Genomic DNA, 227,843 nt, shown 5'->3' with positions numbered 1-227,843 from the left:
GGTGGCGCGCATGATCTCGGAAATGGCGATGAGCCCTGCATTGGCTTCGTGCAGGCGCACACCACCGGTGTCCAGCAGCAGAAGCACGCCTTCGGGATGTGTTTCGGCTGCGCGGCGCAGCAGCCCGGTCAGTTTGGCACCGTGCACTTCGCCCACGCCGCCGCCCATGAATTCACCCTGCTGCGCGGCCAGCAGCACGCGTCGGCCACGCAGCGCGGCTTCGCCGACAACGATGCCGTCGTCGAACGCCGCGGGCTGGTCGAGCTGTGCCAGGTGCGGGCTTATCATCCGCCGCGCCGGGCCGAGGAATTCCCTGAAGGAACCGGCATCGACCAGGCTGGCGATACGCTCGCGCGCATCGGCTTCGTAGTAGCTGTAGCGCTGCGTCCGGTTCATCGTGGATCTCCAGCACGCAGGGTTTCCACGGCCTGGTCCAGGCGCAGGCTGACTACCGCCGGGGTCGCACCGGCATCGTTGATCGAGATGCTTACATCGCGCAGCGGATGACGCTGTGCGAAGTCGCTGATCACCGCTTGCCACACGCTGCCGAAGCCCTTCGCGGCGGTGATGATGCGCACCGTCATCGCGCCGTCCAGTGCGGCCGGCTCCAGCAGGATTTCCAGGTTGCCCGAGGCCAGCACGCCGACCAGCACCGCACCGCGCGGAAACTGCACCGCAGTGTGCCCTTCGAATCGATAGTCGAGGGTTTCCATGCTCAGCCCCTTACCAGTTGCGGAAGCGCTTGGGCGGGTCGTACAGACCGCCGGACCAGCGCACCAGGTCCTTCACCGAACGCGCCGCCAGCAGGTCACGGCTGGCATCGCGCACGGAGATGCCGAGGTCATCGGGACGGCGGATCACGCCGCGGTCGCGCAGGTTCTCCACCATCGCGCGGTCGCGCCCCATGCCCACGGCGGTATAGCCGGCCACGCCACGGATCGCCTGTTCGCGCTCCTCAGGGGTGCGGCACAGCAGCAGGTTGGCAATGCCTTCCTCGGTCAGCACATGGCTGACGTCGTCGCCGTAGATCATCACCGGCGGCAGCGGCATGTTCGCGCGTTCGGCCAGGTCCCAGGCGTCGAGGCGCTCGACGAAGGCCGGCGCCATGTGCTCGCGGAAGGTTTCCACCATCTGCACCACCAGCTTGCGCCCACGCGGCATCTCACCCGGGCGCGCGGCCTGCTGGCCGGCCTTGATCCAGGCCTCGCTGGCATGGCGCCGGCCACGTGCATCGGAACCCATGTTCGGTGCGCCACCGAAGCCGGCGATGCGGTCGCGGGTGGCGGTGGAGCTGTTGCCCTGCAGGTCGATCTGCAATGTGGAACCGATGAACATGTCGCAGGCATACAGGCCGGCGGTCTGCGAGAAGGCGCGGTTGGAACGCATCGAGCCATCGGCGCCGGTGAAGAACACATCGCCTCGCGCGGCGATGTACTTCTCCATGCCCAGTTCCGAACCGAACGAATGCACCGATCTGACGAAGCCCGATTCGATTGCCGGAATCAGTGCCGGGTGGGGGTTCAACGCCCAGTGCTGGCAGATCTTTTCCTTCAGGCCGAGCGATTCGGCGTAGGTGGGGAGCAGCAGTTCGATGGCCGCCGTGTCGAAGCCGATGCCATGGTTGAGGCGGTTCACGCCGTACTCGGCGTAGATGCCCTTGATCGCCATCATCGCCATCAACACCTGGATCTCGGAGATCTGCGCCGGGTCGCGGGTGAACAGCGGTTCGATATGGTTCGGCTTCGGCGCCTGCACCACGAAGTTGACCCAGTCAGCGGGAATGTCGACGCGGGGGAGGGTGTCGACGATCTCGTTGACCTGGGCGATGACGATGCCGCCACCGAAGGCGGTGGCTTCGACGATCACCGGCGTGTCTTCGGTGTTCGGCCCGGTGTACAGGTTGCCGTGCCGATCTGCGGCCTGCGCGGCGACCAGGGCCACGCGCGGGGTCAGGTCGATGAAGTAGCGGCCGAACAGTTCCAGGTAGGTGTGGATGGCACCGATCTGGATGCGCCCTTCAGCCACCAGGTTGGCCAACCGCACCGACTGCGGGCCGGAGAACGAGAAGTCCAGTTTCGAAGCGATGCCACGCTCGAATACATCCAGGTGCGACGGCAGCGACAGCACCGACTGCACCATGTGCAGGTCGTGCACGCGGGCCGGGTCAAGATCGGCCAGGGCCTGGGCGAGGAAATCGGCCTGCTTCTGGTTGTTGCCCTCCAGGCAGACCTTGTCGCCTGGCTCCAGCAGTGCGTGCAGCAGCTCGCCTACGTCGCCGGCGGCGACCTCGCGTCCCCGGGCCCACGGCGCGGCACGTTCCAGGCGGGCCTGGCGGCTGCGTTCCAACGTATCCCAGCTCGGGTTCATCGACCGGCTTCCGATTGGTGTCGATGTAATTACGAAATAATTACGAAGGGCGCCGCAACCTGCAGTGCAGCAAAAGGAAGGGCCCGCGCGGAGGCGGGCCCATTCAGGTAGGCCACGACCGTGGGTCGCGGCGGAGGGCGTGCCGACCAACGGTCGGCACCCACCAGGCACCCACCGGTTCGCGGGTTGCTCAGAACTTCCAGCGCAGGCTGGCCGACACGAAGCGCGGTTCGCCGTAGTTGTTGTAGTCCAGATTCGCCCAGTAGGTCTTGTCCAGTGCGTTGCGCACGCTCAGCGTTGCGGTCCAGCTGTCGCTGATGCGGTAGTTGGCATTGAACTGCACCAGCATGTAGGCCGGCTGGTTCACCGTCACCGTGCCGCCCAGCGGATAGGCGATGTTGTAGCCCTGCACCTTGCTCTGCCACTGCACGCCACCGCCAACGCTCAGGCGTTCCAGCGCACCGCGCAGCTGCAGCTGCGTGTTGAGCTGCAACAGATCCTTCGGCGGGTTGGCGTACAGCAGGTCGGTAGCCGCGCGGGTGACCTTGACGTGGGTGTAGCCGGCATTGACCGTCCAGCCCGGCAGGATCTCGCCGTTGACGTCCACTTCCCAGCCGCGTGCCTTGGTGCCGTTGACGCCGATGTAGGCGGAGGTGCCATCGCTCAGCGAACCTTCCGGCACGCCCATGTCGCGCACGGCGTAGTTGTCCTGCTTGGCCTCGAACACGGCGGCGTTGGCGGTCAGGCGGCCGTCCAGCCACTGGGTCTTGATGCCCGCTTCCAGGTTCGAACCCTGCACCGGTGCCAGCAGGTTCTCGTTGCGGTCCTTGAAGTTCTGCGGGTTGAAGATCTCGGTGTAACTGGCATAGGCCGACACGTTCGGAGTGATGTCGTAGACCAGGCCCACGTAGGGAGTGACTTCATCGCTCACCTTGTACGCGCCGCTGGTGCCGGTGTAGGTGCCAGCGGCGTTGTAGGAGCGGGTGAGGGTTTCCCAGCGGCTCAGGCGTGCGCCGGCAATCAGCGACAGCGGATCGGCCAGGCGCAGGCGGGTGGCCAGGTAGACGCCACTCTGCGTGGTCTTGGCCACGCGGCGCGCGCCGGTGCGGCGGTAGGTCACCTCGGAGATGTCGCCGTTCCAGTTGTACACGTTGGGAATGTAGTAGCAGCGCTCGCGTGCACCCGTGGCGCTGACACACGTTGCCCAGTCGCTCGGGAAGTTCAGTGCCAGGGTATTCGTCGTGCCTTCCAGGTCCGACCACTGTGCGCCGAGCGTCACGTCGTGGTCGCGGCCGAACAGATCGAAACTGCCGGTCAGGTAGGCGTCGACGTTGCGGCGGGTGTCCTTCGAATCACCGGCGGCTGCACGCAGGAAGATGCCCGAGCCGGTCACCGGGTCCGGCTCCCCGGTGCCGTACAGGCGCACGTTCTGCACGTTGCCACGGGTATAGGCGGTGTTGATCTTCAACAGCCAGTTGTCGCCGAAACGCTGTTCCAGGTTGGCGAAGGCGGTGTTGCTCTCGCGCTTCCAGTAGCTCCATTTCGGCGACAGGTTGGTCGAGCGCGGCAGGTGCGCGAAATGGCCCTGGTTGTCGAAGAACGGCACGGTGCCCCAGGTCGAGCCGGTGGGGTTGTTGTCCTGGCTCTGGTAACCGAGGGTGATCGTGGTGCTGTCGGTGACGTCGCCTTCCAGCACCGCCATGCCGGCCATCTTGTTCTCGTCGTAGCGGTCGTAATACAGGCCACGTTCGGTGTAGGCGGCGACCACGCGGCTGCGGAAGCGGCCGTCGGCGGTCAGCGGCGCGGTCACGTCGGCCTCCATGCGACGGTAGTCCCAGCTGCCGGCGCTGACCGCGAACGACGCATCGAATTCCTTGCCCGGGCGCTTGCGCAGCAGGTTGACCGTGGCCGACGGCACGCCGGCGCCGCTGAGCAGGCCGTTGGCGCCGCGGATCACTTCGATACGGTCGTAGAAGGCGGTGTCGTACTCCTGGTTGGTGGAGCCGCTGTAGGTGGGAATGCCATCGACCTGGAAGTCGGTGATGGCGAAGCCGCGCGCGTAGTACAGCGGGCGCTGCGTGTCATAGAAGGACACGCTCACGCCGGTTACGTTGCGCATCACATCGTTGATGCTGAACAGTGATTCGTCCTGCAGGCGCTGCAGGCTGATGGCGGTGGCGGACTGCGGGGTCTCCTGCAGGGTGATCGGCAGGCGCGTGGTGCTCGACGGTGGTGCGGACTGTTCGGCGCGGACGCTGACCCGGTCCAGGGTCTTGGCATCGGCAGTGCCATCGGCGGCGGCGAACGCGCTGGGCGCGGCCAGCAGGGTCAGCGACGAAAGCAGGGCAGCCGGCAGCAACGCGCGGCGGGGCAGGCGGTTACGGAGGATCAGGGACATGGTGGGCTCGAGGCTCGGAAGCGGGGAAGGGCGGCAACAGTCGTCCAGCACCCGGGCGGCGGCTTCGGGCACGGTCAGGTCCATCTGGGGAGGTGCGATCACTGCACAGGACGCAAATGTAAATAATTCTTAACAACATTACAATTCGCGTCATTTGCAGGGGCTCTCCGGCGCAGAGCAGTGGCGGGCCGGGGTCGGATCCTGTTGCCGCAGGCAATGGGCTCTGACCCCATCATCGGATCCCAAGCGCAGGTCAGAGCCCTTCCGTGCGGGAGGGATCCGACCCACCTCGCACAAAAACAGACGGCCACCCGAAGGTGGCCGTCCGTCTGCATCGAAAGCAAACTGCGGGCTTACAGCGCCTGCAGTTCCTCGTTGGCGTTGCGCTTTTCCTTGGCCGCTGCCGGCACTGCAGCCGCAGCAGGCGATGCCGCGTTCGCATCCACCGGCACCTCCAGATACGGCAGATGCAGGGTCTGGCTGGTCAGCGTACGGATCTCGTTGACCAGCGCGGCGCTGTCGTTGAGCTTGCGCCCGTACGACGGCACGATCTCGCGCAGGCGGGCTTCCCAGCCGGCCTTCATCTGGTCCGGGAAGGCCTTGGCCATCAGGTCCAGCATGATCGGCGGCGAGGTCGACGCACCCGGCGAAGCGCCGAGCAGGGCGGCGATGGTGTGGTCCTTGTCGGTCACGATCTCGGTACCGAACTGCAGCACCGGGCCCTTCAGCGGATCACGCTTGATGATCTGCACGCGCTGGCCGGCGGTGACCAGCTTCCAGTCACCCGGCTTGGCAGTGGGGAAGTACTTGACCAGCTCGGCCTGGCGGTCGGCATCGTTCAGGCGCGCCTGGCCCATCAGGTACTGCACCAGGTCCAGGTTGTCCTTGCCCACTTCCAGCATCGGGCCGACGTTGTTGTGGTTCACCGACGAGTACAGGTCCCACCACGAACCGTGCTTGAGGAACTTGGTGCTGTACAGCGCGAACGGCCCGAACAGGACCACCGGCTTGCCGTCCAGCTTGCGCGCATCCAGGTGCGGCACCGACATCGGCGGCGAGCCGGTCTCGGCCATGCCGTAGGCCTTCACGCCGTGGCGCGAGGTCACGTCCTGGCCCTGGAAGGCGAGGAACTGGCCACCGACCGGGAAGCCGGCGTAGTCCTTCGATTCCGGAATGCCGGACATCTGCAGCAGCTTCAGTGCAGCGCCACCGGCACCGATGAACACGAAGCGGGCGTGGGTGGTGGACTCGGTGCCGGCCTTGAGGTCCTTCACCGTCACGTTCCAGCTCTTGTCGGCGTTCTGCCGCAGCGCGCTCACTTCGTGGTTGAGGTGCAGGCTGAAGTTCGGGCTGCGCTGCAGGCCGGCGGTCAGCTGGCGGGTGATCACGCCGAAGTTGACGTCGGTGCCCAGCGGCATCCAGGTCGCGGCAACCTTCTGCTTCGGGTCACGGCCTTCCATCAGCAGCGGGGCCCACTGCTTGATCTGAGCCGGATCCTCCGAGTACTGCATGCCGTAGAACAGCGGATTCTTCACCAGGGCCTGCTGGCGCTTGTGCAGGTAGGCGATGTTGTCATCGCCCCAGACGAAGCTCATGTGCGGGGTCGGGTTGATGAAGTCGCTGGGCTGGCTCAGCCGGCCTTCCTTCACCTGGTGCGACCAGAACTGGCGCGAGACCTCGAACGATTCGGCGATGCCGACTGCGCGCTTGGTTTCGATGCTGCCGTCGGGCAGTTCCGGGGTGTAGTTCAGTTCGGCGAAGGCCGAGTGGCCGGTGCCGGCGTTGTTCCAGCCGTCGGAGCTTTCACCGGCGACGCCGTCGAGGCGTTCGTAGACCTGGATGTTCCAGTCCGGCTGCAGTTCCTGCAGGTAGGTGGCCAGGGTGATGCTCATGATGCCGGCGCCGACCAGCACAACGTCGACGGGCTTGTCGTTGCTGGCGGCGGGCACCGAGCGCTGGGTCAGCGGCCAGTACAGGAACAGCGCGGCGGCCAGCAACAGCAGCACGAGCAGGGCGAGAAGAGCCTTGCCAAATTTCTTCATGGGGGCGGGATCGTTGGCGGAGGGGAAGGGGTCAGGATGCGCGTGGGGCAGGGAAAGGGCGTGAAGAAACAACGCCTTGCAGCATCCATATGCGATTCTAACCGGATCCGGTCTGTTTTTGATGCAACGCAGCATCCGGCGTTTCGCGCCATCCTCACCCGCTAGCGCCGGGTGATGCCCGGCGAACGAAGCCTTGCCAGCGTCAGGCCATCCCTGGCGACAGCTTCACTCAGACCAGCTCAAGAATCTCGTCGCCGGCCTCATCAATCTCGCCGGTCGGGCGCCAGCCCAGGCGCCGGTAGAAGCCATGCGAGCGCGAGCGTGGGTCGGCCGAACAGGCCAGGAACAGGCGTTGGTGGCCGGCATCGCGGGTCAGGCTGACCACGTCCTGCAGTAGCTGGCGACCGAGGCCGCGGCCTTCATACTCGGGCAGCAGGGCCAGCACCAGCACCTCGCCGCTGTCGCGGTCGGCGAAGCAGTAGCCGGCCATGCGCTCGCCCTCCCAGGCGACGCGGCCGATCGAATCGCCCTGGGCGATGCCGGCCGCCCAGCTGTCCTCGGTGCCCAGCTCTGCCAACTGCGCGGCGCTGAAGGCGTTTTCGCGGGTGCGCCCGCGCAGGTCGATGCAGGCGGCGGCATCTTCGGGGCGCGCATCGCGGACGAATACAGGCATGCAGGGCATCCTTGCGGTGATCGGCCGACCAGTATCCGCATCACGCATGGACCCGGTGTGGAGGTTGCGTGGAGATTGGATGGAGTAAAAAAGGGACGGAGGGGATTAAGTCGCTTTCGACCCGACTTCTCCATGGCCCGGGCTCGACAACTCCTGACTACCAAGCGATGCATTCCGAACGCTTGGCTGCCCTGGTGGTATCAGGTCGCAGTGAGGCCCTCCTGTCGCAGCAAGGCAAGGTACCTTCCACCTTCATCGTCAGCGTCGAATATGTCCTCGCCATCCAATGCATACGCCCTGAGCAGGTACTCAAGGGCCCGATCCCGCTGCCCCAGAAGTTCGTTGCATTGGCCAACGCGATACAGGATGAAGGGATTGGTATGCCCGTCCGGACCATTCAATGCATCCATGAAGTACTTCAGGGCGGTCACTACGTCACCAGAAAGAAAGCTCGCGTCTCCAAGTGAAGCACAGAGCCACGTGTAGGCCTCCCAATCCTTGGCAGGAGCTGGCAACGCTTCTAAAGCCTGCAGCCAACACCGAGTCGCGCCAGCATGGTCATCGGCATCCATGAGGACGTTTCCCTGCTCTGAGAGGTCAGTGACCCGCTCATAGATTTCGTCAGGAAGTTCCATTCGGTTTGACTCACAATTGGCAAGCTTTCCAGCCTACGTAAAACAAGTACATCTGTCGGCTGGCAATTGAGCTATTCGGTGTCGCAATTGCCTCGAATTTTGGCCGCGTGAGCCGAAAGCGGGTGCCGACCAAGATCTACATCCCCTGGGAGGCCAGCTCAGCGCTTGCGCCGGATCAGTGCCGAGGAGGCCTCCAGCACCGCGCGGGTCAGCAAGGCCATGGTCTGCACGTCGCCCTTCCAATGCTGCCAGTACAGCGGCACGTCTTCCCACGCGCGCTGGCGCACGTAGACCAGGCGGCCCGCGTCCAGGTGCCGCTTGACCAGCGGCAACGGATTCATCGTCCAGCCCATGCCGCCAAGGTTGGCCTGCACGAAGGCGCGCGTGGACGGAATCCACCAGGTCGGCGCGGTGCTGGGCAGGTCGTCGCCGGCCATGCGCCGGGCGAAGCGCGACTGCATGTCGTCCTTGCGGTTGAACACCAGCACCGGGGCCTGCGCCAGCGCCTGCGCGGTCACGCCCTTGGCGAAATGACGCTCGCGGAACTCGGGGGTACAGGTGGCGGCGTAGCGGATGCTGCCCAGCGCATGGATCTGGCAGCCCTGCACCGGCTCGTCCAGGGTGGTCACCGCGCCCAGCACCGTGCCCTGGCGCAGCAGCTCCACGGTGTGGTCCTGGTCCTCCACGCGCAGGTCCAGCGTAGTGCCGGTGGTCTGCGCGAACTGGTAGGCCGCCTGCGGGAACCAGGTTTCCAGGCTGTCGTGGTTCACCGCCACCGGGATGCTGGCCTGTGGCAGGTCCTCATCGGCCAGGCCCATCCGGTGCAGCGCATCGTGCTCGAGCAGGGCGGTCTGCTCGGCCAGCTGCACCAGCAACTGCCCCTCGGCGGTGGCGGTGGCCGGGGTGCCGCGCTTGACCAGCAGCCGGCCGATCCGGTCCTCCAGCGCCTTGACCCGCTGCGAGATGGCGGACGGGGTGACATTCAGCGACTGCGCGGCGCGGTCGAAGCTGCCTTCGCGGATCACTGCGGCCAGGGCACGCAGCTGGGCATGGTCGATACGCATCGAATTAAGTTCCGCTAATGTTGGTTTAGGAAGTTTAGCTCGTCTTTTTCATGTTGCGGCGCGACAATGGCGCTCGTTCCGGTGCTGTCCGCCTTCGCGAGGCACCGTCCCCCCAAGCAAGTAAAGGCAGTGAATCCCATGTTCTCGGTCATCTCCGCCAGCACCGGCCTCGGTGCCTGGTTCTCTGGTGCAGCTACCGGCATCGGCCTGTTCGCCGTGGTCGGCGCCCAGAGCGCCTTCATCCTGCGCCAGGGCATCCTGCGCAAGCACATCGTGCCGGTGGTCGCCACCTGTGCGGCCATCGATGCGATCTTCATCTTTGCCAGCGTGGCCGGCCTGCGCACGCTCACTTCGGCGCTGCCGTGGCTGACCACCGCCGTGCTGTGGACCGGCGTGGCGTTCCTGGCCTGGTACGCGATGAAGTCGGCGCGCCGCGCGATCGCCGGTGGCGGCGGCATGGGCGAGGCTGACAGCGACGACGGCAGCCGCCGCGCGGTGCTGATGGCCGCAGTCGGTTTCTCGCTGATCAACCCGCACTTCTGGCTGGACATGATGGTGATCGGTTCGATCGCCGAGAACTTCGGCAACGCCCGCATGGCCTTCGCTGCCGGTGTGGTCACCGCCAGTTGCCTGTGGCTGACCGCGCAGGGCCTGGGCGCGCGCCTGCTGGCGCCGCTGTTCACCAAGCCCAGCACCTGGCGCGTGCTCGACGGCACCATCGCGGTGATCCTCAGCATCCTGGCCCTCACATTGGCGGTGCGCGGGGTCCACTGACCCGGCGCACGCCCCCCGAACCCACGTCCTGACTCTCTCTCCAAGGTAGTGGTAACGACGGCACCGGCAACGGTGCCGTCGTTTTTTGTACGCCACTGGCGGGCCGGGCACTGGCCTGCCTAGAATCGGCCAGCCGGGACAAGGGGTCCAGGCAGGGGGAGAGAAGGATGCACAAGCGCTGGCTGGCCGCCATCATCGTGGCGGGATTGTGGTGTGGAACCGCTGCTGCGATCGATCTGGGCGCCTATGTGCGAGCGGACAAGTTCGGCGATGTCATGCTGTCTCCCGGGGGCGATTATCTGGCCGCGACCGTGCCTGCGGACGGCTTCACCGCTGTGATCATCCTTCGTACGGACGACAACACGCCGGTGGGCAACCTGCGCCCACCACTCAATTCGCATGTCTTCGGCCTGCACTGGGTCAACAACGATCAGGTGATGTTCGGTCTGGCGCAGAAGTTCGGTACCCGCGACGCGCCGTGGGCCACCGGCGAGCTGCTGACACTGGATGCACGCACCGGACGACCGGAACTACTGGTGGGCTACCGCGACCTTGGCCTGCGCGTGCGGCCCAAGTACCGGACGTCGGCCGCGGCGTTCCTCAGTGACGCCCTGCCTGGCGATGATGCCCATGTGGTCATCGCAGTAGGCGGATCGCGGCTGGATGCCAACGGTTATGCGGCCCAGCTGGAACTGGCAAGCGGCAAGCAGCGGCTGCTGGCCCGCGCGCCGATGCCGGGTGCCTCCTATGTGGTGGATGCCCGCGGCGACGTACGTTTCGTACAGGGCGCCGGTACTGACAACGTCCATCGGCTCTACCACCGCAACGGTGGCGACTGGGCGCTGGTCAACGATGAGAAGCGGAGTGGTCGCAGCGAGGCGGCGCTGGGCTTTTCCGCCGACGGCCAGCTGGCCTACCTGCTCAGCGAGCAGCCCAGCGGCCCCGATGCCATCGTCAGCTGGAACCCGGCCACGCAGGAGCGCAAGGTCGTGCTGCGCGATGAGGTTGTCGATCCGGCACGACTGATCCGCAGCCCGGGCAGCACCGTGCCGGTCGGTGCGCTGTTCCTGGGAAACACGCCGCATACCCGGTTCTTCGACGAAAGCTCGGACGAGGCACGGTTGTACCGCAGCCTGGAGGCGGCCTTCCCCGGGCGTGCAGTATTCATCACCTCCAGTACCCGCGACGGTCGCCGGCTGCTGGTGGAAACCGGGTCCGGTTCCAATCCGGGCGAGTTCTACCTCTACGACCGCGACCGCAACCAGGCACGCTTCCTGATGGCGCGCAGCGAATGGATTGACCCGGAGAGCACTGCGTCGGTGCGGCCGGTCCTGCTGAAGGCGCGTGACGGGCTGGAGCTCCATGGATTCCTGACAGTCCCGCATGGCAGCACTGGCCGTGACCTGCCGATGGTGGTGGTGCCGCATGGTGGGCCGATCGGGATATTCGACAACGGCAGTTTCGATCACGAGAACCAGTTGCTGGCCGCTGCCGGCTACGCCGTGCTGCAGATCAATTTCCGCGGCTCGGGCAACTACGGCCGTGCCCACAGCCGGGCAGCACTGAAACAGTGGGGGCGCGCGATGCAGGACGACGTGACCGACGCCACGCGCTGGGCGATCAGCGAAGGCATCGCCGATGCCCGGCGCATCTGCATCTACGGTGCCAGCTACGGTGCCTACTCGGCGATGATGGGCGCCGCGCGCGAACCGGGGCTGTACCAGTGCGCGGCCGGCTATGTGGGCGTCTACGACCTGCCGCTGATGTTTACTGGCGGCGATATCCAGGACCGCGATTCCGGAATGAGCTACCTGCGCGAGTGGCTGGGTGATCCGGCCACGCTGGGCGCGGTCTCGCCGGTCAACCTGGCCGAGCGGATCAAGGTGCCGGTGTTCCTGGCGGCCGGTGGCCAGGACAAGCGCGCCCCGGTCCAGCACACCGAGCGCATGGAAGCGGCGCTCAAGCGTGCCGGTACGCCGGTGGAAAGCCTGTACTACAAGACCGAAGGGCACGGCTTCTATACCCAGGCCCATCGCAGCGAGTACTACGGCAAGCTGCTGGCCTTCCTGTCGCGCAGCCTGGGTGGCAAGACCGCCACGACTGCGGCTGCGGACGGCAAGGGCAGGGCGCCGTAACGCAAAGGGCGGCGGATGATCCAACCGCCGCCCCGGTTCCTGCCTGTGCGTGGGCTTACTTCACCCCGTGCATCATCTTCTTCAACAGTGGCGCGGCAATGAAAGCGGCCAGCGCACAGCCCAGGCCGATCCACATCAGCAGCCAGAACAGGTGCGCATAGGCACCGGCGGCGGCCACCATGTCCAGCGATTCGCCTTCCGGCACCTCGATCGCGGCCAGCTTGCCGAACAGCGCGGCCAGCGTCTCCGAGAAGGCGGTGGCCAGGAACCAGGTGCCCATCATCAGGCTCATCACCCGCGGCACGGCCAACTGGGTCACCGCCGACAGGCCGACCGGCGACAGGCACATCTCGCCACTGGCCAGCAGGAAGTAGGCCAGCACCAGCCACCACACGCTGGCCATCTCGCCGGTGGCGCCAACCTGCTGCGCGGCCAGTGCCAGCGGCACGAACGACAGTGCGCCGATCACCAGGCCCCAGGCTGATTTGACCGGCTTGCCCGGTTCCCAGCCGCGGCGGTCCATCCACGTCCACAGCGCGGCGAAGGCCGGTGCCAGCAGCACCAGGAACAGGCCGCCGAGATAGGTGAGCGAGCCGGCGGTTTGCGGAATCACCAGGCAGTCGCGCACCAGCAGCACCAGCATCAGCACGACGATGGCGGCGAAGAACGTGCGCGGCGCAGCCGAACCCGGACGACGCTCGGACAACCGCGCGCTGACCACGAAGCCCAGCGGTGCCAGCAGCAGTGAGAGGATCGACCACGGCAGCGGCGTACCGCCGGTGATCACCAGCGAGGGCACGATGTCCTTGGTCAGCAGCCGGTCGGTGAAGGTCACCCACGAGCCGTAGGACTGCTCGTACATGGTGAAGAACACCAGCGCCATGAAGATCAGCACCATCAGCGCGATCATCTGCTGGCGCTGTACCGGCGTGCACTTGCTGCCGGTGAACCAGGCGAACCAGACCAGCACGCCGCCCAGCACCACCACCATCAACATCAGTGCCAGGCTGATTTCACCGCCCAGCGCGAACGCGCCGTTGCCGGCCGCCCACATCAGCCACGCCACCGGCAACACACCGAGCACCGCGCACAGATAGATGAGCCATTCGCGCGGCAGGCCCAGCACCTTGTGCTTCAACGCCGCCGGTTGCGGCGGCTCGGCGTGGCCCTGCAGGTACTTCTGGCCCCACAGGAACATGGCCAGGCCGGCCAGCATGCCGATGCCGGCCGCACCGAAACCGTACTTCCAGCCGTAGGCCTCGCCGAGGAAGCCGCACACCAGCGATGAGAACAGCGCGCCCAGGTTGATGCCGGCGTAGAACAGCGAGAAACCCGAATCGCGGCGCGGATCGTCCTTGGCGTACAGCTTGCCGACAATGGTGGAGATGTTCGGCTTGAGGAAGCCGACGCCCATGATGATCAGCGCCAGCGACAGGTAGGTCACCGCCAGTGCCGAGGTGTCGCGCACCACTTCGCCGTTCACCCGGTACGCAGCGTGGCCTTCGAAGGCCATACCGAGGTGGCCGAGTACCAGCAGGATGCCGCCGAACAGCACGGCCCGGCGCATGCCCAGCCAGCGGTCGGCCAGCATGCCGCCGAATACAGGGATGCAGTACACCAGGCCACCGTAGGCGCCGAGCAGGTCCAGGCCGGCCTTGTCGCCGAACAGGTGGTACTTGGTCAGGTACAGCAGCAACAGCGCCTTCATGCCGTAGAAGGAGAAGCGCTCCCACATTTCGGTGAAGAAGCAGACGTAGACGCCCTTGGGGTGGCCCAGGAAGTCGTCGGAAGCGATAGCGGTGGAATTCATCGCGGAATTATAGGCCTGTGGCCCGATCCGCTTTCAGTAGATCCACGCCATGCGTGGATTGCCGGACTGGCCTGGGCGATCACAGGTACCGCAACCACGCCAGGTCACGCCTTCGCGCCTTGAACCGTGCGAATGCCCAGGTCGGCGAGTACAGCACCACCGCCAGCGCACAGGCCACCAGCAGCAGGCCGCTGACCGAATCCAGGGCATACAACTCGCCATGGGTCGGCCCCCAGGCCGCCAGCGCGCCCAGGTACAGCGCCTTCAGCACATACAGGTGCAGCAGGTAGAAGAACATCGGCGCGGCGCCGATATCGGCCAGCGGGCGCAGCGCACGCGCCAGTGGCGGCCATTCGTACAGGCGCAGCAGCAACAGCCCCACGCCCAGGGTCAACAGCAGGAACTGCAGAGACGGCGGGTACTTGGTGATGTTGAGGATGCTCAGCCAGGTGCGCAGTGCTGTGGTCTGGTATTGCCAAGGGGCATCCCCGTACTCGTTGGCGAACCGCAGTAAGGCGAACAGGGCCAGCGCGCCGACGCCTGCCCACAGCAGCCAGTGCTGACGCTGCGCCGGCGCGCGCTCGCGGGCGAACCAGGGCCCCATCAGATAACCCAGGGCGATCACCCCGATCCACGGCAGCACCGGATAGGAGGTGCGCAGGCGCAGCGCGCCGGCCTCGATCCAGTCGCGCTGGTGCAGCACTTTCCACAGCACCGCCAGCAGGCCATTGCCTTGCACCCGTAATCCGTCGAACAGGTTGTGCCCGGCGACCACCGCGATTGCCAGCACCAGCAGGGCCGGGCGTGGCAGCCAAAGCAGCCCGGCCAGCGCGATCATGCTCAGCCCGATGGCCCAGATCACCTGCAGGTACAGGGTTTCCGGCGGCAGCTGGAAGGTCCAGGCGAAATTCACCAGGGTCAGTTCCAGCACGACCAGGAACAGCCCGCGCTTGAGCAGGAACGCGGCCGTGGCCCGGCGCGGATCCGCCTGGCGCTGGCCGTACAGCCAGGCCGACAGGCCGGTCAACAGGACGAACACGGGTGCGCACAGGTGGGCCAGCAGACGGCAGGCGAACAGCGCGGGGGAGACCGTCGCCGCGTCCATCGGGTCGCTCACCTGGTGCTGCAGGAAGAAGGTCTCGCGCACGTGGTCGAGCAACATCAACAGCATCACGGTGCCGCGCAGCTGGTCGATGGAGGCCAGGCGGGTAGTGGGGGAAGGAGCCACGTACGAGGTTCGGTCGGCGTGACAGGATATAACATTACAAATACGTCTTTCCAGCGTGTGCTGGGCGGTTCCGACGAGCGCGCGCGTCGGCTCAGGGCAGGCAAACCGAGGGGCTCCAGCCCAGCGCCTCGTCGTAGTGGACCTGGATCGCTCGCAGGCTCCCGTCGGGGTTGGCCTTCAAGCAGAATCGGGCGCTGTGGTGTTGCGTGGCGCCGGTCCTGGTGGCCGACAGCGAAACGTCGTACAGGCGTCCGGGCTGCAGCGGCATCGCCGTCTGCCTTGAAATGGCGTTGGCTGGCACTTCTCCGTAGACCACGCAGGCTCCGGGTGGAAGTGGGATCGATGCGGGATGGGCAAAGTAGAACGACCATTGCCGCCGCAGCGGTGGAGTAATTGCGTCATGCACCTCCACACCAAACACCTCCGGAGTTTTACCGATACGCTTGCGCTCTTTCCTGGGTAGTCCGAAACAAGGTTTACCGGCGTGGTCGGTGATCTCGACTGCGCCAATGCGGCTCCAGGCAGATGCGTAATCGCAAAGCGGCATCAGGCAGATCAGGGCCACGACAGCCACGACCGGTGATTTGATCGGGCGGATCCGCAGTGGGTTGTTCATCGGGCGGCTCAGCGTCATCGGTTCAGATCATGAACACGATGCACGGGGCGTTGAGGCACTTCAAACGATGATGGCTGGGATGCTGCAGTACTGGTTGGCCGGGCCCCTGCAGGACAAAGAGACCGCGAGGCCCGGCAGCCGTCCGGGATGTGCCCCCTGCGCTTGATGCGTTGGCCGAGTTTGGCCAGAAGCGACTATCTCACTGCCGACCTGGCCGCAACCCTCCCGAACCGCACTGGACTTGCTGCCTCCTGAACGCTAGCGTGCAAGGGATTTTTTGCCAGCAGGGGCTTCCATGAACCACGACGCTGCGCCCAAGCAGCTCACCTTCCGCGCAGTGGCCCTGGCCATCGTGCTGGCGGTGGTGCTGTCGGCCGCAAACGCCTACCTCGGTCTGTTCGCAGGCCTGACCATCGCCACCGCCATTCCCGCCGCGGTGATTTCCATGGGCGTGCTGCGCCTGCTGGGCGGTGGCTCCATCCTTGAAAACAACATCGTGCAGACCGGCGCTTCGGCCGGTTCGTCGATCGCCGCCGGTGTGATCTTCACCATCCCGGCGCTGGTGATCATGGGCTACTGGCCGGACTTCAAGTACTGGTGGGTGCTCGGCATCGCCGGCCTCGGCGGCCTGCTGGGCGTGTTGTTCTCGGTGCCGCTGCGTCGTTCGATGATCGTCGAAGACCCGCTTCCGTTCCCGGAAGGCAAGGCTGCGGCCGAAGTGCTCAAGGCCGGTGAGAATCCGGGCCCGGGCCTGAAGATCCTCGGCCTGTCGGCGGTGATCGGTGCCTTCGTCAAGCTGGCCGCGGAAAGCGGCATGCGCCTGATCCCGGATGCCTGGGCCACCTCGGCCTACGTCGGCAGCTCCAAGGTCACCGCCTTCATCGGTACCAACCTGTCGCCGGCACTGCTGGGCGTGGGCTACATCGTCGGCCTCAACGTCGGCATCGTGGTGGTGTCCGGTTCGATCCTGACCTGGCACATCGCCATTCCGATCTACCAGGCGTTCTTCATGAACACCGATCCGGCACTGGCCGCGTCGGTTGCCGCGGCTTCGTCCACCGAGGCGGCGTTCGCCATCTGGGGCGCGAAGATGCGCTACCTGGGTGTCGGCGCGATGCTGATCGGTGGCATCTGGACGCTGATCTCGCTGCGCAAGTCGCTGCTCAACGGCGTCAAGAGCGGCTTTGCCGCCGCCCGCAAGAGCGGTGGCCCGGTGCTGGCGCACACCGAGCGCGACCTGCCGATGAAGTGGATGCTGGTGGCCCTGGTGGTCTTCGTGCTGCCGCTGCTGGCCCTGTACCAGGCCATCGTCGGCCAGTGGCACGTGTCGATCCCGATGACCCTCATCATGATCGTCGCCGGCTTCCTGTTCGTGTCGGTCTCGGCCTACCTGGCCGGCCTGATCGGTTCGTCCAACAACCCGGTCTCGGGCATCACCATCTCCACCATCCTGTTCGCCTCGGCCGTGCTGGTCGTGCTGCTGGGCGCCGACGGCCTGAAGCCGGTCGGTGCCGGCGGCGCGCCGCTGGGCGCCGTGGCCGCCATCATGATCGGTGCGGTGGTGTGCTGCGCCGCTGCGGTCGGTGGTGACAACCTGCAGGACCTCAAGGCCGGCTACATCGTCGGCGCCACCCCGTGGAAGCAGCAGCTGATGCTGGGCATCGGTGCCTTCTCGTGTGCGCTGATCATGGCGCCGGTGCTGAACCTGCTGGCCACCGCCTACGGCATCGGCGTGAAGTCCGAGCTGCACCCGAACGCGCTGGCCGCACCGCAGGCCAACCTGATGGCCTCGGTGGCCAAGGGCCTGTTCGGTGGTGAACTGCCGTGGACCTTCATCGGCATCGGTGCCGTGGTCGGTGCCGCCATCATCGCCTTCGACAGCTGGCTGAAGGCGCGCAACGCCCGCTTCCGCGTGCCGGTGCTGGCCGCCGCCATCGGCATCTACCTGCCGCTGGAGCTGATGGTGCCGATCTTCCTCGGCGGCCTGATCGCCCACCTGGTCGAGCGCTTCCACAAGGTGCGCGCCGATGACGAAGAAGGCCGCGACCGCGTGCACAAGCCGGGCGTGCTGTTCGCCGCGGGCCTGATCACCGGCGAAGCGCTGATGGGCATCGCCATCGCGATTCCGATCGTGGTCAGCAGCCGCGCCGACGTGCTGGCCGTGCCGTTCCACCTGCCGGGCGCGCAGTGGATCGGCCTGGCCGTGCTGTTCCTGGTCGGCTGGCTGATCTACCGCACCGGCAAGTACGCCAAGGCGTAAGGGGGCTCTGCCCCTGGGTTCAACGGGTAGTGCCGGCCGCTGGCCGGCAATCCCGGAATCCCGTGATACCCCTGGTTGCCGGCCAGCGGCCGGCACTACCGCAGACCGCGCTACGGCGCGGTTTGCTGTTTCTGGCGACGGGGCCAACCCCGCAGGCAGCCATGACCGATGGCCTTGGCAGCCCCGGCCGCACGGGCCTACCATCGGTTTTTTGCCGTCCTGCGGAGACCCCGATGAAACTGCGTCATGCCCTGCTGCCACTGAGCCTGCTGGCCGCCCTGCCCAGCGTCGCCGCTGCCCGTGGCCTGGAAGTCCGCGACATGGTGGCCATGGACCGCGTCTCCGCGCCGGTGCTGACCGCTGACGGTGGCACCGTGGTGTTCGCCAAGCGCAGCGTCGATGCCAACCTGAAGGCCTCCACCGCGCTGTTCGCGCGCAACCTGCGTACCCGCGATGCGGCGCCGCCGAAGCAGATCACCCCGGCCGGCTGGAACGTCAATTCCGCTTCGCTGTCGGCCGATGGCCAGACCGTGTATTTCCTCAGTGCCAGGAACGGCAGCCAGCAGCTGTACGCGCAGCCGATCAGCGGCGGTGCTCCGCGCCAGCTGACCGATTTCCCGGTCGACGTGGACAGCTACCACGTGTCGCCGCAGGACGACCGCGTGCTGTTCAGCGCCGGCGTGTTCCAGGACTGTGCCTCGGACCTGGCCTGCACCGAGAAGAAGCTGAAGGAAAAGAAGGACGCCAAGGCCAGCGGCCAGGTGTGGGATTCGCTGTTCGTGCGCCACTGGGACACCTGGAACGACGGTCGCCGCAACACCCTGTTCGTCGCTCCGCTGCCGACGGCCAAGGCCGGTGCGGTCAAGGGCGCGTCGGCGCTGAGCGCGACCATCGATGGTGATGCGCCGTCCAAGCCGTTCGGCGGCAATGATGACTTCGCGTGGTCGCCGGACGGCGCCAGCGTGGTGGCCAGCATCCGCGTGGCCGGCAAGCAGGAGCCGTGGTCGACCAACTTCGACCTGTACCGCTTCGACGCCGCCGGCAAGCAGGCGCCAGTCAACCTGACCGCCTCCAACCCGGCCTGGGATGCCGGCCCGGTGTTCAGCGCCGACGGCAAGACCCTGTTCTACCGTGCGATGAAGCGCCCGGGCTTCGAGGCCGACCGCTTCGGCCTGATGGCGATGGACCTGGCCAGCGGCAAGACCCGCGAAATCGCGCCGCAGTGGGATCGCTCGGCGGGCGGCATCACCCTGTCCGCCGATGGTGCCAGCATCTACACCACGGCCGATGACCTTGGCGAACACCCGCTGTTCCAGATCGACGTGGCCAGCGGCAAGGCCACCAAGCTGATCGGCGACGGCAGCGTGACCTCGGTGGATGTGGCCGGCAACAGCGTGGCGATCACCCGCAACAGCCTGAAGAGCAACGACCAGGTGCTGGTCGGCCTGCTGCCGGCTGCGGGCGAGGCCATCGGCGAACTGCGCGCGCTGACCCCGGCCGCTGGTGAGGTGCTGAAGGACGTCAGCTTCGGCGACTACGAGCAGTTCGAGTTCAAGGGCTGGAACAACGACACCGTGCATGGCTATGTGGTCAAGCCGCACAACTACCAGGAAGGCAAGTCCTACCCGGTCGCGTTCCTGATCCACGGTGGCCCGCAGGGCAGCTTCGGCAATGGCTGGAGCTACCGTTGGAATCCGCAGACCTACGCGGGCCAGGGCTACGCCGTGGTGATGATCGACTTCCACGGTTCCACCGGCTACGGCCAGGCCTTCACCGATGCGATCAGCCAGCACTGGGGCGACCGCCCGCTGGAAGACCTGCAGAAGGGCTGGGACGCGGCGCTGAAGAAGTACTCCTTCCTCAACGGTGACAAGGCCTGTGCGCTGGGCGCCAGCTACGGCGGCTTCATGGTCAACTGGATCGCCGGCAACTGGAACAGCCCGTTCAAGTGCCTGGTCAACCACGACGGCGTGTTCGACCAGCGCATGATGGGCTACGCCACCGAAGAGCTGTGGTTCACCGAGTGGGAGCAGGGCGGCACGCCGTACCAGAAGGCCGCGAACTACGAAAAGTTCAACCCGGTCAACCACGTGGCGGACTGGAAGAAGCCGATCCTGGTCATCCACGGCCAGCAGGACTTCCGCATTCCGGTCGAGCAGGGCCTGGCCGCGTTCACCGCTGCCCAGCGCCAAGGCATCGAATCGAAGTTCCTGTACTTCCCGGATGAAAACCACTGGGTGCTGAAGCCGAACAACAGCATCCTGTGGCATGACACCGTCAATGCCTGGCTGAAGCAGCACATCGGCAACTGATGACTGCAGCGCCGCCCTTCGGGGCGGCGCTTTTGTTTCGCCATCTGCTTTACCGGTGGGGGCCGACCGTTGGTCGGCACACCTTCATGATCCGCCGCCAACAGCAGCCGGCCAGCGGCCGGCTCTACCCAGAGCACCTGCATGATCCAGAACGACATCGTCGTCTTCGGTTTGATCGCCGCCACCCTTGGCGCCGTGTTCTGGACCGCCTCGCGCGAGCAGGGCCTGTGGAAGCGCTTCTACACGTTCGTGCCGGCGCTGCTGCTGTGCTACCTGATTCCCGGCATCTACAACACCGTCGGCCTGATCGATGGGCAGAACACCAAGCTCTACAACCCGATCGCACGCGACATCCTGCTGCCGGCAGCGCTGATCCTGCTGACCCTGGCGGTGGACATCAAGGGCATCCTGCGGCTGGGCCCGAAGCTGGTGCTGATGTACCTGGGCGCCTCGGCCAGCATCATGCTCGGTGCGGTAGTGGCGTTCCTGGCGATGCGCGCGCTGCATCCGGAAACCGTGGCCGGTGACACCTGGGCCGGCATGGCCGCATTGGCAGGCAGCTGGATCGGTGGCGGTGCCAACATGCTGGCAATGCGCGAAGTATTCGACGTCAATGCGACCACGTTCGGCCAGTTCGCGGTGGTCGATGTCGGTGTCGGCTACGTGTGGATGGCGGCACTGATCTTCCTGGCGGGGCGGGCAGCGAAGATCGACGCGCGCAGTGGCGCCGATACTTCGGCCATCGATGAACTGAAGGAGCGCATCGCGCGCTTCCAGGCCGAACACGAGCGCATTCCCAGCCTCACCGACCTGATGCTGATCGTGGCGGTGGCCTTCGGCGGCGTGGGCCTCTCGCACGCCATCGGCGCGCCGCTCGCAGCCTGGTTCAAGGCCAACGTCAGCTGGGCCTCGCAGTTCAGCCTGGACGCGCCGTTCGTGTGGGTGGTGGTGCTGTCGACCACGCTGGGCCTGAGCCTGAGCTTCACCCGTGCGCGCACGCTGGAAGGCGCGGGCGCATCGCGCCTGGGCTCGCTGCTGCTGTACTTCCTGATCGCCTGCATCGGCATGCAGATGGATCTGCTGGCGCTGCTGGACCGCCCGTGGCTGTTCCTGCTCGGCCTGATCTGGATTGCCGTGCACATCGTGCTGCTGTGGTGCCTGGGCAAGCTGCTGAAGGTGCCGTTCTTCTATTTCGCCATCGGTTCGCAGTCGAACATCGGTGGACCGGCCTCGGCGCCGGTGGTGGCCGCGGCGTTCCATCCGGCACTGGCGCCGGTGGGCGTGCTGCTGGGCACGATGGGCTACGCCACCGGCACGTACCTGGCTTACATCGTCGGCATCACCCTGCGCGCGCTGGCAGGGCAGGGCTGATGGGGTAGTGCCGGCCGCTGGCCGGCAACCAGGTAATGCTTCACGGGTTCATGAGGTTGCCGGCCAGCGGCCGGCACTACCGATGCGTTACGCCACCGGCAACCCGCGCTCGATCAACCACGCCTTCGCGTCTTCGGCGTCCTGCTCGAACCGCGCCGAGTGAAAAGAGGGGCGCCGCAAGGTCCGGCGCGTTGCCACGCGCCCGTGGCCAACCGCGCCCGCGGCCTTACGCCACCGGCAACCCGCGTTCGACCAGCCACGCCTTCGCGTCTTCGGCGTCCTGCTCAAACCACGCCTGTGTCGACCCCAGCCGATACGTGTACCCCCAGGCATCCATATCGGCCATCAACCGCGCACTGCCGACACCAGGCAAACGCCCGGCCAGCACGATCTGCAGGTAGCAGGTGGCATCTTCCTCCGCCACCGAATCGGTGGCGTCGGTGTGCACCTGCGCGCGCCGCTCCGGCGGCAATACGATCAGGTGGCAGGCTTCATGCAGCATCGAATGCACCGGGGTGTCATCGCGCACATAGACATTGCTGGCGATGATGCCCGCCTCGGGCTCGCCCCAGTAGCTGCCGGGAATCGGTTCGCCTGCGGCCACGTGGTGCAGGCGAAGGCCATGCGCGGCGAGCAGGCATTGCGCGTCGGCGAAGGCGATGTCGCCCACGCAGGTGATGTCCACGGCGGTTGTCGTATCGGTCATGCAGGTCACGCGGCCCCGCCCATGCAGGCACGGGCGGGGCGGGGCATCAGGGTTTGTCCGGGCCTTCAGGCAGCGCCACGGAGATGTCCAGCACATCGTGCTGGCCATCCTTCACCAGGTCGACCTTCACCGCATCGACGTCGATGTTCACGTACTTCTTGATCACTTCCAGCAGCTCGCGCTGCAGCAGCGGCAGGTAGTCCGGGCCACCGCGGTGGCTGCGTTCCTGCGCGATGATGATCTGCAGGCGGTTCTTTGCGGTTTCGGCGGTGGTCTTCTTCGCTTTGAGGAAATCGAACAGGCCCATGCTTACCCTCCGAACAGCTTGCTGAAGAAGCCCTTCTTCTCGACGCTGGTGAAGCGCATCGGGCGATCTTCGCCGAGGATGCGCGCGACGGCGTCGTCATACGCCTGGCCGGCAGCGGATTCGACATCCAGGATCACCGGTTCGCCCTTGTTGGACGCATTGAGCACGTCGCCCGATTCGGGGATCACGCCGATGGCCTTCAGCCCCAGCACTTCCTCGACGTCGGCGATGCTGAGCATCTCGCCGGTTTCCACGCGCAGCGGGGTGTAGCGGGTCAGCAGCAGGAAGGCAGGCACGTTCTGGCCGGATTCGGCCTTGTGGGTCTTCGAGTCCAGCAGGCCGATGATGCGGTCGGAGTCGCGCACCGAGGACACTTCCGGGTTCACCACCACCACGGCGCGGTCGGCGAAGTACATCGCCAGGAACGCTCCCTTCTCGATGCCGGCCGGCGAGTCGCAGATGATGTAATCGAAGCCATCGGCGGCCAGGTCCTTCAGGACCTTGCCCACGCCTTCCTGGGTCAGTGCGTCCTTGTCGCGGGTCTGCGAGGCGGCCAACACATACAGGTTGTCGAAGCGCTTGTCCTTGATCAGGGCCTGCTTGAGGGTGGCTTCGCCATGCACGACGTTGACGAAGTCGTACACCACGCGGCGTTCGCACCCCATGATCAGGTCGAGGTTGCGCAGGCCGACGTCGAAGTCGATCACCGCCACCTTCTTGCCGCGCCGCGCCAGGCCACAGGCCAGGCTCGCGCTGGAAGTGGTCTTGCCCACGCCGCCCTTGCCGGAGGTGACTACGATGATTTCAGCCAAAGGACTTCTCCTGGTTCTGCATTAGTTTGGGGCTGCGTCAGTCCAGCGCAGCGATCTTGATCTGGTCCTGTTCCAGCCACACCTGCACGGCCTTGCCGCGCAGGTTGTCCGGAACATCGTCCAGTACCTTGTAGTGGCCTGCAATGGCCACCAGTTCCGCATGGAAATCACGGCAGAAGATGCGTGCCGCGGTGTTGCCCTGGGCCCCTGCCAGCGCGCGGCCGCGCAGGGTGCCGTAGATATGGATGCTGCCATCGGCGATGACCTCGGCGCCGGCGCCGACGGTGGCCATCACGGTCAGGTCGCAGTTCTCCGCGTACAGCTGCTGGCCCGAACGCACGTTGCCCAGCTGCATGCGGCCTGGCTGCGGCGCGGCTGCATCGGCGATCTTGGCCACCGGTGCGGCCGGGGCTGGCTTCGGTTCGGCGCGCGCGGCGCGGCGCGGTTCCGGTGCGGGCGGCGGCGGAGCCGCTTCGGCCTCGGCACGTTCGTACTGGGCGCGGAACTTGGCCAGCAGCGGCAGGCCAAGCTGCTGCGAGAGCAGGTCGACCGCGCTGGTGCCATAGGCCAGCGCCACCGGCAGCACGCCAGCGCTGCGCAGGCCATCGACCAGCGCCTGCGCGGTGGCCACGTCCGGAACCTGGCTCAGGCCGCCGAAATCGAGGATCACCGCCGCGCGGCCGAACAGCTTCGGCGCACGGGTCACGCGCTCGCGCATTTCCTGCACGAGGCGTTCGACATCAAGGGTACGGATGCGAAGGTTGGCGATGCCCACCTGGCCGATCTTCAGTTCACCGGCCTGTTCGTAATCGAAATTCACCGCCACGCTCAGGTCCCCGTCGGCCGCTGTGCCTGCGCCGGCAGCTGCCGGGCGCGTGTCCATGCCACATCCGGCAGCTTGCCGCCGTAGGTCTCCTGGACCCACGGGTAGCTGCACAGTTCCTTGGCCAGCATGCTGGCACGCACATCGACCTGGGCCATGGTGTTCTGGCCCAGCTCGCGGAAGCCGAAGCTGCCGTGGAAGAGCAGGGCGGCATCGGCGCCGTGGTCGAGGAAGACTTCGCAGGTCATCTGCGGGTAGCGCAGCTCGGCAAAGCTCTGCGCGTCGGCATAGAACGCACGGCCGACGCCACCGCCGCGGCGGCGGCTGGCGACCACGATGCGGTCGATGTAGAAGAAGGGGGTGTCCAGCTGCTGCTTGAACCAGGCGAAGTTGCTGCTGTCGTGCTGGCTGTCGCTGCCGAAGCCGATCAGGAAGCCGGCCAGGTTGCCGTCGCGCTCGGCGACGCGGAAATACTCAGCGGTTTCATAGAACAGGCGCAGGCGGGCCGCATCCAGGGGAAGGATGGCCAGGCCAGCGTTGTTGTTCAAAGCCAGGACGGAATCGAGCTCGTGCTCGCGCACGTCGCGGATGACAATCGACATTGTGACTCCGTGGGGTAACGCGGTTGGTCCATCAAGGGACCCTGCGCACGATTATTGCATGCCCGGGGTGGGCTGCGGCATGAACAGGCGACCGGGCAGGCATGACTTCCGTGGGGTGCGATGTGCAGGCCGGGCCCGTAGAGTGCTGGCATGTTGGGAGTCCTCAGCCATACCCGCGTCCTTCGCCTGGCCGGCCTGTTCACCTGGGTCATGGTCGGTCTGCCCCTGGCGTACTCGCAGTTCGAGAACCTGCACAGCCGCGGTGACATGGGCGGCTGGGCGGTCCTGCTGTTCGTCGCTTACCTGTCCTTCGGCACCTCCTATTACTGGCTGACCCGCATCCTGCGCAGCGACAGCCCCACCAGCTGGCTGGACCGCGGCCTGCTGCTGCTGCTGACGATTTCGGCGCTGGGCGTCAGCTTCCTCAGCGGCTCGGGCTTGGGCAGCATCCTGATGATGGTGGCCGCCGGGGTCATCCCGTGGATGCTGTCGGTGCGGCTGGGCGTGCTGTGGCTGCTGGTCAGCCAACTGGCGGTGGCCCCGGTCTACTACTTGCTGCTGCGCTTCCCGTTGTTCGAAGCGGTGATGCAGTCGCTGCTGTACGGCGGCTTTTCCATGTTCATCTTCGTGACCAGCCTGGTTGCCCGGCAGCAGACCGAGGCGCGCGACGAACAGCGCCGGCTCAATTCAGAGCTGCGTGCCACCCGCGCCTTGCTTGCCGAGAGTGCCCGCGTCAATGAGCGCACCCGCATCTCGCGCGAGCTGCATGACCTGCTGGGCCACCAGCTGACCGCGCTGACCCTGAACCTGGAAGTGGCCGGGCACCTGGCCGAAGGGCAGGCGCTGGAGCACGTGAAGCGCTCCCACACCTTGGCCAAACTGCTGCTGGGCAACGTGCGCGAGGTGGTCAGCCAGCTGCGCGAGACCGGCGCGATCGACCTGGCCGCGGCGCTGCGCCCGCTGACCGAGAACGTGCCCTCGCTGGACATCCAGCTGGAGATCGAGGATCCGCTGAACGTGGAGGACCCCCAGCGGGCCCACGTCCTGCTGCGCTGCACGCAGGAGATCATCACCAACGCCGTGCGCCACGCCGGTGCGCGCCACCTGTGGATCAAGGTGTACCGTGAAGCCCCGGACCGGGTGGTGGTGGAGGCCCGCGACGACGGTGTCGGCGCGGACATGGTCAATGTGGGCAATGGCTTGCGCGGCATGCGCGAGCGCCTGCAACAATGTGGTGGCCAGCTGCAGATCGAGACCCGTCCCGGTGAAGGCTTCCGCCTGCGGGCAACGGTGCCGGCAACGGTGCTGGTGGCCGCCCTTACCAAGGTTCCTGAAGGAGTACGTTGATGATTCGCGTCTGCCTGGTCGATGACCAAACCCTGGTGCGGCAGGGAATCCGCTCCCTGCTGGCGCTCGACGATGGCATCGAGGTGGTGGCCGAGGCCGGCGATGGCCGGCAGGCGGTCGAGCTGATCCCGCAGGTGCGCCCCGACGTGGTCCTGATGGACATGCGCATGCCGGTGATGTCCGGACTGGAAGCGCTGCAGGTGCTGTCGCGGCAGGAACAGCTGCCGCCGACCATCATCCTCACCACCTTCGATGACGATCAGCTGGTGCTGGCTGGCCTCAAGGCCGGTGCCAAGGGTTACCTGCTCAAGGATGTGACCCTGGCACAGCTGGTCGGTGCCATCCGTACCGTGGCCGAGGGTGGTTCGCTGGTACAGCCGGCGGTGACCCAGCGCCTGTTGTCGGGCCTGGAGCACATGCGCAACGAGTTCGTCAGCCTGGACCGCCCGGACCCGCTGACCGACCGCGAGACCGAGATCCTGCGGCTGATGGCCAGCGGCTTCTCCAACAAGGAGATCGCCAACTCGCTGGGCGTGGCCGAGGGCACCATCAAGAACCACGTGTCCAACATCCTCTCCAAGCTGGGTGTGCGCGACCGTACGCGCGCGGTACTGAAGGCGTTCGAACTCCAGCTGGTCTGAGGAAAATCGTTTCGGTACAAAGACTTGGGTGGTGGCAGGGGGTTCCGGCCAAGGTGCCCCCCTACTTGCCGGGCAGCGGTATGCGTTACCCTTCGAATTCTTTGTCCATACAAATACGCAGCCGGCAGGGAAACCGGTGCGCCAATCCCGATAAACAATGCCCGCGAAGCCTGCTAGGATTGGCGCTTCGCTTCAATCAACCCGGCCGTGGGATCGGCCCCGGAGACTCTCTGAATGACCCGTATTATCGAGTTCCTGATCGCCTTGGGGATCGTGGCTGGCCTGTTCGTCATCATTGGCGTATGTCTGCCGGGCGAGCGTCACATCACCGAAAGCATCGAGACCAACCGCAAGATGACGATCGTGTACGACACGGTCAGCAGCCTGCGCCGCTTCAAGGACTGGAACCCGCTGGTACTGCGCGATCCCGCCGTTGAACTGAAGCTGTCCGGCCCGGCCTCCGGCAAGGGTGCCACCCTGGACTTCACCTCCAAGGACCTGGGCACCGGCTCCTGGAAGATCACCGACGCCGAAGAGAACAAGCGCGTTGCGATCGCCATCGAAGACGCCACCAAGGGTCACGACAAGGTCACCACCTTCACCCTGGAGCCGACCGGCAAGGGTGGCCGCAACGTGAAGATCACCCAGGACTACTCGGTGAAGTACGGCTTCGACCTGTTCGGCCGTTATGCAGGCCTGTATGTCAGCCGCCAGATCGGCGACGACATCAAGATGGGCCTGTCGCGCATGGCCAACATGCTGGCTACCGTCCCGAACGTCGACTACCGCACGCCGGAAGCCCCGCTGACCGATCTGGCCATCGTCGATGTGCCGGCTGAGGATCTGCTGGTCGTCAACGCCGGTAACGTGGACCGCGGTCAGGACACGATCACCAAGTCCATCAAGGACAACCAGGAGTGGATCAAGCGCGTGATGGAGGCCAATGGCCTTGAAGCCGCCGGTCCGTTCCGCATCATCACCACCGACTTCGGCCAGGAGAAGTACGCCTTCGACATCGCCCAGCCGGTGAAGAAGAAGGGTGCTGAAGGTGCCACCGCTGAAGCCCTGACCGTCAAGATCGACGGTGGCGCTCCGGTGAAGTACGTGCACGTGGCTCCGCACCGCTCGGCACATGCGGCCTACACCGGCCACATGGCGGGTCTGGACGTTGCCCGCAACGGCCTGCGCGCCTGGGCTGTGACCTCCGGCAACGAAGTGATCGACCGTCCGTACGAAACCTGGAAGGATGGCATCGACAAGTCGTTCACCCCGGAAGGTACCTACGACATTTACTGGGCCGTCAAGTAAGCCTCGGCTGACCCATGTAGTGTTGGACACGAAAACGCGCCGCTCATTGCGGCGCGTTTTTTTTCATCTGGCGCCCGGAAAGGGTGCTGTGCAAGGAGCCCCCATGTTCAACCTGGAACGTCGCGCACGTAAGCCTTCCCTGCTGGCCTGCCTTGGTGCGCTGCTGGCGGCGGCCTCGATCGGCCTGTCCGCCTACGCATCGCACGGTGTGGCTGACCCGCTGGCGCAGCAGCACCTGAACATGGCGGCACTGTATGCGTTCGCGCATGGCGCGGTGCTGGTGGCGCTTGGCCCGCGTGCGCAGGGGGCGACCGCGCACCTGGCGCTGTACGTGCTGCTGCTGGGCGTGTTGCTGTTTTCCGGCAGCCTGGTGGGCGGTGCCTTGTGGCAGTGGCCGACGCGGATGGCGCCGATCGGGGGCACCAGCATGATGGCCGGGTGGGTGTTGCTGGCGATCAATGCGTTGAGGCGGTGACTGAGTCGAGGTTGTTTCTTCGATCCATGCTGATGCGATCTGCGCCGTCCATGGGCGTTACTCTTCTTTTCGCGCGAAAAGAAAAGTAACCAAAAGAAACGCGCCGCCGGCCGCGAGCCGGTGCTGCGCACCGGTCCCCTGCGCTCCTCGGCCCGTCGAGGGGCGGTGCGGGAACTCGCTGCGCTCAGACACCCGCACCTCTTCGCCCTCGCCGGACCTGCGGTGCTCGGCTCGCTTGAAGGCGGACCCAACAGCCGCGCGCTGATCCGTTGTAGAGGCTTCGAGCGAAGCGACCGGCTTCTGTCTTTGCCTTCTTGTTCCATCTCGTGGTGGGCGCGCGCGGAATCCGCCCGGACAGCTCCATGAATTTCGCCCTGCGGCCGCCACGAGGGGCTCAGCCGTTGGCCGGCCTCCAGCACCAGTGCCACGGTTCGTAGACGATGCCGTGCGGGTTTTCGCGCGGGTAACTCAGATGGAAGCCGTGCCCGCCGGCATGCGCCTGCAGCCACGCGAACGCGTTGGTGGCTTCGAACGATTCTTCAGCCGGCGCGTCGCCCGGTGTGCCGATGTCCAGCGCGTGGCCGCTGTGGTGTTCGCTGAAACCCGGTGCGGCATTCACCTTCAGGATCTCGGCCACGCTCAAGCCGCGCGCCAGCTTCCGTTCGAAGATGCCCAACTGGTAGGCATGGCTGCGGAAGCCGGAGATGGCATCCAGCGCAATTCCATCCTGTGCCGCGTGCAGTCGCATCCGTCGCCAGCCCTGCGCGGCGCCACGGCGCAGCCACAATGGGCGTGCAAAGCGGTCGCGACCGGCGAAGTGCAGCAGGCACGGCTCGGATTCCAGCGGCAGGCCGCTGTCGTCGGCATAGCGCTGTGCATCCAGGCCAAGCTGCTGCAGGCGCTGCTGCAACCCGGCCAGCGGCAGCCACTGATCTTCCAGTCCGGCGCCGAAGGGCCGTGCAGCCGCGGCATCCAGCAGTGCCAGTGCTTCCTCGACCCCGGGTTCGCGCGGCAGGCGCGGCACCATGGCGTGCACACCCTGCGCCAGTACCACCGCCAGATAGCGGCCATCACGCTTGCGCCGCAGCACCCACTGCGCCTGCGACAGCAGGCGTGCATCCAGGTTGCTGCGTGCGCGCAACAGGTGGGCGGGCCACAGCTCGATGGCCTCGGTATTGATCAGCAGGGGCGCGCGTCGTTGCATCGCCGCAGCTTACTGCCGTGGCGCCGACGCGGCCACCTTGCGCAGCGCATCGAGCAGCGACTGCGGCCGGTCCACACTGAGCAGCAGCGTGCTGCCATCACTGACCGGCAGGGCGAGCACACGCGCACGGTCGGTGACCAGGGCGAAGCCCTTGCCGCCTCCCTGCAGGCGAAAGTGGCCCGAGTAGAAGCCCGGCATTGAATAGCCATTGGTTTTGACACGGATGCCGTAGCGGCGGTCACGCTGCAGGTCGACCACCTCGGCCTGGTCCAGCCGCAACTGCGCCACCGGCACCCGCCGCCGGTACATCGTTGAACGCACGTCCAGCACATCGCCGGCCAGTTCCACCCGGCGGCGGAAGAAGGCCGTGCCCAGTCCAATGCCCAGCAGGGCAATCACCAGCAGGCTCCATGCCGCACTGCCGCCCATCCGGAACCAGGGCGGCGACAGCGTTACTTCGATCCAGGGTGCGCTCGCCGGTGCCTTGTACAGCTGCGCATACAGGCAGGCCACGAAGGCAGCCAGCAGCGGCAGCACGATCCAGAGCACGCGCAGCGGCGAGCTCTCGGCCACGTCAAAGGGTTTCGGGTCGCTGCCGCCCATGGTTCAGGCCTCCTTCTTGAACACCAGCATCGCCGGGCGCATCGGCGCCGGGATGATGATGTTGACCAGTTCCCAGCCCAGTTGGCCCTGGCGGCTGAGTTCGGCCTGCACGTCCTCGGGCTTGAGTACACCCATCATGGACGTCTTGACCTCGATGGTCTGGTAGCTCCAGCGCTTGCTCACTCCTTGTCCTCCGGCGATGGCTTGGGTCTCGGCAGGCGTCCTGCCTTGCGCAAGGCGTCGCGCAGTACGTATTCGATCTGCGCGTTGAGGCTGCGCAGCTCGTCGTCAGCCCAGCGCTGTGCCGCTGCCAGGACCTCGGCATTGATGCGCAGCGGATAGGCTTTCTTCTCACTCATGAAAACTCCTGGCGGGGCGGTGGGGGCGCCCCGTTGCGAGGATGGCTCAGTAAAGCGAACCGGCGTTGACGATCGGTTGGGTGCCGCGGTCCGAGCACAGCACGGTCAGCAGGTTGCTGACCATGTGCGCCTTGCGTTCCTCGTCCAGTTCAACCACGCCATTCTTCTGCAGTTCGGCCAAGGCCATTTCGACCATGCCGACTGCACCGGCCACGATGCGCGTGCGCGCGGCGATCACCGCGTTGGCCTGCTGACGCTGCAGCATGGCCTGGGCAATTTCAGCGGCGTAGGCCAGGTGGCTGATGCGTGCGTCGATCACCTGCACGCCGGCGTCGGCCAGACGCTCGGCCAGCTCGTTCTTCAGGTGCTGGGAAATCTCGCTGGCGTGGCTGCGCAGGGCCAGCTGGCCATCCTCGTGCTGGTCGTAGGGATAGCTGGTGGCCATCGCGCGCAACGCCGATTCCGACTGGATGTGCACGAAGCTCTCGTAGTCGTCCACGTTGTAGACCGCCTCGGAGGCATCGACCACCTGCCAGACGATCACCGCAGCGATCTCGATCGGGCTGCCGTCCAGCTCGTTGACCTTCAGCTTGCCGCTCTCGAAGTTGCGCACGCGCTGGCTGACCCGGCGCTTGGCATAGAAGGGGTTGTTCCAGCGCAGGCCGTTGTCCTTGACCGTGCCCACGTACTTGCCGAACAGGCTCAGCACGGCGGCCTGGTTGGGCTGGATGGTGTACAGGCCGGCCAGGATGAACACGCCCAGCGCCACCAGCAGGGCGCCCAGCAGCATCAGCAGCAGGTTGGGCGAGCCGGCACTGGCCTTGGCTGCCACTCCCAGTACGAACAGGGCGGCGCCAGCGAGGGCGACGAGCAGGGCGCCGGCCAGCGTGCCGAGGCCGTTGAGGGAAGACAGCGACTTCTCTTTCATGGCGGTACGTCCTTGAGGGTTCGGAATGAAGATATCAAAGTGATATCACTTGTCGGCTACCGTTCGTCGGATGCCGTGGCCGGGGCGGTCGGCCAGCTAGAATGCCCACCCGCCTTCACATCGCTGCTGGAATCGCCATGGCCAAGCTTGGAACTCCGTTGTCCCCCTCCGCCACCCGTGTGCTGCTGCTGGGCTCGGGCGAACTCGGCAAGGAGGTGGCCATCGAGCTGCAGCGGCTGGGCGTGGAGGTGATCGCCGCCGATCGCTATGCCGATGCGCCGGCCATGCAGGTCGCGCACCGCTCGCACGTGATCGACATGCTCGACGCGATGGCCCTGCGTGCGCTGATCGCCCAGGAGCGGCCGCACCTGGTGGTGCCGGAGATCGAGGCCATCCACACCGAAACCCTGGTCCAGCTGGAACAGGAACAGGGCCTGCGGGTGATCCCGACCGCGCGCGCTGCGCGCCTGACCATGGACCGCGAAGGCATCCGCCGCCTCGCCGCCGAGACCCTGGGCCTGCCGACCTCGCCGTACCGCTTCGTCGATACCGAGGCCGAATACCGTGCTGCCGTGGCCGCCATCGGCCTGCCGTGCGTGGTCAAGCCGGTGATGTCGTCCTCGGGCAAGGGCCAGAGCACCCTGCGCAGCGAGGCGGACATCGCACCCGCCTGGGAGTACGCGCAGACCGGTGGCCGTGCCGGTGCCGGCCGCTGCATCGTCGAAGGCTTCATCGATTTCGATTACGAGATCACCCTGCTGACCGTGCGCCATGCCGGCGGCACCTCGTTCTGCGCGCCGATCGGCCATCTGCAGAAGGATGGTGATTATCGCGAAAGCTGGCAGCCGCAGCCGATGTCGAGCGCGGCACTGGCGCGTGCCGAAGAGATTTCGCGCGCGATCACCGATGACCTTGGCGGCTGGGGCCTGTTCGGCGTCGAGCTGTTCGTGAAGGGTGATGAGGTGTGGTTCAGCGAAGTGTCGCCGCGCCCGCACGACACCGGCCTGGTGACGCTGGTATCGCAGGAACTGAGCGAATTCGCGCTGCATGCGCGCGCCATCCTTGGCCTGCCGATTCCGGTGATCCGCCAGAGCGGCCCGTCGGCATCGTGCGCGCTGCTGGCCCACGGCGAGGGCGTGCCGTACTTCAACAACGTCGCCGCCGCGCTGCAGGTGCCGGACACCGCCGTGCGCCTGTTCGGCAAGCCGAGCGTGCATGGCCACCGCCGCGTGGGCGTGACCCTGGCGCGCGCGGAAACCATCGACGAAGCACGCGCCATCGCGCGTGATGCCGCCGACGCCATCGGCGTCGAACTGCGCCCCTGAAAAAGGAGCGACGACCAACGGTCGTCGCCTACCGAAACCCGGTGGGTACCGACCGTTGGTCGGTACGCTGCTCTACCGCACGTCCACCCACACCAGATGATGGTCGCTGCCGTCGGCGATCTTCGCTTCCGGGCTTTCATTGGCCGGCCAGAAGATACCGCTGCCGACGTATTCGAAACCGGTCGAGGGCAGCACGTAGTCCAGGCGCATGGTGCCGGACTTCGGGCCGAAATCGCCGGTGGCGTGGAACGGTGCGCCCTTGCGCTCGATGCCCTTGGCCGCATAGGCCAGGCTGGTCTGCTCGCCGCCGACGCTGCGCGGGGTGGGGTAGCGCAGCACGCGGGCGTTCTCGATCAGCTCGACGATCGCCTCATGGCGACCGTCGCCGTCGACCGGGTCGTTGTTGAGGTCGCCGAGGATCACGAAGCGCGCGTCCTGCGCCAGGCCGCCGCACTGGCCCTTGTCGTCGCACAGCCACGGCTTGTCACCCTTGGACAGGTATTCCTGCCACAGGCGCAGTTCGTCGTGGTTGCGCGCCGCGTTGCGCTTCTCCGGACCGTCGAACACCGGCGGGGTCGGATGCGAGACCAGCGCATGCACCACGCCGGCCGGGGTCTTCACCGGCACGTCCCAATGCGACTTCGACGACAGGCGCAGCTGCGACCACACGTGGTCGTTGTAGAAGCTCTTGCCGGTACGCGGATCGACCGGGCGGATCGCACCGGGCATCGCGCTCCACTTCAGCAGCTGGAAGCTGCGCACCTTGGCTTCATCGATCGGGTAGCGCGACAGCACCAGCATGCCGTACTGGCCCGGGTGCAGGCCGTAGCCCCATGCATCGTTGCCGCGGCTGCGGCCTTCGCCACCGACCACGCCGTTGTTGTCCAGGTCCAGCCCGCTGGGCACGCCGGTGTTGACCGGTGCCAGGTAGCGGTAGGCGAAGTGCAGCGGCTTGTCGCCGCCGGGCTGGGCCACTTCCAGGTAGCGCTTCTGGAACAGGTCGGCGGCGCGATGGGCGTCGTCGAAATCGAATTCGTTCAGCAGCACCAGGTCCGGGCGCACCTGCTGCAGCACCGCGGCGATCTTGCGCGCGTGCTCGCTGTCGCCTTCCAGTTCCTTGATCAGGCCACCGGCGTCGTCGGAGTACAGCGAGGTGTTGTAGGTGGCCAGGCGCAGCGCTGCGGACGGCTTTTCGGTCATCGCGGGGGACGTGGCGAAGGCAGGGGCGGTGGCGCCGCAGAGCAGGGCCAGGGCGAGGATCAGGGGATGGCGGCGGGTCATGTTCATGGGCCGTATTGTGCACCCGGCCCGGTGTCAGCGGTTTGTCAGCGCCCGTCCAGATCATTGTCGAAATCGTGCCAGCGGCGGCCATCGTAGGCTTCCAGCGGATGGAAGCGACGTTTGTAGTCCATCTTCTGGTGGCCGCGGATCCAGTAGCCCAGATACACGTGCGGCAGCCCCTCGCGGCGCGCCCATTCGATCTGCTGCAGGATTGCGAAGGTGCCCAGCCCGCGCGCGGCGTGGTCCGGGTCGAAGAAGGTGTAGACCGCCGACAGGCCGTGCTCGGTGACGTCGGTCACCGCCACCCCCAGCAGCTGGCTGGGCTGGCCGTCGTCGCCGGGCAGGCGCATTTCCATGAAGCGTGTGTGCGACCAGCTGCCGATCAGGAACTGCTCGAACTCGTGCGGGCCGTGATCGTCCATGCCGCCATTGGCGTGACGGTGGGTGAGGTAGCGGTGGTACAGCGCGAACAGGTCGTCGCGGGCGGTGGCGGCGGTGATCCGCACCTCCAGGTCGGCATTGCGGGCGGCGCAGCGGCGTTGGCTGCGGTCCGGAGCGAAGCGTGCCACCGGGATCCGCACTGCGACGCAGGCCTGGCAGTGCGCGCAGTGCGGCCGGTAGACCAGGTCGCCACTGCGGCGGAAGCCCCAGCTCAGTGCCAGTGGATAGAGCGCGCCGAGGCGGCGGTCGTTCGGGTCCAGCACCAGGTCGCGTGCTACCCGGTCCGACCAGTACCCGCAGGGGTGCTCGCCGGTCTGGAAAAGTCGCAGTTCGTCGTCTCTGTCGCCATGTATCGCCATGGGCACAGCATAGCCCCAGGTTGTCGCAGTGGCGGCGACTGTCCGGCGGATGAATGGAATCGGCAGTAGCGTCAACCGACGTCGCGCCCGGGCGTTGTTGTCTCCCGAGGGTGAAGTGATCACCCCGACGCTGTTCCCATCCCCAGGAGTGACCTCATGATCCGTACCCCCCTGCTGCTGGCCCTGCTGCTGGGCACCTCCGCTTCCGGTATCGCGCTGGCGGCCGACACCCCGACCACGCCCGCGCCGCGCCCGGCCAGGCTGGACACCAACGGCGACGGCGTCATCGACCGCAGCGAGGCCGCCGCCAACCCGCGCCTGGCCGCGAAGTTCGACGAGCTGGACAAGAACAAGGACGGCAAGCTCTCGCGCGATGAGCTGCCGCGCTGGCAGCATGGGCGACGTGGCCACGGCGGTGAGCGCTGGGCCAAGCTGGACGTCAACAAGGACGGCCGCATCAGCCGCGAGGAAGCCAAGGCCGATCCGCGCCTGGCCGCGCGCTTCGACCAGCTTGATCTGAACAAGGACGGCTACCTGGACAAGGCCGACCGCGAGCTGCGCATGAAGCAGCATCGTGATGCCTGGTTCGCTGCCGCCGACACCAACAAGGATGGCCAGCTGAGCAAGGCCGAGTTCGACGCTGCCAAGGGCCCGATGCACGGTGGCCCGCGCCATGGCGGTCCGCGTGATGGCGCTGCGCCGAAGCCGCAGCGCTGAGGTTCAATGCAGTGATTGATGACAACGCCGGCGTACTGCCGGCGTTGTCCGTTACACGTTTCCGTTGCGCATCAGCGCATATACCACCAGGCCGATCACGAATACGTTCGCCCCGATGATGCCGGTGCGCCCGTACACGGATTCATATTTCCAGTTGGTTCCGCTGCGGCCGCGCCGCGCTGAATCGCGCGCGATCATGGGTGCCATCACGCGCTGCAGCGGCACCAGGCACTGGTAGTTCACCGTACCCAGGCCGATGACGAGAATCGCAAGTTGCAGCCAGATTGGCACCTGCAGCATCTGCGAGATCAGCAGGCTGGTGCAGACGACCATCGCGGTGAACGTATTGAGGTGCACGAAGCGCCGCACTGCTGTTCGTTCCTGCTGGGTGTCTGCGAAGCGCAGCAGGAAGCGGCCACCCAGATAGCTGCCGATGATGCCGCCGACGACGCCACCGGCAACGGTGGCCCAGTCGCTGGCGGGAATCAGGTGCAGCTGGCTGGCGGCGGCCGTCAGTGAACCCATGGCAGCCCCGCCTGCGGCACTGACGCCGCCCAGGCCCAGCTTGCTGCCGCCCACGCCGACACCGGTGCCGAGCAGGATCGCTGCGCTGGCCGTGCCGGGCGCGGCCACCAGTACCATCGAAGCCACCGCCGTGGCGAATGCGGCGCTCGGCGCGCTGCTGCGCGCGAACTCACCGAAGCGCTGCAGCAGGCCGTCGCGCACCAGGGCACGTGCACGTGACAGGCGCTTGCGCACGGCCGCATCGCTGAGCCCGAGCAGATCGGCGACCTGTTGCGAGCGCTGCCCTTCGCGGTAGTACAGCAGCAGGACTTCGCGGCTGTCGGCCGGCAACGCTGAAATGATGTCCTCGGCGGCGATCTCTTCTTCCACCCGCTGCAGGCGGTCGGCCGCGCCCGGGGCCGGGTCGGCGGCCATGCCCATCGCTACCTCGGCCGCCTCGCCGGTCAGCGGCCGGCCACGTTGTGCACGCAGCCAGTCGCGGGCCAGGTTGCGGGTGATCTGCCGCAGCCAGGGCAGGAAGCTGGTCGCGCTGCGCAGCTGGTGCAGCTGCTGCCAGCCCTTGACGAAGGCTTCCTGGGCGATGTCCTCGCTGGCCTGGCGGTCGCGGGTGATGGCCAGCGCGATGGCGGTGACCGTGTTCTGGCAGGCCAGCACGATACGGCCATAGGCGTGCTGGCAACCGCTGGCGGCGGCCGGCAGTTCGCGTTCCAGGGTCTGGTCGATCGATGCGGCGAACGTCGTCATGGCGGCGGCTCTCCTGCTGGGATTGTGTCCCATGACGGAGCCGCGCGCCCAATGTGACCGACTTTCTTTGCGGTAGTGCCGGCCGCTGGCCGGCATCCTCATGACAAAAAAGGGGACGGAGGGGATTAAGTCGTTTGAGGCACATACGACTTAATCCCCTCCGTCCCCTTTTTTGCGGCTGCCGGCCAGCGGCCGGCACTACCCGTGCGTCATTTTGAGGGCTGGATGCGGACCCGGACTTCTTCTTCCTCTTCCGGCGCGGCCTGCGGTGCCGGCTGTGCCTGCTGCGGCTGGGCCTGCGGGGCAGGGGCCGGTGCGACCGGTGCCGGGGCACCACGATGGCGCAGGCCGATCACCAACGCCACGCCGGCGATCACCACCAGCAGGGCGATGCGGATGCGCCAGGCCCAGCTGCGGCCGCCGCTGCCCGGTTCCGGCGCGTCGCGGAAGGCGAACTCGGCGGTCGGGTGGTCGCGACGGGTGGTGTCGAGCAGGCGCGCCTCGCGCAGGATTTCACGCGCGCGCGGCTGGTCGTCGGCGCGTACGATCCACACCGCCGGATAGGCGTTGGCGTTGCCCAGGTCGGTATAGCTGAACTGACCGCGGCGGCGGGTCTTGTACGAGCGCCCGTTGGTCACCTTGACGTCGATGCCATGCTCGCGCAGGAGCTCGGCCACGCCTTCGACGGTTTCCACGCGCTGGCTGCTGAAGATCTGGCGCATGGGGTTACTCCTTGGCTGGCACGGCAGCGGCCGCGGCCTGGTCGGGAACGACGCGGATCAGGCCTTCCTGCGCGGTGCTGGCCACCAGCACGCCATTGCGGGTGAAGAACTGGCCGCGGGCCAGGCCGCGCGAATCCTGCGCGCTGGGGCTGTCCAGCGAATACAGCAGCCAGTCGTCGGCGCGGAACGGGCGGTGGAACCAGATCGCGTGGTCGAGCGAGGCCATCTGCACGTGCGGGTGGTAGTAGCTGATACCGTGCGGGAAGGTCGCCGTGCCCAGCAGGTGGAAGTCGGAGGCGTAAGCCAGCAGCGCCTGGTGCAGCTCCGGCGCATCGCCCACCGGTTCGCTCAGGCGCAGCCACACCTGGTGGTAGGGCGGGCGCTTGGGTGGGTTCAGTTCGTCGCGCGGGTACACGTGGCGGAACTCGAACGGGCCACCGCGCGACAGCCAGCGCTGCACCTTGATCGGCAGGCGTTCGAGCACTTCCGCCGGCAGCGGACGATTCGGCTCGATGTCTTCCGGCTGTGGCACTTCGGGCATCTTGTGCTGGTGCTCGGCGCCGGTCTCGGCCTGCTGGAACGAGGCCGCGCAGAAGAAGATCACCTTGCCGTGCTGGATCGCGGTGACCCGGCGCACCGAGAAGCTGCCGCCGTCGCGGGTACGGTCCACGTCGTAGACGATCGGGTGGTCGATGTTGCCGGCGCGCAGGAAATAGGCGTGCAGTGAGTGCACGTGGCGGCCATTGTCGACCGTGGCCTGCGCTGCGGCCAGCGCCTGGCCCAGCACTTGCCCGCCGAACACGTACTTGGTGCCGATGTCGCGGCTCTGCCCGCGGAACAGGTTGTCCTCCAGACGCTCCAGCGTGAGCAGGTCGATCAGCTCGGAGACGACGGGTTCGGGCGTGTCGTTCAAGGGGGGGCGGCCACAGCAGTGAAGAGGCCCCGATTATACCGGTGCAGGCCAGCCCATCATCGGTAGTGCCGGCCGCTGGCCGGCAGCCACAGGCGTCCCGGAAGGATTGCCTGGTTGCCGGCCAGCGCCCGGCACTACCGTTTACTTGCCCAGCCGGGCTACCAGTGCCTGCAGGGCGTTCTGTGCGTCCGGGGCGAACCAGGCCTCGACGAAGCGGTCCAGCTGGATCAGGTCCGGGTGCAGCGCCTCATGCAGGTCGGCACGGGCAATCGCGCGGGTCAGCAGCATCGGCTGGCGCGGCTGCTTGAGCAGGTTCTGCAGCCAAGCGATGGCGCGTGCCACCACCAGGTCTCCCTCGGCCAGCTCATCCACCAGGCCGATCTGCAGCGCCTGTTCGGCCGGCACCAGCGAACCGGTGGTCAGCAGCACACCGGCGCGGTGCACGCCCACCGCACGGCGCAGCAGGCGCTGGATGCCCTCCGGCGCAATCAGGCCGACCTGCACCTCGTTCAGGCCGATGGCATACGGCCGCGACGGATCGGCGCTGCGCGCCATCACCCGGTAGTCGCAGCACAGGGCCAGCACGCAGCCACCCGCCGGGGCGTGGCCGGTGATCGCCGCGACCACCGGAATGCGGCTCTCGGCCAACGTGCGCACGGCGCCAAAGAAGGCGTTCCAGGTGTCCAACAACTTGTGCTTGTCATCGCCATGCGAGAGCAGGTGCGGCACGTCCATGCCGCCGGTGAAGACGCGCTCGCTGCCCGACAGCACGATGCCATGCGCGTCTTCGGCCATGGCCAGCTCGATGGCATGGATCAACTGCCGGCACAGTTCGGTGTCCAGTGCGTTGACCGGCGGCCGTGCCAGGCGCAGTTCGCGGATGGGGCCATGGTTGATCACCTCGATGAGCGTCGTCATGCTGCGGTCTCGTTGCGAAGAAGGAACCTGGGCGATGATAACCAAACCATTCGTTGGCGTACTGTGGGTCCTGTGTGCGACCGCAGCATCGGCCTCGGCCGCCGAACCGGCGTGCGTCACGGTGGAGCAGGGCTGGGCGCGGTTGCCTCCGAATCCGGCAATGCCGATGACCGCCGGCTACGGCGTCATCCACAATCGCTGCAGTATGGCGGTGGCGATCACCGGCGCGACCAGCAGCAGCTTCGGTGATGTGTCGCTGCACGAGACCACGATTGTCGACGGGGTCAGCCGGATGCGCGCGATCGAGCGCCTGCCGCTGGCAGCCGGCGCGCGTGCCGAGCTCAAGCCCGGCGGCCTGCACCTGATGCTGATGCAGGGCAAGGGCGCGCTGAAGGAAGGGCAGGTGCTGCCGCTGCGGCTGCAGCTGGAAGGGGGGGGTGAAGCGAGCGCGACGCTGACCGTGCGCAAGGCTGCGAAATGACGGTCGGGTAGTGCCGGCCGCTGGCCGGCAGCACGGGCAATGCCGGCCAGCGGCCGGCACTACCAAACAGGCTTACGACCAGTCGTAAGAGAACAGCACCGTGCGGCTGACCGGCTCGTACAGCATCACGATCGCGTCGGCACCGGTGGCGCACCAGTTGTAGCCGGCTACGTCGGCCACGGCGAAGAATTTGTTGCCATCGCGGGTGATGATCACCGTTTCGGCATCGTCCGCAGCATTGGGGTCATCGGCCGCCTCGGTGAAGCCCAGTTCGAAGGCTGCGGGAATCTCCGCGGTCTCGGTCCAGTTGCCGAAACCAATGGGGCCACCCAGCGTATCCAGATAATCGCGCTCGCTGGCCTCACCCTTGCCGTAGCGCGAGTAGCAGGCGAGACGGCCGTGCGTGGCATGGTAGTCGCGGGCCTTGGCGTAGCTCTCGCGCATCTGCGCGATGTGTTCCTGTGCGTCCTTGTCCTGTACCGCATCGCCGATGAAATAGCCCTCGTTGCCGAGGAAGCGCATCTGGTTGCCGGCGGTCAGTTCGAAGGCGATCCAGTTGGTGCCGGTGAAATCGTTGTGGTGTTCTTCGGTGGTCTCGCCGATGCAGCCGTCGTACGGCTCGATCGGGCACAGCATCGTTGCCACCTGGCCAGCCAGTTCCGGGCGCAGCACGCCCAGGTCGATCTTCAGCAGCGGCAGCAGGTGCTGGCCGAGCCAGGCCTGGTCGGCGGGAAAGACGTCGGTGGGGAAGGGGACCATGCCGGGCAGCAGGTCGCGCAGTTCGGTCTGGTGGATCATGTCAGTCCTTTGATCAGTGTCGGTCGTGCCGGCCGCTGGCCGGCAACCTCATTGCAGCCAATGCGTGCCGACCAAGGTCGGCACCCACCAGGGCGCGTCAGGTAGAGGCGCTGCGGATCGCCTCCGGCAGCGGTGCGCTCTTGCCGGTCTGGGTATCCATCCAGACCACCACCACGTTGCCATCGGAATACAGCTTCGAATCGTCCTGCTGATCGACGATGCGGTGGCCGATGGTCACGCTGCTGTTGCCCAGGCGCTCGACGAACAGTTCGACCACGATGTCGTTGGGCCACACGATCGGCAGCCGGTAATTGACGTTGGTCGCGGCCACCACCGGTGCGATGCGGTCGGTCATCGATACGCCGTCCACGCCCAGCATCCAGCGCACGCGCGCTTCCTCCAGGTAGGAAATGTACTTGGCGTTGTTGACGTGGCCCATGCTGTCCATGTCACGCCAGCGTACGCTGATCGGGATGCGGGCCAGGATCTTGTGTTCGCTGCTCATCAGGCGTCCTTCTTCTTGGTCGTGCTCTTGCTGGCCTTGCCGGTGCTCTTGGCAGCCACCGCCTTCTTCGCCACCTTGGCCGGCTTCTCAGGCTTCACCTTGCGCGGCGGGCGGGCATCGGGCTTGTTGGCCACGGCGGCTGGCTGTTCCGGGCGCGCGCTGGTGGACGGCAGCATGCGGGCCAGGAACTGGCCGGTGTACGACTGCGGGCAGGCCGCCACGTCTTCTGGCGTGCCGGTGACCAGGATGGTGCCACCGCGATGCCCGCCTTCCGGGCCCAGATCGACGATCCAGTCGGCGGTCTTGATCACGTCCAGGTTGTGCTCGATCACCACCACCGTGTTGCCCTCGTCGCGCAGCTTGTGCAGCACGCCCAGCAGCGCTTCGATGTCGTGGAAGTGCAGGCCGGTGGTCGGTTCGTCGAGGATGTACAGGGTGCGGCCGGTATCGCGGCGCGACAGTTCCTTGGACAGCTTCACGCGCTGCGCTTCACCACCAGACAGCGTGGTCGCGCTCTGGCCCAGCTTGATGTAGCTCAGGCCGACGTCGACCAGCGTTTCCAGCTTGCGCGCGATTGACGGCACCGGCTCGAACAGCTTCAGCGCATCCTCGACGGTCATTTCCAGCACGTCGTTGATGTTGAAACCCTTGTACAGGATCTCCAGCGTTTCGCGGTTGTAGCGCTTGCCATGGCAGACGTCGCAGGGCACGTACACGTCCGGCAGGAAGTGCATCTCGACCTTGATCAGGCCGTCGCCCTGGCAGGCTTCGCAGCGGCCGCCGCGCACGTTGAAGCTGAAGCGGCCCGGCGAATAGCCGCGCGCACGCGCCTCAGGCACCTGTGCGAACAGTTCGCGCAGTGGAGTGAACAGGCCGGTGTAAGTGGCCGGGTTGGAACGCGGGGTGCGGCCGATCGGCGACTGGTCGATGTCCACCACCTTGTCGAACAGGTCCAGGCCATCGATCTCCTTGTACGGGGCGATCGGGTGCGAGGAACCGTTGATCTCGTTGGCGGCCAGCGAGAACAGGGTGTCGTTGATCAGGGTCGACTTGCCCGAGCCGGACACGCCGGTCACGCAGGTCAGCAGGCCCGATGGAATCGCCAGGTCCACGCCCTTCAGGTTGTTGCCGCTGGCCCCGCGCAGGTGCAGGGTCATCTTCGGGTTCGGTTTGTGCCGGCGCGCCGGAATCTCGATCGCGCGCTTGCCGGACAGGTACTGGCCGGTCAGCGAGCGCGGGGCTTCCAGGATGTCCTGCAGGGTGCCCTGGCCGACGATCTCGCCGCCATGAACGCCCGCGCCCGGGCCGATGTCCAGCACATAGTCGGCCAGACGGATCGCATCCTCGTCATGCTCCACCACGATCACCGTGTTGCCCAGGTCGCGCAGGCGGGTGAGGGTGCCGAGCAGGCGTTCGTTGTCGCGCTGGTGCAGGCCGATGGACGGCTCGTCGAGCACGTACATCACGCCGACCAGGCCGGCGCCGATCTGGCTGGCCAGGCGGATGCGCTGTGCCTCACCACCGGACAGGGTGTCGGCCTTGCGCTCCAGGGTCAGGTAATCCAGGCCCACATCGACCAGGAAGCCGAGGCGTTCGCCGATTTCCTTGACGATCTTCGCGGCGATTTCGCCACGCCAGCCCGGCAGGCTCAGTTCGCTGAAGAACTTCAGCGCCTCGTCGATCGGCAGCACCACCAGGTCCGGCAGCGGGCGGTCGGCCACGAACACGTTGCGAGCCGCCTTGTTCAGGCGCGCGCCGTGGCATTCCGGGCACGGCTGCTCGCTGATGTACTTGGACAGTTCTTCGCGCACCGCCGGCGACTCGGTTTCCTTGTAGCGGCGTTCGAGGTTGGGAATGATGCCCTCGAAGCGGTGCTTGCGCTGGGTGCGGCCACCGGCTTCGGTGAAGTAGGTGAAGGTGATCGCTTCGTCGCCGCTGCCGTACAGCACGGCCTGCTGCACCTTGGCCGGCAGCGAGTTCCACGCCGCGTCGACGTCGAACCGGTAGTGCTTGGCCAGCGAAGCGATCAGCTGGAAGTAGTAGGCGTTGCGGCGGTCCCAGCCGCGCACCGCACCGGCGGCCAGCGACAGTTCGGGATGCACCACCACGCGCGAGGGGTCGAAGAACTCGGCCATGCCCAGGCCATCGCAGCCGGGGCAGGCGCCCATCGGTGCGTTGAACGAGAACAGGCGCGGTTCCAGCTCCGGCAGCGAGTAATCGCAGACCGGGCAGGAATACTTGGAGGAGAACAGCGTCGGCGCGGTTTCGGTGTTGTCCAGGCTCTGCACCGAGGCCATGCCGTCGCCCAGCTTCAGCGCGGTCTCGAAGCTCTCGGCCAGGCGCTGCTTGATGTCCTCGCGCGGGCGGAAGCGGTCGATCACCGCCTCGATGGTGTGCTTCTGGCGCAGTGCCAGCGGCGGCACCGCGTCGATTTCATGCAGCTCGCCGTCCACGCGCACACGGACGAAGCCCTGCGCACGCAGCTGGTCGAACACCTGCGCATGCTCGCCCTTGCGGTCGCGGATGACCGGCGCCAGCAGCATGTAGCGCTGTTCCGGGTCCAGCGTCAGCACCTGGTCGACCATCTGGCTGACCGTCTGCGCTTCCAGCGGATAGCCGTGGTCCGGGCAGCGCGGGGTGCCGACGCGGGCGTACAGCAGGCGCAGGTAGTCGTAGATCTCGGTGATCGTGCCGACGGTCGAACGCGGGTTGTGCGAGGTCGACTTCTGCTCGATCGAGATGGCCGGGGACAGGCCTTCGATGTGGTCCAGGTCCGGCTTTTCCATCACGCTCAGGAACTGGCGCGCATAGGCCGACAACGACTCGACATAGCGGCGCTGGCCTTCTGCATAGATGGTGTCGAACGCCAGCGAGGACTTGCCCGAGCCGGACAGGCCGGTGATCACGATCAGCTTGTCGCGGGGCAGGTCGAGGTCGAGGTTCTTCAGGTTGTGCGTCCGCGCGCCGCGGATGCGGATGAAATCCATCGCCATGGGGGATCCGGTTGTGGGGGCGTTGGCTGGGTGCCGGGCCAGCAGGGAACGGCAATCGGTCAGCCTACCGAGGTGACCAGATGGGGGCAATGGGCGACAATGCCAGCCCGGTGTCTCACCTTGTGAGACAGGCCGTCAGCCAGGGGTCAGATCCCTTTTCACGCCGTGAAAAGGGATCTGACCCCCGTGCCGCTGCCGTCTCCTTCGACGTTCAGGGGTTGACTTGACCCGCCCCCGCTGATCTGCGTACAATTCCGCTCCTGTCCGCCCTCGATGGCGGCAGCTCAGACCACAATAACTACAGAGGAAGGCCTGGTCATGTACGCAGTACTGGTCACCGGCGGTAAGCAATACCGCGTGGCGCAGGGCGAAAAGCTCCGCATTGAAAAGCTCGAAGTCGAAGTCGGCAGCGAGATCAAGTTTGACAACATCCTGATGCTGGGTGACAGCGACGGCGTGAAGCTGGGCGATGCGCTGAAGGGCGCTGCCGTCACCGCCAAGGTCCTGTCCCAGGGTCGTGCTGACAAGGTCCGGATCATCAAGTTCCGTCGCCGCAAGCACCACATGAAGCGTCAGGGTCACCGTCAGTACTACACCGAAATCGAGATCACCGGCATCGCCGGCTAAGCATCAGGAGAAGCAGTCATGGCACATAAAAAGGGCGTAGGCTCCTCGCGCAACGGTCGCGACTCCAACCCGAAGTACCTGGGCGTCAAGATCTTCGGCGGCCAGGCCATCGAAGCCGGCAACATCATCGTGCGTCAGCGCGGCACCCAGTTCCACCCGGGCACCGGCGTTGGCCTGGGCCGTGACCACACCCTGTTCGCCCTCGTGGACGGCAAGGTGGAGTTCTCGGTCAAGGGCGCCAAGAAGCGTCGCACCGTCAGCATCGTCTCGGCCGACGCCTGATCCAGGCATCGCCGGCGCCCGTGCCTCGGCATGGGGGTGCTGCATGAAGAGCCCCGCTTCGGCGGGGCTTTTCGTTAGAGTTGAAGCAAGACCGGCCAGGCCGGGCTGCCGGCCATCGGCAGGCATAACATTCAAGGTGACGGCCGGCAGGCCGCGCCCATCGCAGGCATCGAAACAATGAAACTGGTAGACGAAGCAGAAATCGAAGTGTTCGCCGGCAACGGCGGCAACGGCTGCATTGGCTTCCGTCGCGAGAAGTTCATTCCGCTCGGCGGCCCGGACGGCGGCGACGGCGGTGCGGGCGGCAGCGTGTACATCCGCGCCGACGAAAACCTGAACACCCTGGTCGACTTCCGCCATGACCGCATCTTCAAGGCGCAGCGGGGCGAGAACGGCATGGGCCGCCAGGCCTACGGCAAGGGCGGCGAAGACCTGACCATCACCGTGCCGGTCGGCACCGTGGTGATCAACGTTGCCACCGATGAAGTCATCGGCGACCTGACCCAGCACGGCGACCGCCTGCTGGTGGCCAAGGGCGGCCGCGGTGGCCTGGGCAACATGCACTTCAAGAGCTCGACCAACCGCTCGCCGCGCCAGGCGCTGCCGGGCGAGCCGGGTGAGGAGCGCACGCTGAAGCTGGAGCTGAAGCTGCTGGCCGACGTCGGCCTGCTGGGCTTCCCCAACGCCGGCAAGAGCACCCTGATCCGTGCCGTTTCGGCGGCGACGCCGAAGGTGGCCGATTACCCGTTCACCACGCTGTACCCGAACCTGGGTGTGGTGAAGGTGGAAAACTACCGCAGCTTCGTGATTGCCGACATCCCGGGCCTGATCGAAGGCGCGGCCGACGGTGCCGGCCTGGGTGCGCAGTTCCTGCGCCACCTGCAGCGCACCCGCCTGCTGCTGCACCTGGTGGACATCTCGCCGATGGAGGGTGGGGTGGAAGGCATTTCTCCGGTCGAGCAGGTGCGCGCCATCGAGCGCGAGCTGGAAAAGCACGATCCGGAACTGCTGCAGAAGCCGCGCTGGCTGGTGCTGAACAAGGCTGACCTGATGTTCGAGGACGAAGCGAAGGCTGCGGCCGAGCAGATCGTCGCCGAGCTGGGCTGGAAGGAGCCGTGGTTCCTGGTCTCCGCGCTGGGCCGCGAAGGCACCTTCCCGATCATGAGCCGGATCATGGCCTTCTTCGATCGCCAGAAGGAAGAAGAGCAGGAAGCCCGTAACGCGCAGTAGAGTCGACTGTCAGTCGACTGACGTTGGCAAAAACCCGGCTTCGGCCGGGTTTTTCATTTTCCGGTAGTGCCGGCCGCTGGCCGGCATTCCTCGGGGTTGCCGGCCAGCGGCCGGCACTACCGGATCGCTGGCAACAAAAAACCCGGCCGGGGCCGGGTTCTTGTCTGCTGCCCGGCCCCGGAGGGCAGGGCGGCAACGCCGGATCAGGCGGCCTTGAGGGCCTTGATGCGGTCGTTCAGGCGGCTCTTGTGGCGAGCAGCCTTGTTCTTGTGGATCAGGCCACGCGCGCTGAAGCGATCCAGGATCGGCTGGGCAACGGCGAAGGCGGCTTCGGCGCCGGCGGCATCGTTGGCGTCCAGCGCCTTGATCACTTTCTTGACAGCGGTGCGCAGCATCGAGCGCTGAGCCACGTTGCGCGCGTTGCGCACGACGGTCTGCTTGGCGCGCTTCTTGGCGGACTTGATATTGGCCACGGTGGTGGTTTCCTGAAAAAATCGGTGTTATGGGAACAGCAAGCTAGCTAGTATGATGGCGTAAGAAATGCACGTCAAGTCGATTGTCAAGAGGGACGCTGAGTGAGTTCACCCAAGTTGTTGCGGGGCCTGCTGTCGTTCAGCAGCATGACCATGGTCTCGCGCGTTCTCGGACTTGTCCGGGACTTCGTGGTGACCACCACGTTCGGCACCAACGCCATCACTGATGCTTTCTGGGTCGCCTTCAGGGTACCCAATTTCCTGCGGCGTTTGTTCGCCGAAGGCTCTTTCGCCACCGCTTTCGTGCCCGTGTTCACGGAAGTGAAGGAGACCCGCAGCCACGCCGAGCTGCGTGAACTGATGGCCCGCACCGCCGGCACCCTGGGCGGGGTGCTGATGCTGGTCACTGCGCTGGCGCTGATCTTCGCGCCGCAGCTGGCCTCGGTCTTCTCCAGTGGCGTTGATACCGATCCGGTCAAGCAGGGCCTGCTGGTTGACCTGTTCCGCCTGACCTTCCCGTTCCTGTTGTTCGTGTCGCTGACCGCCCTGGCCGGCGGCGCGCTGAACAGCTTCCAGCGCTTCGCCATGCCGGCGCTGACCCCGGTCATCCTCAACCTGTGCATGATCGCCGGTGCACTGTGGCTGGCCCCGCGGCTGGGCGGCACCCCGGAGAAACAGATCCTGGCGCTGGGCTGGGCGGTACTGGCTGCCGGCATCCTGCAGCTGCTGTTCCAGCTGCCCTCGCTGAAGGGCATCAACCTGCTGACCCTGCCGCGCTGGGGCTGGAGCCATCCGGGCGTGCGCAAGGTGATGACGCTGATGGTGCCGACCCTGTTCGGCTCCTCGGTGGCGCAGATCAACCTGCTGCTGGACACCGTCATCGCGGCCAAGCTGACCGATGGCTCGCAGTCCTGGCTGTCGCTGGCCGACCGCTTCCTGGAGCTGCCGCTGGGCGTGTTCGGCGTGGCGCTGGGCACGGTGATCCTGCCGGCGCTGGCCCGTCACCACGTCAGCACCGACCGCGAGGGCTTCTCGCGTTCGCTGGACTGGGGCCTGCGGATGACCCTGCTGATCTCGGTGCCGGCCATGCTGGGCCTGCTGCTGCTGGCCGAACCGCTGATCGCGACCATCTTCCAGCACGGCCAGTTCAGTGCCTTCGATACCCGCATGACCGCGCTGTCGGTGTACGGCCTGAGTTTCGGCCTGCCGGCGTTCGCCCTGCTGAAGGTGGTGTTGCCGGCGTTCTACGCACGTCAGGACACCAAGACCCCGGTGCGCGCGGGTGTGGCCGCGCTGGTGGCCAACATGGTGTTCAACTTCGCCCTGCTGGCGGTGCTGTACCAGGTCATGGTGCCGGACGAGCTGAAGGCGCAGGGCGTGATGGCGGCCATCGGCAAGCAGCCGGGCCTGCATCTGGCACTGGGCATTGCCAGCGCGCTGTCCAGTTACCTGAACCTGGGCCTGCTGTGGTACTGGCTGGGCAAGACCGACGTCTACCAGCGCCGGCCGGGCTGGGGCGGCTATCTGCTGCGACTGCTGCTGGCCTGTGCGGCCATGGTTGGTGTGCTGCTGGCCCTGCTGCACTGGCTGCCGGGCTTCTCGGCGATGAGCGTGTGGGAGCGGATCGGCAGCCTGTCGCTGCTGGTCGGCGGTGGCGGTGCCACCTACGCGGTAGCCATGCTGGCGATGGGCTTCCGCCCGCGCGATCTGCGTGGGCATTGATCGCGGCTTGTGGCGGCTATACTTCAGGGTTACACCATTGAAGCGGCGGCCCCGGTCGGGCCGGAACGAGAGTTGATGAGCAGGCTGTTCAGAAGCGTCGAGGGCGGGGACCTGTTCCCCAACGGAAGCGTGGTCTGTATCGGTGCATTCGACGGCCTCCACCTGGGCCATCGTGCGCTGGTCCGCCACGCGGTTGCCCGCGCGCGCGCCTTGGGCGTGGCCGCCGTGGCCGTGGCGTTCGAGCCGCTGCCGCGTGAGTTCTTCGCCCAGGGCACACCGCCGCCGCGGCTGACCCTGGCGCGCAGCAAGGTCGAGATCCTGCGCGAGCTCGGTGTCGATGCGGTCGGCCTGCTGCGATTCGACGCGGCGATGGCGGCGATGCCGGCCGAGACCTTCGTGCGCCAGTTGCTGGTCAAGCGCCTGAGTGCGCGTGAGGTCTGGATCGGCCCGGAGTTCTGCTTCGGCAACCGCCGCCGTGGCGACCTGGCTCTGCTGCAGAAAATGGGTGCCGAACTGGGTTTCACTGCGGGCGAAATTGAAGCGGTCGACCTGCATGGCGAACGCATTTCCAGCACCCGCATCCGCCAGCTGCTGCAGCAGGGCGACTTCGCCCGTGCCAACGATCTGCTGGGTCGTCCGTACGCGATCAGCGGCCGGGTGGTGCGCGGGCGCCAGCTCGGCCGTACGCTGGGCTTCCCCACCGCCAACCTGCGGTTCCCGAAGACCCCGGCACTGTCGGGCATCTACGCGACCTGGGTGCATGGCGTGTTCGACCAGCCGTGGCCGTCGGTGTCCAGCTTCGGCACCCGCCCGACGGTGGAGGGCGTGGAGCCGCTGCTGGAAGCCCACCTGTTCGATTTCCAGGGCGACCTGTACGGGCGCCACATCGATGTGGAGTTCGTCGCCAAGCTGCGCGACGAAGAGAAATTCAATGATCTGGCGGCGCTGACCGACCAGATGCACCGCGACGCCGAACAGGCGCGCGCCATCCTTTCCGAACATAGATTGCGAGCCACTGCGTGAGCCAGGACTACAAGACCACCCTGAACCTGCCAGCCACCGAATTCCCGATGCGCGGCGACCTGCCCAAGCGCGAGCCGGGCATTCTGGCGCGGTGGGAAGCGCAGGGGCTCTACCAGCAGCTGCGCGACAACGCCGCCGGCCGCCCGCTGTTCGTGCTGCACGATGGCCCGCCGTACGCCAACGGCCGCATCCACCTGGGCCACGCGGTCAACAAGATCCTGAAGGACATCATCGTCAAGTCGCGCTACCTGGCCGGCTTCGATGCGCCCTACGTGCCGGGCTGGGACTGCCATGGCCTGCCGATCGAGATCGCGGTGGAAAAGAAGTGGGGCAAGGTCGGCACCAAGCTCGACGCCGTTGAATTCCGCCAGAAGTGCCGCGAGTTCGCCGAAGAGCAGATCAACATCCAGCGCGTGGACTTCAAGCGCCTGGGCGTGACCGGTGACTGGGACAACCCGTACAAGACCCTGAGCTTCGACTTCGAAGCCAACGAGATCCGTGCGCTGTCCAAGGTCGTGGCCAACGGCCACCTGGTGCGTGGCGCCAAGCCGGTGTACTGGTGCTTCGACTGTGGCTCGGCGCTGGCCGAGGCCGAGATCGAGTACCAGGAAAAGGAATCGCCGGCGATCGACGTGGCCTACGCCGCACGCGATGCGCAGGCCATCGGCCAGGCGTTCGGCGTGAGCGTGCCGGCCGACGTGGAAGTGGCCGTACCGATCTGGACCACCACCCCGTGGACGCTGCCGGCCTCGCTGGCGGTGTCGCTGGGCGCGGAGATCACCTACGTGCTGGCCGAAGGCCCGGCGCACAACGGCAAGCGCCGTTGGCTGGTGCTGGCTGCGGCGCTGGCCGAGCGCGCGCTGCAGCGCTATGGCGTCGAAAACGTGGTGCTGCACGGTGAAACCACCGGTGCGGCGCTGGAAAACCAGCTGCTGGCGCATCCGTTCTACCCGAAACGCGAGATCCTGGTGCTCAACGGCGACCATGTGTCCGACGAGGACGGTACCGGTGCGGTGCACACCGCCCCCGGCCACGGCCAGGAAGACTTCGTGGTCAGCCAGAAGTACGGCCTGCTGGACAAGTACAACGCCGGCCAGATCACCCCGATCGACGGCCGTGGCGTATACCTGGAATCGACCCCGCCGGCCGGTGACGTGGTGCTGGCTGGCCAACATCTATGGCAGGCGCAGGAGGCCATCGTCGGCGTGCTGCGTGACAACGGTGCGCTGCTGGCCTTCCATCCGATCCGCCACAGCTACCCGCACTGCTGGCGTCACAAGAAGCCGGTGGTGTTCCGCGCCACCCCGCAGTGGTTCATCTCGATGGACAAGGCCAACCTGCGCAACGATGCGCTGGCCGCCATCGACACCGTCGGCTGGTTCCCGAGCTGGGGCAAGGCGCGCATCCAGAGCATGGTCGACGGTCGCCCGGACTGGACGATCTCGCGCCAGCGCACCTGGGGCGTGCCGATCGCACTGTTCACCCATCGCCAGACCGGCGCGATCCACCCGCGCTCGGTGGAGCTGATGCAGCAGGTCGCCGACCGTGTCGAAGCCGAGGGCATCGACGTGTGGTACTCGCTGGATGCCGCCGAACTGCTGGGCGCCGAAGCGGCCGACTACGAGAAGGTCACCGACATCCTCGACGTCTGGTTCGATTCGGGCGTGACCCATGAGGGCGTGCTTGCCGCGCGTGGCTTCGGCAAGCCGGCCGACCTGTACCTGGAAGGTTCCGACCAGCATCGCGGCTGGTTCCAGTCCTCGCTGCTGACCGGCGTGGCGATCGACAAGCGCGCGCCGTACAAGCAGTGCCTGACCCACGGCTTCACCGTGGACGAGCAGGGCCGCAAGATGTCCAAGTCGCTGGGCAACGGCATTGAGCCGCAGGACATCATGAACAAGCTGGGCGCGGACATCCTGCGCCTGTGGATCGCCTCGGCCGACTACAGCAACGAGATGTCGCTGTCGCAGGAGATCCTGAAGCGCAACGCCGACGCCTACCGCCGCCTGCGCAACACCGCACGCTTCCTGCTCGGCAACCTGGACGGTTTCGATCCGGCCCAGCACCTGCAGCCGCTCGACCAGATGGTCGCGCTGGACCGCTGGATCGTGCACCGTGCGTGGGAGCTGCAGGAGAAGATCAAGGCGGCCTACGACGGCTACAACATGGCCGAGATCGTGCAGCTGCTGCTGAACTTCTGCAGCGTGGACCTGGGCTCGCTGTACCTGGACGTGACCAAGGACCGCCTGTACACGATGCCGACCGATTCGCACGGTCGCCGTTCGGCACAGAGCGCGATGTACCACATCGCCGAAGCGTTCACCCGCTGGGTTGCGCCGATCCTGACCTTCACCGCCGACGAGCTGTGGGGCTACCTGCCGGGCGAGCATGCCGGCCATGTGCTGTTCACCACCTGGTACGACGGCCTGGCGCCGCTGCCGGCCGATGCCCAGCTCAACGCCACCGACTTCGATCAGTTGCTGGCTGTGCGCGAGCAGGTGGCCAAGGTGCTCGAGCCGATGCGTGCCAACGGCGCCATCGGTGCCGCGCTGGAAGCGGAGATCACCATTGCCGCCAACGAGGAGCAGGCCGCGAAGTGGCAGCCGCTGGCCGATGAACTGCGCTTCCTGTTCATCAGTGGCGACGTGCAGGTGCGCCCGGCGACCACCGACGAGGTGTTCGTCAGCGCCCAGCCGACCACCAAGGCCAAGTGCGTGCGCTGCTGGCACCACCGCGCCGACGTCGGCAGCAACGCCGACCATCCGGAACTGTGCGGCCGTTGCGTGAGCAACGTGACCGGCGCCGGCGAAGTGCGGAGCTGGTTCTGATGGCCGCGCCCCGTCCGCATCCGAACGCCCTGGTCTGGCTGCTGCTGTCGGCCGCCATCATCGGCCTGGACCAGTGGTCCAAGGCCTGGGTGCTGTCGAGCCTGCCGGAGTTCCAGCCGGTGGTGGTCATCGACGGCTTCTGGAACTGGTACCGCACCTACAACACCGGCGCCGCGTTCAGTTTCCTGAGCGACGCCGGTGGCTGGCAGAAGTACTTCTTCACCGCGCTGGCGATCGCCATCAGCGGCCTGATGGCGTGGTGGCTGCGCGGCACCGCGCGCGGCAACTGGAAGGCCGCGGTGCCGTATGCGCTCATCATCGGCGGCGCCATCGGCAACGTGATCGACCGCCAGGTGCACGGCCACGTGGTCGACTTCATCCAGTGGTACGTGGGCAGCTACACCTGGCCCTCGTTCAACATCGCCGACTCGGCCATCGTGGTGGGTGCCATCGGCATCGCCCTGTTTGGCCTGTTCGACGGCAAGTCCGCCAAAAAGGCGGATAATGCCAATCCGAAACCGTAAGCCGGCCGCTGCCGGGAGATTGAACTGATGGATGTGCTGCTCGCCAACCCGCGTGGTTTCTGTGCCGGTGTCGATCGTGCGATCGAGATCGTCAAGCGCGCGATCGAAACGCTGGGCGCGCCCATCTATGTTCGCCATGAAGTGGTGCACAACCGCTTCGTGGTCGACGACCTGAAGCAGCGCGGGGCGATCTTCGTCGAGGAACTCGACGAAGTGCCGGACAACAACACGGTGATCTTCAGCGCCCATGGCGTGTCCCAGGCCGTGCGCCAGGAAGCCGAGCGCCGTGGCCTGAAGGTGTTCGACGCCACCTGCCCGCTGGTGACCAAGGTCCACTTCGAGGTCGCCCGCCACTGCCGTGCCGGCCGTGACGTGGTGCTGATCGGCCATGCCGGTCACCCGGAGGTGGAAGGCACCATGGGCCAGTGGAACCGCGAAGCCGGTACCGGGCAGATCTACCTGGTCGAGGACGTGGAGCAGGTCGCCACGCTGCAGATCAACCAGCCGGAAAACTTCGCCTACACCACCCAGACCACGCTGTCGGTGGATGACACGCGCGGGATCATCGATGCGCTGCGCGAGCGTTTCCCGGCGATGCAGGGCCCGAAGAACGACGACATCTGCTACGCCACGCAGAACCGCCAGGATGCCGTGCGCGATCTGGCCAAGCGCTGCGACCTGGTGCTGGTGGTCGGCTCGCCGAACAGCTCCAACTCCAACCGCTTGAGCGAGCTGGCCCGCCGTGAGGGCGTGGAGTCGTACCTGATCGACGGCGCGCACGAGATCGACCCGGCATGGGTGGCAGGCAAGCAGCACATCGGCGTGACCGCCGGCGCCTCTGCACCGCAGGTGCTGGTCGATGGCGTGCTGGCGCGCCTGGCCGAACTGGGCGCCACCGGCGTGGGCGAGCTGGACGGCGAACCGGAATCGATGGTGTTCGCGCTGCCGAAGGAACTGCGCCTGCGCCTGGTCGACTGACCGGGAAGCGCCTCATCCACGCATGGCGTGGATCTACTGGAACTGCTCTGGTGGGTGCGAACTGGCACACGGTGGGTGCAAACCAGCACAAGGTGGGTGCGAACCTTGGTTCGCACGCTTTTTCGCACGCAAGGATGGGCGGCCCGCCCATGACCTTTGGCCATGGGGCAGGGCACGTTACAGGCCTAGCATCGGAAGATTCTCCGCTGTTGGAACCTGCCCGATGAAGACCCGAGCCTTGGCGATGTCGTTGCTGTTCGCGCTGGCGGCCACGCCTGCACTGGCGCAGACCTCGCCACCGGCGAACGCGGTGGCCCCCGGCCTGCTGCGCATCGATGTCGACGCGCGCGATCTGGCCCGGCGCATCTTCAAGGTGACCGCTACGATGCCGGCCAAGCCCGGCCCGATGACCCTGCTGTACCCGCAGTGGATTCCCGGCAACCATTCGCCCACCGGCCCGATCGACAAGTTGGCCGGGCTGCGCGTGACCGCCAACGGCAAGCCGCTGGCCTGGCAGCGTGACCAGTTCAACGTCTATGCGTTCAAGGTGAACGTGCCCGAGGGCGTGAGCGAGATCGTCGCCCACTTCGACTTCCTGTCCTCGCAGGGCGGCAGCCAGGGCCGGGTGGTGATGACCCCGGAAATGCTCAACCTGCAGTGGAACGCCAATTCGCTGTATCCGGCCGGCGTCGATGCACGCAACCTGCAGGCGCAGGCCAGCGTGACCCTGCCCAAGGGCTGGTCGTTCGCAACCGCGCTGGAAACCGCGCGGCGCGACGGTGACACCGTGGTGTTCAAGCCGATCTCGTATGACCATCTGGTCGATTCGCCCTTGTTCGCCGGCGAGCACTACCAGCGCATCGATCTCGACCCGGGCGCGAAGGTGCCGGTGCACCTCAATGTGTTTGCCGACGACGCCAAATCACTGAAGCCGAGCGAGGCGCAGATCACCATGCATCGCGCGCTGGTGCAGCAGGCCGACAAGCTTTACGGTGCGCGCCACTACAACCACTATGAGTTCCTGCTGGCATTGACCGACCGCCTCGGTGGCATCGGCCTGGAGCATCACCGTTCCAGCGAGAACAGCGCTGACCCGGGCTACTTCATCGAGTGGGACAGCAACGCGTGGATGCGCGATCTGTTGCCGCACGAGTACACGCATTCCTGGAACGGCAAGTACCGTCGCGGCGCCGACCTGGCCACCGCCAACTTCAACGTGCCGATGGGCGACAGCCTGCTGTGGGTGTACGAGGGCCAGACCCAGTTCTGGGGCCAGGTGCTGGCGGCGCGTTCGGGGCTGTGGTCGACCGCGCAGGCGCGCGACATGCTGGCCAATGTGGCCGCGACCTACGACCGTGGCCGACCGGGCCTGGCCTGGCGGCCGCTGCAGGACACTACCAACGATCCGACCATCGCCCAGCGCCGCACGCTGCCCTACCGCAACTACCAGATGAGCGAGGACTACTACTCCGGCGGCCAGATGCTGTGGCTGGAAGTGGAGGGCAAGCTGCGCGAACTGAGCGGCAACCGCCGCAGCCTGGACGACTTCGCGCGTGCGTTCTTCGGCGTCGGCAATGGCGACTGGGACGTCAACCCGTACACCTTCGATGATGTGGTCGCGACCTTGAACGGCATCGCGCCGTACGACTGGGCGACGTTCCTGCGCGGGCGCCTGGACGGCCACGGTTCGTTGACCGGCGGCCTGGAGCTGGCGGGCTGGAAGCTGGTCTACCGCGATACGCCGAACGACGCCTACAAGGCACAGGAAAAACGCGCCAAGGCGGCATTGCTGGCCTATTCGCTGGGCGCGACCGTACTCGACAGCGGTACGGTCGGCGATGTGATCTGGGACAGCCCGGCGTTCAACGCCGGTCTTGCACCGGGCATGAAGGTGATCGCGGTTGGCGGCCGTGAGTACAGCAGCCAGCGCTTGAAGGACGCGGTGGCTGCGGCAGCGAAGGACAAGGCGCCGATCGTGCTGCTGGTGAAGCAGTTCGACCGCATCGAAACGATGAGCATCGCCTACCACGGTGGCCTGCAGTACCCGGTGCTGGAGCGTATCGCCGGCAAGCCTGACCGCCTCGCAGAATTGTGGAAGGCGCGATGAAGCCGCGCGCCCGCGATGGCGTGATCCTGCTGATGGCGATCTTGGCCATCATCGGTGCCTTCCTGCACGGTGACGGGCGCTGGCTGCATTGGCTGGCCAAGCCGACCACCACGCTGCTGATCGCTGCCATCGTCTGGCGCGTGCATGATCCCGCGCAGCCGTTCTATCGACGCGCGGTGTTGGCCGGCATGCTGCTGTCGTGCGTGGGTGACATCGCGTTGATGCTGCCGATGGATGCGTTCGTGCCGGGCCTGGTTGCGTTCCTGCTGGCCCACCTCTGCTACATCGTGGCCTTCCGCGACGGCCTGCGTGCGGGACGTGGGCTGTTGGCGGCCAGCGTCCTGCTGGCGACGTTTGCCGTGCTCAACGTACTTGGCCTGTGGCCGCACCTGCCTGCACCGATGCGTGCGCCGGTGCTGGCGTATGTGGTGGTGCTGGCCTCGATGGCGGTGCTGGCACTGGCACGCCAGTGGCGCCGGCCACAGCCCGCTGCCGTGGAAGCCAGCAGCGCGCGCTGGGCGGCCGCCGGTGCGCTGCTGTTCGTCGCCAGCGATTCACTGCTGGCCTGGGACCGCTTCGCCGGCGGTCTGCCGCTGGCCAGCCTGCTGGTGCTGTCCACGTACTACGGCGCGCAGTACGCAATCGCCCGCTCGGTGAAATAGAAAAAGGGGACGGAGGGGATTAAGTCGCAATCCGCACCAAGGCACATGCGACTTAATCCCCTCCGTCCCCTTTTTGTGTGGCCTATCGGCGGTTCACGCCGCGCAGGGTGCCCTGCGCATCGAACTGCAGGCGCACGGATTCGCGGTCACCGGCGACGTCATCCGGCAGCCACACCAGCTTGCCGCCTTTGCGCACGATCACGTAGACGTGGCCGACTTCGGATGCGGGGTTCTGCAGCGCGTTGCGTTGTTCCTGCAGCGCCTGCGCCACGCGCGGCACGGCCTCGAAATCGATGCTGGCCAGGGGTGTGCTGCTGCGCTGCAGGCTGATGGTCGGCGCGAACTGCTGCGGGTTCACCGGATTGCCCTTGCGCCACTGGCCACGTTCGAAGTGGTAGCTGTCGACGTGGCCCGGCTGTTGCGGGTCAACCAGATCGAGGTTGATGCGGCCATCGTCGTAGAAGTGGATGCTATGGAACACCGTCAGCCTCTGGCCGGCCAGTGCCGGCAGCTGCTCCAGTGCCTGGCGCGCAGCCTGCAGGTAGTCCGCATCGAACAGGCGATTGTTGCGTTCGGGCGCCGCAGCGGTACTCGCCGCGGGGAAGGCGGCCGGGGACGGCACAAGCGATGCGGGTTGCTCGCGCGGCGACTGAGACGAGACGGAGGGTGGCAACCGGTCCGGCTGTACCGAATGCCCCAGCGTTTCGCTGATGGTCTGCAGGGTGCCGCCGGCAATGGCCACGCCCGCCAGAACCAGCAGCAGTACCAGGAACACGGTGTGGGTGGAGGGCGGCTGTTTCATACGCCCTCCAGGCGCACGTTGCCACGGTCATCCGGGTCGTACAGCAGGGTCACGTTTTCGCGCGGGATGTTGGCTAGATCGATCAGCGGGATGAAGCGGCGCACGCTCACCTGCTGTACGCGGCCGTCGCGATCGGTGTACTCCAGCTGGAACTCCACCTGCGGCTGTTCGTTGAGGTAGGTGCCGGTCTGACGCACCTTCAGCACCCTGGCCTCAACGCCGATGCCGCGGTACTTCAACGCGTCGCCGCGCGCATCAGCCTGCAGCAGGCGGCCAAGCAGGCGCAGCCCCAAGATGTACCCACACAGCACCAGCGGGCACACCAGCAGCGGGTGGCCGAAGGACAGGAAGGTCCAGCCAAGGCCCTCGCTCTGCAGCCGGTAGGCCGCCACATAGGCAGCGGCTACCAGGACGATGCAGAGCGCTGCGCCGATGCTTCGCCGCCACAGGCTGGCGACATCCAGTTCGGGCTGGGCACCGTCCAGTACCACGTTCGGGAACGCGCCCGGCACCCGGCTCAGGCGTGCATCGACGTGCCTGCCGACGCCGAAGCGCTGCAGTTGCGGCTTGCTGTCGACCACCAGCAGCTGTTCGCGGATCGGCGTGCCGGACAGGTTCTTGAAGGACAGCTGCAGTTTCCATTGCGCGAAGCCACGCACCTGTACGCCGGTCTGTTCAGCATGTTCGATCAGCGCATCGCGCGGTTCGCCATCGGCGAGGATCGAGCGGACGCGATGCAGGGCGCGCGGTGGGCCGAGCAGCAGGAAATGCAGGAACGCGAACAGCAGAGAGAGCCATGCAGCCAGCGACAGCACAAGCAGCAGCAGGGACAGCCATGGCGCGCTGCGATCAGCCAGCGCCACCGGCCAGGAGGTTCCGAAATAGAGGATGCAGGGGAAGGGCAACGCGAAGAACAGCAGGAACGCGCCCCAGAACCAGAGATAGGCTTTCATGGGGAAGGTGGCAGACCGGTGGAACAGGCCGCGTAGCGTACTACGCTCAGCGGAACTGCAGGGTAAGCAGGTAGTAGCGACCCAGTGGATCGTCCAGCCCCGGCAACTGCCCACCATTGCCGACCAGGTAGTTCACCGGTTGCGCATCAAGCACGTTGTGCACGTCCAGCGCCGCGATGACGCGTGTGCCCAGGCGGCGCGCCAGGTGCAGGTTCCAGCGCAGCTGGCGCGGATTCATGCAGTGGTTCTGTTCGATCTGCCGCTGCGGGCACTCGGCGCCGGGCAGCCATGCGCGGGTGCGGCCCACCTGGTTGCCGCGCAGGGCGATGTCCCAGTTGCTGTTCTGCCATTGCACGTTGAGGACCGCCGCCATCTCGGGCGTGACATGCCCGCGCAGGTCGATCGCCGGCTCGTGGTCCCGACGGCGGCGCAGCTCCTGCTGCTTCAGCGCGTCCAGCGAGAACAACCACTGGCCGGTGCTGCCGGTGTCGACCCGGTATTCGCCACGCAGCACCCAGTTGCGGGAAGTGGTGCGGCCGATATTGTCGAACGACAGGCGGAGGCTGCTCAGGTTGCCATCCTCATCCAATTGCCAGGTGTCACGGTTCCACACGGCATCGGCCGGCTGCAGCGCGAGGATCTCGTTGCGCAGCTCGACGATGTTGTGGGTCAGCGAAAGCGAGAACGCATCGCTGGGTGACCAGGTCGCCGCCAGTGAATGGCTGCGTGAGCTCTCGGCCTTGAGCGCGTTGTTCTCCTCCACATCCGCAGTGACCACGCAGCGGCCGTCCGGCTCGCTCTGTGCACAAGGTGGCAGTGCGCTTGAGACGGGCAGGGTAAGGGTGCCGAACTGTCCTGGCGGGCGGCGCTGTTCGAACAGGCTGGGCGCGCGATAGCCGCGGCCGCTGGCCAGCAGGAACGACCAGTGCGGTGTTGGCGTCCAGCGCAGGCCGGCACGGGGCGAGAATGCCGTGTAGTCGCCGTCGTAGTCCCAGCGCGCGGCCAGGTCCATGCGCAGTTCCGACGTGAGTGGCAGGCCCAGTTCCGCATACGCGCCGCCACTCTGCCGCGACAGGCGCCGCTGCTGCTGCGGCAGCCCCAGTGCCAGATCGCCCTGGCTCAGCAGGGTGTCCGGGTGCGACGTCCAGCGTTCATGGCGCAGATCGATGCCGGTAGCCAGCTGCGCATTACCGCCCCGCATCGGCATCAATGCGCGCTGTATGCCCCACCAGCCCTGCCACTGCTCGGTAAGTCCACGGTTGCGGATCGATGGGAAGAGCGAAGTGGCTTCATCGGCGGGCAATGCATCGAAGCCTGGCAGGAACCTGAGCGACTGCGCAGCCTCGATGAACGGTTCGGCGCGCACGGTGCCCGGCGTGGCCAGGGTGACGTCGCTGCGCTGCGCGCTGATGCCGGCGTCCCAGCTGTGGCTGCCCTGGTCCCGGCCGATGCCCAGGGTGATATCGGCGTCGGTGGCACGGACCTGGGGACGCACATTGCCGGCTTCGCGCAGGACGCTGTTGAAGGTGTACCCGTACAGGCCGAGGGCGACGGCGGTCGGGCCCAGATCGAAACGCTGCCGGTTGTGGCTGGCGCGGGCTTCGGCATAGACGTAGCGTCCCTGGCCACGCTCATGCCGGTAGCGCAGATAGGCCGAGGCGGTATCGGAGGCCGGTTGAAGCGAACGAGGGCGCGAACTGTCGAACCAGCAGGCGCCATTGCGTCGTTTCAATGGTCCGTCGCAGCGCGTCGCGGGCCAGTAGTCGCCATCGCGGAAGGCGCCGATCAGGTACTGCGACGTCTCGGCGTGCCAGTCACGCTGGTCCCCCGCCAGGTGATCGACGCGATGCAGGTCGATGCCTGCGAACCAGCGGTCGCCGCTCCCGCGCAGGCCTCCGGTGGCGGCCTGCACGCGGTACTGGCCAGCGTCGCCACGACTGCTCAGACCGGTCTGCAGCGTTGCCTCCGGGCCGTCGGCCTGGTCGCGGAGGATGATGTTGACCACGCCGGACATGGCATCGGCACCGTAGATGGCCGATGCACCGCCGCGCACCAGTTCGATGCGTTCGACAAAGCTGAGTGGAATGCCGCCCAGGTCGGTGAGCCCGCCCTGTTCCAGGGACACCATTGGATAACGGGGCAGGCGCCGGCCATTGACCAGGAACAGGGTGGCGCGCGGTCCCATGCCATCCAGGCTGGTGGTGGCGGCTGCACCGACAGGCAGGTACTGCGAATCGCCACTGCGTGCGCTGCTCATCGCTGGCAGCCCGTTCATGCCGGGCAGGTGTCGCAGCAGGTCGAACAGGCTGCCGTAGCCACTGCGCAGGATGTCTGCGCGATCGATCGTGGTCACCGGCAGGGTGGTCTGCACGGAGGTGCGCGGCAACCGGCTGCCGGTGACATGGATCGGCGCCAGGTCCACCTGGGGGGGCGACTGCGGGGGCATGCGCGGGCGCGGCGCCACCGTTGCCGGAACCGGCGGCGCGACGGCGGGCGCGACGCGGATGCGGCGGACCACGAAGCCACCGGACGGTGTTCGAAGGATGGTCACCGGCATGCCGGCGACCAGCTGTTTCAGGGCCGATGCTGGATCGGCCTGGCCATGGGTGCCGTTGGCATGGAGCCCCGCCAGTTCCCGGGCATCGAACACCAGAGCGATGCCGCTTTGCCGTGCCCATTGCTGCAATGCCGAGGGCAACGGGCCAGCGTTGATGCGGTAGTCGTGGGTGGCAGCCGGATCGCCTGCGAGGGCGGCAGGCGGCGCGGCGACCAGCAGCGCCAGGCACAGCAGGGGGCGGAGCAGCCCCCACTGCAGCGCGCCTGGTCCTGCCATCACCGCAGGCCTCCTCAGTACGTGCGGCGCAGTTCCAGCGCGCCATCCGGGCGCGTCTGGCCAGCAATGGACCAGCCAAGTTCCAGCGCGGATAGCAACTCCTGTGCGTCGCCTGCGCGGAACGTGCCGCTGACTGCCAGATCGGTGATCTCCGGGTCGGCGATCACCAGCGGTGCATGGCCATAGCGGTTCATGCGTTCGACCACGATCGACAGCGGGGTGGCATCGAAGACCAGCTGCCCACGCAGCCAGCCCTCGGCGGCTGCCGTGGAGGACAACGCTGGGCCGGGCTGGATGCGCCCGGAGGGGAGTACCTGCAGTTGCTGGCCAGGGGCCAGGGTGTGCTGGGCGGCGCCGTTGCTGACTTCCACCGCACCCTCCAGCAGCGCGACCTCGACCAGGCCATCGTGCAGGCGCTCGACCTGGAAGGTGGTGCCGATATCGCGGATGGTGCTGGTGCCGGCGCGCAGCTGCAGTGCTTTGTTCGATGGCGCGACCTGCAACTGCAGGCGGCCGCGTTCGAGGTCCAGCTCGCGGTGGCGCCAGCCAAAGCGTGCGTGCAGCGTCGTGCCGGCATCGAGCATGGCTACGCTGCCATCGGGCAGGGTCAGCCGCTGCGCCTGATGCGTGTCATTGGCAAAGCGCTGCGGGGCTGGGTTGCCATCCACCGCTACCATCCAGCCCACGCCGATGGCCAGGCAGATGCCAGCGGCCGCGGCCGCAGCAGGCAGCCAGCGGCGTCGGGCAGGCCGTGCCGCACGCGCCGCAGCCGTCCGCAGCCATGGGTCCGCAGCCAGGCCCTGGCCTTGCTGGAAAAGATCTTCGGCCTGCGCCCAGGCTTTGACATGGGCAGGGTCTTCAGCCAGCCAGTCTTCGAACGACTCGCGTTCGGCAGGGGTGCAGTCCGGGGCCTCCAACCGCGCTACCCAGGCGCTGGCGCGTGCGAACAGCGAGGCGTCTTCCGTGTGCCGGTGGCTGCTCATTCGGTATCCCCGTCGTTGTGCAGCGGATCCGGTCCCAACTCCTGGCGCAGGCCCTGCAGGGCGCGGGCGATGTGTTTTTCCACGGTCTTGGCTGTAATTCCACAGTGCCGCGCGATCTGCGTATAGCTCATGCCGGTGATCCGGTTGAGCAGGTACACCTCGCGCGCACGCTCGGGCAATTTGAAAAGGGCCTGCCGCAGCAGGGACAACATCTGCCCGGACTCTGCCTGGCGCAAGGGGTCCGGCGACGGGCTGGTGGGCTCGTCGTGACCATCATGCTCGGCCAGTGACAGGTGCGGTCGCGACTGCGGCGATCGGCCGCGATCGGCCAGGCGATTGCGCGCGATACGATACAGCAGCAGGCGCAGTTCGTCGGTGCCGTGCGCGCGATAGCGGATCAGCCGCTCCATGCAGTCCTGCGCGATGTCCTCTGCATCCTCCGGCCCGACGCCCCGTGTGCGCAGGAACGCGCACAGTGGCGCGCGTTCCTCGCGTACGAACGCGATGAAGGCGTCCGCAGGCGCGGGTGGCTCCGGCGCGTGGTGGATCAGGGGGGACGGAACGGACAGGGCTGGCCTCGGCTGACGTTGACGGGTGCGCCTTCGAGTTTTACGCGACGATGACCGGATGGGGAAGAGTGTGTGGTGCCCCCTCTCTCATTGTGAATGCATTCATTTTTTCCGGCCGACCGGGCTGGGGGAGATTCCGGCGCTTTGCCGTTTGACTCCTTACCCGCGTGTTGCGGGTGGAGAGAGAGAACGTATGAAGCATTCGAAGTTGAGCCTGGCCCTGGCCGGGCTGATCGCCGTTGGCGCCATCGCGGCGGCTGATGACGTCATGGCAATGAGTTATCACGTGCAGGGGGATCGCATCTTCCTGAGCGGCGGGGTGACCTACGCCGATGTGGTGTCGTTGCCCGCGTTGCTGGCCAAGGCACAGGCCGAGGGCCGGCCGATCCGCGAAGTGGTGCTGCGCACCTCCAATGGTGGCGCGCTGATCGCCGGCGAGTGGCTGCAGGGCGTGATCCGCACGTCCGGCCTGAACACCATCGTGTCCGGCCACTGCATTTCGTCCTGCTCGATCATGCAGTCCGGTGGCGTCGAACGCTATCTGGCCGGTGATCTGCCGATCGTCGATTCGGTACAGATCCACGCGGCCAGCAACAGCGGCAAAGTGATCTACACGCCGTCGCCGCGGATGACCCAGATCTACACCGGCAACTACGGCGGTGGCATCGATGCCGGGCTGCTGCACAAGGCCATGTATGAAGTCGTGCAGCCCAACGGCCTGCTGGTGTTCCGCGATCCGGCGCGCACCACGGGTGCCTCGGTCACTTTCGATCCTGATGGCAGCGGCAGCAAGCTGGAGTCGTTCCCGGGGCAGGACATCTACAGCAACAGGGTCATCACCGCCAAGGGCTACCGCGATCCGGGCGATACGTTGAATGTCACCGCCAACGTGAGCGGCGACATCAACCCGGGCTACCTGCGCACCGGTCGCCAGCTGCAGACCTTCGTCGATGATGACTTCGCGCGCTGGAACACCAACTGGCAGTCCAGCTACATCAACCTGGCGCAGAGCATCTACAACGCCTCCAGCAATGGTCCGCAGGGCATCGGCGCGAACTCGGTACAGGACTACCAGAACGATCCCACATACAAGGCCCTGCTGCTGTCGAAGCTGCGCCTGGGCGACCTGGATGTGTCCACGCTGGACAACTCCATGGGCGTGATCCGCGTGACCAACGGCGCGACATGGCGGACCTCCGCGACCACCGGTGCCGACTTCATGCTGGTCGACAACGGCACCATCGCGCTGGAAGGCGGCGCCCTGCGCGCTTCGGAGGTGCGGGTAATGGGCGCAGGCATGCTGGTCGGCAATGGTGACGTGGCCGGCACCGCTATGGATCTCAGTGCGCTGGCCAGCGGTACCCGCCCGTCCTGGCGCGAGGACGGCTTCAACCGCCTGCGCGTGTACGGGACCCTGATGCCGCGCGGCGGCGATCTGGTCACCCATGGCTACGTCAACATCATGCCGGGCGGGAAGGTGCTGTTCGATGTGACCGAGAACGGCGGGGCGGGCAGTGGCCGCCTGCGCGTAGGCAGTTTCTTCGACAGCAAGCAGACCGACGGCGCGCTGGTGATCTCCAAAGGGGCCTTCCTCGAACTGAACGTGGCGCAGGGTTACTACGGCCAGGACTTCCGCCGTGACCTGGTGCAGGGCCCGATATACCAGGGCGGCTTCGAAGAGGTCGTGCGCCTGGGTGACACCGGCTACAGCGCCAGCATCACCGGCGGCGAAGTGTTCCGCCCGCGCCACAACTCGCTGCTGAGTTTCAACGTGAAGCAGGCCGCTGAAGGCCTGTGGCTGACCGCCAACCCGGGTTTCGACCAGCTGGGCCTGTTCACCAACGGCACTTCCGGCGATGGCTTGGGCCGCGCGCTGGCGACTGCTTCCGATCGCAGGGATGGTGGCCTGAAGTCGCTGCTCGGCGCCCTGCAGTTCGCCGACCGTGATGTGATCGCACAGCAGGCCGGTGCCCTGCGCGGTGACGCGCACGCGACCCTGCGCCTGGCCGACAACGCATTGGTGGGCAGCATCGGCAACGTGGTGCAGCAGCACCAGGCCGCGATGCGCAGTGGCGGTGATGCCGACGGCCTGGCCTCGCAGGCCGCGCAATCGGTGTCGGCGCAGCCGGGCATGCGCCACGGCAGCCTGTTCAACCAGCTGGCCATGCATCTGGTCGAGCCGGCGGCGGGTGGCGGTGAAGGCAGTGGCTTTGGTCGCAACCGTGGCCTGTGGGCGCGCGGTTTCGCCAGCCACGGCCGCATCGATGCCGACGGTGGCGTGGCAGGCTTGAGCCATAACATCGGCGGCATCGTCGTCGGCGCCGATACCCGCGTTGCCGATGACCGCGTCACCCTGGGCGTCAGCGTGGCAGCGGCGGATATGTCGACCAAGGGCCGCGACGGCTCCGACTTCAGTGGTGACGTGCGCGCGCTGGACGTGGGCGGCTACCTGGACGCGACCTATTCGCGCGGCTATCTGTCGGCGGCGGTGCGCTACACAGACCTGCGTCACGACACCCGCCGCAGCGTCAGCGGTATCGATGGCCTGCAGCAGCCGCTGCGTGCCAAGTACAGCAACGATGCGATCTCCGCGCGGGTGGAGCACGCGTTCTCATTCACCACGGGCAAGGGCCTGGTGATCCAGCCGCTGTTGCCGGTGGTGGACTACGCGCGTACCTCGGCCACGCGCTTCAATGAAGGGCAGGGTGCGGGTGCACTGGTCGGTCGCAGCGGCAGCCTGGAGAGCATCCGCGTGGGCGCCGGCCTGCAGCTGTTCAGGACCTTCGAAGGCAACAACGGCGAGCGCATTACCCCGCGTGCCCGCGTGGTCTGGCAGAAGGAACTGGGCGACTCGCAGGCGCGCTACAGCACCGGCTTCGCCGCAGCACCGGATCTGGTGTTCGGGGCAAGCAGCCAGGCCGTGGGCGAGCAGGTGCTGGCCTGGAACCTGGGCGTGACCAGCCGCGCCAGCGAACGCCTGTCGATCATGGCCGACTACGTGGGCGAGCGTCGTGACGGGCAGATCCAGAACGGCGTGATGCTGGGGCTGGGTTACAAGTTCTGAGTGGCACAGGGCACCGGCGATGTTCGCATCGCCGGTGCCATCCCCACGGACGCGTGGCTGCGGTATGGTCGGCATGGCATTCCATCCAGGTTCTTCCATGCAGATCGCCGTCTTCAGCGCCCGACCCTACGACCGTCGCTTCCTGGACGAAGCCAACCTGCGTGAGGCGGCGGGGCAGGGTTACACGTTCGTCTACTTCGATGCCGCGCTGGATGTGCATACCGCAGCGCTGGCACAGGACTGCGCCGCGGTCTGCGTGTTCGTCAACGATCGGCTGGATGCGCAGGTGCTGCGCGCGCTGCACGCGTTGGGTGTGCGGGCCGTGCTGCTGCGCTGTGCGGGCTTCAACAATGTGGACCTGGCCGCTGCGAAAGCGCTGGACCTGTTCGTCGCGCGGGTGCCGGCGTACTCGCCCGAAGCCGTGGCCGAGCATGCACTGGCGCTGGTGATGACCCTCAACCGCCAGACCCATCGTGCCTACAACCGCGTGCGCGAGGGCAACTTCATGCTAGATGGCCTGCTCGGGCGCACCCTGCATGGCCGCACGGTCGGCATCATCGGTACCGGCAAGATCGGCCTGGCCACCGCGCGCATCTTCAAGGGCATGGGCTGCATGGTGCTGGGGCACGATCCGTATCCGTCGGCGGCCTTCGCAGGTATCGGCGAGATGGTGGCGCTGGATGAACTGCTGGCGCGCGCTGACATCGTCTCGCTGCACTGCCCGCTGACGCCCGATACCCAGCACCTGATCAATGACGCCTCGCTGGCGCGGATGAAGCCGGGCGCGATGCTGGTCAATACCTCGCGCGGCGGATTGGTGGATACCCATGCAGTGATCCGCGGGCTGAAGTCGCGCCGGCTCGGCCATCTGGCGATCGACGTGTACGAGCAGGAAAGCGCGCTGTTCTTCCAGGACCTGTCCGGCGAGATCATCGACGACGAGGCCTTCCAGCGCCTGATGACCTTCCCCAACGTGCTGGTGACCGGCCACCAGGGCTTCTTCACCGTGGAGGCGCTGCAGGAGATCTCGGCGATCACGCTGGGGAACCTGCAGGATTTCGCGGCTGGGCGGGTGTGTGCCAACCGGGTAGAGGCGGACTGAGCCGGGTGGATTGACCGCCGGGGCGCCCAGCCCGTAAAATCGCGGGCTCCGCCGGAATAGCTCAGTTGGTAGAGCGGCGCATTCGTAATGCGTAGGTCGCAGGTTCGACTCCTGTTTCCGGCACCAGTTGTAGAAAAGCCCCGGCCTTGGTCGGGGCTTTTTTTATGCTCTGGTAGTGCCGGCCGCTGGCCGGCAACCCCAGAAGTGCCAGCCCATGGCTGGCAGGTCGCGATTTCTGAGCCTCGCGATCTACCCGCCCCTCCGCCTTCCCAGGCGCATGGCTCCTTGCACAGTTCCTGACCTGGCAACTGCAGCCGGTCATTCCTGTGCTATGAATACCCAGCCTTGCTTCAAGGCTCTTTCAGAGATTGGAAGGATGCGCAGGTTCGGGGGAACTGCAGGCGGCGTGTTTACCCGCTTCAGGAGATGTGGAGATCGAATTCGCAAGCTGGGGGCATCAGGCGCTTGGCTGTGTTGTGTGCTGCTGATCGGCCTTGGTCTGTCGCCATCCGCAATCGCCCAGACCACTGTGACGTACATCCACACTGACGCCCTGGGCTCGGTCGTGGCTGAGAGCGATGCCAACGGCAATGTGATCAAGCGCTATGACTACGAGCCCTACGGGGCCGTGGTCGGTGGTCAGGTCACGGACGGGCCGGGGTATACCGGGCACGTGAGCGACTCGGCAACGGGCCTGATCTACATGCAGCAGCGCTACATGGATCCGCAGTTGGGGGTGTTCCTGTCGGTTGATCCGGTCACGGCGTATGAGCAGCCGGTGGGGCAGTTCAACCGGTATAGGTATGCGAACGGGAATCCTTACAGGTTCACGGATCCAGATGGGCGAATCGTCAAGTACGCATTTGAAGGCGGAGCGACGCTGCGTGATGGTGCTGCCGTGCTCAACCATTGGATGAAGTCAGAAACCATCAGCTCTGAACTGAAGCAGATTCTCCTATCCGATGAGACCTACACCATACAGTTCAATCGCAATGGTGATTTTGGATATGACGAGAACAAGAGAATCATCAGCATTGATGTCACCTCTGGACTTCGCGTCAAATCCTCCGGGGAGATCCAGTCTCCTGCTCTGGGGGGCGGTCACGAGGTGAGCCATGCTGCCCAGCATGATCGGGTTGGATTGTCCGCTTTCCAAGCTTCGCTTGTTGCGCCACAGTCCAACTCGGAGAGCAACGGCGTGATGCAGATCCGAGTCGGCGTATCTTCGGAGGAGGCGCGGGCTACGGGGGTGGAGACCCGGGCCGCGCGTGAGCTGGGGGAGCCTGCCCGGAAGAGCTACAGCGACACGAACGGCACGGTTAATGTCTGCTCCCCCACCAGCAATCGGGAGTGTTGAATGAACCGCGTTCTGATGCTTGCGTTGGCCTTGTCCAGTGCCTCATGTCGCGCCGGTGAGGAGCTCCCTGGGCCTTGCCAGGCGGCAAGCAGTCCGGTGGAGTCCATTGCGCCGGTCGTTTCCGCCGCGACCGAGATGCAGGTGCGTGGCTCTGTCGTGGCGACCGTCGTCGTTGAAGAGGATGGGCGGGTGACAAATCCCGTCATCACGCGGTCACAGTTTGAAGCGCTGGACCGGGGGAGGGTCGACAATGCTGCTTATGAGCGCGCAGCCTTGGTTGCCGTGGCGAAGTGGCGTTTCCCTCCGGTCCCATCCCGCTGCACCAGGAAGGTCACATTCGATTTCCAACGTCTGGATTGAATGAGCCCGGTCAACCTGCTGAAACAGCAACGGCAGCGAGCAGGTGTTGAAGACCCTCATCGAGGACGACAAGAGGAAATGATCATGCGGATTGCTTCTTCAGTCGTCATTCTGGCCGCCTCGCTGCCGGCTGCAGCATCCGCTGCGCCACCTGTCTCTGTGCCGCAGGCCTGCGCGCCGACCTACTGCATTGAGGTCGGAGCCACGTTGCCCGACCGGCCGGTGACGATCCGGGTTGAATCGACGGTTCCCGCAGACGCCTCGACGACAACGGTGGACATGGGGCGTGGATTTTCAATTGGCTTCCATTCCCGGTATGTCGAATGGAAAGCCGGGCGAATGGGCCTTCCGCCCGCGCGATGGACACCAGGCAAAGCCAAGGCGAGCGCGGCAGCTTGCCTGAAGTGTGGCGCGCCGGGCTGGAATGAAGTCATGGGCATTGCCATGACCGGCATCCCCGAAGACTATGGCAATGACCTTTCCGGTATCAGTGTCTGCTTTTGGCCGCTTGATCGTTCATCGGCAGGGCACGGGGACGGCAAGTCCCTGCGCCTTGGGGAGAAGGTCTGCATCGCAGATCCGGCCCCGAGGCGCTGAGCAGCACGTCTGCGCGGAGTGCTGTCTCAATAGGCAAGGTCGAAATAGTAGATCTTCTTTGCTCCGAACACGCCGCAACCTTCGCTGGTGAGTGCGTGGAAGCCGATCGGTGTCCGCGATGACGCCGCCGACAGGATGGCCGCGTACTTTTCCCGTCCGGATTTGTCGCTGGCAAGATCGATTGTCCAGCGCCCGTCGGAAGCACACTCGTTGTTGGTGGGCTGGCCTTCCAGCCACACGGAAACGAACGTGGATTCGACAACCAGTTTGGTGATTTTTCCGGTCTGGTGTGTATCGGCCCATGCGCTGCCGGACAGCAGCAGTGCACCGAGTGTGATAGCGAGCTGTTTCATGTCTTCCCTGCAGGCCCGGGGCATCAAGCCCTATATATAGCGCAGCAGGTGCCGGATCTGATGAGCACGAGCATCACCAGTTGCCGCAGATAGCCGCCGATCACCCCGGCCAGCACCCCGGCCGCGATCCGCATGGCCAGCCGGAACCATCGCCCGGCGCGTTCCCGCAGCCAGGGCAGTACCACCGTTACCTGTGCAGCCAGCAGCAACATCACCACATCCATCCCCAGTGCATCGATCAGCGACAGCAGCGGCAGCAGGTCGGGATTGCAGGCCAGTACAAGCAACAACACGCTGCACAGCAGCGCGAAGGCGCGGCGCCCGGTGGGCAGGGTGGTCCAGCGCAGTAAACGATCAATCAGGGGCATGAATCTTCTGCTCCTTGTCAGAGCGGTGCTCGCAGGCGGTCATTCCGCGCGGACGGGCTGCCGCAGCACGGTCTTCAACCGCGCCGCGTCGGTCCTGCGCGGGTCGCTCAGGTAGATCTCATGATGGGGGCCGGCAAAGGTGTAACCCAGTGCGGGCATCAGTTCGTCGTGCAGATGGGCCAGGGCCGGACCCTCGTCATCGTAGGCGCCTACATGCAGCGTCTGCAGGCAGAGGCCTTCTTCGAGAATTTCGTGGCGAAGGCTGGCTGGAACGTCGCCCAGTTTCTTCGCCGCCTTGGCAATGGCAGCCTCCAACTGCGCTGGACTGATCCCATCCGGCGTGCGGATCATCGCCGTCCACCTCCACTCATCCTTGCGGCGTGCCACAAAGCTCGACGGATCCTCGGCGGTCCAAAGCGCTTCCAGCGGTGGCACCACGTAGTCCTGGCCCCCGGCCTTCAGGGCGAACTTCAATGCATAGCTCACCGAGTACAGCCATTGCACCGCCTGCAGGTAGGCCGGGGCGGTGTTCGGGTCGCCGCGGCCATCGACCATCAGGTAGGGCAGGGGCGGTACATCGACCGGTACGAACTGGGCGGTGGGCGGGTGATAGAGTGCCCGGTCGCGCTTCTTGAAGTCGATCTTGTCCATCGGGGTCTTCCTCCTGTGCCGAGCATCCCATGCTAGGCACCCGTCAGCACGCCTGAACCGATTCAGGTGACTTTGCCGAACGAGGGCGAACGGCCCGCGAACGTCCAGGGCCGGAATGCCGCCCTGGGTCATGCGCCCCGTCATGCCCGCGCGGTGCGACAACGTGTCGCAGCCAGAATCGGGCCTTTCCTGCGCTCGATCAATGTCAATGCCTTTCTTAAATGGTGGGTGACGGCCTAAAATTGAAAGGCTGACTCGACCCACCTCCCTACCTGTCTTCCGGACCGGTGGGACCGGCTTTGGCCGGAACAGGCAGGACGGGGAACGGCATTCCCTCGCAATTGGATCGACCGATGATTCCGTTGAAAACCCTTGGGCGCTGGTTGCGCCCGGGCCTGCTGCTGTCGTTGCTGGTGATGCTCACCGGCTGCGATGCCGTGGCCATCCTCAGTCCGAAGGGCCAGATCGGCCAGGATGAGAAGACCCTGCTGATCACGGCCACCGTGCTCATGCTGCTGGTCGTCATCCCGGTCATCATCATGACCCTGACCTTCGCGTGGAAGTATCGCGCCTCCAACACCAAGGCCCGTTACGAGCCGAAGTGGTCCCACTCGACGGCGATCGAGGTGGTGGTGTGGTCCATTCCCTGCATGATCGTGCTGGTGCTGGCGGTCCTGACCTGGCGTTCGTCGCACGCGCTGGACCCGTATCGTCCGCTGGAATCGGACGTCAAACCGGTCACCATCGAGGCGATCTCGCTGGACTGGAAGTGGCTGTTCATCTATCCGGAAGAGAAGGTGGCGGTCGTCAACGAAATCAAGTTCCCGGTCAACACGCCGCTGAACTTCAAGATCACGTCCGATTCGGTGATGAATGCCTTCTTCATCCCGCACCTGGGCAGCATGATCTACTCGATGGCTGCGATGGAGACCAAGCTCCACCTGATCGCCAACGAGACCGGTGAATTCCCGGGCATGTCCTCGCACTACAGCGGCGCAGGCTTTGCCAAGATGCACTTCACCGCCTACTCGGTCACCGATGCCGAATACCGTCAGTGGCTGGACCAGGTCCGTGCCGGTGAGCAGACCCTGGACAAGGCCTCGTTCAAGGCCCTGGGTGAAGCACGCAACGCCGAGTGGTATCCGGTCACCTACTTCGGCAAGACCGAAGAAGGCCTGTTCGACTGGGTCATCGCCAAGCACATGGGCGACAACAAGCATTACGGCATGAAGCACTCGCACGCCGGTGCCGCCGCTGCCGATGCCGCCAGCCATGAAGCGCACGAGGGGCATGCCCCCAGTGACGCGCATGATTCCAAGGAATCGGGTGAAAACCTGGATGCCACCGAACACGAACACGCTGGCCATGCTGGCCACGCGGGTTCGGGAGAATGAACATGTTGGGAAAACTCTCTCTTGAGTCGATCCCCCACGATCCGATCGTGCTGACCACCCTGGTCGGCGCGGTGCTGGGTGGCCTGGGCGTCATGGCCCTGATCACCAAGTTCAAGCTGTGGGGCTATCTGTGGAAGGAGTGGTTCACCTCGGTGGATCACAAGAAGATCGGCGTGATGTACCTCATCGTCGCCTTCGTCATGCTGCTGCGCGGCTTCTCCGACGCCATCATGATGCGTACCCAGCAGGCGCTCGCCGTCGGCGGGTCCGAGGGTTACCTGCCGCCGCACCACTACGACCAGATCTTCACCGCCCACGGCGTGATCATGATCTTCTTCGTGGCGATGCCGCTGATCACCGGCCTGATGAACCTGGCCGTGCCGCTGCAGATCGGTGCGCGCGACGTCGCGTTCCCGTTCGTCAACTCGCTCAGCTTCTGGCTGTTCGTGTCGGGCGCTGTGCTGATCATGCTGTCGCTGTGGATCGGTGAGTTCGCTGCCACCGGCTGGCTGGCGTTCCCACCGTTGTCGGGCATCGAATACAGTCCAAGCGTCGGCATGGACTACTACATCTGGGGTCTACAGGTCGCAGGCCTGGGTACCACGCTGAGCGGTATCAACTTCTTCATCACCATCCTGAAGATGCGTACCCCCAGCATGAAGCTGATGCAGATGCCGGTGTTCACCTGGACCGCCCTGGTGACCAACGTGCTGATCGTCGCTGCCTTCCCGGTGCTGACCATCACCCTGGTGCTGCTGACCCTGGACCGTTACCTGGGTACGCACTTCTTCACCAATGACGGTGGCGGCAACGCCATGCTGTACATCAACCTGATCTGGATCTGGGGCCACCCGGAGGTGTACATCCTGGTCCTGCCGGCGTTCGGTGTGTTCTCCGAAGTCATCGCGACCTTCTCGCGCAAGGCGCTGTTCGGCTACAAGGGCATGGTCTACGCCACCGCCTGCATCGGCGTGCTGTCGTTCATCGTGTGGCTGCACCACTTCTTCACCATGGGCTCGGGTGCCAACGTCAATGCCTTCTTCGGCATCACGACGATGATCATCTCGATCCCGACCGGCGTGAAGATCTTCAACTGGCTGTTCACCATGTTCCGCGGCCGCGTGCACTTCACCACCCCGGTGCTGTGGACCATCGGCTTCATGGTCACCTTCGTCATCGGCGGCATGACCGGCGTGATGCTGGCGATCCCGGCCATCGACTTCGTGCTGCACAACAGCCTGTTCCTGATCGCCCACTTCCACAACGTCATCATCGGCGGCGTGGTGTTCGGCATGTTCGCCGGCATCACCTACTGGTGGCCGAAGATGTTCGGCTTCCGCCTCAATGAGTTCTGGGGCAAGTGCGCGTTCTGGTGCTGGTTCATCGGCTTCTACGTGACCTTCATGCCGATGTACGTGCTGGGCTTCATGGGCATGACCCGTCGCCTGCAGAGCACCGTCAACCCGGCCTACGAGCCGCTGCTGCTGATCGCCGCCGCAGGTGCCTTCATCGTGGGTGCCGGCATCCTGTGCCAGATCATCCAGGTGGCCGTGTCGATCCGCGACCGCAAGAAGACCGTCGACCTGACCGGCGACCCGTGGGATGCCCGTACGCTGGAGTGGGAAACCTCTTCGCCGCCGGCCTTCTACAACTTCGGCACCCTGCCGGAAGTCACCGAACTGGACGATTTCTGGGAGCGCAAGCAGCGTGGTGAAGCCTGGCCGAAGCCGGCCAAGTACACCGACATCCACATGCCGCGCAACACCGGCACAGGCGTTGTCATCGGTGCCTTCAGCCTGGTGTTCGGCTTCGCGATGATCTGGCACATCTGGTGGCTGGCCATCGTCGGCTTCGTCGGCATGATCGCCACGTTCATCTACCGCACCTTCGACCAGGACGTGGACTACTGGGTCCCGGCCGCCGAGGTGGAACGCATCGAGAACGAACACCGCAAGCACCTGGAAGCCCAGGGCCTGGTGAAGTCGGAGCTGAAGGCATGAGCACCAATACCTCGACCCTGAGCCACGGGCACGCCGCGCATGCGGCGGCCCATGGCCATGACGACCACGAGCACCACGACACCGGCGGCAACACCGTCTTCGGTTTCTGGGTGTACCTGATGAGCGACTGCCTCATCTTCGCCTCGCTGTTCGCCACCTACGTGGTGCTGGCAGGCGGCACCGATGGTGGCCCCACCGCGAAGGACCTGTTCGAACTGCCGTTCGTGGCATGGGAAACCGCGCTGCTGCTGACCTCCTCGCTGACCTTCGGCCTGGGCATGATCGCCATGCACCGCAAGCAGATGGGCCAGATGTACCTGTGGCTGGGCATCACCTGGCTGCTGGGCTTCGGCTTCATGTGCATGGAAGTGTGGGAGTTCCAGCACCTGATCCACCAGGGCTACGGTCCGGACCGCAGTGCCTTCCTGTCGGCGTTCTTCGCCCTGGTCGGTACCCACGGCCTGCACGTCAGCGCCGGCCTGCTGTGGCTGCTGGTGATGTTCGTGCAGCTGAAGAAGTACGGCCTGACCCCGACCAACAAGACCCGCATGGCGTGCCTGAGCCTGTTCTGGCACTTCCTGGACCTGATCTGGATCGGCGTGTTCTCCGTCGTCTATCTCAATGGAGCCCTGTAATGGCACATGACAACCATGCACACGACCACGGCACCGGCGGCGAAAGCCATGGCACCGTGAAGTCGTACCTGATCGGCTTCGTGCTGGCGGTGGTGCTGACCGTCATCCCGTTCTGGATGGTGATGTCGGGTGATTTCTCGCGCACCGTCAACGGTGTGGTCATCGCCATCACCGCGGTGCTGCAGATGCTGGTCCACCTGGTGTTCTTCCTGCACCTGGACCGTTCTTCGGAAAGCCGCTGGAACGTCAACGCTGCGGCCTTCACCGTGGTGGTGATCGGCATCATCGTGGTCGGTACCCTGTGGGTCATGCACAACATGAACGTGCACATGATGCACTGACGTCCGCGCGACGTTGCCACGCAGAAAGGCCGCCCTCGGGCGGCCTTTTTTGTTTGTCGCGCCCGCCGGGAATGGCACGCGCGGTGGTAGTGCCGGCCGCTGGCCGGCAATTACGGGAAGCCGGCCAGCGGCCGGCTCTACCAGGATCCACGCCATGCGTGGATGGGGTCAGAGCCCTTGCCTGCGGCCAGGGATCCGACCCCAAAGCCATCGGCCTCATCCCACCCGGCATGGCCGGCACAGGGGGGTAGTGCCGGCCGCTGGCCGGCAGTTGCGGGAAGCCGGCCAGCGGCCGGCTCTACCAGGAGATCCACGCCATGCGTGGATGGGGTCTGAATCCTTGCCTGCAGCAAGGGATCCGACCCCAAAGCCATCGGCCTCATCCCGCCTGGCATGGCCGGCACAGGGTGGTAGTGCCGGCCGCTGGCCGGCAATTGCGGGAAGCCGGCCAGCGGCCGGCTCTACCAGGAGATCCACGCCATGCGTGGATGGGGTCTCACCCCACCCGGCGCAGGAACTCCTCGGCGTCCATTGGTCGGCCCAGGTGGTAACCCTGCAATTGATCACACCCCAGTTCGCTCAGGTACTCGCGCTGTGCCTGCGTCTCCACGCCCTCTGCCACCACCTGCAGCTGCAGGGTGCGCCCCAGCGCGATGATCGACGAGACGATGGCGGCATCCTCTTCATTGCATTCCAGATCGTGCACGAACGCGCGGTCGATCTTCAGTTCGGTGGCGGGCATGCGCTTCAGGTAGAGCAGGCTGGAATAGCCCGTGCCGAAGTCGTCGATGGCAATGTGCACGCCCATCGCGGTCAGGTCGTTGAGAATCGCCAGGCTGGCGTCCACGTCCTTCATCGCCGTGGTCTCGGTGATCTCCAGGGTCAGGCACGCCGGCTCGATGCGGTGCCGTTGCAGCACTTCGCGCACACTGTCCAGCAGCGCCGGCGAGGCGAACTGCAACGGTGACAGGTTCACCGCCATCGACCATTCGGAATGTCCGGCATCGTGCCACGCGCGCAGCTGTGCACAGGCACGGTCCAGTACCCAGTCACCGATCGGCAGGATCAGACCGCTGCGTTCGGCGATGGGAATGAACACATCCGGCGCCAGCAGGCCCAGCTCGGGATGCTGCCAGCGCAGCAGCGCTTCGGCGCCGGTGGCCGGTGCGCCGGCGGCAGGGAACTTGGGCTGGTAGTGCAGCACCAGCTCGTCGCGGGCGATGGCCTTGCGCAGGTCCTGCAGCAGGCGCAGCTGGCGGTTGGCACTGAGCTGCATCGAGGGGGTGAAGAACGTATAGCCGTTCCGGCCGGTCTCCTTGGTGTGGTACATCGCCGCATCGGCGTGTGCCATCAGCTCGCGCTCGTTGCCGGCATCAGCCGGATACAGGGCGATGCCCAGGCTGGCGCTGACCTGCAGCTCGGCTGCATCCAGCAGGAACGGTTCGCCCGCCGCCGCGATGATCCGCTCGGCGACCACCACTGCATCGTCGGGAACATCGATGGCCAGCACGATCACGAACTCGTCGCCGCCGAGGCGGGCGAAGGTGTCCTGTGGCCGCAGCAGGCCGCCGATACGCTGCGCCACCGCCACCAGCAGGCGATCTCCCAGCTGGTGTCCGTACGCATCATTGACCGCCTTGAAGCCGTCCAGGTCGCAGAACATCACCGCCACCGCCTGGTTGCGCCGCCGCGCCTTCTCGATGGCCTGCTCGATGCGGTCCTGCAGCAGCATGCGGTTGGGCAGCTGGGTCAGCGGGTCGTGCAGGGCGGCCTGGATCAGCCTGTCGTTGGCGTGTGCCAGTGAATCGGCCAGCAGCCCGGTGCGCACGCGCATCTGCCGGTCGAACAGCGAGGCCACCAGGGCGATGCCCAGGGTCGCCACCGTGGTGACGATCACCAGCACCGCCAGCCAACGCGTGTCGATGCCGCCGCTGCCGACCGCGCCGCAGATGCTGCCCTCCGGGAAGCGCGCCGCGGCCATGCCGGTGTAGTGCATGCCGACGATGGCCAGGCCCATCACCAGTGAGGCGAGCAGGCGCAGGCGCGTGGTGTTGCGCTGCTCGGCACGCAGGCGGAAGGCAATCCACAGCGCCGCACCGGCGGCGCCGATGGCAACCGCGATGGAGGCAGCGAACCAGCCCGGGTGATAGTCGATGCCCGGCTGCATGCGCATCGCGGCCATGCCCAGGTAGTGCATGGTGGCAATGCCCAAGCCCATCAGCACGGCGCCGGCCAGCAGACGTCGCCAGGGCAGGCTGGACCGCGACACCAGCCACAGCGCATAGGCCGAGGCGCCGATCGACACGGCCAGCGAGTACAGGGTGATGCCGAGGTCGTAGCCGACCGGAATCGGCAGGTCGAAGGCCAGCATGCCGATGAAATGCATCGACCAGATACCCAGGCCCATCGCCGCCGCGCCGCCGGCCAGCCACCAGCGGGCCACGCGGCCCTCGGCGGTGGCCAGGCGGCCGGCCATGTCCAGCGCCGTGTACGAAGCAAGAATGGCCACCAGCAGGGAGATGGCGACCAGGCTCTGACTGTAACTGCCAGTCATGTTGAATCCAGAGGGGGAGGGAGGGGGCGCCCGCAAGGCGCACGCCCGCGACAGCTATCGGCGCGGGCAGGCGGGACTTGAGCGGTCGCAGCACCTGCGACCCGGCTCGGCTATCCTGCCACGCCTGTTCCCGTTGCTGGAAATCATCCGATGGCCAAAGCCCGCACCGCCTACGTCTGCAATGAATGCGGCGCCGAATTCAGCAAGTGGCAGGGCCAGTGCACCGAGTGCAACGCCTGGAACTCGCTGTCGGAAATCGTGCTGGAGAGCGCGGCGGCGGCCAAGGCGCCGGCGTCGCGCCGGGCGGGTTGGGCGGGCAAGATCGATCCGCCGAAGATCACCGCGCTGAAGGACGTGGAGCAGACCGAGCACCGCCGGGTCAGCACCGGCATCGGCGAGTTCGACCGCGTGCTCGGCGGTGGCCTGGTCGAGGGCGCGGTGGTGCTGGTCGGCGGTGACCCGGGCATCGGCAAGTCGACCCTGCTGCTGCAGGCAGTGGCAAAGATGGCGGCCGAACTGCCGGTGCTGTACGTCACCGGCGAGGAGTCGCTGGCGCAGGTGGCCGGTCGTGCGCACCGGCTGGAACTGCCACTGGATGGGGTCAACGCGCTGGCCGAGACCGGCGTCGAGTCGATCCTGCAGCATGCCTCCAGGGCGGGCCCGCGGCTGATCGTGGCCGATTCGGTGCAGACCCTGTGGACCGAGAGCCTGACCGCCGCGCCGGGTTCGGTCAGCCAGGTGCGCGAGAGCGCGGCGCGGCTGGTGCGTTTCGCCAAGGAGACCGGCACCGCGGTGTTCCTGGTCGGCCACGTGACCAAGGAGGGCGGCATCGCCGGCCCGCGCGTGCTCGAACATATGGTCGATGCGGTGCTGTACTTCGAAGGCGAGAGCGGCAGCCGCTTCCGTTTGCTGCGCGCGTTCAAGAACCGCTTCGGTGCGGTCAACGAACTGGGCGTGTTCGCGATGGGGGACAAGGGCCTGAAGGAAGTCTCCAATCCATCGGCCATCTTCCTGTCCGGCGGCAGCACCCATCAGCCGGGCAGCTGCGTGATGGTCACCCGCGAGGGCACGAGGCCCCTGCTGGTGGAGGTGCAGGCACTGGTCGATGCATCGCCGTTGTCGAACCCGCGCCGTGTCGCGGTCGGCCTGGAGCAGAACCGCCTGGCCATGTTGCTGGCAGTGCTGCACCGTCACGGCGGCGTGCTGGTCGGCGACCAGGACGTGTTCGTCAATGTGGTCGGGGGTATCCGCGTACAGGAGACCGCGGCCGACCTGCCTGTGCTGCTGGCGGTGCTGTCCTCGCTGCAGGACCGGCCGCTGGCGGAAAAGACGATTGCCTTTGGCGAGGTTGGCCTGTCCGGCGAGATCCGCCCGGTGCCCAACGGCGAGGACCGCCTGCGCGAGGCGGCCACCCATGGTTTCAAGCGCGCCATCGTGCCCAAGGCCAACGCGCCCAAGGGCGGTTCGGTGAAGGGCATGGAAGTGATCGCGGTGGAGCGCCTGTCCGAGGCCATCGACGCGGCGTGATGCGCGGGGCTCTGCCTCTACAAGCGTCGTATACGGCAACGGTCAGCCTGCCTGTGCTAGTTTTTCCCGCTCGACGAAGGCGCCCTCTGGCGTCTTTCCGTGCCCAGGAGTAAACGATTACATGCAGGACACCACGCTCACCGCCCCCAACGCCGAAATCCGTCGCGCAGGGGTCGATCTCAATGGATTGATGACGGTGCTGGGCAAGCACCTGTATTCCACCCCGGTGGTGGCGCTGCGTGAGCTGGTGCAGAACGCGCATGACTCGATCATCCGTCGCCGCATCGAGCAGCCTGGCATCGAAGTGCCGTCGCGCATCTCGGTGCAGGTCGATGCCGCTGCCGGCGTGCTGCGCATCACCGATACCGGTGCCGGCCTGACCCGCCAGGAAATCCATGACTACCTGGCTACCGTGGGCGTCGGCTACACCCGGGGCCTGCGCCAGGGCGGGGAGGACGATGAAGGCCTGATCGGCATGTTCGGCCTCGGGTTCCTGTCGGCCTTCGTGCTGGCGCGCAGGGTCAGCGTGCGTACCACCTCGTACCAGACGCCGGAACTGGGTCATCTGTACGTGTCCAGCAATGCCGAGCAGTACACCGTCAGCGAAATGCCGGCGCGCGCGGTTGGCACCGAGGTGGAACTGGAGCTGCATCCGGATTTCCTGCCGCTGGCCAACGAGGCGCGCCTGCACGAGGTGCTGGGCCGCTATTGCGCGCTGCTGTCCGAGCCGATCTTCATTGGTGCTGCGGCCGAGGCGCTCAACCCCGAGCCGCCGCCGTGGCGCAGCCAGGGTGACGTCGTCGTGCATCCGGTGCAGGCGCGTCGCCAGGCGCTGCAGTTCGCTGCGCGCTTCGAGCACGATTTCGAGCCGATCGTCACCGTGCCACTGCGCGCGGATGGCGACAGCGATGCCACCGGCCTGTTGTGGGTCCAGGATGGCGCTACCTACGGCACCAGTGACAACCGCAATCTTTCGGTGTTCGTGCGCGGCATGCTGCTGGACGACGATGCGCGCGACCTGCTGCCGCCGTGGGCCGGTTTCATCGGCGGGGTGATCGAATCCTCGCGGCTGACGCCCACCGCCAGCCGCGAAGACCTGCAGCGCGATGACCAGTACCGGGCCGTGCAGCACGCGCTGCTGGAGGCGCTGATTGATGGCCTGGCCGACGTCGCACGGCAGCAGCCGGAAGCCTGGCGACGCGTTCTCACGCGCCATAATGAGGCCTTGCTGGGCGCGGCGCTGTGCGATGACCGCCTGTTCGACCTGCTGTTGGAGCACGTGCGCGTGCCGACTTCGCAGGGCGACCTGCCGGCCAGTGCGCTGCCGGCGCGTGGTGCCGTGCATGTGATTCTCGACAATGGCGGTGGCTTCGAGGAGATGCTGTTCCGCGCGATGGGGGTACCGGTCGCGCATGGCCACCGCTATGCAGTCGTGCCGTTCCTGCGTCGCTGGGCCCAGGCCAAGGGCCTGCGCCTGGTTGAACTGGGGACCGAGCAGGGTAACCGTGCACTGTTCCGAAGCGATGACAGCCTCGACGAGGCGCAGCTGGCATGGCTGCGCGAGCAGCTGGGCGACGGCGAACAGTTGCTGCCGGCACGCTTCAGCCCCGAGTCGCTGCCGGTGGTGGTGGTGCCCGACCGCGAAGCCGAGCTGAAGCAGCGCCTGGAAGACGACGAGAACGACAAGCGCGTGTCGATGGCCGCGCTGCGCCTGGCCCGGCAGTTCACCGCACGCATCGAGTCGCGCGCGCCGTCGCGGCTGTACCTCAATCTCGATAACCCGGCAGTGCAGGCGCTGCTGCGCGCCCAGCGCGAGGGGCATCCACAGGCCGAAGCCGCAGCCCGTCTGCTGCGCTCACTGAAGATCATCGTCGCCGCGCAGGGCCGCCCGCTGGCACGCGCGAACGCTACGCCCGGCCCGGATCTCAACGGCGCCTTTACTGATATCGCCGGTGCCCTGCAGCAGATGCTGCGCTGAGCACCGTATCTTCTCATCCAGCCTTCGCTAGACAGGAGCACTTACCCCATGGACATCTGGAACTGGGTCGAAAAACTGCAGGGTGACCTGCGCCAGGCCGGCCAGGCGCAGAACGCGCACCTGCTGAACCGTCTCGCCGACGAGGTGAGTGAACTGCAGATCGACCGCGTCGATGCATTGCTGCCCGAAGCGCGTGCGCTGGGCAAGGCGCTGGACAACCCGTGGGTCGACGTCTATGTCGGCCACTGGGCGCTGCGCAACCGCGTCGGCAACCGCGTCGAAGGCGAGAGCGCGCTGGGCGAAGCGGTGGCGCTGTTCGAACGTGCGCACCGTGAGGACACGCTGGAATGCCCGCAGTCGATCTGCGTGACCCAGGATCTGGCTGCCTGCTATGGCAACATCGATGGCCCGGGCTGGGTGCCCGAGCGCATCGAGGTCTGCGATGAAACACTGGGTCGCATCGACCCGAGCTGGGCGTGTTTCCAGTGCCTGAGCTGCGAGAAGGCCGATGCGCTGCTCGATGATGGTCGTGGCCAGGCGGCGCTGGATTACCTGCAGGCGCAGGCCGATGCCGTGGAGGCCTGTGGCAAGGAAGTGTTCGACAGCTTCCCGGAGATGCAGATCAAGATCCTGCTGGGAATGGGCCGTGCCGATGAGGCACTGGCGCTGATCGAAAAGCGGGAGGCCGAAGTTGCTGCGTCCGGAGAGTACGAGCCGGCCAACTGCACGGTGCCGCGCCGCCTGTCCAAGGCCTGGGCGCTGGCCCAGCTGGGCCGCGACGAAGAGGCGCTGCAGCAGCTGGTGCCGTGGAGCGAGCTGACTCCGAACTACTGGCGCCTGTGGGCCAACACCGCCGCCGCGCTCTGCCAGCGGGATCCTGCGCGCAACACCTGGGATCTGGGCACGCGCTTCAACACGATCATCGAGCACTTTGCCCGGGTCGGATCGCATCGCCTGCTGATCGAAGTGGCAGCGCTGAGCCTGGAGCTGGCGCTGCAGCGTGGCGCGCGCTGGGTGGCACTGCGGCAGCTGGAACTGGCCCGCACCCATCTGGCGCAGCTGCGCCAGGATCGTGGTGCTGCGGCGCTGGTGGCCGGCCTGGCCGCGCGCATCGACGCGTTGCCGGATGTCGCACCGCTGCCGGTGCCGGCGGGCGAGCTGCTGGCATGGCTGGACGCGCAGGGCGAACAGAACCAGTCGCGCGATCCCGAGCGCGAAGCGCAGTGGTTGCTGCAGGCGCATGCCGAGTTGCCCGATGACGAGGCGCTGGCCGAGATGGCGGCCAGCGCACTCAATGCCTGCGGCGCACAGCCCGAGGCGCGCGCGCTGCTGTGGCGGTTCGTACGCGGCCATGCGCAGCACGATGGTCCCGCGGCCTACACGCTGATGCGCTGGCTGGCTGAGCAGGGCGACGACGATGGCCTGCGCCAGCTGGCCGATCTCTACCGTGGCAGCGTGCCGGTGTTCGCGCACTGGTGCGAGGTGCAGCGTGCACGCCGCGTGTCCGACTGGCCGGCGCTGGAGCAGGCGGCCCGATCCCTTCTGGAGCTGTCTCCGGGCTCGCACGGCGCGCGCGGCACGCTGGCGCGCATGTACATGGAAACCGGCCGCTTCAGCGAAGCACAGGCCTGCTACGCGCAGCTGGTTGAATTGCTGGAAGAGCCGAATGCCGCGCATTGGGACCACATGAGTGCCGCCAGCGCGGCGCGGGATTGGGACGCCGTGCGTCGCTCGGCGAAGGCGATCGGCATGGAGCTGTCCAGCCAGGAAGGCGTGGTCGAAGAGCCGTGGGGCTGGGTGATCATCCGCAGCGAAGAGAACGGTGAGCCGATGGAGTACTACGCCCGTCGCAGCGGACCGGTGACCGCGCGCATCGTCGAGAACGCGCCGTCCAACCGCGCCCAGCAGGTGGGCGACTGGGTAGTGTTCGATGCCGCGCTGGTGCATCCGGCACCCGAGGAGGAGGAAGCACGCGAGCATTTCATCCCGACCTATGCGCAGGTGCATGTGCTGGAACGCGGCGGCTACGCCCGCAGCTGGATGATCGATGGCGCGCACCCGGGCGAAGAGGCCTGGAACGTCTTCGTCGAGGCGGCCGAAGCACAGGGTTGGAAGGTGTGGTCGCACAGCCGCCCGGACTACACCGTCACCGACCCCGATGTGGAAGACGGCACGCTGCCCGGCCTGCTGTTCACCGTGGCCCAGCCGCAGGACCATGCACCGCTGGCGCTGCACCGCTTCCTCCAGCAGCAGACCGCGACGTGGCCGCATCCGCATTGCTGGCTGCGCCTGGCCGAAGCCTGCAACCAGGATCGCCAGCCGCACCTGGACGTGATCGAGCGTTACGGGTTGTAAGCCGGGTATCGGGTAGTGCCGGCCGCTGGCCGGCAGCACCGGGATATCCTGTAGTGCCGGCCAGCGGCCGGCACTCCCTCAAGGAGAAATACATGCGAAAGACAGGGATGCTCGTGATCACCGGGCTGCTGCTGGCCCCCACCGTGCAGGCTGCTCCCGCCTGCCGGGAGCCTGCGGCTGTGGCCCGCGCCTTCTACGAGGCGACGACCGGCAACGGTGATCTGCTGGATCCGCCGGCCGCGCTGGTCAGCGCGGCCTTCGGCAAGGCGCTGCGTGATGAGCGTGCCTGCCAGCAGCGCGAGGAGGGCATCTGTACGATCGATTCCGATCCGTGGCTGGATGCGCAGGATGGCGACATCGACAGCCCCGTGCGTTACAGCTGGAAAGAGGCCTCGGCGACCACTGGCCAGGTGGAAATGCGCTATTTGGTCTGGAAAAAGGCCTACGTGACCCGGTTGCCGATGGTGCGCCAGGGCCAGGGCTGCTGGCAGGTCGATGACATCCTCACCAACAGCGGCCGTTCGGTGCGGAAGATCCTGGCCCAGCCGGTGCCCTGACCGGCGGCAGCATCCACACAGGGTGCGGTCCAGTTGTCGGCCAGCGGCCGGCACTACCAGGTGATGTGGTGGGTGCCGACCGTTGGTCGGCACGCTTCTATCGCGTATGCCCGAACACCAGTTCGATCACGAACTGGCTGCCGAAGAACGCCAGCAGCAGCAACAGCATTGCCGCCAGCGTCCAGTGCACCGCCTTCATGCCGCGCCAGCCGTAGCGGCGGCGGCCGACCAGCAGCACGCCGAACACGACCCACGACAGCACGCTCAGCACAGTCTTGTGCACCAGCTTCTGTGCCAGCAGGTCATCGACGAACAGCACACCGGTGACCAGGGTCAGGGTCAGCAGCGCGAAGCCGACGGTGATCACCCGGAACAGCAGTGATTCCAGGTCGGCCAGCGGCGGCAGCGCCCGCAGCCACGGCCGGAACTCGCGGCGACGCAGTGCGCGTTCCTGCAGCCACAGCATGATTGCCAGCAGCGCGGCGATGCTCAGCGTGGCGTAGGCCAGCAGCGCCAGCCAGGCGTGGCTGGCCAGGCGCCAGCCCAGCACTTTGCTCGGTTCGTGGCCGTAGCCGTGGTAGGCCAGCAGCAGCACGGCAGCCAGCGGGAACACCACCACGCCCAGCGCCGACATCCGCCCGCGTGCGCCGACCAGCGAGGTCAGCCAGGCCATGCCCAGGCCGACCAGCGACAGCGCGGCGAAAAAGTGCATGTCCGGCCCGCCGTTGGTGCGCATCGCCACCATCACGTGGTAGCTGCCATGCAGCAGCATCGCCGGCAGGGCCGGCCACAGCCAGGTGGGCGAGCCGGTGGTTTCATCGCGGCCGAGCGCGCGCACCAGCAGGGCACTGGCAGCCAGGTAGAGCAGGACGGCGATGAGAACGATTGTCATCGTTGCAGTTTCGCACACCCCTGCGGTGGTGGCGACGGCCCCGTGGCCGCAGTCCGGGGAGACAGCCGGACCCGTTATACTGTCTGCCTTATTGTCCCCCGCTTTCAGACAGGTTGCGCCGCATGTTCGAGTCCCTGACCCAGCGCCTTTCCGGCACCATCGAGCGCCTGCGTGGCCGTGGCCGCCTGACCGAGGAGAACATCCGCGAGGCGACCCGCGAAGTGCGCATCGCGCTGCTCGAAGCCGACGTTGCGCTGCCGGTGGTGCAGGCCCTGATCGAGCGCATCAAGGTACGAGCGGTCGGCCAGGAAGTGCTGAAGTCGCTGACCCCGGGCCAGGCGCTGATCAAGGTCGTGCGCGACGAGCTGACCGCGGTGATGGGCGCCGAAGCCAGCGACCTGAACCTCAATGTGCCCGCGCCGGCCATCATCCTGATGGCGGGCCTGCAGGGCGCCGGCAAGACCACCACGGTGGGCAAGCTGGCCAAGCACCTGAAGGAAAAGCGCAAGAAGAAGGTGATGGTGGTTTCGGCCGACGTCTACCGTCCGGCCGCGATCGAACAGCTGAAGACCCTGGCCGAGCAGGTCGGCGTGCTGTTCTTCCCGTCCAGTGCCGACCAGAAGCCGGAAGCCATCGTCCGTGCCGCCATCGACGACGCGCGCAAGTCGTTCGTCGACGTGCTGCTGGTCGATACCGCCGGCCGCCTGGCCATCGACGAAGCGATGATGGCCGAGATCAAGGCCCTGCACGCTGCGGTGAACCCGGCCGAAACCCTGTTCGTGGTCGACGCCATGACCGGCCAGGACGCGGCCAACACCGCCAAGGCCTTCGGCGATGCCCTGCCGCTGACCGGCGTGGTGCTGACCAAGACCGACGGTGACGCCCGTGGCGGTGCCGCACTGAGCGTGCGCTACATCACCGGCAAGCCGATCAAGTTCGTCGGCGTCAGCGAAAAGCCGGAAGGCCTGGACGTGTTCCACCCGGACCGTATCGCCAGCCGCATCCTCGACATGGGCGACGTGCTGTCGCTGGTCGAGCAGGTCGAGCAGCAGGTCGACAAGGACAAGGCGGCCAAGCTGGCCGAGAAGGTCGCCAAGGGCAAGAAGTTCGACCTGAACGACATGCGTGACCAGCTCGAGCAGATGCAGAACATGGGCGGCATCGGCGGCCTGATGGACAAGCTGCCGGGCCTGGGCAACATCCCCGACCATCTGAAGCAGCAGGTCAGCCAGGGCAAGGAAGTGCCGCGCATGATCGCCATCATCAGCTCGATGACCAAGAAGGAACGGCGCAACCCGAACCTGCTGAACGGCTCGCGCCGCGCGCGCATCGCCAAGGGCTCGGGCGTGACGCCGGCTGACGTCAACAAGCTGATGAAGCAGTACATGCAGATGGAAAAGATGATGAGCAAGATGGCCGGCGGCGGCATGAAGGGCATGCTGCGCAGCATGAAGGGCATGATGGGCGCCATGGGCGGCCGCGGCATGCCGTTCCGTTGATGCAGCGACGGGGCCGGCGCGCATTGCGACGCGGCCCCGGTCACAATGACTGGCGTATGCTGGATGGCGACTTCTCCAACAGGTATGTCGCGTGAATGCATCGCCGATTCTTGAACGCGCCGACACCTTCTGTCGGCGTTTTTCATTGCAGCTTCCGATCCTGCTGGCACCGATGGCCGGTGCCTGCCCGGTGCCGCTGTCGGCCGCGCTGGCCAATGCCGGCAGCATGGGCGCGATGGGTGCGGTGCTGTCGCCGGCCGCCGATATCGGCCGCTGGATGGATGACTTCCGCGCCGCTTCCAATGGCCCGGCGCAGGTGAACCTGTGGGTGCCGGATCCGGTGCCGACCCGTGACGTTGCCGCCGAGGCTGCCAGCCGCGCCTTCCTGACGCAGTGGGGCCCGGACGTGCCGGCCAGCGCCGCCGATGCCACGCCCGCCGACTTCGAAGAACAGTTCGCCGCACTGCTGGCCGCACGCCCGGCGGTGGCCTCGACCATCATGGGTGTGTTGCTGCCGCGCCACGTGCAGCAGTTGAAGGATGCCGGCATTGCCTGGATCGCCTGCGCGACCACCTTGTCCGAAGCGCGTGCAGCACAGGACGCCGGTGCCGATGCGGTGGTGGCGCAGGGCATGGAAGCGGGCGGCCATCGCGGTGCGTTCGATCCGGCGATGGCCGAGCGCCAGCTGGTCGGCCTGTTCGCGCTGCTGCCGCGCCTGGCCGATCACCTGCAGATCCCGGTGATTGCCGCCGGCGGTATCGCCGATGGCCGCGGTATCGCGGCCGCGCTCACGCTGGGGGCCAGCGCGGTGCAGATCGGCACCGCGTTCCTGCGCACGCCCGAAGCCGCGATCGCCTCGGCGTGGGCCGATGGGCTGGCCGCCAGCGAACCGGAAGACACCTGGCCGACCCGCGCTTTCAGCGGCCGCCTGGGCCGCGGCCTGGCGACCGCCTATGTGCGCGCCGCTGCCGCAGAAGGCGCCCCGCCGCCACGCCCGTACCCGGTGCAGCGCGGCCTGACCGCGCCGATGCGCAGGCAGGCCGCGCAGGAAAACCGCCTGGCGGCGATGCAGGCCTGGGCCGGGCAGTCGGCGTGGATGGCGCCGGCACAGCCGGCCGCCGACGTGCTGCGCGGCATGTGGAGCCAGGCGCAGGCGCTGCTGCGATGACGGTGACCTGCAACGGCCTGCCGGCACAGGTCGAGGATCTGCTGCCGGCGCTGGTCAACTACGGCCATTTCACCTCGCTGCAGGTGCGCGACCACGCGGTGCAGGGACTGGACCTGCATCTGGCGCGGCTGTCACAGGCGACGCGTGAACTGTTCGGCAGCGAGCTGGATACGGTGCAGGTACAGACCTGGATGGCACAGGCCCTGCAACAGGCCGGCCTGGCCGATGCCTCGCTGCGGGTGACGGTGTACTCGCGCCGGTTCGATTTCCGCAACCCGCTGGCGGCGGTGCCGGTGGACGTGCTGGTGGCAGTATCAGCGCCGGTGGCCCTGATCGCGCCCAAGCGCGTGCGCAGCGTGGTCTGGCAGCGCGAAATGCCGCAGATCAAGCACGTGGGCACGTTTGGCCTGTTCGCCGAGCGCCGCGCGGCGATGGCCGAAGGATTCGACGATGTGCTGTTCGTGACCGCTGATGGCGACGTGAGTGAAGGCAGCACCTGGAACCTGGCCGTGCACGATGGTGAACGGCTGCTCTGGCCGCAGGCGCCGGCCCTGCGCGGTACGGCCGAAGCGCTGCTGAAGCGGCATTGGCCCGATGCGCAGTTGACGCGGCCGTTGGCGCTGGCTGAACTGGGCAGTGTGAAGGCCGCTTTTGCCTGCAACGCCAGCGGCCTGTGGGCGCTGGAGGCCATCGACGGGCATCTCCTGCCAAGCTCGCAGGCGCTGGCTGAACAGGGCAGGGCGGTGCTGGCGGCAGTGCCTTGGGACAGATTGGGGCCAGATCCCCTTTGCGGCGCAAAAGCGATCTGACCCCAAGCGAACCCCCGGGGTTGGCTCGGCCGGACTCTGCCGCTATAATCGCCCGCTTACCTCGCCATCCTGGCGACTGGGCAATAGGAAAAACACCATGGTCAAGATTCGACTGACCCGCGGCGGCGCCAAGAAGCGTCCGTTCTACCACATCATCGTCACCGACGTGCGCAGTGCGCGCGACGGCCGCAACATCGAGCGCGTTGGTTTCTACAACCCGGTCGCCCAGGGCGGCGAGAAGCGCATCGAGCTGGACCTGGCCCGCGTTGACCATTGGGTCAAGAACGGCGCCCAGCCGACCGACAAGGTCCGCAACCTGATCAAGGAAGCGACCAAGTCCCAGGCCGCTGCGGCCTGATCCTGACGGGCCACGCTTCGGCGTGGCCCTCTTGGTTGAAGCAGATGAAAGATATCGAGCGCCGCATCCTGCTGGGCAGGGTTGTCGGCGCTTTTGGTGTGCGCGGCGAGATCAAGCTCGAGTCCTGGACCGAGCCACGTTCCGCCATTTTCCGTTACCAGCCGTGGATCGTGCGCAGCCCGTCCGGCGTGGAAACCACGATTGAAGGTGTGCGTGGCCGCGACAGTGGCAAGCACCTGGTCGCCCGGTTCCCCGGCGTCGAGGACCGCGATACCGTTGAAGCGATGCGCGGCACCGAGATCTACGTGGCCCGCAGTGCCCTGCCACCGCCGAAGCCCGATGAGTATTACTGGGTGGACCTGGAAGGCCTGGACGTGAAGACCACCGAGGGCGTTGCCCTGGGCCAGGTCTCGCACCTGTTCAGCACCGGCGCCAACGACGTGGTGGTGGTCCGGGGTGACCGCGAGCGGATGATCCCGTTCGTGCAGCCGGACTTCGTCAAGTCGGTCGATTTCGAGGCCAACCTGGTCGTGGTCGACTGGGATCCCGAGTTCTGAGTGTGAGCATGCGTTTCGACGTCATCACCCTGTTCCCCGAGTTCCTCGCCCAGTCCGCCGGACTGGGCGTGGTCGGGCGCGCGCAGGAGAAGGGGTTGTTCAGCCTGCATGGCTGGAATCCCCGTGATTACGCCGAAGGCAACTACCGCCGGGTGGACGACCGTCCATTCGGTGGCGGCCCGGGCATGGTGATGCTGATCGAGCCGTTGCAGGCCTGCCTGCAGGCGATCCGCGATGCTGATCCGACCCCGGCGCGGGTGATCCATCTCAGCCCGCAGGGGGCGCCGTTGACCCAGGCCAAGGTGCGGGAACTGGCGGCGTTGCCGCGCATGGTCCTGCTCTGTGGCCGCTACGAGGGCATCGACGAGCGTTTCCTGGAAGCCAATGTCGACGAGGAAATCTCCCTCGGCGACTATGTGCTGTCGGGTGGCGAGCTGGGTGCGGCGGTCATCATCGACGCCGTGGCCCGCCTGCAGGACGGGGCCCTGAATGACGCTGAATCAGCGGCCCAGGACAGCTTCGAAGGTGATCTGGGCCTGCTCGACTGTCCGCACTACAGCCAGCCGGCCCAGCACCCTCTGGGCGACGTGCCGGACGTGCTGCGCTCAGGCAACCATGCGGCCATCGCCGCGTGGCGCCGCCAGCAGTCGCTGGTCCGTACCGCCCAGCGGCGCCCGGACCTGCTGGATGAACAGGCGCTGGGCAAGGCCGACCGCACGCTGCTGGAACAGGGCCGTCAGGCCCAGAAACAGAAGGCCGACCCCTAGCGCAGGGCCGGCTTTATCGGCTATCATGGCCAATTACCGCCAGCCCAGGCCGGCGCGCGCAGTACCCACAACAAACGTGCAGCACAGTCCGGTGACTGCATGAGCCCACGTTGTCTACATGACACGCCCACCCGAACAAGAATCGGTGTAACCCATGAGCAAGCTGAACAAGTCCATCGTCGCGGAATTCGAATCCGCCCAGATCACCCGTGAACTGCCGAAGTTCAGCCAGGGCGACACCGTTGTCGTCAACGTGAAGGTGAAGGAAGGCAGCCGCGAGCGCGTGCAGGCCTACGAAGGCGTCGTCATCGCCACCAAGAACGCCGGCCTGAACTCCTCGTTCACCGTGCGCAAGATCTCGCACGGCTACGGCGTCGAGCGCGTGTTCCAGACCCACAGCGCCATCATCGACTCGGTCGAAGTGAAGCGTCGTGGCAAGGTCCGCGCCGGCAAGCTGTACTACCTGCGTGGCCTGGAAGGCAAGGCTGCCCGCATCAAGGAAGACCTGGCTGCCGCTGCTGCCGCCAAGGCTGCCCGTCTGGCCGAAAAGGCCTGATAAACAACTTCGGTTGTTGCCGCGACGGCCACCTTCGGGTGGCCGTTTGCGTTTCCGGCATCGCATCGGCCACGATCAGGTGATGAACGACATCAACCCGCGCTATCCCGCCGTGATCCAGTCGGCGTTGCGCTTCCTCGACGGCAAGGGGCTGGCGCGTGTGCAGTCGGCGCCGTTGCTGCATCGCCTGCTGTGGCGCATGGGCATCGCACTGCCACCGCCAATCCTGGCCGGCTTCGGTACCAATGCGCTGGTGCAGGGCCTGTTGTTCGGGCTGTTCTGGACCGCACTGATGTGGCTGATGCTGTGGCAGGGCAGTGAGCGTCCGCTGGCCTTGCTGCTGGCGGCCGGCCTGTTGGCTGGTGCGCTGTTCGGCGTGGTGATGGCCGGCTTGATGCGCTCGCTGCGCCGTCACCGCAAATTACCGGAGTGGCGCCAGTTCCGCGCGGGGCAGGCGGACTGAGCCGATGGCGCACTGCGCCGTGACCGCCCGGCACAGGCCGCGGTAGGCTGCCGGCATCATCCCGATGGACGTGCCGTGCGATGCCTGCCAAGCGAACCGCACCTTCCGCTGCGCCCAAGCTGTTGTCAGGCGGTAATCCGCAGATCGCCAAGGGCGAGGGCGATGCCACGGTACAGGCCTATATCGCGGCGATGCCGGACTGGAAGCGGCCGATCGGCGCACGGCTGGATGCGCTGGTCGAACAGGCCGTACCCGGGGTGCACAAGGCGGTGAAGTGGAACTCGCCGATGTATGCGGTGGCCGCGGGCGAAGGCTGGTTTCTCAGCTTCCATTGCTTCACCCGCTATATCAAGGTGGCGTTCTTCCGCGGCGCTGCGCTGAAACCGGTGCCGCCGGAGCCGTCCAGGAGTGCCGATACGCGCTACCTGCACATTGCCCAGGATGGCGTACTGGATGAAGCCCGGTTTCTTGACTGGGTGCGCCAGGCCGCGGCATTGCCCGGCGAACACATGTAAGCCCACCGTTCTGATCTCCTTGCCGACGAGAGCCGCTGATGGCCACGCATGCACCCAACCCGGCCGATGCCGGAACCCCGGCCGCCGAACTGATCGATGCGCGCATCGCCGAACTGGGCGACTGGCGTGGCGAAGCGCTGGCACGCGTGCGTGCGTTGATCCATGAGGCGCTGCCCGACGTGCAGGAAACCTGGAAATGGCGGGGTACACCGGTGTGGGAGCACAACGGCATCCTGTGCACCGGCGAGACCTACAAGCAGGCGGTGAAGCTGACGTTTGCCAATGGCGCGGCGCTGGCCGATCCGAAGGGCCTGTTCAACGCCAGCCTGGAGGGCAACACGCGGCGCGCGATCGATATCCATGAAGGCGCGATGCCGGATGCCGCCGCGTTCAAGGCGTTGATGCGCGCGGCGGCGACGTTCAACGCGGCGAAGAAGAAGAAGCGGTAGAGCCGGCCGCTGGCCGGCTGTGCCGCGATGCTGCTGGAGAGGTGTGAGGTTGCCGGCCAGCGGCCGGCACTACCGTGGCGTTCACTGGCCCATGAGGTTGCCGGCCAGCGGCCGGTATTACCGCATCGGTGCGGCATCCGGGTCGGCCACTGGCGACGGCGGGCAAGCCGGAATTTCCGACGGCGTGGCCAGTTCCTCGGCGTGCGAGGGCTTGCTGATCATCTTCGCCTTGCGCCAGCCGCCCCAGCGGTAGTACGCCAGCGACAGCAGCATCGACACCAGCGAGCTGACCGGGAAACTCCACCAGATCGCATCGGCGCCCCAATACGGCTGCAGCAGCTCGGCGAACGGCACGCGCACGCCCCACAGCGAACCGGCCAGGATCAGCAGCGGCGGGATCACCGCGCCGGTGGAGCGCACCACGCCGGAGATCACGAAGCTGACGCCGAAGAACAGGAACGAGCCGATCACCACGTGGTTGAGGTGACGGGCAATGTCCAGCGCCTGGCTGGCCGGCGGCAGGAACAGCGCCAGCAGCTGGCGATCGAACAGCACCAGCGGCAGGATCAGCGCGCCGGTCAGCAGGAAATTGAACAGCACGCCCTGGCGTGCGGTGCCGCGTACGCGGTCCCAGCGCTGCGCACCGACGTTCTGCGCCGCCATCGAAGAGCACGCCGCACCGATCGCCATCGCTGGCATCTGCAGGTAGTTCCACAGCTGCAGGGAAGCGCCGTAACCGGCGGCGGTGTCGGTGCCGTACTGGTTGACCATGGTCATCAGCAGGATCACCGACAGCGAGATCAGCACCATCTGCAGGCCCATCGGCACGCCCTTGAGCACCAGCGCTTTCAGGATGGTCAGGTCGAGCTTGAACAGGCGCATGTCGGCGCGGCCCAGCCACAACGTGTGGCGCTTGTGCCGCATGTACAGCAGCAGGCCGGCCAGCGACAGCGTCTGCGCGACGAGCGTGGCCCAGGCCGAGCCGGCGATGCCCAGCGCGGGGAACGGCCCCATGCCGAAGATCAGAACCGGGTTCAGCACGATGTCCAGTGCCACCGACACCATCAGGAAACGGAACGGTGTGCGCGAGTCACCGGCACCGCGCAGCGCGGCGGTGAGGAAGGCGAACGCATACAGCGTCGGCATCGCCAGGAAGATGATCTGCAGGTAGGCCTCGGCCAATGGCAGCGAGGTGGCCGGCGTGCCCATCGCCGCCAGCAGCGGATGTGCCATGAACCAGCCGGCGATGGCGATGATCACCGACAGGCCGATGAAGAAGGTGGCGCTGGTACCCACCACGCGCCGCGCCTGCGGGATGTCGCGCGCGCCGATCGCCTGGCCGATCAGGATGGTCGAGGCCATGCCGAAGCCGAACACCGAGCCGATCAGGAAGAACATGATGTTGTTGGCGTTCGCGGTGGCGGTCAGTGCCGCCTCGCCGAGGAAGCGCCCGACCCAGACCGCATTCACCGAACCGTTCAGCGACTGCGCGATGTTGCCGGCCAGGATCGGCAGGGAAAACAACAGGAGATTGCGGCCGATCGGGCCGGAGGTCAGGTCAAGCGGCGCTTTGGCCATGGAGTGGTGATCGAATCCCGGGAGGCGCACACTAGCACCAAGCCGGTTTGCGGGATGTGGCAATGCGTCAACGACTGCAGGTGAAGCGAAGGCTGGCGCTGGCCTTGATCGGCGCCGCGCTGGCCGCATGTTCGACAGGTGACCGGCTGGGCGATACCCAGGTGCGGCCAACCGACCGCCCCGAGTGCCTGGTCGGCAGCCAGCGCCAGGATCTTTCCGCCGGCGTTCCCACCCTGATCGGGGGCAGTGGCTGCCGCACCGACCCCGACAACCCGCGTCCCCTGAACAAGCGAACGGAGTAGTCCCTGCCGATGACCGAGCTTTCCCCGCTGTCGCCCAGTGTCCGCCTGGACATCTGGCTGTGGGCGGCCCGTTTCTTCAAGACCCGCAGCCTGGCCAAGCAGGCCATCGAGACCGGCAAGGTCAGCGTCGCCGGGCAGCGCCCGAAATCCTCACGCGCAGTGCGCGTCGGTGAGCAGCTGCAGGTCGACCGCGGCGAAGAGCATTTCGAGATCCAGGTGCTGGGCCTGAGCGACCAGCGCGGGCCGGCGCCGACGGCGCAGCAGTTGTATGCCGAGAGTGAGGCCTCGAAGGCGCGCCGTGCCGAACAGCGCGCGTTGCGCATCGCGGCGCGCGATGGTTTCCAGCCGCCGGAGCACAAGCCGGACAAGCGCGCACGGCGGTTGATCCGCGCGCTCGGCGATATCGACGCGTTGTAAGCAGCAGGGCGCCAGACCGGATCCGGCGCCCCCTTGGCTCAGCGCTTGCCGCCCAGCAGGCTGCCGCCGATCTTCAGCAGATCGCCCACGCCGAGCTGGCCGTCACCGTCCTGGTCCAGCAGGCTGCCGAGCAGGCCGCCGGCAAGACCGCCCTGCTGCTGCACCTGCTGCTTTTCCTGGCCGAGGGCCTGGCTGAGCGAGCCGGCGTCGGCCTGGCCGCCACCGAGGCGCTGGGCGAGGAAAGCCATCACGATCGGTGCGAGGATCTGCAGCAGCTGGCTGGTGCGGCCACTGTCGAGCTGGGTGGCCTGGGCCAGGCCGGTTTCCACCTTCTGCTGGTTGCCGCCGAAGATGTGGCCGAGGATGCCGGCGCCATCGCTGGCGGCACCACCGCCACCGCCGCCCAGTACCGAACCGAGCACGCTGCCCAGGTCCAGCCCACTGTGGTTGTTCTGCAGCGCGCCGAGCAGCGCCTGCGCGCCCTGCGGCTGCGAGGCGTTGTTGCCCAGCGCGCCCATCAGCACCGGCAGCGCGGCACTGATCGCACCGGAAGCCTGGGTGTCGCTGATGCCGAGCTGCTGCGACACCTGCTGCAGCGGGGCGCCCTGCAGTTTGGCGAGAAGTTCGTCGGTGAGGCTCATCTGCGGAATCCTTGATTGGGGTGGGGCGTGCAGAAGGTACGACGCGGACCGTTAAAACGGCGACGCCGCCTCACGGGGAGGCGGCGTGCTGTTCACGGGGCAGGGCGATCAGAGCTCGATGTCTTCGGCGCCCGGGGTCGCGGTGGGGAAGTCCGCTTCCGGCTGCGCCGGCTTGAACGGATCCGACGGCTGGCTGGCCAGCGCCTTCAGGGCCGCGGCAACGCCAGCGCCATAGGCCGGGTCGGCCTTGCTGCAGTTGTCGATGTGGCGCTGCTTGATGAAGTCCGGCGCATCGCCCAGGGCGCGGGCGGTGTTGGCGAACAGGCGGTCCTTCTGTGCCTGGTTGTAGCTGCGGAACAGCGCACCGGGCTGGCTGAAGTAGTCGGCGTCGTCCTCACGGAAATTCCAGAAGTCGGCGTCACCGCGGATCTTCATCGGCGGCTCGCGGTACTGCGGCTGTTCCTGCCACTGGCCGTAGCTGTTCGGCTCGTAGTGCGGCAGGCCGCCGTAGTTGCCGTCCACGCGCATCGCACCGTCGCGGTGGTTGCTGTGCACCGGGCAGCGTGCGGCGTTCACCGGAATCTGGTGGTGGTTCACGCCCAGGCGGTAGCGCTGCGCATCGGAATAGGCGAACAGGCGTGCCTGCAGCATCTTGTCCGGCGACGGGCCGATGCCGGGCACCAGATTGCTCGGTGCGAACGCGGACTGCTCGACGTCCTGGTACCAGTTGACCGGGTTGCGGTTGAGTTCGAACTGGCCCACTTCGATCAGCGGGTAGTCGCTCTTCGGCCACACCTTGGTCAGGTCGAACGGATGGATGCGGTAGGTTTCCGCCTCCAGCTCGGGCATGACCTGGATGAACAGCTTCCACTTCGGGAAGTCGCCCTTCTCGATTGCGGCGAACAGGTCGCGGCCGTGGCTTTCGCGGTCATGGCCGACCAGGATCTGCGCCTGCGCGTCGGTCAGCGATTCGATGCCCTGCTGGCTGACGAAGTGGAACTTCACCCAGAAGCGCTCGCTGTCGGCGTTGGTGAAGCTGTAGGTGTGCGAGCCGAAGCCGTGCATGTGGCGGAAGCTGCGCGGGATGCCGCGGTCGCTCATCACCACGGTCACCTGCAGCAGGGCTTCGGGCAGCAACGTCCAGAAGTCCCAGTTGTTGCGCGCGCTGCGCAGGTTGGTATGCGGGTCGCGTTTCACGGCCTTGTTGAGGTCGGCGAACTTGCGCGGGTCGCGCAGGAAGAACACCGGCGTGTTGTTGCCGACCAGGTCCCAGTTGCCTTCTTCGGTGTAGAACTTCAGTGCGAAGCCGCGGATGTCACGCTCGGCGTCGGCGGCGCCACGCTCGCCGGCCACCGTGGTGAAGCGCGCGAACATCTCGGTCTGCTTGCCGACCTTCTCGAACAGCTTGGCACGGGTGTACTTGCTGATGTCGTGGGTGACGGTGAAAGTACCGAACGCGCCCGAGCCCTTGGCGTGCATGCGGCGCTCGGGAATGATCTCGCGGTTGAGGTTGGCCAGCTTCTCCAGCAGCCAGACGTCTTCCATCAGCAGCGGGCCACGTGGGCCGGCGGTCTTGCTGTTCTGGTTGTCCACCACCGGTGCGCCGAAGGCCGTGGTCATCGGCGTGACCGGATCATCGCCGTGCTTCTGCTTGGGCGTGGTGCTCAGTTCACGCTGCTGCTGGGCGCCTTCCGCAGGCGACGGCGCGGTGTGATACGGGCACTTGGGGCTGTTGTTATCGGACTGGCTCATGGCTGGCTCCTGCGGGTGAAGACGGGGTGGAACATCTTCACTCGACTTTAGCTATGGCCAGATGAAATGAATAATCGAATGAATCATTCACTTCTATAGCTTCTGTCTATCGATTGTCGGGAATTCATTGCCGGGGCCTTGTTCCGGTCGCCCGGCGGCTCGCATCCCGACACGCTCCGATCATGGGCCAGCAGTGCTCGATTCGACGATGCGCACCGGGCGCGCTAGGCCGTCGAATGCATCCACATAACGACGATGAAGCATCCCGTCCCGGCGCAGCTGGGTGTCCTGCATCGGCCGGATCTGGGTGGTCAGCGGATTCCCGCGTGGCGCCAGTTGCGTTCCATAGCGTGCGGGGTAGGGCCCCGATGCGGCTGCCTTCACATACCGGGTTTCCTGTACCACCAGGCCGGCACGGCGAAGGCGCTCGATCTGCAGGTCGCCGATGTTGGCGGTGTAGTCGTTGCCGAAGACATACTCGGCCTGCACGCCGTCGGGCCGGTTTTCCCAGGTTGTTGAAACGCAGTTGGAGGTGCAGCCACCGGTGAATGACCAGTGTGGTGAGTATGTGTACGTCCAGGAGGCGGGCTGGATGCCGGGCCCGGACAGGGTCTTGGATACCAGCGACTTGGCCATGTAGGCATTGGGAATGCCGAATGAGCCAAACCCGAAGTTGGAGGAACTAGTGCCGATGATGCCGCAGCTGCCAGGCGTGTTGTCCGATCCGTGGATCAACTGGCGAAGCGAGAACACCCCTTGTGCGCCGCTGGGATGGCGCATGGTGATCACATCGTTGAAGGCCGGGTCGCCGGCATCTTCCGAGCGGAATCCCGTTGCATTCTGCGCGCAGGAATTCATGTAGAAGCCTGGATTCAGGACGGGGGGCACCATCGTCCACGGCATGGCGCCCACATGGCGGTCGGTGGAGAAGGTCCAGCGCGACTGGTCGGGAAGTACGACTTCGTTGAGCGTGCGCCCCCAGTAGCTGTCGACGTAGTTGTAACGCCAGGTGCGATCCCCGGCCCGGACGGCGCCGATCTTGCCCTGCGCGTCATAGTCGATATCGATCCGGGCTCCGTCATTGGAAATGATCGCCAGCAGGCGGGTCGGGTTGGCACCGTCGTAGCTGTAACTGACCCAGTTGCCGTGGCGGTCCTCGACACGTGTCGCGTAGAGGAAGACATCGACGACCGGAACCAGCAGGTAGGGCTGCGATGTGCCATTGCCATTGCCATCACGATAGTACTCGTTGGCCAGCACGTCGTGCTGGTCGCGGACCGCCATCCAATCGAAGAAGTAACGGGTGCCATCGGTGGTCCGCACCACAAAACCTTCGCCGGTTCCATTCCTGATGGCTGGCAGGCAGCTGACGCGCCACTGGCTGGCCGAGGTGCCAATGTAGGTTGCCCCATCCTGGGGCAGGCTTGCCCCTGCTTCCTTCAGCAAAAGGGATTCATAACCGACCGCAGGGAGGTTGATGAAGATGCCGCTCCAATAGGTGTGCTTCGGGATGACCCGGGTGTTGAAGTCCGGTGACGGGCCCACCCACTCGGTCGGGGACAGGTTGCTGCCGCTGCAGCGGCCGCCGCCCGCCGCATTCCAGCCCCGGCGTTGATCGTAGGAGCCCATCATGTAGGGGGCGTCGATCTCCCAGGACGCCCCCAGCGGGGCGGCAGCGCGATCCAGTCCCTGTTTCTGCTTCGGCGTTGTGCGGGTGAATGCGACCCGCATTCCACTGCTGGTCGGCACCACGACATCGGTCTGCGAGAACTGCAGCGTGCCATCCTTCCTGTTTAGGGAATCACCAAACAGATCATCGCCGAGCGCCGCGACCCGCGCACCCCGCAGGCGTTCGTCGTAGGTACGCTCGCTGCTTACGAATTCCTGTGCATCGGCCACGCCACACACCAGCAACAACGCTAGAACCGTACGCCGCATGTTCGTTCCCTCGTGATCGAATCCCCTCGCTTCGATGCCGCGGCATGTTGCCCGGCCCCATTGCATGCCGCTGGGATCGCAGTTTCAGTGACTGTGCGGAACGGCGCCCCAGCTCCCCTGTGGCGGTCTGCGTGGCCGAGTATGCAGGATTCTCCGCGGTGGCTTCCAGGGGGGCATGGTGCCCCCTGGCCAGGCGCACTTACAGCAGCGTTTTCAGCCGGTACAGCGCTTCCAGCGCCTGCTTCGGCGTCAGTTCGTCCGGATCGATCGCCGCCAGCGCTTCCTGCGCCTTGCTGGATGGCGCCGCGAACAGCCCGAACTGCTGCGGGGCATCCAGCGCCTGCGGCGCCAGCTCGGCGGCGTGGCTTTCAGCGCCGCGCTGTTCCAGCTCGGCCAGGCGACGCCGTGCCTGCGCCACAGTGGCGCGCGGCAGGCCGGCCAGTGCGGCCACCTGCAGGCCAAAGCTGCGGTTGGCCGGGCCGTCCTTCACTGCGTGCATGAACACCAGCGCTTCGCCGTGCTCGACCGCGTCCAGGTGCACGTTGGCGATGCCGCTGCGGCCGCCCTCATGCTGTTCGTCGGCCAGCGCGGTCAGCTCGAAGTAGTGGGTGGCGAACAGCGTGTAGCAGCGGTTCTGGTAGGCCAGGTGGCGGGCCACCGCGTCGGCCAGCGCCAGGCCATCGTAGGTGGAGGTGCCACGGCCGATCTCGTCCATCAGCACCAGCGAATGGGCGGTGGCGTGGTGCAGGATGTAGCTGGTCTCGGCCATCTCGACCATGAAGGTTGACTGCCCGCGGGCGAGGTCGTCGCCGGCGCCGATGCGGGTCAGGATGCGGTCGATCGGGCCGATCACCGCCCGGCTGGCCGGCACGAAGCTGCCGATGTGGGCCAGCAGAACGATCAGCGCATTTTGCCGCATGTAGGTCGATTTACCGCCCATGTTCGGGCCGGTGATGACCAGCATGCGACGGTCCGGATGCAGGTCCAGGTCATTGGGTTCGAACGGCTGTTCGCGTACCGCTTCGACCACTGGATGGCGGCCGCGTTCGATCTTCAGGCACGGCTCGGCCTGCAGCTCCGGGCGCGCCCAGTCCAGCGCCTGCGCGCGTTCGGCGAAGGCGGCCAGCACGTCCAGTTCGCTCAGCGCAGCGGCACACTGCTTCAGCGGTTCCAACTGCCCGCCAAGGGTGTCCAGCAGCTGCTCGTACAGGTACTTCTCGCGCGACAGCGAACGTTCGCGCGCGGACAGCACCTTGTCCTCGAATGCCTTCAGTTCTTCGGTGATGTAGCGCTCGGCATTGGTCAGCGTCTGGCGGCGGGTGTAGTGCACCGGCGCACGATCGGACTGGCCCTTGCTGATTTCGATGTAGTAACCGTGAACGCGGTTGTAGCCCACCTTCAGGGTGGGAATACCGCTGCTCTCGCGCTCGCGCAGTTCCAGGTCGACCAGGAACTGGTCGGCATGGGTGGACAGCCGGCGCAGCTCGTCCAGCTCTTCATCGAAGCCATCGGCCAGCACGCCGCCGTCGCTCAGCTTCAGCGGCGGCATCTCGGCGATGGCGCTGGCCAGCAGCTGCGCGCACGCGTCGTGTTCGCCCAGCGCCGCATGCAGGGCCTGCAGGCGCGGCGAGTCCAGCGGGGCCAGCACTTCGCGCACCGCCGGCAGCAGGCCCAGGCCGTCACGCAGGGTGGAGAAATCGCGGGGGCGCGCCGAGCGCAGCGCGACGCGGGTGAGGATGCGTTCCAGATCGCCGAGGCGGCGGAACTGCTCGCGGATGTCGGCGTCCGCACCGCGATCGATCAGGGTTTCCACCGCGTGGTGGCGCTGCACCAGCACCTCGCGCAGGCGCAGCGGGCGGTGCAGCCAGCGGCGCAGCAGGCGCCCACCCATGGGTGTCACCGTGCTGTCGAGCACGCCCAGTAGGGTATTGCGGGTATCACCGTCGACACGCGTGTCCAATTCCAGGTGGCGGCGGGTGGCGGCGTTCATCGCGATCGCCTCGCCGGCGGTTTCCATCGCGATCGAAGTCAGGTGCGGCAGGCGCTGCTTCTGGGTTTCCTCGACATACCCGAGCAGGGCGCCGGCGGCGGCGGTGGCACGGGGCTTGTCATCGATACCGAAGCCGCTCAGATCGTGCAGCTTGAAGAAGTTCAGCAGCTGGCGGCGGCCGCTGTCCGCGTCGAACAGCCACGGCGCACGGCGGCGCACGCCGGTGCGCTGGCGCAGGAACTCCGGCCAGTTCTCCTCGTCGGGCACCAGCAGCTCGGCCGGCTCCAGCCGTGCCAGCTCGGCTTCCAGGGCGTCGTCGGTCTCCACTTCGTTGACCAGGAAGCGGCCACCGGCCAGGTCGGCCCAGGCCAGGCCGTAGCCCTGCTTGCTGCGCGACAGCGCCATCAGCAGGGTGTCGCGGCGCTCGTCCAGCAGCGCTTCGTCGGTGACCGTGCCGGGGGTGACGATGCGCACCACCTTGCGTTCGACCAGGCCCTTGGCGAGCGCCGGGTCGCCGATCTGCTCGCAGATCGCCACCGACTCGCCCAGCGCCACCAGCCGTGCCAGGTAGCCTTCGTAGGCATGCACCGGCACGCCGGCCATCGGGATCGGTGCGCCGCCGGAGCTGCCACGCTGGGTCAGGGTGATGTCGAGCAGCCGCGCAGCCTTGCGCGCGTCGTCGTAGAACAGCTCGTAGAAGTCGCCCATGCGGAAGAACAGCAGCAGGTCCGGGTAGTCGGACTTGGCTGCGAAGAACTGCTTCATCAGCGGGGTGTGCTCGGCGGACTTGTCTTTGGACATGGGACTCGTGGATCAGGGCGTCCGGCCGCGCCGGGCGGCAGCGGCAGCGGAGCGGGTACAGGGCCGTCCATGGTAACTGCTGGGGCCGGTGGGCGCCGCTGCGGTTGGTGGGCATTGCCGTGCGGGGCACACAGTCAGGCCGGAACCAGGGTGATCTGCCGGTGGCTTGCGAAGATCTCCATTACGATCCCGAAGTAGGTCTGGCCCTGGCCTCGTTGCAGGGCGTCCAGCTGGAGCGCAATGGTCCGCGTATTGAAGGTGCCCGGGGCTTCCAGCTTGGACTGCAGCCACTGACATGTTGTAGTTCGTCCCAGTGCGGCGCGGCTGTGCTCGATATCACCCCAGATCACCGTGGCCCGGTCGTGGCCGGCCAACACCCCATAGCCGCCATGCAGCAGGTCATCCAGGGCGTCCAGGCTTGGCCCGAGCTGCCAGTTCTCGCCGGCCATGAACACGCGGTTGATCTCCGCGTACAGGCTGGGGATGTCATTGATGGCGGCGCCTTCAATCTGTAGGACGATGGTCATGCGGCGACTGTAGCGTCAGCAGGCGGAAGCTGGCGTGCTGTAGGACCAGGGTTCGCGCCATGGCCCGAACGCGCAGCGTCCTGGGCGTTTGCGGTGTGTTGCCCCGCAGTCGACTGAATTTGCAATCTTTCCTATAGAAGTTCCTGAGGCGGCCGATACCCTTTGCGCCTTTCTGCGCTTCGCGTAGCGGCGTGCTGTCGCCTGTGCGTCGGCAGACCCGAATCAAGCCGGCACGTCGATGCCTTGTCCTTTTCCGGACAGAGCGCCTGACGGCCTGCATCAATATCAGGAAAACACTGTGCGGTCAGGGAAGAAGCAGGCACGACAGGCGTGCCGTGGTGGTGGGTGGGTGGTGTTGCTTGGCATGACCTTCGGTGTTGCCGCCCAGCAGGCCGGTGATCCAGCCGCGCAGGAACTGCTGAGGCAACAGGAACGCGAACGCGTGCTGCGCGAGCAGCAGGAACAACGCCCCGACGTCCGCCTGGAGCGGAACGCGCAGAAGGAGGGCGAACGCCTTCCGGCGCAGGAGCACCCCTGCGTGCGCATCGATCGCATCGTGCTGGAAGGCGAGGACAGCCAGCGCTTCGGCTGGGCACTGGCGGCTGCCGACCCGGTCGACGATCCGGCCACAGGCCGTTGCCTGGGGACCGAAGGCATCAACGTGGTGATGAAGCGCGTGCAGAACGCGATCATCGCCCGCGGCTATGTCACCACGCGGGTGCTGTCGGCACCGCAGGACCTCAACCAGGGCACGCTGACGTTGTCGGTGGTGCCAGGCCGGTTCCGCGAGGCCGTGTTCTCCGACCCGCAGGGACGGCATCCGGCCCTTGCCAATGCACTGCCGATCCGCAGCGGCAGCCTGCTCAACCTGCGCGACATCGAGCAGGGGCTGGAGAACCTGCAGCGCGTGCCCACCGTCAGCGCCGACATCAAGATCGCGCCGGCCGACGGCGAGGGCGCGGCGCCGGGCCAGAGCGACCTGCAGATCGACTGGACGCAGCGTTCACCGGTACGCGCCAGCGTCACCCTGGACGATGCCGGCAGCCGTGGCACCGGCAAGCTGCAGGCCAATGCCACGCTGTCATTGGACAATCCGCTGGGCCTGAACGAGCTGTTCTACATCAGCGCCGGCCGTGGCGTGTTCAATGGCCGAGGCAAGGACACCAACAGCTGGACCGCGCACTACGACGTACCCTACGGGTATTGGCTGTTCGGTGCCACCGCCAGCGCTTACGACTACAGCCAGAACGTGGTGGGTGCCTTTGAAAGCTATGACTACAGCGGCCGCAGCCAAAACGCCGAAGCGCGGGTAGACCGGCTGTTGCTGCGCAATGCCAAGGTCAAGTTCAGCGCCTACGCGCGCGGCTGGCAGCGAGAGTCGAAGAACTACATCGACGATACCGAGATCGAAGTACAGCGCCGCCGCACCGCGGGCTGGGAACTGGGCCTGACCCACAAGCAGTTCATCGGCAACGCCACGCTCGATACCAGCGTGGCCTACCGGCGTGGCACGGGGGCCTTCCACGCCTTGCGCTCGCCAGAAGAGATGGCGCAGCAGTGGGATCCGACGCTGCCGCTGGAAGGGACCTCGCGGATGAAGCTGATCACCGCCGACGCGCAGTTCAGCGTGCCGTTCCAGCTGGGCAGGCAGCGCCTTCGCTACACCGCCGCATGGCGGGCGCAGTGGAACCGCACGCCGCTCTCGCCACAGGACCGCTTCGCCATCGGCGGCCGCTATACCGTGCGCGGTTTCGATGGTGAAAGCTCGCTCAGCGGTGAGCGCGGCTGGTCGCTGCGCAACGATCTTTCGCTGGGCATTGGCGGTGGCCAGGAGTTCTACGTCGCCGCCGACTACGGCCGCATCGGCGGCCCATCCGCGCAGTGGCAGTCCGGCCGTGACCTGGCGGGCATGGCGCTGGGCCTGCGCGGTGGCTGGCAGCAGCTTTCCTGGGATGGCTTCGTCGGTTCGGCACTGCACAAGCCCGCCCATTTCCCCACCGACTACACCACATTCGGCTTCAGCCTGGCCTGGCGCTACTGATCTGCCACAAGGACACGTGACATGAACACTATCTATCGTCTGGTTTTCAACCGCGCGCTGCGCGTCTGGCAGGTGGCGTCGGAGCTGGTGAAGGGTGGCGGTGGCCTGGTCGGCCATGTGCCGGGCCGGCAGAGCGCCGCGCTGTCGCCGCTGGGCTTCGCACTGATGTGCTCACTGGGCTGGGTCAGCATGGTAACCCCTGCACTGGCGCAGTCCGATGCGCGCATCATTTCCGATCCCAATGCGCCGGGCCGTGAACGGCCGACGATGGTGACGGCCCCCAATGGTGTGCCGATGGTGAACATCACCACGCCGTCGGCGGCGGGTGTGTCGCGCAACCGCTATTCGCAGTTCGATGTCGGACGCGAGGGCGTCATCCTCAACAACGCCCGCGGCCAGGTGCAGACGCAGCTGGGGGGCTGGGTGCAGGGCAATCCGTGGCTTGCCACCGGCAGTGCGCGGGTCATCCTCAATGAAGTGAACGGTCCGGCCAGCCGGCTCAACGGCTACGTGGAAGTGGCCGGGCAGCGCGCCGAGGTGATCATCGCCAACCCGGCCGGCATCCAGGTCAACGGCGGCGGCTTCCTCAACGCCAGCCGCGTGACCCTGACCACCGGCACGCCGATGTTCACGGGTGCTGGGGTACTGGAGGGCTACCGCGTCACCGGTGGTGCGATCCAGATCGATGGAGAGGGTCTGGACACCAGCCGCGCTGACTACACCGACCTGATCACCCGGTCACTGAAGGTCAACGCCGGCATCTGGGCCAACCAGTTGCAGGCCACGCTGGGCAACAACGTGGTCAATGCCGACCACAGCCAGGCCAGCCTGATCCCGGCCAACGGCGAGGCACCGACCTTCGCGCTGGACGTGGGCGCTCTCGGCGGCATGTTCGCCAACAAGATCTGGCTGGTCGGCAACGAGCACGGTGTGGGCGTGCGCAATGCCGGCAGCATCGGCGCGCAGGTCGGTGAGCTGGTGGTGACGGTGGACGGCCGCCTGGAAAACACCGGCGCACTGCAGTCGCTGCAGAACGTGCGCTTGCAGGCGCGCGGTGATCTTGCAAATGCCGGCACCATCGCCGCCACGCGCGAGGTTGCGATCGACACCGGCGGCACGCTGGACAACAGCGGCGGCAAGCTCAACGCACAGCGCCTTCAGGTCGAGGCGCAGGGCCTGCGCAACCATGGCGGCACCATTGAACAGACTGGTGTGCAGGCGCTGGCGCTCAAGGCCGAAGCGGCCCGCAACCGCAGCAACGGTCTGCTGGGTGCGCTGGATGCCGTCGCGTCCGGTGGCAACGGCGGTGGCCCAGGGGGCGGCACGTCGCCGGGCAGCGGCGGAGGAACGCCGGGAACCGGTGCCCCGGGTACGGGGACGCCGGGTACCGGCGGCGGCTCGACCGGCACGCCGACCTCGCCAGTGGTACCGATGGCCGAGGGCCTGATCGCCATCGCCGGCATGCTGGACAATGACGGCGGCAGCATCGCCAATGGTGGTGCGGTATCGCTCGCCGCACGTGCCGGACTCGACAACAGCGGCGGTCGCCTGGGAGTGAGCGCGCTGCAGGCTGGGGGCGAGCTGCGCAATGATGGCGGCACGCTGCAGGTGCATGGCGATGCCGCGTTGCATGTCGGCCTGTTGTCGAACCAGAAGGGTGCGCTGAGCGTGGCCGGCGGCCTGCGGCTGGATGCGCAGTCGCTCGACAACCGCGGGGGTGAATTGCGGCACGCCGGCAAGGCGGCATCGTCGTGGACGGTGCAGGGTCTGTTCAACAATGACGGCGGCCTGCTGGCCACCAACGCCGCGCAGTTGGCGCTGCAAGCAGGCCAGGTCGGCAATGCCGATGGCCGCATTGAACATGCCGGTGAGGGTGGCCTCACGCTGGACACGGGTGACTGGGCTGGTCCCGGTGGACGGCTGAGCACTGTGGGGCGCCTGCACTGGACGACTGGCAGCGCCGACCTGCGCAACGGTGCGCTCAGTGCGGCGGGATTCGACATCGTGGCTGGCACGCTGGACAACCGCGGCGGCAGCCTGCTGTCGCTCGGAACCGGTGCCAGTTCGGTGAAGGCGTCGAACCTGGACAACGGCGCAGGTGGCACGTTGGCCGGCAACGGCGACCTGATAGTGGCCGCGACCACGCTGGACAACAGGAAGGGCCTGGTGCAGCAGGCTGGCACCGGGAGCTTGAGCGTGCAGGCCGATACGCTGCATGGCAGCGAGGGGCGCCTGCTCAGCAACGGTGCACTGGTGCTGTCCGGCGGCGAGCTGGATGTGAGCGGCGGTACGACGTCGGCGCAGAGTGCGCAGATCCACGCCAGGGCACTGCGCAACCGCCAGGGCCAGATCGTCTCGCAGGGTGTCTCGGAGCTGGCACTGGACGTACGCGATGCGCTAGACAACCAGGGCGGCCAGATCGTCGGCAACGGCGGCCTGCGCATCGACGCCGGTCGCATCGACAACCAGAAGGGCACGCTGCAGTCGGCCGGTACGCAGGGCGTGGCGCTGACGGTGCGCGACACGCTGGATAACAGCGGCGGCGGCATCTCCGGCAATGGCCAGGTGCAGCTGCAGGTTGGCAGCCTGGTCAACCAGGGCGGCAAGGTGCTGGCGGCAGGCAGCGGCGCGCTGCAGGTGCAGGCCCGAGAGCGCTTGGACAACAGCAACGGCGGCCGCCTGGCCGGTACCGGTGATCTGCGGCTGCAGGCGGCAAGCCTGGACAACCGCAGCGGTGCAATCGAACACGCCGGCGGCGGTACGTTGCAGATCCGCGCCGACAGCCTGCAGGGTGCGGGCGGCCGCATCCTCAGCCAGTCGGCGCTGGAACTTGAGGGCGGCGACCTGCTGCTGGGGGCCGGCAGCACTACCCAGGCAGAGCGCATTGCCATCGATGCGCAGCGCTTGGACAACACCGGCGGCAACCTCAGCGCGACCGGCAGCGACGCGCTGCGGCTGCACGTGGCGCAGGGCGTGGACAACAGTGGCGGCACGATCGCCGGCAACGGGGCACTGGATGTGCAGGCCGGTGAACTGATCAACCGCACGGGCACGCTCAGCGGCGCCGGAACGGCCGACAGCACGTTGCAGATCGTCGGTGCGCTGGACAATCACGAAGGCACGATCGCCAGCAACGCCAACCGCCTGACGATCGCCGCCGCACGGCTGGACAACAGTGGCGGCAGCATCCGCCAGGCCGGCAACCAGGGCCTGGACATCACCACCGGCCGCCTGGACGGCAGCAAGGGCACGCTGGTCTCCTCGGCCACACTGACCTTGCGCGCCGACGACATGGATCATCGTGACGCGACGCTGGGCGCCGATCGCCTCGACCTTGAGGCCACCACGCTCGACAACGCCGGTGGCCGCATCATTGCCAGCGGCGAAGGCGCCAGTCGCATCAAGGCGACGGCGCTGGGAAATGCCGGTGGCACGCTGGCCAGCAATGGCGACCTGACCCTGCTGGCCCGGACGCTGGACAACAGTGCAGGCAGGATCCAGCACGCCGGCAGTGGCCAGCTGCAGGTCTCGGCGCAGGCCCTGCTGGGCAAGGGCGGCAGCGTGCTCAGCAACGGCAGCTTCGTGCTGGATGGCGCCTCGCTCGATCTGAGTGGAGCGACCACCTCGGCGCGTCGCGTCGCCATCAGCGCCGGCACCCTGACCACCGCCGGTGGCACGCTCACCGCAACCGGTGAAGATGCGCTGCGCCTGCGCGTACAGGGTATGCTGGACAATCGCGGCGGTTCACTCGCCAGCAATGGCGCGCTGGATGTCATCGCGCAGCAGCTGAACAATGCGCAGGGCACGCTGCAGGGCGCAGGCGCCGGGCACTCCACGCTGGCGATCGGCCAGGCGCTGGACAACCAGAAGGGCCGCATCCTGCTCGGCGGTGCCGGCACGGTCACCGCGGCCAGCCTTGGTAACCAGGGCGGCACAGTGCACGCGGGCGGCAGCGCGCTGGTGCTGGGCGTTGACGGTCGTCTCGACAATGGCGAGCAGGGCCTGCTGTCCAGCACCGGCATGGTGACCCTGGACGCCGGCAGTCTCGACAACCGCCACGGCACCCTGGTCGCTGGCAAGGACCTGACGGTGACCACGGCGGCAGGCGTGGACAACAGCGACGGCGCGATGCAGGCCGCCGAACGGCTGCAGCTGCAGGGTAACGGCCTGGACAACCAGCGGGGCACGCTGCTGGGTGGCCAGCTGGACATCGATACCCGCGGCCAGCGGCTGGACAACCGCGCCGGCACGCTGGGTACGCAGAAGGGCGCGCTGAGTGTGCGCAGTGGCGTTCTGGACAACCAGGGCGGTCGCGTGCAGTCGGCGGCCGACCTGACCATCAACACGGCCGGGCAGGACATCGACAACCGTTTCACGGCCGGCAGCGGTGGGCTGCTGGCGGCCGGGAAGCTGCAGCTGGAAGGCGGTGTGCTGGACAACCGTGGCGGCGCAGTCAATGCACAAGGCGATGCGCGTCTGCTGCTGGCCCGCGTTGACAACAGTGCCGGTGGAACACTTGCCAGCGCTGCGGATCTTTCGCTGCGGGCGGCGAGCCTGGCCAATGCCGGTGGTCGCGTGCAGGCCGGACGCAACCTCGACCTGACCCTCGACGGGCACCTGGACAACGCCGCCGGCGCGATCGCGGCCGGCCAGCGGTTGACCCTCACGGCCGCCAGCGTGGACAACCGCAACACCCGTGGCGGTGACGGCACGCATGGGCTGCAGGCGGGCCAGCTGCAGTTCGGTGCACAGTGGCTGGACAACAGCCAGGGCCAGGTCGTCACCGATGGCAGTGCGCGGCTGCAGATCAACGGCCAGCTGCAGAACACCGGCGGCGTGATCAGCACCGGCGGCAACCTGGACAGCCAGGCGGACAACGTCGCCAACAGCAGTGGCCTGCTGCGCGCTGATGGCAGCCAGACCCTGGTGGCACGTGTGCTCAGCGAAGACGGCCAAGTGCATGCGCAGCGTGACCTCGGCCTTACCCTGCAGCAGGGCATGCGCCATCGTGGCGAATGGATCGCCAACGGCACGCTGTCGCTGAACCTGTCCGGCGACCTCGACAACCAGGGTGTCGTGCGCGGTGGCAACCTCGACCTCAACGCCCAGAACATCACCAACGCAGCCTCGGGTGAGATCTCCAGCCAGGGTACGACCCACCTCAATGCCCGTGGCCAGCTGACCAACTGCGGCCTGATCGATGGCGCGCTGACGCACCTGGAGGCCGGCGAGATCGACAATCTCGGCACCGGGCGCATCTACGGTGACCACGTGGCGATCTCCACCGGCGTGCTGAAGAACCGCGCCGAAGAGGCCGGTGGTGCCACCCGCGTCGGCACCGTGGCCGCACGCGAGCGGCTGGACCTGGGCGTGCGCGAACTGCAGAACACCGGCAAGGGCCTGATCTACAGCGGCGGTGATGCGGCCATCGGTGGCGCGCTCGGCGCCGACCGGATCGCCAGCGGCATTGCCGGGCGGATCGACAACATCAGCTCGGTCATCGATGTGGGCGGCAATCTGTCCATCGATGCGCAGGCGGTCAACAACATCCGCGAGAACGTGGCGATCGCCCCGACCCAGGTCAAGACCATCGACACTACCGTCAACATGATGGTGGCGGCATGGCAGAAGAACTCGAAGAACACCGCAGGCACGGTCAGCGATACCAGCAATTACAAGGCCTGGGAGTTCTACTACATCGCGCCGGAAGACGTGCTGCAGGACGAGCCCTACATTGCGCCGGACGGCACCCGCCTGGGCAAGGCGGTGGTTCGCCTGACCGCGAGCACCTCGCGCTTCTTCTTCGGCTCTGGTGGATTGGGCTATGACGTGCGCGGTGAGCGCTGGCGCATGGATCCGGTCAACGGCACCGTCACGATCTACTACGTGAGCAAGGGCACTGCCGCCAATCCGGACCAGGTGCCGGGCGGCGATCCGTTCGACGTGCTGAAGTCGAAGGAGAAGTTCACCTACCAGAACGACCGCCTGACGTTCTCCAGCGCCTACGGTACCTGCAGCACTACCTGCATCCAGTTCATCACCCCGGCGTCGTTGAGCAATCCCGATGCGACCATCGTCGGTCGCCGCCAGCACACGCAGGAACACGGCCTCAATGAAGAAAAGCGCGTTGCTCACCACGTGGCCCATGAGGACCAGCTGCAGCCCGGTGCCGGTGCCGATGCGGTGATCCGTTCCGGCGGCAACATGCGCCTGTCGGTGGACGAGCTGAACAACCGCTACGCGCAGATTGCTGCGGGCGGCAATCTGCAGATCGTCGGTCACGGCGCCGACAGCCGTGTCAGTAACGTTGGTCTCGAATTGTTCCGCACGCATACCTTCAACAACACCTCCATCGCCTACGACGGCACCCGAACGCAATGGACCGCCGAGCCCATCTCCGAAAAGATCGGCCAGCTGGGGGGCCAGATTACCGCCAACGGCACGTTGAGCATCGATGTCGGTGACCTGAGCAACCTCAACCAGGGGCGCAAGGCACCGAACGTGCAGAACGGTTCGGCCATGGCCAACCTCAACGTGCAGGGGCCCAAGGCGCTGCCGGATGGGCCGGGTCATGGCGGTGCGCAGGGGCCGGGCCAGTCCACCGGCACCGGTGCCGAACGCGCGCTGTCACAGGCGGCCGATGCCGCCGGCACCCAGCAGGGCGGCAACGTCGGCGGCGTGAGCGGCAACACCGGTACGTCCGGGCCGCGCGTGGTCGCGGCCAGTGGCGGATCGCCGGACCGCATCGCAATGGGGGCGCCGGATACGCGCGCGCCGAGCGCCAGCCTGTTCAACGTCAATCCCAACGGGGGCCACTATCTGGTCGAGACCGATCCGCGCTTCACCGACCACAAGACCTGGCTGAGCTCGGACCACCTGCTGGGCCAGATGGGCTACTCGCCCGATACCGTGCAGAAGCGGTTGGGTGATGGGTACTACGAGCAGAAGCTGGTGCGTGAGCAGATCGGCCAGTTGGCCGGTCGCCGCTTCCTCGACGGCTACGCCAGTGACGAGGCGCAATACCGCGCGCTGCTGGAGGCCGGTGCCACGGTCGCCAGCGAATGGGGCCTGCGGCCCGGCGTGGCGCTGACCGAAGCGCAGATGGCACAGCTGACCAGCGACATCGTCTGGCTGGTCGAGCAGACCGTCACCCTGGCCGATGGCAGCACCACCACCGCGCTGGTGCCGCAGGTCTACCTGCGCCTGCGCCCGGGCGATCTGGACGGGCAGGGTGCACTGCTGGCCGGCGCCAATGTCGATATCAAACTGGGCAATGGCCTGGTCAACACCGGCAACATCGCCGGCCGCAAGCTGGTAACCATCGATGCAGGCAACATCGAGCATCTGGGTGGCAGCATTTCCGGCCAGTACGTCGGGCTGTCGTCGGACAAGGACATCCGCATCGCCGGAGCGACGGTGACGGCGTCCGATGCGCTGTCGGTCAAGGCTGCGGGCAATGTCAGTGTGGCGTCCACCGTGGAAACGCTGAGCGACGGTGGCACGCATGCCTACGAAATCACCCAGCTGGACCGCGTGGCCGGCCTGTATGTGACCAACCCCAGCGGCGAAGGTGCGCTGTCGGTGGTGGCGGGTGGAGACATCAGCCTGAAGGCGGCGCAGATCCGCAATGCGGGCATGGACGGCTTCACCCAGCTGGCTGCCGGAGGCAATCTGGATCTGGGTGCCCAGACCCTGGGACGAAGTACCGACAGCACCTTCGATGACCGCAACCATGTGCGCAGCAGCCAGACCACCCATGCGGTGAGCTCCATCGAGGGCGCGGGCGACATGGTGCTGGCCGCTAGCAAGGACATCAACCTGGCCGCTGCGCAGATCAAGGCGGCGGGAGGTCTGGCATTGCAGGCCGGTGGGGACATCAACAGCCAGGCGCTGGTGGATAGTGAGAGTCGTGATTTCTCCAGTGCGGGCAAGCGCAGCTCACTGACGTCCAGCCGCAGCGACGAGACGGTGAGAGGAAGCCAGTTGTCCGCTGACGGTGGAATCGCACTCAGTGCAGGCCGTGATGTGAATCTGGTGGCTGCAGAGGTACGAAGCGAACAGGAGGCGATCACCATTGGTGCCGGCCGTGATGTGAATCTGACGTCTGCGCAGGAAGAACACACCTGGGAGCAGGATACGCAGCGCAAGAAGCGGGGGCTCACTTCCACTACGCGTACCGCAACGCACGATGCAACCCAGGACGTACTGGCCGTTGGCACGGTTCTGTCGGGTGAGCGGGTCAGCATCGGCGCAGGTCGTGACATCACAGCCGAGGGCGCCAAGATTGCGGCCACCGGCGACGTAGTGATGGCTGCCAAGGGCAATCTCAGTATTGTTGCTGCGGAGTCCAGTCATTCCGAACAGCACAGCAGCGATCGCAAGAAGTCCGGGCTGCTTGGAGGGATGAATGGCAGCTTCGGGGTTACGTTCGGCAGCCGAAGCAGCGGCAACAGCAGTTCCCTCACCGAAACGATCGCAGAAGGAAGCATCGTCGGCAGTGCGCTGGGCAGCGTGACGCTGACGGCAGGCGAAACGCTGCACATCGGGGGCTCCGATGTGCTCTCCAAGAACGGAATGACGTTGCTTGGCAAGGATGTGCGTATCGATTCGGCAGAACAGCACTCGGAGTACAACGACAGGAACTACTTCAGGCAGTCCGGTCTGAATGTTGCCGTGGGCGGCGCGACCGTTGATACCATTCAAAGTGCACGCGCCGTGTACGCCTTCGCCAAGCGTGCAGGTGAGGTCGAAGACGATCGCCTCAAGGCGCTTTATGCGTACAAGGCGGCCCAGGGGGCAGTTGCGGTGGCCCAGGCTGCGGGGCAGCAGTCGGGCGATGGCGGTGGCGGCGCCGGATTGAACGTCCGCGTGACGGCAGGAACCCAGCGATCCCAGTCGGAAACGACGATGGAGCAGACGACCCATCGTGGCAGCACATTGCACAGTGATGGTGATGTGGTCATCGCGGCCACGGGCGGTGATCTGACTGTGGTGGGCAGCAACGTGTCCGGTCGCAATGTGGACCTCGTGGCTGCCAGGGATCTGGTTGTCAGAAGCAGCGAGGATCGCTACGCCCAGGACAGCAGAAACCAGTCCCAGGGTGGAGAGATCGGTGTTGCGATCAGTGGAAGCAGCGGCGGCGGTGCTGCGATCGGTGTCTATGTTGGTGCCAATGCCGCGCGTGGCAAGGCCGACGGGAACGGCACCATCCATAACGAAAGCATCATCAAGGCCGGGGATCGCCTTACGTTTGCGAGTGGTGGAGACACGACTCTGCAGGGTGCACAGCTGGTTGCCAACCAGGTGATTGGCCAGGTCGCGGGCAATCTGACGGTGCGCACAGAGCAGGACACGGATAGATACAAGAGCCAGCAGCTTGCGGCGAAAGGTGAAGCCACGATTGGCTATGGCTTCGAGGGTAGTGCCAGCGGCAGTGCCGCCATGATTGACAGTGACTACCGTAGCGTCCGAGAGCAGACGGGAATCGCCGCCGGCGACGGGGGCTTCCAGTTGCAGGTGGGGGGCAACACGCATCTGGTCGGGGCCGTCATCGCAAGCACCGCGGATCCCTCGAAGAATCTGCTGTCGACGGGCAGCTTGACGGTTGAGGATCTCAAGAACCGGGCGGAGTTCCTTTCCGCCTCGATCAGTGGCGGTACCAGTGGCGGCGGGAGCCCTTCAGACGGGTTCAACTTCAAACCCTCGGTGATGCCGGGCCTGCCAACGGGTGACAGCAAGAGCTCCACCACGCGAAGCGGCGTGGCCGACGGCACGATCGACATTCGAAATGGAGACAGCAGCACGCTGGGAGACCTGCAGCGCGGCGTAACCGGTTTGGACAACGCCAATGGATTTGCGCCCATCTTCGACGAGAAGAAGGTTCAGGAGCGGCAGGAGCTCACGCAGATCCTGGGGGAGATCGGTTTCAAGGCCGTCGGCAATCTGGCTTCCAAGAAGAGTGCGCAGGCCAAGGTGGACCTGGAAGTTGCGCGCGCCAATGGCGATGTCGAGGCCGAGGCCGATGCCCTGCGGCGGATCAGTGAGTGGGGTGAGAGCGGGCGCAACAAGGTCCTGCTGCACGGCCTGACAGGCGCTGCCGTTGCGGCACTGAGTGGCGGCGATATTGGGGGGGCAGCTGCAGGTGCCACGGGTGCTGCGCTGGCCAAGGAGGCAATGACGCGCTTCCTTACTGGTCAGGGCATGGATCCGCGGAGCGGTGAGTTCAACAGTCTGATCGAACTCGCCAGTGCTGCGCTGGGCGGAGTCGTGGGTGGTAGTGATGGTGCGGGCACGGCGCTGCTGGGAGATCAGTTCAATCGTCAGATGCACTGGGATCAGTACCTGGAAGCTCTGGATGTCTGCAAGGCCAATCCTGCTGTGCGAGGCTGTTCCACGATTCTTGAGATGTCGGACAACACCAAGGCGGTTGTTATTTCCGACAGCAGTGATGAGGTTGCCTATAAAGTCATAGCGAATCAGAACAAGGAGACAGGCGAGACTGTCAGCTTCACGCTGACGGAGTCAGACGGAACTCCTCGACTCATCATGCAGAAGGATGAGTACAACGATTTCGTTGTATCTGGACTGCCTCCGCCGCTTTGGGGCATGGCACCTGGCTACGCTCTGGATTTGGGGTCCTACTTTACGCACGGATTAAGGGGGCAGGCCGGTCAGGCGTTTGGCGATCTTTCCAATATATTCACCAGTGGTGAGTATTGGCGGGATATGGCACTCGCGCTGATCACAAGTGCTGCGGGTGCAAAGGGAGGAGCCTTGGTCAAGGGTGGGAAAGCACCACCTGCATCAGTCGCGTCGTCTGGCGAAGTCGCGGTGTCTCGTGGCGGATTGGCGTACCTTGATGAACCGCCATTCAATCCTGTTGGGTCGGTCGGTTCTGCACAAGTTTGGTCATCAAAAGCCAGAATAAAATATGTCGAATTGCCGACTCAGGGTAGAATAAGGTACGTTCCTCCATCGGGATACTCTGCATCAAATCCGCTTCCCCGTGGCCCCAATAATGGATATCTGGATAGATTCGGTAATGAATGGACAAAAGGTCCGTCGCGCACTCAGGGGCAGGCTTTCGAGTGGGATGTGCAATTGTCCAGAACTGGAAAGGCGCAGTTGGGCTGGGCGACACGCGACGGGTCGCATCTTAATATTTCGCTTGATGGACGGATTACGCACAAATGAATGAAGCTATTGATTTCTACATGGAGGTGGAGGTCGTTGATCCCCGGTCTGTATACGTTGGTCGACGTGGTGGTGTGCTGGGGATAAGTCAGGAGGAAGATGGCGTCGTCAAGGGCTATGCAGTGATGCTGCATGGGATGGATACATCTGTCTTCTTTGAGTCGGGTGACGTGGTTGCGACAGGTGTCAGGTTTGATCGATCGCATTATTATTGATAATAATTTGGATGTGATTTTAAAAATTAAATTCTGGATTGATTGTTGTTGGGCAAATTTTTGGTGCGATTTGTTCGCCGTGGTGCGGGCCTGGGCTTTTAGGGTTCTGGTGGCTCGATTTGTGATGACAAGGTGAAGTTCTTGAATCCGCGGAAGCGGAGGGTTGAATTCAGTGGTTTGAAAAATTCTTGTTTTGGGGTGGGTATTTCCAGTGGATTCTCCGTTGCATGGGATGCGCCGATTGTTCCTGGCGTATCCATGGCAGCCATACCTCTGCATGCGTCATACGGTGATCTGGACGCGGCTATCGCTGCATATCTGATCGACACGGATGCTCAGTTGTACAGGTTTAAGGACGGGCCTGATCTTCGTCTGGAAAGGTCTGGTCCTGACGAGCGCGGAAACGGCGGGCTCCTGTTCTCCCTGCCAGGCGGTGATCGCGCTGGTGATATGGCTGCGCTCTTTATTACGATCGGGGGCGGGGGGGTGCGGGCGATCAAGGTTTATGCATTGGGGATGCCGTGGGATGTCGTTGCACGTAAGTCCTATCGTGGACTTGCAGTAGGTTCAATTGGCATTGGAAGTCTGGTTTCAGATTTTCTTGGCTTCACCGAGTTGCATTTCGATGAAGCAGAGGAGTGGTTCTGTAGCGGAGGTGAGTACGGAGCCCTCGAAATTTCCGGTTGGGGTGTGCCGCTCGAAGATGAGCCGGAGCAGGTCGTGACTGCAATCTGCGTCGTGGCTTGAGAGCGTTTCTGGCCGTTGCATTGAGTTCGAGTAAGGCCGCGCTGAGTACAGGCAGGGTGGGACTCAATGGCCGCGATGTTACGTGGCAAGCGGTCTTGAATGATTTCGTGGCGAGTTTGGATAAAAGAGAATGAAAGTAAGGATTGAGCCCACCTTCGGCAGCACCGGCAGCGAAGCAGTACAGCGCACAGATGCAACCTCCGATGGGCTGAGCGAAAAGGACGCACTGGCGATCGTGGTAGGAGACCGGTTCTCCACCTACCTCCACTACTGGAGGCTGTACGAAGCAAGCGGCAGGGCGCCAAGGCGTTGGAACTGGCCGGCATTCCTGTTCTCGTCACTCTGGTTCTTCTTCCGGCGCATGCATGCGTGGGGCGCGATCTGGTTCATCCTTTCGCCGTTGCTGATGACCACCTTCGTGCTGCTGGGGCTGCCATGGTTGTCCTTGCTCTCGTTCGTGGCGTTTCGCGTACTTGCAGGAATCCTGGCGAATCCGTTGTACCTGGCGCATTGCCGAAGGATTATCCGCAAGGTTGATGCCGAGCATCGCGGGGAACATCGGCGGCACCTTGAGCTGCAGAAGGCTGGTGGTGTCAGCTACACCGCTCTGGTAATCGCCTTGGCGGTAATGGCCTCACAGAACACCCTGATCAAACTGATCGTTGGTTCGATATCAGAGCCAACGCCCACTCAGTCTGCTCTGCATGTGGCGGCGAACCCGCCGGATCAACAGGACCCGCAGATCGAGGAAGCGGAGCGGGTGGCGTATCAGGAGCAAATGCGTGCGATCGCAATGACGGCGTGGCCAGCAGGTGTTCCCATCGAGGGCAATGCCTGCATTGTCGAGCTGCGACTGGCGCCGCCAGGCCTCGTGCTGGAGGCGAATGTTCTTGAGCCGTGCACGTTGAACGAAGCGCAGCGCGAGATGATGCTGGGCGAGATCAGGCGCACGGACTTCACAATCGAGGGAAAGATGCGGTTCTTCAACCGGCATACCCTTATCGGCTTGAGCAAGCAGTGAGCATTTCGCTGTTTCTCGAGGTCGAAGCCGGTGCCGACCTGGCTGCCGTGCTGCACGTGCTGGATTCGATCCAGGCCGAGTACTCCGACGGTACTGACGATCTGCATGGGTATCTTCCAGCCTCCAACACGGGCTTCGGATTCAGCATCGTCCACCCACCGGAAGCTGTCGTTGCGGAAGGGATCGAAGCCAAGTGGCAGGTGGGCCTGCTCGGCTCGTTTCATTTCCGCGCGAGCGGGTTTGAACGTGCCTGGGAGGAAATCTGCCACTTCATCAAGCGTTACGCCGGGGCGTGCGAGTTCCGGTTTGTGCTCTCTTTCCAGTTCGAGAGCATCTATGCGGCAAGGCTCGGGAAGGATCTGGTCTTCCCGGGGCCAGCTGCCCCGTAATGCCGCGCAACGGGCTGGCAGGTCCCTGCCTGATCCCATTCTCGCTACGCGTGGCGATATACCTTATGGATATAAGGCCCCGTGGGTCGCTCGCTTTCACACCTGTCTGCACAGTTCCAGAGTTTTAGATCGATATAATAATATCGACCCATAAAGTTTCCCCTGCCTGCGCCGCCATCGATCATACGGCCATGATCAAGGGAATTGAGATGCTCGCCTTACGCAACCTTCGAGTGGGATCCCGGCTGGGTGCCGGGTTCGGTTTGCTGCTGCTGTTCATCGTGGCCATCGTTGGCCTCGTGCTGTACGGAAACCACCTGAAGTCCGCCCAGTTCGAGAAAGTGGTGGACGTCAACATGGTGAAGATGCGGCTGTTGAACGACATGCTGGATACCAACAACGCGGTGCTGATGCATCGCCGGCTGATGGTGATCAAGCGCGGTGAGGATTTCGACAAGGATTATCAGAAGGCGCAGGAGCTGTCGCAGACCTACGACGGTATCTGGGCCAAGTACATCAAGATTCCACGCGACGCCACTGGTGATGCCCTGGTGGCGAAAATCGACGCGGCACGCAAGGCCACCGACGCCTCCACCCAGCATCTGCACGAGCGCATGAAGGCCGGTGATTTCGACGGCGCGGCCAAGGAACTGCTCGCCGAGCACGGCTTGGCCACCGCATGGAATGAGGCGATCTCGACCCTGCTGCGGCATCAGGAGACACTGACCGAGCGCAGTCGCGAGGAATACCGTTCAACCGAATCCTGGACCGGCACGTTGTCGATCGTGTTCGGCGCGTTGAGCCTGCTACTGGGCTCGCTGGCCGCGTGGGCCATCACCCGCAGCCTGACCCGCCCGCTGGAAGGTGCGGTGAAGCTGGCCGACGGCATCGCCAACGGGCGGCTGGACAACAGCATCGACGCGTCCGGCAACGATGAGGTGACGCAGCTGCTCAGGTCGATGCAGCGCATGCAGGCGCAGTTGCAGTCGGTGATGGCGGCGCAGGGCGAGCTGGCCCGCCAGCACGACGCGGGCAGCCTCAGCTATCGCATGGACGAGAGTGCTTTTCCTGGCGACTACGGGCGCATGGTGCACGAGACCAATGCGCTGGTCGGCTCGCATGTGCAGGTGCAGAACCGGCTGATCGAAGTAATGAAGCATTACGCCCGCGGTGATCTGTCAGTGGACATGGATCCGTTGCCGGGCGAGAAGGCCGCAATCACCCAGGCCATGGACGAAACCAAGACCAGCCTGTCGGCGATCAACGGTGAGATCCGCCGCCTGGCGACGGCCGCAGCCGCCGGCGACTTCAGCCTGCGCGGCGATGAAGATCGCTTCGCCTATGATTTCCGCGACATGGTGGCCGGGCTCAATCGCCTGATGCAGACCACCGACGAGAACCTGGTGCAGGTGTCGACCCTGCTGCAGGCGATCTCGCGCGGTGACCTCACTGTACGCATGCAGGGCGACTTCCACGGCGTGTTCGCCCGCATGCGTGATGACTGCAACGCCACCGTCGATCAGCTCAAGCAGATTGTCGGCCGTATCCAGTCCAGCGCGTCCAGCATCAACCTGGCGGCAGGCGAGATCGCTTCGGGCAACACCGATCTGTCGCGGCGCACCGAGCAGCAGGCGGCGAACCTGGAAGAGACGGCTGCGTCGATGGAGGAACTGACCTCCACCGTGAAACAGAACGCCGAGCACGCACGCCAGGCCAACCAGCTTGCCATCGGTGCGCATGGCGTCGCCTCACAGGGCGGCGAGGTGGTCGGCCAGGTGGTCACCACCATGTCGGCCATCGAAGCCTCGTCGAAGAAGATCGCCGAGATCATCAGCGTCATCGACGGCATCGCGTTCCAGACCAACATCCTGGCCTTGAACGCGGCGGTGGAAGCTGCTCGTGCCGGCGAGCAGGGTAGGGGCTTTGCGGTGGTGGCCAGTGAGGTGCGCACGCTGGCGCAGCGCTCGGCCGGTGCGGCCAAGGAGATCAAGGGCCTGATCGAGGATTCGGTCGGCAAGGTCGCCGATGGATCGGCGCTGGTTCGTCAGGCCGGCACCACGATGGGCGAGATCGTGGCCTCGGTGCAGCGCGTGACCGACATCATGGCGGATATCTCTGCCGCCTCGCAGGAGCAGAGCTCGGGTATCGAACAGGTGAACCAGGCGGTGGTGCAGATGGACGAGACCACGCAGCAGAATGCGGCGCTGGTGGAAGAAGCCAGCGCGGCGGCACGCTCCATGGAGGAGCAGGCCAACCTGCTGGCCGAAGCGGTGTCGGTGTTCCGCACCGGTGCAGCCGCGGCAGCCGTATCGGTCCCGCGCGCGCTTGCGGCGGTAGCGGCCTCGGTCACGCCGGTGAGACGCCCGGCGGTGCTGTCACCGCGCATCGAGCCGACGTTGGCTGCCAATGCGGGTGGCTGGGAAGAGTTCTAGCAAGGCAGCACGCCGGTAGGGAGACGGCGCCCATCACGATGGCTGATCGTGATGGGCGCGGATTCTCTTCCTGAACGCGCGATGGCCGATGAGGCGGCGGACACGCGCATTTCACTTCCGGTTGCCAACCGCAGGTGGACACTTGCGCCATACCGGAACTCAGGAGATGGCCATGAAGACCTCGACCCGATTGCTTGTGCTGGGCACGCTGCTGGCGGCTTCGTCGGTGGCCGGTGCGCAGACGTATGGGCCGCGCGATGAGGGACGCAAGTTCAATGACGGCAGTCGCGTGGTCTGCAAGAACGTGGAAGTGCAGCGCAACTCGCGCGATCCGAACCGCATCACGGGTACCGCTACCGGCGCAGTGATCGGCGGCCTGCTGGGCAACCAGGTGGGCGGCGGTAACGGCAAGAAGCTTGCAACCGTGGCCGGCGCCGTGGCCGGTGGTGCGGCCGGCCGCCAGATCCAAGGCAACCAGCAGCAGAAGAACGGTGACCGCGTGGTTGAACGTCGCTGCGAACGCGTCTACCGCTGATCGGTCACAGCCAGACCTCGTTTCCCCTTCCACACCGCAGTACCCGAACGCCGGCCCCACGCCGGCGTTCTTCGTTGCAGGAAAAAGGGGACGGAGGGAATTAAGTCGCAATCCCCCAAACCGGCCGTTTACGACTTAATCCCCTCCGTCCCCTTTTTTGCAAGGAGGCGCCAGGTGGCGAGGCTGCCGTAGAGCAGCAGCAGGACGGTGAGGGTGATCAGTTCGTGGCTGACGTCGGCCAGGCTGGCGTCCATCTGGTTCAGGCGCACCATCAGGTTGATACCGGAGGTGGTAGGCAGCAGCTGCGCCAGCCAGACCAGCGGTTGCGGCGTCATCACTGCCGGCCACGACAGGTTGGCCAGGAAGAACAGCGGGATCGAGGTGGCGATGATGTACTGGAAGGCGCGTTCGCGGGTGCGGAAGAAGCTGCCGACGAACAGGCCGAAAACCACGGTAGCGGCGATGAACAGGGTACCGCCCAGCAGCTGGCCCAGTGGGTTTCCGCCGCGCGGATAGTCCTGCACCCAGGCGGTGAACCCGGCGTACCAGAGCAGGCCGAACAGGCCGATCAGGCCGAAGCCCATCGCCATGCCGGCCAGGGTCGGGAGGTCGAAGCGCAGGCGCCGGCCGAGTGCAAGACGACGACCACCGAGCAGCACGCCGATGCCCATCAGCAGGGTCTGGTGCACGATCAGCTCGGCCACACCGGGCACGATGGCGCTGCCATAGCCTTCCTGAGTGTTGTACAGCGGGCGCTGCACCAGGGTGACCGGCGGCGCCTGTGGCGCGCCCATGAAGGCGGCCTGGCCGACCACGGCGTCACGCCCGAACGCGCCCAGTGCATCGGCCACGCTGCCCAGCACCCAGCTGGCACGGCCCAGGTAGGCGCCGTTGCCGAGCAGCACCAGCTTGGCCGGGTGGCCGCGCAGGATGTCGCGCTCCAGGTTGGCCGGGATCAGCACGATGCCTTCGGCATGGCCGGCTTCCAGCTGCTGACGCGCACTGTCGATGTCCGCCGGTTGCCCGACCACGCGTGCAACGCGGAGCGCATCGAGCTTGCGTAGCAGCTCGCGGCTGGTCGCGCTGTGGTCCTGGTCCACTACCAGCACCGGCAGGTTGCCGGCCACCTGGTGACGGTACGCGGCCGGGTAGAAGAAGGAATACAGGATCACCGCGCCGACCATCACCACGATCGCGTAGCGGTCGCAGAGCACCGCCATCAGGGTCTGCCGCAGGCTGCGCCAGAGTGCGCTCATGCGTCGGCTCCCGCAGGCTGCGCGGCTTCCGGCCTGCGCGCGAAGGCGATCAGGCGCAGGCCGCCAATGCCTCCTGCCACCACCGCCATCAGCAGCAATGTGGCCAACGGCCACACCGAAACCTGCAGCGGCGAACCGATGAACTGCTGCTGGGTCTGCAGCTTGATGTAGGCGCTGAGTGGCAGCAGCTGATGCCAGATGCGGGTGAACAGGGGGCCATCCAGCACCGGGAAGGTAGCGCTGGAGAACGCCAGTGCGGTGCCGATGCTGAGGCCGACCGCGGACAGCGCGGTACCCATGTCGCGGGTGATGCCGACGAAGAACAATGCGTAGGCGGCCGTGGCCAGGTAGAACAGTGGCTGTGCGAGCAGCAACAGGAGCGCGCTGCCGGCCACACCATCGCCGCGCAGCCAGGCCAGGTAACCGATGCCGAGCGCGCCATACAGCGAAAACAACAGGATGTACGGCGTGACCTTGCCCGCAATCACCGACCACGGCGTTCGACCCAGCCAGGCGGGCAGGTTGCCTTCGCGGATCTCGCGGCCGAGGCTGCCGGCCACCGCAAGTGCCAGTACCAGCGACAGCACGGCAGGGAAGATCAGCGGCAGCAGGAACAACTCGTAGCTGCGCGCAGGGTTGTACAGGATGTCCGACTGCACCGCGATCGGTGCCGCACGCAGCTTGCCGGGGCCGACCTGCAGGCCGATGCGTTCGCGGAGCAGGCGTGCGTTCCAGGCCGAGACTGCGTCGCCGATATCGCGCGACGCAGATTGGCCGGTGGTCATGTAGGTGGCGTTGTAATAGGCGAACACCGTGCCCTGGCGTCCACGCAGCGCCTGCCGGGTGACATCGCGCGGCACCAGTACGATGGCAAACACGTCCAGCCTGCGCAGCTGCGAACGCGCGTCCTCCAGGTCCGCCGGCTGGCTGGCGATGCGTACGCCGGGGCTGGCATCGAGCATGCGCAGCAGCAGGCGGCTGTCACTGCTGTGGTCGAGGTCGACCACGGCAATGGGGATGTCGCGCATCACCGACGGCGAGAACATCCACGCCATCACCGCCAGCATCAGCAGGGGCAGCACGGTGACCAGCAGCAGGTCGGCACGGTTGCCGCGCAGCGACTGCAGCTCGCGCCGCCAGGAAGCAGCGAAGCCGTTGCGGTCCGGGCTCAGTGCTGGGGCCATGCGAACAGCACGCTCATGCCGGGGCGGAAGCCCTCGATGCGGCGTACCGGGCGCACCCGCACCTCGAAACTGCGGACGTCGTAGCCGGACGACTGGCGGGTGGTACGCCAGGTCGCATAGTCGCCGGCAGGGTTGATGAAGTAGACCTCGAACTCGCCGTCCAGGCCGAGTGCCGGCACGTTGCCCTGCAGCTTGCTGCCGACCTTCAGGCCCTGCATCTGCGATTCGCGCAGGTTCATCGCCACCCACATGCGATCGATGTCGACCAGAGTGAATACCGGGTAGCCGGCCGGCACCAGTTCGCCCGGGTCGGCCATGCGCTTGTTGATCTCGCCCGCCACCGGCGCGCGTCCTTCGACTTCGGCACGGGCGGCGTTGACTTCGGCTACCGCGCCCTGCGCCTGCTGCACCTGGCCCTGCGCGGCACGCTTGTCCTGCTCGCGTGCGCCGGCCAACGCCATGTCGTACTGCGCGCGCGCGGCACGGGCCAGTTCGCGCGAACTGGTGGCCTGGGCATGCGCTTCATCGCGCTTCTGCCGGGTCATCACCCCTTCGTTGAACAGGTTCTGCACGCGCTGGTAGGTGGCTTCGGCCAGCGTTGCACCGGCTTCGGCGCGCTTCCAGTTCGCTTCGGCGGCGCGGATGTCTTCGCTGCGCGCGCCTTCGTCGGCCTTGTCGGCCACCGCCTGTGCGGCGGCCAACGCGCCGTGGGCCTGCTGTTCCTTGGCGGCCACTTCGGGGCTGTCGAGCAGGAACAGCACCTGCCCGGGCTGCACGCGGTCGCCCTCGCGCACCTTCAACTCCGCCACGCGGGCGGTGATCTTGGCGGCCACGTTGATGGTGTCCGCGTCGGCCATGCCCTGGATCTGGTCGGCCGGGCTGCGCCAGGCCAGCCACAGGCCGAGCACCACCGCGACCAGCAGCGCCACTACCAGGATCGGGCCCAGGCGGCGCTTGGCCGGGGGTGTTGTCGCATCGTCGTGCAGCACATCACTCATGGTCGATCACCTCGTCCGCACGGCGCCGGAATTCTTCAAAACGGTCCATCTGTCCACTGACCTCCAGCAACTGCGCCAGCGCAATATCGTATTGGTAGGCGGCCTGTGCGCGCTCTACACGGGCACCGCCGAGGCCGAGCCGCGCGTCGATCACATCCAGCGAGGTGGCCTGGCCCTCGCGGAACGCCAGCTCCTGCAGGCGCAGGTTTTCCTGTGCCTGGGTGATGCTGCTGTCGAGCAGCACGTACTGCTGGCGCGCGGTCTCCAGTTCGTTCCATGCCTTGCGCACGCCCAGCGCGACCTGGTTCTCGGCCTCGCGCAGGCCCGCTTCGGCCTGGTCCAGCTGCGCGCGCGCGGCGCTGATCTGTGCCGGCCGCGAGTTCGGCGACAGGAAGGTGTACTTCAGGCCGATACCGAACGCCCAGTCCGGATCGGTCAGCATTTCGTCGCGGCGGCGGAAGTCGTACTGGCCGAAGGCAAAGATCTGCGGTTTCAGCTTGGCCTGCTGCACGCGCACGCCCTGTTCGGCCTGCGCCACCATGGCCCGCAGGCGTGCGATCTGCGGCTGGCGCGCCTGCGCAGTACGCTCGAAGCTGGCCACCGGTTCCAGCGGCACGCGCTGCACGAACAGCGGCGAAACCGGCTGCACCTCGCCACCACTGCGCAGCAGCGTGGCCAGTGCGGCCTTCAGCGTGGCCAGGTCGTTCACCGTCTTCTGGTATTCGCGCTCGGCCTTGTCGCGGGCCACGGTGGCCTGCAGGCGCTGGGCGCGGGTGGCGAAACCCTCGCGTTCCAGCTTCTCCGCATCGGACAGGTGGCGGTTGAGGCCATCGCGCACGTCACGGCGCACGTCCACCGCCTGCTCGGCCAGGCGCTGCCCGAAGTAGGCCTGGGCCAGCTGCACGGTCAGCGATTGACGTTGTGCTTCGCGCTCGGCGCTGGCCTGTTCGTGGGCGGCACTGGCCGCACGCTGCGCGGCCGGAATCACGCCGCCGGTGTACAGCGGCAGCACCGCAGTGACCACTGGACGGGTGCGCCAGTCGCGCTCGGTGAACGACAGCGGCGAATCGATGCCGAAGGCTTCAGCCACCGGCGCCAGTGAGCCCAGCGGCAGAGTGAGCGTCTTCTGGAACTGCAGGCGGCGCACTTCGCCGGTGATCTCCGGCAGGCGCAGCAGCCGGGTGGCGTCCTGCAGGTCCTGCTTGTTGCGAACGGCTGCATCGGCAGCGGCCAGCGCATCGGAGACCTGCTCCAGGCGTTGCCGCGCCTGTTCCCAGTCCAGTGCGGGTGCATCGGCACTGCTCTGCGCTGTGGCCGCAAGCGGCAGGCAGGCTGCCAGGGTCAACGCGACTTTCGCGCGGTGCATCCTTGTACGTCGGCCGATCACGCCCATGCCGTCCCAGTGGTAAAGAAGTGCGCAAACGGTAGTGCGCATGGTGTGAAGCCCGGGTCTGCGGTCATCGGTCTTTCCTCAACGAAGGGTGCCGCTGGCCGCAGTACGCAGCGCCTGGGTGATGTGCTGCAGCGTGCTTGAGCGCACGGCGGCATGCTGCCAGTACAACGGCACATCGAGCCAGCGGCGGGGTTCCAGTACCACCACGCGGCCGGCGCGCACAGCGGGCGCGGCCAGGGTTTCCGGGGCCAGGCCCCAGCCGAGTCCGCACGCGGCGGCTTCGACGAAACCGGTGGAGGAGGGCAGGTAGTGTAGCGGCGGCTGCAGCCGCGCGCGGGTCAGGCGACGCACGAAGCGCCACTGCAGTTCATCTTTGCGGTTGAACACCAGCATCGGCGCGCGTGCCAGCGCCGTGGCGTCCATGCCATCGCTGAAGTACTGGCGGGCGAAGCCGGGCGAAGCAATCGCTTGGTAGCGCATGGCGCCGAGCGGGTGCACGTTGCAGCCCTTCACCGGCTGGCTTTCGGCGGTGACCGCACCCAGCACGCTGCCGTCGCGCAGCAACCGCAGGGTGTGGTCCTGGTCGTCCATGCGCAGGTCGAACAGGTAGCCATGGCGCTGGTGCAGGTCGGCGATGGCCGGCACGAACCACGTATCGAGCGAATCATCATTGACCGCCAGCGGGATCGGGGTGCGCGCAGCGTCGCTGCTGCCACGCCAGGGTAGCAGCTCGGCCAATGCCTCGGCCTCCAGCGCCTGCATCGGTCGCACCCGGCGCAGCAGCGCCTCACCGGCGGCGGTGGGGCGGCACGGCGCCTGGCGCACCACCAGCACCTGCCCGAGCCGGTCTTCCAGAGCCTTGATCCGCTGCGACAGTGCTGATGGGCTGATCGACAGGCGGCGTGCCGCAGCCTCGAAGCTGCCTTCCTCCAGCACCGCGGCAAACGCGGCCAGTTGCGGGTGTACCAGGTCCATGCCGGTGCCTCTTCAGTTTTCCTGCGCAGGATAAAGAAAAATCAGTTTGTCTAAACAAGGCTGTTGGCCGCACCCTGCGCGTCCCCTCGCTGCCTGGCCTGTCCCGATGTGGATTGCCGCTACCGTCGCCGGCCTCTTCGCGGGCGCCGGCCTGATCATCGCCATCGGCGCACAGAATGCCTTCGTGCTGCGCCAGGGCCTGCAACAACGTCATGTGGGCAGGGTGGTGCTGGCCTGCGCCGGCGCGGATATCGCGTTGATCCTGGCCGGCGTGGGCGGCATGGGCGCGCTGGTGCTGCAGTGGCCGTTGCTGCTGCAGGTGCTGCGCTTCGGTGGTGCGGCCTTCCTGCTCTGGTATGGCCTGCAGGCGGGCCTGCGCGCGTGGCGAGGTGGCAGCGCGCTGGCCGCCGCCGAGGCGCAGGGCGGCAGTGGGCGCCAGGTACTGCTGACCTGCCTGGCCTTCACCTTGCTCAACCCGCATGTCTACCTGGACACGGTGGTGTTGCTCGGCAGCCTGTCGACGCGCTATCCGGGCGATCTGCGCTGGGCCTTTGCCGCCGGTGCGTGCGTGGCCAGTGTGGCCTGGTTCTGCACGTTGGGTTACGGCGCGCGCCTGTTGCAGCCGGTGTTCCGCAGGCCGTCTGCGTGGCGGGTGCTGGATGCAGGCGTGGCGATGTTCATGCTCTGCCTTGCCATGCTGTTGCTGTTGCGCCCGCTCTAGGCGGCATCCACCGCGCACAACGGTGTTTCGCCCGGGCGCAGGGTCAGCACGCGCACGCCGCTGCCGGTGACCGCGACGGTATGCTCGAACTGCGCCGACAGCTTGCCGTCGCGGGTGTAGACCGGCCATTCGTCCGGCTGCTGGCGGATGGCCGGCTTGCCCTGGTTGAGCATCGGCTCGATGGTGAACACCATCCCTTCTTCCAGCACCATGCCGGTGTTGGGATGCCCGTAGTGCAGGATCTGCGGTTCCTCATGCATCTCCTGGCCGATGCCGTGGCCGCAGTACTCCTTCACCACGCTGTAGCCGTGGCTGCGTGCGTGGCGGGCGATGGCGTGGCCGATATCGCCCAGGCGTGCGCCGGGGCGCACCGCGGCGATGCCTTTCCACATCGCCTGGTAGGCGGTCTGCACCAGCCGGCGCGCGGCGTAGTCGACCTCACCGACCAGGTAGGTGGTGCTGGAGTCGGCGATGTAGCCGTTCTTTTCCAAGGTGATGTCGAGGTTGACGATCTGGCCGTTGCGCAGCACGTCGGTGGTGCTGGGCACGCCGTGGCAGATGACGTTGTCGATCGAGGTATTGAGCACATACGGGAAGCCGTACTGGCCCTTGCTGGCCGGCCGTGCCTGCAGCTCATCGACGATCATGCGCTCGACGAATTCGTTGATCTCCATCGTGCTGCGGCCCTGCAGCGGCAGCTGGTCGAGCGCGGCGAACACCTGCGCCAGCAGGCGCCCGGATTCGGCCATCAACGCGATCTCGTCGGGGCGCTTGATGATGCCCATCGGCTCAGACCTGGCCCGGAGGCAACAGCGGCGGCTGCACGCCGGCCGCGCGCAGCTCGCTGGCGACGATGTCCTGGAAGCTCAGCGTCGGGTTCAGCTCGCAGAGCATGCCGACCCGGATCCAGAAGTTGGCCTGGGCGTTGATCGAGCGGCTGGAGACGGTACAGGCACGGCGCAGCTGGTCGTGCAGGGTGTCATCGATGTTGACGATGCCCATGGGTGGCCCTCGAAGTGTGAATATACGAATCGTATATGTTTCGTATATTCATCTCAAGCCGACGTCATTCAGTCCGTGTGGGTGGCGAAGCGCAGCCGGTTGCCGTCCGGGTCGCGCAGCAGCATTTCCCGGCTGCCCCATTCGGTGTCATGCGGGGGCTGCTCGATCGGCACGTTGGCGGCACTGAAGGCGCGGTGCAGGCTGTCGACGTCGTCAACGATGAAGTACACCGCGCCGCCGACCTCGCAGTCGCCGCTGTGTTCGGTGAGGAAGATCGTCTGGCCGTCGCGGGTGAGCTGGGCGAACAGCGGGAAGCCCGGTTCGAAGCGATGTTCCCAGTCGACCACGAAGCCCAGCCCCTGCACGTAGAACGGCAGCGTGGTGTCGGCGTGGCGCATGCGCAGCTGCGGAATGACGGTCTGGGGCATGGCGAGGGCTCCTGGGGTAGGTGCCCAGTGTAGTGCCGGCCGCTGGCCGGCATTGGTCTGGTAGATGCCAACCTTGGTTGGCATTGCCGGCCAGCGGCCGGCACTACCGAAGCCACGCCGGCCCGCGGCCGGCATTACCGACGCGGTCAGCAGGCCGTCGGTACGGCGGCCATCGCCGCCAGCAGTTCGCGATTCACCTGCTGGTGACGCGCCTGCCAGGCAGGAAGATCTTCGGGGCTGATGTCCGGTTGGCCATCCAGCGACGACAACCAGCGCTTGAAGCGGCTCTGGTAGTTGGCCAGCGACACTTCCCCGGTGATGTCACTGCCGACCAGGCCGCCGGCACGCAGCGTCTCGATCACCACCAGTGCGTCTTCCAGCTGGAATCGGCCCTGGTCCCAGTTGCTGCGCGCGACGTCCTCGGCGAACACGTCCTTGTCGATCGACAGGTAGGTCGGCTGCGGCGACTTGGCCTGTTCGGCAGCGAACGCGGCGACCAGTCCCTCCGGATGCTCGAAGCGTCGGAATGCACGGCCCATGCCGAGGCGATGGCCCCAGCTGACATCCACGTCCATGCACCAGTACGTCAAGCGACCGCCCAGCAGCGGGCGCCAGTGGTTCTCCCAGGCATGGCCGAGGCCGATGTCGCTGGAGGTAATGCCGAGCACATGGATGTGCGAGATCTGCGGCAGCTTGCTGGCTGCATTCACCCACGAGCCACAATGCATGCCGAACGGAAAACGCATGTTGTCCGGATGGTTGTCCAGCACTACCAGCTGGAACGGCGCCTGTGTGCGCATGCGGCACAACAGCGGCAGGCTGAGATGATGGAAGTCGCCACTGCCCAGCATCACGGTGCCGAGCTGCGCGGGCAGCGGCGCCAGCACTTCGGCGGCGAAACGGTGCAGGGTGGCAGTGCTGCAGGCGAAGCGCAGCGGGTCGTGCCACTGCGGCAGGGCCAGGGTCTGCGCCTGGGGCAGCGGCAGCACGCCACCGTCCAGGTCGAGGATCAACGGAGAACGCAACGGCATCGTTCAACCGCCTCCATCAGGTTCGCCCTGCAGATGCGGCGCCAGCTTGCGCAGGGCAGTGCGCAGCAGCGGGGAACGGGCGTGGATCGCGTGCCGGGTGGAGGTGAAGCGGGCGCCCAGTTCGGCCTTGATCCGCGAGTCGGTCCAGCCGGCCACGTAGTGGCTCAGGCCATGCAGCAGCGCGTACTCGAGGTTGTGCATCCAGCTCACCGCGTACAGGTTGTGCTCGCGTGACTGCGGGTAGGCCAGACCGATGTACTTGTCCACCAGCTTTCCGGCGTGGATGTAGCACAGGTTCCAGCCGATCAGCTGACCTTGGTGGCGGTACAGGAACATTCGTCCCTGGCCCTGGCTGTCGGCCAGCAGGTACTGGAAATAGGTCAGGTCGAGCTGGTCGAAATGCACCGCGCTCTGCGCATACACGCCCAGGTACAGCGCATACAGCTCGGCCTGCAGCCGTGGGTCGGCGAGGGCCGGATCGCCGGTGGCGATGCAGTCGATCTGCAGGTCATCACGCGAACGGAGCTTGCGCCGGATGTTCTTGCGGCGCGAGGGCGACAGGCGGCCGAGGTAGCCATCGAGCGAATCGAAATCGATCGCCACCCAGGCAAGCGGCATGCCTTCCAGTTCAACGAAGCCGCGCGCCAGCAAGGCCTGCAGGAACGCCGCGCTGTGCGCGTTGGCCGCGTCGTCCAGCAGCGGTGAATCGATGGCCAGGTCCTTGACCACCAGCAGCCGGGTATCGCCGATCGCGTGACGCGTCACGTCCTCGGCCAGCGCCTCCGGCGCCACGTGCGCCGGCAGCGGGGTGTACTCGGTGCTGGTGGCACCGACGAAACGGGTCTTCCAGGTGATCCATGGCCGCCACAGGCGCGACAGCGGCAGACCGAGCAGCTTGCTGCGCAGCGCGTCGTCCATCGTGGTGGTCAGGTCCAGCGGCGCACGGAAGGTCGGCAGGCCACTGGGAAGGCGGCCTGCCTCGAATCCGAGCGGCGGGTGGGCCAGGAAACCCTCCAGCAGCGCGGCCGGTTCCAGCGCGGTGCTGGATGCGCGTGACGTCATCTCCATCGGCACGGGAACCGGCAGCGCATCCAGCCTCAGCCCTTGGCCTTGGTCAGCGCCTGGTCGAGCAGGGTGATCGCCAGGTCGATCTCTTCGTAGCTGATGTCCAGCGACGGCGCGAAGGTGATCACGTTCTTGTACCAGCCACCCACGTCGAGCACGAGGCCCATGCGCTTGCCGTCGTGCAGGAGGTCACCGGCCAGGCCGATGTCGACCATGCGGTCCAGCAGTTCCTTGTTCGGGGTGTAGCCGTCGGCCTGGCAGATTTCGGCGCGCAGGGCCAGGCCCAGGCCGTCGACGTCGCCGATTTCCGGGTGGCGCTTCTGCAGTCCACGCAGGCCGTCGAGGAAGTACGCGCCCTTTTCCGGTACGGTGCGCTCGTAGTCCATTTCCTTGCCCAGCTTCAACACTTCCAGGCCCAGGCGGGTGCCCAGCGGGTTGGAGTTGAAGGTGGAGTGGGTGGAACCCGGCGGGAACACGGTCGGGTTGATCAGCTCTTCGCGTGCCCACAGGCCCGACAGCGGGTTCAGGCCGTTGGTCAGCGCCTTGCCGAACACCAGCACGTCCGGGGTCACGCCGAAATGCTCGATCGACCACAGCTTGCCGGTACGCCAGAAGCCCATCTGGATCTCATCGACCACCATCAGGATGCCGTACTTGTCCAGCACGCGCTTGAGGCCGGTGAAGAAGTTGCGCGGCGGAATGACGTAGCCGCCGGTGCCCTGGATCGGCTCGACGTAGAACGCGGCGTACTCGGCCTGGCCGACCTTGGGGTCCCACACGCCGTTGTACTCGCTTTCGAAAAGGCGCTCGAACTGCCACACGCAGTGGTCGGAATACTCGTCCGGGGTCATGCCCTTCGGGCGACGGAAGGGGTACGGGAACGGGATGAACATCGCGCGCTCGCCGAAGTGGCCGTAGCGGCGGCGGTAGCGGTAGCTGGAGGTGATCGACGAGGCACCCAGGGTGCGGCCGTGGTAGCCGCCTTCGAAGGCGAACATCAGGCTCTTGCCGCCGCGCGCGTTGCGCACGATCTTCAGCGAGTCTTCAATGGCCTGCGCGCCGCCGACATTGAAATGCACGCGACCGTCGAGGCCGAACTTTTCGTGCATGTCCACGGCAATGGTCTTGGCCAGCTGCACGCGGGTCGGATGCAGGTATTGGCTGGCGACCTGCGGCAGGGTGTCGATCTGGTCCTTCAGCGCGTCATTCAGGCGCTTGTTGCTGTAGCCGAAGTTGCAGGCCGAGTACCACATCTGCAGATCGAGGTAGGGCACGCCCGCACCGTCGAACATGTAGCTGCCTTCGCCGCGCTGGAAGATCTTCGGCGGGTCGACGTAGTGGACGGTATCGCCGAAGGAGCTGTAGCGGGCTTCGTCGGCCAGCAGCTGCGCGTCGGAGGCAGCGGCGTCGGCGTTCTTGTCAAAAATGTTCATGCAGTTCGGTTCCGTGAAGGACGTTCGAAAGGGGCGACGGGGGAGCGTGCTTGGAGGGAGTACTCAGGCGGTGGCCAGCAGCGGGGGCAGTGCGGCGGGCTGCGGGCGGGCGTCGATGCGACGTGGCTGCAGCAGGCTGCCATCGAGCAGGCGCGGCAACAGTGCGACTGCATCGTGGAAGGTGTCGATGGCGGCATGCTCGATGCCGGCATTCGTGCAATGGGTAATCAGGCGGCGCTTGGCGAACACGAAGTCGGCGTCTTCGGACACGCAGAAATCCGAGCTGCCGTCACCGATCATCAGCACGCGCGGTGCTTCGTTGGCGCGCGCCTGCGCGGCGCAGGTGCACTTGCAGGTGCCACTGCGGCAGCCTTCGGCCTGGTAGGGCGACTCCAGTTCCCAATGGTCTTCGCACCAGCGCAGGTGGTTGGCCACCACCGGCAGCTGCGATAGGCCGTGGTTGGCCAGGATGCGGTGGATCGCATAGTCCAGGCCGTCACTGACGATGCGCAGCGGCAGGCCCAGCTGTTCGGCACGGCTGACAAAGGCGGCGAAGCCCGGGTCGATCTGTACCTGGTCCAGGTGCGCGTCGAGCGTGGCCGGGTCCAGCTTCAGCAGCCGCACCTGGCCCTGCATGCATTCACGCGAGCCGATCTTTCCCGCTTTCCACTGGTCTTCCAGTTCCTGCCAGCCCGGCTGGCCGTACTTTTCCAGCAGCGAGTCGATGACATCTTCGAGGCTGATGGTGCCGTCGAAGTCACACAGGATGCTCCAGTGCATGGGCAGGTCCGTCGATGAAAGAAACGCCCGGCCCGGTGCCGGGGCAGGCTCAATGTAGGCAGGCCGCCTTTCTCGTTCCTTTCCTGTTGAAAGGCTCTTCTGACAGGCTGGGAAAACGTTCAGGAAGGTGCACGGGTGAATGCGCGGAGGGCAGGCCACGCGTGCACGTTCGGGTCAGGCGCGGGCCAGGACCTGCAGTATTTCGGCAGTCTCTTCGCGGGTCTGCCAGGCGCTGTTGCCAAGGGTCAGCATGCGTGCGGCGAAGTCGCGTGCATTGGGCATGTCGTCCTGCGGCACGATGCCGCGCAGGTACGCGTAGCCGGGCAGGGCATGGATGAACATGCGGCTGGCGCCGAGACCACGTGGCCACAGGTCCTTCAGTACGGCATCGCGGGCGCGCTGGCTGGGCAGCAGCAGCATCAGCAGTGGCCAGGTGCCACCGCTGCCGGCGAGGCCGTCGACCACCTCAACGGCTGGCAGCTGTGCCAGCTGCACGCGCAGCTGCAACGCACGCAGGCGACCGGCCTGCAGGAACGCCGGCAAGCGCCGCGCGGCATGCGCGCCGATGTTCTGCCGCCAGTGGCTGACCCGGTGCTGCGGTATATCAAGCGGGAAAATGTCACCGACCGCTTCTTCCAGATCGTCGCGTTGAAGCGCACTGCGCAATGGATTGCCATACACCAGCGACAGCAGCGAAGGGCGATAGCAGGCAGCAAGGCCGATCAACTGCACGCTGCGCAGCAGCTCCCAGCGCAGGCTGGAGCGAACGTGCTGGACGGCATGTTCGGCCAGCGCGGCACGCAGTTCGTCATCGCGGCTGACCAGCAGGCCGCCTTCGTGCAGGCTCAGGCCCTTGCCGGCGGCCAGGCTGAAGAATCCGATATCGCCGCGCAGGCCGACACTGGTGTTGCCAACGCGTGCGCCGAGCGCCTGCGCGGCATCCTCGATCACCCAGGCGCCGGCGCCGCGCGCAACCTCGCAGGCCAGCTCGACATCGGCGATGCGCCCGCCCAGGTGAGTGGGCAGGATCGCCAGCGTGCGTGCATCGGCCAGGCGCTTGAGCTGGCCAGGGTCGAAATCGAAGTGGCCATGACGGGTGTCGCACAATTGCACGCGCAGGCCCAGGCTGTGCACCGCGATCGGCACCAGCGGGCAGGTATAGGCCGGCATGATCACGGTGTCGCGCCTTGGCGCGCGCTTGCGCAGCGTACGCAGCGCGATCAGCAGTGCGTGCGTGCCGGAACAGGTCAGCTGCAGTGGCGGTGTGCCGAGCTGGCTGGCCAGGACTTCGCGCAGGTCGCCACCACCGGGCAGGAAATCGCTGGCCTGAATCGGCAGGCCAGCGGTAGGTGGCAGTTCGCGCGCGAACAGGCTCATCGCAGCCCACTCACGACGCGCTTTCGGCGGGACTGTGCGGGTCGTCCGCTTCAGCGCGGCCGAGGCAGACGATGCCGGCCACGATCAGTACCGCACCGAGCAGATGGTGCAGGGTCAGTGGCTCGTTCAACAGCCACGCCGACAGCAGCAGCACGCTGATCACTTCCAGGTGCGAGGCCGCGAACGCCGGGCCGATCGGCGCATGGCGCAGCAGGCTCATCCAGGTGAAGAACGCACCCACGTAGCCGAGGATGGCGCCATACACCCACGGCTGCGACAGCACGCGCAGCAGCCAGGCGGTGTTGGCCTCGACCGGCAGCGCGGCGTCACCGGCGTACTTGAAGCACAGCTGGGCCAGCGTGTCGAAGGCCATCAGCAGCGGGAAACCGATCACATACAGGCGCCTCATGAGCCGGCCCCCACCACCGCCACGCCCGCGGTGACCAGCAGCATGCCGGTCACCCGCAGCGGCGTGAGCTTCTCGCGGAACAGGAAACGACCGGCGATCATCAACGCAACGATGTTGATCGAGCCCAGCAGCACGCCCTTGGACAGCGGCACCAGCGACAGGAACGCAATCCAGGCCACGAACTCGAGCACGTAGCAGGCGATGCCGATCCACAGCCAGGGGCGGCTGAGCATGTGTTTCCAGCGTTGCAGTCCTTCGCCTTCCTGCGGATCGCTGGCGGCGGCCTTGAAGGCGAGCTGGCCACCGGTATCGAGTACCACATTGGCCAGCCACAGCAGGGTGGCGAGTGCCCCCATCTCAGGCCACCGCCTTGAGCACGCCCGTGCGTTCACCGATCTCGGTGAAAAAGCGCGCGCTGCGACGGATCACATCGCGGCGTTCGCGATCGATGGTGATCATGTGGTAGCTGTCTTCCAGCACCACCAGTTCCTTCGGGCCGCTGACCCGCGACATCACCAGCTCAGCGTTGCCCATGCTGGCCACATCGTCTTCGCGGGCGTGCATCACCAGGCACGGTGCGGTGACCTGGTGCAGGTGGCGGCGGGTCCAGTTGCTCAGCGCACGCATCTCGGCCAGCGCATGCCAGGGATTGCCCGGCAGGCCGGCGGCGGCGCTGTCGCCGGACAGCATGGCGGCGCTGACCTGCGCGCGCAGGCGCTCGTCGCGCAGGCCGTACGGCGGTTCTTCCATGAACATGCGGTCGCGGCCGATGTTGAAGCGCTTGAACCACGGCAGCAGGAACGAGAAGCGGGCCACGGCGGGAATGTTCCAGCCGTCGTAACGGAAAGTGGCGCCGTACACGCCCACGCCGGACACCCACTCCGGGCGACGTGCCGCCAACGCCAGCGAGAGTACCGCGCCCATCGACAGGCCACCCACGAACAGCTGGTCGACCTTGCCGCGCAGGGCGGCCGCCGCATCTTCCACGCCCTGGTACCACTGTTCCCAGGTGGTCGCCAGCAGGTCATCCACGGTGCCGCAATGGCCGGGCAGCTGCACGCCGTGCACCGTGAAGCCGGCATTGTTCAAGCCCTTGCCCAGCATGCGCATTTCCGCCGGGGTGCCGGTCAGGCCATGGACCAGCAGCACGCCCTGGGGGCCACCGGGGAGGAAGAAGTCGTGCGATTCGGTCACCTGGCGGCTCCGGGACGGCAGTGGGGATGGCAGGATCGCAAGCGCGATTTTCACCAGCCTTTCAGCGCGCCGGGCCGGGTCAGGGGGCCTTCAGCAGCGGCAGCGTGATGGCGACCTTGAGCCCCCCGCCCGGGCGGTTGAGGAAGCTCAGGCGGCCGCCGAAGTGCTCTACCGCCTCGTGCGCGATGGCCAGGCCGAGGCCGGTGCCGCTGGCAGCGGTGCCCGGCGCCCGGAAGAAGCGCTCGCCCAGCCGTGGCATCACGTCGTCGGGCACGCCGGGGCCGTTGTCTTCCACATAGAGTTCGACATCATTGTCGTCCAGCGCGTGCACGCCCACCGTGACGGTCGCATTGCGGCCGGCATAACGCAGGGCGTTGTCGATCAGGTTGTCCAGCGCCTCCTGCAGCATGGCGCCGTTGCCGAGCACACGCAGCGGATGGGGGCTGCCGCGGTAGCCGAGGTCGATGCCATCGCGGATCGCCTCCGGCACGCGCATGCCAACCCACTGCGGCACCAGCTCGCACAGGTCCAGTGCTTCCACGGTATCGGGCACGGTCTGCGCCCGGCTCAGCGCCAGCAGCTGGGTGCTGACCCGGGCAGTGCGCTGGTTGAGCCGGCGGATGTGCTGCAGCGCCTCGCGCACCGTATCGGGGTCACCGTGTGCCAGCGCCTGGTCCACGTGCAGGGCCATGCCCGCCAGCGGCGAACGCAGCTGGTGCGCGGCATCGGCAATGAAGCGGTTCTGCAGGGTGATCATTTCCGCCTGGCGGGCAAACAGATCGTCGATGGTGCTGATCAGTGGCTGGATCTCCTCCGGTACGTCGGCGTCGGAGATCGGTGCCAGTTCGCCACGGCGCTGCGCCAGGCGGGTCCTCAGCGGCGTGAGGATGCGCAGGCCGTAGGTCACGCCGAACCAGACCAGTGCTGCGGTGCCCAGCGCCAGCATGGTCATCAGCGGGATGATGATCATCAGGATCTCGCGCGCCCGCTGTCGGCGGTCGGCCATGCTCTCGGCCACGGTCACCGCCAGCTGGTCCTGCGGATCGTTCATCGCCTGCGTGCAGACCGTGGCCATGCGCACCTGCTGGCCATTGAGGTTGCCGTCGTACAGCGCCGGATGCACGCCGGTGCAGTCCTGAGAAGGGGCATACGGGCTGAAGTCGGCATTGCCGCTGAGCGTACCCATGCGGCTGCTGTCGACGTTGAAGTAGCGATGGCCGTCGGGGTCGTACTCGATCAGGAAGCGCGCCTGCGGCGACAGGTCGCTGGTCACCGGCATGGTGCTCAGCATCTGCGCGAACGAATGCGTGTCGTCGATCAGGTTGCGGTCGTGGATGCGGTTGGAATAGTCCAGCGCAACGTAGTAGGCCAGGATCGTGTTGAAGGTGAGCAGACCCAGCATCGGCAGCGCCAGGAAGGCGAGCAGGCGCCGGCGCAGGCTGGGCGGTCCACTGATCACGGGGTGCTGTCGTCCTGCACGTCTTCCAGCATGTAGCCCAGCCCGCGCACGGTGCGGATGCCCATGCCGCCGGGCTGCAGCTTGCGGCGCAGGCGGTGCAGGGCGATGTCCAGACCGTTGTCGGTCAGGTCCTGGCCCCAGTCGCACAGCGCTTCCACCAACTGCGCGCGTGACACGATGCGCTCGGCGCGCACTGCCAGTGCCGACAGCAGGCCGAACTCGCGTGCGGTCAGTTCCAGCGACTGGTCGTCGATCCACACCCGATGCCCGGCCAGGTCGATGCGAAGGCGGCCGATGCGCAGGTCCGGGTTGCCATTGCTGGTGACCCGGCGCAGCTGGGCGCGCACGCGCGCTTCGAACTCGTCCAGCGCGAACGGCTTGACCAGGTAGTCATCGGCACCCAGGTCGAGCACACGCACGCGCTCGGCCAGGCCGTCACGGGCGGTCACCACCAGCACTGCGAGGCCATCACCGCGCTGGCGCAGGCGCTGCAGCACGTCGCGGCCATCCAGCTGCGGCAGCCCCAGGTCCAGTACCAGCAGCGCGTACTGCGTCGAGCCCAGTGCAGCATCGGCGTGCGCACCGTTGTCGACGTGGTCGACCACGTGCCCCTGCCGGCGCAGCGAGGCGCACAGGCCGGAGGCGATATCCGGGTCGTCTTCAGCAATCAGAACGCGCATGCGCGGGGCTCCTGTAACGGTCAGGCCCACCGGATGGACGGGGTGGGCCTCTCGGCTGCCGAGGGTAGCCGCAAACCGGCTGCAGGTGGAGCGCGCCGGCACCTCCCGGCACCGTCGCGCTGTCCCTCCATTCAGTCCTGCAGGCCCGGCTCACCCAGCGCCAGCGGCACCCGCGAACCATCCAGCAGGCCACGGCTGAGCTTGCCACCCTCGATGAACAGCAGTTCGCCGTTCTCGCCGTTCTTGATGCTGCTGTCGATGGCGATCACGCGGTCGCCGTGGAAGCTGCTGACGTGCGGCATCGAGGTATGGCCAACCACGATGCGCTTGAGCTGCAGGCGGTCGAGCACAGCCTGCACACCCGCGGTGTCGAGGCGGCCATCGAAATAGCCGCGGTACCAGATCGGGCTGGTCTTGCCGTCATACAGCGGTGCGGTGGCCGGGTCGGCCTTCACTTCGGCCTTGGGCAGGCCCAGCGAGGCCTGGTAGGCCGCGTTGGTGCGTGCCGGGTCCAGCGCCAGCTGCACCGCCTCGGGCGAGATGCCGCCGTGCAGGAACAGGGTATCGCCGATCTTCAGCAGCACCGGGCGGGTGCGCAGCCACTGGCCGATCACCGAGTCGGCGCCATACAGTTGCGGGTAGCTGCGGCCGAGCAGCTGGGCGCTGCGCAGGTATTTCGGGTTGACGTAGCGCAGGTCGTCGTACAGCACCATGGTCTCGTGGTTGCCGAGCACGAAGTGCACCGCGCCGCCGGCGGCGGCCGCCTGCTGCTGCAGGCCATACAGCAGCCAGAAGGCTTCGGTTACCTGCGGGCCGCGGTCGAACACATCGCCGGCGATGACCAGGGTGTCCTTGCCCAGCGCCCAGCGGTCCTGTGCGTCGATGACCTTGTGGGCACGCAGCAGGCGCACCAGCAGCCCGTACTGGCCGTGGATGTCGGACAGCGCCACGATGCGCGGCACGGCCGGCAGCACGGAGACCGAAGGTGCATTCGGGGCGGCCACGTGCACGCTGTGTTCGTAGCCGCAACGCGGGGCGATGTCGGCGCCTGCGGCCTGCGTGGCAAGTGTGTGCGACTCGACCTTGTCGTCGCAGATCCAACTGGCCTGCAGCTGGTTGCCCTGGCGGAACACATAGGGGCCATCGGCCTGCACGTGGTCGGCGGGCGCGGCAACCTCACGGGCCTGCGTGGTTGCTGTGGCGCAGGCCAGCAGCGGCAACAGCAGGGCGGTCAGCAGGGAAGGGCGACAGCGCGACATCGGCGGCATCCAGCGGCGGAAACATCCGATGCTAACCGGCGCGGGCGTCCGTCGGTGTGCGCGAATGGGCGGATCAGGTGTCGCGCCCGTCGCCCTTGAGCTTGCGCACGCGGGTGGCAGTGGGCTGAAGCGGCTGGCCATCGCGCCCGCGCGGCTGCATGTAGGGCAGCGGCCGCCGCGTCGCCAATTCGATCAGCTGCGAATGGGCTTCGCCTGCACCGAAGCGATGGCGCTCCCCCCACTGGCGCAGTGCGACCAGCAGCGGGAACAGTTCCAGGCCTGCGGCGGTGAGCACGTACTCCTGGTAGGCCGATCCATCGGAGGCTGGCTGCAGCTGCAGGATGCCGGCCTCGACCAGCCGGCGCAGGCGGTCGCTGAGGATGTTGCGCGCCGCGCCGAGGCTGCGCTGGAAATCACCGAAGCGGGTGATGCCGTCGAAGGCGTCGCGGATCACCAGCAATGCCCAGCGGTCACCGAGCAGGTCGGCACTGCGGGCTACAGGGCAGGGGCTGTCGGCGTGCATGCTGGGTATCTCCGAATGTGGTTGCAGTTTAAAACCAATGGCGATAGCCTGCATCTGGTTTCAAATTGCAACCATATGGTGAGTGCCACATCGCTTCCCCGCCCGCTGCTGGTCCTGCTTGCGGCTGCCGCCGGCGCCAGCGTCGCCAACGTCTACTACGCGCAGCCGCTGCTGGATCAGCTTGCACGCGCCTTTGCGCTGGACCGGGCCGTGGCCGGCGCAGTGCTGGCTGCCACCCAGGCCGGCAGCGTGCTGGCGTTGCTTGGCCTGCTGCCGCTGGCGGACTGCGGCGACCGGCGACGCCTGCTGCGGCTGCAGTTGATCGCGCTGGTGCTGGCCCTGTTGTGGCTGGCGGCGTCACGCACGGCGAGCTGGCTGTTGTCGGGCATGCTGCTGGCAGGCCTGTTGGGCACCGCGCTGACCCAGGGCCTGATTGCCTATACCGCCATGCTGGCACCGCCCGAGCAGCGCGGTCGCGTGGTCGGTGTGGTGCAGGGCGGCGTGTTCATCGGCCTGCTGCTGGCGCGCGTGGTGTCCGGTACGGTGGCGGCGGCCTTTGGCTGGCAGAGGGTCTACCTGCTGTCAGCGGTGGTGATGGCAGCGTTGGCGGCGCTGCTGTGGCGGCGCCTGCCCGCAGTACCGGTGCCGTCGGTCCCTCCACGCTGGCGCGAGCTGCTGGGCTCGATGCAGGGCATGCTGCGCCGCGATCGAACGCTGCGCGAGCGCGGGCCGCTGGCATTGCTGCTGTTTGCCGGCCTCAATGTGTTCTGGGCGGCGGCACCCTTGCCGCTGTCGGCACCGCCGCTGCACTGGTCAACCGCAGCCATCGGCGCGCTCGGCCTGGCCGGCGTGGTCGGTGCGCTGATGGCGGCGCGGGTCGGACACTGGATGGACCGTGGTTTCGCGCATCGGGTCAGCCTCGGCGCGCTGTTGTTGATGCTGGTCGCGTGGTGGCCGCTGCTGGGCCTGCCGCATTCGCTGTCCTTGCTGTTGCTGGGTGTGGTCGTGCTCGACCTGGGCGGCCAGGCACTGCATGTCTCGAACCAGGCATCGTTGCTGCGTGCACCGGCAGAACAGCATGGGCGCCTGGTGGCGTTGTACATGCTGTTCTATGCGGTGGGCAGCGGTGCGGGAGCGGCGGCGGGGCCTTGGATGCAGGTGCGGCATGGCTGGCCCGCTGTGTGCCTGCTGGGGGCAGGCATCGCGTTGCTGGCGCTGCTGTGGTGGGCAGCATGGCGGGTGGGGGCGGTGAAAGCAGCGGCTGGCGCGCGAACCGGTAGAGTCGACTGTTAGTCGACTGCTCTTCGTTCCGACGGCGAAAAATCCCGCGCTGCGCGCGATAGTCGACCAGCGGTCGACTCTACCTGTCCTGCCGTCATCGCCGCAGTGCACGCCGCCCCGGGGCTTCCTGCAGGTCCGCGCTGGCGACCACCACGCGGTTGCGGCCGCTGCGCTTGGCCTCGTACATCGCGGCGTCGGCACGTGCCATCAACCGCTCGTAGTCCGGATGACCATCGTGACCGGCCACGCCGATGCTGGCGGTCAGCTCCAGCACCTGGCCATTGGCCAGCGCAACGGGCGATTGCGCGATCTGCCGGCGCAGGCTCTCGGCGATCACGGTCGCCTGTGATTCGCTGGCCGCCACCAGCACCACCACGAATTCTTCGCCGCCATAGCGGAACAGGTAGTCGCTGCCACGCGTGAGCTGGCCGAGCAGGCCGGCCACGTGCTGCAACGCACGGTCGCCGGCATCGTGGCCATGGCCGTCGTTGATTGCCTTGAAATGATCCAGGTCGAGCAGCAGCAGCGAGAACGGTGTGCGGTTGCGCGTGGCCAGCTCGATTTCCCGGCGCAGCACGGTGGGCAGGAAGCGACGGTTGAGCAGGTTGGTCAGCGCGTCGCTGCCGGCATCCAGTTCGCCGATGCGCTCGAACAGCAGCGTCATCAGGGTGCGGATGGCGGCCAGGTCCTCGCGGATGGCCGGCAGCACCGCCAGTCGCTGCGCCGGAGCATCGCCACTCGCGCGCTGCAGGTGGCCGTCAATGCGGGCCATCAACTGGCCCACCTGCTGCGTTTCGCTGCTTTCGCCGAAGCTGGGGATGCCCTTGTGGGTGAACCACAGGCCGAACTCCGAGGTGGCCAGGCTGGCGTTGTCGCTGGCCTGCACGTGGCCGGCGAGGGCGTAGAGCAGGGCGTTCTCCCAGTCCAGCAGCAATGCGCGCTGGCGCTCGCGTTCGGTACCGACGTTCTGTACCAGCGAGAACAGCCGGTAGGCGGCGTCGGCACGGGTGGAGCGCTCGCGCGCATGGGTGTAGGCCAGGGTCATGCCTTCCATGGCGATGTCCATGATCGCGCTGAGGCAGGCGATGGCGGCGAACGCGGTCGCGCTGTCGGGCGCGTCGTCGCGCAGGCGCACGAACAGCTCGTGCTTGAGCACGCGCGCACCGCGCGTCACCAGGTCGACCGGGATGCCGACCCGTGCGTGTACGTCGCCGATCACCCGCTGCGAGGCGACCGTGGTGGCGATGCCAGCGGTGTCGGTGGTCAGCAGCTGTACCAGCCAGCGCTGCATGGCCGGCTGCAGGCGCTGCTTGACCTGGTCGTGGGACAGGAAGCGGCGTGCGCGCCCGTCCTGCAGCAGCACTTCGTAAAAGCGCTGGGCCAGCGCGGGTGGGGCATCGGAGGCAGCGGCCTTGAGCAGCGCGGTGGCGGCAGGGCCGGCCTGTAGCAGGCATTGCTGCCAGGCCTCGGCCAGCGGCTGGCTGGCATCGTCCAGTTGGGGTGGTTCCACGTCGATCTCTGACTGCGTACGGCAAACCACGGGTATCGGCCGCGGCGGCATACGGTTGATGGCGGGGTAGCCCGCCAGTTTACGCGCGGTGCAGGCTTGCACGGTGCGCAAAGCACATCGACGCCGCTGCGGCAATGAGTGAACGCATTTGAGAATCACTCGCATTGATGGGAGAATGCGCGCACGGAGCGGGCTGCAGGTGCCTGCAGGACGGCTCCGCCTCCCCCCTCGTCGTTGCCTCAAGCCCTTTGCCAGAGGCCCCGCAGCCCTGCCAGAAGGTCCTGATCATGTCTCCTGCCGTTGTCCATTCACCGCGCCCGCTGGCGCTTGCCGTCGCCGCCCTGCTGGCGGGCAGCGCCTTGACCGCCCAGGCCGAAACCGACGCCACCGATATCGACACGGTGCACGTCACCGCCTCGCAGATCGCGCGCCAGGCACTGGGTACCTCGACCATCACCGCCGAGGATATCGCCCGGCGGCCGCCAGCCAACGACATCGCCGAGCTGTTGCGGACCATGCCGGGCGTCAACCTGACCGGCAACAGCGCCTCGGGCCAGTACGGCAACAACCGCCAGATCGACCTGCGTGGCATGGGCCCGGAAAACACCCTGATCCTGGTCGATGGCAAGCGCATCGGCGCACGCGATGCCGTGCGCATGGGGCGCAGCGGCGAGCGCAATACCCGCGGTGACACCAACTGGGTGCCGGCGGAAATGATCGAGCGCATCGAAGTGCTGCGCGGCCCGGCGGTGGCACGCTATGGCTCCGGTGCCTCCGGCGGCGTGGTCAACATCATCACCAAGCGCCCGACCGGCGACCTGACCGGTGCGGTGGACCTGTATGGGCTGGTGCCCGAACACAGCGCCGAAGGTGGCAGCGAACGCGTCGGCCTGCAGCTGAGTGGGCCGATGACCGACACCCTGTCGTTCCGCCTGTACGGCAATCTCAACAAGACCGACGCGGACTCGCTGGAGCTCAACCGCCAGTACGCTACCAACCCCAACGCGGTGCCGCCGGCCGGCCGCGAGGGCGTCAAGAACCGCGATGTCAACGCGCTGCTGCGCTGGGACGTGACCGCCAACCAGGTGGTGGAGTTCGAAGCCGGCACCAGCCGCCAGGGCAACATCTACGCTGGTGATCGCGCGGTCAGCACCACCGGTACCTCGACCGGCGTTGACCTGGCGGCACTGGCCGAGGGCGAAGCGGAGACCAACCGCATGTACCGCAACACCGGCGCGATCACCCATCGTGGCCGCTGGGGCGACGTGACCTCGCGGGTGACAGCTGCGGTGGAGGCGGTGAACAACTCACGCATCAACGAAGGCCTGGCCGGTGGCCCGGAAGGCAGCTTCAACGGCACCGACTGGTCGACCTCGCGACTGCGCAACTACCAGCTGGACGGCGAAGTGAGCTTCCCGACCACGCTGGGTGGTGCCGAGAACATCTGGACGCTTGGCTTTGAATACCTGGACAGCCGCCTGACCGACCCGTACTCGATGAGCCAGTCCAGCAGCAGCGGCGGCGGCATCCCGGGGCTGTCGGCCGATCGTGCGCGGGGCAAGGCCGATGCGCAGACCACCGCCGTGTTCGTCGAAGACAACATCTACCTGGGTGAGCGCTGGATCGTTACCCCGGGCCTGCGCTTCGACCACCACAGCCAGTTCGGCAACAACACCAGCCCCAGCCTCAACGCGCAGTTCCGCATCAACGGCGACTGGGTGGTGAAGGGCGGCATCGCCCGGGCGTTCAAGGCGCCGAACCTGTACCAGTCGAATCCGGACTATCTGTATTACACCCGTGGCAATGGCTGCCCGAATGCACTGCCGAGCCTGGGCGCCGGCTGCTACATGCGCGGCAATGCGGACCTGAAGGCGGAAACCAGCCTGAACAAGGAACTCGGCATCGAGTGGGCACCGCAGAGCGGCTGGCAGGCCTCGTTGACGTACTTCCATAACGACTACAAGGACAAGATCCAGGCCGGCTACACCCAGATCGGCCTGACTGCCGACACCAGGGGCCGCATCTTCCGCTGGGAGAACGCGCCGAAGGCGATCGTGCAGGGGCTGGAAGGCAACCTGGTAATCCCGCTGCTGGGCGAGCAGGGCAACCGCCTGAAGTGGAGCAACAACTTCACCTACATGGTGGAGAACGAGAACAAGCGCACCGGCCAGCCGCTGTCGGTGATTCCGAAGTACACCGTCAACACGATGCTGGACTGGCAGGCCACCGACAAGCTGTCGCTGCTGCTGACCGGCACGTTCTACGGCAAGCAGAAGCCGGCCACTACCAACATCAACAATGATCCGCGCTGCACCGGCACCTGCGACCCATCGATCGCACTGCAGGATCGCGGTGCATACAACATCTGGGGCGTGAGCGCGCGCTACAAGGTGACCGAGACGGTCAGCTTCGGCTTCGGCGTGAACAACCTGGCCGACAAGCGCCTGTTCCGCGAGGCCAACAGCAGCGATGCCGGCGCGGCGACCTACAACGAGCCGGGCCGCGCGTACTGGGCCAGCCTGCGCTTCGGGTTCTGACCCGATGAGGCCTGCGCCGGGGCGTTCCCCGGCGCAGCCTGAAGGCTACTTCACCTGCCGGCAATCGCGCAGGTGGACGCCACCGGTGTCCATCTTGTCGACCACGCCTTCCAGTTTCACCCAGTCGTTCTCGCGCAGGGTGGCGCCCAGCGCCATCTGATCCGGCGCCAGCGCACAGTGCACGGTGAAGTTGGCATTGTTGTCGTCGTTCGACTGGCGTCCGCCGATGCCACCGATGCCCTTCATCTTGGTGACCAGATAGCCCACCTCGAAGGTCTTGGCAAAGCGGTTGGGCTGGGCGGTGTACACCTGGCCATCGATGATGAAACGACGGCCGAAATACTTGACGAGCAACGGCTGGTACATCGCATCGGTATCCGGCGGGGTGCTGGTGCCGGAGAACAGCGCCCTGAGCGGTGCGGTGTTGATTTCCCGCTGCAGCCGCTTGGCGTCCTTGCCCATTTCGGTGGACATGCCGACCGCAGTGGCCTGGATCGGCTTGTCGAAACCGCTGGAGACACGCACGGCTTCCGCGATCGCCTCGCCTTCGGGGCCGGTCTTGAGCTTGTCCAGCCAGCCACACAGCGCGCTGCGTGCGTCCTCTTCCTTGGCGGTCTGCCCGCGTGACAGCTTGGTGCCAACCACCACGTTGCCGCCATTGGAGGCGGTGATGATGCTGACCAGCGGCATCTTGGTGTCGGTCTGCAGCACGTACATCTGGCCTTCGGTCTCGGTGATGACATCTCCGCTGACGAAGTTGTTGCCCTCATCAAGCGCTGCCTTGCGCAGCTGGCCCAGGGCGCTGCGGGGCTTCAGGCCGGGGAGGGTGACTTCGGAGGTGAAGAACTGGCCATTGCGGGGATCGCCTACCGCCTGGAAGTTCTGCTGGCAGGTCTTGGCCGAGGCGCTTGCGGCCGTGCCCAGCGCGCAGGCCACGGCGACGGCGACCCAGGGGGTCTTGGTAGTCCACATGTTCCGGATTCCTTGTGCTTGGGTGTCCATTGCGGGCAGCAACGCCGAAGCGGTCCGGCTGCCCGTTCCCCATCCAGAGGGGATGCGGTCATCATAGTGTGGCCCGGCACGGGCGCAAGCTGCGGCGAGCCGCGACGTGCAGTCTGCAATGTTATAAACACCGTGATAGTTTCCCCACGGCCGCCGGCGTAGCCTGCCTCCATCGCAAAGGAGCTGTTGCCATGGGCCACGACCACGATCACCTGCCATCCGAGATCCGCCACGAGAAACCCTTGTGGTGGGCGCTCGGCCTGACCTCCACCTTCCTCGTCATCGAAGTGGTGGGCGCGTTCTGGACCAACAGCCTGGCGCTGTTGTCCGACGCGGCACACATGGCCACCGACGCGCTGGCCCTGATGATCGCGCTGGTCGCGGTGCGGCTGAGCCGGCGCCCGCCGGATGCGCGTCGCACCTACGGCTATGCGCGCCTGGAAGCGCTGGGCGCAATGATCAACGGCGCGATGCTGTTCGTGGTTGCCGGCTACATCCTGTGGGAAGCCGTCGGGCGCTTCAGCAAGCCGCAGGAGATCGCCTCCACCGGCATGCTGGTGATCGCCTCGGCCGGCCTGGTCATCAACCTGATCTCGATGCGCCTGCTGCAGGCCGGCAGCGGCGAGAGCCTCAACGTGAAGGGCGCCTACCTGGAAGTGTGGGCGGACATGCTCGGCTCGGTGGCGGTGATTGCGGGTGCGGTGCTGATCCAGTTCACCGGCTGGAAGCCGATCGATCCGATCCTGGCGGTGCTGATCGGCCTGTGGGTGTTGCCGCGCACCTGGGTGCTGATGCGCGAGGCGATCAACGTGCTGCTGGAAGGCGTGCCCAAGGGCATGGACGTGGCCAAGGTGCGCGACAGCCTGTCCAGCCATGCCGCGGTAATGGACGTGCATGACCTGCACGTGTGGGCGCTGGCCTCCAGCACGCCGGCGCTGACCGCGCATGTCGTGATGCGCGATGGCACCGATGCCGACGCGCTGCGCCGCGAGCTGGGAGCGCGCCTGCACGATGACTTCGGCATCGAGCACGTGACGCTGCAGATCGAAGCGGACCACTGCGGCGAGGCCTGTGGTGAACCGGCGCCGGCCAAGGGCGGTGAGCACGAGGCCCATGAAGGCCATGACCACGGCGAGGACGCGCAGGGCCATCGCGGTCACGTGCATCGCTGATCGAAGATGACGCTCGTGCCGGGAGATGCCCGGCGCAGCTATTCGTCCCGACGTGAAGCCAGCCGATCCGCCAGCCGGGTCGGCTCCGGCAGCCGGTAACCGCGCAGGGTGCGCTGCACCCAGTCCAGCGCGGTATCGGCACTGACCCGATGGCCGCCGGCCACGAACAGCGGCTTGCAGCGCACCTTGCTGCGCAGCACCCAGCCGAGCTGCTCGTCACCGTCCATCAATGGCGTATGCGCGCCTGCTTCGGCACCTGGTTCGACGAACCGGCCCACCAGTTTCGACTTGGCCACGCCGATGCTCGGCAGGTCGGTGACCACGCCCAGATGCGCGGCCACGCCCAGTCTGCGCGGATGGCTGATGCCGTGGCCATCGACGAACACCAGATCCGGCGCCCGCGGCAGCAGTGCCAGCGCGGCCAACAACGCTGGCAGCTCGCGGAAGCTGAGCAGGCCGGGAATGTACGGCATCACCGTGGGAATGCGCGCTATTTCCTGCGCCACGGGCTGCAATGTCTTCGCATCCAGCAGGACCGCTGCGGCGCGGGTGGTGGCACCGTTGTCCTCAAAGCCCACATCCAGCCCGGCCAGCCAGCGCACGTCGTTGGGCAGGCGGTCCTGGCGCTCCACGCGGCTGGCAAGCTGGGTCTGCTGCGCGCGGGCAGCGGCGACGCTGCCTTCCCAGCGCCCGGGGTCGATCACCGTGTTCATTGGCTGGAGCATCGCATGCGCGGCGCCACGGCCCGGTGAGCGGCAGCCGGGGCTACAATGGCGGCCTGCCTTTCCTCGCGTTGGAGACCCTGCAGTGACCCGTAAACTCGTACTGTTGCGCCATGGCCAGAGCCAGTGGAACCTGGACAACCGCTTCACCGGCTGGGTCGATGTCGACCTGACCGAGCAGGGGCGCCGGGAAGCGGCCGCCGCCGGTCGCCTCATGCGCGAGGAAGGCCTGCAGTTCGACGTCGCCCATACCTCCGTACTGAAGCGCGCCATCCACACCCTTCAGGGTGCGCTGGCCGAGCTGGAGCAGGACTGGCTGCCGGTGAACAAGTCCTGGCGCCTCAACGAGCGTCACTACGGCGGCCTGCAGGGCCTGGACAAGGCCGAGACCGCCGCCAAGCACGGCGAGGAGCAGGTCAAGGTGTGGCGCCGTTCGTACGACATCCCGCCGCCGCCGATGGAGCTGGAAGATCCGGGCCACCCGATCCATGACCGCCGCTACGCCGGCCTGGACCGCAACGCGCTGCCGGGCACCGAATCGCTGGCCACCACCCTGGATCGCGTGCTGCCGTACTGGCACGACGCGATCGCGCCGCAGCTGAAGGACGGCAAGACCGTGCTGGTCACCGCCCACGGCAACTCGCTGCGCGCGCTGTACAAGTACCTCAACAATGTCTCGCGCGAGGAAATCCTCGAGCTGAACATCCCGACCGGCATCCCGCTGCTGTTCGAACTGAACGACGACCTGACGGTGCAGTCGTTCCGCTACCTGGGCGACCCGGAAGCGGCGCGCAAGGCTGCTGAAGCCGTGGCCAACCAGGGCAAGGCGAAATAAGTAGATACCCACCGTTGGTGGGTATTCTTCTGCTGGGTGTGTGCGGACCAACGGTCCGCACACACCCGCTTGCGACCACGGGCGTTCCCCCTGTGACCTTTGGCCGGTCCCTGTCGTGGGCCTCCCCGGCTACCCTGTGAAATTACCCGCAGGAGAGCCTCATGAACGTCCGCAACCTGGTCCCGCTGGGCCTGACCATCGCCATCGCTGCCTCGCTGGCGGCCTGTGGCAAGAACGAAACCGCACCGGCGGCCGGTGCCGACGCCAAACCGGCCTTCGACCTGTCGCAGATCAAGACGCCGCTGATCTCGCTCAACAGCGCCGACCTGGATCCGGCCATCTCGGCCTGTACCGACCTCAATGGCTTCGTCAACAGCAAGTGGCTGAAGGCCAACCCGGTGCCGGGTGACCAGACCACCTGGGGCAGCTTCGAGATCCTGCGCGAGCGCTCGCTGGAAGTGCAGCACGCGCTGGTGCAGCAGGCCGCCGCCAGCCAGGCCAAGGCCGGCTCGGTGGAAGCCAAGATCGGTGACATATGGAAGACCGGCAATGACGAAGCCAAGATCGAATCCGCCGGCCTCGCGCCGCTGCAGCCGCAGCTGGACAAGATCACCGCGCTGAACGATACCGCCGCCATCACCCAGTACCTGCGCGACAGCCAGGCCGAGGGCAAGGGCGTGCTGTTCTCGCTGTTTGCCAATGCTGATTACAAGGATTCGGCCAACGTCATCGCCTACGTCGGCCAGGGCGGCCTGGGCCTGCCGGAGAAGGGCTACTACTTCGACGATGCGCAGGCCAAGATCCGCGACGCCTACGTGGCCTACATCGCGCAGGTGCTGACTCTGTCCGGCGTGGACGCCGCGCAGGCCGCCGAGCAGGCCAAGGCCGTGATGGCCTTTGAGACCCGCCTGGCCAAGGCCTCGATGTCGCGCATCGAAATGCGTGACCCGGCCAAGCGCTACAACCCGCTCAGCGCCGCAGACGCCGACAAGCTGACCCCGAACTTCAGCTGGACCGCGCTGTTCGACACCCTGAAGGTGCCGGCCGCACAGAAGTTCTCGCTGGCCCAGCCGGGCTTCTTCGGTGAAATGGACAAGATGCTGGCCGATGTGCCGGCCAGCACCTGGCAGGCCTACCTGCGCTTCCACACCATAGACGACGCCTCGCCGTACCTGAGCAGCCAGTTCGAGAAGGCCAACTTCGAGTTCTATGGCAAGACCCTGCGCGGCCAGCAGGAAATGCAGCCGCGCTGGAAGCGCGTGCTGGAGTCGGTCAACGGTGGCATGGGTGAAGCCCTTGGCCAGCTGTACGTCGACGCCGTGTTCCCGGCCGAGTCGAAGGTGGCCATGCAGCACCTGGTGGAGAACCTGTCGCAGGCATTGAAGGCGCGTCTGGAGCAGCTGCCGTGGATGGGCGAGGAAACGAAGAAGAAGGCACTAGAAAAGTGGGCCAGCTTCACCCCGAAGATCGGTTACCCGGACAAGTGGCGTGACTGGGCGGGCCTGCAGACCAACGGCGACAGCTACCTGGGCAACATGCAGGCAGCGCGTGCGTTCAACTACCGCTACATGTTGGACAAGATCGGCAAGCCGGTGGACAAGACCGAGTGGGGCATGACCCCGCAGACGGTCAACGCCTACTACAACGCCACCAAGAACGAGATCGTGTTCCCGGCGGCGATCCTGCAGGCGCCGTTCTTCGACGCCAAGGCCGATCCGGCGCTGAACTACGGCGGCATCGGTGCGGTCATCGGCCACGAAATGATGCACGGCTACGACGACTCGGGCAGCCAGTTCGCCGCCAACGGCAATTTCGACAACTGGTGGACCGACGCCGACCGCAAGGCCTTCACCGAGCGTACCGACCAGCTGGTTGCACAGTTCGATGGCTACGAGTCGGTGCCGGGCGTGTTCGTGAAGGGCAAGCTGACCCTGGGCGAGAACATCGGCGACCTGGGTGGCCTGACCGTGGCCTACGACGCACTGCAGATGGCGCTGAAGGAAGACCCGAAGGCGAATGTGGAAGTGGATGGCCACAGCCAGGACCAGCGCTTCTTCATGAACTGGGCCACCGTGTGGCGCCGCAACTTCACCGACGGTGAGCTGCGCGTACGCCTGAACACCGACCCGCATGCGCCGGCCAACTTCCGAGCCAACGGTGCACCGTCGAACATGCCGTCCTTCGCTGCGGCGTTCCAGTGCAAGGCCGGCGACGCGATGGTGCGTGCCGACGACAAGCGCGTGGTGATCTGGTAACCGATCACCCGTGATGCGTGATGCGAAAGGCCCGGCGAACGCCGGGCCTTTTGTTTTTCAGGCCGACAGCGATGAGGGGACGGGTAGAGTCGACTGTCAGTCGACTATCGCGCGCAGCGCGGGATTTTCTCGATCCGAAGAGCAGTCGACTAACAGTCGACTCTACCGCCGGGTCGTTTCACGTGCCGGGAGTCGACCAACCGGTTCGACGGAATCCGCTTGGTAGAGTCGACCGTTGGTCGACTATCGCGCGTAGCGCGGGATTTTCTCGATCTGGACGAAGGGCAGTCGACTAACAGTCGACTCTACCGGCGGGTCGTTTCACGTGCCGGGAGTCGACCAACCGGTTCGACGGAATCCGCTTGGTAGAGTCGACCGTTGGTCGACTATCGCGCGCAGCGCAGGATTTTCTCGATCTGGACGAAGAGCAGTCGACTAACAGTCGACTCTACCGGCGGGTCGTTTGACGTGCCGGGAGTCGACCAACCGGTTCGACGGAGTCCGCTTGGTAGAGTCGACCGTTGGTCGACTATCGCGCGCAGCGCGGGATTTTTTCGATCCGAGGAGCAGTCGACTAACAGTCGACTCTACCGCCGGGTCGTTTCACGTGCGGGGAGATCTCAGGCCAGCTCAGGTTCCTGCGCCAGCAGGCGATGGAAGCGTTGCAGAACGTAAGGGTCGATCAGACCACCGGATTGCTCGTCGATGATGCGCAGTGCCGTCTCGTGTTCCATCGCGGCACGGTAGGGACGCACGCTGGTCATCGCGTCATAGGCATCCGCAACGGTGACGATGCGTGAGCCCAACGGAATGCTCTCGCCGCGCAGCCCATCGGGATAGCCACTGCCATCGAACGCCTCGTGATGGGCGCGGATCAGCCGCGCAACCGGTGCCGCGTCGCTGCGGCCAGTGGCCAGGAACATGTGTTCACCGCGCACCGGATGCTCGCGCATGATCGCGCGCTCCTCGTCGGTATGCCGGCGCGGGGCCAGCAGCACCTCATCGGGAATGCCGATCTTGCCGATGTCATGGAAGCGTGCGGCCAGGCCGATCTGCGCACTGGCCTCGTCATCCAGATCGCAGTGCGTGGCCAGGCGCTGCGCGAGCAGGCCAACGCGGTCGCAATGGTGGCGGGTGTAAGCGTCGCGCATCTGCAGCGACATCGAGAGGGCATCGATCAGGCAGGCCTGTGCATGCAGCAGGTCGGGGGCGGGTACGGCGTCAGGAAACATGGTCATCCGCCCGCACCGGGTGGGGACCGGTGCGGGGTGTTCGGGGGCGATCAACCCGGGGCGAGGGTGGTCAGAAGGGCGCGGGCCGCGTTGAAGCGGTCCTCCGGCAACGGCAGCGGATGCTTGATGCGAAGCTTGTCGGGCCCTTCCATGGCATAGAGGTTTGGCTGTTTCTGGATCAGCTGGATCACCGCCATCGGATCGATGTTCGGCTTGGACTCAAACACGATGCGGCCACCGTTCTCACCCAGGTCCAGCTTGCGGATGCCCAGCGCGTTGGCTTTCAGCTTCAGCTCGGCGATGGCGAACAGGTGCTTGGCCGCATCCGGCAGCAGGCCGAAGCGATCGATCATCTCCACCTGCAGTTCGCGCAGCGCATCGCTGTCGCGCGCGCTGGAAATACGCTTGTACAGGGTCAGGCGGGTATGCACGTCCGGCAGGTAGTCTTCCGGGATCAATGCCGGCACATGCAGCTCGACCTCGGCACCACGCACTTCCTCGCCGGCATCCAGGTCGGGCAGCTTGCCCTGCTTGATGCTGCGTACCGCGCGCTCCAGAAGCTCGGTGTACAGGCTGAAGCCGACCTCGGCCATCTGCCCGCTCTGGTCCTCGCCGAGCAGTTCGCCGGCACCGCGGATCTCCAGATCGTGCGTGGCCAGGGTGAAGCCGGCGCCCAACTCGTCCATCGAGGCGATCGCTTCCAGGCGCTTCTCAGCGTCGGGGGTGATCGCGCGGCGGTCGGGGGTGATCAGGTAGGCGTAGGCACGGTGGTGCGAACGGCCCACGCGGCCACGCAGCTGGTGCAGCTGGGCCAGGCCGAAGCGGTCGGCGCGGTTGATGATGATGGTGTTGGCGTTGGGGATGTCGATGCCCGATTCGATGATCGTGGTCGACAGCAGCACGTTGAAGCGCTGCTTCTGGAAGTCCAGCATCACCTTTTCCAGCTCGCGCTCGGGCATCTGCCCGTGGGCGATGCCGATGCGCGCTTCCGGCACCAGCTCGGACAGCTCGCGCTGCATGCGGCCGATGCTTTCCACGTCGTTGTGCAGGAAGTACAGCTGGCCGCCACGTGCCAGCTCGCGCTGGAAGGCTTCGCGCAGCAGCGCGTTGTCCCACTGGGTGATGAAGGTCTGCACCGCCAGCCGGTTCGGCGGCGGCGTGGCGATGATCGACAGGTCACGCAGGCCGGCCATGGCCATGTTCAAGGTGCGCGGGATCGGCGTGGCGGTCAGGGTCAGCAGGTGCACGTTGGCGCGCAGCGCCTTCAGGGCTTCCTTCTGGCGCACGCCGAAACGCTGCTCTTCGTCGACGATGACCATGCCCAGGTCCTTGAACTTCACGTCGGGCTGCAGCAGGCGATGGGTGCCGACGATGACGTCGATGGTGCCGGCGGCGACCTTTTCCAGCTCGGCCTTGATCTCCTTGGTGCTCTTGAAGCGCGACAGCACCTCGACCTTCAGCGGGTAATCGGCGAAGCGGTCGCGGAAGTTGCGGTAATGCTGTTCGGCCAGCAGCGTGGTCGGCACCAGCACGGCCACCTGCTTGCCGGCACTGGCGGCGGCGAATGCCGCACGCACCGCCACCTCGGTCTTGCCGAAACCGACGTCGCCGCAGACCACACGGTCCATCGGCTGGCTGCTGGCGAGGTCGCGCAGGGTGGCGTCGATGGCGGCCAGCTGATCGGGGGTTTCCTCGAACGGGAATCCGGCTGCGAACGGCTCGTACATCGCACGGTCCACCTGCAGTGCCAGGCCGGCACGCGCCTGGCGACGGGCCTGGATCTCCAGCAGTTCGGCAGCGACGTCGCGCACCTTTTCGGCGGCCTTGCGCTTGGCCTTGCTCCACTGCTCGCCACCGAGCGAATGCAGCGGCGCGGTTTCCGCTGAAGCGCCGGAGTAGCGGCTGATCAGGTGCAGCTGGGCGACCGGCACATACAGGCGGTCGCCCTTGGCGTATTCGATTTCGAGGAACTCGCCGGGCATGCCGCCGACGTCCATCGCGATCAGGCCACGGTAGCGGCCGACACCATGGTCCTCGTGCACGATCGGTGCACCCTCGGTCAGTTCGCCGAGGTCGCGGATGATCGCTTCCGGCTCGCGGCCGGCACGGCGCGTGCGGCGGGTGCTGCCGGCGCGCTCGGGGAACAGCTGGCGCTCGGTCAGCACCGCGATGCGCGGATCGTCCAGTGCGAAGCCATCTTCCAGCGGTGCCACCGCGATCGCGAAGCGCGCATCGTCGGCGAGGAAGCTGGGCAGGTCGGCCACCACCGGCGGCTTCAGCTCGGCGGCCTGCAGCACTTCCAGCAGGGCCTCGCGACGTCCGGGCGAATCGGCGGCGATCAGTACCCGGCCCGGATAGTGGCCGAGGAAGGATTTCAGCGCGTCGCCAGCGGGGGCCTCGCGCGCGGCCACCGGCAGCGGCGGCAGCGGCTGGTCACCCAGCGCATGGGCATCGGCGATGCGCGCGTGGTCAGCCGACCACACCTCGATGCGCGGGGCATCGTTCAGGCGCTCGCGCAGCAGCTCCGGCGACAGGTACAACGCCGAAGGCGGCAGCAGCGGGCGCTCCACATCATGGCGGCGCTGCTCATAGCGGTCCGCGGTCTGCGCCCAGAACGCGACGGACGCTTCATACGCACCGGTACAGACCACCGGCAGGCTGCCGTCGGGCAGGTAGTCGAACAGGGTCGCGGTGCGTTCGAAGAACAGCGGCAGGTAGTACTCGACGCCGGCCGGGACCAGCCCGGACTTCAGATCCTGGTACAGCGAACTGCGCCGGGTATCCACATCGAAACGCTCGCGCAGCGTGGCCAGCACGCGTGCGATGCTGGCCTCGTCCATCGGCACTTCGCGGCCGGGCAGCATGTGCACCGCCTCGACCTTGTCCAGCGAACGCTGGCTTTCCGGATCGAAGGCACGGATCGAGTCGATGTCCTCGTCCAGTAGTTCTACCCGCAGCGGCTCGTCGGCGCCCATCGGGAACACGTCGAGCAGGCCGCCGCGCACCGCGAAGTCACCTGGGTCCATCACCTGCGGCACGTTGCGGTAGCCGGCGCTTTCCAGGCGACGCTTCTCGGCTTCCAGGTCCAGGCGCTGGCCGACTTTCAGGTCAAAGCTGCCACCGATCACATAGCTGCGCGGGGCCAGCTGCTGCAGCAGGGTCTGCACCGGCACGATCACCAGGCCGCGCTTCAGCGCCGGCAGGCGGTGCAGGGCGGACAAGCGCTGCGAGATGATGTCCGGATGCGGGCTGAAGCGGTCGTACGGCAGGGTTTCCCAGTCCGGGAAGGCGACCACCGGCAGGGCCGGGTCACCGCCAAGCAGGGTCTGCAGGTCGGCTTCGAGCTGGTTGGCACCGTGGTTGTCACGGGCGATCACCAGCAGCGGGGCGTCATGCGCACGCGCGGCCTGGGCCAGGTACCAGGCCAGGGCGGTCGGCGAGGCGGGGGCGCGCCACCAGGCGCGGAGCTGGCCGGCGCGCGGCAGCGGCGGGGCGGGGTATGAGGTACGCGACATGGACCCCGGATTTTAGCAGAAGCCCGATCGAAGCCCGGTGGGTCGTGCCGGCCGTTTGCCGACGGCCTCACGTGCCGTTGGGGGAACACAATGCCGGCCAGCGGCCGGCACTACCGGGAGGCATGGCCGGGCAGGGCCCGGCGCATCCGTCAGTTGTCCAGCTCCAGCACCATCCGCACCAGGCCTTCGGCACCGGTCGGGTGCGGCACCGGCTTGAAGCCCAGCGAGGCGGCCAGCTGCTTCATCGGCTCGTTCTCGGCGGCAACGTCGCCGTACAGGCGGTCCAGGTACTTGCCGCGGCCCCACTTCACCAGCTTGCGCATCAGCTGCCGGCCCAGGCCCTGGCCGATCAGGAAGCGGCTGATCAGGATCGCGTACTCGGCTTCACGGGTACCGGGGATGATCGAGGCCCGGGCGACCGCACCGACCACTGCTTCGCCAGCAGGCAGGGATTCGGCAGCGACCAGGGTGATCTCGGTCTTGGGATTCGGGTGGGTCAGGCGCTGGGTGGTTTCCGGCGACAGCTCGGTCACCGCCTGCAGGAAACGATCACGAATTTCTTCCGGTCCGAACAGGCTGAACGCCGCTTGCAGCGGTGCGCCATCTTCCGGGCGGATGGGGCGGATCAGCAGCTCGTGGCCGCTGGGAGCCTTGAAGATCTCATGCCAGGGCGGCATGCGGTTGCGAGTGGCCATACCGGGTGATTCCTTGGTGGTCCATCGATTGTGGCATCACCGGGGCTGCATTCCGTGAACGAAAGGCTCACGGCGGTACAGCCTCGTGAAGGCCGTTATTCGGGGGCTTTGAGCCAATCCAGGCGGGTGCTGGCACCCGGTTCGCCCAGGTGCTGGCGCAGCGCCGGCAGGGCCGGGCCGACCACCCGGTCGAACTGCCAGGGCGGGTTGAGCAGCAGCATGCCACTGCCGTTGAGGCGCAGCGGCGAGTCGTCCGGGCGCACCAGGAACTCGATCGTCATCGCCGATTTCACCGGCAGGGCGGTGGCCTTGCGCAGGAAATGCAGGATGGTGCGGCGCTGCTTGATCGGGAACCAGACCGCGCAGGTGGCCTGCGGCCAGCGTGCCAGGGTCTCGGCCAGGGCGGCCAGCACCGCCTGGTACTCGGCATCCTGGGCTTCGTAGGGCGGGTCGATCAGCACCAGGCCGCGGCCGATCTTGCTGCCGTTGAACTTCGGCGGCAGCAGCGAACGCAGCAGGGCATAGCCATCGCCCGCCCGAACGTCGACGCGGCTGTCATGGGCGAACAGGGCCTTCAGCGTGGCCGTTTCGGCTTCCTGCAGCTCACAGACCGCCATGCGGTCCTGGGGGCGCATGGCCTGCGCGCTCAGCAGCGGCGAGCCCGGATAATTGGTCAGGGCGCCCACCGGGTTGTCGGCCTGTACCGCCTTCAGGTAGCGCTCGACCACCTCCGGCAGCTTGGGCTGGGCCATCAGCCGCATGATCCCGGATTCGGCCTCCAGGGTCTTGCGGCTCTCTTCGCTGGCCAGCAGGTAGCGGCCGGCACCGCCGTGGGTGTCGAGCACGAAGAACGGGCTGTCCTTGCGCTTGAAGCTGTCGATCAGGGCCAACTGCACGATGTGTTTGAGCACGTCGGCGTGGTTGCCGGCATGGAAGGCGTGGCGATAGTTCATGGGCGGCAGTGTACGGGGCGGCGGCCGCAGCGGCTATGCTGCGCGCCATGACAGCTCCTGTTGCCCATGTCCTGGTGGTCGAGGACGAAGCCGCCATCGCCGAAACCGTGCTCTATGCGCTGCGCAGCGAGGGCTATGCCGCCAGCCACTGCCTGCTGGGCGGCGAGGCCCTGCAACGGCTGCAGGCCGGGGATATCGACGTGGTGGTGCTGGACGTGGGCCTGCCCGACCTGGGCGGCTTCGAGGTCTGCAGGCGACTGCGCGCGCAGTCCGGGCCGTCGGCGCAGCTGCCGGTGATCTTCCTGACCGCCCGCAACGACGAAGTGGACCGGGTGCTCGGCCTGGAGCTGGGCGCCGACGACTACATGACCAAGCCGTTCTCGCCGCGCGAGCTGGTGGCACGGGTGCGTGCGCGCCTGCGCCGCGCGGCACCGGTCGTGGCAGCACCCGGCGCCGATGCCGGCTGGCAGGAACATGGCGCCTTTGCCATCGACCGCGAAGGCCGGCGCATCCGCTTCCGTGGCCAGGCACTGGACCTGACCCGCTACGAGTACGCGCTGCTGGAAGCGCTGCTGCAGCGCCCGGGCGCCATCCTCAGCCGTGCCCAGCTGATGGACCGTGGCTGGGACAGCAGCGCCGACAGCGCCGACCGCACCGTTGATACGCATGTAAAGACGCTGCGCGCCAAGCTGCGCGCGGCCGGTGCCAGCGAAGACCCGATCCGTACCCACCGTGGCCTTGGCTACGCGCTGGAGGTCTAGCCGATGCGCCTGGTACTGAAGCTGTTCCTGGGCTTCTTCCTGATCACCGGCATCGCGGCGTTCTTCGTGATGCGCGTGTTCGTCAACGAAGTGAAGCCCGGTGTGCGCCAGGCGATGGAATCGACCTTGGTCGATGCGGCCAACGTGCTGGCCGAAATGGCCGCCGCCGACGTCAAGGCCGGCACCATCCGCAGCGGCAGCTTCACCCGCAACCTCGCCAAGGCACGCCAGCGTGACCTGAAGGCGATGGTCTGGCGGTTCCCGAAGCGCTCGCTGGATTACCGGGTGACCATCACCGATGCCAAAGGCATCGTCATCTACGACTCGCTGGGCCGTGACCTTGGCCGCGACAATTCGCGCTGGAATGATGTCTACCGCACCCTGCGTGGCGAATACGGTGCCCGTTCCAGCCCCGAGATTCCGGGCGAGGAAGGCGATACGGTGATGCATGTGGCGGCGCCGGTATACGACCCGGCCGATGGCCGCACCCTGATCGGCGTGCTCAGCCTGGCCCAGCCCAACCGCAGCATCGATCCGTTCATCGCCGCCAGCCAGCGCGCCATCATCGAGCGCGGTGCCTGGCTCATCGGATTGTCGGCGCTGGTCGGCGTGCTGGTGACGATGTGGCTGACCACTGGCCTCGGCCAGCTCAGCCGCTATGCACGCGCGGTCAGCGCGGGCGAACCGGTGCCACCACCACGGCGCCGTCGCGACGAGATCGGCGATCTCGGCCAGGCGCTGGAAACGATGCGCCGCAAGCTCGAAGGCAAGGCCTACGTCGAGCAGTACGTGCAGTCGCTGACGCACGAGATGAAGAGCCCGCTGGCGGCGATCCGCGGTGCCGCCGAACTGCTGCAGGAGCCGCTGCCCGAAGCGGACCGCGTGCATTTCGCGCGCAGCATTGTCGATCAGCAGGAACGGCTGACCGAGACCATCGACAAGCTGCTGGCGCTGGCCGAAGTGGAACAGCACGGCTGGCTGCAGACCCGCGATCCGATCGCGCTGCAGGCATTGCTGGCCGATGCGGCCGCGGCCGCGCAGGTGCGCGCGCAGGCGGCCGGTGTGCGGGTCCACATCGGCAACGTGCCCGACCTGCGGGTGCAGGGCGACGGCTACCTGCTGCGGCAGGCGCTGCACAACCTGATCGACAACGCGATTGCCTTCTCGCCCTCCGGCGCGGAGATCGCGCTGCAGGCCGAGGTGGACGGGCAGGGCGTGCGCCTGGAGGTGGCCGACCGCGGCGCCGGCATCCCGGACTATGCGCGCGAGCGGGTGTTCGAACGCTTCTATTCGCTGGCGCGGCCCGGCAGCGGGCGGCGCAGTTCCGGCCTGGGCCTGCCATTCGTGCAGGAAGTCGCGCGCCTGCACGATGGACGCGCCAGTGTCGACGTCCGCGAGGGCGGCGGCACCGTGGCCAGCCTGTGGCTGCCATCGGGTGCGCCGGGCCAGCGCCCGCGCCGCTGACTTCACACTCGCTTCAAATTCGCCACAAACCCTGCTCACCCCAGCGGTCCATCCTGCAGCCCTCTCCAACGAGGATGGACCATGAAATCCCTGAAGATGCTGCTGAGGTTCGCCATTGTCGGCGGGCTGACCCTGCTGCTGCTGGTGCCGCTGACCATGATCCGCGGGGTCATCAACGAACGCAGCGCATACCGCGACGAGGCGTTCTCGCGGGTGGCCGACAGCCGCGCCGGTGCACAGCAGCTGGTGGGTCCGGTGCGGGTGGTGCCATGGGTGGAACGCAAGCAGGTTGAACTGGTCGACCCGCTGGGCGTCAAGAAGACCGAGATACAGGTCACCGAGGGGCACTGGCTGCAGATGCCGGCGTCGCTGGAGGTGGGCGGCGAGATGCTGCCGAGCCAGCGCGAAGTGGGCCTGTTCAAGGTACCGGTGTACAGCTGGAACGGCCAGATGAAGGCGACCTTCGCCGCAGACGACTATCCGGTGAAGGCCGGCCGCAGCTACGGCCGGCCGTATGTCGCGGTTGGTGTATCCGATGTGCGTGGCCTGGTGGGTACGCCGAACCTGCGCGTGGATGGCAAGCAGCTGCGGTTGCTGCCGGGCGTTGGCGCGGCCAGCGAGGTGGGGCGAGGCCTGCACGCACCGGTGGCCGGTTTCGCTGCGGATCAGGGCGGCACGCTGGCTGCCAGCACGGTTGAACTGGAGCTGCGCCTGGATGGCAGCCGCATGCTGTCGGTGGTGCCGTTGGGCGATGACACCCACATCGCGCTGCGTTCGAGCTGGCCGCATCCGTCGTTCAGCGGCGCGTTCCTGCCCAACGAACGCCGCGTTGATGCGCAGGGCTTCGATGCACGCTGGGCGGTGTCCTCGCTGGCCTCCGATGCCCAGCGCCAGCTGCGCAATGATGGTGCGGTCGAATCGCAGGCGGTGACGGTGTCGCTGGTCGATCCGGTCGATACCTACACCCAGGCCGACCGTGCCTCGAAATACGGCGTGCTGTTCGTGCTGCTCACCTTCGTCGGCTTCATCCTGTTCGAGCTGATCAAGTCGCTGCGTATCCACCCGTTGCAGTACCTGATGGTGGGCCTGGCGCTGGCGATCTTCTTCCTGCTGCTGATCAGCCTGTCCGAGCACATCGCGTTCTGGAAGGCCTATCTGGTCTCGGCGGTGGCCTGTATCGGCCTGCAGGCGGTGTACCTGGCCAATGTGCTGGGCCACTGGAAGCGCGGCCTCGGCTTCGCGGCGCTGCTGACCGTGCTGTATGGCGCGCTGTATGGCCTGCTGGTGTCGGAGAACAACGCGCTGCTGATGGGTTCGCTGCTGCTGTTCGTGATCCTGGCGCTGGCGATGTGGGTGACCCGCCGGGTCGACTGGTACGCGCTCGGCGCGGAACTGAAGTAAGGAGCAGGCCATGGGCTGGCGCCAGGGATTGCGGCAACGGGCACGGCAGGGCATTCCGGCCCTGTTGGAAGTGGATGCACTGCTGCAGGCACATGGCGTGCTGGCGGCCCTGCCGGGGGCGCGGATCGCCCCCGGCCTGGTCCGCTTCCAGCTGGCGGCGGTGACCTGCGAAGGTTTGCAGGCGCAGGGATTGCGCTGGCTGCAGGGCGCGCGGCAGGGACGCGGCGCGGTGGCTGGCCGGGTGCCGCGCTACCGGCCATGGAAGGCCGGGGCGGAGGCGCTGGCCGAGATCGGTATCGGTGGCCTTCTGGATGACTGGCCCGCACACGCGGCGGTGTACGGCTGCAGCAGCATCGACCGGCGGCACTGGTTGCTGCTGCTGCCGGAACGGGCACAGTTGTGGTTGGGATGGAGCGGGTGATTGGGCTGTTCATCCACGCATGGCGTGGATCTACTGTTGTGGGTGCGAACCTTGGTTCGCACGCTCCCGCCCATGACCGATGGGACGGTATCCCCGCGCCCCTGATGGCTAGACTCGACGAGTTGATGATCGAGCCGAAGGGCAGGGGTGCGATGTGTTGAAGTGGGGCATGCTGGCCGCAGCGCTGGCGATGGGTGGCAACGCTGGAGCGCAGCAGCGCGAGACGGTGGACCTGGACATGGTCAGCCGCATCCGCCAGGAGGCCTTCCACCGTTCGCAGGTGATGGACACCTTCAGCTATCTCACCGAGCGCATCGGGCCGCGCCTGACCAACTCGCCGGCCATGGGTCGCGCCAACGCCTGGACCCGCGGCAAGTTCAACGAATGGAAGCTGGACAACGTCCACGACGAGGCCTTCGACGACTTCGGGCGCGGCTGGGAGTTCACTTCGGCGAGCGTGGAGATGCTGGGCGACCGCGTGCAGCCGCTGCATGCACTGCCCAAGGCCTGGACGCCGGGCACCAACGGGCCGGTTGAAGGCGAGCTGGTCCAGGTCGAGATCAAGAAGCCCGAAGACATCGAGAAGTACCGCGGCAAGCTGCGCGGCAAGATCCTGCTGCTGGACGAGGCGCGCGAGTACAAGCGCGGCACCGAGGCGGATTCGCATCGCCACGACGCCACCTCGCTGGAAGGCCTGCAGGAGTTCACCCTGCCCAAGGACAAGGACGCCACCGCCGAGCGTGCCAAGCGGGTCAAGGAGTATCAGGAACGCCAGCAGCTGGCGACCAAGGTCAATGCGTTCTTCGTGGAAGAGGGCGCGCTGGCCTCGATCAGCATCAGCAGCTGGGACAACGGCATCATCCGGGTTGCCGGTGGTGGTTCGCGCAAGGCCGGTGAGTCGGTGGGCATCCCCGAGCTGGCGATGATCAGCGAGCACTTCAATCCGCTGGTGCGCGCGCTGGAGGCCAAGCAGACGGTGCGCCTGCGCGTGGATGTGGCAGCACGCTTCACCGATGAGGCCGACCAGCCCGGTTACAACACGCTGGCCGAGATCCGTGGCAGCAGCAAGCCCGATGAAGTGGTGATGATCGGCGCGCACCTGGATTCCTGGCACAGCGGTACCGGTGCGGCCGACAACGCGGCTGGCGTGGCGGTGATGATGGAGGCGATGCGCATCCTCAAGGCCACCGGCGCCAAGCCCAGGCGCACCATCCGCGTGGCGCTGTGGAGCGGTGAGGAACAGGGCCTGATCGGCTCGCAGGCCTATGTGGCCAAGCACTTCGGTCGTTTCCCGGAACCCACCGACCCGGCGCAGAAGGCGCTGCCGGCCTCGCTGCGCGAGCCCACCGGCGCGCTGCAGAAGACCCGCGATTACGGCAAGTTCCAGGTCTACTTCAACATGGACAACGGCTCGGGCCGCTTCCGCGGCATCTATGCGCAGGAAAACCTGGCGGCGATGCCGATCTTCGAAGCCTGGCTGGCGCCGTTCCATGACGTGGGCGCCACCACCGTGGCCACCCGCAACACCGGCAGCACCGACCACATCAGCTTCGACCGCATCGGCCTGCCGGGCTTCCAGTTCATCCAGGACCGGCTGGACTACTTCACCAATGTCCACCACAGCCACCTGGACACCTGGGACCACGCCGAACCGGAGGACCTCAAGCAGGCCGCAGCCATCGTCGCCTCGTTCGCCTACAACGCCGCGATGCGCGAGCAGCCGTTCCCGCGCAAGGTGGAACCGTAAAAGGGGACGGAGGGGATTAAGTCGTTTCTCCCCTCCGTTTCCCGGTTGCAGCGCCCCAGGCTGGGCAATCGCGACTTAATCCCCTCCGTCCCCTTTTTCCGTCGGGGGCGGAGGGCTGGTAAAATCGGGGGATTCCCGTTCCTCGAGCCGTCCATGACCTGCCGCACCCGCTTCGCCCCCAGTCCCACCGGCTACCTGCACATCGGTGGTGCCCGCACTGCGCTGTACTGCTGGCTGGAGGCCCGCCACCGTGGCGGCGAGTTCGTGCTGCGCATCGAGGACACCGACCGTGAACGCAGCACCCAGGGCGCGATCGACGCGATCCTGGAGGCGATGGAGTGGCTGGGCCTGGACTATGACGAAGGCCCCATCTACCAGACCGACCGCGTCGCCCGTTACCTGCAAGTGGCCGAACAGCTGGTGGCCGACGGCAAGGCGTATTACGCGTACGAGACCCGCGAAGAGCTGGACGCGATGCGCGAGGCCGCCATGGCCAGGCAGGAGAAGCCGCGCTACAACGGTGCCGCGCGCGAGCTGGGCCTGCCGCGCAGGGACGACCCGAACCGCGTCATCCGCTTCAAGAACCCGCTGGAAGGCACGGTGGTGTTCGACGACCTGATCAAGGGCCGCATCGAGATCGCCAACAGCGAGCTGGATGACATGGTCATCTTCCGCCCGGACGGCTACCCCACCTACAACTTCGCGGTGGTGGTGGACGACTGGGACATGGGCATCACCGAGGTCATCCGCGGCGACGACCACATCAACAACACCCCGCGCCAGATCAACCTGTACGAAGGCATCGGCGCACCGGTGCCGAAGTTCGGCCACATGCCGATGATCCTGGACGAGCAGGGCGCCAAGCTGTCCAAGCGCACCGGCGCGGCCGACGTGATGCAGTACAAGGACGCCGGCTACCTGCCGGACGCGCTGCTGAGCTACCTGGCCCGCCTGGGCTGGTCGCACGGTGACCAGGAGCTGTTCAGCCGCCAGGAACTGATCGATCTGTTCGACGTGAAGGACTGCAATTCCAAGGCCTCGCGCCTGGACATGGCCAAGCTGGGCTGGGTCAACCAGCACTTCCTGAAGACCGAGGACGTGTCCGCGATCGTGCCGCACCTGGTCTACCAGCTGCAGAAGCTGGGCCTGGACGTGGCCGCTGGCCCGGCCCCGGAGGACGTGGTGATCGCCCTGCGTGAACGCGTGCAGACCCTGAAGGAAATGGCCGAGAAGGCCGTGGTCTGGTACCAGCCGCTGACCGAGTACGACGAAGCAGCGGTGGCCAAGCACTTCAAGGCCGGTGCCGAGGTGGCGCTGGGCAAGGCCCGCGAGCTGCTGGCCGCCCTGCCGGAATGGACCGCCGAGTCGGTGGGCGTCGCCCTGCACGAGGCGGCCGCAGCGCTGGAAATCGGCATGGGCAAGGTCGCCCAGCCGCTGCGCGTGGCCATCACCGGCACCCAGGTCAGCCCTGACATTTCCCATACCGTTTACCTGGCCGGCCGCGAGCAGGCCTTGAAACGCATTGATGTGGCCATCACCAAGGTAGCAACGGCCTGAGGCATCCTTGCCAGGCCCGAACCGGAGAACACGCATGCCCGCCAAGACCGCCACTGCCTGTACCGCCCCGCACCACCACGTCCACGACGCATCGGACTTCGTGGCGGTGGTCGAGCGCGTCTCGCGCGAACGCGGGCTGCGCCTGACCCCGATCCGCGCCAACGTGCTGAAGCTGATCGCCGAGGCCGGCAAGCCGGTCAAGGCGTACGAGCTGCTGGAGTGGGTGCGCAACGGCAAGGGCGTGGGTGCTGATGCCCCGCCCACCGTGTACCGCGCGCTGGACTTCCTGATGGCCAATGGCTTCGTGCACAAGCTGGAATCGGTGAATGCCTTCGTGGCCTGCCACCATCCCAGCAGCGCCGCGCATTCGGTGCCGTTCCTGATCTGCAACAGCTGCCACAGCGCGGTGGAGCTGGAAGACCGGGAGATCGTCACCCAGCTGGAGAAGCGCGCCAAGGAGCTGGGTTTCCAGCCGCAGGCGCAGACCCTGGAAGTGCATGGCCTCTGCGCGCGCTGCGCCGGCTAACGCAACGGTAGTGCCGGCCGCTGGCCGGCATTTTGGAAACGGTGCGGCAGGGCCTGCGTCTTAGTCCATCGCCTTGGAACGGGTATCCACCCGCACGATCACCGACATGCCGGGGCGCAGCTGCGCGGCCAGCTTCTGGCCTTTGTTGATCGATATCCGCACCGGCAGCCGCTGCACCACCTTGGTGAAGTTGCCGCTGGCATTGTCCGGGCGCAGCACGCTGAATTCCGACCCGGTGGCGGGCGCGATCTCCTGCACGCGGCCCCGCAGCACCTGGCCTTGGAACGCGTCCACCGAGAACGTGGCCGGCTGGTCGATCGCCATCCCCCAGGTCTGGCCTTCCTTGTAGTTGGCCACCACCCACAGCGTGTCAGGTACCAGGAACAGCAGCTGCGAACCGGCGGCGACGTACTGGCCCACGCGTACGCTGGCTTCGCTGATCTGGCCGTCGCGCGGCGCGTGGATCACCGTGTTGGCCAGATCGATGCGCGCCAGTTCCAGCTGCGCCTGCGCGCTCTCCACCTGGGCCTCCAGGCTCTTGCGCGCTACCTGGGTCGATACCAGGGTCTCCTCGGCGATGCGGATCTGCGCCTGCGACTGCTGCACGCTGGCCTGCGCCGAAGCCTGCGCGGTGCGGAACTTGTCGCGATCGTTGATCGATACCAGCTGCTGCGCGGCCAGTTCCTCGTAGCGCTTGGTCTCGTTGCGTGAGCGTTGCAGCTCCGCCTGCCCGGCCGACAACGTGGCGCGGGCGGAGGCAATCTGCGCACGGTTCTGCGCCTGGGACTGGTCCGAGTTGGCCAGGGCCGCGCGTGCGCTGTCCAGCGTCGCCTGCGCCTGGGCGACACGCTGCGCGTAGATGCGGTCATCGATGCGCAGCAGCGGCTCGCCCTGCGTCACATGCTGGAAATCCTTCACCAGCACTTCGGTCACGTAGCCGTTCACCTGCGGCGCCATCACCGTGATCTGGCCGCGCACGTAGGCGTTGTCGGTCACCATCACGCTGCTGGTGAACGGCCACAGGTGCCAGGCGCGCAGGATCAGCGCAATGCCCAGCAGGGCCACCACGACCATCACCACCACGCTGCGCGCGCTGGGCTTGAGGTACTTCGGCGCGACAGCGGGTTCTACCGGCGTGGGGGCAGGCGCCGCGTCGGTCGGCGGCGGTGGGGTCACGTTGTCGGCGTCGTCGGGTCGGGGCGGGACGGGAGGCATGGTCGAGAACTCAGCGAGGCGCGGCCGGCGTGGCCACAGCGGGGGAAGCGGGGTGGCGCTTGCGCCATTGCTTGAGCACGGCGGTGCGCAGCGACAGCAACAGCAACCAGCACAGGAAGCCGATGGCCAACCAACCGCTCAGTGTGAACACATCATTGAAGCCGCGTACGTTGGCTTCACGGCGCGTCGTCTGCGCCAACTGCGCGCTGCCCTGCGCGCTGCGCAGCACCGGATCGGTGATCTGGGCGCTGTACAGCTGCTGTTGGATGCGCAGGCGCTGTGCCACCACCGGATCGGCCGGGTCGAGCTGGCTGGTCAGCGCGCTGGAATACAGCTGCTCGCGATGCAGCTGGAAGGTCCCCAGCACGGCCGAGCCGGCCAGGCCGCCCAGCGTCTGCGTGATCGACAGCGTCACCAGGAAGGTGATCATGTGGTCCACGCCCTGTTTCAGCGCGGCGGAAATGCCGAGCATGATCAACGGGCCCATGAACATGCCGGCACCGACCGAGGCCAGGAACTGGCTGGCGTAGAAGTCGTGCGGCCGATCCATGCTGGTGCGGTGCTGGTCGAAGAACGCGGCGGCGCCCAGCAGCAGGATCGCCATCAGCAGCTGCGGGATCAGCCGTTTGGGCCCGAAGGTCAGTGCAGTGCCGGCGATACCGGTGATCACGCCGGCAAGAATCACCACGAACAGCGGCCGCAACTGATCAGGGCCCATGCCGAGCGTGCGCATCAGGTTGACCACGCCGTAGGACTGCTCGGTGGTCAGGAAGCGGATCAGGAAGGCGCCGACGATGAAATGCAGTACGGGCAGGCTGGCCAGCCAGCGTGTCTGCAGCAGCGGATTGCGCCGGTAGTGCTCGATGATGAAGGCGGTGGTGGACAGCACGATCGAGGCGACCAGGGCCCAGCCCAGCCACGGCGTGTTAAGCCACCAGCGGGTGTAGCCCTGCGCCAGCACGATCACCAGCAGCGCGACGGCCGGTGCGAGCAGGGCAAAGGTGAGGAAGTCCAGCGGTTCGAAGGCCTTCACCTGGATGCCGGGCGGCAGCTTCAGCACCACCACTGCCGCGAACGCGCACAGTGCCAGCCCGGCTTCGAATGAGTAGAGCTGATGCCATTGGCCGGTATCGACCAGGCCTGGTGAAACGATCCAGGCGATCGGCACCGCCAGCTGCGAGAGGCCGACGCCGACCACCAGCAGGTTGCCGGTAAAGCGGCGCGGCAGCGCCTGCAGCATGTACAGCGTGCCCAGTGTCGAACAGGCCGCACCCGCGAAGCCGCTGGCGGCGCGGGTCAGCATCGTGGTCTCGAAGCTGCCGACGAACAGGTGCAGTACCGCCAGCGCTGCGTACAGGCCCAGCCCGATCTCTGCGAACAGGCGGATGCCGTACTGCTGGCGGAACTTGAAGGCCAGCAGGTTGGCGGTGACATTCACCATGGCATAGGCGGCCACCAGCCAGCTGCCCTGGGTCGGGGTCAGCGCCAGCTGGCCCTGCAGGAACGGCAGGTTGGCGGTGACCAGCGCATTGCCGAGGCCGCCGGTGATCGCCACCAGCAGTGATACCAGCGCATAGGCCGCGCGCCGATACGGCGGGTGCCAGGGCATCGATGCCGAACCGGGCATGGTCGGCTTTTCGTGCTCCTCCCAATCCGGAACCGGCTTCAGATACGGCTGGACCATCAACGGGCCTCGCTGGCAGCTCCCTGGAGACCCCCACGCAGCAGCTGCAGGGCGCGCCCGGCCAACTGGGCGCGCTCGTCGCGGGTCTTGCCGCGCAGGGCCGCACCCAGCATGCCCGAGATCAGTGAAATATCCGTCTTTTCCAGGTCGGCACGGCACAGCCCGGCGGCCTTGGCGCGCGCGATCGGTTCCTCCAGCAGGTCGCGCACGGTCTCGCGCGCGGCGCGCATGGACGGCACGTCCGAATCGACCGCACGCCAGTAATCGGCCAATGCCGGCGAATCAATGATGCGCTGGGCCATGCCCTCGAACACCTCGAACAGGGCGTCGTCGCGGTCACCGAGCTGCTCGACCTGGCGCCGGATGCGGTCGACCGTGCGCTGCAGCAGCGCCTGGATCAGCGCGGTGCGGTCGGGGAAGTTGCGGTACAGGGTGGCGCGGCCTACCTGGGCGCGTTCGACCACCAGGTCCAGCGGGGCGGTGACACCGTGTTGGCCGAACACATGATCGGCGGCGTCGAGGATGAGGGCACGGCGGGCGGCGGCATCGGCACGTTGGGCAGTCATGGAATTATTTTCGGACAAAAATGTCCGATTGGCGAGACATTGGGTGACGGGATTGTCCGCTTGTTGTGGTACGCACATCTTTGTGACGAATGTGTGATGGCTTGGGTCGAAATGAAAACGGGGGCCCGAAGGCCCCCGTGGAATGGCGTGGGGGTCAGAGCCCTTTCCTTCGAAAAGGGCTCCGACCCCGCCGTGCGCGATCAGAAGAACGCGCGGATGCCGAATGCGACACCACGGCCTGGCAGCGGCGAGTAGTCGCGCAGCAGCGAGGTATGCGGGCGCACTTCGCGGTTGGTCAGGTTGCTGCCATCCAGGAACACCTCGTAGCTGTTGCTGGCGTTGCGATCCCAGCGGTAGGCCAGGTGCGCGTCGACCAGGGTGTAGCCGTCGCTCGGGGCTTCGTTCTGGGCGACGTCCTTCTGGCGGCTGTAGCGCACCGCACCGACCGAGGCGCGCCAGCCGTCCTTCGACCAGCGCAGGTCGGCGCCGACGCGGGCCGGTGCGATACGCGGCAGATAGCCGGTGTTGGCCAGTTCCACCGTGTAGTTGTGGTTGTGGTCGCCATGCGGCACGGCGATGTCCAGGTTGCGGCTGCCGCTGCCATCCAGCTTGGCCCTCACGTAGTCGCCGTACAGGCGCAGATCCCAGTCACCGGCGCCGCCCTCGAACAGGTGCACCAGCGCTTCGGCCTCGGCACCGCGGAACACCGCGTCCTGCTGCGTCCAGGCGCGGACCGGCAGGCCCTCGGTGATGCCGGTGTCGGCCAGGTAGATGAAGTCCTTGAACCTGGTCTGGTAGACCGACGCGGAGAAGTCCAGGCGCTCGCTGTGGGTGTGGATACCCAGTTCCACGCGCTGGCCGCGCTCGGTCTTCAGGTTGGCGTCGCCGATTTCCAGCGAACGGGTGGCGATGTGCGCGCCGGCGGCATACAGCTCTTCGTTGGTCGGTGCACGCTCGGAGCTGTCCACGCCGATGCGCAGGTCAACGGCATCGTTGAGCTTCCAGATACCAGCGGCAGACAGGTTGGTGGCGCCGAACGTGCGGCGGCGGTAGTCACCGCTCGGGTCCAGCTTGACCTGATCGTGGCGGCCGCCCAGTTCCAGCTTGAACGGGCCGAACTGCTTTTCCTGCAGCACGAACAGGCCGATGTTCTTCGTGCCGGTATCCGGAACGAACGCCTCTTCGCCCTTGGCACCGAAATCACTGTTGCCGAACTGCAGGCCGAAGGCGCCGTCCCAGCCGCCGATCTGCTGCTGCACCGCTTCCAGGCGCGCTTCGATGCCGCGGTTGGTGAAGCGGGTCGACGGCGTACCGGCTTCCAGCTCCACGTGTTCGTAGTCGGTGTAGGCCACGCGTGCGTTGATGTTCTTCAGGAACGAGACCGGGTTGTAGATGCCGGCCTTGGTCTCGAAGCGGTTCTGCACCATGTCGATGCGCACGTCGTGCTCGTCGCCGCCTTCCTCTTCGTCGCCATGGTCGTGACCGTGGTCATGGCCATGATCGTCACCATCGGCGTGCACGTGCGCGCCATTGGGAATGCCGTAGTTGGTGCGGTAGGTACTGGCCGATACGCCGAAGTAGCCGCCGTCGCCCAGCCACGTTGCGCCGACGCCACCGGCGCGGGTGCGGATCGAGCTGTTGTCGAGGCGGCCGCGGCGCGGCTCTTCGCCTTCCTCGCCCGCATGATCATGGTTGTGGTCGTCGTGGTGGTCTTCCAGGCTGTCGATCACCGCGTAGCCGGGAATGCGGTAGTCGTCGCCATTGCGGACCAGGCCATCCACATGGAGCACGACGTTGCCGCTGACGCCATCGAGGCGGAACATGCCGCTGCGCTCGTTGTTCACCGAATTGCCGCGCAGTTCGGCACGACCGCTGAGCGGCCGCTCCGGCAGCTCGCGCGCGATGCGCCCGTCGACCACATTGACCGCACCACCAATGGCGCCGCTGCCGAACAGCAGCGTGGCTGGGCCCTTCAGTACTTCGATCTGGTCGGCCAGGAACGGTTCGATGCTGGTGGCGTGGTCGGCGCTGACCGTGGAGGCATCCATGTTCCCCATGCCGTTGGACAGCACGGCCACGCGCGGGCCTTCCTGGCCACGGATGATCGGGCGGCCGACGCCGGGGCCGAAGAAGGTGCTCTGCACGCCGGGCAGCTTGGCCACGGTATCGCCGAGGGTGCCGGCCTTCTGCTCGTCCAGGCGTTCACCGGCCAGCACCTCCACCGGGCGCGCCAGCGATTCGGCATCACCCTGCAATGGCGACGCGGTGACCTGCACCGACGACAGCTCGGTCAGGTGGCGGTCACGATGGGCGGTGTCCTGGCCGGCTGCAAAGGCGACGGACGGCAGCAGGGCGGCGAGCGCCAGGGCCAGGGAATGCGGCTTGAGCCGTGGGGTATGGGCGGGCATGGACGGGTCCTTTGTTACAATGTATCAATCGCGGGGCGCACGAATCCCGTCGATGGGACAGGGGGGAGGGAAACCGTGCGGGTCGGAGAGGGATGTTATATTATTCCATAACGATTCGCCGACCCTGCTGGAAGTCATGTCCCTGTCCTCACGCCTGCGCCACCTGCTCGACCGTTTCGGCGCCACTGGTTCGATGCTGTGCGCGGTGCACTGCGCGGTGATCCCGGTGCTGCTGGCCGCAGCGCCTTCATTGGGGCTGTCGTTCTGGCTGAGCGACGGCGTGGAACAGGCGCTGGTGGTGTTCGTGACCCTGCTGGGGTTGTTCAGCCTGGTCTGGGGCTACCGCCGGCACGGTGCGCTGCGTGCGCTGGGCTTCCTGATTCCCGGTCTGGTCGCATTGTGGGCCGGCGTGCTGTATGACCCGCTGCACCACAATGCGGTGCCGCACGCGGTGGTGATGACCATCGGTGGCCTGCTGGTGGGTGTGGCCCATCTGGTCAACCTGCGCCTCAACCACGGTCACGTGCACGACGCCAGCTGCGCGCACTAGGCGCTCCGTGATAGGATTTTCGATCGTGCGCGGGGGCGCCCAGCAAGGCGGCCCCGCCGAACCCGTGTCAGTACGGGGTAACCAGATTTCACATTTGAGGAGTTGAAGACATGGGTAAGGGTGACCGCAAGACCGCCAAGGGCAAGCGCTACAACGCCAGCTATGGCAACGCCCGTTCGCACACCGCCAGCAAGGTCGCCGTAGGCGCCGCCGCTCCGGTTGCCAAGAAGACCGTGGCCAAGGCTCCGGCGAAGAAGGCTGTGGCGAAGAAGGCCGTCGCCAAGGCCTGATCCGGTCGAACGACCGGTTCAATGAAAAACGCGGCGCCTGGCGCCGCGTTTTTTTTTTATGCCTGTCCGGTGAGCCGAGCGTGGGTTCGGCTCTACAACCGCATCAGCGCAGTGTCTTCTTCAGCGTTTCCGGATTGCCATCGTTCGGCGCGGCCGGTACCTGCAGCAGGTGGGCCAGCAGCGGATAGACATCGACGTTGTCGAAGCCATCGATCACCAGGCCCTGGCGGAACGACGGGCCGCCGGCCACGAACACTGCGCGCATGGAAGGCAGTGCGTTGTCGTAGCCATGCGAACCTCGATCCTGCTTCGCACGCTTGGCGATCTTCTCCTGGTGCAGGGCATCCCAGCCTTCATCCATGACACAGACGATGGCCGGAACCCGCGGATGCGTGCCGTAGTGCCAGCGTGCCGGCAGGTTCTCCTTCTTCCAGCATTCGTAGTGCGCGTGGCGTCCGAGCAGGGCGCGTTCGGCTTCCGCTTCGCGGCCGGCGACCGGCGCAAAACCCACTGACTGGCCTTGGCTGATATTGCGTGCGATGGCCGGGTCGGCCATCGACTCGGTGGCGATCACGTTGCCGTCGGCGACGCTGGCCATGCCGTGGTCGGAGACGACGATCACGTTGGTGGTCTTGGCTAGATCGCGCTGCTGCAGCCCGTCGAGCACCTGGCCGACGATCTGGTCGGCGCGCACGATGGCGTCGGCGTACTCCTTCGACCCGGGGCCGTAGTTGTGGCCGGCCTTGTCCACGTGTTCCATGTACAGCGTGGTGAGGCGCGGTGCATCAGCATCGGTCTGTGCCAGCCAGTCGAGCACGATGCCGGCCCGCTGCTCCAGCGGTTCCTTGCCGTCGTATACGCGCCACTTGCTGGGGCGCACGCCGCGGATTTCAGACTCACTGCCCGGCCACGCCGTGGTGGCCGAACGTACGCCAGCGTTCTCGGCACTGACCCAGATCGGTTCGCCACCCCACCAGCCGCTGGTGGTGACCGCGTCGCGGTTGCTCAGTTCGAAACGGCCCAAGGTTGCATCGTCCATGCTGTTGTTGACGATGCCGTGGTGGTCCGGACGCAGGCCGGTGACGATGGTGTAGTGGTTGGGGAAGGTCAGCGACGGATAGGACGGCGTCATCCAGCGTGCACGCACGCCGCCGTCGATCAGTCGCTGCAGGTTCGGAGTGAGCCCACGGTCCAGCGCATCGGCGCGCAGGCCGTCGATGGAGATCAGCAGCAGCTTCGGAGGCGAAGCCGCAGCGGCGGAACCGGGAACGGAGGCGGAAGGGGCGGGCGCGGTGGTGCAGGCGGCCAATGGCAGCAGCAGCGCCAGCGCGCAGGTCAGGCGTACGGAAGTCATCCACGCATGATAAGCCCGCGCAATGACGCGCCCAAGACACGGCGCGCTATCGCGCCCCGTGTCCGCGCATTTTTCCTTATCGCCGCGCCTGTCGGCGCGCCCCCTTCAACAGGAAGGGGGGGCTTTTCTCCAGACATGTCCCTGATGCTTCCATCCACGCATGGCGTGGATCTACCGTGTCGACCAAGGTCGACACCTACCAACAGTTGCGCAGAATGACGTCCGGACAGATCGCCGGAACCTGTCGAAGCTGGGTGGGTCCGGTTGCAGGGGCGTGAGCGCCATGGATGGCGCGACCGAGCTTACAGGGACGTACTTGCAGCGTCCCCTGCAACTGAACCCACCCTGCCTCCCCGCAGGAAGCCCGCTGTTGCTGTTGCTGTTGCTCTAGCCTCTGCGGGTGCCGGGCGCAGCCCGGCCAGCCCTCTCAGGCGAACAGCGGGGCCTGGCGTTGTTCCAGCCGCAGCAGTGCCGCCTTGGTTTCCAGCCCGCCGCCGAAACCGGTCAATGCGCCGTTGCTGCCGATCACGCGATGGCAGGGCAGGATGATCGGCAGCGGATTGCGCCCGTTGGCCGCGCCGACCGCGCGGGTCGCACTGGGCTGGCCGAGGTGCTGCGCCAGCTGCAGGTAACTCCAGGTCTGGCCGAACGGAATCAGTGCCAGCGCCTGCCACACCCGCAGCTGGAACGGCGTGCCACGTGGCGCCAGCACAAGGTCGAAGCTGCTGCGTTCGCCGTGCAGGAACTGCAGCAGCTGTTCGCGCGCTTCCGGCAGCGCATCCGGTGCGTAGTGCCAGTCGTCGCGTCCGCGTGCCGGATGGCGGTTTTCCGGGAACAGCACATGTGACAGGCCACGCTCATCACCGGCGATGGTCAGCACGCCGATGGGGCTGTCGAAGCGATCAAACAACAGGGTCATGTCGGTTCTCCAACGAACGTGCCGGACAGGTGCCACAGGTGCAGCACGGCGTAGGCGCGCCACGGGCGCCACGGTTGCGAGCGCGCTTCAGTTGCACGTTCGCTCAGGCGCTGGCCCTGTGCGTGGCCGAGCACCTGCTGCAGCACCAGGTCGCCGGCGGGGAAGGCGTCGGGCTGGCCGAGCCCGCGCAGGGCGATGTACTGCGCGGTCCACGGGCCGATGCCGGGCAATGCCACGCAGCGCGCAACAAAGTCTTCCAGGGCCTGCCCGGGTCCGAAGTCGAGCTGGCCGCTGGCACATGCAGCGGCCAGCGCACGCACCGTGGCGGCGCGGCTGCGCGGCAGGCCGATCGATTCCAGCGGCGCCTCGGCCAGCACCTCGGGCGCTGGGAACTGGCGATCGAACTCGGACGGCATGCCCGGCAGATGCGCCCCATACGCATCCACCAGACGCCGCGCAAAGGTGGTGGCGGCGGCGACGCTGACCTGCTGGCCGAGCACGGCGCGTACGCCGACCTCGAAGCCATCCCAGCCGCCCGGAACGCGCAGCCCCGGGCGTTCGGCGATGCCGCGTGCCAGCAAGGGTTCTTCGCCCAGCGCGGCGTGCACCTGTTGCAGGTCGGCGTCCAGATCGAACACACGACGCACACGGCGCACGATGTCGGGGATCAGGCGCGGGTCGACCGCACCCAGCTGCAGACGCAGTTCCGGGCGCTTCGGGTCGGCGGTGACGCGCAGCAGGGTGGGGCGCTCGGGTGTGCCGAGCACGCGCTGGTAGCTGTCTTCGCCGATCAGTTCGATGCCAGGCAGGCTGCGCTTGCGCAGGAAGGCCAGCATGCGCGGGAAGTCCAACGGTGGGCGGTACACGAGCCGCAGTACCAGGCCGCCGTCATCGGCGGCCAGCGGCTGGTGCTGGCGACGCAGCGCCGTCGGTGCCATGCCGCAGCCCTGCAGGAAGGCGGTATTGAAGCGGCGCAGACTGTTGTAGCCGGCGGCCAGCGCAACATCGGTCACCGGCAGCGTGGTTTCGGTCAGCAGTTGCTTGGCCAGCAGCAGGCGGTGGGTGGCATGGATCTGTCCGGGTGTTGCGCCGAGATGTTCGACGAACAGGCGCTGCAGCTGGCGCGCGCTGAGGCCGATCTTCTGCGCGAGGTCTGCAACGGGCTGCTCCTGCAGGAAGCCGCCGTGGATGATGGCGAGGGCGCGCTGCACGGTTTGCCCGGCCAGTGCCTGCTGGGCCTGCGGTGCCAGTTCGGGGCGGCAGCGCAGGCACGGCCTGTAGCCGGCAGCAGCGGCCGCGGCAGCGGTCGGATAGTAGGTGATGTTGCGTGGCTTCGGCGGCGGCGCCGGGCAGACGGGGCGGCAATAGATGCCGGTGCTGCGCACGGCGGTGAAGAAAACGCCGTCGAAGCGTGCGTCACGGGCCAGGCGGGCGCGGTCGCAGGCGGCGGTGTCGAGGGCGAGGTCGGTGTCCATGGCGCCAGTCTAGGCGTGTGCGGGTAGGGATACTCGCCACATTCGGACATGGATGCTGAAGGGGGTCAGGCCGGGCTGCGCCCTGCCCCCGTGGTAGTGCCGGCCGCTGGCCGGCAACGGCAACAGCAGAAGCTGGTTTCCTGCGGCAGGGCGGGGTGGGTCCGGTTGCAGGGGACGCTGCAAGTACCCCTCCGGGGCCCGGCCCAGCCGCTGGCGGCTGTGCGTTCGGGCGCTTGCGAAGCAGTGCTTCGCAAGCAAAGCGCCCTCACCCATGTAGCTCGGTCGCCGCTTGCTCGTGTGCGCTGTCCTGCGCACACGGCAAGACCGGGGTTGGGCGTCCTGCCCAACCCGCCCGAGGCATGCCTCGGGCCCATGGCGCTCACGCCCCTGCAACCGGACCCACCCCGCCTTCGAGAGGTTCCTGCGACATGTCTTGCGGGCGTTCTGCGCTGCTGTTGGTGGGTGTCGACCTTGGTCGACACGCTTTTCCCAAGGGTCAGAAGGGGTTCAGTGCCACGCGCTGAATGCGTGCCCCGGACGGGTAGACTGTGGCTCTTGCTCACGTGAAGACCGGTTGCCCGATGTCCGCCAAACTCCGCTGGTTGCCCCTGTTGTGCCTTGCCCTGGCGGGCTGCAGCCAGCTGGAGAATCCGGGCAATGTCACCGCCGCCGACAAGGCCGCGCGGGCGCCGGCCAGCGATGGTGAGAACATGGTGTCGATCAATGCCGCCGATGCACCACCACCGCCGGCGCCGCCGCGCAGCCGGGCGGATCGGCCGTGGCCGCAGGCGCAGTTGGAGAATGGCCGCGCCTGGGTCAGCTGCAGTACCGAGTACGCCGGTGAGGCGGGCGATGGCGTCGAGCTGGAGGGCCTGCAGCGCGAACAGATCACCCAGGCACTGGCGCCGTGCGCCGAGCGCGGCCTGATGCGTGTGCGTTACGCCGGCAAGATCAATCCGGGCTTCGCCGAGATGATGTGGCGACTGGCCGTGGTCGCTGACGAGCAGAAGATCCACAAGCGCATCCTCGACTTGGATTCCAGCGGCGGCCAGGTGGAATCGGCGATTGTCGCCGGCGACAGCATCGGTGAATCGGGCTGGACGATCTGGGTGCGCGAGGGCTCGATCTGCCACAGTGCCTGCGTGTTCGTGCTGGCTGCCGGTGACAACCGCCTGCTGTCGGGCAAGGTCGGCATCCACCGCATGATGCGGATCAGCTCCAAGGCCACCTCGCGCGCGGAACTCAACCGCGAGCTGCACGAGGTCTACGACAACGTGAAGGACTACCTGCAGCGCAACGGCGTGGCGGTGGGTGTGGCCGACCTGATGATGACCGTGCCCAACCGCAGCCTGCGCCTGCTTACGCAGGATGAGCTGCGCCAGTACGGCCTGGACGGCACCAACGCGGTGCAGGACGATCTGGAACGGATCAAGCAGATGCGGGCCTGTGGTGACGACTTCGTGCAACGCAAGGACGCGTTCCTGATTGCCTTCGACCAGCAGTGCAAGCGCGAAGGCGCCGACATGGAATCGATCAACAGCTGCGGCCAGGCACTGAAGCAGCGCTTCGGTTTCCCGGATGCGGTGTGCCCGGAAGAAAGCCCACTGTCGGAGATCGATGTGGCAACGCTGCCACCGGCACCGTCGGAGCCGCCGCCGGTGGCCGAACAGGCGCCAGTGAACACCGCCGCCCCCGCCGCGCAGGCTGATGCGGTAGCGGTGGAGGGCAACGCCCCGGCACGCTGACGGCATAGTCACCGCGCTGGCGTAGACTGCGGTTCTCTCCAGAAAACCGGCGGTGTCCATGAAGCGCGTGCTCCTGCTGCTGTCCCTGCTGCCCCTGACCGCATTGGCGCAGGCACCTGCGCCGGCCACGCCTGCACCGGCTCCGGCACGCCCGGCCCCGGCCTCGCCAGCGGCTGCGAAGCCAGCCACCGCCGGTGCTCCGGCGTTGACCGCTGCACAGCAGGCCCAGGTGCAGAAACAGGATGCCGAGATGGGCGCTGCTGCACTGAAAGCCGCACAGCTGGTCGATGCCAACCGCGCCGGCGAACTGTGGGATGGCGCCTCCGCCGTCGCGCGCCGTGCAGTACCGAAGGCCGCATTCGTCAGCCAGCTGACCACCGAGCGCACGCGCCTGGGTGCGCTGGCTGGGCGTGGCCAGCCCACCATCACCCGGGTCAAGTACAGCGCAGGTGCCGCAGTGCCGGAAGGGCTGTACATCAACGTCAGTTTCCCGACCCGTTTCGCCAACAGCGCGCAGCCGGTGCGCGAGCTGGTCTCGTTCCGTTTCGACGAGGACCAGGTGTGGCGTCTGGCCGGTTACAGCCTGCGTGCGTCGGCACCCTGAGGAGATGAATGATGGCAACTGAATTGACGATGCTGGCCTGGTCGGTCCTGCTCGGCTTCGTTTACATCTTCGCCACCTCCACCGTGGTCACCCGCGAGCGCGGGATGAAGTGGAATGCCTCGGCACGCGATGGCGACGCAAAGCCGGTCAGCCCACTGGCCGGGCGCCTGCAGCGTGCGCAGGCCAATTTCCTGGAGACGTTCCCGTTCTTCGCCGCCGCCGCCATCGCGGTGGTCGTGGCCGGTCGCGGCAACGACACCACTGCACTGGCGGCGCAGGCCTACTTCTGGGCGCGTGTGGTCTATCTGCCCCTGTACGCCGCAGGCGTGCCCTACGTGCGCAGCCTGGTGTGGCTGGTGTCGCTGCTGTCGATCCTGGCGCTGGTGTTCGCACTTCTGTAAGTCGGCCTGATCCAGATCAAGGCCGCTCAGGTGCGCGGCGCTATGCTGGCGCGGACTGAATCAACGGCAGGAGGCGCGCATGCGCAGGATGGACGTGGTGGTGGTCGGCGCCGGACCGGCAGGTCTGTGCTTCGCGCGCGCGCTGGCCGGCAGCGGGCTGCAGGTCGGGCTGGTCGAAGTGCAACCGCGCCAGGCCCTGGCCGAGGCCGCCTTCGATGGCAGGGAGATCGCGTTGACCCATGCCTCGCGGCAGAGCATGGAGCAATTGGGTCTGTGGCAGCGCCTGCCGCAGGCCGAAGTCGCTGAACTGCGCGATGCCAAGGTGATGAACGGCGGCTCGCCGTTCGCGCTGACCTTCGCCAGCAGTCAGGTCGACGGCCAGCCGCTGGGCTGGCTGGTACCCAACCATCTGATCCGCCGTGCCGCATGGGATGCGGTGCAGGGCCAGGACGGCGTGGAACTGTTCGACGGGCGCAAGGTGCAGGGCGTGCAAGCCGATGCGCAGGGCCACGTTGTCAAACTCGATGACGGCAGCCAACTGCATGCGCGGCTGCTGGTGGCCGCTGACAGCCGCTTCTCCGCCACCCGCCGCATGCTCGGCATCGGTGCGCAGATGCGCGACTTCGGCAAGTCGATGCTGGTGTGCCGCATGCAGGTCGAGCGCGACCATCGCCACACTGCCTGGGAATGGTTCGGCTACGGCCGCACGATGGCGCTGCTGCCGCTCAACGAGGGCCAGGCCTCGGCGGTGATCACGCTGCCGCCGCGGCAGATCGACGCGCTGCTGGCGATGGACGAGGTGGCCTTCGGCGAGGCCATCAGTGCTTGCTTCGAACATCGGCTGGGTCGGATGCAGCCGGTGGCCACGCCGCAGGCGTATCCGCTGGTAGGTGTGTACGCGCACCGTTTTGTTGGCGAGCGTTCGGCGCTGATCGGCGATGCCGCCGTCGGCATGCACCCGGTCACCGCGCATGGCTTCAACCTGGGCCTGGCCAGCGCACAGCGGCTGGCGCAGGGCATCGTCGCGCAGCAGCGTCGCGGTGCCGACATTGCCGCCGCCGGCATGCTGGCCAGCTACCAGCGGGGTCACCGGCTGGCGTCGCGGCCGCTGTACGAGGCCACCAATGCGATCGCCAGCCTGTACACCGACGATCGCCGCCCGGCGCGACTGCTGCGGGCGGCCGGCCTGCGCCTGGCGCAGGGCGTGGCACCGTTCAGGCAGCTGATTGCCTCGCACCTGACCCAGCGCGTAGCCTGAACAGCCTCACATCAGCCGGCGGCCAGCACCCGGATCTGGCTGTCGGCGAACTCGACCACCTGGCCTGCGCGGATCTTGCAGGCCTTGCGCAGTTCGACTTCGCCGTCGACCCGCACCAGGCCTTCGCTGATGACCATCTTGGCTTCGCCGCCGCTGGTGACCAGGTCGGCCAGCTTGAGCAGCTGCTTGAGTTCGACGTAGTCACCGTCGAGGTCGAATTCGAGAATCTGCATGGAGCGGGGTTCCTGGGAAGAGGGGCGCAGGCCAGCGGCCGGGCCGGGAAGAGGGCGCGTATTGTGCGCCAGCACGGGGCATGACGGCACGCGCACGGAAAGCTGTACGCCTCGTTCAGGATCAATGCGGTATCATCCCGCTCTGAGCGAGTGAAATCTCCTCCGACCGAGCAGCGCCAGGGCACGCGATAAGAAGGGCGCCCAAAGCGCGGACCATCCCTTTTTTATCGCACTGCCAGGAAGACGGCAGTGCCTTCGGAGTTCCCCATGTCCCAAGATTCCCAAGCGCCGCTGCAGTTCGCGCAGCTCGGCCTGTCCGAGCCCGTGATGCAGGCGGTCACCGCCATCGGCTACGAAACCCCGTCGCCGATCCAGGCCGCCACCATCCCGGCGATGCTGGAAGGCCGCGACGTGCTGGGCCAGGCCCAGACCGGTACCGGCAAGACCGCCGCGTTCGCGCTGCCGGTACTGTCCAACATCGACCTGCAGCAGATCAAGCCGCAGGCCCTGATCCTGGCGCCGACCCGCGAACTGGCCATCCAGGTCGCCGAGGCGTTCCAGTCCTACTCGTCGAAGATCCCGGGCTTCCGCGTGCTGCCGGTGTACGGCGGCCAGCCTTACGGGCAGCAGCTGTCGGCGCTGCGCCGTGGCGTGCATATCGTGGTCGGTACCCCCGGTCGCGTGATCGACCACCTCGACCGCAGCACCCTGGACCTGTCCGAGCTGAAGACCCTGGTGCTGGACGAAGCCGATGAAATGCTGCGCATGGGCTTCATCGACGACGTCGAAGCGGTGCTGAAGAAGCTGCCGGAGCAGCGCCAGGTGGCCCTGTTCTCGGCCACCATGCCGCCGCAGATCCGCCGCATCGCGCAGACCTACCTGCAGGACCCGGTGGAAGTGACCATCGCGGCCAAGACCACCACCTCGGCCAACATCCGCCAGCGTTACTGGTGGGTGAGCGGCATGCACAAGCTGGATGCGCTGACCCGCATCCTGGAAGTCGAGCCGTTCGACGCGATGATCATCTTCGCGCGCACCAAGGCCGGCACCGAAGAACTGGCCAGCAAGCTGCAGGCCCGTGGCCTGGCCGCTGCCGCCATCAACGGCGACATGCAGCAGGCCCAGCGTGAGCGCACCATCGCCATGCTGAAGGAAGGCAAGCTGGACATCCTGGTTGCCACCGACGTGGCTGCGCGCGGCCTGGACGTGGAGCGCATCAGCCACGTGCTGAACTACGACATCCCGTACGACACCGAAAGCTACGTGCACCGCATCGGCCGTACCGGCCGTGCCGGCCGCAGCGGCGAGGCGATCCTGTTCGCCACCCCGCGCGAGAAGGGCATGCTGCGCCAGATCGAGCGCGCCACCCGCCAGCCGATCGAAGAGATGCAGCTGCCGAGCGTGGAAGCGGTCAACGACAACCGCATCAACAAGTTCACCACGCGCATCACCGAAACCCTCGGTGCCGGCGGCCTGGACTTCTACCGCCAGCTGCTGGAGCGCTTCGAGAACGAGCAGAACGTGCCGGCCATCGAGATCGCCGCCGCGCTGGCCAAGATGCTGCAGGGTGACACCCCGTTCCTGCTGCAGCCGCCGGTGCGTGCCCCGCGTGAAGAGCGCGCCCCGCGCGAGCGTTTCGACCGTGGCGACCGTCCGGAGCGTGGCGATCGCTTCGACCGCAACGAGCGTGGTCCGCGCTTCGAGCGTGGCCCGCGTCGCGACGACGCCGAAGGTGGTTTCGAGCAGCGTCCGCGCCGTGAGGTTCCGCCGCGTGGTGCACCGGAGCAGGGCATGGAGACCTACCGCATTTCGGTGGGCCACCAGCATGGCGTGAAGCCGGCCAACATCGTCGGCGCCATCGCCAACGAAGCGGGCCTGGAAAGCCGCTTCATCGGCCGCATCGACATCCACGACGACTTCTCGCTGCTGGACCTGCCGGCACAGATGCCGCCGGACGTGCTGTCGCACCTGCAGAAGGTGTGGGTGTCCGGCCAGCAGCTGCAGATGCGTGCGCTGGCTCCGGGTGAAGACACCAACCCGGCCCCGCGTCCGTTCAAGCCGCGCTTCGACAAGCGTGGCCCGGGCGGCCCGGGTGGTCCGCGTCGTGGTAGCCCGGGTGGTCCGGGTGGTCCGGGTGGCCATGGTGGCGACCGCGGCGGTGACCGCGACAGCCGCCCGCCGCGTCGTGACGGCTTCAAGCCGCGCGGCCCGCGCAGCTTCTAAGCCGCACCCGCAGCCGTCCATAACAACGCCAGCCCCCGGGCTGGCGTACAGGAAAAGGGGACGGAGGGGATTAAGTCGTAAATGGCAGGCCATGCGCTTATGCCGAAAACGACTTAATCCCCTCCGTCCCCTTTTTCGCATGGCCCACACATTGCCGGTCATAGGCTGGGCCGGTTCCAAGGCAGGTTGTCACCGCAGCACATTCGGGGGGATCCGGGATGGGTAGAAGTGGCACGGACCAGCAGAGCCGGCGGGTGCCGATGACCCGTGGGCTGGGATTGCGCTTTGCGTTGTTGACGGGCATGGCGATCGGGTTGGTCGCGTTGTCCGCGTTGATCCAGGAACTGCAGGCAGCCTCGACCGCCTGGATTGCCGGCCAGGGGTACTGGTCACGAGGGCAGCAGGATGCAACCGCTGCGCTGAGCCGCTACCTGGCGCGTGGCCATGCCCAGGACCTGGATGACGCGCGCCAGGCGCTGCGGATTCCATTGGGCGATCTGCAGGCCCGGCTGGCGCTGGAACAGGCGGTACCGGACGAGGAAAAGGCCAGGCAGGGCTTCCTGCAGGGTGGCAACGCGCGCGCCGATATCCCGCGCCTGGTGTTCTCGTTCCGCTATGCACGCGACATCGGTGCATTCCGGGAAGCAACCACGCTGTGGCGACAGACCGACGATGATCTGTTGGCCGTGCAGCGGCTGGTTGCCGAGCTGCAGTCGGGGCACGCCCAAGGCGTGCTGCCAGCGGCGGACCGCGATCGGTACCTGCAACAACTGCGTGATCTGGACCGGCGGCTGCAGGTGCAGGCGCAGGCATTTTCGCAAGCGTTGCTGCGCATGGCCACGATGGTACGGATCGCCACGCTTGTGGTCGGCGGGTTGTCGGTGCTGGCGATCAGCCTGATGGCGGTGGCCCTCGCGCGCCGCGTCGGCAAGGACCTGACCGAGCATGAAAGCCGCTTCCGTGCGGCCTTCTACCAGGCCAACGTCGGCATGCTCAAGCTCGACACCGACGGCAAGGTGATCGAAGCCAACCAGGCGATGGCCGACATCCTCGACTACCGACGCGACGTGCTGCTGCAGATGTCGCTCGGCGATCTGTTGATGGAAGGCGAACTGGTCATCGATGGCGTCGGCCGCATCGACTGGGACCGGCAGCTGCGGCCGAGCGAACTGCGCTTCTGCCGCCGCGATGGCAGCCTGGTGTGGGGGCGCTGGAGTGGCACCGGTGTGCGCAGCGCGGGAGGTGGCCTGTCGGTGTTTGCGATCATCGAGGATGTCAGCCAGAACCATGCATTGGCACGTGAGATCGAGCATCACGCCAGCCACGATCCGCTGACCGGCCTGATCAACCGCCGCGAGATCGAGCGGCTGCTGGAGCGTGCGCTGCTGCAGGTACGCAGTGATGGCGGTACGCATGCGCTGTGCTACATCAACCTGGACCACTTCAAGCTGGTCAACGACAGCTTCGGCCATGCCGCCGGTGACCAGATGCTGCGCAGTTTCGCCGACTATCTGGTGGCGGCCGTGCGTGACGGTGACTGGGTCGGCCGCCTGGGCGCCGACGAGTTCGCCGTGTTCCTCGCCCATGCCGGGCAGGACGAAGCCAAGCGGGTGCTGCAGCGGGTGATCCGCAACCTGGGCCAGGCCACGTTTCCGATCAGCGAGGGCAGCCCGCAGCTGAGCTGCAGCATCGGCGTGGTCGAGGTCAGTGCAGATGCGCCGGACGTGAACTGGTTGATGAGTGCTGCCGACAGCGCCTGCTATGCCGCCAAGCAGGCCGGGCGCAACCGCGTGCACTGCTTCAATGAGAACCGCATGGCGCTGGAGGAGCGGCGGCAGGAGGCCGAGCGCCTGCAGGGCGTCAGCCTGGCGATGGCCGAGAATCGCATGCTGCTGTATGCGCAGCGCATCGCCCGCGTGGGCGATCCGTCCTACCTGCACTACGAGGTGCTGGTGCGCATGCGTGGTACCGATGGCAGTCTGCATCTGCCCGGCCAGTTCATGCCGGCGGTGGAGCGCTATGGCATGGCAGTGGCGCTGGACCGGCACGTGCTCGGGCTGCTGTTCCGCCACCTGCAGGTGTGCCCGGCGCACGTGCGCCAGCTGGGCCTGTGCAACGTCAACGTGTCCGCGCAGTCGATCGCCGAGCCGGGATTCCTCGCCTTCGTCTGCGACCTGCTCGAGCGCAACCGCGCGCTGGCCTCCAAGTTGTGCTTCGAGATCACCGAGACCGCGGCGATCAGCAACCTCAGCCAGGCCCGCGCCTTCATCGATGCGGTGAAGGCACGGGGGTGCCGGATGGCGCTGGATGACTTCGGCTCCGGCCTGTCTTCCTTCGGCTACCTGCGCCAGTTGCCGGCGGACATCCTGAAGATCGACGGCGCCTTCGTGCGCGACATGGATACCGACCCGGTCAGCCACGCCACGGTGCGCGCGATCAGCGAGCTCGGGCGCGAGCTGCAGATGGAAGTGGTGGCCGAGTGGGTGGAGACCGCCGAGGTTGCCGGTGCGCTGACCCGGCTTGGCGTGCAAGGGCTGCAGGGCTATGCCATCGAACGGCCGCAGCCGCTGGAGCGGCTGACCCTGGTCGATCTGCGCCCGGTACGGCTGGTCGCGGTGAAGGGGCCGCCGGCGGCTGGCTGAACCGCGGGCGCCGACTTTGGTCTACACATGCGCGGCGTGCCCGGCTGCGATAATGCGCGCCAGGGGCGGCGCGCAGTGGGCGCGGACGTAAGCAGGAACAGGACGTGGCGTGGGCGGCAGGCAGTGGCGGTATGGAACAGGAGCGGTGCTGGCCGTCCTGATGGTGTGGTTGGCGTTGCCGTGGCCGCTTCAGGCTGCAGAGGCCGTGTCGGGCCATGATTATCTCCTGGTCGGCGGCGCTACCGACGAGCCGACGCCGCACCGCGCATGCACGCCGCAGATGCTGTCCGGCGCCCGCCAGCAGGTGCTGGTACCGGCTCCGCCGCAGGGCTGGTCAGGGCAACCGCAGGCGCTGGACGTGTTCAACGTCTTCGCCGGTGAAGTGCGCGTCCAGCATGGCGACCGCGAGATCTGCGGCAACATGCACGATGCGCGCACCCGCGATTCACGTTTCCGGGCTGGCATCGGCCTGGTGGCCGTGCCGCCGGCCGGCAGCCATGAGCCGTTCCTGGTCTCCTGGCAGACACCGCTGAAGGCACGTTGGGTGCCGACCCTGCGGCTGGGCGCGCCCAGCCCGGTGCAGCAGAACGACACCGCCCGCCTGCTGGTGCGCGCGGCCTGCATCGCGGTGGCGATCGCGCTGGCGCTGTCGGCGTTGATGGCCTTCCTGACCACCCGGGACCGCAGTTTCCTGGTCTACATCGCCGGCACCACCGTGATGGTGCTGTGGCAGGCCATCCTCGGCGGGCTCAGCGGTTATCCGGAACCCTGGCTGCCGGTGGGCGAGCACGGCGCCTGGTGGCTGCTGGCGCTGACCGCTGCGACCCAGGCACTGGTGCTGCCGGCGCTGTGGCGGCTGAACGGAGGCGACCGCGTGCTGCCTCGATCGCGCCCGGCCCAACTGGCGGTGTTGTGGACCCTGATGGCGCTGGCCGTGCTGGTGCCGTGGCTGCGCTCGGAGCATCTGGCCTGGGTCGCGAAGGGCTTGCAGGTGTCCTATCTGTCCGGATGTGGCCTGGCACTGATGGTCGGCGTCTGGGCACGCTGGCGCGGCGACCGTTGGGCACAGGCGGGTCTGGCCGCGCTGGCACCGATGCTGGTACTGATCATCGCCGATGCCTGTGGTGCTGCGTGGCTGCTGGAATACCGGGTGGAGGCGCTGCAGCTGGCGGTGACCTGGCTGTTGATGATGGCCGCCTATGCGTTGAACCAGCGGCTGGGCCGGCTGCGCCAGCAGCGTGATGAACTTCGCCAGCTGGCCGAGACCGATGGCCTGACCGGGCTTCCCAACCGTCGCGCCGGACTGCAGCAGCTGGCCCGCCATCTGGAACGGGTGGACCGTGAGCGCGGCCCGTTGGTGATCGGCTTCCTCGACATCGACCTGTTCAAGGACATCAACGACCGCCACGGCCACGCAGTGGGCGACCAGGTGCTGGTGGCGGTGGCGCGTGCCCTGCGCGCGGCGGTGCGCAGCCAGGACGAAGTGGTGCGGATGGGCGGCGAAGAGTTCCTGCTGCTGATGCCCGGCATGCCGCGCGAGGCGGCGTCGGCACGGCTGGACCGCCTGCGCCAGCGCATCACCGAGGCTGGCCAGGCCCTGCAGGTGCCGGGGCTGGAGGTGACCGCCAGCATCGGCCTGGCGCAGTGGCGACCGGGCGAGGACGATCTGGCCGGGCTGCTGCGGCGCGCCGACCATGCCATGTACGTGGCAAAGCGGGCGGGCCGCAACCGGGTCTTCGACGGTGAGGAGCTCGATCCGCCCGCCCTGGCATGAAGCGCAGCGGGCGGCGATGCCGGATAATGCGCCGATGACCACCCGACTCAACAAACATATCGCCGACACCGGCTTCTGCTCCCGCCGCGAGGCCGATCGCCTGATCGCCGCGCGCCGCGTTACCGTCAACGGCCATCCGGCCGGTACCGGCGCGGTGGTGGGCGAGGAAGACCAGGTGCTGGTCGACGGCCAGCCGCTGCGCGCCCGCGTGGCACGCAAGCCCGGCGCCCGCCGCCACGTCTACATCGCACTGAACAAGCCGGTAGGCGTCACCTGCACGACCGAAACTTCGGTCAAGGGCAACATCGTCGACTTCGTCGGCCACGAACAGCGCATCTTCCCGATCGGCCGCCTGGACAAGGAATCCGAGGGGTTGATCCTGATGACCAGCAACGGCGACATCGTCAACCAGATCCTGCGCGCCGAAAATGGCCACCAGAAGGAATACCTGGTGGCGGTGAACAAGCCGGTCACCGATGAGTTCCTGCGCGGCATGGCGCGCGGCGTGCGCATCCACGACCAGATGACGCTGCCGTGCAAGACCTCGCGCATCGCCAAGTTCGGCTTCCGTATCACCCTGCAGCAGGGCCTGAACCGGCAGATCCGCCTGATGGCCGCCGAATTCGGCTATCGCGTGACCCAGTTGCGCCGCGTGCGCATCGACAACATCAAGATCGGCGCGCTGAAGCCGGGCCAGTGGCGCAACCTGACCGAGCAGGAACTGCAGGGCCTGCTGCCGAAGCAGCTGGACTGGTAACGCGCGGTAGTGCCGGCCGCTGGCCGGCTGCTCCAGGCATCGAATGCGCGCGGGATGCCGGCCAGCGGCCGGCACTACCCGTTGTGCGGATTACGCGCCGGCATCAGCTAGACTTTGCAGTGACCTGCCGGAACGTGACGCTGCATGATCAAGCCCGACAAGCCTGCCAACGAAGCCCTTCGGCTCCAGGCGCTGTACCGCTACCGGATCCTTGATTCGCAGCGCGAGAAGTCATTCGACGACCTGGTGGCGATCGCCAAGGCGGTCTGCGGTACCTCGATGGCAGCGATGACCCTGATTGACGTCGAACGGCAATGGTTCAAGTCGATCCAGGGCATCGACGCGGCGGAAAACCTGCGCAGCGAATCGATGTGTGGCCACGCCATCCTGCAGCCGCACGAAATCATGGTGGTCGAGGATGCGTTGCAGGACATCCGCTTCCATGACAACCCGGTGGTGACCGGCGACCCGCACATCCGCTTCTACGCCGGTGCGCCGCTGATCAGTTCCGATGGCCTGCCGCTGGGTACGCTGTGCGTGTTCGATGCACAGCCGCAGCACCTGCCCAGCGACAAGGCCGAGGCGCTGGCCGCGCTGTCACGGCAGGTGATGCTGGTGATGGAGCTGCGTCGTTTCGCGCTCGACATCCAGAAGCACATGCTGGAACGCGATGACTACGAGCGCCTGCTGTCGGAGTACCAGGACGTGCTGCTGGCGCAGAATGCCGACCTGGCCGAACAGAGCCGAACCGATGCGCTGACCGGCCTGCCCAACCGCCGCGCGATGGCAGCGGCACTGCAAGAGGCGGTGGCGGAGATCGATGGGCAGCCGGGAGTAGCCTGCGTGGCCCTGCTGGACATCGATCATTTCAAGCACATCAATGACTTCCAGGGCCACGCCACCGGCGACCGGGTACTGGCTGAGCTGGGCGTGCTGCTGCGTTCGCATTTTGCCGGCCGTGGTATGGCCGCGCGCTATGGCGGCGAGGAGTTCGTGGCGGTGATGCCGGGCACTGATCTGCGCACGGCCGAACTGCAATGCGAGTTCCTGCGCCTGGCCGTGGCGGATCTGCCGCTGGGATTCCCGGTCACGATCAGCATTGGTGTGGCCCAGCACCAGCCCGGTGAAAGCGTGGATGAGATGCTGGCGCGCGCCGACAAGGCGCTGTACCGGGCCAAGGGCAACGGTCGCAACCGGGTGGAGCTGGCGGGCTGAAACACGGCGGTTCGCGCGTTGAACGCATGCGACGCGTGGATGACTCGATGCCGCTCCAGTAGATCCACGCCATGCGTGGATGCTCTTCCCGTTTCACTTGGCGTCGCAGCTCCTGCGATCAGAACCGGCCAGCATGACGTCCCTGTTTCCACGGATACCAGCCATGCTGCAGACCCTGGCCATCGCCCACTATCGCTCGCTGCACGGGCTGGTACTGCCGCTGCAGCCGTTGAACGTGGTCACCGGTGACAACGGCAGTGGCAAATCCAGCCTGTACCGCGCGCTGCGCCTGCTGGCGGAAACCGCCCAGGGCGGCGTCGCGGCGGTGCTGGCCCGCGAAGGCGGGCTTGGTTCGGCGCTGTGGGCCGGCCCCGAATCCATCGATCGCCGGGTTGCGGCCGGCGAGATCCCGCTGCAGGGCGGACCCCGGCAGGCGTCAGTGGGGCTGAAGCTGGGATTCACCACCGACGAGTTCGGCTATGCCATCGACCTGGGCTACCCGCCACCCAGCCGTTCCGCGTTTGCGCTGGATCCGCAGATCAAGGCGGAGGCGATCTGGGCCGGGCCGTTCCTGCGCAGCGCCAACCTGCTGGTCGATCGCCGTGGGGCAATGGTGCGCCAACGCCATGCGCACGGCTGGGATCTCGTGGATGACCGGTTGTCGCTGTTCGACAGCCTGTTCACCCAGGTCGGCGATCCGCAGCGCATGCCGGAAACCATCGCCCTGCGTGAGTACATCCGTCGCTGGCGCTTCTACGATCATTTCCGCAGCGACGCCGATGCCCCGGCGCGACAACCGGCGATGGCAACGCGCACGCCGGTGCTGCATCACGACGGGCGGGATCTGGCGGCGGCCTGGGTGACCATTCTCGAGATCGGAGATCCGGTTGCGTTGGCACGCAGTGTCGATGATGCCTTCCCCGGCGCCACGGTCGGCTTCGAAGAGCTGGACGGTCGACTGGCCCTGCGATTCCACCAGCCCGGGCTGCTGCGGCCGTTGTCGATGGCCGAATTGTCTGACGGTACCCTGCGATTCCTGCTGCTGGCCGCGGCACTGCACACGCCGCGGCCACCGCCGCTGCTGGTGCTGAACGAGCCGGAGACCAGCCTGCATCCGGACCTGCTGCCGGCGCTGGCGCGGCTGATCATCGCCGCCAGTGCGCGCAGCCAGGTGTGGGTGGTGTCACACGCCAGCCGGCTGATCGCGGCGTTGGAGCAGGCGCCGGGCTGCCACTCGCTGCATCTGCACAAGGAGCAGGGCCGCACGCTGCTGAGCGGGCAGGGCCTGCTGGATGCGCCGGCCTGGCATTGGCCGCAGCGTTGAGACATCGATCCGGATCCGGTAGATCCACGCCATGCGGGGATGCACTCAATCGGCGATGTTGCGTGCTTCGGCCGTGCCAAGGATCTCCGGGTGCTGCACCGGCTTGCGGCGGTTCAGCAGCGGATGCAGGAACACCGCGCCGACAATGATTGCCACGCCCAGGTAGAACCACGGCGTGACCTCGTGCTGCTCGCGCAGCAGCACCACCGCCAGCACCACCGCATAGACCGGCTCCAGGTTGGTCACCAACTGCACCGTATAGGCGCTCAGGTGGCGCAGTGCGACCAGGGCCAGGGCGAACGGCAGCAGCGTGCAGAACCCGGCCAGCACCAGCAGCAGGATGCCGTCATGCAGATTCGGGACCACCCACAGCGGGCTGGCCAGTGCTGGCAGCAGGTAGGGCATCAGCGGTGCCAGCAGGGTCAGGGTGAGGGTGCCGGCACCCAGCTCCAGGGCGGTGACCGTGAGCGGATCGGCGTGGCTGACCATGCGCTTGTTGAGCGAGCCGAACACCGCCACCAGCAGCGCCGATATCGCCCCGATCAAGACACCCAGGCGCATGCCGTCGGGCACGCCACCGACCACCAGCGCAACACCCGGCAGCACCGCCAGGCCGAACGCCAGTTCACGTAGCTGGAACGGCCGCTTGGCTACCCAGGGTTCGATGATCGAGGTGAACACCGGCGCCAGTGCAATGCAGGTGGCGGCCACCGAGGCATTGGCCAGTTTCACCGCGCCGTAGAAGGTCAGCCAATGCAGGGCGACCAGCGCACCGATGCCGGCGTAACCGGCCACCAGCCGCAGGGGCAGGGTGCGCAGCCCGCGCCAGACCCGCGGCAGCAGGGCCAGCATCGCCGTCACCAGCAGCATGCGCCACCACACCAGCGGCAATGCGGGCAGGGTGATCAGCTTGCCGAGGATGGCGGTGACGCCCCACAGCAGGACACAGAAGTGGATCTGCCACAGCGCTTTGCGGGTGTCGGGTGTGCTCATCCGCCTATTGTGAGGCAAGGCGAACGTCGCAGCGCTACCCGCGTGTGGGATCGCTGCCCTGGTCAACCCGCCGCTGCAGTGCCATCGCCGCCGCCGGGTTGCGTGCCTTGCCCGCGCCGATGCACAACAGGTAGACCTCGCGCGGGGTTTCCGGAGCTGGCGCGGCCAGGCAGGGCAGGTCATCCACTGGTTCACCGCGTGACCAGCGGCGTGCGCGTTCGGCCCAGCGCTGCTGCACGGGCGCCGGCAGGCCCTCGTTCAAGCGGGCCTGGCTGCGCTTGATTCGCGCATAGACGAAGCCGGCACTGACATCGCCGTGCAATGGCGCCTCGTCGCTGTCCTCGATCACCAGCGCCACGCCGTGGCGGCGGGCGGCGTCGACCAGTGCCGGGCCATGTGCCTCGGCGTTGCGGACCTCCAGCGCATGCTGCAGCGGCACCCCGTCCAGATGCTTCGGCAGCTGTGCCATCAGCCGTTCCAGTGCTTCGGCGTCGGCCGGATGCCGTGGATCGAACTGCCACAGCAGCGGGCCCAGCCGGTCACCGAGCGCGGTCGCCGCCTGCAGGAAGGGCGCGGCCGCCTCGACCGTGCTGGACAGGTCGCGGCGCTGCACCAGGTAGCGTGGCGCCTTCATCGAGAACCGGAAGCCTTCCGGCGTCTGTGCGGCCCACTGCGCGCACTGCGCCGCGGTGGGCGTGCGGTAGAAGGTGCCGTTGATTTCGATGCAACGCAGGGCACGGCTGGCATGGGCCAGTTCTTCACGCTGCGGCAGGCCCACGGGGTAGAAAACGCCGCCGCGCCATTCGGGAAACACCCAGCCACCGATGCCGCAGCGGATCGTTCCGGCGGTCACTGGCCGTGGTCCGCGCGCCACGGGTCGTAGCTGCCGAACCACCACAGGTAGCCTTCCGGGTCGGCGCAGGCATAGCCACGACCGCCGTAGTCCTGGTCGGCGATGTCGATGACGATTCGGGCACCGGCGGCCTTGGCCCGGGCGTAGTGCGCGTCGGCATCGGTGACGATCACGCAGGCACTCTGCGTCTGGCGGCCGCCGACCTCATCAGGCATCGCCGCATGCTCGCTCCACGCGCTCTGGTTGCTGGCCGAGCCCAGCATGATCATGCCGGTGCCGAAGGTCAGCTGCGCATGGAACACCGTATTGCCATCGGCGTAGACGGCCTGGGCATGGAAGCCGAAGGCGCGCTGCAGCCAGTCGATGGCAGCCTGCGCATCGCGGTAGCGCAGGCACGGAATGATGGTGGAGCCGCTGCTCGGTTGGCCGTTCTCGCCCATGACACCCCTCCTATGGCACAGGGCAGGGTGCAACGCAGAACGTTACCATCCCGCGAAACCCCGGTGACGGCCTGCACATGGCCGCCACCCCTGTTCGGAGATCGTGCTGGATGAAACCCTGGATTGGAGGAGCCGTGCTGCTGGCGTGCACGACCATGGCGAGCGCTGCCACCCCGGCGCAGCTGCAGGAGCTGGATGCAACCGTCGAGCGCGTGCGCGCGCAGTTCGACGTGCCCGGTATTGCGGTGGCGGTGGTCAAGGATGGCGAGGTGGTGCTGGAGCGCGGCTGGGGCGTGCGCGAGCAGGGCAAGCCGGAACCGGTGCAGGCCGATACGCTGTTTGCCATTGCGTCCAACACCAAGGCGTTCACCGCCACCTCGCTGAACCTGCTGGCCGAGGACGGCAAGCTGAAGATGGACGACAAGGTGATCGACCACCTGCCGTCTTTCCGCATGTCCGATCCGTTCGTGACCGGCCAGATGACGATCCGCGACTTGCTGTCGCATCGCAGCGGACTAAGCCTGGGCGCCGGTGACCTGTTGTTCTGGCCGACCACCTCCTACAGCAATGCCGAAGTGGTGGAACGGCTGGGCAAGGTGCCGCTGAAGGGTGGATTCCGCGAGGGCTATGCGTACGACAACATCCTGTACGCGGTCGCCCAGCAGGTGATCGAGCATGTTTCCGGCATGAGTTACCAGCAGTTCCTGCAGACCCGCATCTTCGACAAGGTGGGCATGGCCGGCACGCGCTACAACGCCGATCACCTGAAGCCGGGCGACAAGGCCGCGGTCGGCCACGCCAAGTACGATTTCAAGGACCTGCGCACCGTCGCGCCGCTGACCTGGTCGAACAATGCCGGCGCCGGCGGCATCTATTCCAGCGCGCACGACATGGCGCGCTGGATGCAGGTGCAGCTGGCCGAAGGCAAACTGGCCGACGGCACGCCGTTGTTCTCCGAGAAGAGCCAGCAGCAGATGTGGCGGATGATCACGCCGCAGTCGATCCCGGCGCCGAGCGTGCCGGAGCTGGCACCGGCTCGGGCCAACTTCGCCGGCTATGGCGAAGGTTGGAGCTTGAGCGACTACCGCGGGCAGAAGCTGGTCTGGCACACCGGTGGCTGGCCGGGCATGGTTTCGCGGCTGACCCTGGTACCGGGCGAGAAACTGGGCGTGGTGGTGCTGACCAATCAGGAAGTGGGCGCGGCGTTCAATGCGATCACCCTGAGTGTGCTCGATGCCTACCTGGGCGGTGAAAAGCATGACTGGGTGGACGCCTATGCCAAGGCCGTGGCCAAGGGACAGGACAAGGCCGACGAGGCGTGGGCCAAGCACCAGAGCGCGCGCGACAAGGGCAGCAGGCCGTCGCTGGCGCTGGCCGGCTACACAGGCATGTTCCGCGACCGCTGGTATGGCGACATGCAGGTCAGTGCCGAGGGCAAGGGACTGCGCCTGCGCTTTGCCAAGACCGCGCAGCTGAGCGGACGCCTGGAGCACTGGCAGCACGACACCTTCATCGTGCGCTGGGACGACCGTTCGCTCAACGCCGACGCGTTCGTGAACTTCAGCCTGGACCCGGACGGCAAGGTGCGCGAGGTGCGCATGCAGCCGATTTCCGACCTGACCGATTTCAGTTTCGATTTCCAGGACCTGCTGTTCACCCCAGTGAAATGACGCCGCCGGGCGTGGCCCGGCGCTGACGTTTGACGAATCCGATGGGTAGTGCCGGCCGCTGGCCGGCAACCTCATGATCCCCGGATGCGTCGCAAGGGTGCCGGCCAGCGGCCGGCACGACCGCAGCCGCAGCGATCGTCGGCCGGCGTACACATGCGGCATGGGATACTCCGCCAGCTAAAGATGGCGAGGGAATGCGATGTTCCGTTGGTTTGAATCCCTGATTCCGGTGTTCCCGCCCGTGGACGGGCGGATGCCTCCGCGCAAGGTGCTGCCGTTCTACCTGCACTACCTGCGCCCGGTGTGGCCGGTGCTGCTGGCCACGCTCATCGCCGGCCTGCTGCTGGCGCTGGTGGAAGTGGCGATGTTCGATTACCTGGGCCGCATCGTCGACATGGTCGCCGAGCAGCCCGGTGCCGACTTCTTCAAGCGCCATGCCAACGACCTGGGCTGGATGCTGTTCATCACGGTCATCGCGCGTCCGATCCTGGTCGGCCTGCACAACCTGCTGGTCAACCAGGCCATCGTGCCCGGCCTGAGCAACCGCTCGCGCTGGTTGATGCACAACTATGTGGTGCGGCAGAGCCTGAGCTTCTTCCAGAACGACTTCGCCGGCAGCGTCGCCAACCGGGTGATGCAGACCGGTACCTCGCTGCGCGAGTCGGCGGTGCAGATGGTCGATTCGCTCTGGTACATCGTGGTCTATACCGGCACCGCGCTGTACCTGTTCGCGCAGGCCGACTGGCGGCTGATGGTGCCGCTGATCCTGTGGCTGCTGGCCTATGCGGTGATCATGGTCTACTTCGTGCCGCGCGCGAAGGAACGGGCCTGGATTGCGTCCGAAGCGCGTTCCAAGGCGATGGGCCGCATCGTCGATGGCTACACCAACATTCCCACGCTGAAGCTGTTCGCCCATGGCGGGCGCGAGCAGGCCTACGTGGCCGAGTCGATCCAGGAGCTGGCGGTCAAGCACCGCGCGCAGACCCGGGTGACCACCGGCATGGACCTGACCATCGCCATCGTCAACGGTTTCCTGATCGCCGGTACCTGTGGGCTGGCGCTGTGGCTGTGGAATGGCGGCCACATCACCGTCGGTGCGATCACGCTGGCGACCGGCCTGGTGATCCGCATCCACAACATGTCCGGCTGGATCATGTGGACCATCAACGGCATCTTCGAGGACATCGGCACGGTGCAGGATGGCATCACCACCATCGCCCAGCCGCTGACCGTGCAGGACCGCGAGGATGCAGTGCCGTTGCAGGTGACCCGTGGCGGCGTGCATTTCCAGGACATCCACTTCCACTACGGCAAGAAGGGTGGCGTGATCGCAGGCCTGGACCTGGTGGTGAAGCCGGGCGAGAAGATCGGCCTGGTCGGTCCTTCGGGGGCCGGCAAGTCGACCCTGGTCAATGTGCTGCTGCGCCTGTACGACCTGGAAAGCGGCCGCATCCTGATCGACGGCCAGGACATTGCCTACGTCACCCAGGAAAGCCTGCGCCAGCAGATCGGTGTGGTCACCCAGGACACCTCGCTGCTGCACCGCTCGATCCGCGACAACCTGCTGTACGGCCGTCCAGACGCGACCGATGAGCAGCTGCGCGCTGCGGTGGCCAAGGCACGTGCCGAAGCCTTCATCGATACGCTGGTGGACGGGCAGGGGCGTCGTGGCTACGACGCACATGTCGGCGAGCGCGGCGTGAAGCTGTCCGGCGGCCAGCGCCAACGCATCGCCATTGCCCGCGTGCTGCTGAAGGACGCCCCGATCCTGGTGCTGGACGAAGCAACCTCGGCACTGGACTCGGAAGTGGAAGCGGCGATCCAGGACAGCCTGGATGAGCTGATGGGCGGCAAGACGGTGATCGCGATCGCGCACCGGCTGTCGACCATCGCGCGCATGGACCGGTTGGTGGTGATGGACCAGGGACGCATCGTGGAGACCGGCACCCATGCCGAGCTGATTGCGGCCGGTGGCCTGTACGCACGGTTGTGGGCGCGGCAGACCGGTGGATTTGTTGCTGCCGATCAATGATCGCTTCGGGGTCGGATCCCTTTCTGCAGGAAAGGGCTCTGACCCCAGCGTGTTTCCGGAGACCTGCATGATCCGCCCCCTGCGCTCCCTGTTGCTGGCACTCAGCCTGGTTGCCACGGTTGCCACGGTTGCCACGGCTGCGCCGGCACCCATGGACGGCGACCAGCTCAAGCAGGTCGTCCTGCTCAGCCGTCACAACCTGCGCGCGCCGGTGGTGGCCTCCGGCGCGCTGGCCAATGCGACGCCCGAGACCTGGCCGCGCTGGGAGGTGGCACCGGGCGAGCTGACCACCAAGGGAGGCGTGCTGGAGGTCTACATGGGCCGCTACATCGCCCAGTGGCTGCGCCAGGCGCAGCTGTTGCCGGTGACGGGTTGCCCGCAGGAGGATGACTTCCACGCGTACGCCAACAGCCTGCAGCGCACCCAGGCCACCGCGCAGTTCTTCGTTGCCGGTGCTTTCCCGGGCTGCCATGTTGCGGTCGAACAGCGCATGCCGCTGGGCTCGATGGATCCGTTGTTCGATCCGGTGATCCACAACGGTGACACGACCTTCCGCACGCGCGCGCTGGAATCAATGCAGCGAGCGCTGGCCGCAGCGGACCTGGCACCGGCTCTGTCCGTGGTGGAAGAGATCACCCGCTATCCGCAGTCGGCGGCATGCAAGGGGCACAGCGACTGCCATCTGGCGCTGGCCGATACCACCTTCAGTACGGAACCGGGCAAGGAGCCTCGCGCATCCGGATCACTGGCGCTGGCCAGCGGGCTGGTCGATGCCTTGTTGATGGAGCACTACCAGGGCAGTGGCATCCCCCGCGAAGGCTGGGGCCGGTTGACCACCGAGGCGCAATGGCAGGCGCTGGCGCAGATCCGCAACCGCTACCAGGACATCCTGTTCGGAACGCCCGAGGTGGCGCGTGATGTGGCCGCTCCGCTGCTGACAAGAGTGAATGCGTTGTTCGACGACCCGGCGTCGCCGAAGGTGACCCTGCTGGTCGGTCACGATTCCAACATCGGCTCGGTGCTGGCGGCGTTGGGAATCAGCGACTACAGCCTGCCGGGGCAGTACGAGAAGACACCGATCGGTGGCCTGTTGCAGTTCGAACGCTGGCGTGATCGCCACAGCCGGGTGGAACGGATCCGCCTGGCCTACGTCTACCCGACCACCGCGCAGCTGCGCGATGCGCTGCCGCTGGCCAACGCGCAGCCGCCGGGCCGCGTCGTGCTGCGTGTGCCGGGGTGCGCGGCTCAGGAGTGCACCGTCGCCGAGTTCCAGCGCCTGCTGCATCCGAAAGCCCGCTGAGGCGCGCTGCTAACGCAGCGGCGTGCGCACGATGCCCTGCGTGGCCATCAGCGTAAGGTCGCCGCCCAGCCGTTGCGAGTGGAACGGGCCGCGTGCATGCGCGGCATCGAACACGCCGCCGTCAGGTGAGCGCAGGCGGTAGAACTCGACCCAGCCGCTGGCCTGCAGGGGCAGCTGTGCAACGCCGGTGTGCTGGTTGAACCATGCAGGGTCCCTGCTGCCTTCGATGACCCGCCGCGCCAGGCGGTCGATCGCGTGGTTCCTGCTGGCATACCAGTCCTGGCCGCGCAGACGCGCCAGCTCGGCCATCATCACCAGTGGCGCCAATGCGTAGTCGTGGTAGTGCAGGGCCCGTTGCCCGCGGGCCATCTCCAGCGGCAGGCTGCCATCGTCCTGGATGTCATCGATGCCCTTCTGGAACGCGGCGTGGCCGGCCTGCCACAGGGCATCGTCGTCGGTGGTCAGGCCGGTGGCCAGCACGCCCAGCCCGCCCCAGTAGTAGTGGTTGTTGCGGCGCCGTTTCGGATTGTCCCAGTACGCCAGATTGGCCCGTGCCAGCTTCTGCAGCCACGGATCGATACGCGCACGCTGCTGCGGGTTGGCCTGGTCATGCACTTTCAGGTAGGCCATGGCTACCGCATCGAGCATCCACTGCCGCATGTAGAACGACTGATCGTTATTGACCCGGATCATCTGCCCGAGCATGGCGCCGTCGTCGGCCCACGCACCCAACCAGCTCAGCGTGCACTGTGCCGCTGCCGGGTCACCGTTGCGCAGGTAGTCATCGCTCATGCGCGCCACGTCGGCGGCATAGCGGTCCAGCGGTGCAGTGGCGTCCTTGTTCTGCTGGTTCAGTACCGGGTCGATGATCGAGCCGACTTTGTCGGTGTAGTAGCCAAGCGCGCGGATGTCCAGCTGGCCGGGCGGCGGCGCGGGGCAGGCGGCGAAGGCACCCGCACTGGCCAGCAGCGTGGGCAGCAGGGCGAGGCGCAAGGGGAGAGACATTGGAAACCGGCGGAAGGGGGAATCCGGCGAACGATGCGCCTGGCCATGTTGCCGGCATGTGATGCGGAGATGGTCTGGCGATCCCCCACAAACAGATCGGCCCGGGTTTCCCCGGGCCGCTCCGCTTCAACTCACACCACCCCGATCACTCGATCGGCTGGTCCAGCATCAGCTGGCGTGCGAAACGCACCGGCGGTGCGCCGTAGGACAGTACCTGGTCGTGGTACGCCTTCAGGTTGAACTTGTCGCCCAGCTTCTCCTGCACCGCCTTGCGGGTGTCGAAGTGTTCCTGCGCACCGACGAAGTAGGTCGGTAGCTGTGCCGAGGTCAGCTGTGCACGCACCCACTTGCCCGCCGCTTCGCTTTCCTGCTGGAACGCGTCGTGGGTCATCAGGTGCATTGCCTTCTCGCGATCCCAGTTGTCCACGTGCACGCCCTGGTCGAGGATCGCGTTGGAGATCGTGCGCAGGTAGAACTTCAGCTGCACCAGGTGGAACAGCGGGTCGTTGTTGAGGTAGCCCTGCTCCTGCATCATGCGCTCGGTGTAGACCGCCCAGCCTTCGGCGAACAGGCCTGAACGCAGCACCGCACGCAGGGTGGAGGGGAACTTGGCCGAATGCCAGCCTTCCAGGTAGTGGCCCGGGGTGCCTTCGTGGATGCTCAGCAGGTGGATCATGCGCGAGTTGTACTCACGCAGGAACGAGTCGACCTGCTTGTCGTTCCAGTCGTCCGGAATCGGCGACACGGCGTAGAAGGTCTTCAGGTTCTTGTCCAGCGGACCCGGTGAATCACAGTAGGCCACGGCCACGCCACGCTGGAATTCCGGCATCAGGATGATGTCCACCGGCGCGTCGGGCAGCGTCATCAGATCGTGCTCGCGCACGAACGCGGTGGACTGCTCCAGTGCGGCCTTGGCATCGTCGACGACCTTGTCGCGTGCCGGCTTGTCGGCGTAGGCCAGCTCCAGCGCAGCTTCAATGGCCTTCTGCTGCTGCTCGTCGGTCGGCTGGGCCGGCATCTCCGGCGCACCCGGCTTGTCCTTCAGCACGGTCTGCGCGATGCCGTACATGTCTTCGCGCACGCGCTTGAGTTCGGCGCGTGCACGCTCACCGATCTCCTGGCGCGACAGCGAGGAGCTCAGCGCGAACTTCAGCTTCTGGTCGTACTTTTCCGCACCGATGCGGAAGTCGCCCTTGGCATTCGGCACCAGGGTCTTGTCCAGCCAGGTCTGCTGCTCGTCCACCGCCTTCTTCAGGCCGTCGATGGCGGCCTGCAGACGCTGCTGGTCGGCCTGCGGCAGTTCACCGATGTGGGGGGTGATGAAGGTATCGACGATGCTGAGGATGCCCTTGTTCTGCTTGGCCACCGTCTCGGCATGGATCGTCGGCACGCGCGCCGGATCCAGGTTCTCGCGGGCCTGGGCGAAGATCGCCGGCAGCTTTTCCATGCGCGCGGTGGCCGACTTCAGGCGCTCCGGGAGCGGCGCGAACTCGCGCGCCATCAGGCCGTAGATCGCGCTGCCGGCGATGCCGTTGTACAGCTGCGGGTCCCACTTGCCGGACTGCAGCACTTCGGCGTTCCATATTTCCGACTGCAGCTGGTTGCGCAGGATCGCTGCGTCCACCTGGTTCTCGCGGCCCAGCTTGGCCACCTCGATCTTGTCCAGCTCGCCCAGCAGCGCCTTGTAGGCGGCCAGGGTCTTCTGCTGGCCGGCGGCACTGAGGTCGTCCAGCTCGCTGTCGTAGCGGTGGTCACCGATCTGGGTAGCGCTGACCGGCGACAGCTGCATCCAGGTGTCCAGGGCGCGCTTGGACAGGTCGGCGAAGGCGGCATCGACCGCCGCGTCACCGGCCTGCTGGCTGGTGGCCGGGGTGGAAGCGTTGGTCGGGGCGTCGGCCGGCTGGCAACCGGCCAGCGCGGCGACCAGGGCGAGGGCAAGAAGATGCGGGCGCATCGGCGTTCCTGTACAGGGTCAAACCCTGAGCATAGGGCCGCGTGGCTGCTTTGTCCCCGTGCCATAGGATTACCATGGGCGCAGACAAGGACCCTCCAAAGGAGCGCAGAACATGGAATACCAGGGAAGCTGCCATTGCGGCAGGATCGCATTCACCGTACAGGCCGGGGCGCCGATCAGCGACGTCATCGACTGCAACTGCTCGATGTGCCGCCGCCGTGGCAGCCTGCTGTGGTTCGCCCCGCGCGAAGCGTTCCAGCTGAGCACCGATCCGGCGGACGTGGCCACCTACCACTTCAACAAGGCCCACATCGACCATCACCATTGCCGCGAATGCGGCATTGCCCCCTACAGCGAGGCGGTGGATCCACGCAGCGGTATGCCGATGGTGGCGGTGAACGTGCGCTGCGTGCCTGCAGTGGATCTGGCCACGCTGGCGGTGACCTCCTACGACGGGGCCGCACTGTGAGGCCGGTGCGCGCGTGGACGTGCATGGCAGCAATGCCGGTGCTGCTGCTGGCGCTGGGCGCCTGCGCCAAGCAGGGCGACATGGCGGCGGATGCGGGCGCCACGGCGGCCGAGGCTGCCATCGCTTCACCGGAAGGCGCATTCCTCGCCTACGAACACGACGTGCAGGTGCAACTGGAAGCGGCGCAGATCGCACCGCGCATCCAGCAGGTGGCACAGGCCTGCCAGAGCGCGAAGTTCGGTGACTGCGCGGTGCTGCAGGTAGACCAGCGCAGCGGCGAGCAGCCCAGCGGCGAGGTCAAGGTGCGGATTGCACCGAAGGGCACCGAGCCGTTGATCGCGTTGGCCGGTGAGGGCGGCACGCTGCAGTCGCGCAACACGCGTGCCGAGGACCTCGCGCAGGCCGTGGCCGACACCGCGCTGACCAAGGCGCGGCTGGAGAAGGAACACGCGCGGCTGCTGGCCTACCAAGACCGCAAGGACCTGAAGATCGAGGACCTGATGGCGATCACCACGCGGCTGTCCGAGATCGAGGCGGGTGTCGAGCAGGCCAGCAAGGATGCCGCGCAGCAGCGCCGGCGCATCGATACCCAGCTGGTGACGATCCATTTCGATACCACGTCCGGCCAGCGCAGCCGCAGCGAGATCGGCGAGGCGCTGAGCGAGTCGGGCAGCATCCTCAGCACCAGCGTTGCGTTCCTGATCCGAGCCGTTGCCGCGCTGCTGCCGGTGGCGGTGCTGGCCTTGATCGCGGCCTGGGGTGTGCGGGCATGGTGGCGCCGCCGCCGTCGCAAGCTGCCGCCCAACCTCTGAGATGGGGGCTGATGCCGGCAGCCCGCCGGCATCAGCCCTCGTCGGTCTCGTACTCGACGAACACATCCAGCTCCAGCGCCAGTTCCTGCACTGCGTCGCGCACCTTCTGCGCGGTGCTTTCATTGCCGACTTCCACTTCCAGCTCATGGATGCCCGGGCCGATGTCGTCGGACAGCCCGGCCGAGCTGGAATCGTCGTCGTCCATGTGCGGCATCAGATCGTCGGTTTCCTCGACATGCTCGATGCCCTCCAGGCCGAGCAGCAGGTCGCTGATGGCACGGGCGTCGTCTTCAGTTCCGGTGATGCGCAGTCGCAGCATGGCCATGGCGTAGGTACGTTGTGGAGTTGCCTGCAGCCTAGCCAGCGCCGGGCAAAGAACGGGTGAGGGTGCAGTCAGGCGCGTGTGGCCGGGCGTCCGAGCAGGCTGTCCGGCAATGCGGGAATCGGTGTGCGTTCGTCCTGCGCCTGCTCCAGCAGCCAGTCGATGAACAGGCGTGCGGCCGGGCTGGGCGGTTGTCCTTCGGCATGCACTACGTGATACGCATAGCGCGCCTTCAGTGCCGGGCCGGGCAGGCGCACCACCTCGTAGCGCTGCAGATAGGGCTGGGCGATGTGGGTTCGCGCCAGCACCGCGCCCATGCCATACACCGCTGCACGCATCGCATCGGTGCTGTCGGCGAAGGTGTGCATGGGCGGCAGCGGCGACGGCGTGCGCACGCCGGCGTGGCGGAACCAGTCGCGCCAGCCCTGCGGCGACAGGTCGGTGAGCAGCGGCAGGTCGGCGATGCGCGCCGGATCGACCAGCGTTTCGACGCCGGCCAGTGCCGGTGAGGCGACCGGGAACAGGTAGTCATCCATCAGGTGCTGCGCACGCAGGCCGGGCCATTGGCCCAGGCCGTAGCGGATGCCCACTTCCGGGCCGTTGTCGTCATAGCGATCCAGCCCGCTGCCGGTATGCAGTTCGATGCGGATGTGCGGGTAGGCCTGGGTGAAGCGCGGCAGCCGTGGCAGCAGCCAGCAGTAGGACAGCGAGCGCAGCGTGGTGATCCGCAGCGGCACGCTGTCGGCATCCGGCTGCAGGTGATGGGCGACGGCCGCGACATCGGTGAAGGCGGCGCTGGCGGCGTCGGCCAGTTGCCGGCCCTCGGCAGTCAGGCGCACGCCACGCGCGTGGCGCAGGAACAGGCGCACCTCGAGCACCTCTTCCAGGCGGCGCACGTGGTGGCTGACCGCGCTGGCGGTCAGGTGCAGCTCCTGCGCGGCCTGGGCGAAGTTCTGGTGGCGCGCGGCGACCGCGAACACGGCCAGTGCGGGTAGCAGGGAAGGGCGTAGCAGCATGTCGAGCCTCAAACCATATTTGTGGCTGGCAGCGATACTACGCGCTTGTGCGGCGGGCGTCTGCGCCTGATCCTATTCCCCTTGGCGAGGAATTGACGATGTACGGAGGCAAGGCATGAATGCGGTCCCACAGGCGGCCGAGCGCGATTGGCGCACGCCGCTGGAATTGACCCTGTTGGGCGCCATCTGGGGCTGCTCGTTCCTGTTCATGCGGGTGGCGGTGCCGTCGTTCGGCCCGTTCGCGCTGGTCGAGGTGCGGCTGGTGCTGGGTGCGCTGGTGCTGCTGCCGTTCCTGTGGCGCGCCCGCGCGCAGTTCCCGCCGCGGCGCTGGCTGTGGCTGGCGCCGATCGGCCTGATCAACTCGGCGTTGCCGTTCGTGTTGTTCGCCTATGCAGCGGAACAGGCGCCGGCGGCGATCGGCGCGATCTGCAATGCGATGACCGTGCTGTTCGCCGCGCTGATCGCCTTCCTGTTCTTCGGCGAGAAGATCGGCATGCGCCGCGCCGGTGCCTTGCTGGTTGGCTTCGCTGGCGTAGTGGTGCTGGCCACCGCCAAGGTTTCCGGCCTGAGTATCGGCACCGCGGTGCTGGCCGGTGCGGCGGCTTCGCTGCTGTACGGCCTGGGCGTGAACCTGGTGAAGCGGCACATGACCGGCCTGCCGTCGGCGGCAGCGGCGGCGGCAACGCTGTCGTGTGCCTCGCTGTGGATGCTGCCGATGGCGGTGAGCCACTGGCCGCAGGCGGCGATTCCGCTGAAGGCCTGGGGCGCGGCCGTCGCACTGGGCGTGGCCTGCACCGGGCTGGCGTTCCTGATGTTCTACCGCCTGATCGGCCGTATCGGCCCGTCACGGGCGTCGACGGTGACCTACCTGATTCCGCTGTTCGGCGCGGCGTTTGCGTGGTTGTTCCTGGGGGAGGCGGTGACGGTGCAGATGTTGATTGCGGGTGTGTTGATTCTGGGTAGCGTGGCGGTGAGCCAGAAGGGCTGAGGAATTGGCGTTTTGCGCGTTGCGCGTGCTGAAGGTGCTTCACTGTTCATGGGCGTTACTTTTCTTTGTACGCAAAGAAAAGTAACCAAAAGAAACGTTCCGCCGGCCGCGAGCCGGTGCTGCGCACCGGTGCCCTGCGCTCCTCGGCCCGTCGAGGGACGGCGCGGGAACTCGCTGCGCTCAGACACCCGCGCCTCTTCGCCCTCGCCGGACCTGCGGTGCTCGGCTCGCTCAAGGCGGATCCAAGATCAAAGGCAGAAGCGGTCGCTTCGCTCGCCGGGCCCGGCCCGGCACTACCATGCATCGTCGTGCAGCTGTGGCTCTTGACCTTGGGTCCGCCTTGAGTGAGCCGAGCATCGCAGGGGAATCAGGGGCGAAGAGGTGCCGATGTCTGAGCGCAGCGAGTTCGGCACCGTCCCCTGATTCACCGAGAAGCGCAGGGGACCGACGTGCGAAGCACGGCGGCTCGCGACCTGGCGGCGCGTTTCTTTTGGTTACTTTTCTTTTCGCGCGAAAAGAAAAGTGACGCCCATGAACAGTGAAGCACCTTCAGCACGCGTCACGCGCAGGAAACCATCAGCGCACCGGCACCGGAATATTGCACAGATCGATATGCCCGGCCGGACGCTTGTAGAAATCATCCACGCGGTTGCGCCGCGCCTCCACTGTATCGGCGAAGGTCTTCGAGTCGGTACGCAGTACCTGGATCGGCGTGCGCTCGGCTGCCGGCACATCGCTGGCGCGGCGGATCGACACGATCGGCGTGCGCAGTTTCGGGTCTTGGTAGAAGCCCATCGGCGCGGGCCCGCGCGGTGTTGCGCTGAGCAGTTCCATGCCCTTCAGCACGCGGCCGACCACAGTGATGTTGCGGTCCAGCTGGCGCGGCGACTGGCCGGTCACCACGTACAGTTCGGCACCGATGCTGCTGTCTTCCTCGTTGCTGCGGCCGGCGCCGAGCATGCCGTAGCAGTGCGCCAGCCAGGCCTTGCCGGCCTGCGGGTCCTGGCCCACCGGGAAGCCGTCGACGAAACCGGTCTGCGCGGCCCAGCCATCGCGGTCGGGCAGCACGCTTACCTTCAGGCCCGCGCTGGCACGTTCGAATTCGGCCGGCAGCTTGCGCGCGGCACTGCCGAACGGCCTGGCCTTGGCCGCGTCATCGGCGTCGGCATCGCCGAACTGCACCACGAAGTTGTCCTGTGAGCGGTAGATGCTGGTGCCGTCCCAGAAGTGCTCATGGGCGAAGGTCTGGATGTTGGCGACATGGCGCGGGGCGAACTGCGGCGCCAGCTCGATGATCACCCGTCCAGCCGGTAGGTCCATGTACAGCAGGTTGGCCGGGTCCGGGGTACGCCAGTCGCTGGCTGCGGAGGCATCAAGGATCTGCTGCGGGCTGCGGTAGGGCGTTGCCGCGCTGGCCAGCGAGGGCAGCAGGCAGGCCAGGGCGAGGGCGGTCAGGGCAAGGCGACGACGGTGCGGCATGGGAACCCCGGAACATGAACGAGGCCTCGATTCTGCGCGAGCGGCCCGGCCACGCCAACCGGCACGATGACTAACGACACATTCGCTATACCGAACTTCGCACTACTGTGGACTTCAACGTAGTGGAGGGCCGGTCATGTCCGAGGACGATGTCCACCTGAAGAAGTTCCAGAAGGAGCTCAGCGCCGGAACGGTGTCGCTGGCCCTGCTGGCGGTGCTGGCCCGGGCCGGGGAGCCGCTGTACGGCTACCTCATTGCCAAGGAGCTGGAGCGGGTGGGCGAGGGCGTGCTGAGCGGCAAGCAGAGCGCGCTGTACCCGGTGCTGCGCAACCTGGAGGCTGCCGGTCTGCTGGAAAGCCACGTGGAGCCGTCCAGCAGCGGGCCACCGCGGCGCTACTACCGCATCAACGAACGTGGCCGCGACGTGCTGGCGCAGTGGCGCCAGGCCTGGCAGGCCACCCGCGATTCCGTCGATTCCGTGTTGGAGGGGGTACCGCAATGAACGACCCGAGCCTGGCAGGCCGAGCCCTGCCCACGACCATCCCGCAGTACCTGGCGCAGCTGCGTGTGGCGCTGGAAGGTGCCGACCCGGCGATGGTGCAGGACGCGCTGTACGACGCCGAGGAATACCTGCGCTCGGAGCTGGCGGCGCAGCCCGGCCGCAGCGAGGCCGAGGTGATCGCCGACGTCGCTGGCAGCTATGGCGCCCCGGACGAAGTGGCCGAGATCTATCGCGAGACCGAAGTGACGGTGAACCGCGCGCTGCGTACGCCACGTGCAGATACCGCGCCGGTGCTGCGCGCGGCGGCGGAAGCCAGTGGCGTCGAGCCGGCCGCACCGCCGCCGGCACCGGTGCAGCGCTCGCTGCTGGCGCGTTTCTTCGGCGTGGTGACCGATCCGCACACCTACGGTGCGCTGTTCTACATGCTGCTGTCGCTGGCTACCGGCATCTTCTTCTTCACCTGGGTGGTGACCGGCCTGTCGCTGTCGCTGGGCCTGCTGATCCTGATCGTGGGCATTCCGCTGACCGTGCTGTTCTTCGGCTCGGTGCGCGGGCTGGCGCTGCTGGAAGGGCGGCTGGTGGAAGCGCTGCTGGGAGAACGCATGCCGCGCCGCCCGCGTTACACCGATCGCAGCCGCACCTGGCTGCAGCGCATCGGCGACATGTTCACCGATGGCCGCACCTGGCTGACCCTGCTGTACTTCGTGCTGATGCTGCCGCTGGGCGTCATCTACTTCACCCTCGCGGTGACGCTGCTGTCGCTGTCGCTGAGCCTGATCTGGGCGCCGGTCGCGGCGATCTTCAGTGGCGACATTCCGGGCGTGTACGTCGATGGCGTGAACGTACTGCCGATGGCTGCATCGCCGCTGGTGGCGATCACGGTTGCTGCGGCGGGCGCGCTGCTGCTGCTGCTGACGATGCATCTGGCACGCGGCATCGGCAAGCTGCACGGTCTGATCGCCAAGAACCTGCTGGTGCGGTTGTAACAGGCCAGGGGTCGGATCCCTGTTCGCAGAACAGGGCTCTGACCCCGGATCCCATCATGCTGGGGTCAGAGCCCTTTCCGTTGGAAAGGGATCCGACCCCTGCCGGGAATCAGCCCGCCTTTCGCCGCAACGGGGTGACGTTGCTCTTCTTCTTCGTGGCCTTCGCCGCCGGTGCTTCGGCATGCGCGGCGAAGAAGTCGCGCACCTTCGGGTACACCACTTCGCGCCAGCGACGGCCGCTGAAGATGCCGTAGTGGCCGGCACCTTCGACGATGAAATGCTCACGGCGGTCCGCAGTGATGCCGGTGCACAGCGCCTGTGCGGCTTCGGTCTGGCCGAGGCCGGCGATATCGTCCAGCTCGCCCTCGATGCTCAGCAGCGCGGTATCGCGGATCGCCGACGGATCGACCTTCTCGCCGTTGACCACCCACTCACCACGCGGCAGCAGGAAGTCCTGGAACACCACGCGGATCGTATCCAGGTAGTACCTGGCCGGCATGTCGAGCACCGCGTTGTACTCGTCGTAGAAACGACGGTGCGCGTCGGCGTCTTCCAGGTCGCCCTTGACCAGGTCGGTGTAGAAATCCCAGTGCGAACTGAAGTGGCGGCTCGGGTTCATCGACAGGAAGCCGGCGTGCTGCAGGAAGCCCGGGTACACGCGGCGACCGGCGCCGGGATAGCTGGCCGGCACGGTGTGGATGACGTTGTTCTCGAACCACGACAGCGGGTTCTGCGTGGCCAGGTTGTTCACTGCGGTCGGGCTGCATCGCGCATCGATCGGGCCACCCATCATCACCAGCGTGCGCGGCGTCGGTTCGCCACGGCTGGCCATCAGCGAAACCGCGGCCAGCACCGGTACGGTCGGCTGGCACACGCTCACCACGTGCAGGCGCTCCACGCCGAGGTGGCGGATGAATTCCTGGATGTAGGCGATGTAGTCGTCCAGGCCGAATTCGCCTTCGCTGGCCGGCACCATGCGCGCGTCCACCCAGTCGGTGACGTACACGCGGTGGTCGCGCAGCAGCGTGCGCACGGTATCGCGCAGCAGCGTGGCATGGTGGCCTGACAGCGGCGCAACGACCAGCACGAACGGCTGGTTGAGCATCGTGTGCAGCTGGTCGGCTTCATTGCTGTGGCGCTTGAAGCGCAGCAGCTTGCAGAACGGCTTGCTTACTTCCTCGTGCACGACGATCGGCACGCGTTCGCCATCGACGTCGATTTCGTTGATGCCCCACTCGGGCTTCTCGTAATCCTTGCCGATGCGGTGGAAGAGTTCATTGACCGCCGCCAGGCGATCAGCGCCGGGCATCTGCGACCACCAGTGGCCCTGGTTGGCGAAGAACCTGGCGTTGGCCTGGGCCTGGTGCACCCAGGGGGCGAGCAAGTTGCGGGTCAGTTCGTGCAGTTGATAGAGCATGACGACCGAATATGTATGGTCATATGTTGCCGCGCAGCATATCCCATCCGGGTGTCCCGCAGGTTAAGTCGGCTGAAAATAATGAATCTGGATTCACATCCGTTCCAGCGCGGCCGCATCGCCTGCCAGGGCGGGGCCGAGCCAGCAGTGCGACCCCACCGGCTGCAGGCCATGCCGGGCCAGCGTGCGGCGGTACCAACGCGCTGGGCGCGCTTGGAAGCCGTCGTGGTCGCCTTCGAACGCGTCCTCGGCGGCGAAGGTCTCCAGGAAGGCCACGCCGCCCGTCAGCTCTGCCACGCCGGCCAGTCCGGCGCGCAGCTCGCGGTCGGGCACGTAGTGCATCACGTCCGAGCAGACCAGCAGGTCGACCGGGGCACAGGGCCGCAGCCAGGCGAAATCGCCGAAGCGGGCCATGTGCAGGTTGCGGGTCCTGCCGTAGCGGCGCACAGCGTACTCGCTGCTGTCGAAGCCGAGGTATTCGACCTTCGGACGCAGCTTCAGCAGCGGTGCGCGCCAGGCGCCTTCGCCGCAGCCGATGTCCAGCACGCTGCGGATCGGTCGTTCCAGGTAGTACTCGGCACTGGCCACGGCCAGGGCGACCTTTCGCGCCAGGCGGGCGCTGCCGCCGATGTCGGCACGGCGGTACCAGCGTTGGAAATAGGCGGCGTCGTAGGTCTTGTCCATGGGGCGGTGCGCGATCGGGGAAAACGGCGACTATCGTACGGTGTTGCGCCCCCGGGGGGGGGGGGGGCGGACCTGCAGTAGAGCCACGCCATGGGTGGCTGCCATGCTGCGGCGATTGGACGCGGCAGCCACCCATGGGGTGGCTCTACTGCGACAATGGGTACCCATCTACGCCAGCCGCCGGAGCGAGCGCATGCAGAGCTACTACTGGGTCAAGACCTTCCACATCGTGTTCGTGGTGGCGTGGATGGCCACGGTGTTCTACCTGCCGCGCATCCTGGTGAACCTGGCCGAGACTGCGGGCCAGCCGGCGGTGACCGAGCGCCTGCAGCTGATGGGCCTGCGCCTGTACCGCTTCGGCCACTCAATGTTCGGCCTGGCATTCCTGCTGGGCCTGGTGCTGTGGCTGGGCTACAAGGTCATCCCTGATTTCCCGACCATGGTCGCGCCTGGCGGCGCCGGCTGGCTGCATGCCAAGCTGGGGCTGGTGGTGCTGCTGCTGGTGTACTTCGGCTGGATCGGCCGCCTGCTCAAGGGCGTGGCCAAGGGCAGGGCGCTGCCGTCGTCGCGCGCGCTGCGCTGGATCAACGAGATCCCGCTGCTGGCCTTCATTCTGATCGTATGGCTGGTGCTGGCCAAGCCGTTCTGAGGCGGGGTCATCTGCACCCGGTAGATCCACGCCATGCGTGGATGCCGTCAGGGCGCAAACGAAAGCGCCGGGCAAATGCCCGGCGCTTTCGTTTCTGCAATCACCTGCGTGTTGCCGGCCAGCGGCCGGCACTACCAGGCCTACCTGCATGCCGGCCAGCGGCCGGCACTACGTCAGGCTGCTTCGTACGTGCCGTAGCTGCGCAGGCGCGCGTAGCGCTGTTCCAGCAGCTGTTCGGTGGACAGCTTGTCCAGCGCATCCAGCTCGTTCAGCAGCACCGCCTTCAGGCGCTTGGCCATCTGCGTCGGGTTGCGGTGGGCGCCACCGGTGGGCTCGCGCACGACCTTGTCCACCAGGCCCAGGCTCTTCAGGCGCGGGGCGGTCAGGCCCAGCTGTTCGGCCGCGTCCTTGGCCTTGCCGGCGTCCTTCCACAGGATCGAGGCGCAGCCTTCCGGGGTGATGGTCGAGTACACCGAGTACTCCAGCATCACGGTGCGGTCGCCCACGCCCAGCGCCAGCGCGCCGCCGGAGCCGCCTTCACCGATCACGGTGCAGATGATCGGCACCTTCAGTTCGGCCATCTCGATCAGGTTGCGCGCGATCGCTTCGGACTGGCCGCGCGATTCGGCGTCGATGCCCGGCCAGGCGCCGGCGGTGTCGATCAGGGTCAGCACCGGCAGGCCGAAGCGCTCGGCCATCTTCATCAGGCGCAGGGCCTTGCGGTAGCCCTCCGGCTTGGGCATGCCGAAGTTGCGCTTGATCTTTTCCTTGGTGTCACGGCCCTTCTGGTGGCCGATCACCATCACTGCACGGCCGTTGATGCGGGCCAGGCCACCCATGATCGCCTTGTCGTCGGCGAAGGCACGGTCGCCGGCCAGCTCCTGGAACTCATCGAACATGACGCGGAGGTAGTCGGCGGTGTACGGGCGCGACGGATGACGGGCCAGCTGCAGCACCTGCCACGAGGTCAGGTTGCGGAAGATCTGCGCGGTGCGCATGCGCAGCTTGTCCTGCAGCGCGTGCACTTCCGCCTCGACATTGACCGCCGGCCCGGCACTGGCGTTGCGCAGTTCCTGGATCTTGGCTTCCAGGTCGGCGATGGGTTGCTCGAAGTCGAGGTAGTTCGGATTCATCGGAAGCCGTCGTGTAAAGAAGAGGGGAATTCTAGCCGAATGCGCGCAAACCACCCGTACGCCTTCGTCTGGAAGGCGACGGTAGCGCAGCCGGGCGGGGCGCGCCAGTCAGCTCAGGGCACCACCAGGGCGCTGCGGCCCATCAGCTGGCTGCGCTGGGAAACGAAGTCGTTGTAGGCCTCGTTGGCATCACGGCCCAGCCCGCTGCCCAGCGTGGCGGTGGCCGAGGTGAAGGCCATCTGCGCGGCGAAGTCCTGCTTGCGCAGCGCCTTCTGTTCATCGGCGGTGGTAGCCTTCAGCCAGCGCGCATAGACCTCGCGCAGCGGCGCGGCGTGGGCCTCGAAGGCCGGCACCAGCGCCGGCAGGCTGGCCGGGGCCGGTTCCAGGCTGAACGCCGGGGCCACGTAGCCAGCCGGCTGCTCGCGCTTGAACGCGCCGGGCTCGCCCATGCCTTCTTCCACGTAAGCGATGAAGTCCGTGGCGGTGAACACCTTGGCCACGATCTGGCCGCCGCTGGCGTCGACGTGGGCCACCACCTTTTCCTTCGGGAAGGGCTCGCGCACGCCGTAGGTCCAGGTTTTGTCGATGAACAGGTCGTGGCTCTTTTCGAACGGGCCTTCGAAGTCGACCCCGCCAAGTTCGATGCCCTTGTTGCCGACGCCGAAGTTCTTCAGCTTGCTCTCGTCGGTGACATAGACCTCGCGGGCGATCACGTACTCGCTCAGGGTCGGGTTGATCAGGCCGCCACGACCGTCGACGTAGACGATGAAGCGCACGTCGCCGAGCTTGTCGGTGTGCAGGCGGTGCTCACCGACAGCGAGCGAGATCGGGCGCGAGCCCTGCGCGGCCACTGGCAGGTCCTTGCCATCGATGCTCAGTGCCAGCGGCGCGTCGGTCGGGTTGTCGATCTGGAACTCGACCTTCGAGGGCGAACACGCGGCCAGGGCCAGAGCGGCAACGAGCGGGAACAGCAGGGTCTTCATCGGCAATCGTCCTTGATACTTGGAACGGGAAAGCAGGAGGGTCAGGAAAACCAGAGCCAGCCTCAGCTGGCCCACGGTGGGCTGTAGCGCACTTTCAGCGTGCGTACGGCGGGGTCGGCGCGCAGCGCCTCCATCAACTTGGAATCGATGCGCACCGCGCTCTGCCCGGACACATCGAGCATGCCGGCGACGCCGCCGTGCGGGCCCTTCAGCAGCAGGTCCAGGCGCAGCGGCGTGCGCCCCGGGCGATGGCGGTCCAGCAGCGCATTGACGCGCTCCCAGACCGGGCGCTGCTGGCGCAGGTCCAGGCGCAGCGACAGCCGCGTGGCGTAGTTGGCGCAGACTTCGTCGAAGTCCCAGCACTGGCGGATGCGCAGTGCGTAGCCGCCGTTGAACTCGTCCTCGCGCAAGCCGCCCTTGACCACCAGGATGCGGTCCTTGGTCATCAGGTGCCCGAACTCGGCCATCGCGTCGGAGAACGCGCTGCACTCGACGCGGCCGCGGCCATCTTCCAGCTGGATGAAGATCTGGCTCTCGCCCTTGCGACGCACACCGACCACCTGGCCGGCCAGCACGGTCTGTACTTCCGGGCGCCAGCGCTTTTCGCCACCGCCGCCACCACCGCTGTTGGCGCTCCAGATCTTCTCCACCGAACCCAGGTCGTTGCCGACCAGATCGCGTACATCGTCGCGCCATGGATCGAACGGGTGGCCACTGAGATAGAAGCCCAGCGTGTCGCGCTCGCCGTTGAGGCGCTGCAGCAGCGGCCATTCTTCGGCTTCGGGCAGGTCCAGCTGGATCGTGGTCGCGCTCGGGTCCGGGCCACCGAACAGCGAGTTCTGTCCCGAAGCGCGCTCGCGGGCCATCTGGTCGGTAGCCTTGATCACCTCCGGCAGCTGCAGCATCAGCGAGGCACGGTTGCGGCCAAGCTCGTCCAACGCACCACAGTTGATCATCGCTTCCAGCGTGCGCCGGTTGAGCTTGGCCGAGCCGACGCGGGTGCAGAAGTCGAGCAGGTCCTTGAATGGGCCGCCCTTCAGTCGCTCCTCGACCACCGCCTCGCAGGCACCCTGGCCGACGCCCTTGATCGCACCGAGGCCGTACTGGATGGTGTCCGGGGTCACCGCTTCGAACATGAAGGCCGACTGGTTCACCTTGGGCGGCAGCACGGTCAGGCCGAGGTTGCGCACCTCGTCGAGGAAGCCGACCACCTTGTCGGTGTTGTCCAGATCGGACGACAGCGTGGCCGCCATGAACTCGGCCGGGTAATGGCGTTTCAGCCATGCGGTCTGGTAACTGACCAGTGCGTAGGCGGCGGCGTGCGACTTGTTGAAGCCGTAGCCGGCGAACTTCTCCATCAGGTCGAAGATCGCGTCGGCCTTGGCTTCGTCCACGCCGTCCTTGGCCGCGCCTTCGCGGAAGATCTCGCGGTGCTTGGCCATTTCGGCCGGCACCTTCTTGCCCATCGCACGGCGCAGCAGGTCGGCGCCGCCCAGCGAGTAGCCGCCGACGATCTGCGCCATCTGCATCACCTGCTCCTGGTACACCATGATGCCGTAGGTGTCCTTCAGGATCGCTTCGGTGCGCGGATCGGGATAGATGATTTCTTCCTGGCCGTGCTTACGCGCATTGAAGGAGGGAATCAGGTCCATCGGGCCGGGGCGGTACAACGACACCAGCGCGATCAGGTCTTCGAAACGATCGGGGCGCGCGTCCTTCAGCAGGCGGCGCATGCCCGAGGATTCGAACTGGAACACTGCGCCCGTATTGCCGTTGGCGAAGATGTCCTGGTAGGTGGGCGTGTCGTCCAGCGGAATCGCGGCGATGTCCACCGGCGGGATGCCGGCGCGCTCATGGCGCTTGTTGATCGCCTTCACCGCCCAGTCGATGATGGTCAGCGTGCGCAGGCCGAGGAAGTCGAACTTCACCAGGCCCACTTCTTCCACGTCGTTCTTGTCGAACTGGGTGACGGGGTTCTTGCCGAGACCGTTCTCGTCGTGTTCGGCGTACAGCGGGCAGAACTCGCTCAGCGGTTCGGGCCCGATCACCACGCCACCAGCGTGCTTGCCGGCGTTGCGGGTCAGGTCTTCCAGCTGCAGCGCCAGGTCGATCAGGTCGCGGACATCGTCCTCGGTCTCGTAGCGCTGGATCAGTTCCGGCGACGCCATTTCCGAGCTGGGGCCTTCCTTGCCCTTGCCCAGTGCATCCTTCAGGTGGATGCCGAGGATGTTCGGGATCAGCTTGGAAACACCGTCGACCAGGCCGTACGGGAAGCCGAGCACGCGCCCGGAGTCGCGCACCACCGCCTTGGCGGCCATGGTGCCGTAGGTGATGATCTGGCTGACGCGCTCGCGCCCGTACTTGCGCGCGACGTAGTCGATCACCTCGTCGCGGCGGTCCATGCAGAAGTCGATGTCGAAGTCGGGCATCGACACGCGTTCCGGGTTCAGGAAGCGCTCGAACAGCAGGTTGTACGGCAGTGGGTCCAGATCGGTGATCTTCAGCGCCCACGCCACCAGCGAACCGGCACCCGAACCACGGCCCGGGCCGATCGGGATGCCCTGGTTCTTGCCCCACTGGATGAAGTCGGCCACGATCAGGAAGTAGCCGGGGAAACCCATCTTGATGATGGTGTTGAGCTCGAACTCCAGGCGCTCGAAATAATCTTCGCGGGTCTTGCCCGGCGCCAGCGGATTCTTCTCCAGGCGCTCTTCCAGGCCGTCGCGCGACATCTTCTGGATCCAGGTGTCCAGGGTCTCGTCGTCGGGCACCGGGTAATTGGGCAGGAAGTAGGTGCCCAGCCGCATCTCGATGTTGCAGCGCTCGGCCAACGCCAGCGTGTTGTCGATGGCATCGGGAATGTCGGCGAACAGCGCACACATCTCTTCGGCCGATTTCAGGTACTGCTGGTCGCTGTACTCGCGCGGGCGCTTGGGGTCGTCCAGTACGCGGCCGGTGGAAATGCACACGCGCGCTTCGTGCGCGCTGAAATCGGTAGGCGCCAGGAAGCGCACATCATTGCTGGCCACCACCGGCAGGCCACGCTGGCCGGCGGCCATCAGCGCGAACTGGTTGAAGGTTTCCTCGCCCTCGCGGCCGGTGCGGGTCAGCTCCAGGTGCAGGCCATCGCCGAACACGCGCTGCCAATCGGCCAGCTGCTGCTCGGCCAGTTCATGCTTGCCGTCCAGCGCCAGGCGCCCGGCCAGGCTCTGCCGGCCGGCCAGCGCGAACAGGTTGGCGTTGCCGGCCTTCAGCCAGTCCGGATGGATGGCCACGCCGCCTTCGGGGCGATGGCCTTCCATCCACGCGCGGGTCAGCAGCCGCGACAGGCTCAGGTAGCCCTCGCGGTCGCGGCACAGCAGGGTCATCCGCCACGGATCCTGCCCTTCCTCGGCGATCAGCACGTCGGCGCCGGCGATAGGCTTGATGCCCACGCCTTCGGCCGCCTTGTAGAACTTGACCAGGGCGAACAGGTTGTTGAGGTCGGTCACCGCCAGCGCGGGCAGGCCGAGTTCGACCGAGCGTGACAGCAGGTTGGCCTGCTTGGCCTTCTTCGGGTCCGCCTGGTCCGGCTTGGCCGGCACACGGATGGTGGAGTCCGCCAGCGAGAACTCGGTGTGGACGTGGAGATGTACGAAGCGGGAGTTGGACATGCCGGACCAGGTTGGAGCGCGCGGGCCCCGGGTGCTGACGGGGGAATCGTCGCCGGGGTCGGGAAGCGCTGGAGTGCCCGGTCAGGGTAGCGAGGGCTGGAGGGCGCGACAAGCTCTTGACGGCATGCGATATCGCATCCGCGCTATCGCTCCCCACGGTTCGCAGGCGAACCGCGGGCCCCGCCTGACCCTGCTTTCGCAGCCGGGTGCAGCGACCGTTCAGGCGATTCAGGCGATTGCGACGTCTGCGGTCACAGCTGCCGGGTTTTCCAGGCACTCGCGCACCGGGGCGAAGCTGCGCCGGTGCTCCATGCAGGGGCCGTGCTCGCGCAGGGCGGCCAGATGGGCCGGGGTGCCGTAGCCCTTGTGCTGCTCGAAGCCGTATTGCGGGTGGCGGGCATGCACGTCCTGCATGTAGCGGTCGCGCGAGACCTTGGCCAGGATCGAGGCGGCCATGATCGCGCGGTCGATGCCATCACCGCCGACCAGTGCCTGCGCCGGCAGTACCAGGCCCTTGGGCACCACGTTGCCGTCGATGCGGGCGAAGCCGGCCACGTGGGCGACCGCTGCAACGACGTCACGCATGCCCTGCAGGGTGGCCTGGTAGATGTTCAGGCGGTCGATGGTGTCCACGTCCACCAGCACCACGTGCCAGGCCAGGGCACGTTCGATGATGCGGTCATGCAGTTGCTCGCGGCGGGCTGCGGTGAGTTGCTTGGAATCGTCCAGGCCGTTGATGCGTGGCCGTGCCGGGTCGAACACCACCGCCGCCACCGCGACCGGTCCGGCCAGCGGACCGCGGCCGGCTTCGTCGACGCCGGCGACCAGACGCTCCGGCTCGACCACGGCAGCACCGTCGAACAGGGCCAGGCTGGCCGCTGCGGCGTGGCGGCGGCTCATGCCTGGGCCTGGTCGCGCATCAACAGCTCGCCCACAGCGTCGGCCGCGCGGGCCGAGGCATTGCGGCGCAGTCGTTGATGCAGGCGGGCATAGGTGTCCTGCAGGTCGGTCACCCGCTGCGGGTGGTCGAACCATTGCTGGATGGCCGCCGCCAGCTTGTCCGGCGTGCAGTCGTGCTGCATCAGTTCCGGTGCCAGGTCCTGGCCCGCCAGGATGTTGGGCAGGGCAAAGCGGTCGACCTTGATCAGGCCCAGCGCCTTGACCAGGCGGTAGGTCAGCTCGTTGACGCGGTAACCGACCACCATCGGCCGCTTGACCAGCATCGCCTCCAGCGTCGCGGTGCCCGAGGCCAGCACCACCACATCGGCGGCGATCATCGCGTTGCGCGCCTCACCGTCGAGTACATGCGAGAAGGCTACCGGCAGCGCCGAGCGTGACAGCTGCTCTTCGATCAGGCGCTTGCAGGCCGGGTTGGCGGCAGGCACTACCACGTGCAGGCCGGGGATGCGCTCGGAGACCTGCCAGGCGGCCTCGAAGAACGGTTCACCGAGGCGCGAGATTTCGCCCAGGCGGCTGCCCGGCAGCACCGCCAGCACCTTGGCCGAGGTCGGCAGGCCAAGCGCGGCGCGCGCTTCCTCGCGGTTGCCCTGCAGGGGGATGTCATCGGCCATCGGATGGCCAACGAAGCGCGCGTCGATGCCGTGCCTGGCATAGATCGGGGGTTCCATCGGGAACAGGCACAGCACCAGGTCGGCGCTGCTGCCGATCTTCTCGGCGCGCTTCTCGCGCCAGGCCCAGACGGAGGGGCTGACGTAGTGCACGGTGCGCACGCCGCGCTGCTTCAGCCAGCGTTCGATGCCCAGGTTGAAGTCGGGCGCGTCGATGCCGATGAACACGTCCGGCTGCCATTCCAGTGCACGCTGGCGGAACGCGGAACGCAGTTTCAGCAGGCGTGGCAGGTGGCGCAGCACTTCGGTCAGGCCCATCACCGCCAGCTCGCTGGCATCGTGCCAGGTCAGGCAGCCGGCGCTGCGCATGGCATCGCCACCGATGCCGGCGAATTCGGCATTCGGAAAGCGTGCCTTCAGCTCGCGCACCAGGCCCGCACCCAGCAGGTCACCGGAGGCCTCACCGGCCACCAGAGCGATCCGCAACGGGCGCTCGCTGAGCACCCGCTGCGCGGGGACGCTGCCGGCCATCGAGGCCAGCGGAATCACGGCGGCGCCGGCCGGCGCCTGGCCGGTCGTGCTGCTCATCGCAGCAAGGGCCTCTCAGCGTGCTCGATGAAGTCCAGCATGGCCTTCACGTCATCGCTGTCGCGTGCCTGTTCGGTCAGCTGCACCTTGGCTTCGGCCAGCGGCAGGCCCGCCACGTACAGGGTGCGGTAGGCGCGCTTGATGGCGGAGATGCGCTCGGCGTCGAAGCCACGACGCTTCAGCCCTTCGCTGTTGATGCCGCGCGGGCGGCCCAGCGAATCGGTGCCGACCATGGTGAACGGCGGAACGTCGCCGTTGGTCAGCGCGCCCATGCCGAGGAAGGCGTGGGCACCGATGCGGCAGAACTGGTGGGCACCGGCGAAGCCGCTGATGATCACGTAGTCGCCCACGGTCACGTGGCCGGCCAGGGTGGTGTTGTTGGAGAACACGCAGAAGTTGCCGACATGGCAGTCGTGCGCCACGTGCGTGTAGGCCAGCATCCAGTTGTCGTTGCCGATCGTGGTGATGCCGCCGCCGCCGCCGGTGCCACGGTTCAGGGTGACGAACTCGCGGAACACGTTGCGGTCGCCGATCACCAGTTCGGTGCGTTCGCCGGCAAACTTCTTGTCCTGCGGCTCGCCACCGATCGCGGCGTGACCGATGAAGCGGTTGTCACGGCCGATCCTGGTCGGGCCGTGGATGCTGCAATGGGGGCCGACCACTGTGCCGGCGCCGATTTCCACATCGGCACCGATCAGGGTGAACGCGCCGACCTGGACGTCGTCGGCCAGGCGCGCGGCCGGATCGATGACGGCAGTCGGGTGGATCCGTGGTGCGTTGTCAGTCATTGCTGCCTCCCGTGGATCAGCCCTTGGCACCGGCGCACATGACCTCGGCCGAGGCAACGACTTCACCGTTGACCTTGGCCTCGCCGTAGTACCAGCCCATGTTGCGGATCAGGCGCTTCATCTGCACATCCAGCATCAGCACGTCGCCGGGCACGACCTGCTTGTTGAAGCGGGCGTTTTCCACCTTGACCATGTAGAACAGCTTGGACTGCGCATCGCGGCCAAGCGTCAGCTGGGTCATCACGCCACCGGCCTGGGCCAGCGCTTCGATGATCAGCACGCCGGGCATGATCGGGCGGCCCGGGAAGTGACCCTGGAAGAACGGCTCGTTGATGCTGACGTTCTTCTGCGCCAGGATGCGCTTGGCGTCGATGTCGAGCTCAAGCACCCGGTCCACCAGCAGGAACGGGTAGCGGTGCGGGAGCAGTTCCTGGATCTGGCAGACGTCGATCGGAAGCTGCAGCGTGTCGTTCATTCTTTCTCCTTGCCAGCAGCCAGGACGCGGCGAGCCAATGCGTCCAGCTGCTTGAAGCGCGCGGCGTTCTTGCGCCACGTGCGGTTGTCGGTCAACGGGGTGCCGGACGAGTACTCGCCCGGCTCATGGATGGAATTGCGGACCACCGACTTGCCGGTGATCACGACCTTGTCGCAGATCTCGAGGTGGCCGACCACGCCGACGTGGCCACCGAGCAGGCAGTAGCGGCCGATCCTGGCGCTGCCGGCGATGCCGGTGCAGCCGGCGATGGCCGAGTGCGCGCCGATCTGCACGTTGTGCGCGATCTGTACCAGGTTGTCCAGGCGCACGTCTTCGTCCAGCACGGTGTCTTCCAGTGCACCACGGTCGACGCAGGTGTTGGCGCCGATTTCGCAATCGTCGCCGATGCGCACGCCGCCGAGCTGCGGCACCTTGATCCACTTGCCGGCGTCCATCGCCAGGCCGAAGCCATCGGCACCGAGCACGGCACCGGGGTGCACGCGCACGCGCTTGCCGAGCTTGACCCGGGTGACCAGGGTGACCCGGGCGATCAGTTCGCAGCCGCTGTCCAGGCTGCAGTCTTCGCCGATCACGCTGCCGGTGCCGATGATGCAGTTCTCGCCGACCACGCTGCGCGCGCCGATGGAGACGAAGGGGCCGATGTGGGCGCTGGCGGCGACCTGGGCGCTGGGATCGATGACGGCGCTGGGGTGGATGCCCGGTGGGCGCGTGGGCGCGATGTCGAACAGCGCGGCGATCTTGGCGAAGGTGGTGTACGGGTCCTTGGCCACGAGCGCGGCGCCGGGGGCGGCTTCGGCGTCGTCGGCGCGCAGCACGACCAGCGAGGCCTGGCTGTCGGCCAGCTGGGCGCGGTAGCGTGGATTGGCGAGGAAGGTCAGCTGGCCAGGACCGGCGTGGGCGAGGGTGGCCACGCCGTGGATGGCGGTAGCGGGGTCGCCATGGACCTGCAGGCCGAACTGCTCGGCGAGTTGCTGGGCGGTGTAGGTGGGAGTATTCACGGCGGGAGTTTAACGTGTGACGCCATTGCGGTCATGCGGGGGGCATATGCAGCCAACGGCAGGGCCCCTCGCGGCCGGCAGAGCCAGTGTCATGGGCTGGGTCGGACGGGGCGGGACTGCGGGGGGCGGCGCAAGTACGTCCATGTAGCCTTGGTCGCCGCATCCATGCGGCTCACACCCCCGCAGCCCCACCCCGTCCGACCTCCGACGGCCTGGCGCGAGTGCCAGCCACGGAAAAACAGAAAAAATCAAAAGCGGGGTGCGCGCTTCCCGCATCCGGACTAAACGAAAACGCCGGGCAATGCCCGGCGCTTCGCGCCCCGTCTGGTGGAGAGCCCCCCTTCTGTTAAGGGGGGCGCGCCAATGGCGCGGGGGATAGGAGGTAGGTCGGGACCCGCTGCTTGCACAGCAAGCCGCGGCGCACCTTCGGTGGTCAGTTCTTAGAACTGACCGCCGAAGGTAAATTGCAGGCGTTCGATCTTGTCGCCGTCTTCCTTCTTCAGCGGGAACGCGTAGCTGATCGAGATCGGGCCGACCGGGGCGCGCCACAGCAGGGCCACACCGGTGGAGACGCGCAGTTCGTTGGCCTTGAAGTTCTTGGTGCCGTTGTAGACGTTACCGAAGTCGACAAAGGCCGACACGCGGGCCGATGGGCTGTCGAACAGGCGCGGGAAGTAGGCTTCGACCGAACCGACGGTCTTCAGCGAACCACCCAGCGGCTGGCCTTCCGGATAACCCTGGGTTACTTCGCGCGGACCGAGGGTGTTGTCCTCGAAGCCACGTACCGAGTTGGTACCACCGGCGTAGAAGTTCTCGAAGAACGGCAGGCCGCTGGCGGTGACGGTACGGGTTTTGCCGTCGGCGTCGGTGATCGTACGGGTGTAGTCCTTGCCGTAGGCATCGCCGTAGCCCACTTCGGCGCGGGTGTTGATCACCAGCGACGGCATGATCGGCCAGTACTTGCTGATCTGGTAGTTCAGCTTGTAGTACTCGATGGTCGAGCCCGGCAGCGTGGTTTCCAGACCGACGCGCTGGTAGGTACCGCGGGTCGGCATGAAGTAATCGTTGCGCGAGTCGCGCGCCCAGCCCAGCTCGGTACGCCAGGCATGGAAGGTGCGCGAACCGACCGCATCGATGTAATCGATGATCGAGGCCGGGGTCGAGCCACGGTAGGTCGTGATCTGGTTGCTGTCGATGCCGAACATCAGCGAGACGGTGTCGGTCTCGGTCAGCGGCACGCCGAATACCACCTGCGCAGAACCATTGGTGCTGTTGTACTGCGCGGTGTTGAAGTCGGAGTAGTCCAGTTCACGCCAGGACAGGTTGTAGCCCAGCGAAACGCCGTCGTCGGTGAAGTACGGGTTGGTGTAGCTGAAGCCGTAGCGCTGCAGGTAGCTGCTGCGCGAGGCTTCGACCGACACGCGGTTGCCGCCGCCGAGGAAGTTGTTCTGCGACAGCTGCACCGAGGTGGTCATGCCGTAGGACTGCGAATAGCCCAGGCCGAACACGAAGCTGCCGGAGGTGGTTTCCTTGACGTTGTAGACGACGTCGACCTGGTCGTTGCTGCCGCTGACGGCCGGGGTCTCGACGTCCACCGACTCGAAGTAGCCCAGGCGCTGCAGGCGGATCTTGGAGCGGTCGATCGCGGCCTGCGAGTACCAGCTGTTCTCGAACTGGCGCATTTCGCGACGCATCACTTCGTCGGAGGTGCGGGTGTTGCCACGGAACAGGATGCGGCGCACCGACACGCGCGGGCCGGGCACGACCTGCATGTTGATCCCTACCGTCTGTTCGGCACGGTTGGTGGTCGGGATCGGGTTCACCTTGGCGAACGCGTAGCCGATGTTGGACAGCGAGTTGGTGATGGTGTCCGAGCTGAATTCCAGCAGGGCACGCGAGAACGTGTCGCCCGGCTTCTGGATCACCATGCGCTCGACGTCCTCCTGCGGAAGGATGGTGTCGCCGCTGACCTTGATCTCGGAGATCTTGTACTGCGCACCCTCGGTCACGCCCGCGGTGAGGAACATGTCGCGCTTGTCGGGGCTGATCGAAACCTGGGTGGAATCGATGCTGAAGTCGACGTAGCCGCGGTCCAGGTACCACGAGTTGAGCTTTTCCAGGTCGCCGGACAGCTTTTCCTTGGAGTACTGGTCGTCACGGCGGTACCACGACGCCCAGTTGTGCTCCTTGGACTCCCAGGTCTCCAGGATGTCCTTGCTCTCGAACTTCTCGGTGCCGACCAGGTTGACGTGGCGGATCTTGGCCGCCTTGCCTTCCTTGATGGCGATCGCGATGTCCACGCGGTTGCGGTCCAGCGGGCTCACGGTCGGGGTGATCTCGACGGTGTACTTGCCGCGGTCGTTGTACTGGCGGCGCAGTTCCTGGGTCACGCGGTCCAGGCTCAGGCGGTCGAAGGTGCCACCCTCGGTCAGGCCGATGTCGGACAGGCCCTTGAGCAGCTGCTCGGACTTGATGTCCTTGTTGCCGGTCACGGTCAGCTTGTTGATCGCCGGGCGTTCCTTGACGGTCACCACCAGGATGCTGCCCTGGCGGTCCAGCTGCACGTCTTCGAAGAAGCCGGTCTTGTACAGCGCGCGGATGGTCTCGCCGACCTTGTTGTCGGTGATCGTCTCGCCCCGTTCCACCGGCAGGTAGGTGAACACCGTGCCCGAGCTGATGCGCTGCAGGCCATCGACGCGGATGTCGCTGACAGTGAAGGGCTCGGCTGCCTGGGCCAGGGCGGGAGCGCCGGTGACGGCGGCGAGGGCGAGGGCCAGCAGGCGGCGATTGGGGAGTCGCGTCATGTCACGTCCGGTAGGAAGGTCGATTTCATTGGTGCGGGATGCCGACGCTGTAGACGGCAACAACGTGGAAAAGTTCATCGCGGGACCAGGCCGAGGATGTCGTTGTAGAACGCCAACCCCATCAGCCCGGCCAGCAACGCCAAGCCGATGTATTGGCCGGCGGCGATGGCACGCTCGCTCAGCGGGCTGCCCTTGACCAACTCGATAAGGTAATACAGCAGGTGCCCGCCGTCCAAGATCGGGATCGGCAACAGGTTGATGATGCACAGGCTGAGTGACAGCAGGGCAAGGAACTGCAGGAACCAGTCGAGGCCGCGTTTGGCCGAGACATTGGCCACGCGGGCGATGGTGACCGGCCCGGAAACGTTCTGCAGCGAGGCTTTGCCGGTGACGATGCGGGCCATCATGCCCAGCGAATCGGCGGCAAGCCGGCCGGTTTCACGTACGGCGACGGTCACTGCATCCAGCGGCCCATAGCGCAGCAGGGTGTCGTAGGAGGGGCTGTAGGTGGTGGGGAAGCCGACGCCGATCTGCCAGACCGGGTTGCCCTTGCCATCCTTGCCCTGGCGGGGCGTGACTTCCAGTGCAAGGCGTTCACCGCCTCGCAGGACCTCGATCATGCCGGGGCCTCCGGCACGGCCGAGGGCCTGGATCTCGCCGATCACCTGGTCGACGCTGTCGATGCGCTGGCCGTCGATCGCCACGATCAGGTCGCCCGGCTGCAGCAGCCCGGTGACCACCGAATCGGCGGTGAGCGAGTCGACCAGTGCCGGCTGCAGCCACGATTGCCAATACAGGCCGGCCAGGATCGGTACCCGTCGTTCATCGAAGCCGGCGGGCAGCTGCGACAGCGGCAGGGTGCGCACGCGCACCTGGTCCGCAGGGTCGAGTACCTCAAGCGTGACGTCGCGGCGATCCATCGCGGCGGCGGTCAGCGCCATGCTGGCCTCGCCCAGGGTGGCGACCTGGCGCTCATCCACCCGCAGAACGCGGTCACCGCTGAGCAGTCCGGCGCTGGCGGCGATGCCGTCAACCCGGCCGATCGTCGGCGAGTAGTCCTGCTTGCCGATCACGAACATCGCCCACAGCAGCAGGATGCACAGCAGCAGATTGGCGATCGGCCCTGCAGCAACAATGGCGATGCGCTGCCACACGGTCTTGTGGTTGAAGGCCTGGCCGCGCTCGTGGGGATGGACCTCGACCTCACGTTCGTCGAGGAACTTCACGTAGCCACCCAGCGGGATGGCGGCAATGGCGAACTCGGTGCCGTGCCTGTCGCGGCGCGACCACAGCGGACGGCCGAAGCCGACCGAGAAGCGCAGGATCTTGACCCCGCAGAGGCGGCCGACCCAGTAATGCCCGAACTCGTGGAACGTGACCAGCAGCCCGAGGCTGACAATCATCCACCAGACCGATCCGAGGAAGTCAGTCATGCAGGCTCACAGTGGCGGGCAGGGGCGGCGGCGTCATGCTGGGCGAGGCGGTCGTTCAGGCGGCGTCGATGGCGTTCAGGGTGAGCTGGCGTGCCCGCTGGTCGGCGGACAACAGGACCTCCAGTGTATCGGCTGGCTGGGTCGGCAGTGTTGAAAGAGCGTTAGCAACCAGCTCCGGGATGGTCAGGAAACCGATCCGGCCCTGAAGAAATGCTGAAACCGCCTCTTCATTGGCGGCGTTCAGCACCGCCGGGGCAGTACCGCCGGCCTGCATGGCCTGCCAGGCCAGCGCCAGGCAGGGGAAGGCGTCGGTGTCAGGCGCCTCGAAATCCAGCCGGCCCTGCGCCAGCAGGTCCAGCCCGGCCACGCCCGATTCGATGCGCTGCGGCCAGCCCAGGCCGACCGCCAGGGTGGTGCGCATGTCCGGCAGGCCCATCTGGGCCAGGGTCGAGCCGTCGACGAATTCGACCAGCGAATGGACCAGGCTCTGCGGGTGCACCAGCACCTCGATGCGCTCGCCGGGCACCGAGAACAGATGGTGCGCCTCGATGACTTCCAGGCCCTTGTTCATCAACGTCGCCGAATCGACCGAGATCTTCGGGCCCATCGACCACTTCGGGTGAGCCACGGCCTGGGCCGGGGTGACCTCGGCCAGCTCGGCGCGGCTGCGGCCGCGGAACGGGCCGCCCGACGCGGTCAGCAGGATCCGGCGCACGCCGGCGCCGTCGATGCTGGCGTCGCGCGAACGCAGGCACTGGAAGATCGCGCTGTGCTCGCTGTCGATCGGAATGATCTCGGCGCCGGCGCGCTCGGCGGTGCGGGTCAGCAGCTCGCCGGCCAGTACCAGCGATTCCTTGTTGGCCAGCAGGATGCGCTTGCCGGCCGCAGCGGCGGCGAGGGTCGAGGACAGCCCTGCAGCACCGACAATGGCCGCGACGACCGTGTCGCAGGCATCGCTTGCTGCCAGCTGGTCCAGTGCGGCATGACCGGCGTGGGCCTCGGTCGACAGCCCCGCATCGCGCAGGCCGTCGCGCAGTTCGGTGAACAGCGCTTCGTCGGCGATGACCGCGTGCGCGGGCTTGTGCTGGCGGCACAGGGCCAGCAGTGCCTGCACCTGGCGGCCGGCGGCCAGCACCGTGGCCTGGTAGCGCTGCGGGTGGCGGGCGATCACGTCCAGCGTGGAGGCACCGATCGAGCCGGTGGCGCCGTATACGGCGACCCGGCGCAGGTCTGCGACAGCATTCATGGTCAGAACCCGAAGATTTCCTTGCCCAGCGCGAACACCGGCACGGCGGCGAGGACGCCGTCGACGCGGTCGAGCACGCCACCATGGCCCGGAATCAGGTTGCCCGAGTCCTTGGCACCGGCGTGGCGCTTGATCAGGCTTTCGAACAGGTCACCCAGCACCGACGCGAATACGGCCACCACCGAGGTGATCAGCAGGCCCGGCAGGTGCGCGATGTCGATGCCGGCCAGCCAGCCCAGTCCGAGGGCCACGGCGACACCGGCCAGCAGGCCGCCGAACAGGCCTTCCCAGGTCTTGTTGGGGCTGATCCGCGGCGCCAGCTTGTGCTTGCCGAAGTGACGGCCGGCGAAATAGGCGCCCGAATCAGCTGCCCAGACCAGTGCCAGTGCCGCCAGCAGCCACAGGTGGCCCTGCTTGCCTGGCGGGTCACCGCCAGCGTGGATCAGTACCAGCGCTGCCCAGGCAGGAACGATGGCCAGGGTGCCGGCCAGCATCTTCACGATCCGGGAGGGGGCCGTCGGCTGGGCGCCAAAGTTGAAGAAGCGCAGCCAGGCCAGCGCCGCCAGCCACCAGGCAACACCTGCCAGTGTGGTGATCTGGAACAGCACCAGCGTGCTGCCATCGGCCCACACCAGCAGCACCATCAGCAGCAGGTTCAGCACCAGCAGCACGGTGCGCGCGAGGGTGTCTTCGATGCCGGCCAGCTTCAGCCATTCCCACAGGCCGATCAGCAGCACGGCGGCGGCGGCGGCGGCCAGCCATTGCGTCGGCAGCAGCAGGATCGCGGCAATGGCGAGCGGCGCCATGATCAGCGCGGCGAGGACTCGGGTCTTGGTCATGGGCTGGAGGTCTCGGTGGCCAGTGCGGCGATCTGGGCGCTGGTCAGGCCGAAACGACGCTCGCGGCTGCCATAGGCATCCAGCGCCTGCTGCAGCAGGGCGGCATCGAAGTCCGGCCACAGCGCCTCGGTGAACCACAGCTCGGTGTAGGCCAGTTGCCACAGCAGGAAGTTGCTGATGCGGGTGTCGCCACCGGTGCGGATGAACAGATCCGGCGGCGGCAGGTCGGCCAGGGCGACCTGGCTGCCCAGCAGCGATTCGTCGATCTGTTCGGGCAGCAGGCGTCCTGCGGCGACTTCAGCGGCCAGTGCGCGCGCGGCACGGGCGATGTCCTGGCGACCGCCGTAGCTGGCGGCGATCGACAGGGTCAGGGTGGTGTTGTCGGCGGTCCGCTGCTCGGCCAGCTGCATGCGGCTGACCAGTCCGGCACCAAAGCGCTCGCGTTCGCCGATGAAGCGTACGCGCACGCCGCGTCGGTGCAGTTCGTCCACTTCGCGGTCGAGCGCGCCGAGGAACAGCTTCATCAGGGCGTCGACTTCTTCCTGCGGCCGGCCCCAGTTCTCGCTGGAAAACGCGAACAGGGTCAGCGCCGGAATGCCCAGTTCAAGGCAGCGCTCGATGGTGCGGTTGACCGCGCGCGCGCCGGCACGATGGCCGATCACGCGCGGGCGGCGGCGCTGCTGTGCCCAGCGCCCGTTGCCATCCATGATGATGGCGACGTGGCGGGGCAGGGTGGCCGGCAACGGAGGCGGGACTGAAGGCATCGACTTCAGACCGACAGCAGTTCTTTTTCCTTGTCGGCAACGACCTTGTCGACGTCCTTGATGTTGGTGTCGGTCAACTTCTGGATGTCGTCCTCACCGCGCTTCTTCTCGTCCTCGCTGATCGCCTTGTCCTTGACCAGCTTGGCGATTTCCTTGTTCGCGTCCTGACGGATGTTGCGGATCGCGATCTTGGCGCCTTCGCCTTCCTTCTGCACCTGCTTGACCAGCTCCTTGCGGCGCTCTTCGGTCGGCGGCGGCATGTTGATGCGGATCGCGGTGCCCAGCGTGTTCGGGGTGAACTCGGCGTTGTAGAGACCCTTCTCGATCTCCTTGATCATGCCCTTGTCGAACGGGGTGACCAGCAGCGAGTGCGCATCGGCGTTGGAGATCGAGGCAACCTGGTTCAGCGGGGTGCTGGCGTTGCCGTAGGCATTGACCGTCACGCGGTCCAGCAGGGCCGGCGTGGCACGCCCGGTCCGGATGGAGGTGAGGGTGTGCTTCAGAGCGTCGATGCTCTTGGCCATGCGCGTCTGCGCGTTGTTCTTGATGTCGTTGAGCATCGCCCGGTCCTGGATGTATCTGGAATCGGGCGATTATAGGCGAATACGGGACGCTGCCGGGCCTGAATCGGCCCGGTTGTCGCCGCGCGCTCAGGCTCAGGCCGGATCGCGGCCCTGGACCAGGGTGCCGATGTTCTCGCCGTTGAGGATCTTCAGCAGCTCGCCC

The 227,843-nt window shown here is 66.7% G+C and carries 196 protein-coding genes and 1 tRNA gene (2 of these 197 only partly in view); 90 read left to right on the top strand and 107 right to left on the bottom strand.

Annotated elements, in window-relative coordinates; genetic code table 11:
* From AC5P9F_RS02110 to AC5P9F_RS02075, 8 genes are all read right to left on the bottom strand, one after another.
* Window positions 1–396, bottom strand: partial view of a biotin-independent malonate decarboxylase subunit beta gene (locus tag AC5P9F_RS02110; RefSeq protein ID WP_049397624.1) — the 5' end (the start) only. Its footprint begins 513 nt before the window's first position; 396 of the gene's 909 nt are visible here — the first part of the coding sequence; it begins with the start codon at window positions 394–396; its stop codon lies beyond the left edge, outside the window.
* On the bottom strand, window positions 393–713 hold the full coding sequence (gene mdcC, locus AC5P9F_RS02105) for a malonate decarboxylase acyl carrier protein (protein WP_060380584.1): 321 nt from the start codon (window positions 711–713) through the stop codon (window positions 393–395). Before mdcC ends, AC5P9F_RS02110 begins: the two co-directional genes overlap by 4 nt.
* Window positions 714–723: 10 nt before the next feature.
* On the bottom strand, window positions 724–2,367 hold the full coding sequence (mdcA, locus tag AC5P9F_RS02100) for a malonate decarboxylase subunit alpha (RefSeq protein ID WP_049397622.1): 1,644 nt from the start codon (window positions 2,365–2,367) through the stop codon (window positions 724–726).
* A 190-nt stretch (window positions 2,368–2,557) separates the two neighbouring features.
* A complete protein-coding gene (locus tag AC5P9F_RS02095; protein WP_060380586.1) occupies window positions 2,558–4,765 on the bottom strand; it encodes a TonB-dependent siderophore receptor in 2,208 nt (735 codons plus the stop codon).
* 353 nt (window positions 4,766–5,118) lie between these two features.
* Entirely contained in the window at window positions 5,119–6,807 is a 1,689-nt protein-coding gene (gene mqo, locus AC5P9F_RS02090) for a malate dehydrogenase (quinone) (RefSeq protein WP_087802937.1), read from the bottom strand.
* Window positions 6,808–7,036: 229 nt separating this feature from the next.
* Window positions 7,037–7,480 (bottom strand): GNAT family N-acetyltransferase, encoded by a 444-nt coding sequence (locus AC5P9F_RS02085; protein ID WP_495231882.1) that lies wholly within the window; start codon window positions 7,478–7,480, stop codon window positions 7,037–7,039.
* Window positions 7,481–7,680: 200 nt separating this feature from the next.
* Window positions 7,681–8,115, bottom strand: a complete 435-nt coding sequence (locus tag AC5P9F_RS02080; protein WP_012479434.1) for a tetratricopeptide repeat protein — start codon at window positions 8,113–8,115, stop codon at window positions 7,681–7,683.
* 158 nt (window positions 8,116–8,273) lie between these two features.
* Window positions 8,274–9,179 (bottom strand): LysR family transcriptional regulator ArgP, encoded by a 906-nt coding sequence (locus AC5P9F_RS02075; RefSeq protein WP_005408522.1) that lies wholly within the window; start codon window positions 9,177–9,179, stop codon window positions 8,274–8,276.
* Window positions 9,180–9,317: 138 nt separating this feature from the next.
* Here AC5P9F_RS02075 and AC5P9F_RS02070 point away from each other — a divergent pair, with 138 nt between their 5' ends.
* The gene (locus AC5P9F_RS02070) at window positions 9,318–9,953 is read left to right on the top strand and encodes a LysE/ArgO family amino acid transporter (RefSeq protein WP_005408523.1); all 636 of its coding nucleotides are present in this window, start codon (window positions 9,318–9,320) and stop codon (window positions 9,951–9,953) included.
* Window positions 9,954–10,120: 167 nt separating this feature from the next.
* Window positions 10,121–12,088: an alpha/beta hydrolase family protein gene (locus AC5P9F_RS02065; RefSeq protein ID WP_099524485.1), complete on the top strand. Its 1,968-nt coding sequence runs from the start codon at window positions 10,121–10,123 to the stop codon at window positions 12,086–12,088.
* 55 nt (window positions 12,089–12,143) lie between these two features.
* Here AC5P9F_RS02065 and AC5P9F_RS02060 read toward each other — a convergent pair whose 3' ends face one another.
* The 3 genes from AC5P9F_RS02060 to AC5P9F_RS02050 all read right to left on the bottom strand — a co-directional run bounded on the left by AC5P9F_RS02060 (window position 12,144) and on the right by AC5P9F_RS02050 (window position 15,760).
* The gene (locus AC5P9F_RS02060; RefSeq protein WP_099524483.1) at window positions 12,144–13,898 is read right to left on the bottom strand and encodes a peptide MFS transporter; all 1,755 of its coding nucleotides are present in this window, start codon (window positions 13,896–13,898) and stop codon (window positions 12,144–12,146) included.
* A gap of 79 nt (window positions 13,899–13,977) precedes the next feature.
* Window positions 13,978–15,126 (bottom strand): acetyltransferase domain-containing protein, encoded by a 1,149-nt coding sequence (locus AC5P9F_RS02055; RefSeq protein ID WP_099524481.1) that lies wholly within the window; start codon window positions 15,124–15,126, stop codon window positions 13,978–13,980.
* Window positions 15,127–15,217: 91 nt separating this feature from the next.
* Window positions 15,218–15,760, bottom strand: a complete 543-nt coding sequence (locus tag AC5P9F_RS02050; RefSeq protein WP_229298713.1) for a hypothetical protein — start codon at window positions 15,758–15,760, stop codon at window positions 15,218–15,220.
* A 277-nt stretch (window positions 15,761–16,037) separates the two neighbouring features.
* Here AC5P9F_RS02050 and AC5P9F_RS02045 point away from each other — a divergent pair, with 277 nt between their 5' ends.
* The 3 genes from AC5P9F_RS02045 (at window position 16,038) to AC5P9F_RS02035 (ending at window position 21,685) form a co-directional block, all read left to right on the top strand.
* Entirely contained in the window at window positions 16,038–18,002 is a 1,965-nt protein-coding gene (locus AC5P9F_RS02045; RefSeq protein WP_005408528.1) for an OPT family oligopeptide transporter, read from the top strand.
* A 233-nt stretch (window positions 18,003–18,235) separates the two neighbouring features.
* Complete coding sequence (locus tag AC5P9F_RS02040; protein WP_043034135.1) at window positions 18,236–20,314, top strand: alpha/beta hydrolase family protein; 2,079 nt, start codon at window positions 18,236–18,238, stop codon at window positions 20,312–20,314.
* 141 nt (window positions 20,315–20,455) lie between these two features.
* Window positions 20,456–21,685 carry a DUF819 family protein gene (locus AC5P9F_RS02035; RefSeq protein WP_005408530.1) on the top strand — a complete coding sequence of 410 codons (1,230 nt, stop codon included), beginning with the start codon at window positions 20,456–20,458 and terminating at the stop codon, window positions 21,683–21,685.
* A gap of 226 nt (window positions 21,686–21,911) precedes the next feature.
* Here AC5P9F_RS02035 and AC5P9F_RS02030 read toward each other — a convergent pair whose 3' ends face one another.
* Genes AC5P9F_RS02030 through AC5P9F_RS02010 form a run of 5 tightly spaced genes read right to left on the bottom strand, consistent with a single transcriptional unit; the run spans window position 21,912 to window position 24,935 of the window.
* Window positions 21,912–22,391 (bottom strand): hypothetical protein, encoded by a 480-nt coding sequence (locus AC5P9F_RS02030; RefSeq protein WP_044569652.1) that lies wholly within the window; start codon window positions 22,389–22,391, stop codon window positions 21,912–21,914.
* Between the two features lie 46 nt (window positions 22,392–22,437).
* The gene (gene minE, locus AC5P9F_RS02025) at window positions 22,438–22,698 is read right to left on the bottom strand and encodes a cell division topological specificity factor MinE (protein WP_005408532.1); all 261 of its coding nucleotides are present in this window, start codon (window positions 22,696–22,698) and stop codon (window positions 22,438–22,440) included.
* 2 nt (window positions 22,699–22,700) lie between these two features.
* A complete protein-coding gene (minD, locus tag AC5P9F_RS02020; protein WP_005408533.1) occupies window positions 22,701–23,510 on the bottom strand; it encodes a septum site-determining protein MinD in 810 nt (269 codons plus the stop codon).
* A gap of 37 nt (window positions 23,511–23,547) precedes the next feature.
* Entirely contained in the window at window positions 23,548–24,393 is an 846-nt protein-coding gene (gene minC, locus AC5P9F_RS02015; protein WP_043034132.1) for a septum site-determining protein MinC, read from the bottom strand.
* Window positions 24,339–24,935: a GNAT family N-acetyltransferase gene (locus AC5P9F_RS02010; RefSeq protein WP_005408535.1), complete on the bottom strand. Its 597-nt coding sequence runs from the start codon at window positions 24,933–24,935 to the stop codon at window positions 24,339–24,341. Before AC5P9F_RS02010 ends, minC begins: the two co-directional genes overlap by 55 nt.
* A 150-nt stretch (window positions 24,936–25,085) precedes the next feature.
* On the opposite strand from AC5P9F_RS02010, the gene AC5P9F_RS02005 reads away from it, so the two are divergent.
* The 4 genes from AC5P9F_RS02005 (at window position 25,086) to AC5P9F_RS01990 (ending at window position 28,706) form a co-directional block, all read left to right on the top strand.
* Complete coding sequence (locus AC5P9F_RS02005; protein WP_005408536.1) at window positions 25,086–26,282, top strand: sensor histidine kinase; 1,197 nt, start codon at window positions 25,086–25,088, stop codon at window positions 26,280–26,282.
* Complete coding sequence (locus AC5P9F_RS02000; RefSeq protein ID WP_005408537.1) at window positions 26,282–26,923, top strand: response regulator; 642 nt, start codon at window positions 26,282–26,284, stop codon at window positions 26,921–26,923. Before AC5P9F_RS02005 ends, AC5P9F_RS02000 begins: the two co-directional genes overlap by 1 nt.
* Window positions 26,924–27,157: 234 nt before the next feature.
* Window positions 27,158–28,231, top strand: coding sequence for a polyketide cyclase (locus AC5P9F_RS01995; protein WP_005408538.1), 1,074 nt, complete (start codon window positions 27,158–27,160; stop codon window positions 28,229–28,231).
* 103 nt (window positions 28,232–28,334) lie between these two features.
* Complete coding sequence (locus tag AC5P9F_RS01990; RefSeq protein WP_005408539.1) at window positions 28,335–28,706, top strand: DUF423 domain-containing protein; 372 nt, start codon at window positions 28,335–28,337, stop codon at window positions 28,704–28,706.
* Window positions 28,707–29,100: 394 nt separating this feature from the next.
* On the opposite strand, the gene AC5P9F_RS01985 is transcribed toward AC5P9F_RS01990, so the two are convergent.
* Genes AC5P9F_RS01985 through AC5P9F_RS01965 form a run of 5 tightly spaced genes read right to left on the bottom strand, consistent with a single transcriptional unit; the run spans window position 29,101 to window position 31,800 of the window.
* Window positions 29,101–29,910: a M15 family metallopeptidase gene (locus AC5P9F_RS01985; protein WP_044569655.1), complete on the bottom strand. Its 810-nt coding sequence runs from the start codon at window positions 29,908–29,910 to the stop codon at window positions 29,101–29,103.
* A gap of 9 nt (window positions 29,911–29,919) precedes the next feature.
* Window positions 29,920–30,513 (bottom strand): PH domain-containing protein, encoded by a 594-nt coding sequence (locus AC5P9F_RS01980; RefSeq protein WP_274850105.1) that lies wholly within the window; start codon window positions 30,511–30,513, stop codon window positions 29,920–29,922.
* A 3-nt stretch (window positions 30,514–30,516) separates the two neighbouring features.
* The gene (locus AC5P9F_RS01975; RefSeq protein WP_005408542.1) at window positions 30,517–30,696 is read right to left on the bottom strand and encodes a DUF4177 domain-containing protein; all 180 of its coding nucleotides are present in this window, start codon (window positions 30,694–30,696) and stop codon (window positions 30,517–30,519) included.
* Window positions 30,693–30,872: a type II toxin-antitoxin system antitoxin gene (locus AC5P9F_RS01970; protein WP_049404701.1), complete on the bottom strand. Its 180-nt coding sequence runs from the start codon at window positions 30,870–30,872 to the stop codon at window positions 30,693–30,695. Before AC5P9F_RS01970 ends, AC5P9F_RS01975 begins: the two co-directional genes overlap by 4 nt.
* A 46-nt stretch (window positions 30,873–30,918) precedes the next feature.
* Window positions 30,919–31,800 (bottom strand): SPFH domain-containing protein, encoded by an 882-nt coding sequence (locus AC5P9F_RS01965; RefSeq protein ID WP_005408544.1) that lies wholly within the window; start codon window positions 31,798–31,800, stop codon window positions 30,919–30,921.
* A gap of 137 nt (window positions 31,801–31,937) precedes the next feature.
* Here AC5P9F_RS01965 and purT point away from each other — a divergent pair, with 137 nt between their 5' ends.
* Window positions 31,938–33,125, top strand: coding sequence for a formate-dependent phosphoribosylglycinamide formyltransferase (purT, locus tag AC5P9F_RS01960; protein ID WP_043034130.1), 1,188 nt, complete (start codon window positions 31,938–31,940; stop codon window positions 33,123–33,125).
* A gap of 72 nt (window positions 33,126–33,197) precedes the next feature.
* On the opposite strand, the gene AC5P9F_RS01955 is transcribed toward purT, so the two are convergent.
* Both AC5P9F_RS01955 and AC5P9F_RS01950 read right to left on the bottom strand, forming a co-directional pair.
* Window positions 33,198–34,412 (bottom strand): endonuclease/exonuclease/phosphatase family protein, encoded by a 1,215-nt coding sequence (locus tag AC5P9F_RS01955; RefSeq protein WP_099524479.1) that lies wholly within the window; start codon window positions 34,410–34,412, stop codon window positions 33,198–33,200.
* Window positions 34,413–34,450: 38 nt separating this feature from the next.
* A complete protein-coding gene (locus AC5P9F_RS01950; RefSeq protein WP_049395530.1) occupies window positions 34,451–35,206 on the bottom strand; it encodes an arginyltransferase in 756 nt (251 codons plus the stop codon).
* A gap of 156 nt (window positions 35,207–35,362) precedes the next feature.
* Between AC5P9F_RS01950 and AC5P9F_RS01945 the strand changes: the two genes are divergently transcribed.
* Entirely contained in the window at window positions 35,363–35,923 is a 561-nt protein-coding gene (locus AC5P9F_RS01945; RefSeq protein WP_005412620.1) for an EF-hand domain-containing protein, read from the top strand.
* 51 nt (window positions 35,924–35,974) lie between these two features.
* On the opposite strand, the gene AC5P9F_RS01940 is transcribed toward AC5P9F_RS01945, so the two are convergent.
* From AC5P9F_RS01940 to AC5P9F_RS01925, 4 genes are all read right to left on the bottom strand, one after another.
* Window positions 35,975–37,192, bottom strand: a complete 1,218-nt coding sequence (locus AC5P9F_RS01940; protein ID WP_308680208.1) for an RNA polymerase sigma factor — start codon at window positions 37,190–37,192, stop codon at window positions 35,975–35,977.
* A 209-nt stretch (window positions 37,193–37,401) separates the two neighbouring features.
* Entirely contained in the window at window positions 37,402–37,914 is a 513-nt protein-coding gene (locus tag AC5P9F_RS01935; RefSeq protein WP_049404707.1) for a pathogenicity-like protein, read from the bottom strand.
* A 4-nt stretch (window positions 37,915–37,918) separates the two neighbouring features.
* Complete coding sequence (gene tesB, locus AC5P9F_RS01930) at window positions 37,919–38,827, bottom strand: acyl-CoA thioesterase II (protein ID WP_005412623.1); 909 nt, start codon at window positions 38,825–38,827, stop codon at window positions 37,919–37,921.
* A 141-nt stretch (window positions 38,828–38,968) separates the two neighbouring features.
* On the bottom strand, window positions 38,969–39,745 hold the full coding sequence (locus AC5P9F_RS01925) for an enoyl-CoA hydratase/isomerase family protein (protein WP_012479449.1): 777 nt from the start codon (window positions 39,743–39,745) through the stop codon (window positions 38,969–38,971).
* A gap of 34 nt (window positions 39,746–39,779) precedes the next feature.
* On the opposite strand from AC5P9F_RS01925, the gene AC5P9F_RS01920 reads away from it, so the two are divergent.
* Window positions 39,780–40,226, top strand: coding sequence for a copper chaperone PCu(A)C (locus AC5P9F_RS01920; RefSeq protein ID WP_012479450.1), 447 nt, complete (start codon window positions 39,780–39,782; stop codon window positions 40,224–40,226).
* 72 nt (window positions 40,227–40,298) lie between these two features.
* Here the strand turns inward: AC5P9F_RS01920 and AC5P9F_RS01915 are convergent, their stop codons facing one another.
* The 3 genes from AC5P9F_RS01915 to uvrA all read right to left on the bottom strand — a co-directional run bounded on the left by AC5P9F_RS01915 (window position 40,299) and on the right by uvrA (window position 44,522).
* Window positions 40,299–41,024 carry a hypothetical protein gene (locus AC5P9F_RS01915; protein ID WP_012479451.1) on the bottom strand — a complete coding sequence of 242 codons (726 nt, stop codon included), beginning with the start codon at window positions 41,022–41,024 and terminating at the stop codon, window positions 40,299–40,301.
* Between the two features lie 97 nt (window positions 41,025–41,121).
* Window positions 41,122–41,529: an acyl-CoA thioesterase gene (locus AC5P9F_RS01910; RefSeq protein WP_033833359.1), complete on the bottom strand. Its 408-nt coding sequence runs from the start codon at window positions 41,527–41,529 to the stop codon at window positions 41,122–41,124.
* Window positions 41,529–44,522, bottom strand: a complete 2,994-nt coding sequence (gene uvrA / locus AC5P9F_RS01905; RefSeq protein WP_024957497.1) for an excinuclease ABC subunit UvrA — start codon at window positions 44,520–44,522, stop codon at window positions 41,529–41,531. Before uvrA ends, AC5P9F_RS01910 begins: the two co-directional genes overlap by 1 nt.
* A gap of 318 nt (window positions 44,523–44,840) precedes the next feature.
* Here uvrA and rplU point away from each other — a divergent pair, with 318 nt between their 5' ends.
* The 3 genes from rplU to cgtA all read left to right on the top strand — a co-directional run bounded on the left by rplU (window position 44,841) and on the right by cgtA (window position 46,661).
* Window positions 44,841–45,149, top strand: a complete 309-nt coding sequence (gene rplU / locus AC5P9F_RS01900; protein ID WP_005408557.1) for a 50S ribosomal protein L21 — start codon at window positions 44,841–44,843, stop codon at window positions 45,147–45,149.
* Between the two features lie 18 nt (window positions 45,150–45,167).
* Complete coding sequence (rpmA, locus tag AC5P9F_RS01895) at window positions 45,168–45,431, top strand: 50S ribosomal protein L27 (RefSeq protein WP_005408558.1); 264 nt, start codon at window positions 45,168–45,170, stop codon at window positions 45,429–45,431.
* A 177-nt stretch (window positions 45,432–45,608) separates the two neighbouring features.
* Window positions 45,609–46,661, top strand: coding sequence for an Obg family GTPase CgtA (cgtA, locus tag AC5P9F_RS01890; RefSeq protein ID WP_005408559.1), 1,053 nt, complete (start codon window positions 45,609–45,611; stop codon window positions 46,659–46,661).
* A gap of 203 nt (window positions 46,662–46,864) precedes the next feature.
* On the opposite strand, the gene rpsT is transcribed toward cgtA, so the two are convergent.
* The gene (rpsT, locus tag AC5P9F_RS01885) at window positions 46,865–47,134 is read right to left on the bottom strand and encodes a 30S ribosomal protein S20 (RefSeq protein WP_005408560.1); all 270 of its coding nucleotides are present in this window, start codon (window positions 47,132–47,134) and stop codon (window positions 46,865–46,867) included.
* A 117-nt stretch (window positions 47,135–47,251) separates the two neighbouring features.
* On the opposite strand from rpsT, the gene murJ reads away from it, so the two are divergent.
* From murJ to AC5P9F_RS01850, 7 genes are all read left to right on the top strand, one after another.
* Window positions 47,252–48,856, top strand: coding sequence for a murein biosynthesis integral membrane protein MurJ (murJ, locus tag AC5P9F_RS01880; protein ID WP_032965638.1), 1,605 nt, complete (start codon window positions 47,252–47,254; stop codon window positions 48,854–48,856).
* 75 nt (window positions 48,857–48,931) lie between these two features.
* A complete protein-coding gene (locus tag AC5P9F_RS01875) occupies window positions 48,932–49,879 on the top strand; it encodes a bifunctional riboflavin kinase/FAD synthetase (protein WP_005408562.1) in 948 nt (315 codons plus the stop codon).
* A complete protein-coding gene (ileS, locus tag AC5P9F_RS01870; protein ID WP_099497739.1) occupies window positions 49,876–52,707 on the top strand; it encodes an isoleucine--tRNA ligase in 2,832 nt (943 codons plus the stop codon). The genes AC5P9F_RS01875 and ileS overlap by 4 nt, the downstream gene beginning before the upstream one ends.
* Window positions 52,707–53,231 carry a signal peptidase II gene (gene lspA / locus AC5P9F_RS01865; RefSeq protein WP_005408564.1) on the top strand — a complete coding sequence of 175 codons (525 nt, stop codon included), beginning with the start codon at window positions 52,707–52,709 and terminating at the stop codon, window positions 53,229–53,231. The genes ileS and lspA overlap by 1 nt, the downstream gene beginning before the upstream one ends.
* A 27-nt stretch (window positions 53,232–53,258) precedes the next feature.
* Complete coding sequence (gene ispH / locus AC5P9F_RS01860) at window positions 53,259–54,209, top strand: 4-hydroxy-3-methylbut-2-enyl diphosphate reductase (RefSeq protein WP_005408565.1); 951 nt, start codon at window positions 53,259–53,261, stop codon at window positions 54,207–54,209.
* Window positions 54,210–54,432: 223 nt separating this feature from the next.
* Window positions 54,433–56,316, top strand: coding sequence for a M61 family metallopeptidase (locus AC5P9F_RS01855; protein ID WP_065183110.1), 1,884 nt, complete (start codon window positions 54,433–54,435; stop codon window positions 56,314–56,316).
* Window positions 56,313–56,978, top strand: coding sequence for a lysoplasmalogenase (locus tag AC5P9F_RS01850; protein WP_065183109.1), 666 nt, complete (start codon window positions 56,313–56,315; stop codon window positions 56,976–56,978). Before AC5P9F_RS01855 ends, AC5P9F_RS01850 begins: the two co-directional genes overlap by 4 nt.
* A gap of 82 nt (window positions 56,979–57,060) precedes the next feature.
* On the opposite strand, the gene AC5P9F_RS01845 is transcribed toward AC5P9F_RS01850, so the two are convergent.
* The 5 genes from AC5P9F_RS01845 to AC5P9F_RS01825 are packed head-to-tail and all read right to left on the bottom strand — an operon-like array spanning window position 57,061 to window position 63,055.
* Window positions 57,061–57,780, bottom strand: a complete 720-nt coding sequence (locus AC5P9F_RS01845) for a hypothetical protein (protein ID WP_495231881.1) — start codon at window positions 57,778–57,780, stop codon at window positions 57,061–57,063.
* Window positions 57,777–58,733 carry a hypothetical protein gene (locus AC5P9F_RS01840; RefSeq protein WP_164225586.1) on the bottom strand — a complete coding sequence of 319 codons (957 nt, stop codon included), beginning with the start codon at window positions 58,731–58,733 and terminating at the stop codon, window positions 57,777–57,779. Before AC5P9F_RS01840 ends, AC5P9F_RS01845 begins: the two co-directional genes overlap by 4 nt.
* Window positions 58,734–58,779: 46 nt before the next feature.
* On the bottom strand, window positions 58,780–61,566 hold the full coding sequence (locus AC5P9F_RS01835) for a TonB-dependent receptor (protein ID WP_164225585.1): 2,787 nt from the start codon (window positions 61,564–61,566) through the stop codon (window positions 58,780–58,782).
* 14 nt (window positions 61,567–61,580) lie between these two features.
* Window positions 61,581–62,549, bottom strand: a complete 969-nt coding sequence (locus AC5P9F_RS01830; protein ID WP_049448433.1) for a FecR family protein — start codon at window positions 62,547–62,549, stop codon at window positions 61,581–61,583.
* Entirely contained in the window at window positions 62,546–63,055 is a 510-nt protein-coding gene (locus AC5P9F_RS01825) for an RNA polymerase sigma factor (protein ID WP_080052359.1), read from the bottom strand. The genes AC5P9F_RS01830 and AC5P9F_RS01825 overlap by 4 nt, the downstream gene beginning before the upstream one ends.
* Window positions 63,056–63,311: 256 nt before the next feature.
* On the opposite strand from AC5P9F_RS01825, the gene AC5P9F_RS01820 reads away from it, so the two are divergent.
* The 6 genes from AC5P9F_RS01820 to AC5P9F_RS01795 all read left to right on the top strand — a co-directional run bounded on the left by AC5P9F_RS01820 (window position 63,312) and on the right by AC5P9F_RS01795 (window position 69,598).
* Window positions 63,312–66,182 (top strand): autotransporter outer membrane beta-barrel domain-containing protein, encoded by a 2,871-nt coding sequence (locus AC5P9F_RS01820; protein WP_100438001.1) that lies wholly within the window; start codon window positions 63,312–63,314, stop codon window positions 66,180–66,182.
* Between the two features lie 97 nt (window positions 66,183–66,279).
* Entirely contained in the window at window positions 66,280–67,284 is a 1,005-nt protein-coding gene (locus tag AC5P9F_RS01815; protein WP_100438002.1) for a 2-hydroxyacid dehydrogenase, read from the top strand.
* Between the two features lie 50 nt (window positions 67,285–67,334).
* Window positions 67,335–67,410: transfer RNA gene (locus AC5P9F_RS01810), tRNA-Thr, on the top strand.
* A 280-nt stretch (window positions 67,411–67,690) separates the two neighbouring features.
* Complete coding sequence (locus tag AC5P9F_RS01805; RefSeq protein ID WP_024957468.1) at window positions 67,691–68,641, top strand: RHS repeat domain-containing protein; 951 nt, start codon at window positions 67,691–67,693, stop codon at window positions 68,639–68,641.
* Entirely contained in the window at window positions 68,642–69,001 is a 360-nt protein-coding gene (locus AC5P9F_RS01800) for a TonB family protein (RefSeq protein WP_024957469.1), read from the top strand.
* Window positions 69,002–69,598 (top strand): hypothetical protein, encoded by a 597-nt coding sequence (locus AC5P9F_RS01795; protein ID WP_062606747.1) that lies wholly within the window; start codon window positions 69,002–69,004, stop codon window positions 69,596–69,598.
* 26 nt (window positions 69,599–69,624) lie between these two features.
* Here AC5P9F_RS01795 and AC5P9F_RS01790 read toward each other — a convergent pair whose 3' ends face one another.
* The 3 genes from AC5P9F_RS01790 to AC5P9F_RS01780 are packed head-to-tail and all read right to left on the bottom strand — an operon-like array spanning window position 69,625 to window position 70,970.
* On the bottom strand, window positions 69,625–69,951 hold the full coding sequence (locus AC5P9F_RS01790) for a hypothetical protein (RefSeq protein ID WP_005408578.1): 327 nt from the start codon (window positions 69,949–69,951) through the stop codon (window positions 69,625–69,627).
* Between the two features lie 23 nt (window positions 69,952–69,974).
* A complete protein-coding gene (locus tag AC5P9F_RS01785) occupies window positions 69,975–70,319 on the bottom strand; it encodes a hypothetical protein (protein ID WP_062606749.1) in 345 nt (114 codons plus the stop codon).
* 39 nt (window positions 70,320–70,358) lie between these two features.
* Window positions 70,359–70,970 carry a GyrI-like domain-containing protein gene (locus AC5P9F_RS01780; RefSeq protein WP_274850109.1) on the bottom strand — a complete coding sequence of 204 codons (612 nt, stop codon included), beginning with the start codon at window positions 70,968–70,970 and terminating at the stop codon, window positions 70,359–70,361.
* Between the two features lie 353 nt (window positions 70,971–71,323).
* Here AC5P9F_RS01780 and cyoA point away from each other — a divergent pair, with 353 nt between their 5' ends.
* Genes cyoA through cyoD form a run of 4 tightly spaced genes read left to right on the top strand, consistent with a single transcriptional unit; the run spans window position 71,324 to window position 75,340 of the window.
* Window positions 71,324–72,364 carry a ubiquinol oxidase subunit II gene (cyoA, locus tag AC5P9F_RS01775; protein WP_005408581.1) on the top strand — a complete coding sequence of 347 codons (1,041 nt, stop codon included), beginning with the start codon at window positions 71,324–71,326 and terminating at the stop codon, window positions 72,362–72,364.
* A gap of 2 nt (window positions 72,365–72,366) precedes the next feature.
* Complete coding sequence (gene cyoB / locus AC5P9F_RS01770) at window positions 72,367–74,364, top strand: cytochrome o ubiquinol oxidase subunit I (protein WP_005408582.1); 1,998 nt, start codon at window positions 72,367–72,369, stop codon at window positions 74,362–74,364.
* Window positions 74,361–74,999 (top strand): cytochrome o ubiquinol oxidase subunit III, encoded by a 639-nt coding sequence (cyoC, locus tag AC5P9F_RS01765; protein WP_005408583.1) that lies wholly within the window; start codon window positions 74,361–74,363, stop codon window positions 74,997–74,999. The genes cyoB and cyoC overlap by 4 nt, the downstream gene beginning before the upstream one ends.
* Window positions 74,999–75,340: a cytochrome o ubiquinol oxidase subunit IV gene (cyoD, locus tag AC5P9F_RS01760; RefSeq protein ID WP_005408584.1), complete on the top strand. Its 342-nt coding sequence runs from the start codon at window positions 74,999–75,001 to the stop codon at window positions 75,338–75,340. Before cyoC ends, cyoD begins: the two co-directional genes overlap by 1 nt.
* 496 nt (window positions 75,341–75,836) lie before the next feature.
* On the opposite strand, the gene AC5P9F_RS01755 is transcribed toward cyoD, so the two are convergent.
* Window positions 75,837–77,894 (bottom strand): putative bifunctional diguanylate cyclase/phosphodiesterase, encoded by a 2,058-nt coding sequence (locus AC5P9F_RS01755; protein WP_005412645.1) that lies wholly within the window; start codon window positions 77,892–77,894, stop codon window positions 75,837–75,839.
* 150 nt (window positions 77,895–78,044) lie between these two features.
* Here AC5P9F_RS01755 and radA point away from each other — a divergent pair, with 150 nt between their 5' ends.
* The 4 genes from radA (at window position 78,045) to AC5P9F_RS01735 (ending at window position 84,311) form a co-directional block, all read left to right on the top strand.
* Window positions 78,045–79,421, top strand: coding sequence for a DNA repair protein RadA (gene radA, locus AC5P9F_RS01750; protein ID WP_005408586.1), 1,377 nt, complete (start codon window positions 78,045–78,047; stop codon window positions 79,419–79,421).
* Window positions 79,422–79,542: 121 nt separating this feature from the next.
* Window positions 79,543–81,399: an ATP-binding protein gene (locus AC5P9F_RS01745; protein ID WP_012479525.1), complete on the top strand. Its 1,857-nt coding sequence runs from the start codon at window positions 79,543–79,545 to the stop codon at window positions 81,397–81,399.
* A gap of 48 nt (window positions 81,400–81,447) precedes the next feature.
* Window positions 81,448–83,754: a tetratricopeptide repeat protein gene (locus AC5P9F_RS01740; protein WP_043034107.1), complete on the top strand. Its 2,307-nt coding sequence runs from the start codon at window positions 81,448–81,450 to the stop codon at window positions 83,752–83,754.
* Between the two features lie 92 nt (window positions 83,755–83,846).
* Window positions 83,847–84,311, top strand: a complete 465-nt coding sequence (locus AC5P9F_RS01735) for a YqhG/Tai3 family protein (protein ID WP_005408589.1) — start codon at window positions 83,847–83,849, stop codon at window positions 84,309–84,311.
* A 97-nt stretch (window positions 84,312–84,408) separates the two neighbouring features.
* Here AC5P9F_RS01735 and AC5P9F_RS01730 read toward each other — a convergent pair whose 3' ends face one another.
* Window positions 84,409–85,203 (bottom strand): cytochrome C assembly family protein, encoded by a 795-nt coding sequence (locus tag AC5P9F_RS01730; protein ID WP_005408590.1) that lies wholly within the window; start codon window positions 85,201–85,203, stop codon window positions 84,409–84,411.
* Between the two features lie 122 nt (window positions 85,204–85,325).
* Between AC5P9F_RS01730 and ffh the strand changes: the two genes are divergently transcribed.
* From ffh to AC5P9F_RS01680, 10 genes are all read left to right on the top strand, one after another.
* Window positions 85,326–86,702, top strand: coding sequence for a signal recognition particle protein (gene ffh / locus AC5P9F_RS01725; protein WP_005408591.1), 1,377 nt, complete (start codon window positions 85,326–85,328; stop codon window positions 86,700–86,702).
* 91 nt (window positions 86,703–86,793) lie between these two features.
* Window positions 86,794–87,870 carry an NAD(P)H-dependent flavin oxidoreductase gene (locus AC5P9F_RS01720; protein WP_308680227.1) on the top strand — a complete coding sequence of 359 codons (1,077 nt, stop codon included), beginning with the start codon at window positions 86,794–86,796 and terminating at the stop codon, window positions 87,868–87,870.
* Window positions 87,867–88,679 (top strand): aminotransferase class IV family protein, encoded by an 813-nt coding sequence (locus AC5P9F_RS01715; protein ID WP_308680229.1) that lies wholly within the window; start codon window positions 87,867–87,869, stop codon window positions 88,677–88,679. The genes AC5P9F_RS01720 and AC5P9F_RS01715 overlap by 4 nt, the downstream gene beginning before the upstream one ends.
* Window positions 88,680–88,776: 97 nt before the next feature.
* Window positions 88,777–89,037 (top strand): 30S ribosomal protein S16, encoded by a 261-nt coding sequence (gene rpsP, locus AC5P9F_RS01710; protein ID WP_005408594.1) that lies wholly within the window; start codon window positions 88,777–88,779, stop codon window positions 89,035–89,037.
* Window positions 89,038–89,081: 44 nt separating this feature from the next.
* Entirely contained in the window at window positions 89,082–89,594 is a 513-nt protein-coding gene (rimM, locus tag AC5P9F_RS01705; RefSeq protein WP_005408595.1) for a ribosome maturation factor RimM, read from the top strand.
* A gap of 8 nt (window positions 89,595–89,602) precedes the next feature.
* The gene (gene trmD, locus AC5P9F_RS01700) at window positions 89,603–90,361 is read left to right on the top strand and encodes a tRNA (guanosine(37)-N1)-methyltransferase TrmD (protein ID WP_005412653.1); all 759 of its coding nucleotides are present in this window, start codon (window positions 89,603–89,605) and stop codon (window positions 90,359–90,361) included.
* A 154-nt stretch (window positions 90,362–90,515) separates the two neighbouring features.
* Entirely contained in the window at window positions 90,516–90,917 is a 402-nt protein-coding gene (rplS, locus tag AC5P9F_RS01695) for a 50S ribosomal protein L19 (RefSeq protein ID WP_005408597.1), read from the top strand.
* Between the two features lie 82 nt (window positions 90,918–90,999).
* On the top strand, window positions 91,000–91,380 hold the full coding sequence (locus tag AC5P9F_RS01690; protein WP_012479532.1) for a DUF6404 family protein: 381 nt from the start codon (window positions 91,000–91,002) through the stop codon (window positions 91,378–91,380).
* An 80-nt stretch (window positions 91,381–91,460) separates the two neighbouring features.
* Window positions 91,461–91,895, top strand: a complete 435-nt coding sequence (locus tag AC5P9F_RS01685) for a DUF1801 domain-containing protein (RefSeq protein WP_005412655.1) — start codon at window positions 91,461–91,463, stop codon at window positions 91,893–91,895.
* A 38-nt stretch (window positions 91,896–91,933) separates the two neighbouring features.
* The gene (locus AC5P9F_RS01680) at window positions 91,934–92,344 is read left to right on the top strand and encodes a DUF1801 domain-containing protein (RefSeq protein WP_043035636.1); all 411 of its coding nucleotides are present in this window, start codon (window positions 91,934–91,936) and stop codon (window positions 92,342–92,344) included.
* A 117-nt stretch (window positions 92,345–92,461) separates the two neighbouring features.
* Here AC5P9F_RS01680 and AC5P9F_RS01675 read toward each other — a convergent pair whose 3' ends face one another.
* Window positions 92,462–93,922, bottom strand: coding sequence for an MATE family efflux transporter (locus tag AC5P9F_RS01675; protein ID WP_495231880.1), 1,461 nt, complete (start codon window positions 93,920–93,922; stop codon window positions 92,462–92,464).
* 62 nt (window positions 93,923–93,984) lie between these two features.
* Between AC5P9F_RS01675 and AC5P9F_RS01670 the strand changes: the two genes are divergently transcribed.
* On the top strand, window positions 93,985–94,224 hold the full coding sequence (locus tag AC5P9F_RS01670; protein WP_005408602.1) for a hypothetical protein: 240 nt from the start codon (window positions 93,985–93,987) through the stop codon (window positions 94,222–94,224).
* A gap of 9 nt (window positions 94,225–94,233) precedes the next feature.
* Complete coding sequence (locus AC5P9F_RS01665) at window positions 94,234–94,641, top strand: RNA-binding S4 domain-containing protein (RefSeq protein WP_005408603.1); 408 nt, start codon at window positions 94,234–94,236, stop codon at window positions 94,639–94,641.
* Between the two features lie 38 nt (window positions 94,642–94,679).
* On the opposite strand, the gene AC5P9F_RS01660 is transcribed toward AC5P9F_RS01665, so the two are convergent.
* The 5 genes from AC5P9F_RS01660 to AC5P9F_RS01640 form a co-directional block, all read right to left on the bottom strand.
* Entirely contained in the window at window positions 94,680–95,282 is a 603-nt protein-coding gene (locus AC5P9F_RS01660; protein ID WP_005408604.1) for a DUF937 domain-containing protein, read from the bottom strand.
* A 108-nt stretch (window positions 95,283–95,390) separates the two neighbouring features.
* Window positions 95,391–97,034, bottom strand: a complete 1,644-nt coding sequence (locus AC5P9F_RS01655; RefSeq protein ID WP_005408605.1) for a catalase — start codon at window positions 97,032–97,034, stop codon at window positions 95,391–95,393.
* 180 nt (window positions 97,035–97,214) lie between these two features.
* A complete protein-coding gene (locus AC5P9F_RS01650) occupies window positions 97,215–98,933 on the bottom strand; it encodes a wall associated protein (protein WP_227415825.1) in 1,719 nt (572 codons plus the stop codon).
* 238 nt (window positions 98,934–99,171) lie between these two features.
* Complete coding sequence (gene mutS, locus AC5P9F_RS01645; RefSeq protein ID WP_111117652.1) at window positions 99,172–101,763, bottom strand: DNA mismatch repair protein MutS; 2,592 nt, start codon at window positions 101,761–101,763, stop codon at window positions 99,172–99,174.
* Window positions 101,764–101,897: 134 nt separating this feature from the next.
* Window positions 101,898–102,290 (bottom strand): barstar family protein, encoded by a 393-nt coding sequence (locus tag AC5P9F_RS01640; RefSeq protein WP_099481560.1) that lies wholly within the window; start codon window positions 102,288–102,290, stop codon window positions 101,898–101,900.
* A 364-nt stretch (window positions 102,291–102,654) separates the two neighbouring features.
* Here AC5P9F_RS01640 and AC5P9F_RS01635 point away from each other — a divergent pair, with 364 nt between their 5' ends.
* From AC5P9F_RS01635 to AC5P9F_RS01600, 8 genes are all read left to right on the top strand, one after another.
* On the top strand, window positions 102,655–104,331 hold the full coding sequence (locus AC5P9F_RS01635) for a ShlB/FhaC/HecB family hemolysin secretion/activation protein (protein ID WP_495231879.1): 1,677 nt from the start codon (window positions 102,655–102,657) through the stop codon (window positions 104,329–104,331).
* A gap of 21 nt (window positions 104,332–104,352) precedes the next feature.
* Entirely contained in the window at window positions 104,353–115,524 is an 11,172-nt protein-coding gene (locus AC5P9F_RS01630) for a hemagglutinin repeat-containing protein (protein ID WP_308680243.1), read from the top strand.
* Complete coding sequence (locus AC5P9F_RS01625; RefSeq protein WP_099497533.1) at window positions 115,521–115,739, top strand: hypothetical protein; 219 nt, start codon at window positions 115,521–115,523, stop codon at window positions 115,737–115,739. The genes AC5P9F_RS01630 and AC5P9F_RS01625 overlap by 4 nt, the downstream gene beginning before the upstream one ends.
* A 141-nt stretch (window positions 115,740–115,880) precedes the next feature.
* A complete protein-coding gene (locus AC5P9F_RS01620; protein ID WP_239502345.1) occupies window positions 115,881–116,486 on the top strand; it encodes a hypothetical protein in 606 nt (201 codons plus the stop codon).
* A gap of 130 nt (window positions 116,487–116,616) precedes the next feature.
* Window positions 116,617–117,507: a DUF2628 domain-containing protein gene (locus tag AC5P9F_RS01615; RefSeq protein WP_099498134.1), complete on the top strand. Its 891-nt coding sequence runs from the start codon at window positions 116,617–116,619 to the stop codon at window positions 117,505–117,507.
* Window positions 117,504–117,896, top strand: coding sequence for a hypothetical protein (locus tag AC5P9F_RS01610; protein WP_099498135.1), 393 nt, complete (start codon window positions 117,504–117,506; stop codon window positions 117,894–117,896). The genes AC5P9F_RS01615 and AC5P9F_RS01610 overlap by 4 nt, the downstream gene beginning before the upstream one ends.
* Window positions 117,897–118,105: 209 nt before the next feature.
* A complete protein-coding gene (locus tag AC5P9F_RS01605; RefSeq protein ID WP_043035552.1) occupies window positions 118,106–120,328 on the top strand; it encodes a methyl-accepting chemotaxis protein in 2,223 nt (740 codons plus the stop codon).
* Window positions 120,329–120,494: 166 nt separating this feature from the next.
* Window positions 120,495–120,863, top strand: a complete 369-nt coding sequence (locus AC5P9F_RS01600) for a glycine zipper 2TM domain-containing protein (protein ID WP_032965667.1) — start codon at window positions 120,495–120,497, stop codon at window positions 120,861–120,863.
* Window positions 120,864–120,991: 128 nt separating this feature from the next.
* Here the strand turns inward: AC5P9F_RS01600 and AC5P9F_RS01595 are convergent, their stop codons facing one another.
* The 5 genes from AC5P9F_RS01595 to AC5P9F_RS01575 all read right to left on the bottom strand — a co-directional run bounded on the left by AC5P9F_RS01595 (window position 120,992) and on the right by AC5P9F_RS01575 (window position 126,669).
* Window positions 120,992–122,119 carry an ABC transporter permease gene (locus tag AC5P9F_RS01595; protein WP_164225458.1) on the bottom strand — a complete coding sequence of 376 codons (1,128 nt, stop codon included), beginning with the start codon at window positions 122,117–122,119 and terminating at the stop codon, window positions 120,992–120,994.
* The gene (locus AC5P9F_RS01590) at window positions 122,116–123,303 is read right to left on the bottom strand and encodes an ABC transporter permease (RefSeq protein ID WP_165710308.1); all 1,188 of its coding nucleotides are present in this window, start codon (window positions 123,301–123,303) and stop codon (window positions 122,116–122,118) included. Before AC5P9F_RS01590 ends, AC5P9F_RS01595 begins: the two co-directional genes overlap by 4 nt.
* On the bottom strand, window positions 123,288–124,301 hold the full coding sequence (locus tag AC5P9F_RS01585; protein ID WP_005408651.1) for an HlyD family secretion protein: 1,014 nt from the start codon (window positions 124,299–124,301) through the stop codon (window positions 123,288–123,290). Before AC5P9F_RS01585 ends, AC5P9F_RS01590 begins: the two co-directional genes overlap by 16 nt.
* Complete coding sequence (locus AC5P9F_RS01580) at window positions 124,294–125,694, bottom strand: TolC family protein (RefSeq protein WP_032966521.1); 1,401 nt, start codon at window positions 125,692–125,694, stop codon at window positions 124,294–124,296. The genes AC5P9F_RS01585 and AC5P9F_RS01580 overlap by 8 nt, the downstream gene beginning before the upstream one ends.
* Window positions 125,695–125,772: 78 nt before the next feature.
* Entirely contained in the window at window positions 125,773–126,669 is an 897-nt protein-coding gene (locus AC5P9F_RS01575) for a LysR family transcriptional regulator ArgP (protein WP_049451897.1), read from the bottom strand.
* A 106-nt stretch (window positions 126,670–126,775) separates the two neighbouring features.
* Between AC5P9F_RS01575 and AC5P9F_RS01570 the strand changes: the two genes are divergently transcribed.
* Window positions 126,776–127,390, top strand: coding sequence for a LysE/ArgO family amino acid transporter (locus AC5P9F_RS01570; protein WP_164225460.1), 615 nt, complete (start codon window positions 126,776–126,778; stop codon window positions 127,388–127,390).
* Here AC5P9F_RS01570 and map read toward each other — a convergent pair.
* The 15 genes from map to AC5P9F_RS01495 all read right to left on the bottom strand — a co-directional run bounded on the left by map (window position 127,387) and on the right by AC5P9F_RS01495 (window position 140,030).
* On the bottom strand, window positions 127,387–128,169 hold the full coding sequence (gene map, locus AC5P9F_RS01565) for a type I methionyl aminopeptidase (RefSeq protein ID WP_196769498.1): 783 nt from the start codon (window positions 128,167–128,169) through the stop codon (window positions 127,387–127,389). The genes AC5P9F_RS01570 and map overlap by 4 nt on opposite strands.
* A 10-nt stretch (window positions 128,170–128,179) precedes the next feature.
* Window positions 128,180–128,392 carry a ParD-like family protein gene (locus AC5P9F_RS01560; protein WP_005412680.1) on the bottom strand — a complete coding sequence of 71 codons (213 nt, stop codon included), beginning with the start codon at window positions 128,390–128,392 and terminating at the stop codon, window positions 128,180–128,182.
* Window positions 128,393–128,460: 68 nt separating this feature from the next.
* Window positions 128,461–128,820 carry a bleomycin resistance protein gene (locus tag AC5P9F_RS01555; RefSeq protein ID WP_043035544.1) on the bottom strand — a complete coding sequence of 120 codons (360 nt, stop codon included), beginning with the start codon at window positions 128,818–128,820 and terminating at the stop codon, window positions 128,461–128,463.
* 146 nt (window positions 128,821–128,966) lie between these two features.
* Complete coding sequence (locus AC5P9F_RS01550) at window positions 128,967–129,851, bottom strand: hypothetical protein (RefSeq protein WP_012479555.1); 885 nt, start codon at window positions 129,849–129,851, stop codon at window positions 128,967–128,969.
* A 3-nt stretch (window positions 129,852–129,854) separates the two neighbouring features.
* Window positions 129,855–130,919 carry a GNAT family N-acetyltransferase gene (locus tag AC5P9F_RS01545; protein WP_062606836.1) on the bottom strand — a complete coding sequence of 355 codons (1,065 nt, stop codon included), beginning with the start codon at window positions 130,917–130,919 and terminating at the stop codon, window positions 129,855–129,857.
* Window positions 130,920–130,948: 29 nt separating this feature from the next.
* A complete protein-coding gene (locus AC5P9F_RS01540; RefSeq protein ID WP_005408663.1) occupies window positions 130,949–132,349 on the bottom strand; it encodes an aspartate aminotransferase family protein in 1,401 nt (466 codons plus the stop codon).
* Window positions 132,350–132,412: 63 nt separating this feature from the next.
* The gene (locus AC5P9F_RS01535; RefSeq protein WP_005408664.1) at window positions 132,413–133,129 is read right to left on the bottom strand and encodes an MtnX-like HAD-IB family phosphatase; all 717 of its coding nucleotides are present in this window, start codon (window positions 133,127–133,129) and stop codon (window positions 132,413–132,415) included.
* Between the two features lie 174 nt (window positions 133,130–133,303).
* A complete protein-coding gene (locus tag AC5P9F_RS01530) occupies window positions 133,304–134,506 on the bottom strand; it encodes a DegT/DnrJ/EryC1/StrS family aminotransferase (RefSeq protein ID WP_043035540.1) in 1,203 nt (400 codons plus the stop codon).
* A gap of 10 nt (window positions 134,507–134,516) precedes the next feature.
* Window positions 134,517–134,915 (bottom strand): DMT family transporter, encoded by a 399-nt coding sequence (locus AC5P9F_RS01525; protein WP_005408666.1) that lies wholly within the window; start codon window positions 134,913–134,915, stop codon window positions 134,517–134,519.
* Window positions 134,912–135,271: an EamA family transporter gene (locus AC5P9F_RS01520; protein WP_012479558.1), complete on the bottom strand. Its 360-nt coding sequence runs from the start codon at window positions 135,269–135,271 to the stop codon at window positions 134,912–134,914. The genes AC5P9F_RS01525 and AC5P9F_RS01520 overlap by 4 nt, the downstream gene beginning before the upstream one ends.
* A gap of 1 nt (window position 135,272) precedes the next feature.
* Window positions 135,273–136,109, bottom strand: a complete 837-nt coding sequence (locus AC5P9F_RS01515; protein ID WP_005412675.1) for an alpha/beta hydrolase — start codon at window positions 136,107–136,109, stop codon at window positions 135,273–135,275.
* A gap of 79 nt (window positions 136,110–136,188) precedes the next feature.
* Window positions 136,189–137,568, bottom strand: coding sequence for a sensor histidine kinase (locus AC5P9F_RS01510; RefSeq protein ID WP_005412674.1), 1,380 nt, complete (start codon window positions 137,566–137,568; stop codon window positions 136,189–136,191).
* Window positions 137,565–138,248, bottom strand: coding sequence for a response regulator (locus AC5P9F_RS01505; protein ID WP_076739576.1), 684 nt, complete (start codon window positions 138,246–138,248; stop codon window positions 137,565–137,567). Before AC5P9F_RS01505 ends, AC5P9F_RS01510 begins: the two co-directional genes overlap by 4 nt.
* A 131-nt stretch (window positions 138,249–138,379) precedes the next feature.
* Window positions 138,380–139,507, bottom strand: coding sequence for a metallophosphoesterase (locus tag AC5P9F_RS01500; protein WP_062606839.1), 1,128 nt, complete (start codon window positions 139,505–139,507; stop codon window positions 138,380–138,382).
* A gap of 73 nt (window positions 139,508–139,580) precedes the next feature.
* Complete coding sequence (locus AC5P9F_RS01495) at window positions 139,581–140,030, bottom strand: winged helix-turn-helix transcriptional regulator (RefSeq protein ID WP_062606841.1); 450 nt, start codon at window positions 140,028–140,030, stop codon at window positions 139,581–139,583.
* Window positions 140,031–140,105: 75 nt separating this feature from the next.
* Between AC5P9F_RS01495 and AC5P9F_RS01490 the strand changes: the two genes are divergently transcribed.
* Window positions 140,106–141,323, top strand: coding sequence for an MFS transporter (locus AC5P9F_RS01490; RefSeq protein ID WP_274850113.1), 1,218 nt, complete (start codon window positions 140,106–140,108; stop codon window positions 141,321–141,323).
* An 82-nt stretch (window positions 141,324–141,405) separates the two neighbouring features.
* Here AC5P9F_RS01490 and AC5P9F_RS01485 read toward each other — a convergent pair whose 3' ends face one another.
* Window positions 141,406–142,821 carry a GGDEF domain-containing protein gene (locus AC5P9F_RS01485; protein ID WP_062606860.1) on the bottom strand — a complete coding sequence of 472 codons (1,416 nt, stop codon included), beginning with the start codon at window positions 142,819–142,821 and terminating at the stop codon, window positions 141,406–141,408.
* A 287-nt stretch (window positions 142,822–143,108) separates the two neighbouring features.
* Between AC5P9F_RS01485 and AC5P9F_RS01480 the strand changes: the two genes are divergently transcribed.
* Window positions 143,109–145,358, top strand: a complete 2,250-nt coding sequence (locus AC5P9F_RS01480; protein ID WP_495231878.1) for a TonB-dependent siderophore receptor — start codon at window positions 143,109–143,111, stop codon at window positions 145,356–145,358.
* Between the two features lie 45 nt (window positions 145,359–145,403).
* Here the strand turns inward: AC5P9F_RS01480 and AC5P9F_RS01475 are convergent, their stop codons facing one another.
* Entirely contained in the window at window positions 145,404–146,330 is a 927-nt protein-coding gene (locus tag AC5P9F_RS01475) for a hypothetical protein (RefSeq protein WP_005408676.1), read from the bottom strand.
* A 221-nt stretch (window positions 146,331–146,551) separates the two neighbouring features.
* Here AC5P9F_RS01475 and AC5P9F_RS01470 point away from each other — a divergent pair, with 221 nt between their 5' ends.
* Window positions 146,552–147,532: a cation diffusion facilitator family transporter gene (locus AC5P9F_RS01470; protein ID WP_274850114.1), complete on the top strand. Its 981-nt coding sequence runs from the start codon at window positions 146,552–146,554 to the stop codon at window positions 147,530–147,532.
* Window positions 147,533–147,570: 38 nt separating this feature from the next.
* On the opposite strand, the gene nfi is transcribed toward AC5P9F_RS01470, so the two are convergent.
* Window positions 147,571–148,245 carry a deoxyribonuclease V gene (gene nfi / locus AC5P9F_RS01465; RefSeq protein WP_111193595.1) on the bottom strand — a complete coding sequence of 225 codons (675 nt, stop codon included), beginning with the start codon at window positions 148,243–148,245 and terminating at the stop codon, window positions 147,571–147,573.
* Window positions 148,246–148,339: 94 nt separating this feature from the next.
* On the opposite strand from nfi, the gene gpmA reads away from it, so the two are divergent.
* Both gpmA and AC5P9F_RS01455 read left to right on the top strand, forming a co-directional pair.
* A complete protein-coding gene (gene gpmA / locus AC5P9F_RS01460; RefSeq protein WP_005408679.1) occupies window positions 148,340–149,089 on the top strand; it encodes a 2,3-diphosphoglycerate-dependent phosphoglycerate mutase in 750 nt (249 codons plus the stop codon).
* 161 nt (window positions 149,090–149,250) lie between these two features.
* The gene (locus AC5P9F_RS01455) at window positions 149,251–151,344 is read left to right on the top strand and encodes a M13 family metallopeptidase (protein WP_005412666.1); all 2,094 of its coding nucleotides are present in this window, start codon (window positions 149,251–149,253) and stop codon (window positions 151,342–151,344) included.
* Window positions 151,345–151,964: 620 nt separating this feature from the next.
* Here the strand turns inward: AC5P9F_RS01455 and AC5P9F_RS01450 are convergent.
* The 4 genes from AC5P9F_RS01450 to AC5P9F_RS01435 form a co-directional block, all read right to left on the bottom strand.
* On the bottom strand, window positions 151,965–152,582 hold the full coding sequence (locus tag AC5P9F_RS01450) for an HD-GYP domain-containing protein (RefSeq protein WP_099497556.1): 618 nt from the start codon (window positions 152,580–152,582) through the stop codon (window positions 151,965–151,967).
* A gap of 44 nt (window positions 152,583–152,626) precedes the next feature.
* Window positions 152,627–156,091, bottom strand: coding sequence for a transcription-repair coupling factor (gene mfd, locus AC5P9F_RS01445; RefSeq protein ID WP_114618497.1), 3,465 nt, complete (start codon window positions 156,089–156,091; stop codon window positions 152,627–152,629).
* Between the two features lie 149 nt (window positions 156,092–156,240).
* Window positions 156,241–156,786, bottom strand: coding sequence for a GNAT family N-acetyltransferase (locus AC5P9F_RS01440; RefSeq protein ID WP_004150340.1), 546 nt, complete (start codon window positions 156,784–156,786; stop codon window positions 156,241–156,243).
* 95 nt (window positions 156,787–156,881) lie between these two features.
* Window positions 156,882–157,739 (bottom strand): 23S rRNA (adenine(2030)-N(6))-methyltransferase RlmJ, encoded by an 858-nt coding sequence (locus AC5P9F_RS01435; protein ID WP_109814381.1) that lies wholly within the window; start codon window positions 157,737–157,739, stop codon window positions 156,882–156,884.
* 35 nt (window positions 157,740–157,774) lie between these two features.
* Here AC5P9F_RS01435 and creB point away from each other — a divergent pair, with 35 nt between their 5' ends.
* The 7 genes from creB to AC5P9F_RS01400 all read left to right on the top strand — a co-directional run bounded on the left by creB (window position 157,775) and on the right by AC5P9F_RS01400 (window position 165,616).
* Window positions 157,775–158,500 (top strand): two-component system response regulator CreB, encoded by a 726-nt coding sequence (creB, locus tag AC5P9F_RS01430; protein ID WP_114618496.1) that lies wholly within the window; start codon window positions 157,775–157,777, stop codon window positions 158,498–158,500.
* Between the two features lie 3 nt (window positions 158,501–158,503).
* The gene (gene creC / locus AC5P9F_RS01425) at window positions 158,504–159,964 is read left to right on the top strand and encodes a two-component system sensor histidine kinase CreC (protein WP_114618495.1); all 1,461 of its coding nucleotides are present in this window, start codon (window positions 158,504–158,506) and stop codon (window positions 159,962–159,964) included.
* 81 nt (window positions 159,965–160,045) lie between these two features.
* Window positions 160,046–161,365, top strand: coding sequence for a cell envelope integrity protein CreD (creD, locus tag AC5P9F_RS01420; protein ID WP_308680274.1), 1,320 nt, complete (start codon window positions 160,046–160,048; stop codon window positions 161,363–161,365).
* 10 nt (window positions 161,366–161,375) lie between these two features.
* The gene (locus AC5P9F_RS01415) at window positions 161,376–161,786 is read left to right on the top strand and encodes a hypothetical protein (RefSeq protein ID WP_111173828.1); all 411 of its coding nucleotides are present in this window, start codon (window positions 161,376–161,378) and stop codon (window positions 161,784–161,786) included.
* Between the two features lie 169 nt (window positions 161,787–161,955).
* Window positions 161,956–163,533 (top strand): M20/M25/M40 family metallo-hydrolase, encoded by a 1,578-nt coding sequence (locus tag AC5P9F_RS01410; RefSeq protein ID WP_274850115.1) that lies wholly within the window; start codon window positions 161,956–161,958, stop codon window positions 163,531–163,533.
* A gap of 153 nt (window positions 163,534–163,686) precedes the next feature.
* Entirely contained in the window at window positions 163,687–165,090 is a 1,404-nt protein-coding gene (gene gltX / locus AC5P9F_RS01405; protein ID WP_076739585.1) for a glutamate--tRNA ligase, read from the top strand.
* A gap of 34 nt (window positions 165,091–165,124) precedes the next feature.
* A complete protein-coding gene (locus AC5P9F_RS01400) occupies window positions 165,125–165,616 on the top strand; it encodes a Fur family transcriptional regulator (RefSeq protein ID WP_004150412.1) in 492 nt (163 codons plus the stop codon).
* 60 nt (window positions 165,617–165,676) lie between these two features.
* Here AC5P9F_RS01400 and AC5P9F_RS01395 read toward each other — a convergent pair whose 3' ends face one another.
* The 4 genes from AC5P9F_RS01395 to AC5P9F_RS01380 form a co-directional block, all read right to left on the bottom strand.
* The gene (locus AC5P9F_RS01395) at window positions 165,677–166,831 is read right to left on the bottom strand and encodes an HlyD family secretion protein (RefSeq protein ID WP_099523291.1); all 1,155 of its coding nucleotides are present in this window, start codon (window positions 166,829–166,831) and stop codon (window positions 165,677–165,679) included.
* Between the two features lie 10 nt (window positions 166,832–166,841).
* Window positions 166,842–168,515: an MFS transporter gene (locus AC5P9F_RS01390; protein WP_076739891.1), complete on the bottom strand. Its 1,674-nt coding sequence runs from the start codon at window positions 168,513–168,515 to the stop codon at window positions 166,842–166,844.
* Complete coding sequence (locus AC5P9F_RS01385; RefSeq protein ID WP_019659167.1) at window positions 168,515–169,081, bottom strand: TetR/AcrR family transcriptional regulator; 567 nt, start codon at window positions 169,079–169,081, stop codon at window positions 168,515–168,517. Before AC5P9F_RS01385 ends, AC5P9F_RS01390 begins: the two co-directional genes overlap by 1 nt.
* A 200-nt stretch (window positions 169,082–169,281) precedes the next feature.
* Complete coding sequence (locus tag AC5P9F_RS01380; RefSeq protein ID WP_274850116.1) at window positions 169,282–171,489, bottom strand: TonB-dependent receptor; 2,208 nt, start codon at window positions 171,487–171,489, stop codon at window positions 169,282–169,284.
* A gap of 136 nt (window positions 171,490–171,625) precedes the next feature.
* On the opposite strand from AC5P9F_RS01380, the gene AC5P9F_RS01375 reads away from it, so the two are divergent.
* Both AC5P9F_RS01375 and AC5P9F_RS01370 read left to right on the top strand, forming a co-directional pair.
* Entirely contained in the window at window positions 171,626–172,039 is a 414-nt protein-coding gene (locus tag AC5P9F_RS01375) for a MerC domain-containing protein (protein WP_008264835.1), read from the top strand.
* Window positions 172,040–172,149: 110 nt separating this feature from the next.
* Entirely contained in the window at window positions 172,150–172,329 is a 180-nt protein-coding gene (locus tag AC5P9F_RS01370) for a 30S ribosomal protein THX (RefSeq protein ID WP_004150462.1), read from the top strand.
* 103 nt (window positions 172,330–172,432) lie between these two features.
* Here the strand turns inward: AC5P9F_RS01370 and AC5P9F_RS01365 are convergent, their stop codons facing one another.
* The 3 genes from AC5P9F_RS01365 to AC5P9F_RS01355 all read right to left on the bottom strand — a co-directional run bounded on the left by AC5P9F_RS01365 (window position 172,433) and on the right by AC5P9F_RS01355 (window position 176,077).
* Window positions 172,433–173,683: an alkaline phosphatase family protein gene (locus AC5P9F_RS01365; RefSeq protein ID WP_062607475.1), complete on the bottom strand. Its 1,251-nt coding sequence runs from the start codon at window positions 173,681–173,683 to the stop codon at window positions 172,433–172,435.
* 427 nt (window positions 173,684–174,110) lie between these two features.
* Entirely contained in the window at window positions 174,111–174,602 is a 492-nt protein-coding gene (locus tag AC5P9F_RS01360; RefSeq protein WP_021202265.1) for a methylated-DNA--[protein]-cysteine S-methyltransferase, read from the bottom strand.
* Window positions 174,599–176,077 (bottom strand): DNA-3-methyladenine glycosylase 2, encoded by a 1,479-nt coding sequence (locus AC5P9F_RS01355; protein ID WP_114618493.1) that lies wholly within the window; start codon window positions 176,075–176,077, stop codon window positions 174,599–174,601. Before AC5P9F_RS01355 ends, AC5P9F_RS01360 begins: the two co-directional genes overlap by 4 nt.
* Window positions 176,078–176,658: 581 nt before the next feature.
* Between AC5P9F_RS01355 and AC5P9F_RS01350 the strand changes: the two genes are divergently transcribed.
* The 4 genes from AC5P9F_RS01350 to ubiM all read left to right on the top strand — a co-directional run bounded on the left by AC5P9F_RS01350 (window position 176,659) and on the right by ubiM (window position 180,085).
* On the top strand, window positions 176,659–177,822 hold the full coding sequence (locus AC5P9F_RS01350) for a COG3904 family protein (protein WP_308680280.1): 1,164 nt from the start codon (window positions 176,659–176,661) through the stop codon (window positions 177,820–177,822).
* 58 nt (window positions 177,823–177,880) lie between these two features.
* Window positions 177,881–178,426, top strand: coding sequence for a DUF4019 domain-containing protein (locus AC5P9F_RS01345; RefSeq protein WP_005408699.1), 546 nt, complete (start codon window positions 177,881–177,883; stop codon window positions 178,424–178,426).
* A gap of 11 nt (window positions 178,427–178,437) precedes the next feature.
* The gene (locus AC5P9F_RS01340) at window positions 178,438–178,827 is read left to right on the top strand and encodes an MAPEG family protein (protein ID WP_005412709.1); all 390 of its coding nucleotides are present in this window, start codon (window positions 178,438–178,440) and stop codon (window positions 178,825–178,827) included.
* Window positions 178,828–178,906: 79 nt separating this feature from the next.
* The gene (ubiM, locus tag AC5P9F_RS01335) at window positions 178,907–180,085 is read left to right on the top strand and encodes a 5-demethoxyubiquinol-8 5-hydroxylase UbiM (protein ID WP_043034836.1); all 1,179 of its coding nucleotides are present in this window, start codon (window positions 178,907–178,909) and stop codon (window positions 180,083–180,085) included.
* 11 nt (window positions 180,086–180,096) lie between these two features.
* On the opposite strand, the gene AC5P9F_RS01330 is transcribed toward ubiM, so the two are convergent.
* Window positions 180,097–180,318 carry an RNA-binding S4 domain-containing protein gene (locus tag AC5P9F_RS01330; RefSeq protein WP_005408703.1) on the bottom strand — a complete coding sequence of 74 codons (222 nt, stop codon included), beginning with the start codon at window positions 180,316–180,318 and terminating at the stop codon, window positions 180,097–180,099.
* Window positions 180,319–180,585: 267 nt separating this feature from the next.
* Here AC5P9F_RS01330 and AC5P9F_RS01325 point away from each other — a divergent pair, with 267 nt between their 5' ends.
* From AC5P9F_RS01325 to AC5P9F_RS01300, 6 genes are all read left to right on the top strand, one after another.
* Window positions 180,586–182,541, top strand: a complete 1,956-nt coding sequence (locus tag AC5P9F_RS01325) for a DEAD/DEAH box helicase (RefSeq protein WP_043034837.1) — start codon at window positions 180,586–180,588, stop codon at window positions 182,539–182,541.
* A 218-nt stretch (window positions 182,542–182,759) separates the two neighbouring features.
* Window positions 182,760–185,183, top strand: a complete 2,424-nt coding sequence (locus AC5P9F_RS01320) for a putative bifunctional diguanylate cyclase/phosphodiesterase (protein WP_005412713.1) — start codon at window positions 182,760–182,762, stop codon at window positions 185,181–185,183.
* 109 nt (window positions 185,184–185,292) lie between these two features.
* Window positions 185,293–186,957: a sensor domain-containing diguanylate cyclase gene (locus AC5P9F_RS01315; RefSeq protein ID WP_087803328.1), complete on the top strand. Its 1,665-nt coding sequence runs from the start codon at window positions 185,293–185,295 to the stop codon at window positions 186,955–186,957.
* Window positions 186,958–186,991: 34 nt separating this feature from the next.
* Window positions 186,992–187,714, top strand: coding sequence for a pseudouridine synthase (locus AC5P9F_RS01310; RefSeq protein WP_005408708.1), 723 nt, complete (start codon window positions 186,992–186,994; stop codon window positions 187,712–187,714).
* A gap of 144 nt (window positions 187,715–187,858) precedes the next feature.
* Window positions 187,859–188,929: a sensor domain-containing diguanylate cyclase gene (locus AC5P9F_RS01305; protein WP_495231877.1), complete on the top strand. Its 1,071-nt coding sequence runs from the start codon at window positions 187,859–187,861 to the stop codon at window positions 188,927–188,929.
* 163 nt (window positions 188,930–189,092) lie between these two features.
* Window positions 189,093–190,253 carry an AAA family ATPase gene (locus AC5P9F_RS01300; RefSeq protein ID WP_024956273.1) on the top strand — a complete coding sequence of 387 codons (1,161 nt, stop codon included), beginning with the start codon at window positions 189,093–189,095 and terminating at the stop codon, window positions 190,251–190,253.
* A gap of 45 nt (window positions 190,254–190,298) precedes the next feature.
* Here the strand turns inward: AC5P9F_RS01300 and AC5P9F_RS01295 are convergent, their stop codons facing one another.
* Genes AC5P9F_RS01295 through AC5P9F_RS01285 form a run of 3 tightly spaced genes read right to left on the bottom strand, consistent with a single transcriptional unit; the run spans window position 190,299 to window position 192,539 of the window.
* Window positions 190,299–191,246 (bottom strand): DMT family transporter, encoded by a 948-nt coding sequence (locus AC5P9F_RS01295; protein ID WP_012479593.1) that lies wholly within the window; start codon window positions 191,244–191,246, stop codon window positions 190,299–190,301.
* Between the two features lie 34 nt (window positions 191,247–191,280).
* Window positions 191,281–192,099, bottom strand: coding sequence for a DUF72 domain-containing protein (locus AC5P9F_RS01290; RefSeq protein ID WP_274850117.1), 819 nt, complete (start codon window positions 192,097–192,099; stop codon window positions 191,281–191,283).
* Window positions 192,096–192,539, bottom strand: coding sequence for a VOC family protein (locus AC5P9F_RS01285; protein ID WP_012479595.1), 444 nt, complete (start codon window positions 192,537–192,539; stop codon window positions 192,096–192,098). Before AC5P9F_RS01285 ends, AC5P9F_RS01290 begins: the two co-directional genes overlap by 4 nt.
* A 110-nt stretch (window positions 192,540–192,649) precedes the next feature.
* On the opposite strand from AC5P9F_RS01285, the gene AC5P9F_RS01280 reads away from it, so the two are divergent.
* The 3 genes from AC5P9F_RS01280 to agp all read left to right on the top strand — a co-directional run bounded on the left by AC5P9F_RS01280 (window position 192,650) and on the right by agp (window position 197,541).
* Window positions 192,650–194,209 (top strand): serine hydrolase, encoded by a 1,560-nt coding sequence (locus AC5P9F_RS01280; RefSeq protein WP_043034840.1) that lies wholly within the window; start codon window positions 192,650–192,652, stop codon window positions 194,207–194,209.
* Window positions 194,210–194,408: 199 nt separating this feature from the next.
* On the top strand, window positions 194,409–196,241 hold the full coding sequence (smrA, locus tag AC5P9F_RS01275; protein ID WP_012479597.1) for a multidrug efflux ABC transporter SmrA: 1,833 nt from the start codon (window positions 194,409–194,411) through the stop codon (window positions 196,239–196,241).
* A gap of 67 nt (window positions 196,242–196,308) precedes the next feature.
* Window positions 196,309–197,541, top strand: coding sequence for a bifunctional glucose-1-phosphatase/inositol phosphatase (agp, locus tag AC5P9F_RS01270; protein WP_308680290.1), 1,233 nt, complete (start codon window positions 196,309–196,311; stop codon window positions 197,539–197,541).
* Window positions 197,542–197,550: 9 nt separating this feature from the next.
* Here the strand turns inward: agp and AC5P9F_RS01265 are convergent, their stop codons facing one another.
* Together AC5P9F_RS01265 and AC5P9F_RS01260 are read right to left on the bottom strand one after the other, a co-directional pair.
* Window positions 197,551–198,546 carry a polysaccharide lyase gene (locus AC5P9F_RS01265; protein ID WP_308680292.1) on the bottom strand — a complete coding sequence of 332 codons (996 nt, stop codon included), beginning with the start codon at window positions 198,544–198,546 and terminating at the stop codon, window positions 197,551–197,553.
* Between the two features lie 145 nt (window positions 198,547–198,691).
* Window positions 198,692–200,500 (bottom strand): DUF885 domain-containing protein, encoded by a 1,809-nt coding sequence (locus AC5P9F_RS01260; protein ID WP_308680294.1) that lies wholly within the window; start codon window positions 200,498–200,500, stop codon window positions 198,692–198,694.
* Between the two features lie 112 nt (window positions 200,501–200,612).
* Between AC5P9F_RS01260 and AC5P9F_RS01255 the strand changes: the two genes are divergently transcribed.
* The gene (locus tag AC5P9F_RS01255) at window positions 200,613–200,969 is read left to right on the top strand and encodes a GFA family protein (RefSeq protein ID WP_012479600.1); all 357 of its coding nucleotides are present in this window, start codon (window positions 200,613–200,615) and stop codon (window positions 200,967–200,969) included.
* 23 nt (window positions 200,970–200,992) lie between these two features.
* On the top strand, window positions 200,993–201,781 hold the full coding sequence (locus AC5P9F_RS01250) for a DUF4349 domain-containing protein (protein WP_005412726.1): 789 nt from the start codon (window positions 200,993–200,995) through the stop codon (window positions 201,779–201,781).
* A 31-nt stretch (window positions 201,782–201,812) separates the two neighbouring features.
* Here AC5P9F_RS01250 and AC5P9F_RS01245 read toward each other — a convergent pair whose 3' ends face one another.
* On the bottom strand, window positions 201,813–202,106 hold the full coding sequence (locus AC5P9F_RS01245) for a hypothetical protein (RefSeq protein ID WP_005408721.1): 294 nt from the start codon (window positions 202,104–202,106) through the stop codon (window positions 201,813–201,815).
* A 68-nt stretch (window positions 202,107–202,174) separates the two neighbouring features.
* Window positions 202,175–203,119, bottom strand: coding sequence for a LysR substrate-binding domain-containing protein (locus AC5P9F_RS01240; RefSeq protein WP_005408722.1), 945 nt, complete (start codon window positions 203,117–203,119; stop codon window positions 202,175–202,177).
* 115 nt (window positions 203,120–203,234) lie between these two features.
* Here AC5P9F_RS01240 and AC5P9F_RS01235 point away from each other — a divergent pair, with 115 nt between their 5' ends.
* Window positions 203,235–204,107, top strand: a complete 873-nt coding sequence (locus AC5P9F_RS01235) for a DMT family transporter (RefSeq protein WP_099490393.1) — start codon at window positions 203,235–203,237, stop codon at window positions 204,105–204,107.
* A gap of 576 nt (window positions 204,108–204,683) precedes the next feature.
* Here the strand turns inward: AC5P9F_RS01235 and AC5P9F_RS01230 are convergent.
* Window positions 204,684–205,586 carry a peptidylprolyl isomerase gene (locus AC5P9F_RS01230; RefSeq protein WP_111117848.1) on the bottom strand — a complete coding sequence of 301 codons (903 nt, stop codon included), beginning with the start codon at window positions 205,584–205,586 and terminating at the stop codon, window positions 204,684–204,686.
* Window positions 205,587–205,722: 136 nt separating this feature from the next.
* Between AC5P9F_RS01230 and AC5P9F_RS01225 the strand changes: the two genes are divergently transcribed.
* The gene (locus AC5P9F_RS01225; RefSeq protein WP_049395935.1) at window positions 205,723–206,088 is read left to right on the top strand and encodes a PadR family transcriptional regulator; all 366 of its coding nucleotides are present in this window, start codon (window positions 205,723–205,725) and stop codon (window positions 206,086–206,088) included.
* Window positions 206,085–207,074, top strand: coding sequence for a sensor domain-containing protein (locus AC5P9F_RS01220; RefSeq protein WP_049395934.1), 990 nt, complete (start codon window positions 206,085–206,087; stop codon window positions 207,072–207,074). The genes AC5P9F_RS01225 and AC5P9F_RS01220 overlap by 4 nt, the downstream gene beginning before the upstream one ends.
* Before the next feature lie 109 nt (window positions 207,075–207,183).
* Here AC5P9F_RS01220 and AC5P9F_RS01215 read toward each other — a convergent pair whose 3' ends face one another.
* Window positions 207,184–208,491, bottom strand: a complete 1,308-nt coding sequence (locus AC5P9F_RS01215) for a polyhydroxyalkanoate depolymerase (RefSeq protein WP_005408728.1) — start codon at window positions 208,489–208,491, stop codon at window positions 207,184–207,186.
* Between the two features lie 93 nt (window positions 208,492–208,584).
* Window positions 208,585–209,175, bottom strand: coding sequence for a class I SAM-dependent DNA methyltransferase (locus AC5P9F_RS01210; protein ID WP_005408729.1), 591 nt, complete (start codon window positions 209,173–209,175; stop codon window positions 208,585–208,587).
* A gap of 193 nt (window positions 209,176–209,368) precedes the next feature.
* Between AC5P9F_RS01210 and AC5P9F_RS01205 the strand changes: the two genes are divergently transcribed.
* Complete coding sequence (locus AC5P9F_RS01205; RefSeq protein ID WP_099523458.1) at window positions 209,369–209,824, top strand: CopD family protein; 456 nt, start codon at window positions 209,369–209,371, stop codon at window positions 209,822–209,824.
* A gap of 173 nt (window positions 209,825–209,997) precedes the next feature.
* Here the strand turns inward: AC5P9F_RS01205 and AC5P9F_RS01200 are convergent, their stop codons facing one another.
* The 15 genes from AC5P9F_RS01200 to pyrH all read right to left on the bottom strand — a co-directional run.
* Complete coding sequence (locus AC5P9F_RS01200) at window positions 209,998–210,957, bottom strand: acetyl-CoA carboxylase carboxyltransferase subunit alpha (RefSeq protein WP_032128332.1); 960 nt, start codon at window positions 210,955–210,957, stop codon at window positions 209,998–210,000.
* A 113-nt stretch (window positions 210,958–211,070) separates the two neighbouring features.
* The gene (locus tag AC5P9F_RS01195) at window positions 211,071–211,940 is read right to left on the bottom strand and encodes a hypothetical protein (RefSeq protein WP_099523457.1); all 870 of its coding nucleotides are present in this window, start codon (window positions 211,938–211,940) and stop codon (window positions 211,071–211,073) included.
* 62 nt (window positions 211,941–212,002) lie between these two features.
* Complete coding sequence (dnaE, locus tag AC5P9F_RS01190) at window positions 212,003–215,593, bottom strand: DNA polymerase III subunit alpha (RefSeq protein ID WP_308680299.1); 3,591 nt, start codon at window positions 215,591–215,593, stop codon at window positions 212,003–212,005.
* Between the two features lie 228 nt (window positions 215,594–215,821).
* Window positions 215,822–216,493, bottom strand: coding sequence for a ribonuclease HII (gene rnhB, locus AC5P9F_RS01185; RefSeq protein WP_111197964.1), 672 nt, complete (start codon window positions 216,491–216,493; stop codon window positions 215,822–215,824).
* Window positions 216,490–217,692: a lipid-A-disaccharide synthase gene (gene lpxB / locus AC5P9F_RS01180; RefSeq protein ID WP_043034888.1), complete on the bottom strand. Its 1,203-nt coding sequence runs from the start codon at window positions 217,690–217,692 to the stop codon at window positions 216,490–216,492. The genes rnhB and lpxB overlap by 4 nt, the downstream gene beginning before the upstream one ends.
* A 53-nt stretch (window positions 217,693–217,745) precedes the next feature.
* On the bottom strand, window positions 217,746–218,537 hold the full coding sequence (gene lpxA / locus AC5P9F_RS01175) for an acyl-ACP--UDP-N-acetylglucosamine O-acyltransferase (RefSeq protein WP_005412736.1): 792 nt from the start codon (window positions 218,535–218,537) through the stop codon (window positions 217,746–217,748).
* Between the two features lie 16 nt (window positions 218,538–218,553).
* Entirely contained in the window at window positions 218,554–219,012 is a 459-nt protein-coding gene (gene fabZ, locus AC5P9F_RS01170; RefSeq protein ID WP_005408737.1) for a 3-hydroxyacyl-ACP dehydratase FabZ, read from the bottom strand.
* On the bottom strand, window positions 219,009–220,031 hold the full coding sequence (lpxD, locus tag AC5P9F_RS01165; protein WP_005408738.1) for a UDP-3-O-(3-hydroxymyristoyl)glucosamine N-acyltransferase: 1,023 nt from the start codon (window positions 220,029–220,031) through the stop codon (window positions 219,009–219,011). Before lpxD ends, fabZ begins: the two co-directional genes overlap by 4 nt.
* A gap of 440 nt (window positions 220,032–220,471) precedes the next feature.
* Window positions 220,472–222,835 (bottom strand): outer membrane protein assembly factor BamA, encoded by a 2,364-nt coding sequence (bamA, locus tag AC5P9F_RS01160; RefSeq protein ID WP_024956313.1) that lies wholly within the window; start codon window positions 222,833–222,835, stop codon window positions 220,472–220,474.
* A 74-nt stretch (window positions 222,836–222,909) separates the two neighbouring features.
* On the bottom strand, window positions 222,910–224,268 hold the full coding sequence (gene rseP / locus AC5P9F_RS01155; protein WP_005408740.1) for an RIP metalloprotease RseP: 1,359 nt from the start codon (window positions 224,266–224,268) through the stop codon (window positions 222,910–222,912).
* Between the two features lie 55 nt (window positions 224,269–224,323).
* The gene (locus tag AC5P9F_RS01150; RefSeq protein WP_005408741.1) at window positions 224,324–225,514 is read right to left on the bottom strand and encodes a 1-deoxy-D-xylulose-5-phosphate reductoisomerase; all 1,191 of its coding nucleotides are present in this window, start codon (window positions 225,512–225,514) and stop codon (window positions 224,324–224,326) included.
* Window positions 225,515–225,516: 2 nt separating this feature from the next.
* Window positions 225,517–226,353: a phosphatidate cytidylyltransferase gene (locus AC5P9F_RS01145; RefSeq protein WP_005408742.1), complete on the bottom strand. Its 837-nt coding sequence runs from the start codon at window positions 226,351–226,353 to the stop codon at window positions 225,517–225,519.
* A complete protein-coding gene (uppS, locus tag AC5P9F_RS01140) occupies window positions 226,350–227,117 on the bottom strand; it encodes a polyprenyl diphosphate synthase (protein ID WP_005408743.1) in 768 nt (255 codons plus the stop codon). The genes AC5P9F_RS01145 and uppS overlap by 4 nt, the downstream gene beginning before the upstream one ends.
* A gap of 5 nt (window positions 227,118–227,122) precedes the next feature.
* Entirely contained in the window at window positions 227,123–227,677 is a 555-nt protein-coding gene (gene frr / locus AC5P9F_RS01135) for a ribosome recycling factor (RefSeq protein WP_005408744.1), read from the bottom strand.
* A 96-nt stretch (window positions 227,678–227,773) separates the two neighbouring features.
* Window positions 227,774–227,843: the final stretch of a UMP kinase gene (pyrH, locus tag AC5P9F_RS01130; protein WP_005408745.1), read on the bottom strand. It continues 659 nt past the right edge of the window; 70 of the gene's 729 nt are visible here — the last part of the coding sequence; its start codon lies beyond the right edge, outside the window; its stop codon occupies window positions 227,774–227,776.

The organism is Stenotrophomonas sp. YJH_SMC_4 (assembly GCF_059371575.1).
Note: the sequence above shows the minus strand (reverse complement) of the source record. Positions and strands in the feature narration are given on the sequence as shown.

What these genes read in the sequence shown, in the direction of transcription:
- rimM (WP_005408595.1), top strand. Translation starts at nt 89,082, where the DNA reads ATGAAAGATATCGAGCGCCGCATCCTGCTGGGCAGGGTTGTCGGCGCT.
- AC5P9F_RS01525 (WP_005408666.1), bottom strand. Translation starts at nt 134,915, where the DNA reads ATGAGGCGCCTGTATGTGATCGGTTTCCCGCTGCTGATGGCCTTCGAC.
- AC5P9F_RS01665 (WP_005408603.1), top strand. Translation starts at nt 94,234, where the DNA reads ATGACCGAGCTTTCCCCGCTGTCGCCCAGTGTCCGCCTGGACATCTGG.
- AC5P9F_RS01660 (WP_005408604.1), bottom strand. Translation starts at nt 95,282, where the DNA reads ATGAGCCTCACCGACGAACTTCTCGCCAAACTGCAGGGCGCCCCGCTG.
- AC5P9F_RS01915 (WP_012479451.1), bottom strand. Translation starts at nt 41,024, where the DNA reads ATGATCCACCAGACCGAACTGCGCGACCTGCTGCCCGGCATGGTCCCC.
- AC5P9F_RS01715 (WP_308680229.1), top strand. Translation starts at nt 87,867, where the DNA reads ATGACGGTGACCTGCAACGGCCTGCCGGCACAGGTCGAGGATCTGCTG.
- AC5P9F_RS01850 (WP_065183109.1), top strand. Translation starts at nt 56,313, where the DNA reads ATGAAGCCGCGCGCCCGCGATGGCGTGATCCTGCTGATGGCGATCTTG.
- AC5P9F_RS01630 (WP_308680243.1), top strand. Translation starts at nt 104,353, where the DNA reads ATGAACACTATCTATCGTCTGGTTTTCAACCGCGCGCTGCGCGTCTGG.
- AC5P9F_RS01450 (WP_099497556.1), bottom strand. Translation starts at nt 152,582, where the DNA reads ATGACCATGTTTCCTGACGCCGTACCCGCCCCCGACCTGCTGCATGCA.
- mdcC (WP_060380584.1), bottom strand. Translation starts at nt 713, where the DNA reads ATGGAAACCCTCGACTATCGATTCGAAGGGCACACTGCGGTGCAGTTT.
- AC5P9F_RS01640 (WP_099481560.1), bottom strand. Translation starts at nt 102,290, where the DNA reads ATGACCATCGTCCTACAGATTGAAGGCGCCGCCATCAATGACATCCCC.
- AC5P9F_RS01535 (WP_005408664.1), bottom strand. Translation starts at nt 133,129, where the DNA reads ATGCACTGGAGCATCCTGTGTGACTTCGACGGCACCATCAGCCTCGAA.
- AC5P9F_RS01945 (WP_005412620.1), top strand. Translation starts at nt 35,363, where the DNA reads ATGATCCGTACCCCCCTGCTGCTGGCCCTGCTGCTGGGCACCTCCGCT.
- AC5P9F_RS01745 (WP_012479525.1), top strand. Translation starts at nt 79,543, where the DNA reads ATGCAGGACACCACGCTCACCGCCCCCAACGCCGAAATCCGTCGCGCA.
- AC5P9F_RS01735 (WP_005408589.1), top strand. Translation starts at nt 83,847, where the DNA reads ATGCGAAAGACAGGGATGCTCGTGATCACCGGGCTGCTGCTGGCCCCC.
- uppS (WP_005408743.1), bottom strand. Translation starts at nt 227,117, where the DNA reads ATGCCTTCAGTCCCGCCTCCGTTGCCGGCCACCCTGCCCCGCCACGTC.
- AC5P9F_RS01690 (WP_012479532.1), top strand. Translation starts at nt 91,000, where the DNA reads ATGAACGACATCAACCCGCGCTATCCCGCCGTGATCCAGTCGGCGTTG.
- AC5P9F_RS01215 (WP_005408728.1), bottom strand. Translation starts at nt 208,491, where the DNA reads ATGCTCTATCAACTGCACGAACTGACCCGCAACTTGCTCGCCCCCTGG.
- AC5P9F_RS01385 (WP_019659167.1), bottom strand. Translation starts at nt 169,081, where the DNA reads ATGACTGCCCAACGTGCCGATGCCGCCGCCCGCCGTGCCCTCATCCTC.
- AC5P9F_RS01970 (WP_049404701.1), bottom strand. Translation starts at nt 30,872, where the DNA reads ATGAGTGAGAAGAAAGCCTATCCGCTGCGCATCAATGCCGAGGTCCTG.
- AC5P9F_RS01380 (WP_274850116.1), bottom strand. Translation starts at nt 171,489, where the DNA reads ATGCCCGCCCATACCCCACGGCTCAAGCCGCATTCCCTGGCCCTGGCG.
- AC5P9F_RS01990 (WP_005408539.1), top strand. Translation starts at nt 28,335, where the DNA reads ATGTTCAACCTGGAACGTCGCGCACGTAAGCCTTCCCTGCTGGCCTGC.
- AC5P9F_RS01830 (WP_049448433.1), bottom strand. Translation starts at nt 62,549, where the DNA reads ATGAGCAGCCACCGGCACACGGAAGACGCCTCGCTGTTCGCACGCGCC.
- fabZ (WP_005408737.1), bottom strand. Translation starts at nt 219,012, where the DNA reads ATGAACGACACGCTGCAGCTTCCGATCGACGTCTGCCAGATCCAGGAA.
- AC5P9F_RS01585 (WP_005408651.1), bottom strand. Translation starts at nt 124,301, where the DNA reads ATGAGTGATGTGCTGCACGACGATGCGACAACACCCCCGGCCAAGCGC.
- AC5P9F_RS01740 (WP_043034107.1), top strand. Translation starts at nt 81,448, where the DNA reads ATGGACATCTGGAACTGGGTCGAAAAACTGCAGGGTGACCTGCGCCAG.
- AC5P9F_RS02060 (WP_099524483.1), bottom strand. Translation starts at nt 13,898, where the DNA reads ATGAATTCCACCGCTATCGCTTCCGACGACTTCCTGGGCCACCCCAAG.
- rplS (WP_005408597.1), top strand. Translation starts at nt 90,516, where the DNA reads ATGAGCAAGCTGAACAAGTCCATCGTCGCGGAATTCGAATCCGCCCAG.
- nfi (WP_111193595.1), bottom strand. Translation starts at nt 148,245, where the DNA reads ATGAACACGGTGATCGACCCCGGGCGCTGGGAAGGCAGCGTCGCCGCT.
- AC5P9F_RS02030 (WP_044569652.1), bottom strand. Translation starts at nt 22,391, where the DNA reads ATGACCGATACGACAACCGCCGTGGACATCACCTGCGTGGGCGACATC.
- AC5P9F_RS01550 (WP_012479555.1), bottom strand. Translation starts at nt 129,851, where the DNA reads ATGCCGTTGCGTTCTCCGTTGATCCTCGACCTGGACGGTGGCGTGCTG.
- AC5P9F_RS01935 (WP_049404707.1), bottom strand. Translation starts at nt 37,914, where the DNA reads ATGCGCCAGATCTTCAGCAGCCAGCGCGTGGAAACCGTCGAAGGCGTG.
- AC5P9F_RS01555 (WP_043035544.1), bottom strand. Translation starts at nt 128,820, where the DNA reads ATGCCCCAGACCGTCATTCCGCAGCTGCGCATGCGCCACGCCGACACC.
- AC5P9F_RS01265 (WP_308680292.1), bottom strand. Translation starts at nt 198,546, where the DNA reads ATGTCTCTCCCCTTGCGCCTCGCCCTGCTGCCCACGCTGCTGGCCAGT.
- AC5P9F_RS01635 (WP_495231879.1), top strand. Translation starts at nt 102,655, where the DNA reads ATGACCTTCGGTGTTGCCGCCCAGCAGGCCGGTGATCCAGCCGCGCAG.
- AC5P9F_RS02005 (WP_005408536.1), top strand. Translation starts at nt 25,086, where the DNA reads ATGTTGGGAGTCCTCAGCCATACCCGCGTCCTTCGCCTGGCCGGCCTG.
- AC5P9F_RS01285 (WP_012479595.1), bottom strand. Translation starts at nt 192,539, where the DNA reads ATGGGCGAGAACGGCCAACCGAGCAGCGGCTCCACCATCATTCCGTGC.
- AC5P9F_RS01400 (WP_004150412.1), top strand. Translation starts at nt 165,125, where the DNA reads ATGCCCGCCAAGACCGCCACTGCCTGTACCGCCCCGCACCACCACGTC.
- AC5P9F_RS01950 (WP_049395530.1), bottom strand. Translation starts at nt 35,206, where the DNA reads ATGGCGATACATGGCGACAGAGACGACGAACTGCGACTTTTCCAGACC.
- AC5P9F_RS02095 (WP_060380586.1), bottom strand. Translation starts at nt 4,765, where the DNA reads ATGTCCCTGATCCTCCGTAACCGCCTGCCCCGCCGCGCGTTGCTGCCG.
- AC5P9F_RS01345 (WP_005408699.1), top strand. Translation starts at nt 177,881, where the DNA reads ATGAAGCGCGTGCTCCTGCTGCTGTCCCTGCTGCCCCTGACCGCATTG.
- uvrA (WP_024957497.1), bottom strand. Translation starts at nt 44,522, where the DNA reads ATGGCGATGGATTTCATCCGCATCCGCGGCGCGCGGACGCACAACCTG.
- AC5P9F_RS01245 (WP_005408721.1), bottom strand. Translation starts at nt 202,106, where the DNA reads ATGGCCATGCTGCGACTGCGCATCACCGGAACTGAAGACGACGCCCGT.
- AC5P9F_RS02085 (WP_495231882.1), bottom strand. Translation starts at nt 7,480, where the DNA reads ATGCCTGTATTCGTCCGCGATGCGCGCCCCGAAGATGCCGCCGCCTGC.
- ffh (WP_005408591.1), top strand. Translation starts at nt 85,326, where the DNA reads ATGTTCGAGTCCCTGACCCAGCGCCTTTCCGGCACCATCGAGCGCCTG.
- AC5P9F_RS01220 (WP_049395934.1), top strand. Translation starts at nt 206,085, where the DNA reads ATGAACGACCCGAGCCTGGCAGGCCGAGCCCTGCCCACGACCATCCCG.
- AC5P9F_RS01200 (WP_032128332.1), bottom strand. Translation starts at nt 210,957, where the DNA reads ATGAATCCGAACTACCTCGACTTCGAGCAACCCATCGCCGACCTGGAA.
- rnhB (WP_111197964.1), bottom strand. Translation starts at nt 216,493, where the DNA reads ATGAGCCGCCGCCACGCCGCAGCGGCCAGCCTGGCCCTGTTCGACGGT.
- cyoB (WP_005408582.1), top strand. Translation starts at nt 72,367, where the DNA reads ATGTTGGGAAAACTCTCTCTTGAGTCGATCCCCCACGATCCGATCGTG.
- bamA (WP_024956313.1), bottom strand. Translation starts at nt 222,835, where the DNA reads ATGACGCGACTCCCCAATCGCCGCCTGCTGGCCCTCGCCCTCGCCGCC.
- AC5P9F_RS01455 (WP_005412666.1), top strand. Translation starts at nt 149,251, where the DNA reads ATGAACGTCCGCAACCTGGTCCCGCTGGGCCTGACCATCGCCATCGCT.
- AC5P9F_RS01545 (WP_062606836.1), bottom strand. Translation starts at nt 130,919, where the DNA reads ATGGAGATGACGTCACGCGCATCCAGCACCGCGCTGGAACCGGCCGCG.
- AC5P9F_RS01790 (WP_005408578.1), bottom strand. Translation starts at nt 69,951, where the DNA reads ATGAAACAGCTCGCTATCACACTCGGTGCACTGCTGCTGTCCGGCAGC.
- AC5P9F_RS01300 (WP_024956273.1), top strand. Translation starts at nt 189,093, where the DNA reads ATGCTGCAGACCCTGGCCATCGCCCACTATCGCTCGCTGCACGGGCTG.
- mqo (WP_087802937.1), bottom strand. Translation starts at nt 6,807, where the DNA reads ATGAAGAAATTTGGCAAGGCTCTTCTCGCCCTGCTCGTGCTGCTGTTG.
- AC5P9F_RS01955 (WP_099524479.1), bottom strand. Translation starts at nt 34,412, where the DNA reads ATGAACATGACCCGCCGCCATCCCCTGATCCTCGCCCTGGCCCTGCTC.
- AC5P9F_RS02000 (WP_005408537.1), top strand. Translation starts at nt 26,282, where the DNA reads ATGATTCGCGTCTGCCTGGTCGATGACCAAACCCTGGTGCGGCAGGGA.
- smrA (WP_012479597.1), top strand. Translation starts at nt 194,409, where the DNA reads ATGTTCCGTTGGTTTGAATCCCTGATTCCGGTGTTCCCGCCCGTGGAC.
- AC5P9F_RS01655 (WP_005408605.1), bottom strand. Translation starts at nt 97,034, where the DNA reads ATGAGCCAGTCCGATAACAACAGCCCCAAGTGCCCGTATCACACCGCG.
- AC5P9F_RS01845 (WP_495231881.1), bottom strand. Translation starts at nt 57,780, where the DNA reads ATGAAACAGCCGCCCTCCACCCACACCGTGTTCCTGGTACTGCTGCTG.
- AC5P9F_RS01785 (WP_062606749.1), bottom strand. Translation starts at nt 70,319, where the DNA reads ATGCCCCTGATTGATCGTTTACTGCGCTGGACCACCCTGCCCACCGGG.
- AC5P9F_RS01730 (WP_005408590.1), bottom strand. Translation starts at nt 85,203, where the DNA reads ATGACAATCGTTCTCATCGCCGTCCTGCTCTACCTGGCTGCCAGTGCC.
- mdcA (WP_049397622.1), bottom strand. Translation starts at nt 2,367, where the DNA reads ATGAACCCGAGCTGGGATACGTTGGAACGCAGCCGCCAGGCCCGCCTG.
- mfd (WP_114618497.1), bottom strand. Translation starts at nt 156,091, where the DNA reads ATGTCGCGTACCTCATACCCCGCCCCGCCGCTGCCGCGCGCCGGCCAG.
- AC5P9F_RS01375 (WP_008264835.1), top strand. Translation starts at nt 171,626, where the DNA reads ATGTCCCTGTCCTCACGCCTGCGCCACCTGCTCGACCGTTTCGGCGCC.
- rplU (WP_005408557.1), top strand. Translation starts at nt 44,841, where the DNA reads ATGTACGCAGTACTGGTCACCGGCGGTAAGCAATACCGCGTGGCGCAG.
- AC5P9F_RS02035 (WP_005408530.1), top strand. Translation starts at nt 20,456, where the DNA reads ATGATCCAGAACGACATCGTCGTCTTCGGTTTGATCGCCGCCACCCTT.
- AC5P9F_RS01840 (WP_164225586.1), bottom strand. Translation starts at nt 58,733, where the DNA reads ATGAAAGCCTATCTCTGGTTCTGGGGCGCGTTCCTGCTGTTCTTCGCG.
- lspA (WP_005408564.1), top strand. Translation starts at nt 52,707, where the DNA reads ATGGCCGCGCCCCGTCCGCATCCGAACGCCCTGGTCTGGCTGCTGCTG.
- AC5P9F_RS01500 (WP_062606839.1), bottom strand. Translation starts at nt 139,507, where the DNA reads ATGTCGCGCTGTCGCCCTTCCCTGCTGACCGCCCTGCTGTTGCCGCTG.
- AC5P9F_RS01675 (WP_495231880.1), bottom strand. Translation starts at nt 93,922, where the DNA reads ATGGCCAAAGCGCCGCTTGACCTGACCTCCGGCCCGATCGGCCGCAAT.
- AC5P9F_RS02075 (WP_005408522.1), bottom strand. Translation starts at nt 9,179, where the DNA reads ATGCGTATCGACCATGCCCAGCTGCGTGCCCTGGCCGCAGTGATCCGC.
- AC5P9F_RS01250 (WP_005412726.1), top strand. Translation starts at nt 200,993, where the DNA reads ATGGCAGCAATGCCGGTGCTGCTGCTGGCGCTGGGCGCCTGCGCCAAG.
- AC5P9F_RS01365 (WP_062607475.1), bottom strand. Translation starts at nt 173,683, where the DNA reads ATGACTTCCGTACGCCTGACCTGCGCGCTGGCGCTGCTGCTGCCATTG.
- AC5P9F_RS01835 (WP_164225585.1), bottom strand. Translation starts at nt 61,566, where the DNA reads ATGGCAGGACCAGGCGCGCTGCAGTGGGGGCTGCTCCGCCCCCTGCTG.
- AC5P9F_RS01330 (WP_005408703.1), bottom strand. Translation starts at nt 180,318, where the DNA reads ATGCAGATTCTCGAATTCGACCTCGACGGTGACTACGTCGAACTCAAG.
- AC5P9F_RS02080 (WP_012479434.1), bottom strand. Translation starts at nt 8,115, where the DNA reads ATGGAACTTCCTGACGAAATCTATGAGCGGGTCACTGACCTCTCAGAG.
- AC5P9F_RS01305 (WP_495231877.1), top strand. Translation starts at nt 187,859, where the DNA reads ATGATCAAGCCCGACAAGCCTGCCAACGAAGCCCTTCGGCTCCAGGCG.
- AC5P9F_RS01395 (WP_099523291.1), bottom strand. Translation starts at nt 166,831, where the DNA reads ATGCCTCCCGTCCCGCCCCGACCCGACGACGCCGACAACGTGACCCCA.
- AC5P9F_RS01360 (WP_021202265.1), bottom strand. Translation starts at nt 174,602, where the DNA reads ATGACCCTGTTGTTTGATCGCTTCGACAGCCCCATCGGCGTGCTGACC.
- creD (WP_308680274.1), top strand. Translation starts at nt 160,046, where the DNA reads ATGAAATCCCTGAAGATGCTGCTGAGGTTCGCCATTGTCGGCGGGCTG.
- AC5P9F_RS01920 (WP_012479450.1), top strand. Translation starts at nt 39,780, where the DNA reads ATGATAACCAAACCATTCGTTGGCGTACTGTGGGTCCTGTGTGCGACC.
- cyoC (WP_005408583.1), top strand. Translation starts at nt 74,361, where the DNA reads ATGAGCACCAATACCTCGACCCTGAGCCACGGGCACGCCGCGCATGCG.
- AC5P9F_RS01505 (WP_076739576.1), bottom strand. Translation starts at nt 138,248, where the DNA reads ATGCGCGTTCTGATTGCTGAAGACGACCCGGATATCGCCTCCGGCCTG.
- cyoA (WP_005408581.1), top strand. Translation starts at nt 71,324, where the DNA reads ATGATTCCGTTGAAAACCCTTGGGCGCTGGTTGCGCCCGGGCCTGCTG.
- AC5P9F_RS01795 (WP_062606747.1), top strand. Translation starts at nt 69,002, where the DNA reads ATGAGCCCGGTCAACCTGCTGAAACAGCAACGGCAGCGAGCAGGTGTT.
- AC5P9F_RS01295 (WP_012479593.1), bottom strand. Translation starts at nt 191,246, where the DNA reads ATGAGCACACCCGACACCCGCAAAGCGCTGTGGCAGATCCACTTCTGT.
- AC5P9F_RS01410 (WP_274850115.1), top strand. Translation starts at nt 161,956, where the DNA reads ATGCTGGCCGCAGCGCTGGCGATGGGTGGCAACGCTGGAGCGCAGCAG.
- AC5P9F_RS01440 (WP_004150340.1), bottom strand. Translation starts at nt 156,786, where the DNA reads ATGGCCACTCGCAACCGCATGCCGCCCTGGCATGAGATCTTCAAGGCT.
- AC5P9F_RS01255 (WP_012479600.1), top strand. Translation starts at nt 200,613, where the DNA reads ATGGAATACCAGGGAAGCTGCCATTGCGGCAGGATCGCATTCACCGTA.
- radA (WP_005408586.1), top strand. Translation starts at nt 78,045, where the DNA reads ATGGCCAAAGCCCGCACCGCCTACGTCTGCAATGAATGCGGCGCCGAA.
- AC5P9F_RS01210 (WP_005408729.1), bottom strand. Translation starts at nt 209,175, where the DNA reads ATGGACAAGACCTACGACGCCGCCTATTTCCAACGCTGGTACCGCCGT.
- AC5P9F_RS01815 (WP_100438002.1), top strand. Translation starts at nt 66,280, where the DNA reads ATGCAGATCGCCGTCTTCAGCGCCCGACCCTACGACCGTCGCTTCCTG.
- AC5P9F_RS01590 (WP_165710308.1), bottom strand. Translation starts at nt 123,303, where the DNA reads ATGGCCCCAGCACTGAGCCCGGACCGCAACGGCTTCGCTGCTTCCTGG.
- lpxA (WP_005412736.1), bottom strand. Translation starts at nt 218,537, where the DNA reads ATGACTGACAACGCACCACGGATCCACCCGACTGCCGTCATCGATCCG.
- AC5P9F_RS02010 (WP_005408535.1), bottom strand. Translation starts at nt 24,935, where the DNA reads ATGTCGATTGTCATCCGCGACGTGCGCGAGCACGAGCTCGATTCCGTC.
- AC5P9F_RS01435 (WP_109814381.1), bottom strand. Translation starts at nt 157,739, where the DNA reads ATGAACTATCGCCACGCCTTCCATGCCGGCAACCACGCCGACGTGCTC.
- AC5P9F_RS01560 (WP_005412680.1), bottom strand. Translation starts at nt 128,392, where the DNA reads ATGGGCATCGTCAACATCGATGACACCCTGCACGACCAGCTGCGCCGT.
- AC5P9F_RS01480 (WP_495231878.1), top strand. Translation starts at nt 143,109, where the DNA reads ATGTCTCCTGCCGTTGTCCATTCACCGCGCCCGCTGGCGCTTGCCGTC.
- lpxB (WP_043034888.1), bottom strand. Translation starts at nt 217,692, where the DNA reads ATGGCCGGCAGCGTCCCCGCGCAGCGGGTGCTCAGCGAGCGCCCGTTG.
- AC5P9F_RS01230 (WP_111117848.1), bottom strand. Translation starts at nt 205,586, where the DNA reads ATGCCGCACCGTCGTCGCCTTGCCCTGACCGCCCTCGCCCTGGCCTGC.
- AC5P9F_RS01325 (WP_043034837.1), top strand. Translation starts at nt 180,586, where the DNA reads ATGTCCCAAGATTCCCAAGCGCCGCTGCAGTTCGCGCAGCTCGGCCTG.
- AC5P9F_RS01225 (WP_049395935.1), top strand. Translation starts at nt 205,723, where the DNA reads ATGTCCGAGGACGATGTCCACCTGAAGAAGTTCCAGAAGGAGCTCAGC.
- trmD (WP_005412653.1), top strand. Translation starts at nt 89,603, where the DNA reads ATGCGTTTCGACGTCATCACCCTGTTCCCCGAGTTCCTCGCCCAGTCC.
- AC5P9F_RS01875 (WP_005408562.1), top strand. Translation starts at nt 48,932, where the DNA reads ATGAGCAGGCTGTTCAGAAGCGTCGAGGGCGGGGACCTGTTCCCCAAC.
- AC5P9F_RS02050 (WP_229298713.1), bottom strand. Translation starts at nt 15,760, where the DNA reads ATGACGCTGAGCCGCCCGATGAACAACCCACTGCGGATCCGCCCGATC.
- AC5P9F_RS01195 (WP_099523457.1), bottom strand. Translation starts at nt 211,940, where the DNA reads ATGAAGACCCTGCTGTTCCCGCTCGTTGCCGCTCTGGCCCTGGCCGCG.
- frr (WP_005408744.1), bottom strand. Translation starts at nt 227,677, where the DNA reads ATGCTCAACGACATCAAGAACAACGCGCAGACGCGCATGGCCAAGAGC.
- AC5P9F_RS01575 (WP_049451897.1), bottom strand. Translation starts at nt 126,669, where the DNA reads ATGGACCTGGTACACCCGCAACTGGCCGCGTTTGCCGCGGTGCTGGAG.
- creC (WP_114618495.1), top strand. Translation starts at nt 158,504, where the DNA reads ATGCGCCTGGTACTGAAGCTGTTCCTGGGCTTCTTCCTGATCACCGGC.
- ubiM (WP_043034836.1), top strand. Translation starts at nt 178,907, where the DNA reads ATGCGCAGGATGGACGTGGTGGTGGTCGGCGCCGGACCGGCAGGTCTG.
- AC5P9F_RS01925 (WP_012479449.1), bottom strand. Translation starts at nt 39,745, where the DNA reads ATGACGACGCTCATCGAGGTGATCAACCATGGCCCCATCCGCGAACTG.
- AC5P9F_RS01595 (WP_164225458.1), bottom strand. Translation starts at nt 122,119, where the DNA reads ATGAGCGCACTCTGGCGCAGCCTGCGGCAGACCCTGATGGCGGTGCTC.
- AC5P9F_RS01670 (WP_005408602.1), top strand. Translation starts at nt 93,985, where the DNA reads ATGCGTCAACGACTGCAGGTGAAGCGAAGGCTGGCGCTGGCCTTGATC.
- AC5P9F_RS01350 (WP_308680280.1), top strand. Translation starts at nt 176,659, where the DNA reads ATGTCCGCCAAACTCCGCTGGTTGCCCCTGTTGTGCCTTGCCCTGGCG.
- AC5P9F_RS01820 (WP_100438001.1), top strand. Translation starts at nt 63,312, where the DNA reads ATGAAGCATTCGAAGTTGAGCCTGGCCCTGGCCGGGCTGATCGCCGTT.
- minE (WP_005408532.1), bottom strand. Translation starts at nt 22,698, where the DNA reads ATGGGCCTGTTCGATTTCCTCAAAGCGAAGAAGACCACCGCCGAAACC.
- AC5P9F_RS01355 (WP_114618493.1), bottom strand. Translation starts at nt 176,077, where the DNA reads ATGGACACCGACCTCGCCCTCGACACCGCCGCCTGCGACCGCGCCCGC.
- AC5P9F_RS01390 (WP_076739891.1), bottom strand. Translation starts at nt 168,515, where the DNA reads ATGGTCCAGCCGTATCTGAAGCCGGTTCCGGATTGGGAGGAGCACGAA.
- AC5P9F_RS02045 (WP_005408528.1), top strand. Translation starts at nt 16,038, where the DNA reads ATGAACCACGACGCTGCGCCCAAGCAGCTCACCTTCCGCGCAGTGGCC.
- AC5P9F_RS01910 (WP_033833359.1), bottom strand. Translation starts at nt 41,529, where the DNA reads ATGAGCAGCGAACACAAGATCCTGGCCCGCATCCCGATCAGCGTACGC.
- AC5P9F_RS01205 (WP_099523458.1), top strand. Translation starts at nt 209,369, where the DNA reads ATGCAGAGCTACTACTGGGTCAAGACCTTCCACATCGTGTTCGTGGTG.
- AC5P9F_RS01780 (WP_274850109.1), bottom strand. Translation starts at nt 70,970, where the DNA reads ATGGACAAGATCGACTTCAAGAAGCGCGACCGGGCACTCTATCACCCG.
- AC5P9F_RS01320 (WP_005412713.1), top strand. Translation starts at nt 182,760, where the DNA reads ATGGGTAGAAGTGGCACGGACCAGCAGAGCCGGCGGGTGCCGATGACC.
- AC5P9F_RS01280 (WP_043034840.1), top strand. Translation starts at nt 192,650, where the DNA reads ATGAAACCCTGGATTGGAGGAGCCGTGCTGCTGGCGTGCACGACCATG.
- AC5P9F_RS01570 (WP_164225460.1), top strand. Translation starts at nt 126,776, where the DNA reads ATGTGGATTGCCGCTACCGTCGCCGGCCTCTTCGCGGGCGCCGGCCTG.
- AC5P9F_RS01495 (WP_062606841.1), bottom strand. Translation starts at nt 140,030, where the DNA reads ATGCACGCCGACAGCCCCTGCCCTGTAGCCCGCAGTGCCGACCTGCTC.
- AC5P9F_RS01985 (WP_044569655.1), bottom strand. Translation starts at nt 29,910, where the DNA reads ATGCAACGACGCGCGCCCCTGCTGATCAATACCGAGGCCATCGAGCTG.
- AC5P9F_RS01490 (WP_274850113.1), top strand. Translation starts at nt 140,106, where the DNA reads ATGGTGAGTGCCACATCGCTTCCCCGCCCGCTGCTGGTCCTGCTTGCG.
- rseP (WP_005408740.1), bottom strand. Translation starts at nt 224,268, where the DNA reads ATGACTGACTTCCTCGGATCGGTCTGGTGGATGATTGTCAGCCTCGGG.
- AC5P9F_RS01580 (WP_032966521.1), bottom strand. Translation starts at nt 125,694, where the DNA reads ATGGGCGTGATCGGCCGACGTACAAGGATGCACCGCGCGAAAGTCGCG.
- AC5P9F_RS01470 (WP_274850114.1), top strand. Translation starts at nt 146,552, where the DNA reads ATGGGCCACGACCACGATCACCTGCCATCCGAGATCCGCCACGAGAAA.
- AC5P9F_RS01540 (WP_005408663.1), bottom strand. Translation starts at nt 132,349, where the DNA reads ATGAACATTTTTGACAAGAACGCCGACGCCGCTGCCTCCGACGCGCAG.
- AC5P9F_RS01475 (WP_005408676.1), bottom strand. Translation starts at nt 146,330, where the DNA reads ATGTGGACTACCAAGACCCCCTGGGTCGCCGTCGCCGTGGCCTGCGCG.
- AC5P9F_RS01600 (WP_032965667.1), top strand. Translation starts at nt 120,495, where the DNA reads ATGGCCATGAAGACCTCGACCCGATTGCTTGTGCTGGGCACGCTGCTG.
- AC5P9F_RS01530 (WP_043035540.1), bottom strand. Translation starts at nt 134,506, where the DNA reads ATGAGCCTGTTCGCGCGCGAACTGCCACCTACCGCTGGCCTGCCGATT.
- AC5P9F_RS02040 (WP_043034135.1), top strand. Translation starts at nt 18,236, where the DNA reads ATGAAACTGCGTCATGCCCTGCTGCCACTGAGCCTGCTGGCCGCCCTG.
- AC5P9F_RS01235 (WP_099490393.1), top strand. Translation starts at nt 203,235, where the DNA reads ATGAATGCGGTCCCACAGGCGGCCGAGCGCGATTGGCGCACGCCGCTG.
- AC5P9F_RS02070 (WP_005408523.1), top strand. Translation starts at nt 9,318, where the DNA reads ATGTTCTCGGTCATCTCCGCCAGCACCGGCCTCGGTGCCTGGTTCTCT.
- rpmA (WP_005408558.1), top strand. Translation starts at nt 45,168, where the DNA reads ATGGCACATAAAAAGGGCGTAGGCTCCTCGCGCAACGGTCGCGACTCC.
- AC5P9F_RS01855 (WP_065183110.1), top strand. Translation starts at nt 54,433, where the DNA reads ATGAAGACCCGAGCCTTGGCGATGTCGTTGCTGTTCGCGCTGGCGGCC.
- gltX (WP_076739585.1), top strand. Translation starts at nt 163,687, where the DNA reads ATGACCTGCCGCACCCGCTTCGCCCCCAGTCCCACCGGCTACCTGCAC.
- ispH (WP_005408565.1), top strand. Translation starts at nt 53,259, where the DNA reads ATGGATGTGCTGCTCGCCAACCCGCGTGGTTTCTGTGCCGGTGTCGAT.
- AC5P9F_RS01625 (WP_099497533.1), top strand. Translation starts at nt 115,521, where the DNA reads ATGAATGAAGCTATTGATTTCTACATGGAGGTGGAGGTCGTTGATCCC.
- cyoD (WP_005408584.1), top strand. Translation starts at nt 74,999, where the DNA reads ATGGCACATGACAACCATGCACACGACCACGGCACCGGCGGCGAAAGC.
- AC5P9F_RS01615 (WP_099498134.1), top strand. Translation starts at nt 116,617, where the DNA reads ATGAAAGTAAGGATTGAGCCCACCTTCGGCAGCACCGGCAGCGAAGCA.
- creB (WP_114618496.1), top strand. Translation starts at nt 157,775, where the DNA reads ATGCTGCGCGCCATGACAGCTCCTGTTGCCCATGTCCTGGTGGTCGAG.
- AC5P9F_RS01605 (WP_043035552.1), top strand. Translation starts at nt 118,106, where the DNA reads ATGCTCGCCTTACGCAACCTTCGAGTGGGATCCCGGCTGGGTGCCGGG.
- AC5P9F_RS01980 (WP_274850105.1), bottom strand. Translation starts at nt 30,513, where the DNA reads ATGGGCGGCAGCGACCCGAAACCCTTTGACGTGGCCGAGAGCTCGCCG.
- AC5P9F_RS01520 (WP_012479558.1), bottom strand. Translation starts at nt 135,271, where the DNA reads ATGGGGGCACTCGCCACCCTGCTGTGGCTGGCCAATGTGGTACTCGAT.
- AC5P9F_RS01940 (WP_308680208.1), bottom strand. Translation starts at nt 37,192, where the DNA reads ATGACGACGTTCGCCGCATCGATCGACCAGACCCTGGAACGCGAACTG.
- AC5P9F_RS02065 (WP_099524485.1), top strand. Translation starts at nt 10,121, where the DNA reads ATGCACAAGCGCTGGCTGGCCGCCATCATCGTGGCGGGATTGTGGTGT.
- AC5P9F_RS01240 (WP_005408722.1), bottom strand. Translation starts at nt 203,119, where the DNA reads ATGCTGCTACGCCCTTCCCTGCTACCCGCACTGGCCGTGTTCGCGGTC.
- AC5P9F_RS01415 (WP_111173828.1), top strand. Translation starts at nt 161,376, where the DNA reads ATGGGCTGGCGCCAGGGATTGCGGCAACGGGCACGGCAGGGCATTCCG.
- dnaE (WP_308680299.1), bottom strand. Translation starts at nt 215,593, where the DNA reads ATGTCCAACTCCCGCTTCGTACATCTCCACGTCCACACCGAGTTCTCG.
- agp (WP_308680290.1), top strand. Translation starts at nt 196,309, where the DNA reads ATGATCCGCCCCCTGCGCTCCCTGTTGCTGGCACTCAGCCTGGTTGCC.
- minC (WP_043034132.1), bottom strand. Translation starts at nt 24,393, where the DNA reads ATGGACACGCGCCCGGCAGCTGCCGGCGCAGGCACAGCGGCCGACGGG.
- AC5P9F_RS01755 (WP_005412645.1), bottom strand. Translation starts at nt 77,894, where the DNA reads ATGACTGGCAGTTACAGTCAGAGCCTGGTCGCCATCTCCCTGCTGGTG.
- AC5P9F_RS01310 (WP_005408708.1), top strand. Translation starts at nt 186,992, where the DNA reads ATGACCACCCGACTCAACAAACATATCGCCGACACCGGCTTCTGCTCC.
- AC5P9F_RS01150 (WP_005408741.1), bottom strand. Translation starts at nt 225,514, where the DNA reads ATGAATGCTGTCGCAGACCTGCGCCGGGTCGCCGTATACGGCGCCACC.
- AC5P9F_RS01680 (WP_043035636.1), top strand. Translation starts at nt 91,934, where the DNA reads ATGGCCACGCATGCACCCAACCCGGCCGATGCCGGAACCCCGGCCGCC.
- AC5P9F_RS01260 (WP_308680294.1), bottom strand. Translation starts at nt 200,500, where the DNA reads ATGCGCCCGCATCTTCTTGCCCTCGCCCTGGTCGCCGCGCTGGCCGGT.
- purT (WP_043034130.1), top strand. Translation starts at nt 31,938, where the DNA reads ATGGCCAAGCTTGGAACTCCGTTGTCCCCCTCCGCCACCCGTGTGCTG.
- AC5P9F_RS01145 (WP_005408742.1), bottom strand. Translation starts at nt 226,353, where the DNA reads ATGACCAAGACCCGAGTCCTCGCCGCGCTGATCATGGCGCCGCTCGCC.
- AC5P9F_RS01685 (WP_005412655.1), top strand. Translation starts at nt 91,461, where the DNA reads ATGCCTGCCAAGCGAACCGCACCTTCCGCTGCGCCCAAGCTGTTGTCA.
- rpsP (WP_005408594.1), top strand. Translation starts at nt 88,777, where the DNA reads ATGGTCAAGATTCGACTGACCCGCGGCGGCGCCAAGAAGCGTCCGTTC.
- cgtA (WP_005408559.1), top strand. Translation starts at nt 45,609, where the DNA reads ATGAAACTGGTAGACGAAGCAGAAATCGAAGTGTTCGCCGGCAACGGC.
- AC5P9F_RS01340 (WP_005412709.1), top strand. Translation starts at nt 178,438, where the DNA reads ATGGCAACTGAATTGACGATGCTGGCCTGGTCGGTCCTGCTCGGCTTC.
- AC5P9F_RS01800 (WP_024957469.1), top strand. Translation starts at nt 68,642, where the DNA reads ATGAACCGCGTTCTGATGCTTGCGTTGGCCTTGTCCAGTGCCTCATGT.
- AC5P9F_RS01995 (WP_005408538.1), top strand. Translation starts at nt 27,158, where the DNA reads ATGACCCGTATTATCGAGTTCCTGATCGCCTTGGGGATCGTGGCTGGC.
- AC5P9F_RS01965 (WP_005408544.1), bottom strand. Translation starts at nt 31,800, where the DNA reads ATGAAAGAGAAGTCGCTGTCTTCCCTCAACGGCCTCGGCACGCTGGCC.
- mutS (WP_111117652.1), bottom strand. Translation starts at nt 101,763, where the DNA reads ATGTCCAAAGACAAGTCCGCCGAGCACACCCCGCTGATGAAGCAGTTC.
- AC5P9F_RS01370 (WP_004150462.1), top strand. Translation starts at nt 172,150, where the DNA reads ATGGGTAAGGGTGACCGCAAGACCGCCAAGGGCAAGCGCTACAACGCC.